Raw genomic sequence first — 230,686 nt, 5'->3', positions numbered from 1 at the left:
GTCGGCCGCCGCGCGGTGTCGAGCGGGCTGACCGGTTATGGCACCAGCGCCTTCCCGCGCGTGCCCGTGCCATCGGAAGCGCAATATAGCTGGACCATGGTCCACGCCATCGCCCGGCAGGAAAGCCAGTTCGACAAGCAGATCGTGTCCCATGCGGGCGCGCGCGGGCTGATGCAGCTGATGCCCGGCACCGCGCGCGAGCAGGCGGGCAAGATGGGTATGAGCTATGCCCCCGCGTCGCTGAACGACCCGGCCTACAATATCATGCTGGGGTCGGGCTATTTCCAGCGGATGCTCGACTATTATGGCGGCAGCTATCCGCTGGCGGTGGCCGCCTATAATGCAGGCCCCGGCAATGTGAACAAATGGGTCCGCGCCAATGGCGACCCGCGCGTGCCGGGCGCCGACATGCTGCGGTGGATCGAGCAGATCCCGATTTTCGAGACGCGCAACTATGTGCAGCGGGTGCTGGAAAACGCCGTGGTCTATGAGGCGATGAATCCGGAGCGGGCTAAGTTCCGGGGGACCAATGCGGTGCTGAGCCGCTATCTGGGGAAACAGACGCCGGGGTAATTTTTGATTCGCGCGGAGGCGCAGAGACGCGGAGGGGATTTGTCGCGCGGCCGGTTCCTGAAAGAAGTGCGCGCGCTGGGGCGCAGAGTTTTTAAGAATGGCTTCGCCGCATTCCGGGCCGGAGACCGTTCCAAAAAATCTCCGCGTCTCCGCGCCTCCGCGTGAACCTATTTCTCCATGATCTCTACGCCCTTGCGCGAACAAATTGCGCTGCCATCCCGGCAAGGGATAAGGGAGAACCATGACCACCCCCTACCCCAACTATATCTCGCCCGAAGGCTTCGCGAAGTTGCGGGCCGAATATGACCATCTGCTGGGGACCGAGCGGCCGCGTATCGTCGAGGTGGTCAGTTGGGCCGCGGGCAATGGCGATCGCAGCGAGAATGGGGACTATCTCTACGGGCGCAAGCGGATGCGCGAGATCGACTTCCAGCTCAAGCGCCTGTCGAAGAAGATGAAGGACGCCAAGGTCGTGGATGCGCGCCAGCAGCCCGACAAGGGCCGGGTCTATTTCGGCGCGACCGTCACCATCGCGGACGAGGACGACAACCACCGCACCGTGACGATCGTGGGCAATGACGAGACGGATGTGGATGCGGGGCGGATCGGATGGGGATCGCCGATATCGCGTGCGCTGCGCGGGGCGGCGGTGGGCGACCTGCGCCGGGTGCTGCTGCCTGCGGGCGAGAAGGAATATGAGGTTATGGCGATCGCCTATCCAGTGTGATGTGTTCGCGCGGAGGCGCGAAGATGCGGAGGGGGCTGGTCCTTAGAGGCCTCTGCGCAGCCATGTTTCGGCCCGTGGCCGCTCCCAAAAAAGTCTCCGCGCCTCCGCGCGCCCGTAATGATGCGAGGCATGGGTTCGCATGCACAATGAGACAGCGAGTTGGACAGTTGTGGCGATTTTTCGCTTTGATGAATTGAAGGTAGCGATTGGCCTATTCATGATTTCAAAGCATCATGGCGTTTCCCGTGCGACGGCCGGGTTGCAGTACGCCGCATGGGACTGGACCCCGGCCTTCGCCGAGGAACGTGTCGTCAGCTCAGGTCGGCGTGGGCGATCAGCCATGTGCGGAAATCCGCCATGGCCGAACTGTCGGGGCGGGACATCAGGCGGGTGAGCCAATAGCCGCCCAGATCGACGGAAGCGGCGAAGGGCTGGACCAGGCGGCCCGCATGGAGATCCGCTGCGAACAACGCGGGCGGGGCGAGCGCCACGCCCAGTCCCCGCAAGGCGGCCTGCACCATCAGGATCGAACTGTCGAATATCGGCCCGCGCAGGGGTGGACAGGGCGCGCCGGCCGCCGCGAACCAGCGCGGCCATTCGTCGGCGCGATAGGATCGCAACAGCGTTTCGCGGGACAATGTCGCGGGATCGTCCAGCCGCGCCGACATGTCGGGAGTGCAGAGCGGGGCGAGGGGCGCGCGCAGGATCGGATCGGCATGGGTGCCGTGCCATGCGCCGTCGCCGAAGCGGATGGCGAGGTCCAGCCCCTCCCCCGCCAGGTCGACGCGATTATTGTTGGTCAGAACGCGCAGGTCGACATGGGGACAGGCGCGGGCGAAATCGTCCAGCCGATCGAGCAGCCAGCCCGACGCGAAGGTGCCGACTACGCCGATCGTCAGGATTTCGCGCGGGCGTCCCCCTGCGATACGATCGAGCGTCGCGCCGATCCGGTCGAGCGCGTCGCCCATGACCGGCAGGAGGGCGCGGCCTTCGTCGGTCAGCATCAGACCGCGTGGCAGGCGGCGGAAAAGCGGCGCACCCAGCCGCGCCTCCAGCGCCGCGACCTGCTGGCTGACCGCGCCCTGGCTGACGCAGAGTTCGATCGCCGCCCGGGTGAAATTGAGATGCCGCGCAGAGGCCTCGAAGGCGCGCAGGGCGTTGAGGGGCAGTTGGGCGCGATCCATGGTCGAAAGGCATAAGGCTGGCTTATGGCTCTGTCGAGAAATGATGCTTTGTCGGCAGTGGTCCGAACGGGCAGCTTCATGATCATAACGCAATGGAGGCAGGATCATGCGCAAGACGGTGGCATTGGCTATAAGCCTGGCTGGGATGGCGACCATGGGCACGGGTCAACCTGCCGCACCCCCTCCTGCCAAGTGGATGGCGCCGCAATCGCCCGCGCGCCTCCATGGATCGACCTATCTGGTCGGGTTCGCCGACCTCAATGTCGCGGTGATCCGCACCAGCGCGGGGCTGATCCTGGTCGATGGCGGCGTGCCGGAGGCCGTGTCGGCGATCGAAGCGCATCTTCGCCAGATCGGCCTGTCGATCAAGCAGGTGAAGCTGATCCTGAGCACCGAGCCGCATTCAGACCATGCGGGCGGCATCGCCGGTCTGGCGCGGGACAGCGGCGCGAGCGTGATCGCCAGCCTGGCGGGCGGCGCGGTGCTGCGCCAGGGCGGCGGCGATCCGGACGATCCGCAGGCGGCCTGGCTGAACCCGTTTCCCGCCGTGGCGCGGGTGCGGGCCGCGCGCGACGGGGAGGCGATCCGGCTGGGCGACACGATCGTCACCGCCCATGCGACGCCGGGCCATACGCTGGGCAGCATGAGCTGGAGCTGGAAAAGTTGCGAGGGGGAGGATTGCCGGACGATCGTCTTCGGTTCCAGCCTCAATCCCGTATCGCCCGACGGCTGGCGCTTTGCCGACCCGGCGCATCGGCGCTTCGTCGACGCGTTCCGGGGCAGCTTCGCGCGGGTCAAGGCGATGCGATGCGACATGTTGATCCCGTCCCATCCGGCCGACGATCAGGCCGACAGGCTGGCGCGACTGGCCAGGGCGCGGACGCCCAATCCCTTCCTCGATCCGGGTGCCTGCCGCCGTTATGCGGAACGGGCGGAAGCGGCGCTGCGCAAGAAGCTGGCGCAGTAGGGTCCGGGACGGCGGCACTATGCCGTTCCCCGGCGCAGGCCGGGGAACAGTTCCGTGTGCGCGACTGGACCCCGGCCTGCGCCGGGGAACGGTTTCAATGGGCCGCGTTCAAGGCTCGTCGAGAAGCCCATTCCAGGTCGGCGGCGAACGCCTATTCGTGGGGGCGCAGCGCCTGGTTGAGGCTTTCGAGCACCGCGTCGATCGGTTCGGTTACGGTGACGCTGCGCCCTTCACCGAAGCGGATGCGGGTGCCGTCGCTGACCTGGGTGACGAAGGTGACCTGCGCGGGGTTGATCGCGGTTTTGGTACGGTCTGTGCCGACGAACGTTGCGAGCATGGCGTCCTCTCTTCTTGTGTCCTCGCATGGCCCCGATGCCGGCCTTTGGGCCGCCAGCCTGGCAATGCGGTTGTTATGGACGGACAGCCTAGCGCGATTCGTGCCGCGCGCCAGCCCTGATTTATGGCGTCAGGCTGCGCGGATGGTGGCGACGAAGCCGCCGGCCCGCTGTTCCAGCCGATGCGCTTCGTCCACCAGGGCGTCGGCGACGTCGCGCATGCCGCGCGCGGCGAGCGACGTAGCCTGGGCATTGTCGCTGATCTGGCGGGCGCTGGTGCGGATATGAGCGCTGGACGAGCCCGCTTCGGCCACGCTTTGCGCCATGGTGCGGCTGAACGCGCTTTGCCGCGCGACCGCATCGAACACCGCCGCCGACAGCCGATCGGCCCGGGTCATGGTGGCGTCCATATGCGCATGGCCCGCCGCGACTTCGCCGATGGCGAGGCGGATATGGTCGATCCGCCCGGCGATGCCCGCCGCCGCGTCGCGCGTCTGCTGCGCGAGCGATTTGACTTCACGCGCGACCACGGCGAAGCCCTGCCCCGCTTCACCGGCGCGCGCCGCCTCTATGCCCGCATTGAGCGCCAGCATGGCGGTCGCGCGGGCGATGCTGTCGATCAGGGCGATGACCTCCCCTATGCCGTCGGCCTCGACCCGCAGCGCGGTGCTGCGTTCGACGCCCGACCGGCTGCGCGCCGTCGCTTCGGCGATGGCGGCGCCCGCCGCCTGCGCCTCCGCCTCCATCGCGCGGAACAACTGGCCCAGTTCCATGCCGCCCGCTGTGAGTTCGGCCAGCCGCTCCGCCGTCTGCGCGGCCGCGACCGCCATCGCCGCCGACTCCGCGCCGTCGCCCGCCGCGCGGTCCGCCGCCTGCCCCGCCAGCGCCGACAAGCGTTCGGCCATAGCCGCCATGTCGGCGATCATCGTCGCGATATCGTGGCGGAAGGCGGCGCTTTCCTGGGTGATATGTTCGACCCGCGCGGTGCGCGCCAGCGCCACGCGCGCGTCGCGCTCGGCCGCGAGGCGCAGCAGCAGCGGACCGTTCAGCACGCCGTGATAGAGGCCGTCTTGCGTTGCGATCAGCCCTTCGCATCCCGCGCCCTGCGCCGCGAACAGGTCGATCAGTGCCTCCACGTCGGCGGATCGCTCGACGCAGGCGCAGGGCCGGACATGATCGTCCAGCCGCCCGCCGAAACTGGGATTGCGCAGCAGCGCGTGGCCGAAGGGATTGAACAGGATGCGGCGCATGTCGCGCTCGTAGATCGCGCCCACCGGCCGGTCGGCCGCGTCCAGCACCGGGAGCAGGCGCAGGCCCGATTCGCGCTGGAACCAGTCGACCGCTTCGCTGAGCGGGCGACCCAGCCGGATGACGGGGCTGGGCGCGTCCAGGGACGGTGCGATCGCCGGGGGCGACGCGGGTAAGGCGGTGGAAGCTGCGAACATCGCCGATGATCTAGACCGATAATGGTAAACAGGCGGTTAGATTTTGATGACAGTTCTGTGACAAGGCACTGACATTATTTGCTTTTATAGCCGAACGCCGTTTGCGCGAGTTTGACGACTTCGGGATCGGCGGGCGGGAAATCCATCGGCACCAGCGCTTCCAGCCGATCCGCGACATAGGTGAGCGCCGCGATGCGACCAGCCTTGCGATGGTTGTTGTCGATTACGTGCCAGGGCGCATGTTTGCTGTCGGTCTTCTTGAACATGGTGTGCATCGCGTCGAGATAGTCGGCGCGGCGGGCGCGGTTGCGATAATCGTCCGCGCCGGTCTTCCACCGCTTCCAGGGCGTGTCGAGCCGCTGGGCGAGCTGTTCGTCCTGCGTGTCCTGGGTGATGTGGACGAACAGCTTGACGAAGTTGGTGCCGACCTGCGCCAGTTGCTTTTCGAAGGCATTGATTTCGTCATAGCCGCGCTTCCAGTCGGCCTTGCTGCAAAAGCCCTCGACCCGCTCGACCAGCACGCGGCCGTACCAGCTGCGATCGAAGACGCCGATATTGCGGCTGGCGGGCAGGCGCGTCCAGAAGCGCCAGAGGAAATGATGGTCGCGTTCCTCCTGCGTCGGGGCGGAAATGGGGTGGACCTGATAATAGCGCGGGTCCCAGTCGGCGCTCATCCGCTTGATGATGCCGCCCTTGCCCGCCGCGTCCCAGCCCTCCAGCAGGATGACGCTGCGCTTGCCGTGGAGGATGTGGGCGACCTGAATCTTGGCGAGGCGCTGTTGCAGGGCGAGCAGGTCGGCGTCGTAGTCGCCCTTATATTTCGCGCCCTTTTCGTAATCGGCAAGGTCGATGGTCATGGGGCGCGTCTCCTATGCTGTTGCTATGGCAGGCAACGCTTTGGAGCGGGAAAAGTCAAACTGGGCCGCGCGGTCGCGGCGGTCGGAAGACAAAAGAAGGGGACTCGCGCGGAGACGCGGAGGCGCGGAGGGCTTTTATCTCCGCGTCTCTGCGCCTCTGCGCGAACGGGTCTTCCGGCGCTAAAGCCGTTTATGCTTTCGCCTGCGGCTCCACGACGCGGACGTGGAGTTCGCGCAGTTGCTTGAATTCGGCAGCGCTGGGCGCGCCCATCAGCAGGTCTTCGGCGCGCTGGTTCATCGGGAACAGCGTGATTTCGCGCAGATTCTGCGCGCCGCACAACAGCATCACGATGCGATCGACGCCCGCAGCCATGCCGCCATGGGGCGGCGCGCCATATTGGAAGGCGCGGTAGAGGCCGCCGAAGCGATCCTCCACGTCCTGCTGGCTAAGGCCGACCAGTTCGAACGCCTTGACCATCAGTTCGGGCGACTGGTTGCGGATCGATCCCGATGCGATTTCATAGCCGTTGCAGACCATGTCATATTGATAGGCGTTGATCGTCAGCGGATCCTGATTGTTCAGCGCGTCCAAACCGCCCTGCGGCATCGAGAAGGGGTTGTGCGCGAAATCGACCGACTTGGTGTCTTCGTCATATTCGTAGAAGGGGAAGTCCACGATCCAGCACAGGTCGAAGCGATCCTTGTCGATGAGGTCGAGCGTTTCGGCGACGCGGGTGCGCGCCAGGCCGGCGAGCTTGGCGGCCTGCGATTCCTTGCCCGCCGCGAAGAAGACGCCGTCATTGGGACCGAGGCCGAGCGCTGCGATCAGCTTTGCGGTCGCTTCCTCGCCATGGTTCTTAGCGATCGGGCCGCCGGGGACGCCATCCTTGATGTTGATATAGCCCAGGCCCGAATAGCCCTCGCCGCGCGCCCAATTGTTCATTTCGTCGAAGAATTTGCGGCTGCCTGCGCCTGCGCCGGGGGCCGGGATCGCGCGGATGACGCTGCCGCTGTCGACCAGCGACGCGAAGATGCCGAAGCCGGAGCCGACGAAATGCTCGGTCACGTCGGTGATGAGGATGGGGTTGCGCAGGTCGGGCTTGTCGCTGCCATATTTCAGCAGCGCCTCGGCATGGGGAATGCGCGGGAAGCTGCCTGCCGGGGTTACCGGCTTGCCGTCGGCGAACTGTTCGAACACCTGCGCGATGACCGGCTCCATCGTGTTCCAGACATCTTCCTGGGTCACGAAGCTCATTTCAAGGTCGAGCTGGTAGAATTCGCCGGGCAGGCGATCGGCGCGCGGGTCTTCGTCGCGGAAGCAGGGGGCGATCTGGAAATAGCGGTCGAAGCCTGCCACCATCAGCAACTGCTTATATTGCTGCGGGGCCTGTGGCAGGGCGTAGAATTTGCCCGCATGGATGCGGCTGGGCACCAGAAAGTCGCGCGCGCCTTCTGGCGAAGAGGCGGTCAGGATCGGCGTGGAATATTCGGTGAAACCGATGCCTTCCATGCGGCGGCGCATGTCGGAAATGATCCTGGTGCGCTTGACGATATTGGCGTGCAGCGTCTCGCGGCGCAGGTCGAGGAAGCGGTAGCGCAGGCGGATGTCTTCCGGGTACTCCTGCTCGCCCGCGACCGGCAGCGGCAGTTCGGCGGCGGTGGAAAGCACCGTCACGCTGTCGGCCACGATCTCGATCTCGCCGGTCGCCATGCGCGGGTTGATGGCTTCGGCGGCGCGGGCGACGACCTTGCCCGCGATCGTCACGACGGATTCGAGGCGGAGCGATTCCAGCGTGCGAAGCGGATCGCTGTCGGCCTTCGCCACGACCTGCGTGATGCCATAATGGTCGCGCAGATCGACGAAGAGGACGCCGCCATGGTCGCGCTTGCGATGCACCCAGCCCGACACGCGGACGTCATTGCCGACCTCTGCCGTGGTCAGGGCGCCGCAGGTGTGGGTGCGATAGGCGTGCATGGCGTTTTGGTCTTTCAGCTTCGTTTTACGGAAATGACAAAGTGTTGCGGCCCCGCTATGACCAGTCCCGTCAAGAATTGACCAGTCCGCCGGGGCGCGGGCCAGCCCATAATAAGATCGAAGACCATATGCAAATTCATCCGCTGATTACCGACAGCAAGACGCTTTCCGATTTCTGCGCCCGCATCGCAAAATCCCCCTACATCGCCGTCGATACCGAGTTCATGCGGGAAAACAGCTATTGGCCCGAACTGTGCCTGGTCCAGGTCGCCGACCCGAACGAGGCCGCCGCGATCGACCCCAAGGCGCCGGGGCTGGACATGAAGCCCCTGCTTGACCTGCTGGTGAACAATGAGGATGTCCTGAAGGTCTTCCATGCCGGTGGGCAGGATATCGAGATCGTCCACAACCTGACCGGCAAGACGCCGCATCCGATGTTCGACACGCAGATCGCGGCGATGGCGCTGGGGCTGGGCGAACAGATCGGCTATGGCAATCTGGTCGACGCGTGGATGGGCGTGGTGCTGGACAAGGGCGCGCGCTTTACCGATTGGGCGCGACGACCGCTGGACAAACGGCAGATCGACTATGCGATCGGCGACGTCACTTACCTGATCCAGATCTTCCCCAAGATGCTGGAAGAATTGCGCAAGACCGGGCGCGGCGACTGGCTGGACCAGGAGATGGAGCGGATCAGCGACCCGTCCCATTATGAAAACGACCCGCAGCAGGCGTGGCAGCGGGTGCGGATCGCCAGCAAGAAGGCGGACGTGCTGGGCCGTTTGAAGGCGCTGGCGGCGTGGCGCGAGATCGAGGCGCAGGACAAGAACCTGCCGCGCGGGCGGATCGTGAAGGACGAGACGCTGGCCGACATCGCCAGCCACCCGCCGCGCACCCAGGAGGATTTGGGCAAGGTACGCGGCCTGTCTGCCACCTGGCGCACCAACGATATCGGCGCGCGGTTGATGAGCGCGCTCGCCAGGCACCAGCCGCTCGACAAGGAGGAGATGCCCGAGCGCGATCCCAAGCGGCCGGGGCTGGGCAAGGACGGCGCGCTGGTCGCCGACCTGCTCAAGCTGCTGCTCAAGATCCGGTCGCGCGACATCAATGTCGCGGCGCGACTGATCGCGCGGACCGATGATATTGACGCTCTGGCGGCAGGCGTGCGCGAAGGCCTCTCCATCCTGGAAGGCTGGCGTTATGAACAATTTGGCCGCGACGCGGTTGACCTGGTCGAAGGCCGCATGGCCTTTGCGGTCAAGAATGGCCGGTTGAAGATGACGCGCACGGAGTAAGAGAGTGGCGATGCGGATGGGGATCGTGGGGCTGATGGTTCTGGGCCTGACCGCCTGTGCAGGCGCGAACGGGTCGGGGCCGACCTCGCCGCCTGCTGTTGCCGACGGGCCGTGTAAGAATGAGGGCCTAGACCGGTTCCACGGGCAGAAAGCCGATGCGCAGATCGGCGTGGACCTGCTCAAGGCGTCTGGTGCGAAGACGCTGCGCTGGGGCGGTCCCGGCATGGCGATGACGATGGACTTCCGGCCGGATCGGCTGACGGTCAGCTACGATGCGGCGATGGTGATACTGTCGGCGCGGTGCGGGTAAGTTCGAAATCATCTTTACGCTGTTCGCCCTGTTTGAACGAGTTACGTACCTCTCTCAAATGTCAAAGAGCCTTCCATTTTTCAAGGAAGGGTGGGGCTTCGACAAGCTCAGCCCGAACGGATTAATAGAAAATCCCTTTGTGACGCGGGCTTGTGCATGACTGCTACCGCCGACCTTGCCATTCGTTTGGCGCGGGCCGCGTTCAATCGGGCGCTGGCGGACGGCGACCTGGCCGCCATCGGGCCATTGCTGGCGATGGACGTGGTGATGGTTACCGGCACCGACAGCGCGGTGATCGCGGGGCGGAAGGCGCAGTTGCTGGCGTGGAAGCGCGAGTTCGCTGCGCCTGATCGGCTGGTCTATACTCGTACGCCTGACGCCATCGTCGCGTCGCCGGTCGAACCGATCGCCATGGAGCATGGCCGGTGGCAGGGCGTCGCCGTGTCCAGTGGCGATCTGCTGGCGTCGGGCCGCTACAGCGCCAAGTGGCGGGCGGTGGGCGGCACATGGGTGATCGAGGCGGAACTCTATCTGACGCTGGCGTAATGCCAAGATGCATTGATAGAAACCTATAGCCAGTTGTTCCCCGGCGTAGGCCGGGGCCCAGTCCCGCGCCCAGAACTGGACCCCGGCCTTCGCCGGGGAACTGCCCTATGGGTCAGCATCATCGCATTCTGGTATAACTCGTCGATCAGGCGGCGTTGGGCAGATCGACGACCGTGCGGTTGCGCCCTTCGCGCTTCGCCCGGTAGAGGGCCGCGTCGGCGGTCTGGAGCAGGGTCGAGCCGTCGCCCGCCATCTTGTCGTCCCAGGTGGCGATGCCGAAGGACATGCTGGTCGACCCCAGCGCCCGCCCGCCCTGGCGCAGGGCGATTTCCGCAATCGCCTTGCGCACCAGTTCGACCCGGGAGGCCAGCGCCTGTGCCGTGGCGCCCGGCGCGATGATCGCGAATTCTTCCCCGCCATAGCGGCACACGATGTCGCCGTCGCGAAAGCGGTTGCGCATTTCGGTCGCGACCGATTGCAGCACGGCGTCGCCCGCGTCATGGCCGAACTCGTCGTTGAACCGCTTAAAATGGTCGACGTCGCACATGACCACGCTGAGCGGCGCGCCGGAGCGGCGCGACCGGGCGATCTCGATCGTCAGCGATTCCTGCATATAGCGGCGGTTGAACAGGCCGGTCAGCGGGTCGCGGATCGTCTGTTCGCGCAAGCCCCTTTGCAGGCGGTGGTTGACCAGCGCGGAACTGATATTTTCCGCCATCACGGTCAGGCGGAACCGGCTTTCGTCCTCCACCACGCCTTCGAGATAGAGGGTGCCGATCACTTCCCCGCCCGCGAGCAGGGGTTCGCAATGATAGATGCCGTCGCCATCGACACTGGGGTGGGTGTGCGCGCAGACGATGTCGCTGCCCGGCTGCGTGACGCAATGGCTCTGGCCCCGGCGCAGCGCCCAGCACTGGTCCGGGGCGAAACCATCCTCGCGCGGTTGGAATCCGCCCCATCCGGTGATCGGCACCAGCAGGTTGCGGCTGTTATTATGGGCGTAGAGCGCACCCGGGATGCCCGGCAGCACGCGCGGCACGAAGACACGGATGACCTGCGCCAGTTCCTCGTCGGTGCGGGCGGCCTGCATCCGGTGGGCCATGCCGCCCAGCAGGGCGATCACGTCGCTGCGTTCGCGCAACGTCTCACTGTTGCGCGTCAGTTCGTCATGGGCGACCTTGAGCTCGCGTTCGCTATGCCCCTGCTCGGCGATCGCGACCTGCAACCGGTCCGCCATGGCGTTGTAACCGTCCGCCAGCGCCGCAAATTCCTGCGACCCCATGGATTGGGTGACGCGCGTCGCACGATCGCCCTGCCCCAGCGCATCCATCGCCCGACGAATGAGGCCAACCGGGCGACGGATGCCCCAGATCAGCAAGGCCGCCACCGACAGGATCGCCAGCGCGATGATCGGCCCGCCGACCAGCGCCAATTGCCGGACCCAGGCCAGACGCCGATCGGCGGCCTCTATCCGGGTCAGGCGCAGCGCGCGTTCCTCCGCCAGGAAGCTGCCGACGCGCAGCGTGATCGTGCTCATCAGGTCGCGCCCCACGCCGCGCGCGATCGTCGTGCGCGCCTGGTCGAAATTGCCCTCCCGCGCCTGGATCAGCGTGGCGCGCAGCATGGACGTGCGCCTTTCCATCAAATCACGCAGTTCGTGCGCCCGCATGCCCTGCGCCGGATTGTCGGCTGTCAGACGGGCCAGGCGGTCCATCGCCCGGCGCGACGCCTGGATATTGGCGTCCGCCGGATTGGCAAAGGCTGCGTTGCGGGTCAGCACGAAACCACGCTGCGCGGACTCGGCTTCGCGCAGGGCGGACAGGGCGTCGTCCATCGTCTCGATCACGTCGGCGGAGTGCGTGACCCAGCGGAAGCTGTCGCGCGTCTGGGTCGACGCATCGACCAGCAGGCCGATAAGCGCCAAAAGGGCCAGGAAGACCAGCGTGCCGAAGGCAGCGATCCGGGCGGTGAGAGAGTTGAACATGCGCGACCTTTTTGCTGGCCGCGACGCTAGGACAGGAATGGTTTACAAAAACTATAGGGTGCGACGAACCGTTCGGCTTTGCGCCTTACCGCTTCCAGCGCGCCCAGATCGCGGTCGGCAGGGCGATGCCGCGCGCTTCTTCGCGCACCGCCAGTTCGCCCGCCTCGACCGTGCCGGGCAGGTCGGCGAAGGCCTGGCGCAGCAATTCGCCGATCGCCAGCGCCGACATGCGCACGGCATAGACGGTCAGGAACAGGAAGCGGCTGTCCGCGTCCAGCAGCGCGCGGCAATTGGCGATGAGACCAGGCAGGTCTTCCTCCAGCCGCCAGACTTCGCCGTCGGGGCCGCGGCCATATTTGGGCGGGTCGAGCAATATGCCGTCATAGCGGCGATTGCGGCGCACTTCGCGGGCGACGAACTTGGCGGCGTCCTCCACGATCCAGCGAACCGGCTTGTCCTCCATGCCCGACAGCGCGGCGTTGGCGCGGGCCTGCGCCACCGATTTCTTGGATGCGTCGACATGCACCATGCGCGCGCCGCCCGCCGACAGGGCCAGCGTGCCGACGCCGGTATAGCCGAACAGGTTCATGACTTCCGCATCGGGCTTGTCGGCATAGGTGGCGCGCAGATCGTCCCAGATCGGCGCCATGTCGGGGAAGAAGCCGAGGTGACGGAAGGGCGTGCAACTGGACTGGAAGGTGACCTCGCGCCAGTGAAGCGGCCATCCTTCGGCCGGGATCGGCTTTTCATAATACCAGCGGCCGCCGCCATCCTCGTCCGATCCGGGGATGAATTCGCCGTCGGCGCGCCAGTCGGTCGTCGCGGGCTTCCACATCGCCTGCGGTTCGGGGCGGATGAAGCGGAAGCGGCCATAGCGTTCGAGCTTTCGCCCGTCGCCCGAATCGAGCAGGCCATAGTCGGACCAGGGTTCGCCGATGAGGGTTTTGAGTTCCATACGGAGGCTGGGTTATGCCCGCGGCGTCGCGCGTTCGGCGATGTAGGCCGTGACCGCTTCGAACGTGCCGGGCAGCTTGGCATAGCTTTCCTCGCGCGCGAACAGATCGCCCACGCGCGCCGGGAGCGGCGGGCGGGTGCCGGTCGCGCGTTCCACGGCATCACGGAACTTGGCGGGGTGTGCGGTCGCCAGCGTCACCACGGGGATCGATGCGTCGATGCCCGCTTCCCGCGCGGCGGCGAGGCCGATCGCGCTGTGCGGGTCGAGAATCTGGCCCGCGCCATCATAGGCCCAGCGCATCGCCATGGTCATGCCATCGGCATCGACGCGGGCGGAGGAGAAGAGGTGCGCCGCGCCCTCGCGCTGGGCGTTGGTGAGGCGCATCGCCTTGCTGGCTTCGAAGCCGCGCATCTGGTCGGCGAGCGACAGGCCATTGCGGCCACCCGCGTCGAACAGCAGCCGTTCGAAGTTGGAGCTGACCTGAATGTCCATGCTGGGCGTCGCGGTGGCGACCACCTGACCCTGGCTATAGTCGCCTTCGGACAGGGCGCGATGCAGGATATCGTTGACGTTGGTGGCGACGATCAGCTTGGCGACGGGCAGGCCCATCTTCGCCGCGACATAGCCCGCGAACACGTCCCCGAAATTGCCGGTCGGGACGGAGAAGGCGACTGCGCGTTCGGGCGCGCCCAGGCGGACGGCGGCGTAGAAATAATAGACGACCTGCGCCATCAGCCGCGCCCAGTTGATGCTGTTCACCGCCGACAGATTGAAGCGGCTTTTGAAGGCGGCGTCGTTGAACATCGCCTTCACCAGCGCCTGCGCATCGTCGAAGCTGCCGTCGATCGCGATATTATAGACATTGGGCGCGCGCACCGTGGTCATCTGGCGGCGCTGCACGTCCGACACGCGGCCTTCGGGATGGAGCATGAAGATGTCGATCTTGGCCCGCCCGGCGACCGCGTCGATCGCGGCGGAACCGGTGTCGCCCGAGGTCGCGCCGACGATGGTCAGATGATCGTCGCGGCGCGAGAGGAAGCGTTCGAACAGCTGGCCGAGCAGTTGGAGCGCGACATCCTTGAAGGCGAGTGTGGGACCATGGAAGAGTTCGAGCAGCCAGTGCTGATGATCGAGCTGGACCAGCGGGGTCACGGCCTGATGGCTGAAGCGGCCATAGGCGGTGGTGCAAAGCTCGCGCAGTTCGTCTTCGGTGAGCGATCCCGCGACGAAGGGCGTCATGACGCGCACGGCGGTTTCGACATAGGAGAGACCGGCCAGGGCGCGAATCTGGTCCGCGCTGAAGGCGGGCCAGCTGGTCGGCAAATAGAGGCCGCCGTCGGACGCGAGTCCCGCCAGCGTGACGTCTTCGAAACCGAGCGCGGGCGCGCTCCCCCTGGTGCTCTGATATTGCATAATGGGAAAGCGCGGTAGCGACCCGCGCGCGCGGGAGCAAGCGATTAGGCGGCTTGCGGCGGCTTTGACGGCGTGTTGCGGCGGCGCAGGGCGAGAATATAGATGATCACCGCCACCCCGGCGAAGACGAACCATTGGATCGCATAGGCCAGATGGTTGTTGGGCACGTCGGCGGCGCTGGGCGGCGCAGAGGCCTTCAGGCCCGCTGGCGCTTGTCGCGCGATCAGCATCGGGCGGAGCGGGGGCGCGTGGCCGCCGATGCGGGTGAGGAGCGCGCGATGATCGGGTTCTTCCGATATCCAGCCACTGACCTGGCCGCCGGTCCATATGGGCTTGTCGTCCGGCTTCTGCCCCACGCCGATCGCGACCAGTGCGCCCGGCCCTTCCGCCCCGGTCGCACAGTGCGCGATATGGCGGTAGCCGGTAGACCCATCGGCGGCGCGGCCCGCCTCCACCTGCCAGCCGATCACGCGCAGGCAGTGGACCGACGACGGGCGGAAGAGGATGGCAGGGTCGACGGGTGGCAGCGTCGGGAATGCCATGGACGGCCGGCCGGGATTGGCGGCGGCCAAAGCCAGCGCCTGTTCCTTTTCGCCGCGACGCTGGAGCTGCCAGACGCCCAGGCCGATCATCGTCAGCACCGCCAGTGCGACGATGATGGTCGCGATCAGCGGGATACGGGCGGGTGCGGGCTGATCGGTCATGATGCGTCCTTGATAGGGCAGCTAGCGTGTAATCGGGACGACTTCTGTATCCGTTCGCGCTCAGCCTGTCCAAGCCTGGGCGGTTTTCCATTTCCAAGAAAGAAAGGGGCTTCGACAGGCTCAGCCCGAACGGTTTTGTGGAAGCTTGCCTGTGCCATCGTCGACGGGGCAAAAGAAAACGGCCGGAGCATGTGCCCCGGCCGCTATCGTCTCAAATAGGGTATGGCGATCAGCCGCCGTGGACCGGTGCGCCCCAGCCGCCCCAGACATAGATGGCGACGAAGAGGAACAGCCACACCACGTCGACGAAATGCCAGTACCAGGCGGCGGCTTCGAAACCGAAATGCTGGCGCGGGGTGAAGTGGCCCTTATAAACGCGCACCAGATTGACGATCAGGAAGATCGTGCCGACGATGACGTGGAAACCGTGGAAGCCGGTCGCCATGTAGAAGCCCGAGCTATAGGGCGACCCGCCGAACGGGAAGGGCGCATGGGCATATTCATAGGCCTGGATCGAGGAGAAGAGCAGGCCGAGCAGGATCGTGCACCACAGGCCCTTTTTCAGGCCGTCGCGGTCGCCATGGATAAGCGCATGGTGCGCCCAGGTGACGGTGGTGCCCGAGCAGAGCAGGATCAGCGTGTTGAGCAAAGGCAGCTCGAACGCGTTCATGACCTCTATGCCCTTGGACGGGAACAGCCCTTCGATCGGCGCGAGCGCGCTGGGGAAGAGCGAGAAGTCGAAAAAGGCCCAGAACCAGCCGACGAAAAACATGACTTCGGACGCGATGAACAGGATCATGCCGTAGCGCAGGTGCAGTTGCACCACCGGCGTATGGTCGCCGGCATGCGCTTCGGTGATGACATTGGCCCACCAGCTGTAGAAGGTGAACAGCACGCCGGCCACGCCCAGCATGAACACCCAGCCGCCGCCCGCAGGCATCGCGTCGGGGTGCAGCCACATGATCGCGCCAAATGCCATGACCAGCGCCGACATGGAGCCGAAGAGCGGCCAGATGCTGGGCGGAAGGATATGATAATCGTGGTTCTTGGCGCCTGCCATCGTCTCTTCCCTGTTCGCGGTTCGCGTTATCTGATGCCTGCCTTAGCTTGGCTTCCGGTCCTGCTCAACAGGGTAGAAGGTATAGCTCAAGGTAATTTGCTGCGTATCCTTGTTGTCGCTGTCCTGCAAAATCTTCGGATCGACAAAATAGAGCACCGGCATGCGGACTTCCTCGCCGGGCTGGAGCGTCTGCTGGGTGAAGCAGAAACACTGGATCTTGGTGAAATAGGCCCCGGCCTGCGTCGGCGTGACGTTGAAGCTGGCGGTGCCGGTCACGGGCTTGTCCGACATGTTCTTCGCGATGAAGATCGCCATGTCCTTGCGCCCGATGGTGACGGTATCCGTCCGATGTTCGGGGTAGAATTGCCAGGGCATGCCCGGTTGCACGTTCGAATCGAAGCGGATCGACATGGTGTGGCCAACTGCCGCCTGCACCTGCACATCGGCGGCGGCCCGCTTGGTGGTGCCGCCAAAACCGGTCTGTTCGCAGAAGATGCGGTAAAGCGGGACCGAGGCGAAGCCCAGGCCCAGCATCGCCAGGCCCACCGTCGCCATCGCGACCAGCGTCCGCCGGTTGCGGCGGTCGCGATCGAAGGGGGACGGCGGGAGGGTCGCCATCAGTTGCCGCCCATCTTGGCGATGGTGATGCCGTAGAAGAGCAGGACGAGCGCGCCGAGCAGCAAGCCCATCACCAGCGCGCGGGACTTCTGCCGGGCGCGAATCTTGTCGTTTTCCTCGGGCGTCATGCCAGCAGCCAGCGGTCGACGACCACCGCCCCGAACAGCAGGAAGAGATAGAGGATCGAATATTTGAACAAGCGTCGTTCCGGGGCCATGCGACTCTGGTCGCTTTCGCGGCGGCGATAGACCTGGAAGGCGAAGACCACGAACAGGGCGGTGCCCAGCAGCGCGGCGACGCCATAGACGATGCCGGTCAGTTGCAGCAGCACGGGCGCCAGGGCGGCGACCGCCATGATCGCGGTATAGGCCCAGATCTGGCGACGGGTCACGACTTCGCCGGACACGACGGGCAGCATGGGGATGCCGGCCGCCGCATAATCGGTCTTCACGAACAGGGCGAGCGCCCAGAAATGGGGCGGCGTCCAGAAGAAGATCAGCATGAACAAAGCGACGGGCAGCGCGCTGATGTCGCCCGTGACGGCGGCCCAGCCGATGACCGGCGGGAAGGCACCCGCCGCGCCGCCGATGACGATATTCTGCGCCGTCCGGGGCTTCAGCCAGATGGTGTAGATGAACACATAGAAGAGGATCGAGACCGCCAGGACGGCGGCGGCGAGCCAGTTGGTCGCCATGCCGATCAGGATGACCGAGAAGAAGGAGAGGCCGACGCCGAAATGCAGCGCCGATTGCCGGTCCATCCGGCCTGCGGGCAGCGGGCGGTTGGCGGTGCGCTTCATCTTGGCGTCGATATCCGCCTCATACCATTGGTTGAGCGCCGCGGCGGCGCCCGCGCCGATGGCGATGCACAATATGGCGGTGAAGGCCAGGATCGGGTGGATATGGCCCGGCGCCGCGAGCAGGCCGCACAGGCCGGTGAACACGACCAGCGTCATCACGCGCGGCTTGGTCAGTGCGACGAAATCGCGCCAATGGGCGGGCAGAAGAGCTTGGTCGAAGGTCACGCTTGTCATGTCATGTTCCGGCTCCGTCGCGATCCATCACGGCGCACGGAGCAAAATGCCATCGGGGCGAACCCGAACGGTCCGCCCCGATGTCGTCAGTCGATCATGCCATCAATGATGGCCATTGTCGTCGATCACCGGCAGGGTTTCGAACTGGTGGTAGGGCGGCGGGCTGGACAGGGTCCATTCCAGCGTCGTCGCGCCTTCGCCCCAGGGATTGCCGACCGCCTTCTTGCCGGCCGCGAGCGACCAGATCAGATTAACGAAGAAGATCAGCATGCCGACGGCCATGATTTCATAGCCATGGCTGGCGAGCGTGTTCCACTTTTCGAAGGCGGCGGGATAGTCGGGATAACGACGCGGCATGCCCGACAGGCCCAGGAAGTGCATCGGGAAGAACAGGAGGTTCACGCCCGCGAAGAACACCCAGAAGTGCAGGTGGCCGAGGAACTCGTTATACATCTTGCCCGACATTTTCGGGAACCAGTAGTAGAAGCCTGCGAACAGGCCGAACACCGCACCCAGCGACAGGACGTAGTGGAAATGCGCGACGACATAATAGGTGTCGTGCAGCACGTCGTCCACGCCGCCATTGGCCAGCACGACGCCGGTGACGCCGCCCACGGTGAAGAGGAAGATGAAGCCCAGCGCCCAGACCATCGGGGTCTTGAAGCTGATCGAGCCACCCCAGATAGTCGCGATCCACGAGAAGATCTTGATGCCCGTGGGCACGGCGATGACCATCGTCGCGGCGGTGAAATACATCTTCACATTCACCGACATGCCGGTGGTGAACATATGGTGCGCCCAGACGACGAAACCGACGACACCGATCGCGACCATGGCATAGGCCATGCCGAGATAGCCGAAGACGGGCTTGCGGCTGAAGGTCGAGATGATCTGGCTGACGATGCCGAAGCCCGGCAGGATCATGATGTAGACTTCGGGATGGCCGAAGAACCAGAAGAGATGCTGGTAGAGTTCGGGATCGCCGCCACCGGCCGCGTCGTAGAAGGTGGTGCCGAAGTTACGATCGGTCAGCAACATGGTGATCGCGGCGGCCAGCACGGGCAGCGCGAGCAGCAGCAGGAAGGCGGTGACCAGCACCGACCAGACGAACAGCGGCATCTTGTGCAGGGTCATGCCCGGCGCGCGCATGTTGAGGATGGTGGTGATGAAGTTGATCGCGCCCAGAATGGAGGACGCGCCCGCGATATGGAGCGACAGGATCGCCATGTCGACGGCGGGACCGGCAGACCCGCTGGTCGAGAGCGGGGCATAGACCGTCCAGCCGGTGCCCGCGCCGTTGCCGGTGCCGCCGGGGACGAAGGTCGAACCCAGGAGCAGGGCGAAAGCGGGGATGAGCAGCCAGAAGCTGACATTGTTCATCCGCGGGAAGGCCATGTCCGGCGCGCCGATCATGATCGGCACGAACCAGTTGCCGAAACCACCGATCATGGCGGGCATCACCATGAAGAAGACCATGATGAGACCGTGGGCGGTGATGAGCACGTTCCACAGATGATAGGCCTGGTCCAGCGTCGCTTCCGGGCCGTCCATGAACATGGCCCAGGTATGCAGATACTGGATGCCCGGATGCGCCAGTTCGGCGCGCATCAGGCCCGAAATGCCACCACCGATGATGCCCGCGACGATCGCGAAGATCAGGTAGAGGGTGCCGATGTCCTTGTGGTTCGTGGACATGAACCAGCGCTGGAAGAAAGCCGGCTTATGATCGGCGTCATGATGATCGTGGTCGTGGGCCCCATGGGCCGGCACGTCGCCGTGATGATCTGCGGTGATGGTTGTCATGGCTTCCTACCCTGATCAGATTTTTGTATCGGCGGCGGGGGCTGCGGGCGCGGCGTCGGCCGTCTTCTCCGCTGCCGCTGCGCCTGCTGGCTTGCCGCCCTGCGACAGCACCCACTGGTCGAACTGCGCCGGGGGCAGTGCTTCGATCGCGATCGGCATGAAGCCGTGGCGCGCGCCGCACAGTTCCGAACATTGGCCGTAATAGACGCCCGGCTTGTCGATCGTGAAGCTCTTTTCATTCAGGCGGCCCGGGACCGCGTCCATCTTCACCCAGAGCGAGGGCACGGCGAAGGCGTGGATCACGTCGGCGCCGGTGATGATCAGCTTGATCGGGCGACCGGCGGGCAGGACCAGGCGATTGTCGGGCGCGAGCAGATAGGGCTCGCCATTGGCCTTCGCCTTGTCTTCGGGCAGCATGTTCGACACGAATTCGGGGATGCCGTTGTCGGGATATTCATAGCCCCAATACCATTGATAGCCGGTCACCTTGACGACCACGGCATCCTTGGGCGCGGGCTTATACTGGTCCGCCAGAAGCCCGATCGAGGGCACCGCGACGACCAGCAGGATCACGACAGGCAACACGGTCCAGATCACTTCGATCATCGTGTTGTGCGACGTCTTCGACGGGATCGGGTTGGCGCTACGGCGGAATTTCCACATCGCGTAGATCATGAGGATCAGCACGAAGATGGAGATCGCGAAGATCAGCGGCACCAGCATCACGTCGTGCAGCCAGCGCGCGGTATGGCCGGTCGAGGTGAATTGTTCCTGCAGGGTATATTCGCCCGGCTTTGGCATGCCGATGCCTTCGGTCGGCTTCATGCGCGGCGGCGCGGCGACCTTCGCCACGGGCGCAGCCTCTGCGGCTGGCGCGGCGGCGTTGGCCAATTCGGCCGGTGCGGCGGCGTTGTCCGCAGCGGGTGCGGCGGCGGCGACATTGTCCTGCGCCAGCGCCTGTCCGTTCATACCAAGCGCTGGCGCAAAGGCCAACAACCCGGCGAGAACGAGCGATTTCACCTTTTTCATAGCGTCTTCATACCCCGTAACCCCTTGGCGCCGCTGCAACGAAGACACGCATGACACGTATAATCCTCGCCCGGTCGGTTCTGCCGCGGCTTATAGGCATGGTTTTCCTATGCCTCAAGCATGGAGGAGCAGATTTTCTTCGCTGTTGCAACGGCTCCCTTGGCCGCCTATTTCGCAGGTCCGCGCACAGGGGCGCGATCATGGCATGCCACAGGCACGCCATGCTGACTGGATGGCGGACCGGCCGATTGGCCCGGAACCGCCCGACATGGATGTACGAACGGCATGACAGACGAGGAAGTATTGGCGGAATTCCGGGCGGCGGGGGCGCTGCTCGAAGGACATTTCATCCTGTCGTCCGGGCGCCGCAGCGCCAATTATCTGCAATGCGCCCGCGTGCTGATGAATGCCGAACGGGCGGGCAAGCTGGCCCGCGCCACGGTGCAGAAACTGCCCCGCGAAGTGCGGCAGGAGATCGATCTGGTCGTGTCGCCCGCCATGGGCGGCCTCATCATCGGGCATGAAGTCGGCCGCGCGCTGGACAAGGACGCGATGTTCCTGGAGCGGCCCGACGGCACGTTCGAACTGCGTCGCGGCTTTGCCATCACGCCGGGGCAGAAGGTGCTGATGGTCGAGGACGTCGTGACCACCGGCCTGTCGTCGCGCCAGGCGATCGAGGCGGTCGAAGCGGAAGGCGGCATCGTCGTCGCCGAAGTCGCGCTGGTCGATCGGTCGGCCGGTGAAGTGGAGCTGGGCGTCCCCTTCTACCCGCTCGTATCGATCAACTTCCCGGTCTATGACGCCGATGCGGTGCCGCCCGAACTGGCGGCGATTCCGGCGATCAAGCCGGGCAGCCGGAAGCAATAGAGCGATGACCACGCCCCTGCGCCTTGGCGTCAATATCGACCATGTGGCGACGATCCGCAACGCGCGCGGGGGGGATCATCCCGATCCGGTCAAGGCCGCCTTGCTGGCGGTAAAGGCCGGGGCGGACGGCATCACCGCGCATCTGCGCGAGGACCGGCGGCATATTCGCGACGAGGATGTCGCCACGCTGATGGCAGCGCTCACCGTGCCGCTCAATCTGGAGATGGCGGCGACGCAGGAGATGCTGGACATCGCCTTGCGCTACAAGCCGCATGCCGCCTGCATCGTGCCGGAAAAGCGCGAGGAGCGCACGACCGAGGGGGGGCTGGACGCGGCGGGGCAATTTGCCACGTTGAAGCCGATCGTCGCGGCGCTGACGCAAGCAGGCATCCGCGTCAGCCTGTTCATCGAGGCCGACGCCGCACAGATCGACGCGGCGATCCGGCTGGGCGCGCCGGTGGTGGAGTTTCATACCGGCGCCTATGCGCACCTGAGCGGCGAAGCGCGCGCGGCCGAACTGCGCAGGATTGCCGACGCCGCCGCGCTGGCCGCCAAGAACGGGATCGAGCCGCATGCGGGCCATGGCCTGACCTTCGACAATGTCGCGCCGATCGCCGCCATCCCGCAGGTCGCCGAACTCAATATCGGCCATTTCCTGATCGGCGAGGCGATCTTCGGCGGGCTGGAGGGCAGTATCCGCGAAATGCGGCGGCAGATGGATCTGGCGCGGTGACGACTACCCGAACGACCCAGCCGATACTCTTTTGGGTATTATTTTCGGTTCATTGGGTTGTCCTAGCCTTTTTGGCTGTCGGCGTGTTGGTCGGCTTCATTATGTCAATGTCAGCTACCTTTTTGCTCCCTGCCCTGTGGCAAGTCGCGGGATTGGCATTGGCTCACGAACGAAAGCGCGCAATGTTAATAGGACAAGCCAACGTTGTACTAATAACATTGAGCGTCGTTGATGTTTGTGCCGTCTGGATTTTAGGATGATCATCGGCCTTGGCTCCGACCTCTGCAATATCGAGCGTATCCAGCACTCGCTCGACCGGTTCGGTGCGCGGTTCGAGCAACGCGTCTTCACCGATGTCGAGCAGGCCAAGGGCAACCGCCGCCCCTTCACCAAGGCGGGGACGCTGGCCAAGCGTTTCGCCGCGAAGGAAGCCTTTTCCAAGGCGGTCGGCACGGGCTTCAAGGCCGGGGTGTTCATGAAGGATATCGGCGTGGTGAACGCGCCGTCGGGCGCGCCGACGCTGCAACTGACCGGCGGCGCGCTGGCGCGGCTGGAATCGCTGGTCCCGGCGGGGCATAAGCCGGTCATTCACCTGACGCTCACCGACGATCATCCCTGGGCGCAGGCCTTCGTCATCATCGAAGCCCTGCCCCTGTGACCGATACACCGAGCGATCACGCGCGCGAAACTCCCCCTAGCGAAAGCCCAACCGTGACGGCCATCGACCTGCCCGAAGGCCGCATCGCGCCCGATGCGACGCCCGCCGCCGTCAATTGGTGGCACGAGCTGAAAAGCATCGTGCTGCTGATCCTGGCGGTGCTGGCGTTCCACAGCTTCGTCGCCAAGCCCTTCTACATCCCCAGCGAATCGATGATGCCGGTGCTGCTGACCGGCGACCGGCTGGTGGTGAGCAAATTCCCCTATGGCTGGTCCTATGTCTCGCCCAGCTTCCACCCCCTGCCCTTTTTGAAGGGCCGGGTGCTGGGTCGCCTGCCCGAACGGGGCGATATCGTCATCGTCAGCCCACAGAACCGGCGGGAGGATTATATCAAGCGGGTGATCGGCCTGCCCGGCGACATCGTGGAGGTGCGCGGCGGCCAGGTTCTGCTGAACGGGGTGGCGGTGAAGCAGAAGATGCTCAAGCCCCTGCGCATCCCCGTCGACGGCAACGCCCCCTGCCCGCCGATGCAATTTCCCGGCGCGCGGATGACGGGCGCGGATGGCCGCGATTATTGCGAACTGCCGGTGCGGCAGGAAATCCTGCCCAACGGCAAGACCTATGTCACGATCGACATGGGGCCAAGCGCGCTCGACTGGTACGGGCCGGTGCGGGTGCAGCCCGACCATGTGTTCCTGATGGGCGACAATCGCGACAACAGCGCCGACAGCCGCGCGCCGCTGGAAGAAAACGGCCTGGGCGGCCCGGTGCCGTGGGAGGCGATCGGCGGCCGGGCGGAGTTCATCACCTTCAGCCTGGATGGGGACGCGACCTGGAATCCACTGAGCTGGGTCCATGCGCTGCGCAGCGGCCGGGCGGGGAACAGCCTGCGACCGCAGAGCGTTGCACCACCGGAATAACCGACCGAAACAGTCGATAGAGGGCACCGGGTTTTGAGCGACACGTACGATCATCATGTCGAGCAACCCGGTCCCAGCGAGGTCCGCAGCCCGCTGGTCCAACATGAACTGAAGCGCGCGGGCGTGTGGTTCGCGCTGGCGATCGCGGTAGGGCTTGTCGCGCTGCTCGCGCAGCCGCTGCTGCTGGTCATGGGCGCGCTGGTGCTGGCGACGATGATGGACGGGGGGACCCGCTTGCTGGGGCGCATCCTGCCGATCGGGCGCGGCTGGCGCCTGACGATCGTGCTGCTGGCCGCAGTCGCCTTCCTGACCTATACCGTCTACCTCACCGGATCGAGCCTGGCGGCGCAGGCGCAGGCGATGCGCACCATTGTCGAGGCGCAGGTGATGCGCATCGGGGGCTGGATGCAACAACTGGGCATCAGTGCCACGCCGTCCGACCTGAAAAGCCTGGCGAGCCAGGCGATGAGCAGCATGGGCCGGGTGACGGCCGCAGTCGGCACCGTGGTCGGCGCGGTGACGAGCGGCGTCATGATGCTGGTGCTGGCGATCTTCATCGCGGTCGAACCCAAACTTTACGAACGCGGCGTCGCCTGGATGCTGCCGATCGAGAAGCGGGCGCATTTCTATACCGTGGCGGACAAGATGGGATGGACGCTGCGCCGACTGATGTTCGGCCGACTGATCGGCATGACGGTGGAGGGCGTGGGCGTCTGGCTGTTCCTGTGGATGGGCAATGTGCCGATGGCGGGGTTGCTGGGCATATTGACCGGCCTGTTTGCCTTCCTGCCCAATATCGGATCGATCCTATCGGGCGTGCTGATCATCCTGGTCGGCTTTTCGGGCGGCATGCATACCGGCCTCTATGCCTTTGGCGTCTATATGGTGGTGCAGATCGTAGACGGCTATCTGATCGTGCCGATGGTGGCGAAGCGCGCCACCGACCTGGCCCCGGCGCTGGTGCTGGCGGCGCAGATCCTGTTCGGGGCGCTGTTCGGCATCATGGGGCTGTTCCTGGCCGATCCGATCGTCGCGATGATCAAGGTCTATCTGGAGGAACGGTCCAAGGGACTGGCACGCAGGCATAGCGGGATAGCGTTGGGTGCGCCGGGTGGGTCCGGCGCTTAACTTCGCACATTTCCCGCTCATTGCGACATGATCGATCATAAGTGGGATATTTTCGGTCGCGGATAGCCGCTTCGTCCCCTCCTGTTATCGCCTTATCCCGCCATAGGACAGAATCGCGGGAACAGCAGGCCCTATCGGCGGATTAAATCTGTGATAGGCTGGTAAAAAGCTGGAGAGGATAGCCCCATGACCCCGTCCCTGGACAAGCAGAAGAAACTGCATTTCGACCTGACCAATGTGGGTCTGCGCGCCCATGCCACCGCGACCGGACTGTTGCAGCTCTGTATCGAGCTTCGCCGGGCGGGTGTGCTGGACGATAGCGCCGTCGAGCGGATCAAGGGCGCGATCGCGTGCGACATCGAAGTGTCGGCCCCGCGATCGGTTGCCACCGCCGAATATCGGCGCGACATCAAGACCCGGCTCGACAAGCTGTTCGCAGGCGAGGAACGGGTCGGCAGCGCCGATGCGCTGGCCTTCGGCGCGGGTCCGGCGACGATGGCGAACGACGAGGGGGCTTGTCAGGGTCACGCCTGAGCTAGCTTTCGCAATTGCGACATGAGACAAAGAAAAAGGGGCCGAACATTCGGCCCCTTTTCGTATCGGCTTTCGTATCTGCGCCCTGTGGCTCAGTTACCCGGCTGCGGCACCGCGCCCGGGGGCATAGCGCCGGGCATACCGCCCTGTTGCTGCATCTGCTGCTGCAACTGCATCAGTTCGGCCTTCGATTTGAAATCGTGCAGGTTGACGTCGAAGACCAGCACAGAACCGCCGGGGATCGGGCCGTTGTCCGCGTCGCCATAGCCAAGCTGCGGCGGAATCCAGAGGCGATATTTGCCGCCCTTCTTCATCTTTTGCAGGCCTTCGGAAAAGCCCGGCACGACGCCGTCGATCGGCATCGGCGCCTGCGGGTTTTCGTCGAAGACGGTGCCGTCGAGCAGCGCGCCCTTGTAACCGACCAGCGCCACGTCGGCGGTGGTGGGGCTGGCCCCGGTTCCTTCCGACAATATCTTATATTGCAGGCCCGATGGCGTCGTCACCACGCCATCGGCATGGGCGTTCTGCGACAGGAAGGCGGCCGGCGACGGCGCGACACCCTGCTGGCCCGCCCAGGCAAGACCACCCGCCGCCAGAGCGACGGCGGCGACGCCGATCCAGAGACGCGTCAGCGACCCCTTGGCAATGGGGCGAAGGGGAACAGCCGTCGTGGACATGGGCTTTGTATCTCGCAATTAAGGGCGGGAGGGCAGCTTCAAGAAAGCGGGGGCGGCGTCGCCCGAAGGCGAAGCCCACCCCGAACGGCGCTTACTTCGCGCCGTCGCGCTCGGCGCGCTTGCGTTCCATCTTGCGCGCGCGGCGGACAGCGGCCGCCTTTTCACGGGCGCGCTTTTCCGACGGCTTTTCGTAATGGCGACGCAGCTTCATTTCGCGATACACGCCTTCACGCTGCAGCTTCTTCTTGAGCGCGCGAAGAGCCTGGTCGACATTGTTGTCGCGAACGATGATCTGCATAAGTCCGTCAATCTCCAATCGAAAACGAGCGGTACGCCGGGACTTTTACATCCTTCCCGACGGGCCGACCGAATAGCAAAGCCAGTGAGTCGTCGCAGGTCGCCCTACGCCATGTGGGCGGCGCCCTATCAGCAGAGTCGCGCAAACTCAACCCCAAAGGGCGCAATCTCGACTTTTGCGCCGGCTGCAGCGATAGTGGCGACATAACAGACAGGAGAAGGATCGCCATGGCGACCGCCGCACAACGCCCCGATATGTCCGCCGCCGAATGGGAGGCGCGCCAGCAGCTGGCCGCCTGCTACCGCATCTTCGATCATATGGGCTGGTCCGAACTCATCTACAACCACATCACGCTGCGCGTGCCGGACGAAGAGGGCGCGTTTCTGATCAATCCGTTCGGCCTGGCCTATGACGAGGTGACCGCATCGAACCTGGTCAAGATCGACATAGATGGGCGGGTGCTGGACGGCAGCCCCTATCCGGTGAACCGCGCGGGCTTCACCCAGCATAGCGTGTTCCACCGCCACCTGCCCGACGCCCATTGCATCATCCATACCCATACGACAGCGGGCATGGCGGTGAGCGCCTGTGCGGAGGGGCTGCGGCCGATCAGCTTCTACGCCGCCGCCTTTGCGGGGCGAATCGCCTATCATGACTTCGAAGGCGTCACGATCCGTGTCGACGAGGGCGAACGGCTGATCGCCAATCTGGGCGCGCGTCGCATCATGATGTTGCGCAATCACGGCACGCTGGTGATGGCGGCGAGTCTGCCTGAGGCGTTCCTGACCCACTGGTCGCTGCAACGCGCGTGCGAGATCCAAGTCGCGGCGGGCGCGGCGGGGACGCCCGTCGATATCCCGGCGGACGTGATCGCCGTGCATCAGCGCGACCTGTCCGCCATGCAATTGCCCGTCGGTCCCGGCGTGCCCGATTTCCAGGCGATGGTGCGCCGCATCGACCGGATCGATCCGGGCTGGCGAGCATAATAGCAAAATGCGATAATGCTGGCCCATAAGGCGGCTCCCCGGCCTGCGCCGGGGTCCAGTTCTGAGCGCGGGACTGGACCCCGGCCTGCGCCGGGGGAACAACTGGTTTGGTATGAATGGCGCGCCGCCCTTCCCTTTGGGACAGCTAACTGATCGAGGTTGTGGACAAGGTGAAATCCTGAACATATCAGGAACATATGGCCCAGCTTTCCACCCGGCAGAAACTCGAAATCCTGGCGGACGCCGCTAAATATGATGCATCCTGCGCATCGTCCGGCACCGCCAAGCGCGATTCGCGCGACGGCAAGGGGATCGGATCGACCGAGGGCATGGGCATATGCCACGCCTATGCGCCCGATGGCCGCTGCATTTCGCTGCTGAAGATATTGCTGACCAACAGCTGCATCTTCGACTGCCATTATTGCATCAACCGCCGGTCGAGCGACGTGCGCCGGGCGCGCTTCACCGCGCAGGAGGTGGTCGACCTGACGCTGAATTTCTATCGGCGCAATTATATCGAAGGCCTGTTCCTGTCCTCCGGCATCATACGGTCGTCCGACTATACGATGGAGCAGATGGTCGAGGTGGCCCGGTCGCTGCGCGAGGATCATGCGTTTCGCGGCTATATCCATTTGAAGACGATCCCGGATGCCGACCCGGCGCTGATCCATCAGGCGGGGCTGCATGCCGATCGCCTGTCGATCAATGTCGAACTGCCGACCGAAAGCGGGTTGAAGGCGCTGGCCCCCGAAAAGGACGGAGGGCGGATCGAGGGCGCGATGGGGCGGCTGCGCAGCGACATGGAAGACGGGCTGGACGCGCGGCGCAAATATAAGAGCGCACCGCGCTTTGCGCCGGCGGGTCAATCGACGCAGATGATCGTGGGCGCGGACGCGGCGGACGACCGGGCGATCATCGCGCGGGCGAGCAGCCTCTATGACCGGCACAAATTGCGGCGCGTCTATTATAGCGCCTTTTCCCCCATCCCCTCGCCCAGTGCCGTGCTGCCGTTGAAGCGGCCGCCCTTGATGCGCGAACATCGGCTCTACCAGTCGGACTGGATGATCCGCTTCTATGGTTATAATGCAGGCGAGATCGCGGCGGCGACCGATGCGGCGACGGGATGCCTGCCGCTCGACATCGATCCCAAGCTTGCCTGGGCGCTCAATCATCGCGCGACATTCCCGGTCGACGTCAATCTGGCGCCGCGCGAAGCGTTGCTGCGGGTGCCGGGGCTGGGGGTGAAGGCGGTGGACCGCATCATCCTGAGCCGCCGCCATCGTCGCCTGCGGCTGGACGATGTCGCGCGGTTGACCACATCGATCAAGAAACTGCGTCCTTTTCTGGTGGCGGCGGACTGGCGGCCGGTGGCGCTGATCGATCGCGCCGACCTGCGCGCGCGGATCGCCCCGCCCGCACGGCAGCTGGATTTGTTCGCCTGAGCGCAGTTTCGGGTTGATCGCGGCCGCAACTCGTGAAATTCTGTCCTTCAGGGTCTTTGAAGGAGAATGAGGTCTTGGCGACCGCACTGGGTAATCGCGCGCATGGCAAGGGTTTCGCCAAGCGCATCAGCACGCATCTTGCCGCTGCCCTGGTCGTCTTTTGCCTCGCCCAGATTTTCATCGTCGCGAAAATGGGCGGATCGCTGATCCTGCATCTGGGCATCATCGTTGCGATCGGCGGCTATGCGGTGGCCGCGCGCGGGCTGGAGCGGCGCTGGCATATGCTGGAGCAGGGCGGCCTGTCGACAGGCGGCCTGGCCCTGCGCTTCCGCCGCGACGTGGCGCAGCTCTGGGGCGCCAGCCTGCTGGGCGCGCTGCTGTGGATTCCGGTCGCGATCATCTTCCGCTTCCTGTTCGGCTGACGGACCGAGGGCTTTTTGCCCGGAGCCAATTGCCCGTCCTGTCGTTGTCCCTGTTCGAAAGAGGAGTAGCAACGATGGCCGACACCAGCATTTTCGATTCCCTGAAGCAGGATCATGACACCCACCGCGCGCTGTTCGCCCAGATGGCGGACGTTGCGAAGGATGACGAGCAGCTGGCGAAGCTGTTCGACCAGTTCAAGGTGGAAGTGACGGCCCATGCCGCAGCGGAGGAGGAAACGCTCTACGCCACGATGCTGGCGGAGCCGGACCTGCGCGAGGACGCCCAGCACAGCGTGTCCGAGCATAAGGAAATCGACGATTATCTGGAAGAATTGGACGACCTCAAGTTCAACGGCGAGGCGTGGCGGAAGAAGTTTGCCGAGATGAAGAAGCGCTACCTCCACCATATCGAGGAGGAGGAAGAGGAGATGTTCCCCGACGCGGCCAAGCAATTGTCGGCCGAAGACGAGGCACGATTGGGCAAGCTGTTCGCCAAGCGCAAGCCTGCCGAGCTGGAGCGCGCGCAAGCGGAGGATTGAGCGGCGGATCGGGTGCGATGATTTTGGTCGTGCCCGGCACTGAACTTTCGCCAACATAAGGTCTGATCCATGTATCGCGTCGCGCTGACCGACCCCGACGATTTCGACGGTTGGCGTGACGCAGCCCGGCGGCTGGCTGTGAACGGCGTCGATCCGGCCGATGTGGTCTGGCAGGTGGGCGCGACGAGCGGCGACCTGTTCGGTGACACGCCCCTGCCCCCAGACCGGACCGAATCCGGATTTTCGGTGCCGCGCGCTTTCGTCAACCTGGCGGAATGCGCGATATTGCATAGCGACCCCGAAAGGTTCGCCTTGCTCTATGCGCTGCTATGTCGGCTGCGCGGTCGGCCGGGGCTGATGGAGGACAAGGCCGACCCGCTGCTGCGGCGGATCGACGGCCTGGCCAAGGCGGTGCGGCGCGACATCCACAAGATGCGCGCCTTCGTGCGGTTTCGCGAGATGGCGGAGGGCGACGGCGTGCGCTTCGTCGCCTGGTTCGAGCCGGACCATCATATCGTGCGGGCCAATGCGGGCTTTTTCATGCGCCGCTTCGCCGCGATGCGCTGGTCCATCCTGACGCCGGAGGTGAGCATCCACTGGGATGGGGAGAGGCTGACGGAAGGGCCAGGCGCGAGTCGGCAGGATGCGCCCGACGGCGACCCGATCGAAGCATTGTGGCAGGGCTATTATGCCGCGATCTTCAATCCGGCGCGGTTGAAGACGGGGGCCATGCTGTCCGAAATGCCCAAGAAATATTGGCGCAACCTGCCCGAAGCGGCGCTGATCCCGGACCTGATCGCCGGGGCGCAGGCGCGCGAGGCGGCGATGATCGCGACCGCGCCACTACCGGCCAAGGCCCCGCCCGCGCGACAGGGGAATATTGCCACGGTCTGGGCGTCGGTCCGGCAGGCGGCGATGGGCTGCACCCGCTGCCCGCTCCACCGCGATGCGACGCAGACCGTGTTCGGCGAAGGGCCGCTGGACGCACCGCTGCTGTTCATCGGCGAGCAGCCGGGGGATCAGGAGGATCTGGCCGGGCGCCCTTTCGTCGGACCGGCGGGTGCGTTGTTCGACCGGGCACTGGAGGCGGCAGGCTTGGACCGGTCGCGCGCCTATGTCACCAATGCGGTCAAACATTTCAAATTCGAGCGGCGCGGCAAGCGGCGTCTGCACCAGTCGCCGGACGCGGGCGAGATCGAGGCGTGCCGATGGTGGCTGGGGCAGGAAATCGACCTGATCCGTCCGCGCATCATCGTTGCGCTGGGCGCATCGGCGGCGCGGGCAATGCTGGGAAAAGCGGTGACGATCAGCCGGACGCGGGGGTCTGCCATGGCGCTGGCTAACGGCGCGGAAGGATGGGTGACCGTGCATCCGAGCTATCTGCTGCGGTTGCCTGATGAAGCGCGCAGGGCGGAAGAGCATGGGCGTTTCATCGACGATCTGCGCGGGATTGGAGAGCGGCTGAAAATGCTGGCTTAGGGATGGCCTTGGGGGGAAGAAGAGGACAGTCGGGTTCGCCGATTCCTTCGCCGGAAAACTACCCGCCATACCAAGTTGCATTGACGGGAACCTTTAGCCCGTTGTTCCCTGGCGTAGGCCGGGGTCCAATCGCGCGCTCAGAACTGGACCCCGGCCTTCGCCGGGGAACTGCCTTATAGGTCAACATCATAGGATGCTGGTATAGCACTCCGGCGTTGGCCTCCTGCCGCCCTTCGGGTGGCTGGAGTGACGGAAATGCCTAACCTGCTTTCCAGCCCTATCGTTGTGGGGAATGCGGAACGGTCGCAGTCCTAAAACCGTTCCGCACCCCAACTCCCCTTGCGGGAAGTAGCCTTAGGACGGAGCGGATCGCGCGGACCCGCCCCGTCTATCCTGTGGTGATCGTCAGAATTTCGCGACCACGCCCGCCATCGGACGGATCGAGCGGAAATTGCCCATCGTGTCGGCCTGGACGCGCAGGCGGATATTGCTGCTCTGCGCGGAGCCGCCCATGTCGGCGGGCGACAGCTCCACGCCCGCGCCATAAGTGGTGCCATGGAAGTCCGGGCTGTTCGGGCCGAGCGCGTCGAAATTGACCCACTTATAGCCGACCTTGCCGAAGATCAGGCTGTCCTTGCCCGCCTTGATCCCGGCGCGGCCCGCGACGCCATATTCCCAGTCGATATCGCCTGAGACACCCTTGGACGCGGTGCCTTCGACGCCGAGGACGACGGGGCCTGCGACATTATAGTTCACGCCAGCCACACCTTCGACCATGCGGCCCTTATAGCCCACGGGCGGAATGCCTTCCTTGCCGGTTTCGCTGTCGAAATTATGGACGCCGCCCATGACGCCGACATAGGGTTCGATGCGGCGGGTGGAGGCTGCGTCATAGCTGGCATCGCTTTGCGCCATGGCGCCGACGGGCAGCAGAAATGCGGCGGCAGCTGCCGAAAAAAGCAGTGTCTTCATGGGTGTGACCCTTTTCTAACATGGATTGTCTTGAGCGGCGGTGTGGACCCGCCGGGTCGATCTGCGCGCTCAAAGCGTCTGCCATCGACAGGGGAGGAAATGACCGGCGCTGCCCGAAGGTTTCCTGAACGAACCACGAAAGATCGGCAAAAGGCGATTATGTGACGGAAACGACACGGTTTCTGTCAGCCCGATGAACGACATGGCCGCTTTCTGAACGCCCGATAAACGCTGGCGTGGAAAGGATAATCCATTCACAACCAATTCAACCGTGCCGCGTTATGGCAGGCATCATATATGATGAGGAGACAGGCGATGACGGGCATCCGACATCGGTTTCTGGCAGTGATCGGACTGGCGAGCGCAATGGCCCTGGGCGGTTGCGCCTATGACGACGGTTATGGCTATGGCGGCGTGAGCGTGGGCAGCGGCTATTATGGCAATGGCGGCTATTATGACGACGGCTATTATGGGTCGTCGGGCTTCTATCAGCCCGGCCTTTATGGCGGCTGGTACGACAATTATTATTATCCGGGTAATGGCTATTATGTCTACGATCGGGGCGGCCGCCGCCAGCGGTGGAACGACGGGCAGCGCCGCTATTGGGAAGGCCGCCGGGTCGAGCGGCGCGACGACAATCGCTGGCGTGGGCGCGACCGGGGGCCGGGCGATGGCCATTGGCGCGATCGCGACCGCCAGCCGGGCAACGGCAACTGGACGCGTCCCGATCGCCCGCCACAGGGCGTGGACGGCCGGGACCGCAACCGGGGCGACCGCAATTGGGGCCGCGACCGTGTGCCGGGCCAGGGTGGCGACGGCAACCGCTGGCGCGGCAATGGCCGGGGCGAGGGCACGCGCCCGATCCCGCAGCCGGGTTTGCGCCAGCCCCAGGCGCAACAGCCCCGCCCCGATCGTCCGCAGATGAGCCAGCCGCGCCCGCAGCGCAGCTGGGGCGGCGGGCGTAATGGTTCACCACGGGTGCGCGACAACTGATGCGGGGAGGCATGAAGGCCGCCGCGCTGCTGTCCCTCCTGCTCGTCGCGGCCTGCGACGGGCGGGAGGAAAGCGCCATCGACAATCTCGCCAACGGCGCCAACGCCGCGCAGGTGGAAAATAACGTCCGCGCCGAAGCGATGGCGGTGATGGAACCGCTCAAGCCCCCTGCCCCCGGCACGCCGGGCGGCCTGCCCGCCGATCCCGCCCCGATCGCCGAAGGATCGATCGATCCCGACGGCGCGCAGGGTGCGGCGCAGGTGGTGCAGGGCTATTATGGCCTGCTGGAGGAAAAGCGGTTCGTCGACGCGCAAGACCTTTGGGATCAGCAGGGAGCGATCGGGTCCCAGGACGACGCCCATTTCGCGGCGCGCTTTCGCGGTTTCAGCGAGATCCACGCCAATGTTGGCGCGCCGTCCGATCCGCAGGAGGCGGACGGGACAATATATGTGACGGTGCCGGTGCAGGTTTACGGCCGCATCGCCGCCAATGGCCGTCCTTGGCATGTGCTGCGGCAGGTTTCGCTCCGCCGGGTGGCGGATGCCACCGGACCGGCGAAGGACGAACGCCGCTGGCACATCGAATCGATCGGCGCGTATCAGCCGCCGGCCGATGCCACCGAAGCGGATAATGGCCCGGATAATGGCGCAGCGGCCGCGCAGAGCATTTCCATGACGGACGGTATGGCGAAAAACCGGTAGGCGGCAGGCCACATCGCGGCGCGGCTTGGCAGCACATCATGAAAAAAGGCGCCCGGTCGTATGACCCGGCGCCCTTCTTCATGTCTTTTCTGGCGATGCCCTCAGGCGACGGTCGCCTTGAGGATCTTGCCCGGCGTGCGCGGTGGCTCACCCTTGGGCAGGGCGTCGACATGTTCGATGCCCGACGTCACTTCGCCCCAGACGGTATATTGGCCATCCAGGAAGGTCGCGTCGTCGAAGCAGATGAAGAACTGGCTGTTGGCGCTGTTCGGGTTGGACGAACGGGCCATCGAGCAGACACCACGGACATGCGGTTCGCGGCTGAATTCGGCCTTGATGTCGGGCAGCTTCGATCCGCCCATGCCGGTGCCGGTCGGATCGCCGCCCTGCGCCATGAAGCCGGGGATGACGCGGTGGAAGACCACGCCGTCATAGAAGCCGTCCTTGGCGAGCGTGGTGATGCGCTCGACATGGCCGGGGGCGAGGTCGGGGCGCAGCTTGATCACGACGTCGCCGCCGCTGTCGAGGGTAAGGGTAAGGGTTTCGTCGGCCATGAAGCATCCTCTCAAAACGGGAAGGGGTAATGCCTCCATATAGGGGCTTCAAAAAGGGATGGAAGTTTCTTGTAGCGAAGCGGGCCTTGGAACCCGACCCCATTGCAATTCCATGCTGCATGGGCGAAAGCAGCCTGATGTTACAGGAACCGGACAGTAGGGGGCGCCATGAGCGAGCGCGGCGATCCAGCCGAACCCTTGGTGCATGGGGACGACACTGACGATGAGGTGATCCTGGAACAGGCCGAAACGGGCCTGGACGAGGACGACCGGTTGCGGCCCGAATTCCTGTCCGCAGTGCTGGACGCGGTGGAGGATGGCGACAGCGAAAAGGCGCGCGAGCTGGTCTCGCCGCTACACCCCGCCGACATTGCCGACCTTCTGGAACTGACCCCGTCGGAGCGGCGCGCCGATGTCGCCGCTGCGCTCGGCGACCTGGTCGGCGCGGAAGTGCTGTCGGAACTCAACGACTATGTCCGCGACGACCTGATCGGCGCGCTGGCGCCCGAACAGGTCGCGGAGTTCGCCGCCGAACTCGACACCGACGACGCCGTCGCGATGATCGAGGATATGGAGGCGGCCGACCAGCAGGCCGTGCTCGATGCCCTCGACCCCGAAGACCGCGCCGCGATCGAAAGCGCGCTATCCTACCCGGAGGAATCCGCCGGTCGCCTGATGCAGCGCGATCTGGTCGCCGTGCCGGCCCATATGACGGTCGGCCAAGTGATCGACTATCTGCGCGACAATGCCGATCTGACGCAGGATTTCTGGGAAATCTATGTGGTCGATGCGGCCCATCGGCCGATCGGCTATTGCCAGCTCAGCTGGATACTCACCTGCCCGCGCAGCATCGCGATGACCGACCTGATGAAGCGCGAACAGACGCTGATCCCGGTCGACATGGACCAGGAGGAAGTGGCGCTGCGCTTCCAGAAATATGCGCTGATCTCCGCCGCCGTGGTCGACAGCGCGGGCCGGCTGGTCGGGATGATTACGGTGGATGACGTCGTCCACATCATCGCCGAGGAAGCGGGCGAGGACATATTGCGCCTGTCGGGTGCAGGCGAAGGCGACATCAACCAGCCGATCCTGATGACGGTGCGCACGCGCCTGGTATGGCTAGTGGTCAATCTGGGCACCGCCATGGTCGCCGCGTCGGTGGTCGGCCTGTTCGAAGATACGATCGAACATCTGGCGATGCTCGCCGCGCTGATGGGCATCGTGTCGGGCATGGGCGGCAATGCGGGCACACAGACGTTGGCGGTCATGGTGCGCGCCATCGCCACCAATCAGGTTACCAGTTCCAACACGATGCGCATGATCGTGCGCGAATTTCGCATCGCCGCGACCAATGGCTCCGTGCTGGGCGTGCTGATCGGCATTGGTTCCTATCTAATCTACGGGCAATTGGGCCTGTCGCTGGTGTTCGCCACCGCCATACTCATCAACAATATGGTGGCGGGGCTGGCGGGCGTGCTCATCCCGGTGACGCTCGACCGGCGCAACATCGATCCGGCCGTATCGTCGGCGGTGTTCGTGACGATGATGACCAATTCGCTGGGCTTCTTCACCTTTTTGGGGCTGGCCACGATCTTCCTGACCTGATCGCGCATTGACCTGCGGGGCGCCGCTGCCCATCTGCGGCCTCATGCCGCTCCACATGACCAAGATCGCCTTTCGCAGCGAAAGCCCCGCTAGCCTGCGCGCCTGGCTGGAAAGCCACGAAGGCGAGGCACGGATCACGACCCGCTATTTGCCCAAACGGGTAGCGGAGATGGCGGGTGGGTCGCTTTACTGGATTCACGGGCACAGGCTGGTGGGCCGCAGCCCGATTCTGGGGTTCGAGGAAACCGGACAGGGTCGTTACTGGATCAGGCTGGAACCGCGCCTGATCCCGGTGCGCGGCAAGCCCAAGCGCGCGCATCAGGGCTGGCGCTATCTGGAGGCGGCCGATGCGCCGCCCGACCTGGACGGCGGCGAGGCGGACGATCTGGACGCCATGCCGGCCGCGATGCTCGGGGAATTGAGCAAATTGGGGCTGGTTTAACATCAGTCAGCTTTGACGGGCATTTGCGTCCTGCTGTTCCCCGGCGCAGGCCGGGGTCCAGTTCGTCGCGTGGGACTGGACCCCGGCCTGCGCCGGGGAACGGTGAGCGACAGCTTCGGCTGGTGCCGGCCCGCTTTCCCTACCCGCTGTTCCTCAGCGCGGTGGCGATGGCGTTGATCGACAGTTCGATGCCTTCCTTGATGCGCGGATCATCCTCGCCCGCGCGGTGGCGCTTCAACAGTTCGACCTGGAGCAGGTTGAGCGGCTCGATATAGGGCAGGCGCAGCCGGATCGAGGTTTCGAGCGCCGGGCTTTTTTCGAGCAGGCGCGATTGCCCGGTCGCGGCGAGCAGGCCGTCATGCGCCTGTTGCCAGCCTTCGCGGATACGGCCAAAGATCGCCTCGCCCTGCGCCTGATCCGCCACCAGCGGCAGGTAGCGTGCGGCGATGCCGAGGTCGGATTTCGCCAGCACCATTTCCAGATTGGCGAGCGCGGATTTGAGGAAGGACCAGTGCTGGCCCATATCGGCCAGCAGCGCCTTGTCCTCGAACGCGCAGAGCGCCTGCCCCACGCCATACCAGCCCGGCAGCATCACGCGCGCCTGCGCCCAGCTGAACACCCAGGGGATGGCGCGCAGATCCTCGATCGCGTTGCTTTTGGTGCGGCTGGCGGGGCGCGATCCGATCTTGAGGCCCGAAATTTCCTGGATCGGGGTCAGCTGGCGGAAGAATTCCTTGAACCCGTCGGTGCCGTAGACGAGGTCGCGATAGGCGGCGAAGGCGTTTTTCGACAGTTCGTCCATCGCCCCGGCAAAGCGCGCGGCGTCGCGTTCCGATATCCCCTCCGGCTCCAGGCTGGCGAGCAGGGTGGCGCTGGTCATCGCCTCCAGATTGGTCATGGCAGCGTCACGCGTGCCGAATTTGGCGGCGATCACCTCCCCCTGTTCGGTGATGCGGATGCGGCCCTGCACGCTGCCCTTGGGCTGCGCCTGGATCGCGGCGAAGGCCGAGCCGCCGCCGCGCCCCACCGCGCCGCCGCGCCCGTGGAACAGCTGCATCGCCGCCCCCGCATCGGCGAAGACCGGCTCCAGCGCGAGACTGGCCTTGTAGAGGCTCCAAGTGGAGGTGATGTAGCCGCCATCCTTGTTGCTGTCGCTATAGCCGATCATCACTTCCTGATGGCCGCGCGCCTTCACCACGCCCGCGATTTCGGGCAGGCCGAAATAGGCGGTCATGATGCTGGGCGCGGCCTCCAGATCCGCGATCGTCTCGAACAGCGGGATCGCCATGACTGCGGCCTGGGGCGGCGCGCCATCCGCGCCCGCCTGCCACAGGCCCGCTTCCTTGAGCAGGATGTTGACCTCCAGCAGGTCCGACACGCTTTCGGCCTTGGAGATGATATAATGGGTGATGCTCTGCGGCCCGTAGGTGCGATGCGCCTGCGCGGCGGCGTGGACGATCGCCAGTTCCGACGCGGTTTCCTCGCCATAGGCGGAAAAGCGCCCGCCCAGCGGCCGGTTGTTCGCCAGTTCCCGACGCAGCAGCGCGATGCGGGCATATTCGTCCAGCGCCAGATAGTCGGGTTCGACCCCCGCGACCTTGAGCAGTTCGGCGACGACGCGTTCGTGCACAGCGCTGTTCTGGCGCATGTCCAGCGTGGCGAGGTGGAAGCCGAACGTCTCCACCGCGCGGATGAGGCGGCCGAGCGCACCGCCGGTCGCCAACGCGCCGTCACCTTCGCTCGCCAGACCCTGCGCGACGACGACCAGATCGTGGCGCAGGTCGGCGGGAGCGGCATAGGCTTCGCCCTTGAGCGCGGAGGGACGCGGCGGCGCCTTCCCGATCAGCGCGACATAGGTGGCGGCGAGCCGCGCATAGATGCCCGACAGGGCGCGGCGATAGGGTTCGTCCTGGCGGCTGGGCGACGCGTCACCGCTGGCCTCCGCCAGTTCCTGCACGGTTTGGGGCACATGGGCGAGTTCGGTCGAGAGCGACAGTTCCGCGCCCAGCCCGTGGATGCCGTCCATGTAGAAGGCGAGCGCCGCTTCGCAGCCGCGTCCCAACGCCGATCGCAGCTGGTCCGCCTGCACGAAGGGATTGCCGTCACGATCGCCGCCGATCCAGTTGCCCACGCGCAGGAAGCTGGGCGGCCGCGCGCCCAGCACCCGCTCCCACCGCGCATAGAGGGCCGGGAGGACGGGCAGGAAGATGTCGCGGAAATAGGTCAGGACATTGTCGATCTCGTCTTGGACGAACAGCTTTTCCCGGCGCAGCGGGCGGGTCTGCCACAGGAGCGCGATCTGGCGGAAGATCGCTTCGTCCAGCGCCTCACCCTCGTCCGTTTCGGTGCGGCCGGCGTCCTTGAGATGCATCAGGTCGGCGATGCAATTCTTGTGATCGATCATGCTCTTGCGCCGAACCTCGGTCGGGTGGGCGGTAAGGACGGGGACGATCAGCGCGTTCGACAGCAGGTCGAGCACGGCAGCGCGATCGACGCCGTGCGATTCGAGCCGCGCCAGGGCGGAGGCGACATCCGCGCCCGGCTCCGCCGCGACGCCCTGCCGGTCTTCGGCCAGGTTCGCGAGCATCGAAAACAGCATGAAGCCGCGCGTGAAATTGAGCGTATCGTCGATGCTGAGCGCGTCCAGCCCGGTATCGGTCAGGTCAGCCCCCTGAAGACCGCGCGCCCGATCGACCGAGGCCGAGCGGATATATTCGGTCTGCTTGTAGAGTTTTTCCCCACCATAGGCGCGAATGACGTCGCCGAGCAGGCGTCCCAGATAGCGGATATCAGGATTCTGCGTGATCGCAGGCGCGGATTGGGCTTGGGCTAGGCTCTCCATGACGGACGATGCTGCATCGCAACAATCCGTTGGTCAAGGAAATCCACAGCCAATACCCGGCAAACTGTCCAAACGGGTTGCGCCGATGCCACCGGCTGGGCCAAAGGACGTGCGTGACCGCCAGCATCAGCATAGGAACCGACAGCCACGGCAAGGACGTGCTGGTCGACGTCGAGGAATTGCTCGCCACCCGTCTGCTCGTTCAGGGCAATTCGGGGTCGGGCAAGTCGCATCTGCTGCGCCGCCTGCTCGAAGAATTGGCGCCGATGGTGCAGCAGGTGGTGATCGATCCCGAGGGCGATTTCGTGACACTGGCCGATCATTACGGTCATGTGGTGATTGATGCGGGCGACTATAATGAGCGCGAGATCGTCAAGATGGCGAGCCGCATCCGCGAACATCGCGCGTCGGTGGTGCTGAGCCTGGAATCGCTGGAGCTGGAAGCGCAGATGAAATGCGCCGCGTCCTTCCTGTCGACATTGTTCGATGCGCCGCGCGACCATTGGTATCCCGCGCTGGTGGTGGTGGACGAGGCGCAGATGTTTGCGCCCGTGTCCGCCGGCGACGTGTCGGACGAGGCGCGGCGGCTGAGCCTTGCGGCGATGACCAACCTCATGTGCCGGGGACGCAAGCGCGGGCTGGCGGGCGTGATCGCGACCCAGCGGCTGGCCAAGCTGGCGAAGAATGTCGCGGCGGAAGCGTCCAACTTCCTGATGGGGCGTACCTTCCTGGACATCGACATGGCGCGTGCCGCCGATCTGCTGGGCATGGAGCGGCGGCAGGCGGAGCAGATACGCGACCTGGAACGCGGGCGCTTCCTGGGCCTTGGCCCGGCGATCGCGCGGCGGCCGGTGGCGGTGAAGATCGGCACGGTGCAGACGGGCACGCGCGGCGGCACCCACAAGCTGATGCCCCCGCCGGTCACGAGTGGCGAGGATTTTCAGGAAATGTTGTTCGCCAAGGTCGAGGAGGAGGCGCTGCCGCCGCCCCCGCCGCGTGCCGAGCCGACGGCGCGCCCGGCCGAGGAAATCATGCGCGCGCTGGCCGATACGCCGGCGGCCAAGCCCGTCGCGCCGGAACTGGATTTCGGGGAGAATGAGCCGATCGTCGTCGCCGTGCTGGAGGATATCGTCGCCGATCTGGGCGACGCCGCGCCCAGCGTGTCGGCGCTCTATCAGGATTTCGGCGTGCGCTGCCGGATGCGGGGGCTGAAGCGATCCCCGCTCGACCTGCCCGCCTTCCGCAAGCAATTCGCGATGGCGCAGGCGGGGATGGCGGACGCCGACGACGTGCGCTGGCAAGATGCGATCCGCGCGGCCGAGCCGGTGCCGGAAGATATGCTGGCCCCGTTCCTGCTGATCGCGCGGGCGGCGCTGGACGGGCGGCCCTGCCCGGACGATGCGCTGCTGGCGCGCGCTTATGGCACCAGTTCGCCGGGGCGGGTCCGGCGGCTGATCGACTATATGGAAAAGCTGGGCGTCATCGTCGCGCGCACCGATTTTTCGGGCAAGCGGTCGATCGGCGTGCCGGGCCTGGGCCTGTCGACGGCGGCGGCGGATTGATGGCAAGCCCGTCCATTTTGACCCCTTCCGTCCTGTTCGTGTGTCTGGGCAATATCTGCCGGTCGCCGCTGGCCGAAGCAGCGTTGCGGGCGGAGGCGGACAAGGCCGGGATCGCTATGCTGGTCGATTCGGCCGGGACCGGCGACTGGCATGTCGGCAGCCCGCCCGATGCCCGAGCGCAGGCCGTCGCCCTGCGCCATGGCATCAATATCGGCGGCTATGCGGGGCGACAGGTGGAGGCGGAGGATTTCCGGCGCTTCACCCATATCTTTGCGCTGGATGCCGACAATCTGAAGAACCTGCGGCGCATCCGTCCGTCGGACGGCACGGCGGACCTGCGCCTGTTGATGGACATGGTGCCGGGTCGCGAGGGAACGGGCGTGGTCGATCCCTATTATGGCGACGATGCCGGTTTCGACCGGACCTGGGACGATGTCACCCGCGCGGCCCAGGCGATCGTGGCGCGACTGGCGTCTTAGGACCAATCGACATTCAGATGATGACGAGCCGAGCCAAAGGCCACCGAGGGTAAAGTGGTTGTTTTTCGTGACCCGGAGCGCAGCGTACTAAAAGTACGTGAGCACCGGAAGCACGGAAAATAGCCATTTGCAGGCCGTCAGGGCTGAATGTCGATTGGTCCTAAAATCGATCCTCGAATCATGGCCCGACCTGCGCCGCCCATCTTGACGCGCGCTGCTGGACCTGTAGCTTCCCATCACCCTATTCTCAGCCCGGTTGGAGCGCCCCATGCGCCTGTTCCTGTTGCTGATTGACGCGGTGCCCGATGCCGGATCCTTCCCATCCGGCCGCCCGCCCCTGCGCGCCCGAATTTTGCCTTTCGCCTGCCCGTCATCCCTGCGGAGCGGTCGATCATAGTCATAACAGGGGGAGAGGAACGTCCATGGAAATCGTCCATATCGCCATAGGATGCGGCCTGCTGGCCATCATCTATGGCATCTTCACCAGCCGTCAGGTCCTGAGCCACTCACCCGGCAACGCCGCCATGCAGGCGATTGCGGGCGCTATCCAGGAAGGGGCGAAAGCCTATCTGGGCCGCCAATATACCACCATCGCGATCGTCGGCATCGTCGTGGCGGTGCTGGTCGCCATATTCCTGGGCCTGACATCGGCCGTCGGGTTCCTGATCGGCGCGCTCCTGTCGGGGGCGGCGGGCTTCATCGGCATGAACATCTCGGTGCGCGCCAATGTGCGCACGGCCGAAGCCTGTCGCGGCACGTTGCAGAGCGGCCTGACCGTCGCGTTCCGGGCGGGCGCGATCACCGGCATGCTGGTGGCGGGCCTGGCCCTTCTCGCGATCAGCCTGTTCTTCTGGTATCTGACCGGCCCGGCGGGCCATGCGCCAGACGACCGGCTGGTGATCGACAGCCTGGTCGCGCTCGCCTTCGGCGCGAGCCTCATTTCCATCTTCGCGCGGCTGGGCGGCGGCATCTTCACCAAGGCGGCGGACGTCGGCGCGGACCTGGTGGGCAAGGTCGAGGCAGGCATACCGGAGGATGATCCCCGCAATCCCGCCGTCATCGCCGACAATGTGGGCGACAATGTCGGCGACTGCGCGGGCATGGCTGCCGACCTGTTCGAAACCTATGTCGTGACCGTGGGCGCGACCATGGTGCTGACCGCGCTGCTGGTAACGGGCGTGGACAATGCGTTCCTGATGAGGCTGATGGCGTTGCCGCTGATCGTCGGCGGAGTGTGCATCGTGACATCCATCATCGGCACCTATTTCGTGCGGCTGGGCGCGAGCCAGTCGATCATGGGCGCGCTCTACAAGGGGTTCTGGACGACCGCGATCCTGTCGATCCCGGCCATCTATTTCGCCACCCGATATACGCTGGGCGACCTCAACGCCGTATTCGGCGCGGATCTGGACGGGGTCGGCGGCTATACCGGCATGAACCTGTTCTGGTCGATGCTGGTGGGGCTGGCCGTCACCGGCCTGCTGGTGGTCATCACAGAATATTATACCAGCACCAACTATCGCCCGGTCCGTTCGATCGCCAAGGCGTCCGAAACCGGCCATGGCACCAACGTGATCCAGGGGCTGGCGATCAGTCTGGAGTCCACTGCGCTGCCGACTTTGGTGATCGTTGTGGGCATCATCGTCGCCTATCAACTGGCGGGCCTGATGGGCATCGCCTTTGCCGCGACGGCGATGCTGGCGCTGGCGGGCATGGTGGTGGCGCTGGACGCTTACGGCCCCGTCACCGACAATGCCGGTGGCATCGCGGAAATGGCGCATCTGGACGACAGCGTCCGGGTGAAGACCGATGCGCTGGATGCGGTCGGCAACACGACCAAGGCAGTGACGAAAGGCTATGCCATCGGCAGCGCGGGTCTGGCGGCGCTGGTGCTGTTTGGCACCTACACCCAGGATCTGGACTATTATGGCGCGGCGCTGGGCCTGACCGAGCCGGTCGATTTCAGTCTGAAGAACCCCTATGTCATCGTCGGCCTGCTGCTGGGCGCATTGCTGCCCTATCTGTTCGGGGCGATGGGCATGACCGCCGTGGGCCGCGCGGCGGGCGACGTGGTCAAGGACGTGCGCGACCAGTTCGCCACCAACAAGGGCATCATGGAAGGAACGTCACGCCCCAACTATGCCCGCACCGTCGACCTGGTGACGCGCGCCGCGATCAAGGAGATGATCGTGCCCAGCCTGCTGCCCGTACTGGCCCCGATCGTCGTCTATTTCGCGATCGCGGCGGTGGCAGGCAGCGACAACGGCTTTGCCGCGCTGGGCGCATTGCTGCTGGGCGTCATCGTGTCGGGCCTGTTCGTCGCCCTGTCGATGACAAGCGGCGGCGGCGCGTGGGACAATGCCAAGAAATATATCGAGGACGGCCATCATGGCGGCAAGGGCAGCGAAGCCCATAAGGCCGCGGTGACGGGCGACACGGTGGGCGATCCATACAAGGACACGGCCGGCCCGGCGGTCAATCCGATGATCAAGATCACCAATATCGTCGCGCTGCTGTTGCTGGCGGCGCTGGCGCATGGCGCGTCCTAGAAAGCGAAGGGCGGGAGGAGGGGCTGGCCTTCTCCTCCCCCCAACATCCGGTCCGGCCGGTCGCGCGGTGGCCTTTCCAACCTGTTTTTTAACCCTTTGTTCAGAGCAGGGGCGCAGTGTCAGGCCTGTGGTCGGCCATGAGGGGGGCAGGCCGCGCTGCACCGGATTTTCCGTCATGCCCGACGCGGCATGACCCCAAGTCAATGACCGGATGCCAGGATGATGCTGCAAGCCATTGCCGACGACGAACCCGCCCGCCTCGCGGCGCTCGCGCGTTACGAGATACTCGATACGCCGTCTGAGGGGGCCTTCGACAAGGTCACCAATCTGGTGCGCACGTTGTTCGGCGTGCCGATTTCGGCGGTGTCGCTGATCGACAAGGACCGGCAATGGCTCAAGTCCCATCCCGGGCTGGACGTGTCGGAAACGCCGCGCAGCCTGGCCTTTTGCGACCATGCGATCCGCCAGACCGATCCGCTCATCATCCCCGATGCGCAGGACGATCCCCGTTTCCGCGACAATCCGCTGGTGACGGGCGATCCGCGCATCCGCAGCTATGCAGGCGTGCCGCTGCGCACGCCGGACGGCTATAATATCGGGTCGCTATGCGCCATCGACACGCGCGCGCGCGACTTTCCACCCGAGCAGATGGAGATCATGAAGGGGCTGGCCGCCATCGTCGTCGAACAGATGGAATTGCGCATGCTGGCCGAGCGCGATCATCTGAGCGGCGCGATGACCCGCCGCGCCTTCGTCGCCGAAATCGACAAGCGGATCGCGCTGTTCGTGCGGCACCAGCGGCCCGCCGCGCTGGTGATCCTGGACATCGACCATTTCAAGGCGATCAACGACGCCCATGGCCATCCCGTCGGCGACCGGGTGATCGAGGCGGTGGCCCGATGCTGCGCGGAAATGTCGCGCCCCAGCGATTCGCTGGGCCGGATCGGCGGCGAGGAGTTCGCGCTGCTGCTGCCCGAAACAAGCGAGACGGAAGCGCTGGCCGCCGCGCGTCGTTTCTGCACCGCGGTCGCCGGGCTCGTCATCCCGCACGATCCCCCGTTGCGCGTCACCGCCAGCTTCGGCGTGGCGGCGATCGGCACGGGCCGCCTGACCAGCGCGGACTGGCTCGCCGCCGCCGACGCGGCGCTGTACGACGCCAAGCGCGGGGGCCGCAATCGCGTGGTGGTAGCTCCGCTGGCGGCCGAGCGCGCCGCCTGATCGACAGGGCCGCCTGCCTCGCCCAGGATCATGATCCCGCATAGCGGACGGCGCGACATGAACTGGACATGCATTGTCATCAAAATGCAATGCAATCGTCACGTATGAGTCACGCATGCGTCATAATGGCGCTCCACCGCCACGATCGGCGGTGGAGATGATGCCCGATGCGCCCGAACCTTCTGCTGTTGCCCTTGCTGGCCGCGTCCGCGCTGCCGGTCGCCGCCCACGCCAGCGACGACGAACAGCTTTGGACCACCGCCAGCGCCACGGTGAAGCTGGGCGATCATTGGCGTCTGTCGCAGGAAGTCGTCGCGCGGTTCAGCGACGATCGGCATGGCCTGTATGAAATCGAATCCAACACGCTGGTCGGCTATAAACTCTCCAAGGCGGTGACGGTCTGGGCGGGCTATACGCATGACCCGCAATATGATGGCGGCGACTTCACCGTCATGGAGCATCGCGGCCGCCAGCAGGTGACGTTCGACAATATCGCGAAGATCGGCCGGGCGACGCTGAGCGCCAGGATGCGGATCGAAGAGCGGTGGCGCGATGGCGTGGACGGCACCGCCTGGCGGGTGCGGCCCTATGTGAAGCTGGTGCTGCCCTTGCGCGAAGGGAGCAAGACGGCGCTGGTGCTGAGTCATGAAAGCTTTTTCGATCTGAACAAGACCAATTTCCAGCGCGTGCAGGGTGAGGAGCGGATGCGCAATCTGATCGCCATCACCACGCCGGTGGCGAAGAATGTGAACGCAGAGATCGGCTATCTGCACCAGCATGGCTTTCGCCCCGGCGCGGACGACAGCAACGATCATGTCGCGTCCTTTTCGCTGAGCTTCAGTTTTTGATGCGGCGGTCGATTGCGCCGTTATGACGATAAGCCATAACGGACCCGTCTCCGCTTTGATCTAGCCCTTTGATCCGCCAGCCCTTTCCGATCTCATCGGGGGAGGGAAAGCATGCGTCTGAGCTGGCCGGAAATTCGTGCGAACGCCGCGTATTTTTCGGAAGCGTGGCGCGGCAAGGGCTATGAGAAGGGCCAGACCCACAGTTTCTACGACGAATTCTTCGCGATATTCGGCGTGCCCCGCAAGCAGGTGGCGGTGTACGAACAGCGCGTGAAGGCGCTCGACGCGCGCCGGACCGGCGGCTTCATCGACCTGTTCTGGCCCGGCACGCTGATCGTCGAACAGAAGAGCATCGGCCGCAATCTCGATCGCGCCATGGCGCAGGCGCTCGACTATCATGACTGGCTGCCGGAGGATCAGCGGCCGCGCCACATGATGGTGTGCGATTTCCAGCGGTTCGAGCTGCTGGATCTGGAAACAAGGCGGCATTGGCAATTCCCGCTGCCCGACCTCAAACGCCATGTCGAGGCGTTCGATTTCATCCTGGGCGTCAAGCCGCAACTGCTGCGCAACCAGTCGCCGGTGAACCGCAAGGCGACCGACCTGATGGGCCGCCTGCACAATGCGCTGGCCGCGCGCGGCTATGTCGGTCATGATCTGGAACGGCTGCTCGTGCGCCTGCTCTTCATCCTCTTCGCCGACGACACCGGCATTTTCGAGCGGCGCGAACAGTTTCTCGTCTTTCTGGAAACGCGCACCAGCGCGGACGGCAGCGACCTTGGCCGCTGGCTGATCGAATTGTTCGAGATACTCGACACGCCGCCAAACCGTCGACAGCAGGGCCTGGACGCCGACCTGGGCGAATTTCCCTACATCAACGGCGCGCTCTTTTCAGGCCGCATCGCGACCCCGGTGTTCGACCGGGCCATGCGCCAGATGTTGCTGGACACCAGCCTGTTCAACTGGGGCGAGGTGTCGCCCGCCATCTTCGGATCGCTGTTCGAAAGCGTGATCGACACGGTGACACGCCGCAAGCAGGGCGCGCACTACACCCCCGAAGAGGCGATATTGAAGGTTATCGGCCCGCTGTTCCTGGACGATCTGCGCGCCGAGTTCGATCGCGCCTGCGCCCTGAAATCCGGCCGGGACGCCGCGCTCCGCCGGTTGCAGGAGAAGATGGCGGGCATCACCTTCCTCGACCCCGCCTGCGGGGCGGGCAATTTCCTGGTGGTCGCCTATCGCGAGTTGCGCGAACTGGAACGGGAGATCATCCGCGAACGGCTGATCGTGGGTGGGCCGGTGCAGCAGGTGCTGGACGTGGCCGACCTGACATGCCTGAACGTCGATCGCTTCCATGGCATAGAGATCGACGAATTTCCCAGCCAGATCGCGCAGGTCGCGCTCTGGATGACCGACCATATCGCCAATACCCGGCTGGGCGAGGATTTCGGTCGCCCCTATGCCCGCATCCCGCTCGTCACCGCGCCCAATATCCGGCATGGCGACGCATTGGAAACGGACTGGGCGTCCTTGCTGCCACCCGAACGATGCAGCTATGTCGTCGGCAACCCGCCCTTCATCGGGGCCAAATATCAGACCGACGCCCAGCGCGCCCAGTTGCGCCGCATCGCCGCCCTGCCCGGATCGGGCGGCACGCTGGATTATGTCGCGGGATGGTTCATCAAGGCGGCGCGCTTCGCCTCTGCGGGCGGCGCGCATGTCGCCTTCGTCGCGACCAACAGCATCGTGCAGGGCGAACAGGTGGCGCAATTGTGGCCGTGCCTGTTCCGCGAAGGCATGGAGATCGCCTTCGCCCACCGGCCGTTCGTCTGGCCGGGGCGCGCGGCGGTGCATTGCGTGATCGTGGGCCTTGCGCCGCATGCCAGCGCGCCCAAGGACAAGCGCCTGTTCAGCTACGCCGACGCGAAGGGCGCGCCGGTCGAGACGCGCCATGGCGCGCTGACCGCCTATCTGTTCGACGCAGGCGCGGCGGACCGCCATCTGGTGGTGCGGGAGGAGGGTCGCCCGATCAACGGGGCGCGGCGCTTGCTGACCGGTTCCAAGCCATTGGACGGCGGATTCCTGGTTCTCGACTCAGCGGATCATGCCGCGCTTCTCGAAGCCGAGCCGGACGCGGAGCCATTGCTGCGCCCCTATCAAGGCGCGCATGAATTCATCAATGGCTATGTCCGGTGGGTGATCGTCGCCGCAGACGCATCGCCGGACAGGTTACGCAGATTGCCCTTGATCCGACGCCGTCTGAACGATGTTCGAGCGTGGCGCCAATCCAGCAGCAGTCGCACGACGCAGGCGCTGGCGGAAACGCCCACGCAATGGCACGTCACGGTGCTGCCGGAACGGCCCTATCTCGTCATACCCAATACGTCATCGCAAAGGCGAGACTATATCCCGGTCGGGTGGATAGAGCCATCGATCGTCCCCAACCAAAAGCTCAGGGTCCTGCTCGACGCCTCGCTGTGGGAGTTCGCCATCCTTACCAGCCGGATGCACATGGCCTGGATGCGCCAGATCACCGGCCGCATGAAGAGCGATTACATGTATTCTGTTGGCGTGGTCTACAACACATTCCCCTGGCCTGAAGCCAGCACGCAACGCACCCATGTCGAAGCGCTGGCGCAGGCCGTTCTGGATGCCCGCGCCATGCCCAAGAACGCCGACTCCACGCTCGCCGACCTGTACGATCCCGACACCATGCCGATCGAACTGCGCCGCGCGCATCGCGACCTCGACCAGGCGGTGGACCGGCTCTATCGCAAGGCGGCCTTCACGTCCGATCGGGCGCGGGTGGAGCATCTTTTCATCCTGTACCAACGGCTGTGCGGCGGGTGACGCCGACTGTCCTACAGGCCGCAGGCGCGGCATGATCGGGATCGACGGAACATAGCCGCCTTCCAGGCACCGCGCGTAACCTTATGTCGGCAATAGGAACGAAAATGACAAATTATGCGGGAAATATGCGAAGTTAAGGCACCGCTTGCTGCGGCCTGCGGCGCGGCCTATAGGCGCGCCATGACTGCCGAACCCTTCGCCACGCAACTCGCCGCGCTGGAGTCGCGCGGGCGGTTGCGCCGCCTCATCACCCGCTCCGGGCGCGATTTCGCCTCCAACGACTATCTGGGCCTCGCCGGTGATCCGATCATCGCGCAGGCGGTGGCGGACGCGATCGGGCGCGGCGTGCCGGTCGGATCGGGGGGATCGCGCCTGCTGCGCGGCAATGCGCCCGAACATGAAGGGCTGGAGGCCAAAGCCGCCGATTTCTTTCGCACCCAGGCCGCTTTGTTCGTCGCCAACGGCTTCGTCGGCAATCTCGCGATCTTTGCCACCCTGCCCCAGCGCGGCGACCTGATCGTCGCGGATGAGCTGATCCACGCCAGCGTCCATGACGGCATCCGCATGAGCAAGGCGACCGCCGTCTTCGCGCGCCACAACGACGTGCAGAGCTTTGCCGACCTGATCGCCGCCTTCCGCGCCGGAGGGGGCAAGGGCCGCATCTGGATCGCGGTCGAGACGCTCTATTCGATGGACGGCGACATGGCCCCGCTGGCCGACATCGCCAGGCTGGCTGCCACCCACGGCGCGATGCTGCTGCTGGACGAGGCGCATGGCACCGGCGTGTTCGGGCCGGGCGGGCGTGGCCTGTCGGCGGGGCTGGACGGCCTGCACAATGTCATCACGCTGCACACCTGCGGCAAGGCGATGGGCGTGGAGGGGGCGTTGATCTGCGGTCCGCGCGTGCATATCGACTATCTGATCAACCGTGCCCGCGCCTTCATCTTTTCGACGGCCCCCTCCCCCTGATGGCGGTGGCGGCGTCGGCGGCGCTGGACCGGATCGAGGATGCGAGCGACCTGCGCGACCGGCTGAAGACCCTGCGGCAGGATGCGGCGGAGGCGATCTGCGCGCCGCTGGGCCTGCCGTCGCCGCGCAGCCAGATCGTGCCGGTGATCCTGGGCGAAGACGCGCGCACCATGGCGGTCGCCGCCGCGTTGCAGGCGGCCGGATTCGACGTGCGCGGCATCCGCCCGCCGACCGTGCCGGCGGGCACCAGCCGGTTGCGCATATCGCTGACGCTGAATGTCGGGCGCAACGACGTGGCCGCGCTGGGGCAGGTGCTGCGCAAGGCGATGGCATGACCGGCGGGGTGTTGGTCGTCACCGGCACCGATACCGGTATCGGCAAGACGGTGTTCGCCGCGGGCCTGGCCGGGGCGCTGGGCGCGCATTATTGGAAGCCGATCCAGGCCGGGGTCGATCCGGAAGGCGACAAGGAAACAGTCGCTGCGCTGTCCGGCCTGCCGCCCACGCAGATCCTGCCCGAGGCTTTTCGGCTGCTAACGCCCGCTTCCCCGCATCTGGCCGCGCGGATCGACGGGGTGTCGATCGACCTGGATCGGCTGGCCTTGCCCGATGTCGAAGGGCCGCTGGTGGTCGAAGGGGCGGGCGGCGTGCTGGTGCCGATATCGGAGACGCTGCTGATGGCGGATCTGTTCGCCCATTGGGGCCAGCCCGTGATCCTGTGCGCGCGCACCGGGCTGGGCACGATCAACCATAGCCTTCTGAGCATCGAGGCGCTGCGGTCGCGCGGCGTCTCCATTGTCGGCATCGCCTTCATTGGGGAGGCGCATGCGGAGAATGAACGGATCATCCCGCAACTGGCAGGGGTGCGCTCGCTGGGCCGCCTGCCGCATCTGGATCGGGTCGATCCGCCATCGCTGGCCGCGGCCTTCGCCGCCCACATCACACTTCCCTAATATTTCAATCGCCGACAATTTTCGACCAACGACATGGACAAGATTGTTGTACGCGCGTTCAAGCTCTCGTCACGCAGGGTGCGTTACCGCGCGCCCATCTGTCACGAGCAAGGGAATGCTTCGATGAAAACCCTCCTTCTGGGCGCAGCCGCCACGGCGCTGGCGCTGGCCGCCACGGTCGCCCACGCCGACCAATCCGCAACGCCGCCCGCCGCCAAGGCGGCCGACTCCGCCAAGCCAACCTATGGCAGCTACGGCTTCGACGCCGCCGGCATGGACACGTCAGTCAAGCCCGGCGACGATTTCTACGACTATGCCAATGGCACCTGGGCGAAGAACACGCCGATCCCGGCCGACAAGTCGAACTATGGCGCGTTCAACACGCTGGACGACCTGTCGCGCGAACGCACGCGCGGCATATTGGAAGCGGCGAAGGGCGACCCGAACAGCAAGATCGGTGTGGCCTATGCCAGCTATCTGGATGCCGCCGCTGTCGAGGCGAAGGGACTGACGCCGGTCAAGCCCTGGCTGGCCGAGATCAAGGGCGTGAAGGACAAGGCGGGCTATGCGCTGGTCGCGGCGAAGGCCGCGCGCGCGGGCGTCCCCGGCCCGTTCCGCTTCTATGTCGGGCAGGACGACAAAGACCCCGAAACCTATATCGTGTCGATGAGCCAGGGTGGCCTGGGCCTGCCCGACCGCGACTATTATCTGGATCAGGGCGAGAAGATGGCGGCGATCCGCACCGCCTATGTCGCGCATCTGGAAAAGATGCTGACGCTGGCCGGCGAGAGCGACGCCAAGGCGCGCGCCGCCGCGCTGATGGCGTTCGAGACGGAGATCGCCAAGGTCCATTGGACCCAGGTCGACAGCCGCGACGCCGACAAGACCTATAACAAGATGACGCTAGCCGAGCTGCAAAAGGCCGCGCCCGGATTCGACTTCGCCGCCTATTACAAGGCCAACGGCCTGAACCCCGCCAGCCTGCTGGTCGCGCAGCCCAGCGCCATCACCGGCGAAGCGGCGCTGATCGCGAAGACGCCGGTCGGCGTGCTGAAGGACGCGCTGCTGCTGCGCAGCCTGCACAGCTTTGCCGACAAGCTGCCCGACAGCGTGGCGAATGCCGACTTCGCCTTTTACGGCACCACCCTGTCGGGCACGCCCGAGCGGGAGGCGCGGTGGAAGCGGGGCGTCGATTTCCTGAAGGAATCGCTCGGCGAAGAAGTGGGCAAGGCCTATGTCGCGCAATATTTTCCGCCCGAAACCAAGGCGGCGATGGACGTGCTGGTCAAGAATGTGATCGCCGCCATGGGCCGCCGCATCGACGGCCTGCCGTGGATGAGCGACACGGCCAAGGCACGCGCGCACAAAAAGCTGGCCGCCTTCACCCCCAAGATCGGCTATCCCGACCGCTGGCGCGACTATGATGGCCTGACTATCAAGAGTGGCGACCTGTTCGGCAATGCTTTGCGCGCCAGCCAGTTCGATTTCGACTATAATATCGGCAAGCTGGGCAAGCCCATCTATCGCTGGGAATGGGGCATGACACCGATGGAGATCAACGCCTATGCCAATTTCGGCATGGTCGAGATCGTCTTCCCCGCCGCCATCCTGCAACCGCCCTTCTTCGATCCCCAGGCGGACCCGGCCGTCAATTATGGCGGCATCGGCGCGGTGATCGGCCATGAACTGAGCCATCATTTCGACGATCAGGGCGCGAAATATGACGAGACGGGCAAGCTCAACCAGTGGTGGACCGATCAGGACGTCGCCAATTTCAAGGCGCTGACGGGCAAGCTGGGCGCACAATATGACGCCTACGAACCCTTCCCCGGCGCGCATGTGAAGGGCGCCTTCACCATGGGTGAGAATATCGGCGATCTGGGCGGCCTGGCGGTTGCGCTCGACGCCTATCATGCCTCGCTGGGTGGCAAGCCTGCCCCCGTGATCGACGGCATGACGGGCGACCAGCGCTTCTTCCTGGGCTGGGCGCAGGTTTGGCGGCGCAATTATCGCGAGGCCAATCTGCGCCAGCGGCTGGTCACCGATCCGCATGCGCCGTCGCAATATCGCACCGACATCGTGCGCAATTTCGACGCCTGGTATGACGCGTTCAAGCCTGCGCCGGGCGGCAAAATCTATCTGGCGCCCAAGGATCGCGTGAAAATCTGGTAAGCCACTGCGGTCGGCCCGGGCACGTTTACGAGTCCGGGCCGATCGGTAGTTCCGCACTTGCGAAGGCAGCTGCGATCAATCGCGCCCCTCACGCGATGAGCCGTTTTTCTGAGTCCTGTTATCTTTCGAATCGCACGATTCGCCGTTCAGCACTTTCCTGCCCGGAACGCTTTCAACAGCTTGGTCGTCTGTTTATGAGCTTATCGACAAAGAGGAGAAAAATGTTGACGGGTTTCAACACCACAGCCTTTCTGAAGGCAGGCATCGCATCGGTCGCTTTGTTCGCGGCCTATCCCGCTCTTGCACAGGCGCAGGCCGCACCGGCCGCACCTGCGCCGGTCCCCGCCGCCCCGGCACCGGGCGCCAGCAATTTCAGCGACAGCGACATCAAGCAGTTCGCCGCTGCCGCGGTCGAAGTGACCAAGATCCAGTCGGACAGCTCCATCGCTGAGGCGGAAAAGCAGCCCAAGATGCTGGCCGCGCTCCAGGCGTCGGGCATGCCGCCTGAAAAGTTCAACCAGATCGGCCAGGCCGCGGCCGCTGATCCCGCGCTGCAACAGCGTATCCAGGCCGCCGCGCCGCCAGCCCCGGCCGCAGCAGCCCCGGCCTCGCCTGCTGCGCCAGCCGATCCGGCCCAGCCCAGCCAGCCGCCGCAGTAAGACGGCATATCGCCTAACCATGATGGGCCGGTCGGTGACCGGCCCATTGTCGTTTAGGTACTATTCGATCGCGTAATACCAGAATGCGATGATGCTGACCCAATAAGGCAGTTCCCCGGCGAAGGCCGGGGTCGAGTGCTGAGCGCGGGACTGGGCCCCGGCCTACGCCGGGGAACAACTGGCTATAGGTTCCTATCAATGCAACTTGGTATAAGCCCATAGCGTTCGCCCCCAAGCTGCCTTAAGGCCCGGCCATGACCTCTCCTGTCTGGCATCCCTTCACCCAGCATGGCCTGAATGAGCCGATCCCCCATGTGAAGCGCGCGGAAGGGGCGTTGCTGCATCTGGCCGATGGCAGCACGCTAATCGACGCCATTTCCAGTTGGTGGGTGACGACGCACGGGCACTGCCATCCCCGCATCGTGGCCGCTATCGCCGCGCAGGCCGGGCAGTTGGACCAGCTGATTTTCGCGGGCTACACCCATGATCCCGCCGAGCAAGTCGCGCGCGGCCTGATCGACCTCGCACCCCGTGCGGAGGGACAGCCCGAGCTGGCGCATGTCTTCTATTCCGACAGCGGATCGACCGCAGTCGAGGTCGCGTTGAAAATGGCGCTGGGCTATTGGCATAATCTGGCGCTGGATGGGCTGGCGCCTGAAGAATCGAGACGGTCGCGCAGCCGCATCCTGGTCCTGGAACATAGCTATCATGGCGATACGATCGGCACGATGTCGGTCGGCGAACGCGGCGTCTATAACGCCGCCTGGTCGCCTTTGCTGTTCGACGTGGGCACCATCCCCTTCCCTGCGCCGGGTCATGAGCAGGCCTGTCTCGATGCGCTGAACGTCGCCTGCGCGCAAAAGCCCGCCGCCTTCATCGTCGAGCCGTTGATATTGGGCGCGGGCGGCATGCTGCTCTATCCCCCCTCTGTCCTGCGCGCCATGGCGGCGATATGTCGCAGCCACAGCGTCCTGTTCATCGCGGACGAGGTGATGACCGGATGGGGCCGCACCGGCACCCTTTTCGCGTGCGAACAGGCGGGCGTCGTGCCGGACATCATGGCGGTGGCGAAGGGCATTACCGGCGGCACCATGCCGCTGGCCGCGACACTGGCCACCGCCCCGATATTCGACGCGCATCGTTCGACCGACCGTGCCCGGCTATTCTATCATTCGTCCAGCTACACCGCCAACCCGATCGCCTGCGCCGCCGCGGCCGCCAACCTCGCCATCTGGCGCGAGGAGGATGTGCTGGGGCGGATCGCTTCTCTGTCCCATGGCATCGCCGTGCGACTCGAGGCGCTGGCGCGCCACCGCGCCTTCGCCAATCCACGTCAGATCGGCGCGATCGCGGCGATCGACCTGATCGCACCCGATGCGGGTTATCTGTCCGACCTTGCTCCGCGCCTGCGCGCCTTCTTCCTGGAACGCGGCCTCTTGCTAAGGCCGCTGGGCAACACCATCTACCTGATGCCGCCCTATTGCCTTGACGCAGATCAACTCGATCGGCTGTTTGCGGCGCTCGCCGAAGCGGGCGATTTTTTCGGTGTGCAACCCTGACTTTCATTTTCCGCTGATTGGCGCTATGGCGGCGCGATTTTGCGAATTCGGGATAATATGGCTAAAGAAGAACTGCTTGAAATGCGCGGACAGGTTGTGGAGCTCCTCCCCAACGCCATGTTCCGTGTCCGGCTTGAAAATGATCATGAAATTCTCGGCCACACCGCCGGCAAGATGCGCAAGAATCGCATCCGCGTGCTGGTGGGCGACGAAGTGCTTGTCGAGCTGACCCCTTACGACCTGACCAAGGGTCGGATCACGTACCGCTTCAAATAAGCCGCTCTGTGATGCGGCTTATTCTTGCTTCGGCTTCACCCAGGCGGCTCGACCTTCTGGGACAGATTGGCGTCGTCCCCGACGCCGTGGACCCCGCCGACATCGACGAAACGCCCCGCAAGGCCGAACTGCCCGCCGTCTATGCCGCGCGGGTGGCCGCTGACAAGGGCGCGATCGTGGCGGCGCGCCATCCCGGCGCGCTGGTCCTGTCGGGCGATACGGTGGTGGCCGTCGGCCGCCGCATCCTGCCCAAGGCGGAGAGCGAGGCGGAGGCGCGCGCCTGCCTGGCACTGCTGTCGGGCCGTCGGCATCGCGTATCGAGCGCCATCACGCTGATCGATGGCGAAGGCCGCGCGCGGCATCGCCTGTCCGACAATATCGTCATCTTCAAACGGCTGGAGCAGGCCGAGATCGACGCCTATATCGCGAGCGAAGAATGGCGCGGCAAGGCAGGCGGCTATGCCATACAGGGCCGCGCGGCCGGCCTCATCCGCACCATCCAGGGCAGCCACAGCGCGATCATGGGCCTGCCGCTTTACGAAACCCGCACGCTGCTCAAGGCAGCGGGCTATCCGCTAGAGTGATTTCAAGTGAAACGGCACGTTTCACGGCTCGGAAATCACGGAAGACAAATGCCCCTATGTGTCCGATAGGATTGCATCGGGATTGACCAGACAACGAACAACTAGGAACGCACATGGCCGAATGGCTCTATGAAGAAGGCATTGGCGAGGCGCGCGCCGCGTTGATCGAGAAGGGCAAGCTGGTCGAGGCCCTGATCGAGCGCGAGGGCGACGCCGTCCGTCCGGGCGCTGTGGCGCAGGGCAGATTGGTCGCCACCCTCATTCCCAAGAAGCGCGGCATCGTGCGCCTGATTTCGGGCGAGGAAGTGCTGCTGGAGCCGATCCCGCCCCGCCTGGCCGAAGGGGCCAATGTGCTGGTCGAAATCGTCCGCGAGGCGATCGGTGAGGAAGGCCGCCCCAAGCGCGCCAAGGGCCGCATGCCCCAGCCCGGCGCGAAGCCTCATGCCGGTCCCAGCCTGTTGCAGCGCATCCGCGCCACCGGCACCCCCGTCGTCCCCTGCCCGGCGCATGAGGAAGACCGGCTGGAGGCGCATGGCTGGAGCGAATTGATGGAGGAGGCGATCAGTGGCGAGGTCGGCACCGAAGCCGCCGCCCTTCGCCTGTACCTGACACCCGCCATGCTGCTGATCGACATCGACGGATCGCTGCCGCCTGCGCAGCTGGGACCGAAGGGCGCGAAGCTCGCGGCGCAGACGGTCCGCCGCATGGGGTTGAGCGGATCGATCGGCATCGACCTGCCGACGATGAACAACAAGGACGAGCGGATCATCGCCGCCGCGCAGATCGACAAATATCTGCCGCTGCCGTTCGAACGCACGGCCGTCAACGGCTTCGGCTTCCTCCAGATCATCCGCCGTCGGGAGCGCGCCAACCTGATGGAGCTGTTGCGCGAAGACGCGGTGCTGACTGCCGCGCTGGCGCTATTGCGCCGGGCCGAACGCCATGGGCAGGGCGGCGCGGCGACCGTCACCGCCACCCCCGCGATCATCGACCTGTTGCACAAGCGGCAGGACTGGATCGAGCTGCTGGCCAAGCGCCGCGGCGGCGCCGTTACGCTGAAGGCAGATCCTGCGTTGGCGCTGGCGGGTGGCCATGTCGCCTAAACCGGCGCCCTGCCCCGTCTGCCGCCAACCCGCCCAGCCCGCGACGAAGCCCTTTTGCAGCGCCGCCTGCCGCGATCGCGACCTGCTGCAATGGCTGGGTGAAGGCTATCGCGTGCCCGGCCAAGCCGCTGAAGAAGCCGCGAAAAAAAACGGCAATTATGGGCTGGACAGCGAACCGGATTGACGCTTATAGGCACGCCTCCATCCGGCAGGGCGTCCTTGCCGAAGACCCGTGCCCGGGTAGCTCAGTTGGTAGAGCATGCGATTGAAAATCGCAGTGTCGGCGGTTCGAATCCGTCCCCGGGCACCATTTCCCTTGTTTTCCATGTCCATAGCCGTCCGAAATCGACGGTATATTTTGGACGGTTTGCGGTATCTCGTTCGCCGCTGTCCGGGCGCGTGCCTTGCCACCCGGATGCGCAAACGGTATTTTTCTTGGCATTGAAACCGGGGAAACACTGCCATGCTTACAGATGCCCATCCGCAAAGTCGGGCTCCGCGGGAAGCCTTTCAAGGTCGGTGGCATGCACGGGCTCTATCTGCTCGTGAATCCGAACGGCGCCCGCTACTGGCGCTGGAATTTCTCCCATCGCGGCAAGCGGCAGACTCTGTCGCTCGGCGTTTATCCTGAAGTCTCGCTCAATCGGGATCAAGACTCGCAACCTGCGCCTGACCGCCATTCGAGCCTTCTTCCGCTTCGTCGCGTTCGAGGAGCGAGCCCTTGCCGGGCAGATCCAACGCTTACTCGCGATCCTTGGCTAGCTTCACGACAAACGCGAGGTGCATTTCCTGACCCGCGGCGAGATCGACGCGATCCTCGCAGCATCCGACCGGAGCACTTGGATCGGCCGGCGTGACCACATGCTGCTGCATCTTGCCGCTCAGACCGGCCTGCGGTTGTCCGAGATCGTCCAGCTTGAGCGCGACGCCGTCGTTCTGGGAACCGGCGCGCACGGCAAGGGTCGCAAGGAACGCCGCACTCCGCTTACCAGACAGACGTGCCGTGAGCTTCAAGTCTGGCTTAAAGAGGCAGGGCAGCGCGGTTCGACGATGTTGTTCCCCAACATACATGGCGGCCATCTAAGCCCTGACGCTGTGCAGCGTCTGTTGGCACGCCATGCTGAGACCGCGAAGCCTCGATACGCCTCGCTGGGCCGCAAGCGGGTCACCCCTCACGTCCTGCGACATAGCGCGGCGATGGAACTGCTCCAGGCTGGCGTGGATATCTCCGTTATCGCGCTCTGGCTTGGACATGAGTCCATCAAGACCACCCAGGTCTACCTGCACGCACACCTCGCATTGAAGGAGGCGGCGCTAGCCAAGGTCAAGCCGTTCAAAGGGCAGAAGGGACGAAGCTAGAAGCCGGAGGATCGGCTGCTCGCCTTCCTCGATGCACTGTAGCTTGGCGCGAGGACTCGCCTCTGCTAACATCTTGAGGCGCTGTGCAAAGGGCAGCGCCGGGACTGGTAATCCCGCCTGTGAAGCAACTCGGATACTTCGGTTTCCGGGGTGCCGTCGCGTATGTCCAGACCTCCGGGTTAAAGGCGGCGGCGCATGTCACAGGCATGTTACCAGCTCCGGCGGCTCCCGCGCCTAGCGTGCGGGAGTTCGGGACTGCTCCGCATCCGTCTCGTCCTTTCCGCGTGACCGCCCCAATGCGGACCGGAGATGACAATGGACCATTTTGTTCCTGTTCGATCACAGTGCGCGTTGAGTTTCGCGCCCCCAACAGCGTTGATCTCATCAACAAACGATAATTCCGCTCTCTCAGCCCTATGGAAGATCTACAGCGCCGAACCGGTTAAGCTCCGACGCACACAGCAGGGGCGCGAGCTAAGCCGCGTACGCTACCGCCGAGCCGAAGAATTCATGACTTCCCTAGCGCCCGAAGCGCCCGGTGACTGGCCCGATTTCCTCTACTCTGCCGGCGTCGTCATGCAACTCGCGTTTTCGTCCCATCTGCTGGACGTGGGTTTCCCCGATGCCTGGTGCGCTCGGCATGTTGGCCTTCACGTTGATAGGTCCTTGGCCTACGCCAACGTCACCGGGTTCGGTTGCGAATGCGCTAAGACGACCCGATTAACGCAGATTCTCGCGCCTTATTGGAAGTGGAACCGACGCCATTTGACCAACGGTGTCCACCCGGATGACGGCGGCTTCACAGCCGATCAAGTTCGTGAGCTGGCATGTGCACTGCTGCATCATGTGTCCCGAGTCACAGGCCATCGCCGTCGCCCCGCAATGAGGTCGTGACATCATCCCTTTGGCGCCGCGTGCCTGTGGAGGGGCGTATAACTATGCCGAGCCGATCACCGGAGTAGCATTGGGAAACCGAGTCATTCCGTGGCGGCGCGGCATAGTAAGCTGCTCGGCATAATCCCCCAAGACCCATAATCTGAACCGATTGCGGGCGCTCACCGAACAGATAGAGCCCCGGCTCCGGACGGTCTGGCCGACCGACAGCAAGTTCGAGAAGCGCGCCTATAATCTGTTGCGCGAGGCCTATATCAAGGCGCGCTATTCCCGCGAATATGTCATCGGCGCGGACGAACTGAGCTGGCTCGCCGAACGGGTCGCGATGTTGCAAACACTGGTCCGCGAGCTTTGCACCGCCCGGATTGCGGAACTGGAATCGTCCCTCAGCCCATCACATAGGTCTTGAGCGCTCGCAGATCGCGGGTGATCCATTTGGCGTCGCGCGCGAAATCCTCGTCGGTCATGCGGGGCTGACGAAACAGCGTCAACATGACCTCCGCGCCCTCGCCATTGGCGATCACACGCAGCGGAATATGGACCTCCTGTCCGTCCCCCGTCCCGACAAAATGGTCCATCACCCCATAGTCGTTGTGGGGCGTGAAGCGGATCGTGATCGGTCCGTCGGGACCATCGGCAAGCCATCCGGTCCCGCCCCGACGAAGATCGGATTCAATGAGGCCCGACGCCCATTTGGGGAATATCTCCGGTTGCCAGATCGTCTCATAAAGCTGCTGCCAGTTGCGATCGATCGATATACTGTAGGTGCGCGCGGGAAGAATGATGCCATCTCCTCTATGGGACGGGCGTTTTAGCGCCTGGGGCAACCTCTGTCATCCGCGGCAGGCTGACCCCGCGCGGTAGGTTCCGACCGATTCGCCGGGTGAGGCCGCCCGACACTCGATCTTTGGAAAGGGCCGCCCTCTGGTCGATTTTTGCGGGCGCATTCGCAAAGCTCATGCGAAGCAGCGACGCACGCTCATTCGAACCCCGGGCTTCCTGCACCAATCCGCGCTGGCGGAAGGCGGCGGTGATCTCCGACTGGTGATCGTCATAATGTTTGGAAAGCTCGAACTGTCTGGGCACGACGATGACGCAGCAACCGTGCTGCAAAGCGGTAATCAGCGAGCCGGTGCCGCCATGGCAGACCACGATGTTCGCCCGCTCCAGCATCGCATGCATCTCGTCGAACGACAGGGTTTCCACAACCTCCTCCAACCCTTCCGGCCGTACCCCGCCTTTACCGACCTGCGCCAACACCCGTTCGGGGATCAATCCGTCGCGCTTGGCCTGCGCGACCATGTTGATCATCCAGTCGAACGGCAGGGTCGCCCCCACCGTGACGAACATCAAAGGCTCCTTCACCTTTCGGGGTTTGTCGATGATCTCGAGCGGATCGAACACCTTGGTCTTGCGAAACGCCTGAGCGAGCATCGGCGATTAGGCAATGCGGCAATGGACGATCGGCGCGACGATGCGCGCAAAGGCGAAAGGGCGGTCAAATCGGGCGAAGGAATCGATCATCACGATCCGCGCGCCGGTCAGACAGCCTTGTCCAGCGATCAGACGATCGCTCGGGACAACGCTATCATACGGTCGACAATCGTCTGACCCGCGCGACGGTCGTCGGTCTCATCGACCATGCCGATGTCGAACCGGCATTTGGCGATCAATAATGTTAGCGGGATGTCGCATCAGGGACGCGGCCCATCGGGGCTGGGCTGCCCATCCTGCCGTTTGTACTGCGGTGATGCTTCTGCCGCCATCCAGCCCAGCCGGATCATACCCCCTGCCGTTCCCGCCGCCGCCCGTCCACCGCGCGAAACGATGCCATCCGCTATGGCGCGACGCTGCGCGGCCGTTCCCCCATTTATCGCCATCGCGCGTGATCGCCGGGCCGATGCCCAGGCGGCAAGATCCAGCAGCTTTCCATCGACCACGCCCTGATCGATTCGCACGTCGGGCAGTTCGGCCTGTTCGGGCGGCGCCAGCATCACCGACCACCCCGGCAGGGCGCGGCGCGCGCGTGCCTCCAGCGCCTGATATCCGGCCAGGCCCAACCCGGGCAGATTGGCGGCCGTCGCCGTCAGGTTTCGCTGCCCCGGTTCCACTTGAATTGCGGACGGCTCGATCCCCGCGACAAGCCCCAGGGTGGCGGTAGCCTGATCGCGGCTACCGCCCAGATCCTGTCGTCCCGCATCGCTCGCGCGGGCAATCTGGGCGGCCTCGGTCGCACCGGCGTCCAGCGAGGTGCGGAGTTGATCGACATGGATATCGATCGGACGGCCCAGCCGCGTTTGAAGGTCGGCCGCGATCAGCGCATCCGCCCGTGGCACGATGCCCGGTGTCAGCATGACGGCGCGCACCCGGATCGGCGTGCGTCCATGGTCGATCTCGACCTGGCTGAGCCGCGCGTTCGCCGGGAAGCGCGAACGCACCGTGTCGCGCACCTGACGCTGCGCCACCGCTTCGAAGGCGATTTGCCTAAGTGCGGCGCTCAGCGGCACGGACAGAAGACCCAGCGCCGCGAAGAACAATATGAGCTGCCACCCGGTATGATGGGGTGAAAGATGACTGCCAAATCCATAGACCCGCGCGACCAGCGCCGCCGTCAGCGAAATGGTAACGGCATTGGTGATGAACAGCAGCAGCGCGCCGGAAAAGATGGTCCAGTTCCAGGTGGCGAGGCCGAACCCGACCACGACCAGCGGCGGCATCAGGGCAATGGCGATGGCCACGCCGACCACCGTGCCGCCCCGCCCGCGGATGAGGGCATAGGCCCCGGCCAGAGCCGACAGCAAAGCGACAAGCAAATCGAACAAGGTGGGCTGGGTGCGCCCGGCAATCTCGCTGGTGATCGTCTGGACGGGCGAGAGGGATATGAGGAGGACCGACAGCAGGACCGCGACCGCCGATCCCAACCCCAGTGCGGTGGCGGCCCGGCGTATTTCGCGGAAATCGAGCGTCGCTATGCCAAAGCCCAGGCCGATGATCGGCATCATCAGCGGCGACAGCAGCATCGCGCCGGTCAGCACCGCGACCGACGGCATCAAAAGGCCAAGCAGGGACAGCGACGCGGAAATCAGGATGAGGAAAAGATAGCGTCCCGACCAGCCGGAATCCTCGCTGATCTGGTTGAGCACTGCCGCATGATCCACACCGCCGACGACCCAAATGTTCCACCAGCGGTGCAGTTTGCCCCTGCTATCGTGGTTCGCGACGTTCACACCATATCCCATTCTTCCTTCTGTTCCGTGCCTGCTAGGCCGACCGTGAACCGGTCGCAACCCGGATCGCCATCAGCGCCTTGCCAGGGCAGTCGGTTCCGGTGCCGTTGCGGCACGGGCAGCTCCCTGACCCAGCAATGCGACGAGGACGTGACGATCGAATATCCTTGCCTTCGCCTATATCGCGGGGACGACGCCGGTTGCGCGGACGCGTTGTGCTTGACATATCATGGCGTGGGTGTTCGCCATGATATGCGCGGGCAGGTTTTCGTCGTGGGTCGGGCCGCCAGCGACATATGGCCCTTGCCCGGAGTATGCCCGATGGCCTTATCACGTGCCAAACCGCTCAGCGCCTTGCGCCAATTTCTGGAAGGACAGGCGTCGGCAGGTCTGGTGCTGATGGGCGCCGCGGCCCTGGCGATGATCGTCGCCAATTCGCCTGCCGCGACACATTACGAACATATGCTGCACGGCATGGTCGGGCCGCTGTCGCTTCACCATTGGGTGAATGACGGCCTGATGGCCATCTTCTTTCTGCTCGTCGGATTGGAGATCAAGCGCGAAGTGCTGGACGGCCAGCTCTCCTCCTGGCCCCGCCGAATATTGCCCGGAATCGCAGCGGCGGGCGGCATGGCCGTGCCCGCCCTCGTCTACCTCGCCTTCAACAGCAGCGCGACGACGCGCGGCTGGGCGATCCCTGCGGCGACCGATATCGCCTTCGCATTGGGCGTCATCGCGTTGCTGGGCAACCATGTCCCTATATCCCTGCGCGTGTTCCTGACGGCGCTTGCGATCATCGACGATCTGGGCGCGGTCGTGATCATTGCCTTCTTCTATACGGCGCAGATATCCCTGCCCGACCTGGGCGGCGCCGCTGTCGTGACATTGCTGCTGGTCGCGCTCAATCGGCTGGGCGTCCGTCGCCTTACCCCCTATCTGCTGATAGGGTCGATATTGTGGGTTTTCGTCCTGCGATCAGGCGTTCATGCGACGCTGGCCGGCGTGATCCTGGCCTTGGCCATTCCACTTAGAGGGACACCGGGCAAGCCGGATGCCAACGAGCATAGCCCGTTGCATCGCCTAGAACATGCGCTGCACCTGCCGGTCGGCTTCCTGATCCTCCCCATCTTCGGCCTTGCCAACGCCGGTGTCCGCGTCATCGGCCTGCAACCCGATGCCTTTACCGCGCCCGTCACGATCGGCGTGGGTCTGGGGCTGCTGGCCGGGAAAGTCGTCGGCGTATTCGGCACATCGATGCTCGCGATCCGACTGGGGATCGCAGATATGCCCGCGCATGCCAGCCGGATGCAGATGGCCGGAACCGCCCTTCTATGCGGCATCGGTTTTACGATGAGCCTGTTCATCACGCTGCTCGCTTTCGCAGGCGACCCGACCCTCCAGGCGGAGGCCAAGATCGGCATCGTCGCCGGATCGCTGCTGTCGGGCGTGTTGGGATATGCGGTCCTGCGTCTAGCGAAAGGCGAAACAGCGAGGACGGCTGGCGGCAACGGCTGATGCCCGTGAAATCCCACCGCCGCCCGAATCTATGCTGCTTCGGCGATACGGGTACGTTAGATGGCGCTGAGCTGCGGCAGGATGACCGTATCGCTATAGCCCTGGGCGATGCAATCGCGACCCGCTTCGCCGATCCGGCGGCGCAGTTCGAGGTCGTCGAGGAGCCGCACCAGCGCCGTTGCCAGCGCCTCCCGGTCGCCAGCCTCGACCAGCAAGCCGTCGCGCCCATCCGCGATCAATTCGGGCAGGCCCAAGACCTCGCCCCCGCCGTCTATTATGAAGCGGTCAACGACCCTGTCGGGCAGTCAGCCGTGGCGCAGGTGATCATCAACCGCATGCGCCATCCGGCCTTCCCCAAGACGCTGTGCGGTGTGGTCCTGCAAGGCTGGGAACGATCGACCGGTTGCCAGTTCACCTTCACACGTGACGGGGCAATGAACCGAAAGCCACCGCTCGCCGCCTGGCTGAACGCGAAGGCAGTGGCGAATGCGGCGATGGCAAGCGCGGTTTTCGGGGGCGTGGGGCTTGCCACCCATTACCACACGGACTGGGTGGTCCCCTATTGGAGTTCATCGCTCGAAAAAATCGCGCAAGTGGGAACGCATCTCTTTTTCCGCTGACCTGGCGTCTTTGGCCGCCCGCCTGCGTTTCGCGGTCGATATCTGGGCGGCGAGATCTTCAACGGCGCGATGCAGGCGCTGAACGAAGCGGACCAGTTGGTCGCCGCGACCGAGGCGACCGGCGGCAGCGACGACATCATCCAGCGCACGGCACAGGTGGAATTGCCGGGCATCACGTCGGTGGATCTGCAGGGCAGCGCCGTTCGCCGGGCCGACCCGGCATCGGGGCAGTTCATCCTGCGGCTGGAACCTGGCGCATTCCTGGGCAGCTACGCCGTACTGGCCTACAAGATGTGCGAGGGGAAAGCCGCCTGCGACGTGTGGGGATGGACGAACGCGATGGCCCTGCCCCAATCGCTGACCCTGTCCCCGGCGGATCGGCGAACGGCATCCTTCCATTTTGAAAAGAGCGCGCAGTCGCCCACCGGTCTGGCGCAATGGAACTGCGCCGAATTCAAGCGACCACTCGCCAGCCAATGCCTGCCGAGCACGTCCCCTTGATGCGACGTGGCACGGTTCACCGCTTGCTTACCATTATCCGCTAGGGCTTCGGGCATGAGCCAAGCAGACCCTCCCCCGACATCCTCCTGCCCTCCATCGGCCGTCAGCCATGGTGTCGGCATCGCCGGGCTGGTCGGCCTTGGCCTCTGGACGCTGGTCGCGCGCCATTATGGCATGAATGGTCCCAATGCGGGGCTGGCCGCCGTGGTCGCCTGCGGTCTGCCGATGGTGCTATGGTCGCTGATCGTGGACAAGGTCCACCGCAACCCGTCGACCGGCATCGACTGGCGCGGGCCTGCACGGACCGTGCGGGACGTGCTGGACATCAGCATCGTGAAAATCGCCGGGCTGTGGGCGACCTGGCTCGCCATCGCCATCTTCTATTGCATCGCCCGCTGGTACTGGACAGGCAATTATCGCTTTTCCATGGACCTGTTCATGGCCGCCGCGCCCTGGCTGCTGGCCCTGTCCATTCCCTATGTGATCTGGATCGACCGGCGACTGGTGGAGCCGAAGGACGCGTCCTACAGTTTCGGCCAATGGGTGATCGGCGGCGTGGCCGGGCAGGCGGACATGGCCCAGGTCGCGCATCATGCCCGCGCCTGGGCGGTGAAGGGTTTCTTCCTCGCCTTCATGGTGTCGATCGTGCCGGGCAATTTCGCCAGCGTGGTCGAATGGCGGATCGAGGATGCGTTGGACAATCCGGTGGCGCTGGCCGGATTCCTGATCGCGGTCATGTTCATGATCGACGTCTGTCTGGCGACGGTCGGCTATATGCTGACCTTCAAGCCGCTCGATTCGCATATCAGGACCGCCAACCCCTACTTAAGCGGCTGGCTGGCGGCGCTGATCTGCTATCCCCCCTTCGTGCTGATGGGGGGCGGCGGCCCGCTCGATTATCATGCGGGCGGCGCGGAATGGGATTACTGGACCCAGGGGCAGCCCGTGCTGCAATGGCTGCTGGGCGGGTGGCTCGTGCTGCTGACGGGCCTTTACGCCTGGGCGACGGTGGTGTTCGGCCTGCGCTTTTCCAATCTCACCCATCGCGGCATATTGACCCATGGTCCCTATCGCTGGACGCGTCACCCGGCCTATCTGGCGAAGAATCTCTTCTGGTGGTTTTCAGCGCTGCCTTTCCTCGCCGTCAGTGGATCGCTGACCGACATGGTGCGCAACTGCGCCATGCTGGCCCTGACCAACGCCGTCTATTACTGGCGCGCGAAGACGGAGGAAAAGCATCTGTCCGCCGACCCGGGCTATCGCGCCTATAGCGACTGGATGGAGCGTAACGCGCCAGTGCCGCGCTTCTTCGCCTGGGTGACGGGCAAGACGCGCGAAACGACGGTCGTCACGACGCTCCCGGCGGAATAGCATAACGTGCTTCGGCGAAGGCCGGAGTCCAGTTCCGCCGTAACGCCGGAAAACCGCGTCGCTTAAAAACTCTCTTCCCCGTAAACCCGGCTGAGGTCGCCCTGCCATTCCCCATGATAGCGTTCGAGCAGTCGCTCGGCGTTGGTCTTGCCGGATGCGACGACATCGTCGAGGAACGACAGATAGCCGGTTTCATTGTCGCCCGCGCCGTTGAGCCGGGCGCGCGCGGCCAACCCGGACCGCGCGATATCGACCACCTGCCCCGCAATGTCGCGCAATGTGCGCCCACCGCCGATCGGCGCGTCGAGGCCCAGCTTCGGCACGCTATCGCGCAGGATCTGCCGTTCCTCCATGGTCCAGTCCTTGACCACATCCCACGCCGCGTCGAGCGCACCTTGGTCGTACAGCAAACCGACCCACAGCGCCGGCAGCGCGCAGATCCGGTTCCACGGCCCGCCATCGGCGCCGCGCATTTCCAGGAAGCTCTTCATTCGCACTTCGGGAAAGGCGGTGGACAGATGATCCTCCCAATCCTTCTCGGTCGGCTTTTCGCCCGGCAGGACGGCCAGCCTGCCATCCAGGAAATCGCGGAAACTATGGCCCGCCGCGTCGATATATTTGCCGTCGCGATAGACGAAATACATCGGCACATCGAGCGCATAGTCGGCATAGCGCTCATAGCCGAACCCATCCTCGAACACGAAGGGCAGCATGCCCGTACGCCCGGGATCGGTGTCCGACCAGATATGGCTGCGATAGGACAGGAAGCCGTTGGGCTTCCCTTCGGTAAAGGGCGAATTGGCGAACAGCGCGGTCGCCAGCGGTTGCAGCGCCAGGCTCACGCGGAACTTCTGCGCCATGTCCGCCTCGCTGCCATAGTCGAGGTTCGTCTGGATGGTGCAGGTGCGCAGCATCATGTCCAGCCCCATGGACCCCACGCGCGGCATGTGCCGCAGCATGATCTCATAGCGGCCCTTGGGCATGATCGGCAATTCGGCGCGCGTCTTGTCCGGCCACATGCCAAGGCCCAGGAAGCCCAGGCCCAGCATGTCGCCGACATATTTCACCTGTTCCAGATGGCGGCCGGTCTCGGCGCAGGTCTGGTGCAGATTTTCCAGCGGCGCACCCGACAGTTCCAGCTGCCCCGCCGGTTCCAGGCTGATCGTGCCGTCGACGCCGGACAGGGCGATGATATTCTCACCCTCGAACACCGGGTTCCAGCCATAACGGGTGAGGCCGATCAGCAGCGTGTGGATGCCGCCCTTTTCCTCATAGGACGGGGCGTGATGATCGCGGCGATTATAGACGAATTTCTCATGCTCGGTGCCGATCCGCCAACGATCCTTGGGCTTTTCGCCCTTGGCAAAGGCCGCGATCAGCTGGTCGCGGTTTTCGATGACGGGATCATGATCCCCGGAGTCGGTTCTAGTGCTCATACCCCGCCCTTACTGCTTCCCCTTCGCCCGTCAAACAAAGTCGGGCGATCGCCACATAGGGCTTGGCCTTAAGCGCTTCAATCCAATAGCGGAATGAAACTATTTCCAGTCGCCATTGATCGTCATCCAGGCAGACGTCGCCGCGATCGCAGCGGTCTCCGCGCGCAGGATGCGCGGACCCAGCGACACCGGTACGGCGCCGGGCGTGGCGCGGATCGCGTCGCGCTCGGCGGGATCGAATCCGCCTTCAGGTCCGACCAGAAATGCGGCAGGCCCCCTATGGGCGCGCAGGCTTTGTTCCAGCGACGCGCCGCCAGTTTCGTCCGCGAAGAACAGATGCCGATCGGTCGGCCACCCTTTCAACAAGGCGTCGAGCTTCACCATGTCGGCGAGTTCGGGCAGCGCGGTGCGCCCGCATTGCTCCGCCGCTTCGACCAGATGGCTGTGCAGCCGGTCGAGGTTCAGCTTGTCCACCACTGCGCGGCGGGTGAGCACCGGCTGGAGCCGCGCTACGCCCAGTTCGCACGCCTTCTCCGCGATCAGGTCGATCCGCCCCTTTTTGATCGGCGCGCAGCACAGCCAGAAATCGGGCACATGTTCTGGCGGTTTGGTCTGGCTGATACAGTCCAGCACCAGGTCGCGCTTGCGGATGTCGCGCGCGCGCGCCGCCCATTCGCCCGATCGGCCGTCGAACAGCAGGACGATGTCGTCGGGCTTCACCCGCATGACGCTGATCAGATAATGGGCCGGATTGCCGTCGATCGGCACCACGACCCCCTCCCCCAACTGGGTTTCGACATGGAGTCGCGGCGCGCTTTGCGGCGGCCAGGCGGGTGTTGCGGTCATTTTGTCTCTTCCGGTTCGGCCGCGCTTGTGGTCGGCCCGTTCTTCCCTAAAGAGAAGATACGGGCTTCCACAAGCTCATGCGAATGGAGTCACGGTGAATCAGACGATCGTCCCCGACAGCGAAGCGCGCGGTCTGCTGGCGCGGTTGCCGGACACACCGCGCACCTTGGCGCAACTGGCCCGGTTCGATCGGCCGATCGGCTGGTGGCTGCTCTTCTGGCCCGGCGCTTGGGGCGTGGCGCTGGCTGGCGGCGGTTTCGCGCGCTGGCCGCTGATCGCCTGGCTGCTGCTGGGCAGCATCGCGATGCGCGGCGCGGGCTGCGTATTCAACGATATCGTCGATCGCGACCTGGACCGGAAGGTCGCCCGCACCGCGACCCGGCCGCTGGCAAGCGGGGCGATGTCGGTCAAGGCCGCATGGATCTGGCTGCTGGCGCTCTGCCTCATCGGCCTGATCGTGCTGCTGCAACTCAGCCTCTATGCGCAGGTCGTGGCGCTGGGCAGCCTGGCGCTGGTCGCCGCCTATCCCTTCATGAAACGGATCACCGGATGGCCGCAGATCTGGCTCGGCCTCGTCTTTTCCTGGGCCGCGCTGGTGGGGTGGAGCGAAGTCGCAGGCGCGCTCACCCTGCCCGGCCTGCTGCTTTACGCAGGCACGATCTTCTGGGTCGTGGGCTATGACACCATCTATGCGCTGCAGGACCGGGAGGATGACGCGCTGATCGGCATTGGGTCCAGCGCGCTGTCGATGGGGCGGCATGTTCGGGGCGGCGTGACGCTCTGTTATATGCTGGCGCTGGCGCTCTGGGCCTGCGCGATCTGGCAAGTCCGTCCCCAGATGCTGGCGCTGGCCGCGCTGGTGCCCATGACGGCGCATCTGCTGTGGCAGGTGGCGACGCTCAAGGAAGACGGCGTCGACCCGCTCGTCAAATTTCGTTCCAACCGCTTTTCGGGATTGCTGATGTTTCTAGGATGCCTCGTCGTCGGGAGCGCTGCGCTTTGACACCGCAACCGGGCGAAGATTGCTGGCGCATCGCCCGCGCCGACCGGGCCAGCGTCATCATCGACGCCGATGCCTATTTCCGTCAGGCCCGCGCCGCGATGATGAAGGCCAGGCGCCGCATCATGCTGATCGGCTGGGATTTCGATCCGGCGATCAGCCTGATCCGTGAGGATGAGGCGAAGGACGGTGCCCCAGCGGTGATCGGCGACTTCATCACCTGGCTGGTCGAACGGACGCCCGAACTGGAGATTTTCCTGCTGCGCTGGGACGTCGGCGCGATCAAGGCGATGGCGCGCCCGTCGCACCTCGTCACCACCCTGCGCTGGATGGCGCATCCGCGCATCACGGTGAAGCTGGACGGCCATCATCCGCCCGCCGCGTCGCACCACCAGAAGATCGTGGTGATCGACGATTGCTTCGCCTTCTGCGGCGGCATCGACATGACTGGGGACCGGTGGGACACGCGTCATCATCGCGACGAAGAACCGGGCCGACTTCACCCCGATGGATCGCCCTATGGCCCTTGGCACGACGCGACGACGGCGCTCGCCGGGCCGGTCGCGGCGGCGCTGGGCGAACATGCGCGCAACCGCTGGGTCGGCGCGGGCGGCGATCCGCTCGAACCGGTCGAGGGTGTCGCCGATTGCTGGCCCGACAAGTTGCCGGTGCAGTTCGAAGGGGTCGATGTCGCCATCGCCCGCTCCGCGCCCAAGATGGACGATCAGGAGGGCTTCACGGAAATCGAGCAGCTCTATCTGCGCCAGATCGCCGCAGCCAAGCGGCACATCTATGCCGAAAGCCAATATTTCGCATCGCGCCGGATCGCCGAAGCGATCGCCAAACGGCTGGACGAAGCCGATGGCCCCGACATCGTCATCGTCAATCCCGAACAGGCCGATGGCTGGCTGGAACAGCAGGCGATGGATACGGCCCGCGCCCGGCTGTACGAAGCGCTCAAGGCGCGCGACACCCATGGCCGCTTCCGCATCTATCACCCCTTCACCCAGCGCGGCGCGCCGATCTACGTTCATGCCAAGATATTGATCGTGGACGACCGGCTGATCCGGGTCGGGTCGTCCAACATGAACAACCGCTCGATGCGGCTGGACACCGAATGCGACATCTGTATCGACACGACGCTGCCCGGCAATGACGGGTGGCAGGACACGATCGTGAAGATACGCCACGACCTGATCGCCGAGCATCTCGACCTGCCGGCCGAGCGGGTGGCGACGGTCATCGCCGAACGCGGGCTGGTCGCCGCGATCGAGGAATTGCGACAGAAGCCGGGGCGGACCTTGCGTCCCTATGTGACGCCCAACCTGAACGACGTGCAGCTATGGCTGGCCGACAATGAAGTGCTCGACCCCGAAGGCCCCGAAGAGATGTTCGAACCGGTCAGCGAACGCGGCCTGTTCCGCCGGATGAAGGGCTGGTTCGGGCGCGGCTGACGCCCTGTCCTATCGGCAGCGAGGGACTTATAATCACAGGCCCAGCCTTTCCGATAGGATCAGCCACACGCAATTTTATGTCAAAACAAGCGGGAAATGTGCGAAGTTAAGGGTGCAACTGTCTCTTTAGCCCCGTCCGGCAGACCTGCTATACCAATTTGCATTGATAAGGGACCTATAGCCAGTTGTTCCCCGGCGAAGGCCGGGGCCCAGTCCCGCGCTCAGAGCTGGACCCCGGCCTTCGCCGGGGAGCTGCCTTATGGGTCAGCATCATCGCATTCTGGTATGAATAGCGTGATGCCAGGATGCTGACTCATGATCGCGGTTCCCCGGCGCAGGCCGGGTCCAGTCCCACACGCGCAAACGACCCTTGGATGACCGTACCGCACTACCCTTCGACTATGCGATCAGACGCATTCTTCCCGTCAGCCTGCGTCACGCCATGACGGCAAGGCTGGCTACTCGGCCGCCAGCAACGCCTCGGCGCTTTGCAGATTGACCGACACGAGCCGACTGACGCCCTGCTCCACCATGGTCACGCCGAACAGCCGATGCATCCGCGCCATGCTGACGGCATTATGGGTGACGATCAGATAGCGCGTGTTCGTCTGCGCCACCATCGCGTCGAGCAGGTCGCAGAAGCGCTCGACATTGGCGTCGTCCAGCGGCGCGTCGACCTCGTCCAGCACGCAGATCGGCGCGGGATTGGTCAGGAACAGGCCAAAGATCAGCGCCACGGCCGTCAAGGCCTGCTCGCCGCCTGACAGGAGTGTGAGCGCGGCCAGCTTCTTGCCCGGCGGCTGGGCCATGATCTCCAGCCCGGCCTCCAGCGGATCGTCGCTGTCGATCAGTTCCAGATGCGCCTGCCCGCCATTGAACAAGGTCGTGAAGAGACGCCGGAAATGGCCGTCCACCGCTTCGAACGCGGCGAGCAGGCGCTGGCGGCCCTCCCGGTTCAGGCTGCCGATCGAACCGCGCAGCCGGTGGATCGCCTGGGTCAGCTCCTGGCTTTCCGCGCGGCTGGTCGCCTGTATGGCTTCCAGTTCCGCGAGCTCCTGCGCGGCGACCAGATTGACCGGACCGATCCGTTCGCGTTCGGCGTGGAACCGGTCATGCTCGGCCTGCTCGGTCTGCGCGATGCGCATGTCGGCGCTGGAAAAACCCAGCTTTTCGGGCAGCACCGGCGGCGGGCATTCGAACCGCTCGCCCGACAGCCGGTTCGTCTCGATCCGCCGTTCGTCGGCCGCCTCGACCCGGGCAAGGGCAGTGGCGCGCGCCTCGCGGGCGGAGGCCAGCGCTTCACCCGCCTGGGCAGCGCGCGCTTCGGCCGCGCGCAGCGCGACGTCGGCCTCCTGCTCGTCGCGACGCGCCTGTTCGGCGGCCGCAGCCAGGGTCGCACCCTGATCGCCCAGATCGGCAATGGCTTGTGCCAGCGCCTCGGGCTGCGTTTCGATCAGCGCGCGTTCGTCGGCGATCTCTCCGGCGCGCGCGACCATGGCGGCGATCCGCTTCGCCGCCTCGCCAGCGCGCGCGCGCCAGCCCTTGCTTTCCGCATCGGCCGCCGCCTGCCGCTCGCGATCGGTCGAGAGGATGCGGTCGGCCAGCGCCTGATCGGCCTGCAACTGGCCGACGGCGCTGCGGGCCTGCTCGCTCGCCTGCGACAGCGCGGCGACCTGCGCCCGCGTATCGGCCCCGTCGGGGACGGCCGTCCGCGCGGATTGCGCCTTGTGATGTTCGGCCTGCGCGCCATCCTGGTCGCGCCGCGCTTCGGCGAGCCGCTCTTCGATCGCCTCGCGCCGACCGGCCAGCCGTTCGAGCGCGGTCGTCGCCTCGTCGGCGGCACGCAGCGCAGCGCGCAGGCGCTGGTCGGCCTGGGACAGGGCGGTGCGGCCATGGCTGAGTGCCTGAGCGGCGGCCTGTTCGCGGGCCTTGGCCTGTTCCTGCGCGGCGGCGGCCTGTTCGACCTCTGCTAGCGCCGCAGGGCGAGCCGTCACGATCGCGTCCAGCCGGTTGCGGCGGATCAGCCGCTCGGCCGCCGCCGCGCCGCCCTCCGTCGCGACATAACCGTCCCAGCGGCGCAACTGGCCGTCCAGCGTGACGAGGCGCTGCCCGACCGCAAGCGCCTGACCCTCGTCCTTTTCCGCCACCGCGATTTGCGCCAGCCGACGCGCCAGCTCCAGCGGCGCGACGACATGAGCGGCCAAGGGCGTCGCACCCGCAGGCAAGGCCGGGTCGTCGGCCAGCGGATCGGCCCCCGTCCAGCGCCGCTTGCCATCCTGCCCGACCGCCGCCTCCAGATCGTCACCCAGCGCCGCGGCCAGCGCGCGCTCATAGCCCGGCACGGCCTTGAGCTGATCGAGCATGCGGGTCCGGTTGCCCGCCCCCATGTCCACCGCGCGTCGGAGCGCCGCCGCCTCGCTATCGAGTGCGGCGAGCGCGGCGCGAGCGGCGGCCAGCGCGGCTTCGGCGGTGGCGCGCGCCTCTGCGGCGGCCTGCCGATCCGTGTCGGCAGATTGGATCATGGTTTCGGCGGCGTCCCGGTCCGCCTTGGCCTGCGCCTGGTCGGCAAGGGCCGCGTCACGCTGCGCCTCCACTGGCCTGGCATCCGGAAGGCTGGCGGCCTCCGCGGCGAGACGCGTCACATCCCGCTCCGCCCGGTCGAGCCTATTGCGGGCAGCGGCCAGCGCGGCCTCCGCCACGCGCAGTTCGGCCTGCTCGGCCGCCTGTTTGGCCATCGCGCGCGCCAGGTCCAGTTCGGCGTCGCGCGCGGCATCCTCGGCCGCGGCAATGCGCGTGGCAAAAGCGGGACGCAGCTTTTCCGTGTCGGCGATGCGCGCCTTGAGCGTCGCAATCTCCCCCGTCAGCCGGGCGATGGCGTCGGCCGCGTCATTGGCCAGCGTGCCTTCGCGCGCGCGATCTTCCTCCAGCCGGGCCGCCTGCTGCGCGATGTCGGCCAGGCGGCGGACGACCGATTCCCGCTCGGTGCGCAGGGCGGCAAGGCGGTGGCCCGCTTCATTGGCCTCGTCCCGCGCCGCCTGCGCGACGGCGCGCCGCTCGGCCAGCAGAGCGACCGCCGCCTGGGCATGGGCGGCGGCGGCCAATTGCCCTTCCTGCGCATGCGATACGGCTGTGTCCGCTTGTTTGGCCTCGGCCCGCGCTGCCTCGGCGCTGGCACTCAGTTCACGCCAGCGGGCGAAGAGCGCGCGCCCTTCCGCAACCCGGATCTGGTCGGACAGGCGGATATAGCGTTCGGCCGCCTTCGCCTGCCGCCGCAGGGCGTTGGCGCGCGCGTCCATGTCGAGCAATATCTCGTCCAGCCGCGCCAGATTGCCTTCGGCCGCGCGCAATTTCTGTTCGGCGTCCTTGCGCCGGACATGAAGCCCCGCAATGCCCGCCGCTTCCTCCAGCATGGCGCGCCGTTCCTGCGGGCGCGCGGCGATGACGGCGGCGATGCGGCCCTGGCTGACCAGCGCGGGACTGTGCGGCCCGGTGGCGGCGTCGGCGAAGACCAGCGCGACGTCCTTCGCCCGCACATCCTTGCCATTGGCCCGATAGGCGCTGCCCGCGCCACGCTCGATCCGGCGGGTGACTTCCAGTTCGCCGTCCGCGCCGACATCGACGGCGTTGAATAATTCGCCCTGTTCCTGGATGGTCAGCAGCGAGACTTCGGCAAAATCGCGCTGCGGCCGGGTGGCGGTGCCGGCAAAGATCACATCCTCCATGCCGCCGCCGCGCATGGATCTGGCACTGGATTCGCCCATGACCCAGCGGATCGCTTCGAGCAGGTTGGACTTGCCGCACCCGTTGGGACCGACGATGCCGGTCAGGCCCGGCTCGATCCGCAATTCCGTCGGGTCGACGAAGCTCTTGAAGCCGGAAAGTTTGAGCCGCTTTATCTGCATGATATGATGCCGGGACGATATGCCGTCCCGGCCTGTCTATGCCTGCGCGCCTGTCCGCCCCGAGTCTGTCCGCTCCTGTGGCCCAATCAGAGTCCCGCTTCCTTGAGCTTGGGCTGGAGCAGAGCCCAGTTGGCGACATTGTCGACCAGGACGCCATTGATCAGGAAGCTGGGCGTGCCGCTGATCTGATACTGGCTGTTGGCAGCCTCGACACCCTTGGCCAGTCGTTCGGCCGAGGCGGTATCGGCCAGACACTGTTTGGCCTGATCGGCGGAAATGCCACGCTGCTGCGCATATTCGATCAGGCCCGCAACCTGTGCGATCGCGCCGGGGCGCTGGGCCGGGGGCAGCTTTTCCACGCCCTGCAGGGCTGCTTCATTGCCCTGAACCTTTTCGAACATCGCCGCCTGATTGGCAAAAAACTGTTCGGACAAGGGATAGAAGATGTCCTTGCCACCGCAGCGGGCCAGCAGCGCCGTGGTCAGGTCGATGGGATCGCGCACATACGTACGGAATTCGAAGCTCATCTTGCCGGTATCGACCAGCTTCTTGATCTCTTCCGATGCTTCGGCGGAGAAGTCCTTGCAATGGCTGCACGTGTAGGAGCCATATTCGACCAGCTTCACCTTGGCCGAAGGATTGCCCATGACGAAATAGCCTTCTGGCGTATCGGCGATGGTTTCGGACCAGCTGGTTCCCGCTGGCGCTGCAACGGCGGCAACGGGTTCGCCGGTCGGCTTGGCGCCTTCCTCGCTCTTGCCACAGGCGGCGAGGGTCAGGCTGAAGGCAATGGCGGCGATGACGGGCAAGGTGGCAAGAGTCAGGGCTTTCACGACGGGCAAGGCTCCGATGATGGCGTGTATGAAAGGGGTTTTAGATCAGCGCGCGGGCGCGGGCAATGCGGCCTGAAGGATCGGCCAGCTCGATCCTTCCACCAGCTTGCCGTTGACGACGAAGCCCGGCGTGCCGGTAATCTTCACCTTGTTCCAGGCGTCGTCCGTCATGGCGAGGATCTGCTTCATCGACGCTGGATTGGCGACACAGGCATCGAGTTGGGCATTGGTGAAGCCGCGCTTGTTCATCAGCGCATAGAGGCCGGTCTTCTGCCCGATATCCTTGAGCGCAGGAATCTGGTCGGCGGGTTTTGCCGCGCTGCCGTCATAGGCTTCGATCTGCGGCATCCAGGCGGTCTGGTTGGCGAACAGCGCCTCATGATTGCCCATGAAGCGGGCAGGCCCGCCGCAACGGGCGAGCAGCGCGGCGGTCAGGTCATATTTGTCGCGGACCGCATTGCGAACTTCGACGCTGACCTTGCCACCCTTCACATAGTCCGCTTTCAGCGGCGCGCTCGCTTCGCCTACGAAATGGGCGCAGTGGGAACAGGTGTAGCTGACATATTCCACCAGCTTGGTCGGCGCAGCGGGATTGCCCAGCAGATGCCCGCCGATCGGCGAGATCATGATCCGGTTCACCCAGTTGGCGGCGGGCGCGGCGACCAGCGCGGCGGGAACGGCAAGCAAGGCGAGCGGCAGGAGCAATTTCTTCATGAGGACAGATCCGTAAAATGGTCCGGCTGAACCGCTGCCGAACATCTCAGTTGATCTTGGGCAAACCGCTGCTGTTGGCAAGGCCCTGCGCCAGCGATTCCAGCACGGCGCGCAGTTCGGGGTCGCCGATATCGCGCAGCGAATTGCCCAGCTCGACCGGAATGGGTTTCAGGTTGCGCGGCGGCGGGCGGCGTTCGGCCTTGGCGGGCATGATATCGCCCTGGCGGATCGCGACCTTCGACACGGCGGCGTAGCCGAAGAAGCGGTTCACCCGTTCGACGATGTCGGGCAGCATATGCTGCACCATCGGCCCATGACCGCTTAGAACCGTAAGTTGCAGCGTGCCGCCAGCCTTTTGCCCCACAGGGAAGCGGATCGATTCGGGCGCGGAAATGGCCGCGTAGTGCGCGCCTGCAATCTCCGCCCAGCGGGTGACGATGCTGGATTGGACGAAGCCGAACTTGCGGAACGCAGCGCGACCGATGTCCGGCATCAGGTCGGCGATGGCACGCGGCGCGCCCGTCCGGGGACGTTCGGCAGGCGCGATGGCGCGAATCTTCAATTTAGGGGTGGCCGGGCGTTCCGTCATGACGCGCTTAATGGCATAGGGTCGCCATGCGCGTCGAGGGTAGAGACATAAAAATAGCGGGCGACCTGCTGGCCCATTACGACATGCATGCCCGCCGCCTGCCCTGGCGCGCGCCACCGGGCAGCAATGCCGCCGATCCCTATCGGGTCTGGCTGTCCGAAGTGATGTTGCAGCAGACAACGGTGGCGGCCGTTGGTCCCTATTATGCGAAATTCCTGGCGCGCTGGCCCACGGTCGAGGATCTGGCCGCAAGCGAAGACGCCGACCTGATGGCCGCCTGGGCCGGGCTTGGCTATTATGCCCGCGCCCGCAACCTGCTGGCCTGCGCGCGGGCGGTGGCGGGCGAGCATGGCGGCGTCTTCCCGGATACGGAGGACGGGCTGCGCGCGCTGCCGGGCGTGGGCGCCTATACCGCCGCTGCCGTCGCCGCGATCGCCTTTGGACAGCGTGCCGTGGTGGTGGACGCCAATGTCGAGCGGGTGGTGGCGCGCCTGTTCGCGATCGCCATCCCTCTGCCCGCCGCGCGCGCCGCGATTCGCGCCGCTGCCGATCGCATCACCCCGGACACCCGCGCCGGGGATTTCGCGCAGGCGATGATGGATCTGGGCGCGACCATCTGCACCGCCCGCAATCCGGCTTGCGGCATCTGCCCCTTGCGGGAGGATTGCGCCGCCGTCCTGACCGCCGATCCGGCCGCTTTCCCGGTCAAGGCCCCGAAGAAAGCGCGCCCACACCGGACCGGCCATTGCTGGTGGATCGAGCGGGACGGGCATGTCTGGCTGGTCCGCCGCCCCGACAAGGGCTTGCTGGGCGGGATGCGGGCGCTGCCCAGTTCCGACTGGGGCGACGCGCCCGACCCGACGCCGCCTGTCCCCGCCGCCTGGACGCGCATCGATGAGCCGGTCGCCCATGTCTTCACTCATTTCTCACTGGCGCTGCGGGTCCACCATGCCCATGTGGGACCGAACGCTACGCCGGAGGGTGCGGGCGAATGGTGGCCTGTCGACCGGATCGGTGCGGCGGGACTGCCGACATTGTTCGCCCGGGCGGCCGACGCGGTGAAGAAGGAGAGGAAAGGCGATGCACGGGACTGATCCCACCAAGGCTGTGGTGCCAGGCTTCGTCGGAAGCCATCTCGACCGGGTCGATCATATCCGCACGAACCCGGCGCTGTTGGCGGACACGTTCGCCGATCCGGCCGCGCGCCTGCTGGTGCTGGACGGGCTGGAGCCGGTGGAGGTGGACGGGCATCTGCTGCTGGAACCGCTGAAACCGGAAGCGCGGGTCGCGGATCATGTGCTGCTGGGCGTCGATCTGGACAAGCGGCCGATCTTCGCGCGGCTCATCACCGACCTTGGCCCCAATATGGTCCCGACCCCCCGCAGCCGCGCCATCGCCGGGCTGGTGCCGAACGAGGAGGTCGCCATGTACGGCACGGCGCGCAGCTTGGTCCATTGGCATGCCCGCCATCGCTATTGTTCGGTCTGCGGTGGCGCGACGCAGCCGGAAAAGGCAGGATGGTCGCGCAAATGTGGTGCCTGCACCGCCGAGCATTTCCCACGCACCGACCCGGTCGTCATCATGCTGGCCGAACATCGCGGACGCATATTGCTGGGACGCCAGCATGCCTGGCCACCCGGCCGCTATTCGGCGCTGGCAGGCTTTGTCGAGCCGGGCGAGACGATCGAGGAAGCCGTGGCGCGCGAACTGTTCGAGGAGGCTGGCGTGCGCGTCCATAATGTCCGCTATGTGATGAGCCAGCCCTGGCCCTTCCCGTCCTCCCTGATGATCGCCTGCGTCGCAGAAGCGCGGGACGACGCGCTGACGCTTGATCGAACCGAGATAGAAGATGCCTTCTGGTGCGACGCGCAGCAGGCACGCGCGGCGATGGCGGGCGATCCGGGTGCACGCTTCCTTGCGCCACCCACGATGGCCGTCGCCTGGCACCTGCTCGACCATTGGCTGGCGGGCGTTGCCCCATAGGGCACAAGCGCGTAAGGCCACCCTTCCCCACCTTCTTGATTTTTTGAGGACCCTTTCCCCTCCATGCTCAGCCTAGAAGAAGCCCAATCGCGCGCGCAGGATCTGGTCGGCGCGGCGCGCAAGGCCGGGGCGGATGCCGCCGATGCCATCTATGCCTGCAATGCTTCGACCAACGTGTCCGTGCGGTTGGGCGCGCTGGAGGATGTCGAGCGGTCAGAGGGCGAAGAGATCGGCCTGCGCGTCTTCATCGGCCAGCGGTCCGCCAGCATTTCCGCGTCGGATATGAACCCCGCGACTTTGTCCACTCTGGTCGATCGCTGCATCGCCATGGCACGTGAAGCGCCCGAAGACCCCTATGCGGGGCTGGCGCCGGAGGAGCGGTTGCTCCGGAAGCGGCCGCCAGCGCTGGACCTGACCGACACGGAGGAACCAGAACCCGCCGCTCTGCGGGAAAGGGCGCTGATCGCGGAAGAAGCCGCGCGCAGCGTACCCGGCATCACGAACAGCGAAGGCGGTGGCGCGGCGAACGGCCGCAGCCAGGTGGCGCTGGCGACCAGTCACGGCTTTGTCGGCGCCTATGCCGGGACCAGCCATTCGACGTGGGCCAGCGTCCTGGCGGGTACGGGCGCGGATATGCAGCGCGACCATGCCAGCCATAGCGTCCGCCATCTGGAAGATCTGGACGATGCCGAAGCGGTCGGTATCCGCGCCGGCCAGCGGGCCGTCGCGCGGCTCAATCCCGTGAAGGTCGAGAGCGGCGTCATGCCGGTGATCTTCGATCCGCGTATCGGCTCCAGCCTGATTGGCCATCTGATCGGCGGGATCGTCGGCCCGGCGATCGCGCGCCGGTCCAGCTTCCTGCTGGATTCGCTGGGCGCGGCGCTGTTCGATGCAGGCATCACCATCATCGACGATCCGTTGCTGCTGCGCGGGATGCGGTCGCGTCCGTTCGACGGCGAAGGCCTGCCAGTGGCGCCGCGGGCATTGATCGACAAGGGCGTGCTGACCGGATGGCTGATGGACAGCGCTTCGGCGCGCCAACTGGGGCTGGAACCCACCGGCCATGCCAGCCGCGGCGGCAGCGGCGCGCCAGGGGCCAGCATCACCAACGTCCATATGGAAGCGGGCGAGATATCGCCGGGCGACCTGATGGCGGACGTGAAGCGCGGCCTGTATGTCACCGAACTGATCGGCATGGGCGTCAACGCCGTCACCGGCGACTATAGCCGGGGGGCGGCGGGGTTCCTGATCGAAAATGGCGCGGTGGCGCATGCCGTGTCCGAAATCACCATCGCCAGCAATTTGAAGGATATGTTCCGCGCGCTGACACCCGCGAGCGACCTGCATTTCCGCTATGCCATGAACGTGCCCACGCTGCGCGTCGATGGGATGACCGTTGCCGGGGGATGACGCCGCCTTGAGGGCGGTGCTATCCGCCGTCGCGGATGCGGCTGACCATGCGCTGACTCTTTGGGCCGGTGGCGACACGCGCGTGCGCCAGTGGGAAAAGGTGCCGGGCCATCCGGTGTGCGAAGCCGATCTGGCGGTCGACGTCATGCTGCGCGAGCGGCTGTCAGCCATCGACCCGGAGGCCGGCTGGCTGTCGGAGGAAACGGCGGACACGGTGCACCGGCTGGGCGTCCCGCGCGTCTGGGTCGTCGATCCGATCGACGGGACACGCGACTATCTGCGCGGTCGACCGGGCTGGTCGGTGTCGGTCGCCTTGGTGGATAATGGCGCGGTTACGCTCGGCATCCTTGCCGCACCCGCACGCAACGAATTGTGGGTGGCGCAGCGGGGCAAGGGCGCGACCCGGAACGGCCAGTCGTTGCGCGCTGGATCGCGCGATACACTGCCCGGTGCACGGGTGCCCGCCGATCAATTGCCGCGCATCGACCGCGATCTGGTGACGGTGGACAAGCCCAACAGCATCGCGCTCCGCATGGCGATGGTCGCCGCCGACGAAGCCGATCTGGTCGCCACGGTGCGCTGGGGCAACGAATGGGATGTCGCGGCGGCCGCGCTGATCGTGCAGGAAGCGGGCGGCGTTGTGACCGATGCTTTGGGCGATCCGTTGCGCTACAATCGGCCGCAGCCCACCGCCTTCGGGTTGCTGTGCGCCGCACCTGGCATTCATGCGGCGGCCGTAGAACGGCTTACGCCGCGCGCGCGGGAGATATTGCGCCAATCACCGGCATAACTCGTACTGCATAGCCGATGCCCAACCTCACTGGTGCTGTTTGAGGGCGAGCGGCAGACCGGCGGCGATAAACTGAACCTCCGCACAGGCCGCCGCGACCCGCTGGTTGACGATACCCGCGTGGTCGCGGAACCGCCGGGCAAGACGATTGTCCGGCACGATCCCAAGTCCGACTTCATTCGCCACCAGGATGACGGGGCCACTTGCCAGCGAGAGGGCGTTCACCAGCTTTTTCGTCGCGACGCCTATATCATGATCGCCCAGCAGCAGATTGGACGTCCATAGCGTCAGACAATCGATCAGGATCACCCTGTCCGGTCGCGCATGACTGTCGATCACGGCGGCAATATCAATAGGCGCCTCAATCATATCCCAACGCGTCCCCCGGTCGTCGCGATGGCGGGCGATCCTCTCGCGCATCTCTTCGTCAAAGGCTTGCGCGGTTGCGACGAAGAGGGGCGTGAGGCCCGTTGCTTCCGCTCGGCCCTGCGCGAAACGGCTTTTGCCCGAGCGCGCACCGCCCAAGACGAATAGGCTGTGGTTCATGGCATGATCCTGACGAGAGAAAGGGCTGCGACCAGCCACAGGATGAGGCAGGCGCGGCGATAGAGGCGCAGCGCGCGACGAATATCGTCGGAGTTCGCGCTGGCGCGACCGTCGCCGATCCATGGCTTTGCATGGACCACCCCATCATAGGCGACCGGCCCAGCAAGGCGCAGGCCGAGCGCGCCAGCCATGGCCGCTTCGGTCCAGCCGGCATTGGGCGAGGCGTGGTTGCGCGCGTCGCGCGCCATGATCCGCCAGCCACCGCCGCCTGCGAGACACAGGATGACGCCGCCCAATCGCGCCGGTATCAGATTCAGCCCATCGTCCATCCGGGCCGCCGCCCAGCCGAAGGCGCGCCAGCGATCCTCCTTATGGCCGATCAGGCTGTCGGCGGTGTTGATTGCCTTATAGGCCCACACGCCCGGCAGGCCGAGCAGCAGCAGCCAGAAAAAAGGCGCGGCGATACCGTCGCAAAAGCTTTCGGACAGACTTTCGATCGCGGCGCGCGCGACTCCTGCTTCGTCGAGTTCGGCGGTGTCGCGGCCCACGATCATCCCAACCGCATGGCGGGCGTGGCCAAGGTCGCCGCCACGCAGCGCGCTTTCGACGGCGGCGACATGATCGTGCAGGCTGCGTTGGGCCAGGGCGGGGAAGGCAAGCAGGGCGAGAAGCAGCCAGGCTATTGTGTCGGGCAGGAAATCGATGGCATGTTGCACCAGAAAGGCAGGACCGGCCGACATCAGCAGCAGAAGCAGCACCGTGGTCATGCCGAACCAGCGCAGACGGCGCGCGCCGAAGGCCGGTCGGTTCCAGCGATGCTCGCAGCCATTGATGAGGCGGGCGAAAGCGCCGACCGGATGACCCACGCGCGCATAGAGCCAGGCGGGCCAGCCGATCGCGGCATCGAGCATCAGTGCGAACAGCGCCACCGGCTCAGCCATGGGCAAGCGCCTGCTCCAATCGCGCGCAAGCGGCCAGATCGGGAGGCAGGCCGATACGCAGCCAGCGGCGGTTGTCGGCGAAGGGGCGGGTCAAGATCGACCGGCGCGCCAGTTTTTCGAACAGCAGATGCGCATCATCGACCTCCAGCAGCCGGAACAGCGGGCATGCGCCGGTTGGGTTCAATCCTGTCCGGCGGAGGCTGGCGTCCAGCGCGGCAGCCTCCGCCACCAAGCGGGTCCGCATGGCGGCGATCCAGGCATGATCCGCATAAGCAGCCGCGCCGATAGCGATGGCTGGCGCGGAAAGCGGCCAGGCGCCGAGCCGATCGCGCACATGGCGCAGGAAGGAAGGCGGACCAAGGACGAAGCCGAGCCGCACGCCGGCCAAACCGAAAAATTTGCCGAAAGATCGGAACAGGATGAGGTGCCGGTCCGCGCGGACCTCTCGGGCCAGGCTGGTATCCGGCAAAGTGTCGGCAAAGGCTTCATCGACCAGCAGCCAGCCTTGACCCCGGCGGGCGAGCAGATCGTGAAGCGCCGCGTGATCGAGCAGGCGGCCATCGGGATTGTTCGGATTGGCAAGGATGAGCGTCGCCCCGTCCGCGCGGTCGAGCGTCGCGGCAGATAGCGGCGCGCTGTCCGCCAGCATCTCGCCATGGGTGCGATAGCTGGGCGTGCAATGGAAAGTCGGGCCGTTCAGCAGGGTGCCTACCAGACGCAAACCGATTTCCGTCCCCGGCACGGCGCAAAGATGGTCGGGCGCAACGTCGAAATAGCGCGCGGCAGCCGATTCCAGCGCGAGCAGATCGCGTTCGTCGGGCAAATGCGACCAATCTATCGGCGTGGTTGGGACAGGCCAGGCATGCGGATTGATCCCGGTGGACAGGTCCAGCCATGGCTGATCGCCCGTTCCGAAATGGGTGCGGGCCGCAGTCAGGCCGCCGCCATGCCAGGTCCAGCGATCGGTCATAGGCTTTCCGACAGTAAAATAGCCAGCATCAGGGCGCTTTCCACTATCTCAATCCCTGCGCCATGTCCGTCACCGGACAGGCCGCCGATATGGCGGCGCAGCCAAAGCGACCAAAGCAGGATGAGGACCGGCGTCGCCAGCAGGCCCGGTAAGAAGCAGGCCGTCGCGATCAGCGCCAGCGCCCATGCGCCAAGGTCGATCGGACGGACGGCAGTCTGGAATGTCGCACCCAACCCTTCGTGCAAGGCGGGCATCAGCCGGGCCCAGGCCAGTGGCGCTATTCGCGCGGCGAAGGGAACCGAGATGAGCGGCAGGAAGAGGCCGCGCGCGATGAGCGCGTGGATCAGGACCAGCTTGGCGATCAACTGGGTGGCGATGGCGACGATGGCGAAACTGCCGACATGCGGATCGGCAAGAACGGCGCGCAACCGCGCCTTGTCCTTGTGCGCTGCGCCGGATGCGTCCGCTATGTCGCCCAGCCCGTCTAGGTGCAGTGCCCCGGTGAGACCGACCCATGCCAGTAGCGCCAGTAGCGCGCCGACCCAATCGTCGATCGCGCACCCCAGCCGCGCAGCGGCCGCGATGAGGACGCCGAGGATCAACCCGACTATCGGGAACCAGCGGATCGATTGCGCAAATTCCTGGGCCGATACGGCGATGGGCGGCGTCGGCAAGCGCGTCAGGAACTGGATCGCGATCACCAGCCCCTTCATGCGCGCAATCCGATGATCTGCGCGCCGGGATGCGGTTCCGGCCAGATCCTGAGCGAGATAAGCGCACCATAGGGAAGGTCGAACGCCCAGATTTGCGCCGCAGTGAACCCGCAAAGATGGGCGAGCGCCGCACGCATCGCACCGGCATGGGTCACGACCAGCGTCGCGGCGGATGACAGGTCGCCGATCGCGGCGGCGACACGGGTCTGAAGCGTGGACCAGCGTTCTCCCTGCGGCGGGGGATTGGCATCGGGATCATCATGGAACCGGCCAAGCGCATCGGGAGCGACGGTCGATGGCGCAAGCCCGTCCCAGAGACCGAAATCCAGCTCTCGCCAGCGCGGATCGATGGTCATGGGGGTGCCGCAGCGTTGCGCCATGGCTTCGGCGGCTTTGCGGGCGCGTAAGAGGTCCGAACTGACAATGGCATCGAACGCCAGCCCGGTTGTCTTTTCGACGCATGTCGCGATGCCTGCCAATGTCGGCGCACCATCGGTCCGCCCCATAAGCAGGCCAGGCATTTCGGGTGCGCCATGGCGCACCATATAGAGCAGCTTTGCGCTCACGCCCCCTCCGACACACCCGCCTCCGCAAAGGTCGCCATATGGGCATGAGCGGCCAGCGCCGACCGCACGATGTTGGCGGCGACGGCCGCGCCGCTACCCTCGCCCAGCCGCATGCCCAGCTGTAGAAGCGGTTCCAGGCCCAGCCGCTCCAGCAACAGCGCATGGCCCGGCTCGGCCGAACAATGGCCTGCGATACAGTGGCCGATGATATCCGGCACGGCAGCGGCGAGCGGCGCTATCGCGGCGCAACTGATGAAGCCGTCAAGGATGACGGGGATACGCAGCTGGCGCGCGCGCAGGACCGCGCCAGCGATAGCGGCAATCTCTCGCCCGCCCACGCGGCGCAGCGTTTCGAAGGAGGTGCGAGGCGCGCTGTCATGGTAGGCCAGAGCATCCGAGATCACGCGGGTCTTGCGCGCGATGCCGTTTTGATCGACGCCGGTGCCGGGGCCGACCCATGAAGACACCGGGCCGCCGAAGCTGCGCGCGGCTAACGCCGCCGCCGCCGTGGAATTGCCGATGCCCATTTCCCCGACGACGATCAGCTGTTGATTGGGATCGACCGCTGCCGCGCCTGCGGACAGGGCCGCCAGGCATTCTACCTCGCTCATTGCCGGACCCTGGGAAAAGTCGGCAGTCGGCTTGTCCAAGTCCAGCGGCACGACGTTCAGGTCGAGATCGGCGGCCGCCGCCAGGGCGTTGATCGCCGCCCCGCCTGCCGTGAAATTCGCCACCATCTGTGCCGTCACTTCAGGGGGAAGGCGCTGACGCCATGGACGGTGACGCCGTGATTGCCCGCGAATATCAGCACCTTGCCGGATCGGATCGCAGGCCGTTCCACAGCCTGCCAGCCAGCGAAGAGGATCGCGATATCCTCCAGCCGGGCGAGCGAACCGGGGGGTTTCGTCAATTGCCCCTGACGCGCCCGCGCAAGGGCGAGCGCGTCAGCGTCGGGGACCGGCAACGTCGCCAGCGCGCGTTCAAAATCAGCGAGAGTGGCGAAGCTCATTCGGCGACATATCCTTCGGGCGGCGAACGGGTGATGAAATGACCCTTCACCCCTTCGGGCCATTGCTTGAACGGCACGCGGCCATGATCGCTGGCCGCATATTGGACGGCGTAGTCGAGGATGGCGCGCGCCGCATCAGCGTCGGGCGTGAACCGGCCCAGTATATAGCTGACCTTGCCCGGCGCGCGCAGATGGACGGTACAATGATCCGTGCAGGCAAAGAAGCAGGGCATGTCCTGAACGGCCACCGTAGCGTAGCGAGGGTCCGACGCCTGGACCGTTCGCAATGCCTCAGCCAGCCGTGCGCCTCCACGCACGGCTTGCGCATCGTCACGCGCTTCGGCGGAAAAACGGCATGTGCTGCATGCCACGATCGCGGGGCCGGGGGGAACGGACGTGAGCATCAGACCCTCCTCAAAACCGGCCGCGCAGACCGGCGTAGATACTGCGGCCCAGCGTGCCATAGCGATAGGCGGTCATATAGCCTTCGTCGAACAGGTTTTCGACGCGGGCGAAAAGGCGCAGTTGGTCGAACAGTTTCACTTCGGCGCGCAGATCGACCAGCGTATAATCGTCGAGCCGCAGCGCGTTGGACGCATTGTCGTAACTATGGCCCAACCAGCGAACCGCAGCGCCGGTCGTGAGTCCGAACGGCCAGGCATAGCTGATCGAGCCATTGGCCTGATTACGCGGACGGCGGGGCAGCCAGCGGCCGAAATTGGTCCCGCCGGGCGAACGGTCTTCCGATACCGTCCAGCTGTAATTGCCGTCGATCAGCAGACCGGGCACCGGCTCCACGCTGGCCTGCGCCTCTATGCCGTGCGCCTGTGCCCGCGCGACATTCTGGTAATAACCGCTGCGCCGGATCGTCGTGCTGCCGGGCTGGTAGCAGAGCGCCAGGGTAGAACTGGCCGAACAGCTGTTGAAGATGATCTGGTCTTTCGTCGTCCGATCGAACCAGACCCCGCCGAACCGCAGGCGTCCGTCCAGAAACCGCTGTTCCGCGCCCGCTTCCCAGCCATGCGCGCTTTCGGGCGATAGCGCCTGGTTCCCATATTCGGAGAAAAGCTGGTATAGGGTCGGCGCCTTGAATCCCTCGCCATAGCTGGCGCGCAGCACGGTGCCGGTGGGCAGCGCCCAGATCGCGCCAGCGGACGCCAGCGTCTGCCCGCCGAAGCGGTTATGATCGTCATGACGCGCGCCGCCGGTCAGCGTCAGGCCCGCCAGCGGTTCAACGGACAATTGCCCGTAGACGCTGGTGATCTCCGCACGACCACGCGCCGGATTGGGGATCGGCGCGGACAGGGATGATGGCGGCGAGACGCTGCGGAAGCGCGAGCGTTCATTTTCCACGCCGAACTGGGCGGTCCATCCATCGGCTATGGCGAAGCTGCCCTGATATTCGAGGCGCTGGTTGCGACCGGCGGAATCGAAGGTCTGCTTGCGCGCAAGGCGGGGGTCGAAATTGTCGCGATCGGTATCGGTATAGCCATAGCCGATGCGGTTACGGAAACGACCATCCAGCAAGTCGAGCCGGAGGCCCGCATAGCCGACGAACTCGCGGTTCAGCCCATAGGCCGGACTGTCGGCCGTGGTCGCGTCAAATTCCGTGCGTCCGCTGGAATAATAGCCGCGCAGATCGACCGTCAGGTTGGACGCCAGCGCCACTTCCGCCCGGCCGGTGAGCTGGCGATTGCGGTAACCATCCCTCTCCCGCCCTCCAAAGGCGGGCGCGATCGCCGAGATGCCCGCCGTCGTGAACGTCTGGCCACCGATACGCCAGCGCAGCGGACCGGTGTTCCCGCCGATGGCGGCGCGCGCGCTCACCGTGTCGCGCGATCCGGCCTCCACGTCGAAGCTGCCCTCCAGCGCCTGCGTCGGCAGGGCGGTGACGACGTTGACGACGCCGCCGATCGCCTGGCTGCCCCAGAGGATCGATTGCGGACCGCGCAATATTTCGATCCGCTCCGCGTCGCCGACCAGCAGATTGGCGAAATTATAGCCGCCGCCCGCCGCGGAAGGGTCGTTGAGCTTCACGCCGTCGATGACGACGACGGTCTGGTCGCTTTCCGCGCCGCGAATGCGCAGCGACGTCGCCGTGCCATAGCCGCCGTTGCGCGCCATGCTGACACCCGGCGTGCGCAGCAGCAGTTCGCTGACGCCGATATCCTGCATCCGGTCGATCGCTGCCTTGTCGAGGACTGTCAGCGACGCCGCAACCTTATCGAGCGGAAGGGCAAGCCGGGTGGCCGTGACCAAAATATCGTCAGCGCCTTTGTCGGCGGTTGCAGCGGCATCGGGCGGCGGCGCTTGCCGATCGGCAGCGCCTTCATCGGCAACGGCGGAGGAGGAAAGCAGGAAAACCAGAGTCGTGAAGGTCAACATCGATAGGGTCCAAACATGACGGTCCGCATCCGCAGGAGGACCAGCCGGTTTTGGAGACGCGGCACGACCCCCGCACGAATGCGGTCCACAGATTTGCCGTCATGCGGGTTCACCCCCGTCCGCCCGGAACACCCTGTCCGCACGAAAGACGACCGCGACAGGCAGGTCTCCTGGCTAGCGGGTCGATGCCAATTCGGCCGCCTTCTCGAGACTGATGTCCCAATGGCAAATGGCCGATGGCTCTCCGCTTACAGTTGCAGGGGCAGCCGGGGTTTTCCCGTTCCCATATTCATCCCCGGTCAAGGGGAACCTGTCGCGTGACTGCCGATAGGGAAGCGTAACGAGCGCGTCAATCACCTGTCGTGCGCGCGATCGGCACGATCATGGGACAGGTCGCCGCCAGTTCGATACGGGCGGAAATGCCGTAGACCTGACGCAGCGTTTCAGCCGTCAGCACATCGGCTGGCGTACCCCGCGCCACGACCGCGCCCCCGTCGATCAGGATCAGCCGATCGCAATAGCGCGCCGCCATGGTGAGGTCGTGCAGCACCGTCACCACCGTTGCCCCATTGCGGGCTTCGCGGGCCAGCAGGTCCATCACGTCGATCTGATGCCCGGGATCAAGCGACGCCAGTGGTTCATCGACCACCAGTGCGGGCGTGCCGACGGCCAGCGCGCGCGCCAGCATGACGCGGGCGCGCTCACCGCCCGACAGCTGGGTGGCATCGCGTTGGGCGAGATGCGCGACATCGGCGCGGGCCATGGCCTGCACTATGGCGGCGCGGTCGAGGTCTGTGATGCGGGACAGCGGCGCCAGATGCGGCAGGCGGCCCAGCGCTACCACGCGTTCGACACTGAGCGGCCAGTGTAGGGTCTGACCCTGCGGCAGGTAGGCGATCCTGCGAGCAAGATCGCGCACGCCCAGACTGGCGCGATCCTGCCCGTCGATCATGACCGTCCCTTCACGCGCGGGCAGCAGCCCCAGCATGGCTTTTATCAGGGTGGATTTCCCCGCCCCGTTGGGACCTATGATGCCGGTCAGCGTTGCGGGTTGGAAATCGGCGCTGACATGGCGCAGCACCGGGCGGCGCCCCAGGTCGACCGAAAGATCGTGGACGGCGATGGTCACCACAGGCGGCGCTCCCGAAGCAGATGGACCAAGAAGACGGGGACGCCGAGGAAGGCTGTCAGCACGCCCAGTTTGAGTTCGTTGGTGGTCGGGATCAACCGGACCAATATGTCGGCAAAGGTCAGGAGCACCGCGCCGCCCAGCAGCGACGGCAGCAGGAGCGACGAGGGGCGACGGTCCGTCCAAGGACGCACGATATGCGGCACGATGAGGCCGATAAAGCCGATCGATCCGGATACGGCGACCGCGCCCCCCACCCCGATGGCGATTCCGGCGAGCAGGCGCAGGCGGGTCTGTTTGAGATCGACGCCCAGCGACCGTGCGCCGTCCTCCCCCAGCGACAGCGCGTCCAGCGCCCGCCCGTCGAACAGGAGCAGCGCGCCACCCAGAAGGATGCAAGGCAAGGCGATCCAGACATGATCGATCGACCGGTTCTCGATCGATCCAAGCAGCCAGGCCATGATTTCCATCGCCGCAAAAGGGTTGGGGGACAGGTTGAGCGCCAGGCTGATCCCCGCGATCGCCAGCGTCGATATGGCGATGCCGGCCAGAATCAGCGTGAGGGGGCTTTCCGACCGGCCGCTGAGCAGGAACAACAGCGTCAGCCCGGCAAGGCCGGTGAGGATCGCCAGCAGCGGCAACATGACGATATGCCACTCCGCCATGCCAAAATAGATAGCGCCGACAGCCCCCAGGGCGGCGCAATTGGACGCGCCCAGCACCGATGGTTCGGCGAGCGGATTGCGCAGATAGCCCTGCAGGACCGCACCTGCCAGACCGAGCATGGCCCCGACTATCAGCCCGATGATGGTGCGCGGCAGGCGCAAGTCGAACAGGATGGCGTGGGCCACCCGATCGCCATGGCCCGCCAACGCCGCGAACAGCCGTTCGGGCGGCAGCGTCACCGGCCCGAAACTGAGCGATGCGATTGCCGCAACAGCCAGCCCGATTAGAAGAAGCGGGATCAGGCCCCTATGGCGTGATGGTGTCAGGAAATGTTCGTCCACATAGGCCTCGCATGGGATGGGCACCCCGTCACACTTGTGTCCCGGGATCGTGTCGCTATGGAATCTGGCGCATGACATGCTTTACGTCTTTTGCGCGCTATGGGCTTTTGGGCGGTGCCGTCGCCATCCTGTCGGTCGGGCAAGCGTCGGCCAGCACCGTGCATCCCGATCCAGCCGCGCCCCGTCGGATCATATCGCTTAACCTCTGCGCCGACCAACTCGTCCTCGCGCTTGCGGATCGCGACCAGATTGCCGGACTGACCCACAATGCCACCGATCCGCAAATGTCCGCCGCCGCTGCGCAAGCGCGGGGTCTGCCGATATTGGGTGGGTCTGCCGAAGAAGTGCTGGCGGCCGATCCCGATCTGGTGATCGGCATGCCTGCGCGGCGCAATCCGGCGATCGCGGTCCTCAAGGCGCAGAAATACAAGGCCGTGGATCTTAAATCCGCCGAAACCTATGATGCGATCCTTCTGTCCATCCGCGAGGTGGCAAAGGCGGTGGGGCATCCCGCGCGCGGCGAGGCGCTGATCGCGCGCATGAACGCGGAACTCGCGCGGATCGGCAAGGCGCGGCCCGGTCTGGTCGCGGCCTATTATCAGCGGCGCGGTTATCTGACCGGCACGGGGACGCTGATCGACGACCTGATGCAGCGCGTGGGGATGACCAACCTGGCGGCCAAGCTTGGCAAGCCGCCCCTGTCGCAGATGAGCCTGGAGGAAATGGTCGTTGCCCGGCCCGACTATCTGATCATGGAAAGCGCGACCGATCGGGTGACCGATCAGGGCACCGAAATGCTGCACCACCCGGTCCTGAAAGGCATGAAGCGGATCAGCATTCCGCAAGCGTGGACGGTCTGCGGCGGCCCGGCCTATGTGAAAGCGGCGCGAGCGCTGGCAGAAGGCACCGCGCGTAGATAGGCCGGGCGGTCGGTTCAAAATTCGATGCCCGCCTGCGCCTTGACGCCCTGTTCGCGGAACGGGTGCTTGAGCAGCGTCATTTCGGTCGCGAGATCGGCCTGTTCGACCAGGGCTTCGGGCGCGTTGCGGCCCGTCACGATGACGTGCTTCATGGCCGACCGGTCCGCCAGGACCGCCAGCACTTCGTCGAGCGGCAGATAGTCGTAGCGCAGCACGATGTTGAGTTCGTCGGCCAGCACCATGTCATAGGCCGGGTCGGCGATCATCCGCTTGACCTCCTCCCACGCTTCGCGCGCCAGGGCGATATCGCGGGCGCGGTCCTGCGTGTTCCAGGTGAAGCCCTCCCCCATCGGCTTGAATTCGACATGATCGGGGAAGGCGTCGAACACGACCTTTTCGCCGGTCGTCATGGCCCCCTTCACGAACTGGACGACGCCGACCTTCTTCCCGTGCCCTATGGCGCGCACCACCATGCCCAGCGCGGCGGTCGTCTTGCCCTTGCCCTTGCCGGTGTGGACGATCAGCAGGCCCTTCTCCACGGTCTTGCCCGCGACGATCCGGTCATGGGCCGCCTGCTTCTTCTGCATCTTCGCCTTATGCTGTTCATCGGTGCGCTCTGCCATCGTCATGCTCCTGAAAGGCTGGCGAGCAGCAAGCCCGCGCTGTTGGACTTGGGTTTCCAAAGGCCCCGCTCCAATGCTTCGGCCAGGCGGGCCGCCGTTTCGCGCAAGGCGGCGGGGTTGGCTTCGCCCATGAAGGCCCGCACGGCGTCATCCTCGATAAAGGCAGCGTGGACGGCGTCGAAATGATGATCGCGCACGGCATGGGTCGTGGCGGCGAAGGCGAAGAGATAATCGACCGACGCGGCGATCTCGAACGCGCCCTTGTATCCGTGGCGCATCACGCCCGCGATCCATTTGGGATTGGTCACGCGCCCGCGCACGATCCGGCCGATCTCATCCTCCAACGTACGGATGACCGGTCGTTCCGGGCGGCTATGGTCGTTATGATAGCTGATCGGCTTTGCGCCGCGCAGATGCTCGACGGCAGCAGCGATGCCGCCTTCGAACTGGTAATAGTCGTCGCTGTCGAGCAGGTCATGCTCGCGATTATCCTGATTCTGCACGACCGCGTCGGCCTGGGTCAGGCGCATAGCGAACAGGTCGCGTTCCGCATCGCCCTCAACCCCCGCGCCATAGGCGTAGCTGCCCCAGTCCAGATAGACCCCGGCCAGATCGGCGCGGCTATGCCATAATTTTTCATCGATCATCGCCTGGAGACCCGCACCATAGGCGCCCGGCTTCGATCCGAAGACGCGCGCGCCCGCGCGCCGGGCGGCCACGTCCGCGCCCTGCCCCTGATCGATGAGCGCCGCAGTTTCGCGGGCGTGGCGCGCGGCGGCGGGATTATCTTCTTCCGGCTCGTCCAGCGCCATGACGGCGCGCGCGGCACTGTCGACAAGGTCGATCTGTTCGGGAAAGGCGTCGCGGAAAAAGCCGGAGACGCGCAGGGTGACATCGACGCGCGGACGGCCGAGTTCGGTCACGGTCATCATCTCGAACCCGACGACGCGACCCGATGTCCAGTCCCAGCGGGGGCGCACCCCCATCAAAGCCAGCGCCTGCGCGATGTCGTCGCCACCGGTGCGCATATTGGCGGTACCCCAAGCGGACAGGGCGATCGCGCCGGGATATTCGCCCTCACGCTGGAAATAATCTTCGACCAGAAGTTGCGCGGACTTCTTCCCCAATTCCCACGCGACTGCCGTGGGCACCGCGCGGGTGTCGACCGAGAAGAAATTGCGCCCCGTAGGCAGCACATCGGGCCGACCGCGAGTCGGCGCGCCCGACGGGCCGGGCAGGACGAAGCGGCCATCCAGACCCGCGAGCAGACCCGCCGCTTCCTGCGCGCCACAGCGATCGACCCGCGGCGCGAGATCGTCGGCGACCGACGCCATCACGGCGGCGCTGCGCGGGCCGGGAGCCGCCATGCCCTCCACCAGCAGTTGCGCCAACAGTTCGAGGCGTTCGACCGTATCGCCGAGCGTTCGCCAGGGATCGGTCGTCCTTTCCGCCAATATCTGCGGATGCGGCCCATCCCAGCGATCGGCCATGCGGCATTCGAGCGGATCGAAATCGAGGTCCAGATCCTGCGCCATTGCCCGCAGCAAAGACGCCTGCCCATCATGGTCCAGCCCCCGCGACGTGCGGGCCATCGCGACGAGCAGGTCGCGGCGCAGCGTGCCTTCGGGCGAGCGGGTGAAGATGTGCAGACCATCGCGGATCTGCAATTCCTTCAGTTCGCACAGATAATTGTCGATGGCTGAAAGCGCGTCGTCGCCTTCGCCCTGCGCTCCGGCATCCTTGTCCAAACCCTGACTACGCGCGAGATCGATGATGTCGCGCCGCAAGCGATCAATCCGGCGCGGGTCCATCCCGGCGGCGAGATAATATTCGTCCACGAGCGCTTCGAGTTGCTTGAGCGGCCCGTAGCTTTCGGCGCGGGTCAAAGGCGGCGTCAGATGATCGACGATCACCGCGCCGATGCGCCGCTTCGCCTGCGTGCCTTCGCCCGGATCGTTGACGATGAAGGGATAGAGTTGCGGCAGGGGGCCAGCACAGATTTCCGGAAAACAGGTTTGCGAGAGCGAAACCGCCTTGCCCGGCAGCCATTCCAGATTGCCATGTTTGCCGACATGCACCACCGCCTGCGCGCCGAAATCCTTTGCCAGCCAGAGATGGAAGGCCAGATAGGCATGGGGCGGCGGCAGCGCCGGATCGTGATAGCTTTCCTTGGGGTCGATATGGTAGCCGCGCGCCGGTTGAACAGCGAAAGCGACACCAGCGAAGCGATGCACGGCGAGGCGGAAAGCCCCGTCGCGCACGAAGGGATCGGCTTCCGGTTCGCCCCAGCGATCCAGCATGGCGGCGCGCGCTTCGGCCGGAATGGCGGCGAAGGCGGTGCGATAGACGGCGATCGGTAGAGACACTTCGCCGGGGCGACCGAGCGACGAAAGATCGTTGGTCACGCCGCCGGTCATGAGGCGCATCAGGGCGGCGCCATCTGTCGGCGCATCGCCGATATTATAGCCCGCCCCGGCCAGCGCAGCGAGGATTGCGGCGGCGCTGGCGGGCGTGTCCAGGCCGACGCCATTGCCGATACGTCCGTCGCGATTGGGATAGTTGGCGAGGACTAATGCGATACGTCGCCGGACTGGCGGCGTGCTACGCAAGTCTGCCCAATTGGCCGCAAGGTCGGCGACGAAGGCCACGCGATCCGGCGCGACGCGCGGGACGACGATGCCGCATTGCGTGACCGCGTCGAATTGCTCGGCCGCCTTGAAGGCGACGGCGCGGGTGAAGATGCGGCCGTCCACTTCGGGCAGCGCCACGTTCATGGCGAGATCGCGAGGGCCAAGGCCGCGCGCCGATGCCTGCCAATCCCCTTCCTCCACGCCTGCGAAGGCGACCTGAAGAATCGGGCAGTCGGCGCGTTCCAGCACGCTGGCGGTGCGTGGTTCGGAGGTCGAGGATGCCGCAAAGCTGGTGGCATTGACGATCACGTCCGGCGCCACTTCACTGAGCAGGCTGCCCAGCCAGTCCATGGCGAAAGGTTCGCGCAAGGCGCGGACATGGACGGGCGCGACGTTGAAGCCACGCGCTTCGAGCGCGGCGATCATCGCGTCGACCGCGTCCAGCGTCCCGGCGACCATCAAGGCGCGGTAGAAGACCAGGCAGGCGACAGGCGCATCCGGCCTCCAGCGGCGGCGCAGGTCGGACAATCCTGGGCGGTCGATCCCCGGCACATAGAGACCCGCGTCGGCGACCGGGACGGGATCGTCAGGCGTCCCCGCATCCCGCCCGATGGTCCGCGCGGCGGTGCGCAGAAAGGCCAGTGCGTTGGCGGCGCCGCCCTGCCGCAGATAGTCGCGCAGCCGGGCGATGCGTTCGGCAGGCACGGTCGAGGCGCGGTCGAGAGAGGGATCATCCTCCCGCCCGTCGGCTATCGCGGCGAAGGCGATACCGCGCGTTCGCGCCACCTGCGCGATTTCGTCTATGCCATAGGGCCAGTAGCTCTTGCCACCGAGCAGGATGACGCAAACGAATTGCGCATGAGCGATCACCTTTTCGACATAGAGGTCGACCGAATAGGGATGGCGCAGTTGCAGCAGGTTGGCGAGGCGGACGCTGGGCGCGCCAGCGGGCAGCGCGGCCGCCGCCTTGGCGAAGCAGGCCAGTTCGCTGTCCGCCACGGTCAGGATCACGATATCGCCGGGCGACTGGCCGAGGTCGATCGCCTCGTCACCGCTGGATATCATTCCCGGTGTGGCGGACAGCAGATGCATCAGCCGATGACCGCCTTCAGCGCCTGTTCGATCGCCGCGCGATCCAGGCCCTTCTGGCCGATCACCACCAATTGGGTGTGGCGGGCTTCGCCGTCCTTCCACGCGCGGTCGAAATAATGCTGGATGCGCGGGCCGACGGCCTGGATGACGAGGCGGGACGCTTTGCCCGCGACCGACACCATGCCCTTGATCCGCAGCACGTCATGCGCGGCGATCGTTTCACCCAGGCCAGCGATCAGTGCGTCCACATCCGCGACGTCGCCACCCGACAGGATGAAGCTGTCGAAATCGTCATGGTCATGATCCTCCATGCCATCGATATGCGACGGGCGAGCGTCCAGATCATCCTCGGCCGCTGCGGTCAGTCCCAACAGTGCCGCCGGATCGACCGCACCCTGTGCTGCGCGCACGATCCCCACGCCGGGACGGGTATGGGCGTTCACTTGCGCTTCGACCATGCGGAGGCTGTCGGCATCGACCAGGTCGGTCTTGTTGAGCACGACCATGTCGGCGCAGATCAGCTGCTCCTCGAACAATTCCTCCAGTGGGCTGTCATGATCGAGATTGGGATCGGCCGCGCGGGCGGCCGCCAGCGCCGCTTCGTCCGTCGCGAAGCGACCGGCCGCCACCGCATCGGCATCGATCAGCGCGATCACGCCATCGACCGTCGCCCGCGTGCGGATGTCGGGCCATTGGAAGGCCTTCACCAGCGGTTTCGGCAGGGCAAGGCCCGAGGTTTCGATGATGATATGGTCCGGCGGATTGGGCCGGTCGAGCAGCTTCTGCATGGTCGGCAGAAAATCGTCGGCCACGGTACAGCAGATGCAGCCATTGGCCAGTTCGACGATATCGTCTTCCGGGCAGGCCGCGTCGTTGCAGCCCTTGACCAGTTCGCGATCGACGCCGACGTCGCCAAATTCATTGATGATGAGCGCCAGGCGGCGCCCCTTCGCATTCTGTAGCAGGTGGCGGACGAGCGTGGTCTTGCCCGCGCCCAGGAATCCCGTGATGACGGTAGTGGGCACTTTGCTCACGCGGCTTCTCCTTCCAGATGGTCTTGTGCGCCGCTGACGGACGGCGGCGCAGGGGTCAGGTCAGAAGCGGACGCGCACACCGCCATAGCCCGCGCGACCGGCGGTGGCGTAGCTGAACACCTCTTCGTACGCCTCGTCCGCCAGATTTTCGACGCGACCGAAGAGGGTGATGGCCGGGGTGAGCTTATATTCGGCGTTGAGGTTCACCAGCACATATTCGCGGAGCGATACGCCGACCGGGACATAGCTGGGGTCGGTGAAGGCGACGTCGCTCTGCCGCCCGTTATAGCGCATGGTCAGCGTACCGGAGAAACGCTCGTCCTTGCTGAAGACGGTTGCGTTGAAGCTGGCGACATGCCTGGGGCGGCGGACTTCCTCGACGCCATTTTCCCGCGCCTTGAGATAGGTGTAGGCTGCGTCCAGCCGGATCTGCGGGACCGGCCGGGCGCTGACGAACACTTCGACGCCGCACTGTTTCGACCGGGTGGTGCGATTGTCCGGGGTCGCGACGAAGGTCGGCGCGGGATAGCTGGTGAAGATTTCATCCTTCAGCCGCGAATCGAAATAGGTCGCGCCGACCGTCGCCAGATTGTCGCCGAAGCTCTGCTCGATCCCGGCTTCCCAGCCTTCCGACTTTTCCGGCTTCAGGTTCGGGTTGCCGATATAGCGGCCATCCGAATAGCCATAGAGTTCGTAATAGCCCGGATTCTTGACGCCGGTGCCATAGGCGCCGCGGATGCGGGTGCCGGTGGCGAAGCGATAGCTGCCCTGCGCGCGCCAGGTCGTGACATCGTCGAACCGGTCGTTTTCGTCCCGGCGGATCGACGCGCCCAGCGACAGGGCGTCATCGACCAACAGTTCATATTGCCCGACCAGACCGACATTGTCCGTGTGTCGCTTGCCCCGAAAGACGAAGGCGGAGGGTGTGGTGTTCTGGAACTGCTCGCGCTCCACATCGACGGCGGCGGTCAGACGGAGGGCGACGCTGTCCGTGCCGAAACGCAGGCTGGATTCCGCGCTGCCTTTATAGCGCTGCCCCTTGTCGCCCGCATTGCGCCCGAAAGCGGTGTAGCCCTTGCGCGTGGTGTCCGCCAACTGGGCCGACACGGCATTGGTCCAGCGGCCATCGAGCGCGGTCAACTCGGCGCGGACAAGGCCGTAAAAGGCCTGGTTCTTGAAGCGCATGCCGGGCGTGTCGACCACATAGCCGAACAGAGGACTGGACGGATCAAATTCGGTGTCGTCGGTGTCGGCGTCGGTCAGGCTGTAGCGGGCGACGCCAGTGATCTTCACATTGTCGGCAGGCGACCAGATCAGCTTGGCGCTCAGGCCCGCGCTGTCCGAACCCAATTTGCGCGTGCCATAGCGCGCGGTCGCTATGCCATCGGTGCGATAATAGGAGCCGGAAAGCGCATAGTCGAGCGTGCCGCTGACCCCGGCCGCGCGAACGCCGCCGGTGAAGGTGCCGAACGATCCGCCTTCGGCACGGGCGGAAAAGCCAGGAGCTTCCGCGCCGGTGAGCGTGATATATTGGATCACGCCACCGATCGCATCAGACCCGTAGAGCGAGGATTGCTGGCCGCGCAGCACTTCCACCTTGGCCGCAGGATCGGCGATCAGCGTACCGAAATCATATTCGCCATAATAGGGATCGGACGCCTCGATCCCGTCGATGAGGACGAGGACGTGATTGCTTTCCGACCCACGAATACGAACCTGCGTAAAGCCGCCGATCGCACCGGTGCGACTGACCGCCACACCCGGAACGTCGCGCAGGATGTCGGACACGATGCGAGTCTGGCGGGTTTCGAGCGCCTGCGCGTCCAGCACGGTGACCGAAGCGCCCAGCTGGTCCACGCGCACCGCATCGCCCGACCGGGAAGCCGTGACGACGATCGTCTCGCCCTTGTCGTTCGTGGTCGGCAGGGTCGGGTTGGATTGGGCGAGCGCCGCGCCGCTGCTGGCGACGGCGAATATCGAAACGGATATGGCAAAAATCTTGGTCATAACTACCCCCTCAAGCGCCAGAGCAACCTGGGCGGGGGCGCGCCGCTCAGTCGGCGGCCTGGAGCCGACGACAAGCGGTAGCCGGGCAAGCGCCATGATCGGGCGCTCGCCCATGGACGCGTGACCGCACGGCCCCAGCCGCACACACTCGTCGCTCAGACGGAAACATACCGTGCCTCGACCATCCCCTGGACCCAGGCAAGAGCGACCAAAACGCCGGCAGGTCTCCTGGCTCGCGGGTCAGGGCTTGATGCACGCCTTCCCAGGCCTTCAGGACAGATCGTCCAGCCCAGTGGCTGCGCCCCTTTTTCACAAAGGGCGCGATGTGCATCGCGCTCGCCGCTTACAGTTGCAGGGACAGCTGCGGATTTGGATGGAGGACCATCCGCACCGCCTTCCCATTTTAAGCCTCTTTCGAGGCACCGGCGCGATCATGATCAGGCGCGTAGCGCCCGCTCGTTCGCGCTCATAGGGCGGTTTGTCGATAATGCCAATTGGAGATTGCGGCCCGTATTGCAGGAATGCTCGAACGGGAAGATGACCGTTTGAGGGGGTGCGGGAAATTCGGAAAGGCTGTTCAGCTAATCGCGACCTGGGGATGCGGTGCGGTCGAGCATCGTTCGATCATCACCGTTTCCAGGATGACGCGCCGTTTGAGATGGATCTGATCCTCGATCCGACGCACCAGTGCGTCCACCGCTTCGCCTGCCATGTCCTCCACAGGCATTTCGATCGTCGTCAACGGCGGCGTGCTCATCGCGGCCCACGGGATGTCGTCGAAGCCGATGACCGAGAGATCCTCCGGGACCCGCTGCCCTCGCGCCTGGACATGCCGCATCACGCCGAGCGCGATCAGATCGGCGCCCACGAACACCGCCGTGGCCGTGCCGGCATCGAGCGCATCGACGACTTGACCGTCCAGATCGATCGAGAAGCTGTTCTCGACGACGAAGCTCAATTCCGCCTGGGACCGGATTGTCTGGATCGCCGCTTCGCACCGGTCGCGCATGCTGGCGATATCCATCGGTCCGCAGATCACGCCGATATGACGGTGGCCCAGTTCGATGAGGTGCGCGATCGCCGCGCGGCCGCCGCCGGCATAGTCGGCCTGGATCGTCTCGAAACCCGGCACCGATCGATCGACGACGATCGTCGGGATATCGGCGATGCTGGCACCCGCCGTGTCGACGTCGCGGATCGGGAACCAGACGATGCCGTCCACGCCACGCTCCGCCAGAACCTTCAGCACTTCCTTCTCAAGGTCGTCGACGCCCCCGGTATCCGTGACGAAGACGCTATAGTCGTGGTGGCGCGCGCGCTGCACGACGGATTGCGCGAGCGTGGGGAAAAACGGGTTGGTCAGATCGGGAACGACGAGTCCGATCGTTCCGGTCTTTCCCGTCCGCGTCGCCTTCGCGCTCATATTCTGGCGGTATCCGAGGTCTTCTGCGACGCGCAGGATACGAATGCGCGACTCCTCGCCCAACGATCCTGTCCTGTTCACGGCATAGGACGCACTGGCCAGCGAAACCCCGGCCGCCTTTGCGACATCCTTCAATGTAATGCGCTTCGCCAAGATCGCCCTTCCGTCGATGCTCACCCGGACGAATGGATCGTCACGGCATGGACTTGCTAACGGACTTCAAACATCATATCCACCATATTAAGTGAAACGTTTCATGGCAAATGGCAGATGGCTTTTGATATTGTCGTTCTCGGCAGCTTGAATACGGATTTCTCGTTCCATGTCGCGACCTTCCCCACGCCGGGTGAGACGGTGCTGGCGGATCGTCTGTCAGTGAGTGCGGGTGGCAAGGGCGGCAATCAGGCGGTCGCCGCCGCCCGCATGAACAAGACGGTGGCGATGATCGCCGCCGTCGGCTCCGATGACCGTGGCACCGCACTCATCGACTATCTCGCGCAAAGTGGCGTCGATGTGGACGGCATATGGCGGCGGGAGCACAGTCCCACCGGACTTGCGACGATCCTGGTCAATGGCGCCGGTGAGAATCTGATCGTCGTCGATCAAGGCGCCAACCGAACGCTGGCACCGTCGGATTTCGAACATCGCCTTCCTGTTGCCCGGTACGCGTTGGCGCAGTTCGAGACGCCACTAGCCACGATCGCCGCATTCCTTCGCACGGCACGTCGAGCGGGCAGCACATGTATTCTCAACGCCGCGCCGGCGAAGCTGGACGGCAAGCGGTTGTTTCCTTTTTGCGACATCCTGGTCATCAATGAGCCTGAACTCGGGGCCTATATCGGCTCATCGGTCAGCGGCCTGACCGAAGATCAGATCGGCGATGCCGCCAAGGCGCTGCTGTCACGGGACGACCAGACCGTGATCGTCACCAGAGGACGCGCCGGAGTGATCGCGATCAGGAGCGGCGCGAAACTTGTCGTGTCGGCCCATCAGGCGGAGGCGGTCGATACCACCGGTGCGGGCGACTGTTTCTGCGGCACATTGGTCGCGGCGCTGTCCGATGGCCTGGCCTTGGGGGCGGCGATCGAACGGGCGAATGCCGCCGCATCGATCGCGGTCCGCAAAGCCGGGGCAGCAACCGCATTGCCGACGGCCGACGAAGTCGATGAATTTCTGGCGTCGCGAGCGCGGGTGCAGCCGCATCTGTCACACTAGACGAATGTCGATCGAGAAGATATGAAACGTTTAACTTATTAGTGCGTCGAAAATGTTGCAGTCGCAGCGGAAAGGGAAGCGGGTTTGGGTGAGATTATACGCGCCTGCGTCGGGGTGGTCGTGTTTTTGGGATTGGCGTGGCTGATTTCGGAAAATCGCCGTGCCTTCGTCCTCCGGCCCGTGCTCGCCGGATTGGCTATCCAGATCGTGCTCGCACTCGCTCTCACCCGGCTTCCGATCATCACGTCCGCGCTTGGCGGCCTTGCCCACGGCGTCGACAGCGTACAGTCGTCCGCGTCGGCGGGTGCGACGTTCGTGTTCGGCTATCTCGGCGGTGGCCCCCAGCCGTTCGTTGCTGCCCAAGGCAATCCGTCGACCTTCATCTTCGGTCTTCAGGTCCTGCCGGCGGTGCTGCTGGTCAGCGCGCTCGCGGCATTGCTGTGGCATTGGGGCGTGCTGCGCTGGATCATCCGGATCGCCGCCCGGTCACTGGGCCGCGTTATGGGCGTGAGCGGCCCGGTCGGCGTGTCGTCGGCCGCCTGCATCTTTCTGGGCATGGTCGAAGCGCCGCTGCTGGTGCGCCCGCTGCTGCCCAAATTGTCGCGCGGAGAGATGTTCATCATCATGGTCGATGGTCTGTCGGTCATCGCCGGATCGACCATGATCCTGCTGGGAACGATGCTTGCGCCCAAGATGCCCGACGCGTTCGGACATCTGCTGACCGCCTCGCTCATCAGCACGCCGATGGCGATCGTGATGGCCCGCATCATCGTGCCGAGCGACGTCGTGCGCGAGTGGGCGACTCTGCCGCTCGAAAACCCCTATCGCAGTGCGCTGGACGCGATGACGCACGGGACCATCAATGCCGTGAAGGTCGCGGCCTATGTCATCGCGATGCTGATCGTCTTCATCGGCGCGCTCGCCCTGATCGACAAGGGGCTGGCCCTGGTCCCGACAGGCGGCGCGCCCCTGTCGGTCAGCGCGATCTTCGGATGGCTGTTCGCGCCTGTCGCGTGGCTGATGGGCGTATCTGTCGGTGATTTCCAGACCGTCGGCGCGCTGCTTGGGACCAAGATCGCGGCGAACGAGGTGGTGGCCTATGGCAATCTGCTGGCCTTGCCCGCCGGGGCGCTCAGCGCAAAGTCGCAGCTGGTCGTGACCTACGCGCTGTGCAGCTTCGGTAATTTCGGAAGCATCGCCATCCTGATCGGGACGCTGTCGGCGATGGCGCCCGAAAAGGCGGAGGAGGTCGTCCAGCTTGGCCCCAAGGCGCTGATCGCCGCTTTCCTGACGACCTGCATGACCGGGACGGTCGTGGGCCTGCTCCATTCCATCTTTTGATCCAGACGAGGTTACCCATGGCATTGCTGCCCAGTTTCATCGCTTTCACCGGGGTCGACGACCCGCAGCTGCTGAGTGCCATGCAGGCGCTTTCGGCACGATATCCCATCGAATGGGGAATCCTGGTCGATGATGCCCAGGCCGACAAACGCCTGTTTCCCGATGCAACGGAGCGTGACGCGCTGCTGTCGGCGACAGGCCTGCGTTGGGCCGCCCATGTCTGCGGCGAGCAGGCCAGGCTGATCGCCAACGATCCGGACAAGGCCACCGTCGATGTGACCCGTTTCCAGCGCGTGCAGGTCAACCACAGCTTTTCGGGCAGCTCCGCCGCTCAGATCGAATGCACGGTCCGGTTCGGACGGAAACATGGCGTCCGCACCATGCTGCAAGGTTCGTCCGACTTCCCGGCCGACGCCCGCCTCGATTGGTTGTTCGACACATCTTTCGGCACCGGCGTCGCCGCGGCGCGCTGGCCTGCCTTGCCAGCGAACGGCCCTTTCTGTGGCTATTCCGGCGGGATCAAGCCCGACACGGCCGGAGCCGTCGTCGCCGCGATCGGCGCGTCTATCGATACCGGGCAATACTGGATCGATATGGAATCGGGCGTCCGCACCGACGATCGCTTCGATCTGGCCAAGTGCGAGGCCGTGTGCCGCGCGGTGTACGGCTGAGGGCGGATCATGTCTCCTGACAACCAACATATCGTCATTCTCGATACCGATCCGGGAATCGACGATGCCATGACCTTCGCGTTTCTGCGATCGCGCCCCGATGTCGTCGTGAAGGCGATCACGACGGTCTTCGGCAATGCCGACATCGCCACTACCACCCGCAATGCGCTGTATCTGGCGGATCGTTTCGGGATGGACGCACCGGTTTTCAGAGGTGCGGAACACCCCCTGACCATCCCGCGTCGTCCGGTCGCAAGCCACGTCCACGGTCATGATGCGTTGGGCGATATCGGGGTGAGCGAGCATCATGTCGGCGAGCCTGCGGCCAGTTGCGCGCATGAACAGATTGTCCGCATGCTGCGCGACAATCCCGGCCGCGTCAGCATCCTGGCGATCGGCCCGCTGACCAATCTTGCGCTGGCGTTGCAGGCCGACCCCGGCATTGCCGCGCTGGCGCGCGACGTCGTCGTCATGGGCGGGGCGTTCGGCCACGGGACACGACGCGGCAATGTCTCCCCCGTGGCGGAAGCCAACATCGCCAACGATCCGCATGCCGCAGACGTTGTTTTGGGCGCGTCCTGGCCCGTCACGATGGTCGGACTGGACGTGACGGCGGCATGCATCCTGCCGAGCGTCCGCGCAAAGCGAATTGCCGCGAGCGGAGACACGGGGCAATTTCTCTGGGATATTTCTCGCGCCTATGAACAGCTCTATCGTCAGCATGACGGGCTGGACGGGTGCTGCATCCACGACGTGGCGGCGGCGGCCTATCTGGTCTCGCCAGGGTTGTTCGAAACTTCATCGGGACCGATCCGGGTCGTGACCGAAGGCATCGCCGCAGGGCAGACGATCCAGAAGCCGGACCGACAGTCCTTTCCACCCGGTGCCTGGGACGACGCGCCGTCGCAGACGGTCGCGGTCGGCATCGATGTCGCCGGATTCCTGGATCTTTACGAACAGGCTGTCTCGACGGCATCGTCACCCCCGCGAACGGTGGCAATCCCTTCCCTGCGATGACGATCCGACGCATGACAAGAGTTGGTCTGGCGCTCGCCGCCGTGACGGCGACAGGCGTCGCAGCCCGGCCCATGCCCGGCGTCAAAATCATGGGCATCACGACCATTCCGGCTGATGCCGACCCGAGCGGCGCTCCGGTGGGGGGCGTTTCGGGCATCGACTATGACCCGCGTTCGAAAACCTGGGTGATGATTAGCGATGACAAGTCGGAACACGCCGAGGCCAGGTTCTGGCAGGCGCGCATTGAGGTCCGCGCCGAAGGGCCGCCCAAGGTCAAGCTCTCGGCGGCAACGCCCATTCGCACGGCCGCTGGACTGCTATTTCCACGGCCCGGCATCGGGCAGGAGGCGATCGACGCCGAAAGCATCCGTTTCCAGCCCGACGGCCGCCTGCTGACTTGGTTGAGCGAGGGCGATGCCCGCGATGGCTTTGGTCCCGCCATCCGCCAGATGGATCGCTCCGGGCGTTTCGCTTCTACCATCCCGTTGCCGGACAGCTTCAACCTCGACCCTGAGCAGCGACGAGGCCCGCGCCCGAACCTGTCGATCGAGGGCCTGTCCTATGCGCCGGACGGCAAGGCTCTCTGGCTATCGCTGGAGGCACCGCTATTCCAGGATGGTCCCGTTGCCTCCCGGCAGGAGGGAGCCGACATCCGGTTGACGCGGCTGGTCCCGGGATCGAGCGCGCCGCCCGTGCAATATGCCTATCGGCTCGATCCCATCGGCCCGGTGCCGGAAGGCCGTCTCTCGGACAACGGCGTGAGCGAGATCCTGTCCATCGACGCGCGACATCTTCTGGTTATCGAACGGTCGGGCCTGAAGGGTGAAGACGGCGCGTTTCGGTTCCGGCCCCGTCTCTACTGCGCCAGCCTGGGCAATGCTTCGGACGTGTCGGGTATCGATACGCTTGCTGGGGCGCAGGTTCGACATGTGACCAAGAGGCTGATCTTCGCGTTCGACGAAGGCCGCTCCGGCGCCATCGACAATGTCGAGGGCATGGCCTGGGGGCCGCCCCTCGCCAATGGCCATCGCAGCCTCGTCTTCGTCACCGACAATGATTTCTCCGAGCATCGCAAGACCCAGGTCATTATGTTGGATGCCGGAGAACTGGGGCAATCCCCCGAACGAACCACAGCGCTTTGCGATACAGGATCGGAGTGAGTGTTGACGGCTGAATGACCTGACGGAAGGCGTGTCTGCGGAAGCGGCTCGGCCTCGACCTAGCGTCCTAGAATTTCGCCCGCATGGAAAGAGTATAGGTGCGCGGCGCCCCGATGAAGTAGCGGTCGAGCGTGCGATTGGTCGGGTTGGCGGCGGAGTAACCGAATTCGGGCTGGCTGGCGGTGGAACTCGATACCGCACCGATATACTTCTCATCGAACAGATTATCGACGTTGAACTGGAACAGCAGCTCGCCGAAAGGACCGAAGGGTGGCACCCGGTAGTTCGCGTTCAGACCGATCAGTTTGTAGCTCGGCAGCTTCTCGACGCCGATCTCGGCAAAAGTAGTTGGCGCGACGATGTGCCCGCCGACGCGGCTGCCGACATAGCGACCGGTCAGGTTCAGCGTCGCGCCTTCGAATGGCTTCACGCCGATCTGGCCGAAGGCACTGTGCATGGGGATGTCGCGTACGCGCGCGCCGCCGATGACGGCGACCGACGCGAGATTCCGGCGATCGGCCGATCCGATCGCCGGATCGTCATGTTTCGCGTCCTGATAGGAATAGGCGGCGTAGACATTGATGACGCCGAAATCGGCCAGGCCGGTCACTTCGATGCCCTTTGTCGTGACGCCCTGGATATTGGCAGCGCGGGTCGCCACGTTGCCACGCACAATCTCGTCCACATCGCTATTGTTCGGATCGCGCGGCACGATGCCGATATTGTTCTTGAGATGGACGTGGAAGCCCTGCACCGAAAAGGCGAAATTGCCGGCGGTATAGCGCGCGCCGAGATCGAAATTTTCGGTCTGGATCGGACTGAGGTCGGCCGGTGCGATCACGGCGGTCGATCCCAGGAAGGCGTCCTCCGGTATGCCGGCGAAATTCTTCGCATAGCCGCCGAACAGTTCGACATGGCGGGCCGGCTTCAGGCTCAGGCCGATCTTCGGATTGACCGAGGAGGCTTGAGAGAATTTCACGGCTGCGGAATATTCCAGCGGCGACCGCGCCTCGTACCGCACCTTCATCCACGTCACGCCGGCATCGAGGCGCAGCAGATCGGGGATGATGGCGAACTGGTCCTGCGCGTAGAGCATCATGACATCGATATCGGCGGATCGCGAATATTCGACATAATTGATGACGTCGCGATTATAGGCGAGGCCGCTGATCGGATTAGTCAGCCTGTAGAAGCGACGCTCCTCGGTCGAACTGCTGCCTTCATACCAGCCGCCGAAGCGGATCATGTTGTTCGGGATCAGATTGTCGAACCGCACCTCCCCGGTGACACCGTAGCGGTCGCGATCGCGCGGTGTGATGCGCAGGTCCTCGGGTCCACCAACGACGTTGCGCACGGATGCCGGCGTCGTCGTCAGCGTCGGCCGGATCGCCCCGCCATTGGCATTGTAGCCGGTAACGGCATAGGGATCGGCGCCGGCCAGCTGGCGTGACCGATCCTGCTGCCGGTTCGATTCGCCCCGCAGCGTCTGATAATAGGGGTTGATGTTGATCTGGACGTGGTCCCCCAACTGCAGGCGCGCGTTGACATAGGCGAGCAGATCCTCGCGGGTTCCGCCGAGCGCACCGCCATAATCGACATCGACCGACGGAATGCCCGTCAGAGCATCGGTCGCACGGTCGCTTCGCGGGTTCGCCAGGAATTCGTTGCGGGTGATGATGTTGAAGTCGTTGTCGCGCTGGTCATTGTAGCTGACGCGTGCCTTGATGAACGATCCGTTGTCGAACGTCTGCACGATCTTGGCTTCGGCATGGTCGCGATAGGACGACCGGCTGTTGCGCCCCGCCCAGACATCGTTCTGCTGGTGCGAAAAGCTGCCATAGGCGGTCAGTCCCCGCCAGATCTCGCCGCTGTCGACGCGGAAATACTGGCGATAGAAGTCGTAGGAGCCATAGCCGGCCTCGAACGCAGCGCTCGGCCTGGTCGCAGGGTCGTCGGTACCGAAATCGATGAACCCGCCCAGCGCGAAACGCGACGGCGCGCCGATATCGCCTGCGCTCTGCGAGACCGATATCTTGCCGATATTGCTGGAATCGATGAACCGCTGGGGCGGCGAACCGCCATTGAACCGTGCGTCGCCGGTCGGAATGCCGTCGATGGTCAGGCCGACCTGTTCCTTGTTGAGGCCGCGCAGGTAGAGTTCGAACGAAAAGCTCCCGCCCCGCGCATCGCCGGTCGAAATTTGGACGCCGGGCACCTTGACCAGGCTCTGGGTAATATCCGCGCCGAGCGGCCGTTCGGCGATGTCGGCGGCGGTCAGGACAGCGGCCGCGCGGCTCTGACCAGCACCGATGCGTTCACCGGTCACGACGATGTCGCTTTGGGCGCCGTTGTCGCCAGGTGCCGTGGCGGAGGCGGCGTTCTGGTCGCTCGACGCCTGTGCCGACGCCTGAAGGGGCACGAGTACAGCGAGCGCAGTGCCGGAAAGCAGGAAACACGTCCGAATCGATCGCCCCATGGTCTAACCCCCTACAAATATAGTCGCCCGTTTCATTGTCATGGAATTGAAACGTTTCACTATTTACTTCATAAACTTCATTCGATGATTCTTGCAAGGGCCTTCAGGGCCGAAATTGACATGTGCGGAGGACTTCTGATGCGGATAAAGCTGCATTCCCCTAGTTCAGGATGCGTGCGATGACCGCCCGTGTAGCTGTCCTTGGGTTCGCCACGCTGGACTATGTCCTGTCGACACGACATCCGTTGAACGGAACCGGCACGGTCGATGCCCATATTTTTGCGGACGACGCCTGGCCCCGCGCCGGGGGAGCGGCGCTCTATGCCTGTCGTCGGCTCAGTGCCCATGGCCACGCGGCCTGGCCGATCGTGTCGGTCGGCACCGACATCCATGCCGAGGCTTACCGCCAGGCGTGCCGCCAGTCCGACGTGCGCGTGGACGGGGTGGTCGAGCGGCCGGGGGAGAAGACGCCCTGCTGCCTGCTCGTCTATCACGACAATGGGGGCTATACCTGCCTGCTTGATCTTGGCAGCGTCGTGGCCACCTATCTGTCGGATGCGCAGCGCAAATTGGTCGCCGACGCCGACATGATCGTCGTCGCAGCGGCGGACCCGGTGGTGATATCACGCGCGCTCGATCATCTCTCTGCCGATCAGCAGGTCGCCTGGATCGTGAAGGACGATCCGGCGTGCTTTCCTCCGGCCCTGCGGCGAGAGTTGGTTCGCCACGCGGACGTCATCTTCTGCAACGCCTCTGAATATCACCTCATCGACGCGTTTCTGATCGGCGCGAAGCCCGATATGATTTTGTTCGAAACACATGGTGCGGAGGGCGTTCGCGTTCGATCCAAGGCGATGGAATGTTTCGTCGCCGCCAGCCCCGTTGCCGTACATGATGCCACCGGCGCTGGCGACACGTTCGCCGGGGAAGCGCTCGCGCATCTTCTCGCCGGACGCCTCGACCTTCTTGGAATCGCGCAGCATGCGGTGGACCAGGTCGCTGCCATGCTGGCAGCCCGTCAAAGGGCTATACGGAAACCTGATTGGGCTCAGGCCGTTGCTCGGGAGTCGCCAACGAACGGGCGATGATCGATGCCGAGTAATGGCGCGGCGTCGCGAAGCGACGCCGCGCCGTCTGTCCGGTCGTCTCTTTCCAGAGCCTCAGAACCGGTACGAGACCTCAACCCCGTAGGTCCGCGGCGCATTGAAGACATAGGCCAGGCCGTTGACGTTCAACCCGCTGGTGAACCCGGTGCTGTCCGCCACGTTGCGCGACCAGAGCGCAACCTCCAGCGTGTCGATCCGGTATCCCGCGCGCACGCCGCCCTCCCACCAGCCACCGGTGCGAAACTCGGGCTGGAGGAAGCTGGTCAGCGAGAAATTCTGCGAGGAGCGGTAGGACCAGTCGGTCGACGCGAACAGTTCGGCCCGCTCGCCGACCGGAACTTTCGCGTCCGCGTTCAGCCCGGCAGTCAGCTTGGGTGCGAACGGGAACGGCTGTCCGTCGATGTCCACCTGCCCGGTCGCTGAGCGCGGATCCTGGACCAGCGTACGACCGCTGATCCGCGTATCGACATAACCGATCTGACCGCCGAACGCGAAATAGGGGCTGGGCCGGATCTGGATGTCACCTTCGAAACCGGTGCCCTTGCCGCCCGGAGCGTTGATGAGCCTGATGATATCGGCGCCCGAGCCGTTCCTGATGAAGACCGGCAGTTGCTGATCCTTGTAGACATAGTGGAAGCCGGTGAGGTTCAGGCGGATTTTGCGGTCGAGAAACTCGCTTTTCAGTCCCACCTCATAGGATGTGACTGTTTCCGGCCCCGCGGTTTCGATCGGGGAGAAGATCGCCTGTCCGGTAATCACACCGGAATGGTATCCGCGGGCGATGCGGGCATAGACGTTGACCTGCGGATTGATCTTGTAGGTCAGACTCCCGTCCCACGTGACCCGACCCGACCCCTCGCCTGCGCTGGAAAAGCGCGGCTGGGTGACCGGGAACGGTCCTCTGGCTCCACCCGCGTAAAAGGGACCGGAAAAATTCGGCTCGGCAGTGAGATCGGCCGGATTCGGCGTGAAGAAGGCCGTATCCTGCGACAGCCGGATACGATCATGTGTGTAGCGGATACCCCCCGACAGCGTCAGCGCGTCGATTATCTTGTACGATGCCTGCGCGAACCCCGCGTAACTCTCGCTCTTTTGCTGCGCGAACTGATAGGCGCCGAAGCCCGGGCTGCCATCCGACGTCTGGAATGTGTTGTTCGCGGTCGTGTTCGAATAGTCCAGCAATTCATGGAAATAATAGACGCCGGCCTGCCAGTTGAATGCGCCATCGCCCTTGCTTGCCAACCGCAGTTCCTCGGTGACCTGATCGAGCCCGTTGATGCGCGAGGTGTTGATGAGCGCCGCGCGGGGCGATCCGTCGACATCCCCGACCGTGAAGAAATCGCCCGACTGCCAAGAGGTAATCGACGTCAGGTCTACCCCGCCGAGGTCATAGGTCAGGTTCAGGTTCAAGCCGTATTGATGCGCCTCCTGGTCCGACTGCCGGTCGCTCTCCAATGCGATCCGCAACTTCTTGAACGGCAACACGCCGAAGCCCGGCGTCGTCTGCCTGCCGTTGAACAGCGTCGAAGTGCCATTGAGCGACCGCGCCGAAAATTGGAGGAGCGCGGAGAATCGGTCGTCGGGCTCGAACAAGAGCTGCGCGCGCGCCGCTATGTCGTCATATCCGCCCAGCTTGTGACCGGTGACGATGTTCTCGACCGAGCCACCCTGACGCTGATACAACAGGGACATTCGACCCGAGAGCAGGTCGTTGACGATCGGACCTCCGATCGCCCCTTCGAAACTGGTCGTATTGAAACGGCCATAGGAAACGCGGCCATAGCCCTGGACGGTGTCGGTCGGCTTCTGCGAGATGAGCTTGACGGCGCCGGCTGTCGAATTGCGCCCGTACAACGTGCCCTGTGGACCGCGCAGCACTTCGACCCGCTCGAGATCGAAGGCCGGCATGCTTCTTAGAATCTGGTTCTCAAGAACGACGTCGTCGTAATAGACCGATACCGATGCGGTGGAATTCAGCGTGAAATCGGAATTGCCAAGCCCGCGGATGTAGAAGCGTGGGAAGACCCGCCCAAAGGTCGACTCGACGTTAAGGTTAGGCACGCGCCCTGCAAGCGCACGAATGTCTTCGCCACCGACGGTCAGGCTCGAAACAATGTCCCCCGAAATCGCGCTGATCGAGATGGGAACGTCGCGGATGTTGTCGCTGCGGCGTTGCGCCGTGACGATGATATTATCCGGGGGGCTGTCAGCCTGATTGGGAACCGGCGTGATCTGTGCCGCAGCAGGTACCGCCGCCAATGCCGCTCCGACCAGCGCGCATCCCAGCGCGGTGTGCGATACATGTCCCAGTCTCATGGTCAGCCCCCTTTTGTGATGCCCGGTTCGGCGTTTTCTGTTCACTTTATGAAATAATATGAAATATAGTTAAACGATTCACTTCGGGCGCGCAATGGTGAAACTCATTCACGCCGATATGCCGCAATCGCAGCAGAAGCCTGGGTTACCGAAAGAAACAACACGCAATTGCAACCTGCTTTCATCGGAAAGGGTCACATCAGATGTTTGAGCATGCCTTATAGCAAGGCCCCGTTGCTGCACGCACCCGCGCCGATCACAAGAAACCGGTCGCCCAAGTGCAGGCGGCGGCCACGAGTAGGCCAACGATGACCTTCCAGGGCGATCCGGATGCAAGGTCGACCGCTTCCTCAACTGGCAGGGTGCGGCGGCCGTGAATCATCGGGCCGATAAGATTGTGATGTAGGCGCAGTACATAATAAAGGACCGCAGCCACATGCAGCGCCACAAGCGCCAAGAGTAGATTAAACAGCATTTTGTGAAGGTCAAAGGCGGTGCGCCCCTGATCGAAGCTGATCCAGCCTGCAAGTGGACCGGATTCGATGCCGTCCACGTCCACTGCGAACAGGCCAGCCGTTACCATTGCTATCAAAATGGCCAATATCAACAGCACGCTCCGATCAGCTTCGCCATCTGCGCATCGAAGATCGATCGTTCGGTCCAGATATTGGGACGCGTTAACGGGACAGGCGAGTCACAAACTTAGGTCGCTTTGACGACCGTTCGCTCGAGGCCACGAGCCAGCCAAGCGCTCTGATTTCGGCAACACAATGTCCGCAATATCCTCATTGAACTTCATGAGGGCCGCCGTCAGAAAGGCCTCGAAATGGGGGTAGATGATGCGGTTGGCTGGATTGTTGATGGCGCTGACCCTGAGCGCCGGGCCGATCATGGCGCGGACGCCCACCGCCGCCTTGTCGAACGAAGCGCGCACGGCCGCCTATCTGGACCGCATCGCAGGCAGCAGCCCGCGCCTGCGCATCTTCCTACAGGCCATGCCCAAGGGCGGCGACCTGCACAATCACGCGGGTGGCGCCAATTTCGCCGAGGATTATCTGCGCTGGGCGGCAGCCGACGGTCTGTGCATCGCGACAGACAATCATTATATCGTCGAACCGCCCTGTACCGCGCCGGGCCGGATTCCGGCCGCCGGGCTGGAACGCCACTATCGCCACTATTCGCGCGCGATTGACGCCTTTTCCACACGCGGTTTCGAAGCGGGCGTGGGCGACCCAATGGTATCGGGCTATGACCGTTTCTTCGCAACATTCGACGCGTTCGGGCCAGCCTATAGCCGTCATGTCGGCGAGGCTATGGCGCTGACCCGACAGCAGGCGGCGGCCGACCATGTATCCTATGTCGAGTTGGGCAGCGGCGCGCGTGCAGGCTGGATGCTGGGCGTGACGATGGCCGATGCCGACGCCAGTGATCTTGCTGCGCTTTATGCCAAGATTGCGCCGCTGTTGCCGGACGCGATCGCCAGCGCAAAGGCCGACTATGATGGTTATGATGCGCAGGTCGCGGCAATCGACGGATGCGGGACGGTCAACCCCAAGCCGGCCTGCGGCGTGGAGATGCGCTATCTCTACACCGCGATCCGCACCAATCCGCCCGCGCAGGTGTTCGCCCAACTGGCCTTCGGCTTTGCCTTGGCGCAGGCCGATCCGCGTTTCGTGGGCGTCAACATCGCCGCGCCCGAACATGATCCCGTCGCAGTGCGCGACTATGCGCTGCATATGCAGATGATCGCCTTTCTCAAGGCGCGGCATCCGCAGGTCAAATTGTCGCTCCATGCGGGCGAATTGACGCTGGGCCTGGTGCCGTCGCGCGATCTGACTTTTCACATTGGCGATGCGGTGCAGGTCGCAGGCGCAAGGCGGATCGGCCATGGCATCGACATCGCCTATGAACGCGATGCGTCCACGCTGCTGGCGCGGATGGCGCGCGATCAGGTGGCCGTGGAGATCAACCTGACCAGCAATGCCGTCATCCTGGGCGTTAAGGGCAGCGATCATCCGCTGTCCCTCTATCGCGAGGCGGGCGTGCCAGTGGTGCTGTCGACCGACGATGAGGGCGTGTCGCGCAGCGACATGACCAACGAATATCTGCGCGCCGTTACCGAACAGGGGCTGCGCTATGCGGACCTGAAGCAGATCATACGCAACGGGCTGCATTACAGCTTCCTGCCCGGCGACAGCCTGTGGCAGGGAAAGCCCGGCGGCGGACGGGTCGCAGCTTGCGCCATGATCGATACGCCGGGGTGCGGGGCCTGGCTGGCTTCAAGTCCCAAAGCCACGGCGCAGGTCAGGCTGGAACGCGACCTCCAGACCTTCGAAGCTATGGAGCGCTGACAGGATCGGGCACGACAAGGTTCAGGATCACGGCCACCAGCGCGGCGGGCAGGACGCCCGATGTCAGGATGATACGCAGCGTTTCGGGCAGGTGCGATACCGCGTCCGGCTCCAGTGCTAGTCCGATGCCGATCGACAGCGCCACACCAAATATCAGCATGTTGCGCTGCGACCATTCCACACCCGACAGGATCGAGAGCGCGGCCGAGGCGACCATGCCGAACATTACGATCACGCCGCCGCCCAATATCTCGATCGGGATGGTGGTGATCAGCGCGCCGATCTTTGGCGCAAAGCCGCACAGGATCAGGAACAGGGCGCCGATCGTCACGATGTGGCGGCTCATGATCCCGGTGATCGCGATCAGCCCGACATTCTGGCTGAAGGACGTATTGGGCATGGCGCCGAACATCCCCGCCAGCGCGGTGCCCAGGCCGTCCGCGCTGGTCGCGCCGATGAGTTCGCGGTCGGTGGCGGGGCGACCGGCGCCGCTTTCGCAGATGGCCGAGACGGCGCCGATCGATTCGATCGCGGAGATGAAGCCCATGAGGCAGAAACCCAGAATCGCGGGGAAGGAGACGGCAAAGCCGAAGTGGAAAGGTTGCGGGATCATCACCCATCCGGCCGCAGCGACCGGGGCAAGCGACACTCGGCCTATCGCCGCAGCGACCGCATAGCCCGCGAGAAGGCCCAGCAGAACCGATGCGGTCGACCATAGCCCGCGCCCGTAGAAGCTGAGGCCCAGGGTCACGACGACGACGATTCCCGCCAGCATCCAACTCGTCCCAGCGCCATAGGCGGGCGTACCCTGCGCCGCGACGCCACCGGCGGCATATTGCACCCCCACCCGCATCAGCGACAGGCCGATCATCAGCACGACCAGTCCTGTGACCATCGGCGGCAAGGCGAAGCGGATGCGGCCGATGCTACTGCTGACACAGGCGTGAAACAGCCCGCCGAAGATGGCAGCGGTGGTCAGTTGCGCCATGGCCGCGACCCCCTGCCCCGCGACGATCGGGATCATGACCGGCAGGAAAGCGAAGCTGGTCCCCTGAACGATCGGCAGACGCGCGCCGACCGGGCCGATGCCGATGGTCTGCATCAGGGTGGCGATGCCTGCGAACAGCATCGCCATCTGAATCATGTAGATCATGGGCGCGGGGTCGGCCGATCCGAAACCGAAACCGGCCGCGCCCGCGACGATGATCGCGGGGGTCAGGTTACTGACGAACATCGCCAGCACATGCTGGACGCCCAAGGGCATAGCGACGGCAAGACCGGGAAAATAATCGGGATCGCCCGCCTGCTGCGCCGTCATGATGCCGGTGGCGTGCGCGGTGCCACTTTCTGAGATGGGGCAATGGGTGACGGTCATGGGGCACTCCACAGGCTGGCAGGCGGCCGGGTCATCACGCCAGCCTCATCAGGCGGTTAAGCGAGCGGTCGGCGGCGCGCAGAATGGAGGCACGGTCGGCCTGCACCAGTTGCCCGTCGCGCACCACCGCGCGTCCTTCGACAAAGACATCGCGCGCGCCCGTGGGCGGGCTGAGGATCAAGCCGGCGACCTTGTCCCATGCCCCCATGGAGGCGAAGTTCACACCGTCCCACAGGACGATATCGGCCCGCTTTCCCGGCGCGATCGATCCGCAGTCGCGGCGGCCCAGCATCTCTGCGCCGCCCCGCGTGGCGATGTATAGCGCGTCCCGTGGATCGAAGGCGGCCGGACCGCCGATCGCGCGCTGGAGCAGCATGGCCTGGCGCGCCTCCAGCAAAAGATTGCCGCTATCGCTGGAGGCAGACCCATCGACGCCCAGGCCAAGCGACACGCCCTGTTCGAACAGGGATTTGAGCGGGGCGATGCCGGAACCAAGACGGCAATTGGAGCAGGGGCAATGGGCCACGCCCGTGCCGGTCCGCGCGAACAGGGCGATTTCGCGCGCATCCAGCTGGACGCAATGGGCGTGCCACACGTCCGGGCCGACCCAGCCCAGGCTTTCCGCATAATCACCCGGGCGGCAACCGAAACGTTCCAACGAAAAGGCTACATCGTCGGCATCCTCGGCCAGATGGGTATGCAGCATCACCCCCTTGTCGCGGGCGAGCAAAGCCGCGTCGCGCATCAGACCCTGGCTCACCGAAAAGGGCGAACAGGGCGCCACGCCAACGCGCACCATGGCTCCCTCCCTCGCGTCATGGAAGCGGTCGATCACGCGGATCGTGTCGTTGAGGATCGCGCGCTCATCCTCAACCAGACTGTCGGGCGGCAGGCCGCCATCGCTTTCCCCCACGCTCATCGCGCCGCGCGTGGGGTGGAAACGGATGCCGATGCTCTGCGCGGCGGCGATCGTGTCGTCCAGCGTCACGCCATTGGGGAAGAGGTAGAGATGGTCAGAAGTGAGCGTGCAGCCCGACAAGGCCAGTTCGGCGAGGCCTAGCTGGGTCGCGGCAAACACGTCTTCCGGGCGGTATTGCGCCCAGATGGGGTAAAGCCGCTTGAGCCAGTCGAACAACGAAGCATTGATTGCGCCGGGCAGCGCACGGGTCAGGGACTGGTAAAGATGATGGTGGGTGTTGACGAGGCCGGGCGTGACGACACAGCCACGCGCGTCCACAACATCGTCGGCCTCGGCCAGCCAGGATGCCATATCCGCCGTGGTTCCCGCGGCCAATATGACCCCATCCCGAAACGCGACCGCCCCGTCGGCAACCTCCCGCCGGGGATCATCCATGCATGCAAGCACGTCGGCGTTGCGGATGACGGTAAGGGCCATGCTATTGCGGCACGGTCTTTTCGTAGCGGTCCCAATGGCCGACCAGTTCGTCCACCACTTTGGACCCGACCAGGTAGAGGCTTTCAAGCGCGGCGGTCATGCCAGCATAGCCTTCATTTTCGGTCAGCAGATAATGGGCGGCGGTGTCGTCGGGCGGCGGCATGGTGAAATTGCTGCCCGCGCGCAACACCATGAACCGGTCCTTGTCCACCCGGCCGATCTGGTCGAGATAGACGATCGACTGATAGGTGCCGGTTTCCTCCATCGCGGAGGTGACGAATTCGCCCTTCCCCTGCGTCCAATATCGCACCCAGTCATTGGCCCAGCCGGTCATCCGCCCGCCATGCCAGAAGGTCATCGCCGCCAGTTGATCCCCCTTCAGTACGAAGGGGGGACGCCTGGCCATCGGGTGGTTGGTAAAACGCGCCCTTTCCCTGCGGATCGAAGGATCGTCGGGCAGGACGATGTCCTTGGTCAGGTTGAAGGCCCAGTCGCGCAAGGCGGGGTTGATTTCGAATATCTCGCCCTGCCCCACAGGCGGGCTGGGATCGTTTGGACCCTTGCTGTGCAGCGCAAAATAGCCGCTTTTCCAGTCGGCAGGGATTTCCCGCGCGTCGATTTCATGCGCGAGGTCGCCGTCGACCAGATAGCGTGCCCATGCGGCCGAACCGATCGACGCGTCCTGCGGATCTATGCCCGCAATACCCGCCACCAGCCAATAGGCACGGGAAAGGTCGAACCGCTGGTCGAGGCCCAACGCCATGGTCGCCGTCGCCGATTTGATGTTGCCCATGCCCGTGACCATGCCCAGCACTTGGGTCTTGGGATCATAATAGAGGTCGTGATGGGACTGCGGGAAGGGAATGCGCATGTCGAGATGGCGCCGTTCCTTCCAGAGCTGGAATTCGCCGGGCTTGTCGCCGCTATCCTCACCGATTTCGAACATCGACACGATGATGACACGAACGGGCAGCGGGGTGGCGCAGGCGCCGCCGGGGGCACAGCTTTCGATGCTGGCGGGCGCGGGCTGAGCAGCGGCGACCGGCATCGGGGCAAGGCACGCGATTGCAAGCGCGGCGGCAGATGTCAGGAAACGAATGATGATGGCTGTCCTTGTCCGTAATGAAAAGGGGACGCGACGACACGCGTCGACGCCCCCCTGTCCTTCCCGTCAGAATTTATAGGAGATCGTTGCCTGATAACTGCGCGGCCGTTCGGGCAGGACGATCGTGCTGCCGAACAATTCGGTGAAGTTGGCGCGATAGTAGGTTTCGTTGGTCAGGTTCTTGACGTTCAGACGGAACAGCCAATCAGCCTTCTCATAAGATACCCCGACATCGACCAGCGTGTAGGCGGGCAGTTTTACGACCCGCGACTGGCCCGAATAGACCGAGTCCACCTTGACCACGCTGGCGGAGAAGGCGAGGCCGCTGTCGAAGGAATAGGTGCCGGTGAGCGAATAGAGATTCTTGGGAATGCCTGCACGGCGCGCCGCCGCCTTGTTGGGAATCGGCACCAGGCCGCCCTGCTGGCCGCCCAGATACAGCCCCGGATTGGAGACGTTGATCAGATCCTCGATCCCGAAGAAGCTGAAGGTCGTGCCCGCATCCAGAAAGGTCAGGTTGGTGACGACGGTGCGGGTATAAGCGCCGGTGACGAGGAAATGCTTGTCCACCGACCAACGGAACTCCGCTTCCACACCTTTGGTCTCGACCGATTGGTTGACGGTGGAAGACTGGATATTGTGGTCGGTCCGTTCCTGCTTATACACCGAGACGGCGGTATAGAGCATGTTGTTGAGGAAGCTGCCCTTCACGCCCGCCTCATAGAGTTTCGACGCGGTGATGAAGGTGCCCGCGATCGCGGTGGCCGGGTCGATTTCGGATCCCTGGCCCGCGATCACCGTCGTCTGGCGCGCGGCCGTCACATAGGGAACGATGCCGAAGGGCAGCTTGTAGGACGCGCTGCCGTTCCACGACCAGCCGCCCTTGCTCCCCGATCCGGTCGGCGTCACGCCTGCGGTCGTTTGCAGTTTGGTCAGCAGATTGGTCGATTCAACGTCGATCTTGTCGTAGCGCAGGCCACCGATGAGGTCGAGGCCGAAGTCGAAGTCCAGGTCGACCAGGCCCGCCATGCCATAGTCGGTATAATGACCCTTGAGATTGTTGGTGTAGAGGCAGTCGCATTCGGTCGAAAGCAGGCGGTCGGACAGGGGCGTATAGCCCTTGGTCAGGTCGACGCGATGGAAATATTCGAAGTTGAAATCGTCACCATGATCGAACTTCGTATAGCGGATCGACGGCGATGCCTGCACCGAGAATTTGCCTGCCGAATTCTCGAAGGTCTTCGACAGGACGATCTTGTCCTCGATCACCCATGACTTGTGGAATTGCGAGAAGCCATAGCTATTTTCGTTGATATTGTCGATGCCGTCGTAGAAGAACTGGTTCTTGATCTCCAGCCCACTCTCGGCATTGTAGATGATGTCGAAATAGCCGGTCTTGGCGATGTTATCGAGACGATCATTCTTGCCGGTCAACACCTTCCTGCGGCTCAGCTTGGCCGTGCCCACATCGGCCAGTGCCAGCGGCGCGGCGCTGGAATAACATGCGTCGGTGATGGATGCGGCAAATACGCCGCCGCCGCAGGCGAAGCCGCCGAACGGATTGAGGCCCCTGCCGGTCAGTTCTGCCTGCGACAACTGGCCATCGCCATCGGTGTCGAGAGGTTTGGCCGCGCCGGTGATGTAGGTGTTGTCGTCGACCAGATCCTGGGTGAGGCGGTTCCAGCCGCCATTCTGCTGCCCCTTGAAATTATGGTACATGCCGCCGAATTCGATGCGCAGCGTATCGGTTATCTGGCTGTCGAACGCGGCTTGCAGGATCGTCTGCTTGGTCGACATATTGTCGTAATAGCTGCCCGAATCCTCTATTTCGGCATAGAGGCTGTAGCCAAATTCCGCAGTGCCGATCTTGCCCGGGCCGCGGACCTGGGCCTTGAGGACATTATAGTCCCAACTGCCGCGGGTGTAGCTGATTTCGCCTTCAGGCCCGCTCATCAAAGCGCCGCCTGCGACGCGGGCCGATTTGGGCACGAAATTCATGTAGCCGCCCGTCTTGGACGGGCCGTAGATCGGCGAGGAGGGGCCGCGCACGATATCGATCCGTTCCGACGCGCCGATGGGGGTGGGATAGTTGCCCGGATTGTCGAGGCGGCGGACGCCGCGGAAATAGACTTCGCCGGGCGTGCCGCGAATGTCGAGCGCGCCGCCCACGCCAAAGAAGCTGTTGGTGAAGGTGCCGGGCGACTGGGCGACGAGATCGTAGATATTGGTGATGCCAAAGCGTTCGATCTGCTCGCTACTGATAGTCGAGGCCGAGCGCGGGGTTTCCAGCAGCGTCTTGTTGAAGCCGAAGATGGAGCCGACATCCTTGAGCGGCAGCGCTTCGAGCGCACCGGTCACGACGATTTCGGCACCTTGATCAGGCGCGTCGACAGGGGCGCCATCCTGCGCCCAGACCGGTGTGGATAGAGCCGTGCACGCCAGCAGTGCCGCTGCCATCATATTGAAAGGTCGGGTGCGGCGGGCCTGATGCGACGCCAAGTCGTGCAGTCCATGCAAGCGGTCAATGTTCGCCATGAATAAGATACCCCCGATCGAAACAGGGCGGCGTGAGTTCATCGCCCTGCTGGTTAATGCCCCCTGTTCCTCTCCTCTTTTGTTCGGCGGCCGCATTTCATTGAGAAATTTCAGCGCCATCCATTCTTGACGACAGATTTGTCAAAGCCAGACGCGACCCAGACGCCGCATAATTTGCAAGGGTGCGCTGCACCACGCACGGTTCCGATCCCACCAATCGCCGGCAGGCGGTGTTATATGCATTGCAACTAGGGACTTGACGTGGTGCGATCAAATGCAATGAATTCGACGCAGCGTTGCAAAAAATAGGGTGGGTATGCCGGCACTTTCACGTTTCTTGCGCTATTTCATCGCAGTAGGTCGATTGGGATCGATCCGTCGCGCGGCCGACGAACTGAACGTGTCGGCGTCTGCGATCGATCGGCAGATTTTAAACGTCGAAGCCAATCTGGGGATGCCGCTATTCGAGCGGTTGCCGACCGGCCTTCGCCTGACGGCGGCGGGTGAAATCATGATGGCCGCCGGAAGCAAATGGCAGAAGAACATGGCCGATGTGCGCGCGCAAATAGAAGACCTGCGTGGCTTGAAGCGGGGCCATGTCGATATTGCCGTCATCGACGCGCTGGCCAAAGGCTATGTCCCGGCAGCGATCCAGGCGCTCCAGAGCAAATATCCCGGCATCACCATCGGGGTGCGGGTGCTGGAAAATGATGCCGCGCGGCTGGCGACCGTGCGCGGCGAGGTGGATTTTGGTATATTCTTCGAGCCGCAGACGGTCCGCGACCTTGCGGTTCGATCCTTTGTGGAGGTGGTGCTGGGTTTCGTCACGCCGACCGGGCATCCTCTGGGTGCCAAGAGGGAGGCACGCTTTTCCAGCTGCGTGGGGTCCAGGCTGATCGTGCCAGCCGAACCGCTGGCGGTCTATGAGCAGATCGCCGTGCTGGAGGGGACGACAGGCGTGGTAATCGACCGGGCCGTATCGTCCGACAACATCCAGATGATCACCTCGCTCGTCACCCAGGGGGTGGGCATCGGCGTGCTGACTTCGCTTGACGTCATTACAGAGGTACGCCGCGGTATCCTGTCTTTCACCAAGATTTCCGACCCGATATTGCGGCCGATGACGCTAGCGCTCTGCACCGCATCTGCGCGCACCCCATCCTACGCCGCGGGGATCGTATTGCAGGAAATCGAAAACGGCTTTCCGCAGCTGAGCTATCCGATATCGATCGACGGCCCGGCGGTGGCATAACTGCGCGGCAGCCGATTGCCCAATGGGTGAAGACCCGATAACGAACGGTCTTCCCCGACCTTCAACGGACCTTCTGCCATGAGCCACACTGCCGAGCCTGCGTTGCATTATATCTCCAACGATGCCTTCGTCGCCGACGTCCAGATGTTGGCGCGACAGATCGTGCAGGGTCAGTGGAAGCCCGATTTCATCATCGGCATCGGGCGCGGCGGGCTGGTCCCTGCGGTCTATATCTCGCATCAGACCGAATTGCCCATGCTCTCGATCGACCATAGTTCCAAGGTGCCCGGCTTTGCCGACGAATTGCTGGCCAAGGTCGCGGCCAAGAGCGCGGCGGGTCAGCGCCTGTTGTTCATCGATGACATCAACGATAGCGGCGGCACGATCGACTATGTGCGACGGTTGCTGGCGGACAATGGCTGCAATGGCGACAATCTGCGGTTTGCCGTCATCATCACCAACAGCCGATCGCGTGTGATGGTGGATTATTGGGCGGAGATGATCGACCGGGACGAGGATAAGCGCTGGTTCGTTTTCCCTTGGGAAGCTGTAGGGGCCAAGAACAGGATCGTTGAAGAGGCGCTGTCCGTGCCCGAGCGACTGGCCTGAAATGCGGGTGTGCGTCTATCTGGGTTCCTCGCCCGGCAACTCCCCTGTCTATCGGCAGTCTGCCGAGCGCGTGGGCGCTCTCCTGGCGGAAAGGAGCATTGGCCTGGTCTATGGCGGCGGGACTGTCGGGCTGATGGGCGTGATCGCCGATGCCGTCTGCGCGGCGGGTGGTGAAGTAATCGGCGTGATCCCCGAAGCGCTGCGCGCGCGCGAACATGACCATCCGGGCATTACGCAACTTCATGTCGTCAAGACCATGCATGAACGCAAGGCGATGATGGCGAAGTTCGCCGATGGCTTCCTGTGCCTGCCCGGCGGCATCGGGACGCTGGAGGAGATATTCGAAGCCTGGTGCTGGTCGCAGCTTGGCTATCATGAAAAGCCGTGTGGGCTGCTCAACGTCAACGGTTTCTACACGCCGATGTCGACCTTCATCGACTCGGTGGTGGCGGAGGGTTTCCTCCAGCCGCGCCACCGCGAGATGCTGCTGATCGATGATGACCCGAACAGATTGCTGGATCGCATGGCGGCATATCTTCCGCCGCAAACCGAACATTGGCTGGGCGACGGGGACGTCTAACTGATCGCGCCGTCATGGCGGGACATCCTAACGGAAATGGCATCCACCCTTCGGCGCTGACGAGATGAATGCCGTTGTGCATGTAGCCCTTGGCTAACGCCTATGGCGCTTATCCTAACGTCGAAGTCGGCCTCATTTTGGCCGACTATTAGCCATCAGGCGAACCATCAGCGCTTCCAGTCGAGGAGCGTCGATCGTGCGGATGACGGTGGCAGCTTGCTCGCCAAGGCCGGGGCGATAAGGCGCAAACCAAGAGAGCATGTCGCCATAGCCCGGGCCGAACTGGCTGTTATAATCGACATAGAGGGCTTGCTGATCGGTCACGAGCGTCGGATCGAGCCAGACGCCCGCTGCGATCTCGTCCCAAAGAGGGAAGCCGGGTTCCAAAGCACTGATGAAGCGGCCGAGGTCGGGGCTGGCTGATTTTGCCATATGATCCAGCAGCGCGCGGCTGCGCTGCGTGCCGGTCGAAGGATCGACGGGGACGACAGTGATCGCTTTCCACGGGCTGCGGGCAACGATGCTGGCGGCTTCGGGGTCGAAGCGGATGTTGAATTCGCGGCGGGGCGTGTTGACGAATTCGCGGGCAAAGTCCGCGGCGGCGCGATTGTCCAACCTTTGCCGGGGATTGAGAGAGCCACCCATATAGACAAGCGCCTTTGCCAGGCTGGCGAAGGCAGGGTCGAGACGCTGGGCAAGCGCGAGGTTGGTGAGCGGTCCAGCGGCGATGATCGTCACTTCGCCGGGATGTTGGCGAACCATGCGGATCAGAAAATTGGCGGCGATCTCGTCGCGCGCTTTGGTCGTTGGATTACCTTCAGGCAGGTCCACCGGATCATCGGGACCAAAATAGGGCGGGGTGGTTTGCTGGGTCGGTTCGACCCATTGCTTCATCCAGGCGCCTTTCCATGTCAGCTTGCCATAGAGAGCTTCCCAGCGGTCGGTCATGACTTCCGTGTTGAGCAGCGGATATGTCGCGCCCTTGACGACCGGCACGTCGGTGCGGTGGGCGATTTCCAGCCCGCGCAGGGCCATGGCGGTCGCACGATTTGCCCAGACGTTGCCCGATACCGTGGTGATGCCCAGCACATCGACGTCGGGCGCCTCTAGCAGCATGAGGTGCATCAGCGCAAAGCCCTCGTCATCAATGATGACCTTGCGCCGGGGCGTATCGGCATGGGCGACGCCGATGGTCATGAGCAGCGCAAGCAGAGCAGCAAGCAGCCTCATAGATAGGCATCCAGACGTTCAAGTTGGGCGGCGATCCTGTCGGCTGGGAGGAACGCACCTGCAATGCTGTTGCGGGCAAGCTGGCCCAGTTGCGCGCGGGTGAGGCCGCGCGCTGTTGCCGCCGCACGATAATTGTCGACGATATAGCCGCCGAAATAGGCCGGATCGTCCGAATTGATCGTGGCGCGCAAGCCCAATGCCAGCATCCGGTCGAGCGGGTGATCCGCCATATCATGGACCACGCAGAGTTTGAGGTTGGAGAGCGGGCAGACGGTAAGCGTCATTTCCTCTCGCACCAGCCGATCGACCAGAGCATCATCTTCCAGCGCGCGGTTGCCATGGTCGATCCGGTCGACATGGAGCAGATCGAGCGCCTGATAGACATAGGCGGGCGGGCCTTCTTCACCGGCATGCGCGGTCAGGCGCAGGCCCTTTGCGGCGGCGGCAGCGAAAACACGCGCGAATTTTTCCGGTGGATGGCCGTTTTCGGAAGAGTCGAGACCGACGGCGGCGATACGGTCCAGCCAAGGTTGCGCGGCGGCCAGCGTCTCGAACGCTGCCTCTTCGCTTAAATGGCGCAGGAAGGACAATATGAGCACGCTGCTGATGCCGTGGCGGGTTTGCGCATCATCCATGGCGGACAGCAGCCCTTCAATGACCGTGCCGAAGGGGATGCCGCGATCGGTATGCGTCTGCGGGTCGAACATGAGTTCGGCATGGACGACGCCGTCCGCCGCGGCGCGTTCAAAATAGGCGGCGGCGAGATCGTGGAAGTCCTGCCGTGTCCGCAGCACGTCCGCTCCGGCATAATAGATGTCGAGAAAGTCCTGAAGATTGCCGAAGGCATAGGCGGCACGGACGTCCTCCACACTGGCATAGGGAATGGCGACACCGTTACGCCGGGCGAGAGCGAACATGAGTTCCGGCTCCAGACTGCCCTCGATATGGAGATGGAGTTCGGCCTTGGGCAGCCCGATGATGAAACTGTCGAGATCGGTCATGATAATATGCCTCTTCGGTCCCAGGCACATTGGCCCATGATATAAGTCCGGGCGACGACGCGGTCGTCGCCCAGGATTTGCAGCGCGAACAGGCGTTCTGCAAGCGTGGCTTTTGCCGTGCGGCGCGCCAGCAATGGCGTGGCGTTGCCATCCAGCACGACGAAGTCAGCCTCCTGCCCCGGCTCCAGGCCGCCGACCCGATCGTCGATCCGCAGCAGAGCGGCGCTGCCCGCCGTCGCCAGATAGAGCGCGCGGAAGGGATCGAGCGGATAATGGCGCGATAGCGCAGCCTGATAGGCCAAACCGGCGGTATGAAGCAGCGAGAAGGAGGTGCCGGCGCCAATGTCGGTGCCAAGACCCACGCGCACGCCATGGGCGTCCGCCTGCCCGAAGTCGAAGAAGCCCGACCCCAGGAACAGGTTGGAACTGGGGCAGACGGCGATCCCCGCGCCGCTGTGCGCCAGGCGGGTGCAGGCGCGGTCGGACAGATGGACGCCATGGGCGAAGACCGATCGGTCGCCGACCAGACCGAAGCCGTCATAGACGTCCAGATAATCCTGCGCCGTCGCAAAGCGATCGGCCACCGCAGCGCATTCGTCGACATTTTCGGCCAGATGGGTGTGCAACAGCGTGTCGGGATGGTCGGCCAGCAGGGCGCCCGCCACCTGCAATTGCGCGTCCGAGGAGGTCAGGGCGAAGCGTGGCGTGATCGCATAACCAAGGCGTCCGCGCCCGCGCCACCGCCGGATCAGCGCGTCGCTGTCGTCCCGGCCGCTATCGACCGTATCGGCCAGCCCATCGGGTCCCAGGTCCATCAGGATCTTGCCCGACACTATGCGCATGTTCCGGTCCAGCGCCGCGTCGAAAAGGGCATCGACCGAAAGGGCATGGACGGTGGGAAAGACCAGTGCGCTGGTCGTACCGTTGCGCAGCAACTCGTCCAGGAAAAGCGTCGCGGTGCGATCCGCATGGGCGCGGTCGGCAAAGGCCTTTTCGGCCGGGAAAATATGGCGATCGAGCCAGTCGAGCAATTGTGCGCCGTGCGAGGCGATATGATCCATCTGCGCATAATGGACATGGGCGTCAATGAAGCCTGGGACGATGAGGCCGGGCAACGGGTGGATCCCCAGCCCCGGATAGCGGGGAGCCAGTTGCGCATGATCGCCCCGCGCGATGACGATGCCATCCTCCACCACCAGCAAGCCGTCCGGTTCGTGGCGAACCGCGTCGGGATGCAGTCGCGGGTCGCGCGATACCGACAGGAGTTCGCCGCGAAAGCCCCGCAGAGTCCTAGCTTCCGCCGTCATGACGCCCTCAATTGGAGCAGTTGGGCCAGAACGGCGATGGCGATGACATCAGGCTCCTTGCCCATGACGCCTGGTACGCCGATCGGCGATGTCAGACGGCCGCGCGTCTGCGCGTCGACACCGTCTTTCGCCAGCCGCGCATGGAAACGGGCACCCTTGGTCGCGGAGCCGATAAGGCCGATAAAGGCGCAAGGCGAGCGGACGAGAGCAGCAAGGGTCAGGCGATAGTCCAGTCCATGGTCGTGGGTCAGGATAAGGATGGCGGCGTCTTCCGGCGCATCCGCAACACAGTGTTCGATCGCCAATTCGGGCACCACGGCGACTCCTTCGATCGTTTCGAACACCGGACGGGTATCGAACCAGGAGAGGCGAAGTGGCAGATTGACGGCGTGGCGGGCGATCGCCTGTCCCACATGGCCAGCGCCGAACAGATAGACCGGCCGACAATGCTGGCCGATAATCTCCGCCAGGCTGTCGCCTGCGCGGGGGCGGTCGCCGCGTGCCGACAGGCTGGATGGCAGGGCATGATCGTTGACATAGCGTTCCACCCTGTCGGGCATGAACGTCGAGACCAGGATGCGTTCGTCTGCGGCATCGGCCAGCCAGTCCATGGTTGCAGGATCGAGATGTTCGATAAGCAGCCGCACGCGCCCGCCGCAGCATTGGCCCAGCAGCGGCCCCAGCGGATAATCCTGCACCCGCCAATGCCCCGGCGGGTGGGCCAAGATGGCACGCGCCTGCTCGACCGCGCGATATTCGAGCTGGCCGCCGCCGATCGTGCCATAGAGCGCGTCGTCCGTGACGAGCATCCGCGTCCCCGCCCCGCGCGGCGCGGAGCCTTCGCTCGCCACGATGCTGACCAGCGCGCCCGATTTTTTGCCGACGGTTGCGCGCAGCCAGTCCAGCCATTCGCTCATCGGATGCGATGCTCCGTCACGGCGCGCAGGATGCGTTCGGGTGTGGCCGGCGCGTCGAGGCGCGGCAGCGCGCGTATATCCGGTGCGACGGCGGCCACCGCGCGGGTCAGAGCGGAAAAGACCGAGATGGCGAGCATGAACGGGGGTTCGCCGACGGCCTTCGAGCGATTGATGGTCGGTTCGACATTTTCCCCGTCCCACAGGTTGATCGTCAAATGGGTCGGCCGGTCGGACGCGGTGGGGATTTTGTAGGTCGCGGGCGAATGGGTGAGCAATCGGCCCTGATCGTCGAAGATCAGCTCCTCGGTCGTGAGCCATCCCTGCCCCTGGATGAAGCCGCCCTCGATCTGGCCGATGTCGATCACCGGGTTGAGCGATCGCCCGACATCGTGGAGGATGTCGACGGCCAGCACCTTATGCTCGCCGGTCAGCGTGTCGATCGCAACTTCCGCCACCGCGGCGCCGTAGGCGAAATAATAGAAGGGGCGGCCCTGATGCGCAGCGCGATCATAGGCGATGCCGGGCGTGGCATAATAGCCGGTGGCGGCGAGCGATATGCGGCCGATATGCGCCTTGCGACAAAGCTGGGCGAAGCTTAGGCGCTGCGTCCCGGCCATCACGCCTTCGGGCGTGAAGCGAACGGCGCTGTCGGCACAGTCGAAGGTGCGGGCGAGGAAGCCGGTGAGCCGGTCGCGGATCGTCATTGCGGCATTATAGGCGGCCATGCCGTTGAGGTCCGCGCCGGACGAGGCGGCAGTGGCCGATGTATTGGGCACCTTGTCGGTGCGGGTGGCGGTGATCCGTACCTGGTCGATCGGAACGGCGAAGACGTCGGCGACGACCTGCGCCACCTTGATATAGAGGCCCTGCCCCATTTCCGTGCCGCCATGATTGATCTGGATCGATCCGTCGGCATAGACCAGCACCAGCGCGCCAGCCTGATTCAAATGGGTGGTGGTGAAGCTGATCCCGAACTTGACCGGGGTCAGGGCTATCCCCTTCTTAATGATCGGGCTTGTGGCGTTGAAGGCGGCAATCGCGTCGCTGCGGGCGTCGTAGCGGGCGTCGGCGCGCAGGCGGGCGATGAGTTGCGGCGCGATATTGTCGGCAATGGTCATGCCATAGGGCGCGACATCGCGACCGGGTCCGTAGAGATTGGTGCAGCGGACGGCGAGTGGATCATGGCCCAGATGCGCGGCGACATCGTCCATCACCCGCTCGATCGCCAGCATCCCCTGTGGCCCGCCAAAGCCGCGAAAGGCCGTGTCGGAAACGGTGTTGGTCCTCAGCCGCTCCGACAGGATTTCGACGTCGGGCAGCCAGTAGCAATTGTCGGCATGGAACATCGCCCGGTCGTTGATCGCAGGGGACAGATCGACCGTGGCGCCACAGCGCGAGGCCAGGCGCAGGCGCAGCGCCAGCACATGGCCCGAAGCATCGAAGCCGACATCATAGCCAATACGGAAAGCATGGCGCTTGCCAGTCATCACCATGTCGTCGTCCCGGTCGCAGCGGAACTTGGCGGGGCGACCGGTCCTGTCCGCGACCAATGCGGCGGCGGCGGCGAACAGGGCGGCCTGCGTCTCCTTACCGCCAAAGGCGCCGCCCATGCGCCGCACCTCCACCGTCACGTCGGCGGAACTGCGGTGGAGCATATGGGCGACCAGATGCTGGACTTCGCTGGGATGCTGGGTGGAGCTGAGCAGATGAATCTGGCCGTCCTCGCCAGGAGTCGCGACCGCCACCTGACCCTCCAGGTAGAAATGATCCTGCCCACCCATGTCGAAGCCGCCGGTCAGGCGATGGGGCGCGGTCGCCAGCGCGGCATCCGCATCGCCGCGCGCCATGCGCTGGGTCGGTTCGATCAACGAGTTGGACAGTTGCGCCGCCTCTATCGTCAGGCAGGCAGGCAACGGTTCATATTCGATCTTGCCAAGGCGTGCGGCCCGGCGCGCGGCGCGCTGGCTGGTGGCGGCGACCAGGAAGATGGCCTGTCCGACGCAGATCACTTCGCCATCGGCCAGCAGACGGTCGTCGCCCGCCACCGGGCTGACGTCATTGGCGCCGACTATATCGGCGGCGGTGAAGACATGGACCACCCCCTCGGCCGCACGCACGGCGGACAGGTCCATGGCCACGATACGGGCATGCGCATGGATGCTCTGGCCAAAGGCGAGATGGAGCATGTCGGCCGGTTCCGGCGCGTCATCGGCGTAGCGGGCCGCGCCGGTAACGTGCAGATGCGCACTATCATGCGGGTGCGACGGTTTGGGCAACACACCCCAGGCGGCGTCGCGATCAGCCATGGACGGCATCCAGGTCGAGCACCGACACGGCCTGACCCTGCGCCTGATGCCACAGGCGCGGCAGCAGATTGGCGGCGACGTCGAGCCGATAGGCAGCGGAGCCACGCACATCGGACAGCGGGGTATAGTCGGTGCGCAGGGCGGTGGCGGCCTGGTTCATCGTGGCCAGCGTGAACGGCTGGCCGACCAGCGCGGCTTCGCACAGCGGTGCGCGGCGCGGCGTGGCAGCCATGCCGCCAAAGGCGATGCGCGCGGCGGCGATGATCCCATCCCGCACGGTCAGATGGAACGCGCCGCATACCGCAGAAATGTCACTGTCGAAGCGGCGCGACAATTTGGCGATATGGATGACGGCATCCTGGCCGGGGCGGGGAATCCAGAGGCTTTCGACAAATTCGAAAGGACGACGGTCCTGCTGGCCATAGTCGAGAAAATAGTCCTCCAGCGGCATGATCCGGCGTCCGTCCTTGCTGCGCAATGTCAGTTGCGCACCCAGGGCGATGAAGGCGGGCGGCCCGTCGCCGATCGGCGAGCCATTGGCGATATTGCCGCCGACCGTTCCGGCATTGCGGACCTGCAAGCCGCCGATCCGCCGGATGAGTTCGCCTAAATCGGGGTGAAGGCGCGCAAAGGCGCCATGGGCATCGGCATAGCGCACGCCCGCGCCCAGCTGAACGCCCTCCGGACTTTCCTCCATCCCCTGCAATTCAGCGATGTCGCCCAGGAAGATCAGCGTATCGATGCTGCGCAACCCCTTCGTCACCCACAAGCCGACATCGGTCGCGCCCGCGACCATGCGCGCATCGGGATGTTCGGTGAGTAGGTCGGCCAACGCGGCACAGCTGCGCGGCGCGAACCAGCGGCGTTCGCTATGCTGGCCAGACGTGCCGGGCCCGTCCGACAACGCCTTGAGCGCGGCCACGGTCGCCCTATCGTCGCGCGGCAGCGTGCCGACCGCCTCGCCAGCCGCCAGGATCGGACCATAGCCGGTGCACCGGCACAGATTGCCTGCCAGCACATCGGCCACCGGCAGGTCATGGCCGCTGGCGCCGACGCATCGACCATAAAGAGACATGACGAAGCCCGGGGTGCAGAAGCCGCATTGCGAGCTGCCATTGGCGGCCATGCAAGCCTGAAGCGGGTTGAGTGCGCCCGCAGGGGCAAGGCTTTCGACCGTCAGCAGCGCCCGACCATGCAGCATAGGCAGGAACAGGATGCAGGCATTGACCGCGCGCCAGGCCATCGCGTCGCCATCCAGTTCGCCCAGCAGCACAGTGCAGGCGCCGCAATCACCCTCCGCACAGCCCTCCTTGGTGCCGGTGCGGCGCATCGTGTAGCGCAGATGATCAAGGAGCGTGGCGGTAGGATCGACATCGGCGATCTCGACCGTCTCGCCATTCAACAGAAAACGCACGCTCACCTCAACTCCCCCGGTACGTCGAATAGCCATAGGGCGAGACGAGCAAGGGGACATGATAATGGCCCTGATCGGCGATGCCGAAGTCCAGCACCACGGTATCGAGGAAGGGTGGGTCGGCAAGGGCCACGCCGCGTCCGGCAAAATAGGCGGCGACCGAAAATTCCAGCCGATAGCGCCCCGGCGGCACCGCCGGCAGGCCGGGACAGCGGCCGTCCAGATTTGTGACGGCGGCGAATAACAGGGTCCCTTCGCCGTCGATCAGGCGCAGCGCGACCCCGGCGGCAGGACAACCATGGCTGGTGTCGAGGACATGAGTGGAAAGGCCCGCCTTCATGCCGCCGCCTCCGTGGGTCGTGGCCATTGCCCGACAAATTCCGCCTCGTCATAGGCCAGCAGGTCGGCGACCAGTGCGCCGCGATCGTCCAGGAAAAGCTGGTCGGTCAGAGCCTTCACCAGTCGTGGCAGCGCGGTGCGCAGGCCCGACAGGGCGGAAGCCGACAGGCCCAGGCTGATGAGCGCGGAATAGTTGAAGGCGAACAGGCCGTGCAGCATCATCGCGTCATCGTCGGTACGGGGCAGCAGTTCAAAACCATCCCCCAGATAGGGATGCGCGTCGATCAGCGCGTTGGCGTCGCCCTGCGAAGGCGTGAATCGATCGGCCCAGCGAGCGATGCCGTTGGCGACCAGGCTCAGTTCGGGGCGCAGGCCAGGGTCGCTGACCAGCCCGGTGGACAGGACAAGGAAATCCAATGCATGCTCCCCCTGCGGTGTCGTGACGCGCACGGCGCCATCGGCTTGCTCGACCCCCAGCCAGGGCGCGCCCAGATGCAGCGAGAAACCCGGCCAGGCGGCTGCGCGATCGAATGTGTCGTTGGTCGGCGGCTGATTATGGCCCAGGAAGGACGCCATCACCGCATATTTTTCCGCATCGTCCAGCGCTGGATAGCGGCCGGTAAAGCCCACCCGCTCCATGAAGCGGATCGGGTTGATGCGCGGCAACACCGGGCGGCGGATAAAGACATGGGTCGCGGCCACGCCCAGGGACAATGCCGCATTTGCATTGTCGAACGCCGACGCCCCGCCACCCAATATGCCGATCCGCTTGCCTGTCAGTGCGGCAAAGTCGATCGGTTCGCTGGTATGGGCGTATAGGCTGCGCGGCAACGCATCGCGGATCATGGCCGGGATATGCCATTCGCCTCCGCCCTGGATGCCGGTGGCCAGCACCACCTTGCGCGCCAGCAACGACGGCTGGCCGTCGAGATGCAGGCGATGGAGGCCATCGCCCATTGGCTCGATGCGTTTCAGCCGCGTGTCGTTGCGCACCGGGATACCCAGAACGCGACGATACCAGCGCAGATAGGCCATCCAGTCGCCGCGCGCGATCTTGCCAACCGCGTCCCAGCCCGCTGCGCCATGCTGCGCCTCCCACCAGGCGCGATAGGCCAAAGCGGGAATGCCGAAATCGATGGGGTTGAGTTCCTTGGGCGTGCGCAGCGTTATCATCCGCGCATAGGTATCCCACGGCCCTTCCAGCCCGGCGGGATTTTCATCTATGACGAGGATGTTGGACACCCGTTCGCGCATGAGGCCAAAGGCAGCGGCTAGGCCGCTTTGCCCGCCGCCAACAATGACCACGTCATAAACATGCCCTTGGGGATGGACGCGCGGCCGGGTCCAGTCGGTGCCGCCATGGCCGATCAGGACGAGTTGCCGGGCAAGTTCCGCCTCCAGCGCGGGCAGGCCGATGGGGGCAATCATGCGGCGTCCTCCAGCCTAAGCCGGACGATCTCGCCGATCTGGGCCAGGGCGGTTGCGACTTCCTCGTCGCGACTATGGCCCAGGCGTTGTTCCATGGCGGCCAATATACCCGCCTTGTCGGTCAACCGCACGCAGATGATGAAGGGAAAGTCGAAGCGCGCACGATAGGCAGCGTTGAGGGCGTGGAAGCGTTCATATTCCGGCGGGGTCAGGCGATCGAGGCCAGCCGACGCCTGTTCGGCGGCCGAAGCGGCAGTCAGCGTCCTGTCAATCGCCGCCTTGCCCGCTAGTTCGGGATGCGCGCGGATCAGCGCCAATTGCTCGTCCGGCGTCGCGTCATGAAGCACCGCCATCAGATCGGCATGGCGATCACCCGACGAGGGCAGCGCGTCGGCGCGCGCCTCCACCCAGGGACTATGTTCAAACAGCGCACTCAATGCGTGTTCCCCTCCAGGCTGACATGCGCCGATACGACTTTCCAGCCACCAAAGGGGCCGTCGGCGAACTTGACCCAGCTTTGCGTCTGGCGGCCGCGCCGGTCGCTGTTTTCGCGAAAGAACTCGGCATCGGCGGTGGCGAAGTTGTCGCCATAGACGGTGATCGCGACCTTCCCCAATGTGCGCTGGGGCGATCCGCCGCGGCCTTTGCGAAAGGCGCGAATCTCCTCGATGCCGTACAGCACTTCGCCCACGCCATAGCGATTGGTGGTGGGTGCGTCGTGGAACAGCGCGTCCATGGCGGGCACGTCGTCCGCCATCAGCGCGCGCTCATATTCGGCGAAAGCGGCGGTGATTTCGGCGAGCAAAATCGGATCGTCTATGGTCATGCGGGGTGGACCTCCATCCAGTGGCGGGCAATGTCGATGCGGCGGGCGACCCATGCGTCTCCACAAGCGATGACATGGTCGAGGAAGCGGGCGAGCGCGGCAGCGCGGGCCGGTCGACCGGCGATGCGGCCGTGCAGGCCGATCGACATCATCCGGCCGCCCTCGCGGCGCAACTGGTCGAACGTGTCGCGCAGATAGCGGAAAAACTGATCGCCCTCGGTAAAGCCGTTGAGCGCGGCGAACTTCATGTCGTTGGCGTCGAGCGTGTAGGGCACGACAAGTTGCGGTCGGCCGTGCAGATGATCCCAGTAAGGCAGGTCGTCGGCATAGCTGTCGGCATTGTAGAGAAAGCCGCCGTCCTGCGCCACAAGCCGAGCGGTGTTGGGCGAGGTGCGGCCCTGATACCAGCCGAGCGGGCGCGTGCCGGTAAGGCTCTGGTGAAGGGCGATCGCCTCCGCGATATGGGCGCGCTCCACATCCTCCGGCACATATTGATAGTCGATCCATTTCAGGCCGTGACTGGCGATTTCCCAATCGGCCGCCAGCATCGCGTCGACCGCTGCCGGATTCATCGCCATTGCCCTCGCGACGCCAAACACCGTCACCGGTAGCCCGCGTTCGGCAAACAGGCGGTGCAGCCGCCAGAAGCCCGCGCGACTGCCATATTCATAGAGGCTTTCCATCGCCATGGCGCGCGCCGGGTGGCTGGTGGCGCCAACCATTTCGGACAGAAAGGCTTCAGAGCTTTTGTCGCCGTTGAGGACGTTGTTTTCGGCGCCCTCCTCATAATTGACAACGAACTGGACAGCTATACGCGCACCGCCGGGCCAACGCGGATCGGGCGGGTTCGGCCCATAGCCGATAAGGTCGCGGGGCAGGATCATGCGTCCCACGCCTCCAGCGCCGCGCGCACCGCCGCGCCGGGGGCAGGGTGAAGCCTTCCTGCATCAGACAGGCCTCCAAAGCGCCCAACGTGATCAGCACCTTATGCTTCATCGCATTATAGCCCATCGCGCCAATGCGCCAGATGCGCCCTTGAAGCGGGCCAAAGGCGGTGCCGATCTCGATCTCGAAATGATTGCGCATGGCGGTGCGGACCCGGTCATTGTCGACCCCGTCGGGGATGAACACGCCGGTCACGTTGGTCATGCGATGGGCGTCGTCGCCAAAGAGCGTGAGGCCCATGGCGCGCAGGCCCGCGCTCATCGCCCGGCCCGCCGCGGCATGGCGGGCATAACAGGCCTGCGCGCCCTCCCCCAGCATCACCCGCGCACATTCCCGTGCGGCGTAGAGCATCGATGTCGCTTCGGTATGATGGTTCAGGCGCTTGTCCGACCAATAGTCCATGATCATGGCGAGGTCGAAATAGTTGGAGCCGATGCGCGGCCCTGCCCCGTCGACGCTGTCTGCGCTGCGAATGCCCGCCTCGACATGGCGACGGGCAAAGATATGGTCGGCTGCCCGGTCCGAAATGGTGATCGGCGCCGAGCCGGACGGTCCGCCCAGGCATTTCTGCAAACCGCCGGTGACGATGTCGACGCCCCAACGGTCCGCCGCGATCTCCATGCCACCGATGGTCGCGGTGGCGTCGACATAGCATAAGGCGCCCGCCGCGCGACACAGCCCTCCCAAACCGTCGAGCGGCTGGGCCATGGTGGTCGATGTGTCCCCATGGACGCAGGCGACGACTTTAGGGGCGGTGCGTGCGATGGCGGCGGCAATCGCCTCCATCGGCACCACTTCGCCCCAGGGCGCATCGACCGTTGCGATGACGGCGCCGATGCGGGCCAGGATTTCGCGCAGCAGCAGGCCAAAACGACCGAAATTGATGACCAGCACAGTGTCGCCCGGTGCGACCAGCGATACCAGCGCGGCCTCTATGCCTGCGCGCGCGGTGCCGTCGATCAGCATCGTCCATGGGTTGTGCGTGCCGAAGATCGGGCGGTAAAGTGCCATGACCTGATTCATATAGCCCGTCATTTCGGGATCGAACTGACCCAGCAGGTCGGCCGACATGGCGCGCAGTACGCGGGGGTGGGCATTGACCGGCCCCGGGCCCATCAGCAACCGCTGCGGTGGGTCGACTTCGCCAAAGAGCAGGGGGTCAAGCAGGGTCAAAGGTCGCTCCCAATCGGTCGATGAAGCCAAGCATGACCTTTAGCGCCGCATCGGCATCGGCAGGATCGACATGTTCGGCAGGATGATGGCTGATGCCGCCCTTGCAGCGGATGAAGATCATGGCGGTCGGGCACAGCGCGGCCATTACCATGGCGTCATGCCCCGCGCCTGATACGAGGCGGCGGACCGGATGACCCGCAGCGGCGGTGGCGGCGTCCATGAGGTCCATGAGCGCTGGATCGCACGGACTGGCGGGCAGATCGTGGACGCGCTGGATGTCGACATCGAGCGCACGGCGATCGGCGATGGCGACAAGGGCGTCCAATATGGCGTCCGCCGCCCGATCCCGCCGCGCTTCGTCGCCTGAGCGGATGTCGATGGAGAAACGCACCTCCCCGGCGATCACATTAGGCGCGCCGGGCAACCCCGCGATCCGCCCGACGGTCGCCACCAGATCGGAAGCATCGGCGCGGGCGATCGTTTCGATGGCCAGGATCATCTCGGCCGCGCCCGCCAACGAATCGCGGCGCAGCGACATCGCACTGGTGCCCGCATGTCCCGCCATGCCCGTGACGACGGCCTGATAGCGCAGTTGCGCGGCGATACCGGTCACGGTGCCAACGGCCAGACCAGCCGCTTCCAGCGCCGGCCCCTGCTCGATATGCGCTTCGAGATAGGCGAGCGTCGTGCCGGGCGGGCGCGCGGCGGCAAGATAGTCGGGCACGCTGACGCCCGCCTGCGACAGCGGGACACCGTCCGCATCGACGATATCGAGCGCTTCGGGCACCAGCGTGCCCGCAACAGCGCGGCTGGTCAGCATGGCGGAGGGGAAGCGCGACCCTTCCTCATCACCAAAAGCGATGACTTCGATCGGGAAAGGCAGGCGTTTGCCGCTTTGGTGCAATGCCGCCACGGCCTCGACACCCAGCATGATGCCCAGTGGTCCGTCATAGCGGCCGCCGTCGCGCACGCTGTCGAGATGGCTGCCGATCAGAAGCGCGGGGGCACCGGGCCGACCGCCGTCATAGCGACCGATCAGGTTGGCGGCGGCATCGCGGCGGACGACCATGCCCGCCTGTGCCATCCATAGGGCCAGCGCATCCTGCGCGGCGGCATAGGCCGGGGTCAGATAGCCGCGATAAAGGCCGCCTTCCATGTCGCTGAAGGGCGCGACGCCCAGCATATCGCAGCGGGCCACGGCGCGCGCGCCGCCAGGAGGCAGAGCGCTCACCATGTCGCCACCTGCCCGTCGCTGCGCGGATCGGTCGCGCCGTCGAGGCGGCCGTCGGCATGGCGGACGATGGCACCGGCATGGCCCATCAGCGCGGTCAACGGCCCGACACGCTCGACATCATGACCGGCGGCGGCGAGCTGCGCGTAGAGCGCATCGTCGAACCCATCTTCCAGCTTGAGCGTGGTGCTGTCCTCGCCCCAGGTTCGTCCCAACAGCCAGCGCGGGGCGCTGATTGCCTGCTGAAGGTCGACGCCGAACCGGGCATAGCGGGTGAACAGCGCCGCCTGGGTCTGCGGCTGGCCTTCGCCGCCCATCGTGCCATAGGCCATGAGCCGCCCATCGTCGAAGCGGGCCAGCGCGGGGTTGAGCGTGTGGAAGGGCTTGCGGCCGGGCGCCAGCACATTCCAGCCATCCACCGCCAGCCGAAAGCTGCTGCCCCGATTTTGCCAGGTGATGCCGGTCTGCGGCAGGACCAGGCCCGACCCGAATTCAAAATAGGTAGACTGGATGGCGCTGACTATGCGTCCATCCCTGTCGGCTGCGGCGAACCAGCAGGTGTCGCCCTGCGCCGACGGCCGGGGCCAGGGCATGGCGCGGGCCGGATCGATCGAGGCGGCGATGGCATCCAACGCGTGCGGGTCGGCCAGCAGGCCCTGATAGTCGAAATCATGGAAGTCAGGGTCGCCGACATGGATATCGCGCAGCAGGAACGCCTGCTTGGTGGCTTCGACCAGGCCATGGACATGGTCGAAGCCATCTGCCTGCGCGGCGGAGAGGCGATCGAACAGGGCCAGGATCAGGAGCGATGCGAAACCCTGCGTCGGGGGCGCGCTGTTGATCAGGTCCATGCCGCCGATCCGGGTCGTCAGCGGGACGGGACGGGTCGCGCGATGCGCGGTCAGATCTTCGCGACCGACCGGGCTGCCCAGCGCTGCCAGATCCTGGGCCACCTTGTCGGCGAGAGCGCCGGTGTAGAAATCGGCGATTCCATCGGCGGCGATCGCCCGCAAAGTGGCGGCAAGGGCTGGCTGGCGCAAGGTCGCGCCTTCATGCAGCGGCGCGCCATCGGGTTCGAAGATCGCGGCATAGGCGCCAGGCTGGATGCGCAGTTCGTCCCCCTTGGCCGCCGCGATGGCCGCGCCTCCGCGCGTTACCCCTACGCCATTGTCGGCATGATGGATGGCGTCACGCAACAGCCGGGACAGGGGCAAGGTGCCGCCGCCGCTTTCCAGCAGCGCGGCCCAGCCCGACAACGTGCCTGCCACCGTATTGGCGGCGAGCGGGCCGCGCGTCGGCACCGCGGCATGACCCGCGTAGAGGCCCAGATCGGCCATTGCCGCCGCGCCGCCGCAGCCATGCACGCTGTCGATCGATCCATCCGGCTGCGCGACCAGCCAGAAACTGTCGCCGCCTATTCCGGTCATGTGCGGATAGACGACCGCCAGCGTTGCGGCGACGGCGACCGCCGCCTCCACCGCATTGCCGCCGTCCTTCAGCACGGCGCAGCCTGTTTGCGCCGCCAGCCAGTGGGGCGCCGTCACCATGCCGTTCGTGCCGCTGATGGTGGAATGCGTCATCATCCTAGTCCGGCAGCGCCGCGACGAATGCGCGCACGACGTCGGCGCTGTTGACCGAGGCCAGCGCCATGAAGGTGTTCATCTGGTTTGCACCCGCGTCACCCCCGGCCAGGTCCGACAGGCTGCGGAACACGATGGCGGGCACGCTGTTGGCATAGGCGACCTGCACCACCGCCGCGCTTTCCATGTCCAGCACGCGCGCTTTCCAGGCGGTGGCGAGATAGTCACGAAATTCGGCGTTGTCGGCATAGACACCGGCGCTGACGCCTGTGCCGCCGACGACGAATTTGGGGTCATGGGCCAGACATCGGGCCGCGTCCGCCTTGCCATCGACGCAGCGGCGCAGCGTCACGCCGACCGCAACTTTTCGGGCGAGCGCCAACAGCGCCGGATCGACGGCCTGTCGATAATGGCGGCGCGGCGCTTCCGTCGCATTACCCAGCCGTACGCCACGGGGATACATCATGCCGAAAGGCGGCGGCGCCTCTGCGTCGACAGGTTCGGGTACGACCCAGCCCTGCGGCGTCTGGCGCGCGAACGAGACTTCCAGATATTGCGCCCAATCCTCCGGCACGACGACATCGCCGATCGACAGGGCGGGATCGACCCCGCCCGCAATGCCCGAAAAGACGATCCGCTTCACGGTGAAGCGATCCAGCACCAATTGGGTGTTCATCGCGGCATTGACCATGCTGACGCCGCTCTGCATCAACAGCACAGGCTTTCCCGCCATGGTGCCGGTCAGCATGGTCAGGCCATTGATATGGTGTGTTCTGGGCCGGGCGATGGAATGGGCCAGCGCATCCCATTCGGGCGCGAAGGCGGTCATGACCACGGTGCGCGGCGTCCGGTCCAGTGGCTTGGCCAGCGCCGAAACGGGCAGCAGCAACGCGCACAGGGCAAGGCAGAAAGCACGCATCAAGCCGCCCCCATCCAGATGAAGCGGGCAACGAACAGGGCGGCGAGCAGGAAGAGGAACCAGTCGGTCCTCTTCGCGGTGCCGCGCAACAGCTTCAAGATCGCGTGGGCGGTGATGCCGAAGGCCAGGCCATTGGCGATCGAGAAGGTCAGCGGGATCATCGCCACGGTCAGGAAAGCGGGGATCGCCGAGAGGGGATCTTCCCACTCCACTTCCGTCAGGGGCAACAGCATCAGGCCACCCACGATGATGAGCGCAGGCGCGGTCGCCGCCAGCGGGACGAGCTGGGCATAGGGGGCAACGAACATGGTGGCCAGGAAGAGGATGCCGGTGACGACCGCCGTGAGCCCGGTGCGCCCGCCCGCCTGAACGCCCGCCGCGCTTTCGACATAGGAGGTGACGGTGCTGGTGCCCGCCACCGACCCGACGACCGTGGCGGCGGCGTCGGCCAGCAGGATGCGGTTGAGGCCGGGGATGCGCCCGGCCTTGTCCATCAGGCCCGCCCGTTTCGTGACGGCCACCAGCGTGCCGATATTGTCGAACAGGTCGACGAAGAGGAAGACGAACAGGATTTCGAGGAGGCCCAGGCCATGGCTGCCAGTGAGGCCGAACACACCCGACAGGTCGAGTTTGAAGGCCGTGCCGGTCAAGGCGTCGAGGCTGTAAGGTTCGGGGCTGACGACCACCTGCCCGCACAGCCAGCCCACCAATGTCGTCGCGACGATGCCGATCAGCATCGCGCCGCGCACATTCCAGACGCTGAGCACGCCGATGACCAGCAGGCCGAACAGGGCAAGCGCGGCGCCAGGCGCTTTGAGGTCGCCCAGCGCTACGAAGGTTGCGGGATTGGCGACGACGATGCCCGCATTCTTCAGGCCGATGAAGCCGATGAACAGTCCGATGCCACCCGCGACCGCCGCGAAAAGGTGCATCGGGATGGCGGCCACGATCATCTGCCGTACCCCGGTCAGGGTCAGGAGGAGGAAAGCGATGCCGGAAATGAAAACGCAGCCCAGCGCGATTGGCCAGGGAACGCCCATCTGCTGCACGACGGTGAAGCTGAAATAGGCGTTAAGCCCCATGCCCGGCGCCAGCGCCAGCGGCGTGTTGGCGACCAGTCCCATCAGGATGGAGCCAAAGGCGGCAGCGAAGCAGGTCGCGGCCGCCACCGCCGCGATGGGCATCCCTGCCTGCCCCAGGATCGCGGGATTGACCAGCACGATATAGGCCATGGTCAGAAAGGTGGTGAAACCGGCCAATATCTCGGTCTGGGCCGACGTCCCGCGTGCGGACAGCCCAAAATAGCGTTCCAGCCGCCCTGCCCCCGGCTTTATCACCACGTCCGTCATGAAGCGTCCCCCCGAAATGCGCCCGTCGGCGATGTCACGCCGGTCAGTCCCTTATCTTCCAGTGTCGCAGCCAGGCGGAACAATGTCGCCTCGCTCCCTGCCCTGCCTATCAGTTGCAACCCCAGCGGCAACCGGCCCGGACGGCGCAACGGCACGGACAGGGATGGCAAGCCGGTGAAACTGATCGGCTGGCTGTGGATGCCGAGATCCGCGCGGGCGGGCGACAACGCGCCGTCGATCAGAATGCGCGGGTCCGCGATCGACGGCGCTACGCAGGGCGCCGCAGGGGCCAGCAGCACATCATAGGTTTCCATGATGGCGGTGATGCGTCGCTTATAGTCCGCGCGAAATCGCTGGGCAGCGTCATACAGCGTATCGGGCAGCAGGGCGCCTGCTATCAGGCGATCCCGCGTGGCCGGGTCGAACGCCATCGCGTCGCGGCACAATGATGCGCGGTGCAGCCTGCCGCCTTCGGCAGCGGTAATCAGAAAAGCGGCGGAGCGTGCGCGAGCAATGTCGGGCAGTTCGATCAGTGGCGCGTCGGGCGCGATGCTGTCGATCGCTACGATCTGGTCGGGATCGGCATTGTCGCGGAAACGTCCGCCGAGCCGTGCGACCCGGATCGGATCACTGACCGTCATGTCGACCCCGCCCAATATCTGCCAGAGACACTGCATGTCGGCGGTCGAACGGGTAAAGGGACCGATATCGTCGAAACTATCGGCAAAGGGAAATACCCCACCCATTGGCAGTGCGCCATGGGTGGGTTTCAAACCATAGATGCCGGTCAAGCTGGCGGGCACGCGGATTGATCCGTTGGTGTCGGACCCTAGCGAGAATGGCAGCAGTCCGGCCGCAACCACCGACGCCGATCCGCCAGATGAGCCACCGGCCAGGCGGTCAAGGTCATGGGGGTTGCGCGTCGTGCCGTGCCTGGCATTGATCGTGGCGAAGCCATAGGCGAACTCGTCCATGTTAAGCGTCGCGACCAGCACTGCACCTGCCATGCGCAGGCGCCTGATCGCGTCCGCATCGGCTTGCGCGGGCGTTGCATCGGCATAGAGGCTGGATCCCGCCGTCGTCGGCAGGCCGCATATGTCAAACAGATCCTTGACACCATAGGGCACGCCCGCGAGCGGCCCCGGATCGCGCCCGGCCGCGATGGCGGCATCGACGGCGGCGGCCTCTGTCCGGGCGCGACTGGTCAGCATGCGTGTTATGGCGACCAATGGCCCAGCGTGCATATCCAATCGCGCGAGGCAATCATCCAGCACGGCCATGGCGCTGGTCTGACCCGACCGGACGGCGGCAGCGATCTCTAGCGCCGACTTCACGGTGTCTCGGTTTTGAACAAGGTGTCGGCGTGGCGGTCCAGCAGGGCGAGATTAGCGGTAACGCCCGCCATACAGGGTTCGGCAATGGTCAGGCCCAGCCGCTGCGACGCGCTTTCGATTTCGGCCACGGTCCGAGGGATGAGCGGACGCGCACGCCCTGCACGTGCGAACCGGCTTGCGAGCGCGGCGCACAGGAAAAGTTGCACCTGATGAAAGATCATCAGCGGCAGGATGATGATGCCGACCTGCGCCGCCGGGAACAACGCGCCAGCCATCGGCACGCCTGACACAAGGCTCTTCTTCGACCCGCAAAACAGTAAAACGATCATGTCCGCGCGTGGCAGACCCACCAGCCGCGCAAGGCCCAGATTGGCGCCCATCACGACGATCAGCATCACCAGGCTGAGCAGCAACAGCATAAGGAGGTCGAAGATGCCCACCTCAGTCCAGATGCCGCTCACCACGGCGGCGCTGAACGCGGTGTAGACGACAAGCAGGATCGACCCACGATCAACAGGCATCAACAACCGCTTGTTGCGGTCGATAAACGCGCCGATCCATGGCCGCATCAGATGCCCTGCCAAAAAGGGGACGAGCAGTTGCAGCGCGATCGCCTGAACCGAGTGCCAGGAAAAAGCGCTACCCCCGCCGTCGACCGCCATGAACAGGCCGACCAGAAGTGGCGTCAGGATAATGCCGACAATATTGGACAGGGACGCGCTACAGACCGCCGCGGCGACATTGCCGCCCGCAATCGCGGTAAAGGCGATCGAGGACTGGACCGTCGATGGCAACAGACTGAGGTAAACAAGACCCTTGAGCAGCAAGTCATTGCCATGGCCGTGCAACAAGGCGACCAAAGTCAGGCCGATCAGAGGAAAAAGAATATAGGTGGAGCTCAGAACATAAAGGTGGAGCCGCCAGTTGCCCGCGCCGGCCAGCACCGCCTCGCGCGATAATTTTGCCCCGTGCAGGAAAAAAAGCAACGCAATCGCAAAATCCGTTGTCGCCTCGACCCAGGGAATGGCAGCGCCGCGCACCGGGATGAACGATGCGCCGACAACCGTTGCGATCAGGCAGATCAAAAAGGGATCGGGCAGGAAGGAAGGCTTTGATACGCGCACCATGCCCCCCTTTAGGCCGATCTAACCGCAGCGATCCAACAGAATGACTTGCACAGATCGTTGCAAAAAATAGTGTACCTTCCATGGATGCGGTCCGTGGCCAAAAAGGATCGCGGTCGACATCGCGACCGCCGGGACGATGCCTTTGGTCGCCATTGCCGGCCCCATCCCGTGCAAACGAGAGCGCGGACGACGGGTGGAATGATCGCAAGAGATATAATGCCCCTCGCCTTCGACCCCGCGCCCATGCGTGATGTGGTCACTCGGATGTGGCGCGCGGGGATCCCAATTTTGGTTTGCGCGCCAGGGTCGCGAACACCCAAGTCGCGGTCGATAAAATATGCTGCCCCGCCGGAAGGACAATGTTGCATTTGCAGCGGTGTCGTTGCGGCACATGCAGACCGATATGGTGGTCCCTGCGATCCGAACCGCAAAGAGTTTCATCTATATGCTGACAGGTCCACCTGCTTTCCAGGGCTGCCGATCATCCTGGCCGTCATGTCCCGCACGGGTTGGAGGCTCGCTACGCCAAGAACGCTATGCAGCAACCGGATGCCAAAACCGCTTTTGGGATGCATCAATCGTGGTGCCAGCTTGGGAATGCCCTGGCCGTCGTCTACCATAGGCCGCATGCGTTGTTCGTAGGCTTCGAACGCTGCGGCGATCTTCTCATGGCGGGCCAGTTCCTGCGCGAGAACATAGGCGCCCGTCACCGCAAGCGTAGCGCCGATGCCGCCCAGCGGCGTCACGCACCAGGCAGCGTCACCGGTTAGTATGACGCGCCCGGATGACCAGCGGGGCATTCGCACCTGTCGTAGAGCATCGAAATAGAAATCGTCAGCGTCGTCCATGCCCGCCAGAATGCGAGGCGTTTCCCATCCGGCATCCGCGAACAGGTCATGCAGGAAAGACTTCTGACGTTCCGTGTCCCAATCCTGCTCGCCCGCCGCCTTCTTGGCCACCGACAACATGGCGCGCGTCGTGCCGTGCCGATCAGGGCGAAGAGAAACACTGCGCTTGCCCGGCGCATTGAACCAGCGCCACATCCGGTCGTCAGTCGATGTCTTGGGAATGGTGAAATAGGCGATCGTAAGATCCATCCAGCGCGGATCGTTTTCGCCGGGAAAGACGAGGTCGCGCGTCGCCGAGCCGACGCCCTCAGCCACGATCACGGCGTCATAGCGCGCACATTCTCCGTTCGCGAACGTCACCATGGCGCCATCGGGCATATCGTCGACCGAAACCAGATGATCGTCGAACCTATATTGAACGCGCACTTTGGCTGCTTCGTACAGGATGCGCGCAAGGTCGCCCCGCAATATCTCCATCTCCGCGGTCGGCCCGTCCCCGTCGATCTCGCTGGCCATGAACCTGGCTGCGGCGCTACCGTCGGCATGCACCCACATGGTCCCTTCTTCGCCCGTGCCTTGGGCCAGCGCTGCACCCTCCAGCCCCATGCGGCGAAGCACTTCGCGTCCCACGCCGCGCACATCGATATTCTGCCCGCCATCGCGAAAGGTCGGCGCCCGCTCCACCACCGTGACGTCAAACCCAAGTTCGCACAGAGCGGCTGCAGCGGCATTGCCCGCTATGCTTGCACCGGTGATCAAGATATTCTTAGCCATGAGCATCGCTCCTTTTCAGCTTAAGAACATCACGAGTGATATTTATGTTCCCTGTTCCAATCCGGTGATGAGGCGCTGAAGTAAAGATATCAGCATTTCACCCTCTGCCGCCGACAGGTTGGCAAGCGCATGCTTGTTCTCAGCGCGCAAGGCTTCGCCACCGATCTGGGCCATTCGCGCGCCTGCGCCCGTGAGCGAGACAAGGGCGGCCCGTCGGTCATCAGGCGCAGGCGACCGGGCGATGAGGCCCATCATTTCCAGCTTGCCGAGAAGCGCGACCATTGCCGGCTGTTTGACAGCGGAAGCCTGGACAAGATCCCTTTGGAGCATCGGTCCGCGCCATGACAGCAGCAATAATGGTCCAAGGAGGCTCAGGGACAAGCCATGTTCGCGAAGCGCGTTGTCCACGTTACGGTTGAACACACGCGCAGCGTGATTTGCCAGATATCCAGGTGCCACTGCGGCTTCAGGATGTATGTCTTCGCGATCCATCGGGCAAGATTAGGCCGAGCATCCACAAACGCAAACATTCCTGCGAGATTTGGCAGGAAACCCGGGGATGTTGCGCTCCATCAGGTTTGGCAAGACCAACTTAATCGTTGCCCTTCAGCAAGGCGTAGAAGCCTCTAACGGGTCGCGGCTTGTGCGGCAACCATGATGGGTTCTTTGGGCAAGACTACTTGAGGCAGGACCTTGAACCCGGGACGCGCAAGCAGATAGCCTTGGATATAGCGAACGCCAAGGGCGCGAAGCGCTTCATATTCCCCAATCGTCTCGATACCCTCGGCGATGACGGTGATATTGAGGGAGCGCGCGATCCGAAGAACGCCCTCGACGATCAGCCGACGGGGCATGCTTGTGTCCAGGCCGCGCACCAAGTCCATGTCCAGCTTAATATAATCGGTCTGAAATTTAGCGAGCAGGCCCAGGCCCGCATGGCCTGCGCCGAAATCGTCAATGGCTGTGCCGAACCCCATCTTGCGATAGGAATCGACGATGGTCTGCACATGATCGGTGTCGGTAATCTCCTCGTTTTCGGTAAATTCGAAGATGAGCCGATCGGTGGGAAAGCCGGTTTTCCTGGCCGTTTTCAAAGTCAGTTGGATGCAGGCAACGGGCGAATAGACGGCGTTGGGCAGGAAGTTGATCGACAGGCGGGCGTCGGTGTTGAGAATGCCGGCGGCGGCCGCCCCCTCGATCGCGGCGACGCGGCATTGCTGATCGAAGGCATAGCGGTTCTCAGGCGTTACCCGCGCGAGAATTTCCCCAGCGCCCTCGCCATTGCTGCCGCGCACCAGCGCCTCGAACGCGAATGGGCGTCCCAACTCGATATCGACAATAGGCTGAAAAGCCATTGCGATATCGAAATCATGCCCGTCTTGCCTGCACCCTTCACAACCTGTCCGCACGTCTATGCCTCCTGAACCTTGAGGCTACGACGCAGATGCTAATAGCTTGTGAAGCCAAGATTTCCTGCGCAGCGGATAAAGGAAGTTTTCCTGACGACCGAGGGCATCAGATGCCCATAATCGACAGGCTGGTAGGCGCCCTTCATCGACCTTCCCTCAATTCCGTGCTTTCTTGCATTCTTTCATGCTAAATGGCTGCGAGGGAGTTCGCTGTTGGATAATATGGAAAACGGACCGGCACAGGTCGGACAATTGCTCGATACGCCGGGACTGGCCGATGCGTTGGAGAGCGACCGCTTCAAGCAGTTTCTCGATCACATGCCTGTAGCGATCGCGGTCTCCGAACTGTCGCCTTCAGAGCGGATCACATATGCTAATCTTGAGTTCGAACGGCTGACCGGGCAGCCTGCGGCAGACCTTGTCGGCTTGAGTTGGCACGCCTTGCCCGGCGTCGCCTCCGCGCCGGATGACGACCGGCGGCTCAGCGATGCGGTAGAACGCGATGAGGAATATATCGGCACTTTCTCGATCACTCTCAACGGGGAGACGGTCAATGTCGATGCCTGGTCGAACACGATCGAGGATGATCATGGCGAGCCCCTTTTCCGGCTGGTCGCGCTTGCCAGGACGGGCCAGGGCCTTCGCGAAGACGACGAAGCGATGCGCCAGTCTCTTCGCGACAAGGACACATTGCTGTTCGAACTGCAGCACCGGGTAAAAAACAACCTCCAGATGATCACGGCGCTCATCCGGATGGAAGCGCGCAACGTGGCCGATCAGGAAACAGGTGAGCGGTTCGATCGGCTCGCGGGCCGGATCAATTCGCTGGCGCTGCTTTATCGCTCGCTTTCGACCGAGGGGCATGGAGATACGATCGACCTTGGCATATATCTGAGCCAGATCGCTTCGTCGGTCATGCAGGCGCATGCGCCAGAAGGCATAAGGCTCGATTTGAAGATCGACACTTGGCCGGTCGCCCTGGATGTGGCCATGCCAGCAGGCCTGGTCGTCAACGAACTGCTGACCAATTCGCTCAAGCACGCCTTTCCCGATGGGGAAGGCGGCACCATCACCCTGCATAGCCTGGTGGACGAGACAGGATGTCGCGTGGTCGTTGCCGACGACGGTGTGGGTTTGGCCGAAGGAACGACTTGGCCAAAAGCCGGGAAGCTGGGCGCTGTAATCGCCCAGTCCCTGCGCCAGAATGCCAAGGCCGACTGGACGGTGACGCCCGGTACAGGAACGGGAATGCGGGTGGACATTCATTTCGCGAGGAAAGACGCCGCACCGAAGGCGTGACGGCGTGTAGGTGGAGCCCTACAACAGGTCCATTCACCTAACGTGCTCGAAGATCGCGATATGCAGCAGACGTTCCGCTTCTCCGGCATCTGTCGACTAAGCCCGACAGTTCTTGTCCAATGAAGAAACGGCCGTTTCGATCGAAATCTGGCTTTCTCGCGCTGGTAGCTTCCGCTTGTAGGGCGGCTGATTTGCCCATGAATATCCGTCAATCCGCTGCCACTGGTCCTCGCTCAACGTGTATCGCTCGATATCCATCACCCGTTCCGCGGCAAAACACAGAACCCGATGAATCACACATCCTCTCGCACGGAAATTCTAAACGTCGATCCGCCCGACAATAGAGTTCTGGCCCAGCAGGATCGCGCCCAGAGGGCCGGCATCGGCACCCAGGCCAGGCGCGACGATCAGCCGTTCCAGGGTGGGAGCGTCGAGATCCTCGACATAGAGGTTGAGCAGGTCGGCGGTGCGCCGTGCGATGAGCGGGAGCAGCATGGGACGCGCCTGGATGACGCCACCGCCCAGCACCAGCCGTTCGGGCGAGAGGGTGAGGATGAGCGTGCTCGTCCATTCGGCAAGGTCAGCGGCGACGGTCTGCCAAAGCGGGTCTTCGTCCGTCATATCGGCCGCAGGGATCGACGAGCGGGCGGCAAGCGCGGGGCCGCCTACCAGCCCTTCCAGACAGTCGCCATGGCTGGGGCAGGCGCCAGCAAAAGGATCGCCCGGCTGGCGGCGGATGCGGACATGCCCGGCTTCGGGATGGAGATGGCCGTGGACCGCTCGTCCGTTCACCACCAGTCCCAGGCCGACGCCGGTGCCGATGGTGGCATAGGCGTGAACCTTGCATCCCTGCGACGCGCCCCACATCCCCTCCGCCAGGGCCGCGCCCGCGACGTCGGTGTCGATGGCGATCGGCACGGCAAAGCGGCTGGCGAAATGGCCGTAAATATCGACCCCCGCCCAGCCGGGCTTGGGCGTGTTGCCCATATGGCCGAAATCGGGCGCGTTCGGGTTGAGGTGCAAGGGCCCGAAGCTGGCGATGCCGATCGCGGCAAACGGGGTTTCGCGCTGCCAGAGCGTCAGCGCGTCCGACAGGAGGTTAAGCGTGTCAGCCGCGCCGGTCGGCCAGCGTTGCTGACGCAGGATCGTGCGGCCCTGCGCCAGCGTGGCGATACATTTGGTGCCGCCCAGTTCCAGCCCGACGATCAGCGGTTCGTCCATGGTCATGCCAGCCATATCCTATCTCCCTCTATCCCCAGCCGCAGGTCGGGCGCGGGCGCGCCACCGAAATGGCGACGGGCTTCTGCGGGATCGGTCGGGACATGCGCGATGCCGGTCATATCGGCAAAACTCTGGACGGTGAGGTCGGGCAGTACGAACCAGCTATAGGCCTGGAACGGTGCCTGGGGCGGATTGGCGAAGGCAAGGCCGGTGCCGTTGATCGGTCGCCATGGTCCGCCCAAGCTGTCGGACGTCATGCCATAAAGGCCATTGGGACCGGCCGGGCCGTCATCGGCAAACACCTTTTGCTGGGTGGACCAGAAGAGATAATAGCGCCCGTCATGGACAATCACATGCGGCCGTTCCAGTTCGTTGTTCAGGCCATCGGCAGCGATCAACGGCGGCAGCAGTTGCCATTCGCCATCCGGAGTGCGCCGCGCCATACCGACCGCGCCGTTCCAGAAGGATGTCGATTGCGCCAGCGACGCGGCGAAGAACACATAGGACGCACCATCGGCGGGATCGCGGAAGAAGGCGGGATCGCGGAACGCCTTGATCGTGCCGATCGCCCCGCCGCCCTCCATATCGCGCACATAGTCGATGCCGTCGGGGACCAGCATTTCGATGGGCGTCGACCAGGGCGACAGGGTGATCGCGTCGCCCTCCACCGACAAGGAGGCCTGTGTTTCGAACAGGCGCTGGCTGAAGCTGAGCGCGTGTTCGCCCCGCGTGCCCGCGACGGTATAATAGAGGGTGATATGGCCATGGTCGGGCGACACGATCGCCGAGCCCGACCATTCGCGGCTGCCGGGCGAAAAGCCATGGTCGAACAACAGGCCAAGGTCGTGCCAGGCGTCGCCCACCCGGTGCATCAGGCGCAGCCGGGCCATACCATGGCGCGCGTCCGGGTCCAGCAGCGCGGGGGCGGAGAGCAGGATGAACAGGGTGCCGCCTGCGATCTGCGCCTGCGACCCGTCCTCTTCCTGCACCGGCCAATAATCCCACAGGTCGACGCCCGCGATCAGGGGCCGGGGCCGGGCGATCAGCGGCGCGCAGGCCATGGTCGCACGGTCGATCCCGGCGACATGGGCGGCGGTCCAGTGGCTTGTCATCATCGGGCATCCATGGGCGGGGCGGTGAAGGGCAGGGCGTTGGGCCATGGTCTCCACCGGTGCGTGCAGTCACCGGTGGAGACCATGATTTCCGCGGGCGTGAAACGCCTCGGAAAGACGAAGATCAGAAGTCGAACCGGACGGAGGCGGAGACGGTGCGACCATTGATCGAGCGGGCGCGGACGATGCCGTTGGCGGGGATGGCGGCATCCTCCGCTTCGGTGAAGCCCTTGACGTCGAACAGGTTGTTGGCGTTGAGCGAGAGTTGGACGCGCTCCATCGGCTTGACCGTCAGGAAGGCGTTGACCTGCGTATAGCCGGGCAGCTTCAGCTGGTTGATGTCCTGCGCATAGCTGCTGGATGTGCCGATGACGTTCGCGCCGACAGTGAAGATGCCCGCATCATATTGCGGTGTGACCTGGTAGAGGAATTTGGCCTGGCGGCGGGGACGATTGCCCACGACTGCCGGGTTCAGTACGTCGCTGGCGATCTTGGCGTCGGTATAGGTGCCGCCCGCCGTGATGCTGAACCGGCCGGTGCGGTAGCCGCCCTCCAGTTCCAGGCCATAGGCGCGATAGTTGCGGTTGAAGAATGTCTGTGTCGTCGCCTCGAAATTCTGTTCTTCGGTCCTGGCGTGGAAAGCGGTGGCGTTTAGCGTCAGGCCGCCGTTGCGATATTTGACGCCGCCTTCCAGTTGCTTGACGAAATCGACCGCCGCGCCGCTGTCGGTCAGATTGCCGGTGGTCGTGCTGACGGCCGGGCCGAACAGCAGTCGATCGGCATTGGCCCGAGCGCCCCGGCTGTAGCGTGCGAACAGCGCGACATCATCGGCCAGGCGATAATTGGCGCCGAAAGAGTAGGAGAGATATTCATAGCTGTAATCGACCGGTGCCGTCAGCGCCGGGATAACCGATACCCTGGTTTCGGGCACGGAGATGACCCCGTTGCCGTTCATGTCGCGGCTGACGACGCCTATGCGCCCACCGCCCAGGTCCGCCCCTGCGATCGTGCCCTTGGCGCTGCCGAAATCATAGCGCAGGCTGCCGTCCAGGGTCAGCGCGCCTGTGGCCAGGCTCAAGGACGCGAAGGGCGCGTTGGTGTTATAGTCGACATCGTAGCTGCGGCGGCAGCAATTGCCGAAGAAGGTCGCGCCATAGCCATAGGTGCCGTTCTGCGTAAGCGACTGACCCGCTGCATTGGTCAGGTTGACGAGCGCCGCGTTACCACCGCCGGTTACTTCGAGGAGGTGCGCGGTCCACAGCCAGTCGGTGGCGATCGTCTGGCGCGACTTGTAGAAGCCGGCCGTCGCGGTCAGCTTGCCTAGGCCGGTATCGAAATCCCGGCTGACGCGCAGGTCGTTGGTGATGTTGTTCAGGCTGTTGATCTTGACGTCGAACAGCACGATCTGCGCCAGATAATTATTGCCGTTGAACGCCTGACCCGCATTGGGGCCATTGGCATAGGACAGCCTCGATCCCGCGCCGCCCAACGCGGTCGCGATCGCCGATCCGGTATCGACCGCCGAGGGGAAGGGCGAGGTGAAGCCGCCCGATACGTCCGAATAGCGGAAGCGTTCAGTGACGTTCCAGCCATCGCCCAGTTCGAATTGCGATTCCAGGCCGACGGCGTAAACGACGGGATGCTGGCCATCGCGAATATCGCGGGTGACCGGGTTGTTGCTGCCGTCCAGCGTCACATTGTCGCGGAAATAGCGCGAATGCAGCGTGTCGCCATTGATGCTGAAACCGGGCAGATCCTGATATTTGGGATTGCTGTTGCTGCCCGTCACCAGCACGGGGTTGGGCAGGTAGCCGATGGCGCGGTCGTTGAGATATTTGCCGTAGAGACGGATATAGCCGCCGGCAAATTCCTTGGTGATGTTCGCCTTGATCTGGCCGCCCTTGTTGGCGTCATAGCCCGCCTTGCGCGGTCCTTCGCCCTGGCGGTAGAAACCGCCGATATGGTAGCGCAGGCTGTCGCTGATCCGGCCGCCATAGTCGAAGTCCAGGCGATAGTCGCGATAGTCGATGCCCGCCGTCGCCTGGATGGCGCCGCCTTCCTGCTCGCCGGTCTTGGAGATCATGTTGATGACGCCGCCAGGCGCATTGGACGCGAAGGTGGAGGCCGATCCGCCGCGCACCGATTCGACGCGGCCGATATTGAAGTCCGACCGCAGGAAGATGTCGGCATTGCCAAAGGTGATGTCGCCAAATTCCAGAACCGGCAGGCCATCCTCCTGCAATTGCAGGAATTTCGCGCCGCCCGATGCGACCGGCAGGCCACGGACCGAGATATTGGCATTGCCTTCGCCGCCCGAGGATTCGGAGCGGATGCCGGGCAGGTTGCGGAAGATTTCGGCGACCGAGCGGGGGGCCGCCTTGGCGATGTCGTCGCTGCTGAGCGAACTGACGGTGACGCTGCTGTTCAGCCGGTTCTGACCGCGCGCGACCGCCGTCACGACGATTTCATCGTCGGGGGCGACAGGGGCGGCTGCGTCGGTTGCGGACTGGGGCGCGACGTCGGGCTGCTGCTGCGCCTGGGCGGGATTCGCCACCATCAGGGTCGCCGACGTCAGTAGAAATGTCTGGAACTGCCTTTTCATCTTTTCTCTCCCACGCCGATTCGTTTCAGCTTGAGTTGCTGATGATCTTTTTTGCAAACGATTGCAATAGGGCGGTCACACAGATTGCAATCGTTTGCGAACATCGATACTGACAAAGCCGTCAAGGACGGCAACAGTCCGGCGGACCGGAGAGGGAAAGATCATGAGCGAGCCGATATTCCGTAAGCCGCACCTTTCGCTGGGGCGGATCGTGCAGATGAATCTGGGCTTTCTGGGGCTTCAGTTCAGCTTCGGATTGCAGCAAAGCAATATGGGGCCGATCTATTCCTATCTGGGTGCGGACGAGGCGTCGTTGCCATTGCTGTGGCTGGCCGGGCCGATGACGGGATTGCTGATACAGCCGATCATCGGCGCGATGAGCGATCGCACCGTCAGCCGCTTTGGTCGGCGGACCCCCTATTTCCTGATCGGCGCGATACTGTGCAGCCTGTGCCTGTTCGCCATGCCCTACAGCCGGGCGCTGTGGGTGGCGGCCAGCCTGCTCTGGGTGCTGGACGCGGCGAACAATGTCACGATGGAGCCTTATCGCGCCTATGTCAGCGACCGGCTCGACCCGGCGCAACGGCCGCTCGGCTTCCTGACGCAGAGCGCCTTTACGGGCCTCGCCCAGACGCTGTCCTATCTGGCGCCGTCCCTGCTGGTCTGGGGCGGGCTGAACGCCGATGCGATCGATCCGTCGGGCATTCCGGTCATCACGCGGATCGCCTTCATCGTCGGCGCGGTGCTGTCACTGTCCACCATCCTCTGGTCGGTATTGCGCGTGCCCGAATTGCCGCTGAGCGCGCAGGAGATCGCGGCGATGCGGGCCGAGCCGCTGTCCGCCCGCACGACGTTGCGCGACCTCAAGCAAGCGATCATCGAAATGCCCGCGCCGATGCGTCAGTTGGCCATCGCCATGCTGTTCCAATGGTATGCCATGTTCTGCTACTGGCAGTTCGTCGCCTTCGCCATCGCGCGGTCGCTCTACGATACGGCGGACGCCAGCAGCGCGGGCTTTCGCCAGGCGGTGCTGGTCAACGGCCAGATCGGCGGCTTCTATAATTTCATCGCCTTCGTCGCGGCCTTCGCCATGGTCCCGATCGCCCGCAGGATCGGCGCGCGACCGGTTCATGCCGTCAGCGTCGCGGCGGCGGGCGTGGCGATGCTGGCCCTGCCCTGGTGTTCGAGCCAGGCGATGCTGTTTGTGCCGATGATCGGCATCGGCCTTGGCTGGGCGAGCATGATGGGCAATCCCTATATCATCCTGGCTGACAGCATCCCCCCACCCGCACCGGCATCTATATGGGCATTTTCAACATGTTCATCGTCATCCCGATGATGATCGAAAGCCTGACCATGCCGTTGATCTATCACCCGCTGCTGGGCGGCGATCCGCGCCATGTGCTGATGCTGGCGGGACTATTGATGCTGTTGGCGGCGGTTGCGACACTGGCGATTCGGGATCGCCCGGCGGCGCGGGCGGTCATCCCGACCTGACCGTCAGGCAGACGCGCGCAGCACCAGTTGTGGCGCCATGCAGGCCGATACGGCGGGCGTTCCGGCCAGCTGATCGAACAACAGCGCCACCATCAGCGCCGCGCCGCGCGCAACGTCCTGCCGGATGGTCGTGAGCGGCGGGGTGGTCTGCGACGCGACCATGACGTCGTCATAGCCGACCACCGCCACATCGCCCGGCACGCGCAGCCCGGCGTCGCCCAGCGCCCGCAAGGCGCTCATGGCTATCACGTCCGACGCCGCGACGATCCCGTCGATCGGCGGATGATCGGCCAGGAAGGCGCGGATCGCGTCATAGGATGCCTGTGTCGTCAGATGGGCGGGCAGCAGCCGGCCGTCGTCCATGCCTGCCTGCGCCAGCGCCGTACGAAATCCGGCATGGCGGGCGGCAAATTCGGGTATGTCGGGATTGCCGAAAAAGGCCAGGTGCCGGCGGCCCTGCGCCAACAGATGGTCGGCCGCCATCCGCCCGCCCGCGACATTGTCCGACCCCACGGTCAGTTGCGCATAGCCATCGACCTGCGCGCCCCAGACGATCAGGGGCGCATAGCGCGCGGCCACGCGTTCGATCGTGTCGATCTGGTCCGACTGGCCGATCAGCAGCACGCCATCGACGCGTCCGCCATCGACGATCCGGTCCAGCCACTGGCCGTCGGTGGGAATGACGCGCGAAAGCAGCAGGTCGTAGCCGCGATCGGCCAGCGCGTCGGCCAGTGGGCCGATGAGGCTCATGAAGAAGGGATCGGACAGATGCTGCTGCGTTTCATGGCCAAGCGGCAGCACCACGCCGATCGCCCCGGTGCGCCCGAGGCGGAGATTGCGGGCGGCGCGGTTGACTTGAAAGCCATGCTCCTGCGCAAGCTTCTCGATCCGCTCACGGGTCGCTCGCGCTATAACGGAACTGCCAGACAGCGATCGCGAGACTGTCGCCACGGATACGCCGGCAATCTGGGCCAGGTCGGCGAGGCTGGAGGCTCTGGGCGATTTCATAAGCGAGCGCGAAGTCCACATCTGACGGAACCGCTTAGCCGCAAGACCAACGGACGAGCGAGTTTAAGCGGATATACTCTTGGCCCATGCCGCACTGAATGTCATCACGGCAGGGCTAAATTCTGCGAATTCTGCCCACGATAGATTATGGTCTCATGCCGCGCTTTACTGTGCCGGACGATTGCAGATGCCAAAGAGTGACGGCCGGGCTTGTCAGCTATCCAGCCGCGGGAAACAGACGTCTGCCAGTTTATCATCTGTGCGAAAGTCGGGCTTTCACTACCAAGCCGCCGCGTCATGGATGATGCCATGAAGGCTGACCATCAATCCGCCGCCAAGCAGGTTTGACGTCGCGTTGATACCGGCGATGCCCGCTGCCGCCGTCCGGCCGGAGAGCCAGCTTGAAGCCATGCTCCAAAATGGCCCCTTGAAGCAGTAGGCGCCCATGAGAACGAAGGCCATGCCCCCAGCCGATCGCCAGATGCTATAGGTGGGCCCGGATAATTCGCACGGTCATAGGACGTTGTTCGCCGATCACGACTTTCATTATGTCAGAGGTTTGCGAAAAATTACCTGATCACAGATGCTTTGGAGCGGACAGATCGACCGACAATCAGCACCGCGATTGCGCTGGCGACAGTTAGAAACGCGAGCGGCAGGAGCGCTAGCACATAGCTGTCCGTGGCGTCATGGATCAGCCCGTAGACATTGACCATCAGTCCCCCGCCGATCAGGTTGGAGGTGGCATTGATCGCCGCGATCCCAGCGGCGGCGGTGCTGGCGGACAGCCAGGTCGACGCCATGCTCCAGAACGGCCCCTTGAAGCAATAAGCGCCCGCGAGCACGAGGGTAAGCAGCAACACAGTCGGTGCCAAGCCGCCGACCGCAAAGGTGCCGATAGTCCCGACCGCGATCAGCAGAAGTGGAAGGGCGGTGTGCCAGCGGCGTTCGCCGGTCTTGTCCGAATGCCGCCCCCAAAAGATCATCGCGATCGCCGCGACACCGTAAGGAACCGAGTTGACGAGTCCGGTTTGCAAGTCGGTAAGGCCAAAGGATTTGAGCAACTGTGGCTGCCACACGCCCAATACGCTGCCGGCCGCCGACGCGCCGGAACAGGCGATGACCATTGCCCAGAAGGCGGGCGTCCTGATCAGCCGCCAGGCCGATCCATCGACCAGCGGCTTGTTGGCAGCGTTCACTTCCAGCGCGCCCGCAAGCCAGGCGCGTTCGTCGTCCGCCAGCCAGGCAGCCTTGGCGGGTCGGTCGGTCAGCATCTTGAGGCAAGCGAAACCGAGCAGGACGGTGGGTATCCCTTCGCAAATGAACAGCCATTGCCAGCCTCGCAAACCACCCAGCCCGTCCATCGCCAGCAACAGGCCCGACAGCGGTGATCCGATGAAGCTGGACACGGGGATGGCGATGGCGAACATCGCCAGGGTGCGCCCGCGATAGGCGGGCGGCATCCAATAGGTCAGGTACAGGATGACACCGGGGAAGAAGCCTGCTTCTGCGGCTCCCAGCAGAAAGCGCATGACGTAGAAGGAATGCGCGTCCCAAACAAAGGCCATGCAGGTCGATACCAGCCCCCATGTCACCATGATGCGCGCGATCCAGAAACGTGCACCCACTTTCTGCAACATCAGGTTGCTGGGCACTTCCATCAGGAAATAGGCGACGAAGAAGAGGCTCGCGCCGAAACCGAAGACCCGGCTGCTGAGGCCAAGGTCGGCATTCATCTGAAGCGAGGCCATTCCCACATTGGCCCGGTCGATGAATGCCAGAAGATAGCAAAGCATGAGAAAAGGCAGCAGACGCCAAGTCACCTTGCGCATGGTCCGCATTTCCAGAGTGGAAGCGCCGGTCATCTCTGCTTCTCCTTATGTGCCGCTTCTAAGGCGGCCTATTGTCATTCTAAGTGGACTTATTGGACTGCGAGATCAGGCGTTCGCCATGGCGTTGACATGATTACGTGGATCGATGCGCCCGCTGTCGAGATAATCCGCAATCTGCTCGACGCAGCTGATGCCTACGCGAACACGCGCCTCATGCGTATTGGCGCCGACGTGCGGGCTCCCCACGACATTGTCGAGCGTCCATAGCGGATGGTCCGCACCGGTCGGTTCGCTGGCAAAAGTATCCAGCCCGGCGCCGGCAATGACGCCGGTACGCAGCGCCTCTACCAAGGCGGGTTCGTCAATCAGTTCCCCGCGCGCCGTGTTGATGAGGATGGCATTATCCTTCATCCGGCCTAGCGCAGCCGCGTCGATCAAGCCGCAATTGTCCGGTGTCAGTGGGCAATGCAGGCTCACGATATCGCTCGCCTCCAGCAGGGTGTCGATGCTTTCCACCATCTGCGCCCCATGGGGTAAGCGGTCGGCCGACAGATAGGGATCATAGACCCGGACCGTCATGCCAAAGGGGGCAAGTAGCGTAAGGAACGCGCGACCGATCACGCCCAGGCCGATCAGACCGATGGACTTGCCGGTCAATTCGGTCCCGGCATAGGTGGATTTGTCCCAGGCACCCGCGCGTAAACGGCGGTCAAGATAGGCCGTCGAGCGGGCGACGCTCAGCAGCAGCGCAAGGGCTTGCTCCGCCACCGACTGCGCATTGGCCCCGCCGGCGATCACGACCGGTACATCCCGCTTCGCCGCAGCGCCAAGATCGATGCCATCTACGCCCACGCCATGCTTGGCGATGATCTTGAGGCTGGGAATGGCATCCAACGCCTGCGCAGTCACGCGACCCATGCGGATGATGAGCGCCTTCGCCCCGCAGGCATTGGCCGTGGCGATCAATTGTTCAGGCGTCGGATAAGGATCGCAGGAGGTCAGCGCAACGCCGCGCGCCTGAGCGACGGCCACCGCCGCTGGCGAAATCTGGCCGCCTACGATCAGGGCGGTGGGAATGTCCTTGCTCAATGAATCCTCGTCCTTGCTGGTCGGCTATCCGACATAAATGATGCTTTTAAACGGCCCTATACAAAATGCAACGACGTTTCAAAATATAGTTGCGTTGGATAAATTCGGGACGCGAAGATCGCTGGCAACTGTCCATTTCGCTGTATCAACCAGAAAGACGCGGCCAATAGCTCGCATCACGTCCTGCTCAGGGACGCAGCGGGTTGAGCGCTGGAAGGAAGCTATTTGGCGCAGCTTTCTTCACTGCCTCGTCAATGTCGGCGCTCAAGCAGGAGCGCCATCCGGCATCATATCGAACGACGCCTTCACGCCCAACAACATAGGGATTCGGCTCGCCCGGCTTGCGTTTTTGCAGCGCAGCGACCTTGGTCAGGCCGTCGTCGCCTACCGTATGGTTTGATAGCACGACGTCAGCTTGCATCAGGTCGGTGTAGTCGGCAAAATGATTGAGCGACCGGCGAAATTCCAGGAGGGACGGCACATCGCGCGGTGATCCCTGCCCCCGAACAGCGACGCCATATGCGGCATGCCCTTGTCCGTCACCGGGAACAGCAGAGACACGGTGCCCGGCGTATGGCCGGGCGTCAGAAGCACGGTCATGCGCTGATCCCCCAGCGTGATCGTCTGCCCGTCGGTCAGGTAGAAATCGTCGCCGCTCTTGACCGGCAAAGTGCCCCATTTGACCTTGGCGGTCCAATCCGCCTCGCTCATCGCGATCTTAGCGCCGGACAAGGATTTGAGATAGGCGGCGCCGCCGAAATGATCGAGATGATTATGCGTGATAAGAATTATGCGGATACGCTTGGGGTCCAGACCCAGTGTTTGCATATTCTTGACAATGACGTTCTTCGCGTCCTGCTCAGTCGTCAAAGCGTCGAGCAGAATGATCCCGTCTTTCGTATCGATCGCCCATATATTATTTTCCGCCGTGCCGATGGAATAGACCTTGTCGAACACTTCCATCGGTTTGGGCGCGGGCGCTTTTAGCGGATTGCGTTCACGCACCGCCTGACAGCGGTAATAGAGGGTTACAGGCCAGAGCTTGCCCCCGCTTCGGCCGCCATATCGGCATAGGCACGCGCCCCGGGCGCTGTATAGCCGCCCATTTTGCGCATTTCGTCCACGTTATGAATTTCGGGACGCCCACCGTTGGGGCTGGGCGACGCAGCGACCGTGCGCTCAATGTCGTCAGGCTGCGCCAGCACCGGCGCCGTGATGACAGGAATCATCATGGCGGCAGGGAGTAATCGGATGAAGCGCATATATAGTCTCCTGAACTTTGGGTCGGCGTTGCGATCGATTAGGCGCTAGGTCTGTCGGCACATTGCGTCATCTGGCTGACGCGGCACGTCACCCGCTCGGCCAGCGACCGGCGTACCGGCTGCCCGGCAACCAGTTTTCGCCATGTATTGTAGCTGATGCCGAACCGGCTATTGAGCGCCTCGTCCGTTTGCCCGGTCGCTAGTCTTTTCATGGTCTCGACGATCGCCGGATCGATGAAGGTCTGGCCGACAGGCGGCCGCTTGCTGTCGAGGTCGCTGCTCATATCCTGTCTCTTGCTTAAAATGTCGCGGAGGGACTAGTCGACACGCCCGTCCTGGTCTTCATGTCTATGGATGCGCTCAGCGCGCTACGCCGCAACCGATCGTTAACACGCATACGCCGATGTCGCGCGAAGGCGGTGCCTCAACAAAGTCATAAAATTATCCTCTCCACACGCTCGCTCCACGAGTCACTCATTATGTTTTATGCTTTGCGAGAATAAACGCAACAGCGTTTCAAAATATCGTTGCAATCATTTTTGGGACGCGTATGAAGCTGCCCATAAGTGGCACGAGCCAATTTTTGGGGAGAGGGTGAATGAAGATCAGTGCTTTCATGACGCGTGTTAGCCGTACCGCCTTGTTGAGCGGTGTTGCGACGATCGTTGCCATTCCATTGGCTGCGGCACAGACTGTTCCTGATCCTGCGACGCAGGCGGTGGTCGAGCAGCCGGGAACCGTCGCGGAAGAAGCGACTCCGCAAGCCAATAACGCTCCCGATATCATCGTGACGGGATCGCGCATCGGGCGCAGCGGCTTTACCACGCCCACGCCTGTTACCGTTCTGAGCGCCGACCAGTTGACCAAGGCCGCGCCGTCCACCATCGCCGATTCATTGCGGACGCTGCCGGCGCTGACTGCTACGAGCGGGCCGCAGCGCGCCAGTGGCACGCAGGGTGGCGGCCAGAGCTTCCTCAACCTGCGCAATCTGGGCGCGGTCCGCACGCTCACGCTGCTGGACGGTCGCCGCTTCGTCGCCGCCAGCCAGTTTGGCACGGTGGACGTCAATCTGCTGCCAGCCGGCCTCATTCAGCGAGTCGATGTCGTCACCGGCGGCGCGTCCGCAGCCTATGGCTCGGATGCGGTCGCAGGCGTGGTCAACTTCGTGCTCGACACCCGCTTCGAAGGGCTGAAGGGTGAAATTTCTTCGGGCATTGCCGATGCGGGCGACAATCAGGAGCTGCGCGGAACGCTAACCGGGGGCCTGGCTCTGGCGGACAATCGCCTGCATCTGCTGGCGAGCGCCGAATATTATCGCAATAAGGGTATTCTGGAAGGCGAACGGGATTGGGCGCGTCGCGGCTCCAATCTTATCAACGGTCCGGCTGGCGGCCCCGCGCTGATCGGGGCGGAGGATGTTCGCGCGATCGGCAGCTATGGTGGCCTGATCACCACTGGCAATGGTGGCACAGCGGCGCAGAACGCTATGTTCCGTGCACTGCAATTCGGACCGGGGGGTACGGTCCTGCCCTACAGCTACGGTTCCTACAGCACCGCAACCCAGCAGATCGGTGGCGACGGCGTCAACACCGAGCTCCTGCAGGAAATTAACCGTCCGCTGGAACGCGCCGCTTTCTTCGGCCGCGCAGAATATGATCTGACGGATAAATGGTCCATCTTCGGCGAAGCGTCCTATGGCACGACCAATACGCGCTATTCCACCTCGACCAACCGCCACTTGGCGACCAACCTCATCACCATCCGGCGCGACAACGCCTTTCTGCCTGCACAGCTGCGCACGATGCTCGCCGCAAACCCACAGGTGACGTCGCTCAGCATGATTCGCTGGTCGATCGAAGGCGGCCTGACGGACGTGTCGGTCGATACCAAGACGGATCGTTACGTCGCCGGTTTCAAGGGCGAACTCGCCGGACTGAAGGTCAATGGCTATTATCAGCACGGCCGGACCAAGCAGCAGACCGACGTCATCAACAATGAGATCACGCCCAACTTCACGCGCGCGGTCGATGCCGTCGTCAATCCGGCCAATGGCCAGATCGTCTGCCGGTCAACTCTCACCAATCCCAATGACGGCTGCGCACCCTTCAACGTGTTCGGCGTCGGGTCGCCTTCGGCGGCGGCGCTCGCTTACACACGTGGGGTTAGCCGAACCGATTCGACCTTCAAGGAAGACGTCGCCGCTATCAATATATCGGGAACGCTGTTCGAAGGCTGGGCTGGCCCCATCTCTTTCGCCACGGGCGGCGAATATCGCAAGGAGCAGGCGCAACTGAGCGTAGATGCCCTGTCGCAAGCAGGCGCATTCCTGTTCGCCAATCCGCAACCCTGGGCGGGCAGCTACGACGTCAAGGAAGGCTATGTCGAAACCGTGATTCCGCTGCTGAAGGATCAGCCGTTCGCTCGCGATCTCGAATTTAACGGTGCGGTTCGCTATACCGATTATTCCACCAGCGGCGGCGTGACGACCTGGAAGGCGGGCCTCAGCTGGACGCCGATCAGCGCGCTGCGCCTGCGTGCCACCCGCTCTCGCGATATTCGCGCGCCCAACCTGTCTGAACTCTTCACCAGCGGCCGGACCCAGTCCGCTACCGTGGTCGATCCTTTCAGGAATAATATCCGCACGTCCGGGATCTTCATCACGACGACCGGCAACGCCAATCTGCAACCGGAGAAGGCCGATACGCTGACGCTCGGGGCTGTGCTGCAACCGGCGTTCATTCCGGGCTTCAGCATCTCGGCGGATTACTACGACATCAAGATCAATGACGCGATCGGTTCGCTGTCCGCGCAGCAGGGCGTCGATCAGTGCTTTGCCGGCAACCAGCTTGCTTGCGGATTCATCCAGCGGGATGCGGCGGGAAATATCTCAGCGTTGACCGCTTATCCGATCAACCTGTCCACGCTTGAAACCAATGGCGTGGACGTCGAACTGAGCTATCGTGTGCCGCTTGCCGACGATGCGACCTCACTGTCGCTCCGCAGCGTCATCTCCTATGTCGGGAAGCTTGCGACGACGACGCCCGGATCGCCTTCGATCGACCGGGCGGGCGAAGTGGGGATCAACGCCAACCCGCACTGGCGGTTCAACGCGCAGGCAGATTTCAATCGCGGCAACTTCAACTTCTTCAATCAGGTCCGCTTCATCGGCGGTGGGCGCTACGACAACACCAAGGGGCCAGCCGCCGTCGACCTTCAGGATATCAAGGCGCAGGCCTATTGGGACATGCGTTTCGCCTACAAGTTCGAGCAGTTGGGTAAAGGGGCGGAACTGTATCTGAACGTGCAGAATGTCCTCGACCAGGACCCGCCATTCGCGCCTGGCGATGGATCGATCGCTGTGGCTACCAACACCCAGCTCTACGACACGTTCGGCCGCATCTACCGCGTCGGCTTCCGCTTCAAATTCTAACCCCGCACTGGAGATTATATGAGCATCGGATTTCGGGTCCTGCCCGTCGAGCGGCGTGTGTCGGCTGATCTGGTCAAGCGCGCCGCGCAATTGCCGGTCGCCAATGTCAGCGACGCCATGAATCGCATGTTCGCGGGCGGCACGGCGCTACGCCCGATGCACGGTGGGGGCGTGCTTGCCGGACCGGCCGTGACTGTGAAGGCGCGGCCGGGCGACAACCTCATGCTGCACCGGGCGCTGGACATCGCGCAACCGGGCGACGTCGTGGTCGTGGACGGGTCCGGCGACCTTACGAACGCGCTGATCGGCGAATTGATGGTGGCGCATGCGGAAAGTCGGCAGCTGGCTGGGATCGTCATTTATGGCGCGATTCGCGACGCTTCCGCGATCCGGGCGGGAAGCTTTCCGGTTTTCGCGGCGGGCATTACCCATCGTGGTCCCTACAAGGACGGACCGGGCGAAGTGAATGTCCCCATAGCGATCGACGGCATGGTGATCCATCCCGGCGACCTCATCCTGGGCGATGACGATGGCTTGCTGGCCGTCGGGATCGACGAGGCAGAGGCTGTGTGCGCCAAGGCGGCCGCCAAACATGCCGCCGAAACCGAGCAGATGGAAAAAATCCGCCGCGGCGAAAATCCCCGGGCATGGGTCGAAGAAGCCCTTAACCGCCTCGGATGCGAAGGGATTTGATAGCCTGATCCAAACCTGTCCGCTACAGCAGTCGGAGTAATGAGGATTGCAATGGCGACAGATGTTAAAGACAGGCCCGCACTCGAAGGCGTCGCAGCCCTCGAAAGAGGGCTGCTTCTGCTGACGAGCTTCAAGCAGGGCGACGGCGTTTTGGGCCTCGCCGAATTGGCGGAGCGCACCGGACTGGTGAAAAGCACCATCCTGCGTCTGGCGGTATCGCTTGAACGCTATAACCTGCTCGTGCGCATGCCCGACGGTCAATATCAGCTCGGCAGCGAGGTCGCGCGTCTCAACTCTATCTTCAGGGAAGGCAGCGACCTGGAGCGGCATGTGCAGCCGATCCTCGCCAAGCTGGCGTTCGAGACAGAGGAAACCGCGACTTTCTATGTTCGGCAGGGTGACGTGCGCCTTTGTCTGTTCCGCGTCAATTCACCCAGTAATTTACGGCTCGACGTGCAACCGGGCACGCAAAGGCCGCTGGACGGTTCGGCGTCGGCACAATTGCTGCAACTGTTTGAACATTGGCCGGATGTGAAACCCGATCTGCCCCGGCTTCCTATCTACACGTCCGGTGTCACGACCCCGCACGTCGCGTCCATTTCGGTCCCCGTCATCGGTCAGGGGGATCGTCTTGTTGGCGCACTAAGTATCGCTGGCCCGGAAGTCCGTTTGAACGACGCAATGAAACGCCTTGCTCTCCCACTCCTGCAGGCTGGGCTTAATCTATGTCGCTCGCTCGGCGGAAACGCAGAAGCAATCTATCGGGTCCCAATCGCACTGGCGACATAGAACCGCATTTTTTTGCTGCGCCTCCGGGAATGCGTGATCGCTAGCCTAGATGTGGATAGCGTACCGTCACCATGTGGCTTCTTCTCTTAGCGACAGCAAAGGGGCGATGTTACTTCTGATGGGAGCTCCATGTTTCCGTAAACAGGCATTGCGCGAGGCAACGATCCCCGCGCACGCATTATCGCCCCTTGACGTTCCGCTCAGAACCGCCCTTCGAAGCTCAATCCCAATATCCTTGGCTCGGTCAGCGTACCGCGCACCCGGCCATCGAAATCGGTGAAGAACTGGCTGGGTTTTTGCACGCCAAAGATGTTGCTGGCGGTTAGGAAAGCGCCGAAATGCTCCCCCTGCCAACCCAGTTTGGCATTGACCAGCGTGCGGCCAGGAATGTCGCGAAACGTCTGATCGACCGTGTCCTGATAATAGGCGCTGCGATAATTGGCGTTCAGATTGGCGAACAGGCCATTAGGATGATGGAAGGTCGCGCCGCCAGACAGGGTCCAGTGAGGCGCGCGGGCAAATTCATTGCCCTGCGCCGCTGCCGAGAGCGATCCGATGGTGACGTTGAATTCCTGGAACTTGGTGTTGCTGTAACCTGCGCCTGCATAAAGGTTCAGCGTCCTGGTCGGCCGACCGCTCAATTCAACTTCGAAGCCATAGAGGCGCGACTTGCCCGCATTCACCACCTGCGTGTCGAACACCGCGCCGGGGGTCAACTGGACCGAGACCTGCTGGTCCTTCCAGTCGATCCAATAGCCGTTGGCATTGAGCGTCAGGCGGCGATTGAACCACTCGGATCGCAACGCGACCTCGTAATTCCACGTATATTCCGGATCGAAGTCGTAGCTTGCCGCGCGCTGCTGGTTCAGGCCTGAACCACCCGCACGATAGCCACGTTGCGCGGTAAAGCTGAGCGCCACATCCCTGGCGAGATCATAGGTGAGGCCGATCTTTGGCAACCAGGCCTGATAGGTGACGGGGCGCACCGGCTCTACGCTGTTGGCGCCTGCCGCCGTTCCGCGCAGGAGCGCATTAAGCTGCGTGATGATCGGCGCCAGTGCCGGGATCGGAAGATTGGCAGGATCAGGCAGCGCCCGGTCGATCACCACCGTCTGAATCGCGCCGCGTTCCTGCGTTTCATGGTCGTAACGCAGGCCGACGTTGATCCGGAAACGATCCGTGACCGGGAAGGTCAGGTCAGCGAAGCCGGCGTAATTTTCGGTCAGGCGCGGCTGCGACAGGCTGTTGCGGATCGGCACGACGCCGCCATAAAGATTGAGGACGGCGTTGACTGTGGCTTGGGGCAGTCCCATCGCCAGCAACTGCCGGTCGAGGCCCAGCCGCGTCAGATTCAGGCTCTGCGTCGCCTCGAACTGATAGCCGCGCCTGTCGTCGCGCAGATAATAGCCGCCGATCAAGCCATGGACCCAGCTTTTGTCGATGTTGAATCGCAATTCCTGCTGGAAGGTCTTGTCGGGGTCATAGATGCGGCTCGTCTGGCCTGGCGTCGGGCCACGATCGGGATCGCCCACTGACCGGAACCGGATATCGCTATAATTGGTGACGGAGGTGAGGCTGAGGCCGCCACCCAGATCATAGCCAATCTCCACCGTGCCAATGTCGCTTCTTACCGTCTGGTCGTCCATGACGTCTTCGGTGGCGATACGGTCCCGGCCATTATAGGGCGCGTCGAACTCGCTGTAGAACGTGCCGCGCTGGTGCCGGTCGTGCATGAAGGTCGCGACGACGCGCAAGCCCGGCAAGAAGTCAGGCGTCAGCAGCAACTTGGCCCGGATCGTTTCCGACTCTCGGCGATCGGCATCCTTATGGGTGGTGACATTGTGGATCAGTCCGTCGGCGCGCGCGATTTCGCCTGCCAGACGAAATGCGACCTGCCCATCGACCAGTGGCCCGCCGATCGCGGCGCCGACCCGGCGCTGGCCGTCCTTGTCGGTCATCAATGCGCGGAAGCGACCGCTCCATTCATAGCTGGGGTCGGTGGTGCGGATGATGACGGCGCCAGCCAGTGCATTGCGGCCCTGTACGGTCGATTGCGGGCCACGGAACACCTCGACCTGGGCGATGTCGTAGAGGTCGAGCGGCCCGGCGGTGAGGGCGGTGCGCGGCATGACGGCGCCATCCAGATAGACGCTGGCCAGCGCGCCATCGCCACCCCCCGATACGTTGAAGGCATCTATGCCGCGAATTGAGAAGGTCGTTTTGTTGCCGTCCACCGCCAGATTGGGGGTGCGCTCCAATATATCATAGACGCTGAGCAAATTCTGGTTGGCGATGGTTTCGCTGGTCACCACAGCGACGCTGGCCGGGGTTTCCTGAAGGGTGCGATTGGCCTTCTGCCCGGTGACAATGATTTCACCATTGTCCGACGCTGATCCGGACGGATTGGCATCTGCCGCTTCCTGCGCATAGGCCAGAGGGGCTGTGCCGGCGAGCAGCAAGGCGATGCCAAAGATACGATGAAACATGGTCAGTCCCCCCATAAGATGGACGCGCCGTAAAAACATAAATGTTGCGAGTCAATATCAGTAGCAATATAGCCATGTTATGAGGTGGGTCATGGGGCGGCTTTTATGATTATCGTGGCGGTGGCCGCATCGCTGCTCGGCATCCTGCTGTGCTGGCGGGCCTGGACACGCCATGCGATGGGCTGGCGCGTCGGGACCGGCGCCATTGCGTTATGGAGCCTGTCGACCTGGGCCTGGATCGATGCTTTTGGTCCAGAGATCGGCATGGCGCTTGCGCTGGAAACGGCGGCGTTGGTGGCCTTCGCCTTCATCCTGACCCGGATCGAGGTCCGGCCCGCCCAGGCTGTGAGCGATCGCACTGCGCCGCCGCTTCCGCCCCGCCGCTATGGTCGGGGAATAGCCCGCGCACTGACGGCAGGGTTGCTGGGCTTCGCCGCCGCCATGGGCCTCGCCATGCTGTTTGCCACGCGCGCGCCGGTAGCGGAGCAGACGCGGCTCATCCTCGCGGCGCTCGCCATGCCTTCGCTCTGGGGCGCGGCGATCGCCTGGACCGCCTGCGATCGCCGCCTACTACTCCAGATCGGCGTCTTCCTCGGCCTGGCTGCAACCAGTGCCGGCATCACGTTCGTCACGGGCTGATAGTATGCAGATACCCAAGAGCCTCACCCGCGCCGCCATGGAAGGCCATGGCCTGCTTGGCGTCCTGTTCGGCGCAGTCATCTATGTGTTGTGCCTGACCGGATCAATCCTGGTGCTGGTCGACCAGATCACCATCTGGGAGCGGCCGGATGCGCCAGCCATCGCCCGCCTGTCGGATCCGGACATCGCCGCCATTTCCTTCCGCGCACTGACCAAGGCGCAGGCGGCGGGCGTGGCACACGACGTCTATATACAGATGCCCACCGACGAACTGCCGCGCATGACGGTCATCGGTTATGGCGAAAAAGGCGACCATCGCGACTGGAATGTGGATGCGGCGGGACAGTTGGTACCGCACGCGGAAACGCCCTGGCTGGAATTCATGCAACTTCTGCATTTCAACCTGACCCTGCCGGGCGCGATCGGTCGCTATATCGTCGGCATTTTCGGTACGATCCTGCTTGCCAGCATCGTCACTGGCCTGCTGGCGCATCGCCGCATCATCAAGGACGCCTTTCGTCTGCGCTGGGGCGGGTCGCGGCGGCTGACCAATGCCGACCTGCATAATCGCGTGGGCGTGTGGGCCTTGCCGTTCCATCTGATCGTGGCGTTGACGGGATCGCTGCTGGGCCTTGCCGGCCTCATCACCATCATCCTGGCCATGGTCGCCTACAAGGGCGATCAGGAAAAGGCGATCGCCTCGCTGCTCGGTCCGCAGGCCGGTGCCGATACGCGCGCGGCGCCGCCGCCTGACATCGCGCGGATGCTGCGCGACATCCAGCTGCGCGCGCCCGGCGCGGCCGTGACCCAGTTGGCGATCGAACATGCCGGCACTATCGGACAACAGGTCCGCATCATGGTGGCGGCGCCCCGCCATCTGGCGCGCAACGAAGCTTTTCTGTTCAACGCGGACGGTCGTTTTAAATGGCGGGCGGGTCTGACGGACGGCAATGCCGGGATGCGCATCTACGGCATGATCACACCGCTCCATTATGGCACCTATGGTGGCGTGGCGCTCAAGATCATCTACGCCCTGCTGGGCATGGGCCTGACTCTGATTGTCGCGACTGGTGGCAATGTCTGGTTAGCGCGGCGTCGCGAGCAAGGCCGCGCTACGCCGCGCCTCGAACGCTTGTGGGTAGCATTGATCTGGGGACAGCCGACAGTGATCGTGGCGGTCGCCCTACTCACGCTGCTTGGTCAGGTTCCGGCGGTTGCAAGCTACTGGATGCTCACCGCTTCATGCTGGGCGGCGGCTCTCCTCACACCCACGGCAGGCAAGGCCGCAGCCTCCTTCCGAATCGCACTAGCCATTGCGACAGTCGTCACCTTGTTCGTACACGCAGCATTGCGGGGTCTGGCAAATCCTGTTGTTTTGGCCGCGGACGTCATACTGATCGCTGCCATCATCGGCGCGATGATCAAGGCAGGTTGGCGTTACCAGAGGGCCATTCCGGTGTTGACGACTTAATCGCCGCCCCTTCGTCTCCGTAAGTTTTCATTCCAAACGAGCGCCGCCGTTGTTTCTGGAGGAAGCAGTCGGTCGGTACTTTTTTCACTCGCGTGAGAGGCGGATTTCTAGACGAGATAGATAGATGCGATTTTACCCGCTCCCCCGCCGGGACCACGCCTCGGCTGAATTGACCTCGCAGTCTCCAAAACGCGCTGGCTCTCGGTCGCACCGAACGAGCGGCTCGATAGGAATTAATCGCAATGCGAGCAGGGATGTGGTGGGGTAAATTTCACCTTCACCGTCTCAACCTATCGTAAGTCTTTGGAAAACTGGAGCGGGCGAAGGGATTCGAACCCTCGACCCCAACCTTGGCAACCCGATTTTAACGCTTACGCCAGAATTCTCCATTATACGATTTTATACGCTATTTCAAATAGATATTGCCATTATCGATACGACGCCTTACCCTTCAATTCCCCACGAAACGATCGATTTTTATTACGTCCTTATTACTTTTCGGTTTTCCAGGGCTCGCGTAATAAAATGGAGGCGACCACATGGCACAGGCCAAGCTCAACAAGCGAACCGTCGACGCCCTTATCCCACCCAAGATGGGTCAGGTGTTCATCTGGGACACCGAGATTAAGGGCTTCGGGATCCGCGTCGGGCCGACGGGGACCAAGACCTTCGTCATTCAGTATATGAACAAGGAAGCCCGCATCCGGCGCATCAAACTTGGCCGCTTCGGCGTACTGACTGTTGACCAAGCGAGAGACTTGGCAAAGGTCAAGTTGGGCGAGGTCGCGAAGGGTGAGGATCCGGCCGAAGAAGCACGGCGCGCTCGCAAAGAAATGACCGTTACCGAACTGTGCGATTGGTATCTGACGGAAGCGCGAGCGGGAAGAATCCTCGGCCGTAAGAATCGCCCAATCAAAGAATCATCGCTTGCGATGGATGAGAGCCGGATCAAGACGCACATTAAGCCCTTGCTCGGCAAGCGCATCGCACGGCACCTGACGATCGCTGATGTTGAAGAGATGCAGGACGACGTCAAAAATCATAAGACCCAGAAAAGCCGTAGCGGCGGACGTGGCGGCAAAGCAACCGGTGGTCCCGGCGTAGCAGCGCGCTGCCTGGGAACAATCCAGGCAATACTCGGCCATGCCAAGCATAAGGGCCTTCTAGCTGAGCATCCCACGAAGGGTGCCAAGAAACTCGCGGGCAACAAGAAGACCCGGCGACTTAGTGTCGTGGAAATCGAAACGCTCGGGAAAGCGATGGTCTACGCGGAGCAGCAAGGCGTCAGCCCGACCGGAATTGCCGTGATCAAATTATTGCTGCTGACGGGATATCGTCGCGAAGAGGGGCAGGCCATGCAGCGGGCATGGGTAAACCCGATGGGGGGCTTTGTGGCATTTCCCGATACCAAGACCGGCGAGCAAATCCGGGCGATCGGTCCTGAAGCAATCAAGGTAATCGTGGCACAGACCCAGATTGTGGCTAGTACATATGTGTTCCCGGCGACGACAGGCGATGGCCCATTCACCGCCGTCAGCGCTTGCTTGCAACGCGTCTGCGGATATGCAGGCATCTCCGGCGTAACGCCTCATACTCTTCGCCATACATTTGCCAGCATCGCCGCAGAACTGGGCTTTTCCGAACTGACGATCCGCGCGATGCTGGGTCACGCATCACAAAATGTGACGCAGGACTATATTCACGTCGATGAAGCCCTGAAACTCGCTGTTCGGCGCACATCGGACGAAATCGCCAAGCTGCTAGCGCAGGGTGCGGCCAAACTGGACCGCATGCGGCTGGCTGCCTGACGACACGTCACACTGGACATTTGGTAACGTATATGTTACTTATGAGGGCATGAGTTGATAGTTCAGGAATACATCCGTGAGGACGGCTCTTGTCCGTTCCGTGCATGGTTTGACAATCTGGATTCCTTAGCGGCAGCCAAAGCGGCAACGGCCATCGTGCGGCTAGAATTGGGAAATATATCGAACGTCAAATGGATCGGTGGTGGCCTCGGCGAGTATCGGATTGATTGGGGGCCAGGATACCGGCTCTACCTTGCCCAAGAAGGGAATGAATTGATCATCCTGTTCGTCGGTGGAACCAAGAGGCGGCAGGCAGCCGATATCGACCAAGCTGGCAAATTGCTCAGTGAATATAAGGCCCGCAAGGCAATCGGCAGGAAAGGCAGGAAGTAGCAAGATGGTGCTGACCCGCGATTTCAAGGAAACGGTGAAAGAGCGCGCCGCTCGCGATTCCGCATTTGCCAAGGGCATGTTGGACGAGGCAGCGAACGCATTTCTCAATGGCGAACCACATGTCGCGAGACTGATCCTCCGTGATTTGGTCAATGCGTCGGTCGGCTTCGAGACATTGGCCGCGGAAACCAAGCATCCAAGCAAAAGCCTCCATCGGATGCTGTCAGAAAACGGCAATCCGAGCATGGACAATCTCGCTGCCATTTTTGGCGCAATGCGCAAACGGCTGGGCGTCGCATTTGAGGCACATGCCGTCGAAGCCATTTGAGATGTTGTAACGGTTGAGCGGCGTCAGACGCGAAAGACTTTGAACACGAAGGCAGAAAAATCGCTTCCTGCTGGCTCCACTTATCGGCAAACCCGTCAGCATGAGCCTGATCGACGATGGTGGCCTGGAAGCCCTGTATGGCGTTCATCGAGGGGATCTGCGTCGATTTCTCATTGCGCGAATGGGCGATGCGACAGAGGCTGACGATGTGCTTCAGGAACTTTGGCTGAAGGCCCGGAATGTCACCGCTGGACCGATCGATAATGGTCGTGCCTATCTCTATCGTATGGCGCAGAATCTCGTCGTGGACCGTCTGCGGGAAAAGAAACGACGGATGGAACGGGAACGGCGCTGGAGCGATCAGGCGACCGATTTTGCCGCCGCTGGCGTAGAACCTCTCGATCGCAGCCAAACGGCAGAGGATGCGATATTGGCGCGCGAGGAGGTCGCGACATTGGTGTCGGCGATCAGGAACCTTCCGGATGGCGCACGTAGGGCGTTCGAGTTGCACAAGCTCGAGGGGCTGAGTCACGAAGAGGTCGCGGCACGGCTGGGCATCAGCAAGAGCGGGGTCGAGAAACATATGGCCGTAGCGATGAAATATCTTCGCCGCGCGCTGCAGGACTGAGGTTATGGTGTCACGCTATCGTCACAGAAGGAACAAGAGGAAAGAAAGGCACACGCCATGACGGCGCGACCGGAAATGGACGAGCAGATGCTGGACCAAGCGATTGCCTGGCAGATGGCGCTTGAGCAGGACGATGCCGATTGGGACGCCTATCTGGCGTGGCTGGAAGCCGATCCGCGCCATCGCGAAGCGTTCGATTCCGTTGCGCTGATGGATGCCGCGATCTCGGACAACAGGGAGCAGATTAAGCCTTTGCTGGCGCCGGATTTGACCGTTCCGGCCGATCCCCTTCCCAACCGTTGGCGCCCCCGATTGCTGTGGAGTGGCGCCATCGCCGCCAGCTTGGCAATCTTGGCTGCCGTCCCGATCCTTCGATCCAGCGCCGATCCCGTCATGTATGAGAATGGCGGGACGACGAACCGCAGCCTGGCTCTGGCGAACGGGATCAGCGTCATCCTCCCGCCGTCCAGCCGGATCGTGGTGACCGGCAAGGATGCGGGCGCTATTGAACTGGCGCGGGGTGAAGCCTATTTCGACGTGCGACACGACCCTGGCCGGACGCTGACGGTGTCGGCGGGAACCTATCGGATCAGCGACATCGGCACGCGATTCGCGGTCAATCTGGCAAACGGATCCTTCCGCGTTGGCGTCGCAGAGGGCGTGGTTTCGGTCGAGGCACCAGGCGTCGCCAAGCCTGTAAGACTTGGCGCCGGGCATCAACTTGTCGGCGGTAGCGGCGCACTCACGTTGGCGCCAGTCGATGTGGCGCAGATCGGCAGTTGGCGCCGTGGTCGCCTATCCTATACCGATACGCCTTTGGCCCTCGTCGCGGCGGACATAAGCCGCTATTCCGGCAAAGCGATCATCGTCGATCCGTCCGTGGAGAAGAATCATTTTTCGGGCAGTCTGGTCATCGGCGACGGATCGAAGCTGGTCGGCGATCTGGCCGGCGTCATGGGGATCGCAGCACAATCTTCGGGCAATGCTGTGCGCATTAGCGCTGTGCGCTGAGCCTGCACTCCTGACATCTACGGCCTTGGCGCGCGAACAGACCCGGTCGGTGGATATTCCCGCCGGACCGCTCAGCAACGCGATCGATCGATTTTCAGCCTCCACAGGAATCTCGGTCGGACTACCCGGAGATATGCCGCATGTCATGACGCGGCGGGTAACGGGCAATATGCTGCCCGATCAGATCCTGCGAAAACTGCTCGTCGGCACCGACCTGCGCGCCGTGCGGATCGGCGCGACACTTTATCGCATAGAACGGGCACCCAAGGCCCGGACGCTGCGCCCCGCCCCACCGCCGCCGCCAGCGCCGGTAGCTCCTCCGCCGGGTAACATCATCGTGACCGCCCAGAAACGGGCGCAGATTTTGCGTGAGGTACCTCTGTCCGTTTCGGTCCTATCCTTCGCACCGCTCGCCCGGTCGCGCACGCCATCGAGCCGCGATATCAGCCTCGACCTGGAAGGGCTGGCGATGACCAATATGGGTCCGGGACGCAATCGCCAGTTTATTCGCGGCGTGGCCGATAGCCCGTTGAATGGGTTCAGCCAGTCCACGGTCGCAGTGCAGGTAGATGAAGCGCGCGTGACCTTCAATGCGCCGGACCCCGACCTGCGGCTCATCGACGTGGATCGGGTGGAACTGTTAAAGGGCCCACAAGGGCCCCTCTACGGGTCCGGCGCCCTAGGTGGTATCTACCATATCGTAACCCGCAAGCCCGACTTCGAAGGCATATCCGGATCAGTCCGTTTCTCGACCGAAGCGGTCCAGCATGGCCAGCTCGGCACAGGCATCGAAGGCGTTCTCAACCTGCCTCTAGTAGATGACAGGCTGGCGGTCCGCGCTGCAGGTTATCGCTTCGTCAATGGCGGGTGGATCAGCAACAGCGGCGCGAAACGCGGCAGCAATTCGGCCGAGACGGTGGGCCTGCGCCTCGGCATGCGCTGGCGTCCTGCTGACAACTGGACGGTGGATGCGGGCTTTGTCCTGCAGGACATCAATTCCCGCGACAGCCAATATGTGGTGGCGTCCGATGACACGCTCAGTCGGCAAAATGCTTTTGCGGAGCCTACCGATAATGATTTCAAGCTGTGGCATGGCACGATCAAGGGCGCGATCGGCGCGCTGGAGCTCACATCGGCCACCAGCTATGTCGATCACGGCTTCGATTACATATTGGATGCCAGCAAAGCCGCGGCCCTCTTCGGCCTGAACGGTTCCGTCCGGTTCGAGGACCAGCGACATTATTCCGTTTTCAACCAGGAAATGCGGCTCGCGTCCGGCGGCCCGGATCATTGGCTGGTAGGCCTGTCCTATCTTCAGGCGACGACGCGCGGCAGCGCGCAGGTCATGGACGATAGCGACGCCTCGCAGACAGTAGAGACCTATGATCGTCGCGTAATCGAATATGCGGCTTTCGGCGAAGGCACGCTGCGGATCGTGAATCGGCTGGACCTGACATTGGGCGCGCGCCTGTTTCACAGCATCGCACAGGATGGGACGGGAGATAACCCGGCGATGAGCTCGGTGCGTATCGACAAGACAATCATGTCGCCCAGTGTAGCGCTGTCGCTGGACCTGGGCGGGCGCGGCCTCCTCTATCTGCGCTACGCGCGGGCGATGCGCCCCGGTGGGTTGGCTCCGGCTGACATGCGCGCATCACGCCAGTTTGACGCCGACGAACTGGGCACTATCGATCTTGGGATACGTCGATCGTCCCACGATGGACGTTTGTCGCTGTCTGCCAGCCTGTATCATACCCAGTGGGACGAAATTCAGTCCGACTATCTGCTGGCCAACGGCCTGGTATCGACACGCAATGCCGGACGCGGTGCGATCATCGGCGGGGAGATGACGACAGAATGGGCCATCGGCCAAGGCTTCACCCTGTCCGCGGGCGGGAGCGTCCAGTCGGCGCGGCTGACGCACGCCTCGGACGGCGTGGAACTGGACGATCGCCGCCTGCCCATCGCACCGACGCTGGCCGGGCGCATCGCGCTCGGCAAGAGCTTCGCCCTGTCGAACGACTGGCATGGACAGACCGCAATCCAGGCCAATTATGTCGGCAAGGCGCGCCTGTCCTTCGATGACGATCTGGACCGGAACATGGGCAATTATACCGTGGCTTCGGCCAATGCTGAATTGTCGCGCGACCTGTGGACGCTGGGTGTCCGGATGGACAATCTGCTCGACGTGCATGGTGACAGCTTCGCGTTCGGCAACCCTTTCTCCATCCGCACCGCGCCGCAATATACGCCGCTGCGCCCCCGCACGCTCATGCTCTCGGTTGCACGCTCCTGGTGACACGCTGGCGCGGGGCAAGGTTAAACGTAGCGGTGTACCCCACATGATCGGACAGCATGCTGCCATCGGCGGCATGGCCAAACGGCACATCCAACCGCTCCAGTTCGATGTCGGTCGAATGCCCTGGCGTGTAGAATTGCCAGTCCCGCGCTCTCCATTGCGCATAACGAGCGTCGTCCGACAGCGGCAAATGGTGCCGGACCGCTTCGCCGAATGCGTCGTCGATGTCGCCACTCTGACTCCAGTCGGCCTGCACATGCGATAGCAGCGCGGCGCGGCGCGGCGCCACGCTCCCGACATTGAAATCGCCCGCCACGATCAGGGGACGGGCCGGGTCATGTGCCTTACGGATGAAGTCAGAAAGATAGCGCACCTGCAGGCGATAGGCCTGCAACGACCGGTCGTCCGCCACGCCCGATGCGCGTCTGCTGTTGAGATGCGTGGTGATGATGTCGACGCGATCACCGCTGCCCGGCAAGCGAAGGCTGGCCATCAACGCGCCCTTGTTGGCAAGGCAATCATAGCCTGCGCAGGCGAAAGCCGGGAAGGCCATTCTGCGCACGCCCACGATAGGAAAGTCGGAAAGGAGTTGAAGCCCACTGCCGACATATTTGCCCAGCCCCTCCCCGCGAGTCCAGGATCCGGCCGCCATGTAGCGGGCGTCCGCTGTATCGGCGGATTCGGGACTGGCCATGTCGGCGGATGGCCCCGCGACGACATAAGGATAGCCTGCGGCATGGCCAATCGCCTGAGCTTGTTGCGTGAAGGCTTCCTGGAGGAGCACGACATGCGGTTGCCGCCCTTGCGCCCGCAAGGTTCCAAGTCGCCGTGCCATCTGAACAAATGCGTCGGAGCGGCCCCATGCCACCGGCCAGGGCAGGCCATGGATATTATAAGTCATGACCGACAATCGCCCATCGAACGCGAGTGACTGGAGCGGGCCGCGATAACTGACCGGCAATTCAGGAGCAGCTGCGCCGATCGAGGTGGCAAGGATCGTCGCCAGGGCAATGTGTCTCTTCATTCGCAAGATCCGTCTCCCGCTTGTCCGCCGTTGGACGGCATCGTGATGCGGCGACCGCAGTCCGCCCGCTCAGGAATTTTCCGAGATCTTCCCGACTGCGGTTGCAGCGGGCGGCGTCGTCTCTGCGAAAACCGGAAAGCGGGCATGATGCAAAATCACCGACAGATTGCGGCGATATTCCTGGCGATGACCGTTTGCTATCCAGTGACGGCAATGGCGCAGGCAGCCGGCCTCCCGATGCGGATGACCGACCTGCTGGTCGCAAGCGCCGCCCGACTGACGCGTACAGCTGCCCCGCCGGTGCCTGGCGCGCGCCCTCAGCCCCCCTATGCAACGATGCTCAGCCTCGCCGATCGTTTCGATCTTGCCCAGGTCCGGTCCCGCGTCTCCCGTCTGTCGGTCGGTGCGCTGGAGCTATCGCTGTCGGTCACCCGCGCCACAAATGGCGCCGATCAAGGCAATCGCGGACTCGACGGCGATCGCTGGTCGACGAAGGGCATTGGCCTCTCGGCGGCCATCCCCCTCGTTTCGGACCTCGGTCTGATTATCGAGGCCGACTATGCCCGCATGAGTCGGCGGCTGCAGATTGTCGACGTCAATCCTCGTCGACTGGCGACCCGGATGGCACGGGTCGGCATGGCCCTGGCCTTTGGCGACGAAAGCCGTCTGTCGCTCGACTATCTCTCGGTTGCGCGCTCGGCGCGCCATGACGATCTGACGCGTCTGGCGGAAACGATCGGCGGCGCGCCGCTGACAGGCCATTGCCTGGAACTCGCCTTCGCAACCGCCACCTCAGCGACGACAGGGGGAATCGACTGGCGCCTTTCGCTGGGCGCGATGCAGCGGCCCGCCGCCGATCTTGGCCTTGTCGACCAGGCGGCGCTCCACAATGACCGGCGCGCCATGGCCAGCCTGCGCTTCCACCTATGACCAAGCGCCGCCTGCTGCTGTCCCTTCACGATGTCGGTCCCCGCTTCGAAACCGAAGTCGATCGGCTGGTGGATCATGTGTCGCGCCACGTCGCCCTTGAGCATCTGGCGATGCTGGTGGTGCCCAATCATTGGGGCGCCCATCCCCTGATCGCAGGATCGCCCTTCGCATCACGCCTCCGCGACTGGTCCGACCAGGGCGTCAGCCTGTTCGCGCATGGCTGGTATCATCGCGACGACAGCCGGCACGCCGGGGCGGCGTCCCGGTTCAAGGCTCGCCACATGACGGCGGGGGAAGGCGAGTTTCTGGGCCTTAGTCATGCGGCCGCCCTGCAACGCATGACCGATGGCCGGGCGCTGATCGAGGATGTTTGCGGCAAGCCTGCTGCGGGCTTCGTCGCGCCCGCCTGGCTCTATGGCGCGCCAGCGCTTGCGGCGCTGGAGCAGGCCGGGTTCGCGCTGGCGGAGGATCATATGAAAGTCTGGTCGCCTCAGACCGGCGCCACACTGGCGCGCGGCCCGGTAATCACCTGGGCCAGCCGCAGCCGGGTGCGCATCGCATCGTCGCTGGCTGTTGCCCACATATTGCCTCCGCTGCTGCGCTTCGCACCGGTGGTTCGGATCGCGGTCCATCCCGGCGATGCGCATGTTCCGTCCTTGATACGCAGCATCGACGATGCGCTGCGACGGGTGCGACGCAGCCATGCGCCGGCACGCTATGGCGACCTGATGCCCGCGCCCACCAAGCCATGCGCATCCTGACCTTCCTCCACAGTTTCGAGCCGGGCGGCGTCGAACGTGTGGCCCTGCGGCTCGTGCGCGCGTGGCGGGCGCAAGGCGTCGATGCACCACTCTTCATGGGACGGGCAGACGGCGCGATGCGCGACGAAATGGCTGGCGGCCTGGATTATGAGGTGCCGCGCCAACCCTTTTCGACTGGCTGGATCGAGACGCTGTGGATGATTGCGATGCTGCCGCGCGCCATTGTCAGGCTCAGACCCGACGCGCTGTTCTGCGCCGGGAACAGTTATACGATCGTCACGCTGGCGATGAAGCTGCTGCTGGGGCGGCGCTGTCCGCCGATTCTGGCGAAGATCAGCAATGACCTGGAGCGCCGGGACATGATCGCCCCGGTCCGCTGGCTCTATCGCCGATGGCTGCGCCTGCACGGTATTTTCATCGATCATTTCATCGGGATGGAAGAGCCGATGGCGGCGGAGATAGCGGAGGCCATGCCCACCGCGATCGGACGCATATCGATCATTGCGGACCCTGCCCTGGACGAGGCGCAGGTGATGCGGCTGCATCATGCCGTCAGGCCAGCACGCGACGCCCGGACCGAAGCTATCCGTTTCGTCGCGATCGGACGACTGGCGGCCCAGAAGAATATCGCACTAATGCTGCGCGCCTTTGCGCGCGGCGCGACGGCGCTGGACAGACTGACCGTTTATGGTGGCGGCCCGGAACGCGCTATGCTGACGACTTTGTGCCGCGATCTTGGTATCGAGGATCGCGTCGAACTGGCGGGTCATGTGCCCGACCCGGCGAGCCGTCTTCGCGATTTCGATGTGTTCCTGCTGTCGTCGGACTATGAAGGCGTGCCTGCCGTTATCGTGGAAGCATTGGCAGCCGGGCTCCCGATCATCGCCACTCGATGCAGCGTCAGTATGGCGGCGCTGACCGGCCACGGCGCCCTCGCCCATCTGGTCGAGCCAGGCGATCTGGCCGAGTTCAGCGCAGCCATAGGCAATGCCGGCCGCCTGCGTCAGGATCGTGCGGTCAGTCTGGCACAAGCGCGACGCTTTACCATCGAACGCGCATCGCACGCCTATGTGGCCTGTTTCCAGTCGATCCGGCGGAACGCCTTCGCCCGGCAGAATAATTTCGTTTCCTTCGACTGAGGTGTCGAGACCCACGCGCCGTCAGAGCGTCCGACGCAACAATGACGAGATATTCATGACGGACCAAATATCCGCCGGTTCAGTCCTTCGATCCCATCCGCTCTATCACGAGGTTGCGGCTCCCCTCGCCGCCATCATCGATCCCCAGCCGCTGATCCGCTCCGGCCGCAACTGGACGCTGTGGGCGGGGCCGCTGGTGTCGATCCTGATCCTGGCGGTCGCGCTCCATCAGTTTCGCGATCTTGACCGGGCCAGCCTGTGGATGCTCATGCCCACATCGCCGCTCTTCTGGATGGCCTTCGTCGCCTATTATACCGCCGGGCCGGTATCGGAATGGGTGATCTTTCGCCGTCTGTGGAGCATCCCCGCCAGCGGATTCGGCGCGCTGCTGCGCAAGCTGGTCAGCAACGAGATATTGCTCGGCTATCTGGGCGAGGTCTATTTCTACGCCTGGGCGCGGCGCAGCGCGGCGATCAAGGCGGCCCCTTTCGGCGCGCTCAAGGATGTGACGATCCTGTCCGCGCTGGTCGGCAACGTCGTCACGCTGGCGATGCTGGCGATCGCCATTCCCCTGTTCGACGCTCTCCCCATCGGTGTCACGCATTGGGAAATCACAGGGTCCATCCTGTTCGTGCTGGCGACATCGCTGATCGCGATGTTGCTGCGCCACAAACTCTTCGCCCTGCCCCGCGCAGACCTGTGGTTCGTGTCGGTTATCCATCTGCTGCGCATCGTCGCGACAACCCTGCTGGCGGCCGGCATGTGGCATGTGCTGCTGCCATCCGTAGATGTCGGCGCCTGGATATTGCTGGCCACCTTGCGTCAGTTGATCTCTCGCCTGCCGCTATTGCCCAACAAGGATGTCGTCTTTGCCGGCATGGCCGCCTTCCTGATCGGGCGAGACAACGAAATCGTGTCGGCCATGGCGCTGATGGCGACGCTGATCCTGGCCGCCCATCTCGTGGTGGGGATCGCGCTGGGCGCCAGCGGCCTGCGGCGCGGGAACCGGGCATGATCGCGCCGTTGCTCCTTTGGGCGGCGGCGACGTCGCTACCTTCCTCGCCCGATCTGGGTAAGGCGGAAGGCCAGTGCCGCGCGGATGAGCATGGCCCATCTTTCCTCGTCACCGTCGATGGCATCAAGGATCGTAAGGGCCGGCTGAAGCTGGAGCTGTATCCGGCGAACGACACCGATTTCCTGGCCGACGACAATATATTGGTGGCAGCAGGCAAGCCATTCCGGCGCGTCGAAACCACCGTGCCCGCTTCCGGACCGATCCAGCTCTGCATCCGTGCGCCGGGGCCGGGCGTCTATGCGCTCAGCCTGCTGCATGATCGCGACGCCAACCGCAAATTCGCCCTGCCGATCGACGGCATCGGGTTCGCGGGTAATCCAAAGTTGGGCATGAACAAGCCGTCAGCCAGCGCTGCGAGCGCCCGCGCTCTCTCCGGGCCGACCCCGATCGCCATCATCCTCAACTATCGCCGCAGCCTGTTTTCCTTCGGACCCCTGGAGCATTGATGTCATGCGCATAGTCGATGTCTGCGCTTTCTATGCGCCGCAGGGCGGCGGAGTGAAAACCTATGTCGAACGCAAGCTAAAGGCTGGCGCGAAAGCCGGGCATGAAGTCATCATCCTCGCGCCCGGCGAACGCGGCGCGGTCCTGCCGACAGATGGTGATGGGCAGATCGTAATGCTGCCCGCGCGACGCTTCCCGCTGGATCGCCGCTATCATTATTTCGATGACGAAGCCTCGCTTCATACGATGCTTGATCGGTTGCAGCCCGACCTGGTCGAAGCCTCTTCGCCCTGGTCCAGCGCTGCGATGGTAGGGCGCTGGCAGGGGGATGCGCCCCGCGCGCTCGTCATGCACGCCGACCCGCTGTCGGCCTATGCCTATCGCTGGTTCGGCCCGGTCGCGCGACGGGCGACGATCGATCGTGGGTTCGACTGGTACTGGCGACACCTCCGCAGGCTCGATGCGGCATTCGACCTGATCGTCAGCGCCAATGAAAGCCTGTCGGCCCGGCTGCGCGATGGCGGCATAAGCGGGGCGCGGACCATCGCGATGGGCGTGGAGCCTGGCATCTTCTCCCCCACCCTTCGCAATGAGGCTCTGCGAAACCATCTGCTGCGATCCTGTGGCCTTGGTCCCGATAGTCTGTTGCTGATCGGCGTCGGTCGCCACGCGCCGGAGAAACGCTGGCCGCAGGTGATTCAGGCTGTCGCCATGGCGGGGTGCCGTCAGTCGGTGGGGCTGGTCCTGATCGGCGATGGTAGAGATAGCCCGCGCGTCCGGCGGGCAGCGGCACATAATCCGCACATCCATCTGCTGGCGCCGACGCGTGATCGCTCTGCGCTGGCCACCCTGCTCGCCAGCGCCGACGCGCTCGTTCACGGATGCGAGGCGGAAACCTTCTGCATGGTTGCGGCGGAGGCGCGGGCGAGCGGCCTGCCGGTCATCGTTCCCGATGAAGGTGGGGCCGCCGATCAGGCCGGGCCGGGCCTTGGCCTGCGCTATCGCGCCGGGCTACCCACGAGCCTGGCGCAGGCGATCGAGCATTTGGCGACGAGCGACCCGGCCGCATGGCGTCGGCGCGCAGCCGACGCATCCGCGCAAGTCGGCACGATGGACAGCCATTTCGATCGTCTGTTTGCCAGCTATGCCGCACTGGACGGGGGGCGTCGCAATGCCGCCTGAGGCGATCGTGCCGATCGACACGCCCCATGTCCGGCCGAGCGTCCGGGCGGAAAGGCGGTTGCAGCGCCGCTTGCGCATCGCCGAAGCAAGCCGCCGCCGCGACAGCAGCGCGGGTTTCACCCGTCAGTGCAGCTGTCGCTGCTGGCCGCTGATGGTGCGGATCATATGGTGGGCCTTGAGCGACAAACGCTCATGAACCGTCTTTAGAAAGCTATATTCAGCAATTTCCTTGGGCAATCGCCTCCATGGGTTTTACCATCGCTGCGTCTCTCTTTCAGAATGGCGGTTTCGTGTCGCGTCCCTGTCTCGTTCGATACCCGCTCACGCCGGTGGCAACCCTTCTTTTGTCTCTGGCAGGCTGCGCGCATTATGTTCCCGAACCACTGACCGATACGCCGGGCATTCTTGCTACGCCTGATGCCAGGCTGTTGGTCCGCCCCTTTACTGCCATGCCCGGTCCCGCCACGCTGACGATCGATCTGTCCGCGCCGCTCAGCCAAGACGCGATCGCTGCGCTGGCGGTGACGGCCAATCCCGACCTCAAGGCCATGCGCGCGCGCAACGGTGTGAATGACGCGCAAGTCTTCAAAGCGGGCTTGATGCCCGATCCGACGTTTTCTCTGGGCGTCGATCCGATCTTGTCGGGCACCGATCCCGTCGCGGGGCTTGCAGGTGCGCTCGGCTTCGATCTCAACGCCCTACGGACCCGTGCGATCGTCCGACAGCAGGCGCAGGCGCAGCAGCGGCAGGCCCGCATGGATCTCGTCTGGGCGGAATGGCAGACGGCGGGACAGGCTCGATTGCAGGCGGTGCGTATCGGCGCACTGGAGGCACAGATCCTGGTCGCGCGCGACAGTCTCGCCTCGGCGGAGCATCTTCTTGGCCGATATGGTGCGGCTGCCGGACGTGGAGATGTGTCAGCCGATCCGCTGCAAAGTGCGCGGATCGCGGCTATCGACGCGCAGCAGGTCGCACGTCAGGCGGAAAAAGACCTTGCCGCCGCGCGATTCGAACTCAATCGCCTGCTTGGCCTGCCGCCGACACATCCAGTGCGGATCGCGCCCCTCGCCGCCTTTGCGCCGTTGCCTGAAGCCGACCGGCTGTTCGCGCTTGCGCAGCGGGAACGGTCGGACCTGCGCGCCTTGCGTGAAGGATATGACGCACAGGAAGCGGCGTTGCGCAAAGCGATCCTCGATCAGTTTCCCACGCTGGACCTGACCATCAATGGCGGGCGCGACACTGGCAGGAACGTCACGCTGGGACCGGCGATCGGCTTCACCCTACCGCTATGGAACCGCAATCGCGGTGGCATCGCCATAGAAAAGGCGACCCGCACTGCGTTGAAGGCTGAATATGAGGCCCGTCTGTTCCAGACACGGGCGGAGATCACGGCGGCCGTCGCAGCCCTGACGATTTCCCGCCGCCAATATGCCGAACTCGATACCGGCCTTGCCGACGCGACAAGGCTGGCCGAGGCGAGCCGCCGTGCGGCGACACGCGGCGACCTGCCCGATGCCACAGCACGCGCAGCGGAACAGATATTGCGGGATCGCCAACTGTTGCGCCTGCACAGCGCGCAGGACATCGCAGAACAGACCATCGCCCTGGAATTGTTGACGGGCTTAGCGCGGGAGCAATGGCAGTGAAGACGATCGCTACGGCCATTATGCTGACTCTGCTGGCAGCCTGCTCATCTGCCCCGCAGGAGGACAGCCCTGAGCCGCAGGCTCTGGTCAAGCTGGCCACAGTCGGGCGACAGGCGGTCGGCGAAACCATCCGCCTGTATGGCGTGGCCGACAGCGGCCCGGGCGGGCGGGCCGACCTGTTCGCGCCGATCGAGGCGCGTTTCGTCTCCATCGACGCGCCGGTCGGGTCCTCCGTGCGACAGGGGCAGGCGATCGTTCGTCTCGCCCCCGGGCCGACCGCGATGCTCGACATGGCCAAGGCGCGCAGCGATGCGCGAGCCGCCAATGCGGCTTACGCCCGTGCCGTCCGCATGCGTGGCGACGGGCTGATGAGCGACGCCGATATCGAAACCACGCGCGCCGCAAAGGCCAGCGCCGATGCGACCTTGGCCAGCCTGACAGGGCGCAGCCTCATATTGCGCGCGCCGCGCGCGGGCTATGTCGAGAGCATCGCCGGGACGCCGGGCGATCTAATCCCGGCAGGCACATCCGTCGTCGCGATCGGCGGCACCGGTGCGATCAGGGCGCGGTTCGGGATCGATCCGGCGCTGGTCCGCCAACTGCGCGCAGGCACCGCGATAGCCATTTCGACGGCGGGCAGCGGCCGCGCCATCTCTGCCCGTCTATCTGCTGTCGATCCCATGGTCGATCCGCAGACCAAACTCGCCACCGCCTATGCCGATCTGCCCGCAGGCGCGGCGCTTCGGCCGGGTGAGACACTGACCGGCGAGGCGACGACGCAAGGCACCGGGGACTCGCCGGCCATTCCCTATGCCGCGCTGCTCGACGATGCCGGTCAGCCCTTCGTCTTCGTCGTGGTCAAGGGAACGGCACATCGCCGGGACATTGTGACAGGATCGAACGACGGCATGGCGATTGTCGTGACGAAGGGCCTTTCCCCCGGCGACAAGGTCGTGATCGAGGGCGGAACGGCGCTGGACGACGGTATGAAGGTTCGCTTGCGATGACCGCGCTGCTGGAGCGCCATAGCCGATCGATCTGGCTGGCCGTCCTATTGCTGGCGCTGGGCGGCGTGCTGGCCGCGCGGGCCATGCCAGTCAGCCTGTTCCCCCATATCGACTATCCGCGCGTGGTCGTCACTATCGACGCGGGCGATCGCGATGCGGCGCAAATGGCGGCGGAGATTAGCCGCCCGGTCGAAGTGGCGCTGCGCAGCGTGCCCGGTGTCACTCGCGTCCGATCGACCACCAGCCGCGGGACGGCCGATGTCGCGCTCAATTTCGCATGGGGCGAGGATATGGTGTCGGCAACACTGGCGACGCAGGGCGCGCTGGCGACCCTGCTGCCCGACCTTCCCACCGGCACGCGCTTTACCGTGCGCCGGTCCGATCCCACCATCTTCCCGGTACTGGGCATCGCGCTAACTTCTCCCTCACTCGACCAGCAGGCGTTGCGGCAACTGGCCGAACTCAAGGTCCGCCCTGCCCTGACCGCCGTGCAGGGCGTCGCGGCGGTCGATGTGCTGGGTGGCACCCCGCGCGAACTGGCGGTCGATATCGATCCGGCGCGGTTGCGCGCCTTCGGCCTTGGCATCACCGACGTGACCGACGCGCTCACCAAATCCAACGCGATCCGCGGCGCGGGACGGATTGAGGACAGGCATCGCCTGTATCTGGTCCTGGTGCAAAGCACGCCGACATCGGCAGTCGATCTGCTTGCCACGCCTATCCGCGGCGCGACCGGAAACGGCGCAGCGGTGGTTACGCTGCGCCAGGTCGCGACCGTGCATCCAGCGGCGGAACCCGCCTATGTCCGCATTGCGTCGAACGGGCGCAGCGCCGTACTCATCAACGTCCGGCAGGCGCTGACCGGCGATACGGTGGCTATCGTCAACGCCGTCGATGCGCGATTACATGCGCTGGGCCTGCCCCCGACGGTGACGGTCACGCCCTTCTACGATCAGTCCGAACTGGTGACGGGCGCAGCCAACGCCGTGCGCGACGCCATCCTGCTGGGCGCGATCCTGGCTGGCCTGGTGCTGTTCCTGTTCCTGCGATCGGGGCGCCTGATGCTCATCACCGGGCTGATGCTGCCCGCCGTCCTCGCAGGCACCTGTCTGCTGCTCTATCCGTTGGGCCTCAGCTTCAACATGATGACGCTGGGCGGCATGGCCGCCGCCGTAGGTCTGGTCGTGGACGATGCGGTCGTCATGCTGGAACATATGATGCGGCGCATGCAAGAAGGGACTGCGTCTGACGTCAAAACTCGGCTCGCTGCGGCCGCCGAGATGGGCCGACCACTGGTCGGCTCCACTCTGGCGACGATTGTCGTATTTCTGCCCCTGAGCTTCATCAGCGGGGTCAGCGGCGGCTTCTTCAAGGCGCTGGCGATCACCATCGTTACAGCTCTTACCCTTTCGCTGCTCTTTTCCCGCTTCGTAATTCCGCTGATCGCCGCGCGCTGGCTGCGGCAGAGCGATGCAGAGGCGGCGGAAAAAGCCGATCGCTTCATGCACCGGCTCGACCGCGTCTATGTCCACGCGGGCGACCGCTTTTTCGGACGCCCCGGCCTCGCCGCCGCCGTAATGGGTGGCGTCTTCCTGATCGCCGGCACCTTGTCCTGGTATCAAATGCCCTCCGGTTTCATGCCGGTGATGGACGAGGGCGGCTTCGTCCTCGACTATACCGCCAAGCCTGGCGCGGCGCTGGCCGATACCGACCGACTGGTGCAACAGGTCGAGGCGATCATCTCCGCAACGCCAGAGGTCGCCAGCTATTCGCGCCGACTGGGCGTGCAACTGGGCGGCGGGCTGACCGAAGCCGACGAAGGCGATTTCTTCGTAAGGCTGAAGGATGGATCGCGCCGCCCGATCAATGCGGTGATGGCCGACATCCGCCAACGGGTCGAGGCGAAGGTGCCCGGATTGCAGGTCGAACTGGTGCAATTGATGGAAGATTTGATCGGCGACCTGACGGCCGTGCCGCAACCGATCGAGGTCAAACTGTTCGGCGATGATCCCGACGCGCTGGAGGCCTCCGCCGGGCGTGTGGGCAAGGCTTTGGCGACCATCCCCGGCGTCGTCGAAATCGTCGACGGCTTGCGGGTAACCGGCGACGCCATCTCGGTGAAGGTCGACAATGGCCTGGCCGCGCAACAGGGGCTGGACCCTGATCAGGTCGCCAGCCAGATCGAGGCGCTGGTCGGCGGCAGCATCGCCACCAACATCCAATTCGGCGAGCAACTGGTCGCGGTGCGGGTGCGCGGCGCGCAGGATTTGCGCAGCCGCGCGTACGAGATCGCCGACCTGCCGCTGACCGCGCCCGATGGGCATGGCGTGCGGCTCGGCTCCATTGCGCACGTCGGCATCGATGGTGGGCAGAAACAGTTGACGCGCGAGGATCTGGCACCCTTCATCGCCGTCACCGCGCGGCTGGAGGGGCGCGACCTGGGGTCCGCCATGCAGGCGGTGCAGGCGAAGGTCGCCGGGCTTCACCTGCCAGGCTCAGTGCGAGTCGATTATGGCGGCCTCTATGCCGAACAGCAGAAGAGCTTTGCCGACATGGCGATGGTTTTTGCCGCCGCCCTGCTGCTCAGCGCCCTGCTGCTGACATATCTGTTCGAAAATCTCGCCTGGACGATGTCGGCGATGGCGACGGTGCTGATGGTAGCGGGTGCTGTGCTGCTGGGACTTTGGATCACCGGTACGGAACTCAATATATCCGCGCTTATGGGCCTGACCATGGTCGTGGGTATGGTGACCGAACTGGTGATCTTCTACCTCGCGGAAATCGAAGGCGGCGCGAGGGCGACACTGGCAGCATTGCGGGATGCCGGATCGAAACGGCTTCGCCCGATCCTCATGTCTGCATTGATCGCAATCCTGACGCTCAGTCCTCTGGCGCTGGGCCTCAGCCGAGGCGCCGGACTCCAGCAGCCATTGGCGACCGCGATCATATTCGGCCTAGTCGCGGCAGTGCCATTGGTGCTGCTATTCCTGCCGGCCTTGCTGCTCTGCTGGCCAGCAGGCCGCAAAAGCTGATTATGCCATGTGGAAAAGTTTTCGTGCGCCAACTGAGGTGCCCTCCAAGCGCCGTCGTCGTCCCGCCGCGAGCCTCCCGCTCGCGGGGGACAATCTGTGCGGCCTGGCATCGCCTCTATCATCACGACAATCTCGCTTTTCGCGTCGGGAACGGCGCATGCCTCTGACAAAAGCTGGCGCGAAGCGAGTAATATCGGCAGGGGCGCATTGGTGATCGGCGCGCTGGCGTTCCCGACCGCACAGGGCGATTGGACCGGCACGCTTCAGGCCGGCGGCAGCGTCGGCGCCGCGACCCTGCTGTCGCTGGGCCTGAAGGACGCCTTTCCCGAAATGCGACCCGACGGCAGCGATCGGAAAAGCTTTCCCTCGTCCCACACGGCGACCTCTTTCGCCGCCGCCGCCAGCCTGCAGAATCGCTATGGCTGGCAGGTCGGCGTGCCCGCGCAACTGGTCGCGGCCTTTGTCGGGCTGGCACGGGTGAAGGCCGACAAGCATCATTGGTATGATGTCGTTGCTGGCGCGGCCATCGGCGAGGCGTCCGGTTTCCTCATCACCACGAGGCGCGACGACACTATCCGTATCCTGCCCTGGGGCGACAGCAAGGGTGGTGGCGTCGCAATGGCAATGCGCTTCTAGGCAGGTGGCGGCCTATAGCCGCGTGGATAGCCCGATCTTGACCGCCATGGGCAGGCCCTGCGCCAGCAGGCTCGATCCCGAAGATGCCCAATAGCGTTTGCCGGTGATATTCTCGCCATAAACGCGCACCGTCGTCTGGCTGCCCAGCAGGTCGAAATTGTAGCTCGCGCCGACGTCGAACGTCTCATATCCGGGGACGAAAGCCTGGTTCAGCGCGTTGACGGCGCGGCGGCCGACATGGAAGACGCCGGCCGAAAGTCGCAGCCCGTCGATCATTGGCACCCGATATTCCAGGAACAGCGAGCCGGAGAATTTGGACACATTCTCGATCCGCTTGCCGACCACCGTGGCGTTGCCCGACTTCTGCGCCGCTTCGAGCGACATCGCGCTGGCGGCGATCGACAGGTTCCGCGTCAATTCGCCGACCAGGCTGAATTCGATGCCCTCATAGACGGCCTCGGCGTCCTGAACAAAGAAGTTGGCACTGTTGAGATAGGCCGAGGGCCGTTTGATGTGGAAATAGGCGGTCGTGAGCAGCAGGCCGTCCATCGGTTCGATCTTGACGCCCGCTTCCTTCTGCTTGCTGATCGCCGCGGGCAGGATTTCGCCGGCATTGTTGGCGATCTGCTGCGCGATCGGTCCCGGTTCCAGCCCCTCGATATAGTTGGCGTAGACGCTGGCCCAGCGCGCAGGCTTCACCATGACGCCATAGGACAGGGTATCGGGCTTGATCTTGTAGGATGTCGTCCGGCTGATATCGCTATAGTCGGTTTTGCGATAGCCGATCGTGGCTTGCAACCATTCGCCGAGCGATGCCCGGTCGAAGACATAGAAGCCCAGATCCTCCACCTTCGAGGGGTTCGGAATGATGCGGGGCGGGTTCGGGCGCTGGGGGATCGCGACGGGATTGTAGAGATTTTGCGCGAACGTATAGCGCACCGCCGTCGGCACATTGCCGTCACGCGTGTTGTAGGCGACACCGATCAGGACATTATGTTCGATGGGTCCAGTACGGAAGGTGCCCGACAGGTCGCCGCGATAGATGCGCGTCTTATAGTCATTGCCATGCGTCATGGCGACCGTGACGGTGCCATTGCCGGTCGCCAGATCATAGCCACCGAACGAGGAATAGGCGCGATCGCGGGTCAGGTAGGACTGGCCTGCCGCCAGGGCCAGGCGCCAGTTCGGGGCAAAATCATAGTTGAGCCGCGCAAGCAGATTGGTTTCCCATCCCTTGCCCTGCATCCATTCGCCGCCCAGATTCTTTGACGAGGATTGGAGCGGCGGCAGGGCGATCACGCCATTGACCCCGGCCGGCAGGCTGAACTCGGTGGGTTCGGTGATGCTCTTGTAAATATATTCCGCGTCCAGCAGGATTTCGATAGTGTCGGCCGGGTTCCAGTCCAGCGCGCCGGTGACGAAACTGCGCTCGCCGCGGGTGCGCTTTACGCCTGTTTCGATCAGCGAAGTGCCGGCATTCACCCGCATGCCACCGGTGCCGAACCTGCGGCTGACATCGACGCTGGCGCCGATCGAGCCGTTGCTGTCGCCCTGCACATCGACGCGCGTGATGGGCGCTGCACCGGGTCGTTCGGTAACGAGGTTGATGATCCCCGAAGGCGTCGCGAAGCCATAATAGAGGCCGGCGGCGCCCTTCAGCACTTCGATGCGATCCTTGCTCTCGATCGGCTGCTCGATCAGGTTCACCACCGGCAGGATGCCGTTCCACCGGACATTGGTGAAATTGTTGAGGATGATGCCGCGAACGGCCAGGTTGCTGTAGATGGTGGAATTGATCTGCGCTTGCGTGACGCCGGGCGTATTGCGCACCGCGTCGAGAATGGAGCGCGCCTGCTGTGCTTCGAGCAGTTCCTTGGTCATGATTGCCACGGTGAGCGGCGTATCCATGATCCTAGAATCGCGGAACGTACCCGCCTGGACATAATCGGCACCGAAGCTGTCGTTCCGGTCCGCCGTAACGACGATATCATTCGCGCCTTGCGCAGGCTCGGGGGTTTGCGCCTGTGCCTGGACCGTCATCATCGTCGCCATGACGGCGAGACTTGCAGCCTGTTTCATCGCCTTGCACGATCCTGCAATATGCCCAGCAAACGCCATCTTTATCCCCCTCGGCCCCCATCATCGATCCGCCGCGCCAATAGGGGCGAGACTTCACTAATGCAAATCATTTGCATGTTTTTTTGCAAGATGGACAATTGGTATAGTTCCGGAGAGCAGGGTTCCATCACGCCCCGATAGAGACATAGCCGGTTTCCCCTGATGGCGAGTCTCCATGCACCGCATTTTCCTCTTCTGCCTCCTGTTGCCGCTCCCGGCGTGCGGTGACAAAGCAAAGACGCCTGCAGCGGCCCCGGCCAAGGCGGAGACGATCGCGCATGAAGCCGAACTGCTCAGACTCACACTGACACCGCAGGCCGTACAACGGCTGGGCATCGCCACGGTCAAGGTCGGCGAAGGGCAGGCCGCGACGATGCGCGAGACGAGCGGCGAGATCGTCGTGCCCAATGGCTCAGGCGGTGTCCCGACCGGATCGCTCAGCAACCTCGCCCAGATCGGCGCCGCACAGGCGGCCGCCGATGGCGAAGTCGCGCGCACCCGCGCGCAGACCCGCCTTGCCCGCATTGCTCTGGACCGGGCGACCCAGCTGGTCGCCGAGGAAGCAGGTAGCGTCCGCGCGCGCGACGAGGCGGCAGCGGCGTTCGCCACCGCGCAGGCACAGGCCAGTGTTGCGGTCGAACAGCGACGCCTTCTGGGGCCTTCGGTGTCCTCGCTTGGGCGCCAGTCGACTTTGTGGGTGCGGGTTTCCGTGTCGGGGACGGATATCCCCAACGTCGGGCGATCCTCTTCCGCGCTGGTCCGGCCGCTGGGCGCGACCGACGCTGGCAGTAGCGCGCGCCCGGTTCAAGCACCGCCATCGGCCAATGCTGTCGCAGGGACGGTAGACCTCTATTATGCCATCGACAATCGCAGACAAAATTGGCGCGTCGGCCAGCGGGTCGCCGTGCAGCTACCGACGGGACGGATGACAGCAGGTATTTCCGTGCCTGCCTCCGCGATCCTGCGCGACATTTATGGCGGGGAATGGGTCTATGCCCAGACCGCGGCCAACCATTATGTGCGCCAGCGGGTGGAGATCGCATCGACCGGAACGGATGGCGTGATCATAGCGCGCGGGCTTGAACCGGATATGCGCGTCGTCACTACCGGGGCGATGGAATTGTTCGGCACAGAATTCGGGGTCGCGCACTGATGCTGGCATGGCTCGTTCGCGCCGCGCTGACCCAGCGTGTGCTGATGCTGGCGATGGCCGCCCTTCTAGTTGTGCTGGGGCTGCGCGCTTCCACTAGCGTTCCATTGGACGTCTTCCCCGAATTCGCGCCGCCGATGGTGGAGATCCAGACCGAAGCGCCCGGCCTATCGACCGAGGAGGTGGAAAGCCTGATCACCGTGCCGATCGAGACGCAGGTGAACGGCATTCCCAACCTTGCGACGCTGCGATCCAAGTCCGTACTGGGCCTGTCGTCGGTTGTGATCCTGCTCGATCGCGGCACGGACGTCATGCGCGCGCGGCAGATGGTGCAGGAGCGGGTCGCGCAGGTGCAGGGGCGCCTGCCCACCGCCGCACGGCCGCCGGTGATGCTGCCGCCGCTTTCGTCCACCAGCCGGGCGATGAAGATCGGCATTTCGTCCAAAAAGCTGGACCAGATGCAGCTCTCCGAACTGGTCCGCTGGACCATTCGTCCGCGCCTGATGGCGGTGCCGGGCGTCGCCAATGTCGCGATGTGGGGTATGCGCGATCGGCAGTTGCAGGTGCTGGTCGATCCCGACAGGCTGCGCGCAGCGGGCGTGACGCTGAACGAACTGCGCGCGGCGGCGGGCGATGCGGTACTGGTCGGCGGTGGTGGCTTTGTCGACACCGCGAACCAGCGCATGGCCGTGCAGCAGCCCGGCGCGATCCAGACGCCGGACGATCTGTCCCGCACCGTCATCAAGCTGGCGGGCGAAGCCCCGGTGCGGATCGGCGATGTCGCACGCGTGACCGAGGGCTATGCCGCGCCGATCGGCAACGCGATCATCGACGATGGCCCCGGCATCATGCTGATCGTGGAAAAGCAGCCAACCGGCAACACGCTGGACCTGACCCGCGCGGTCGAGGCGGCGCTGGAGGAGATCAAGCCGGGCCTTAGGGACGTGAAGATCGACAGCACGATCTTCCGCCCGGCCACCTTCATCGAACGGTCGATCGACAATCTGACCCGCGCGTTGGCGATCGGCTGCTTTCTGGTCGCGGTCGTGCTGTTTCTGTTCACCCGCGAATGGCGACAGGCGACGATCAGTCTGGTCGCAATCCCGCTGTCGCTGCTCGGCGCAGGCCTCGTCCTGCTATGGAGCGGCGCTACGATCAATACGATGGTGATCGCGGGCCTGGTCATCGCGCTGGGCGAGGTCGTCGACGACGCGATCATCGACGTGGAGAATATCGCCCGCCGATTGCGACTGAACCGGGAGGTAAAGAATCCCCGTTCGGCCTTCGACGTCGTGCTGGGCGCGTCGCTGGAGGTGCGTTCGGCGGTCGTCTTCGCCTCGCTGATCGTGATGCTGGTATTCCTGCCGATCTTCTTTTTGGGCGGGGTAGCAGGCACCTTCTTCCAGCCGCTGGCGATCGCCTATGTGCTGGCGATCGGTGCGTCTTTGCTGGTCGCGCTGGTGGTGACGCCCGCAATGTGCCTGTTCCTGCTGCCCAATGCACCGGTCAAAGCGGAACGGGATACGCGCTTCGTTGTGAGCCTCAAGAGACGCTATACCGCAACCCTTCCACGCCTGATCGCTGCGCCACGCACGGTGATAGGCGTGGTGGCCGGTGGACTGCTGCTGGCGGGTATCGGCTATGCGACGTTCAAGGATCAGTTCCTGCCTGACTTTCGTGAGACGGATTTCCTGATGCACTGGTTGGAAAAGCCCGGCGCGTCGATCGAGGCGATGGACCGGATTACGATAAAGGTGTCCAAGGAACTGCGCGCCATTCCAGGCGTGCGCAATTTCGGCGCGCATATCGGCCGGGCCGAAGCCGCCGACGAAGTGGTCGGGCCGAACTTCACCGAATTGTGGATCAGCCTGGACGAGAAGGCCGACTATGACGGCAGCGTGGCGAAGATCAAAGAGGTCATCGAAGGCTATCCAGGCCTGTTCCGTGATGTCCTCACCTATCTGCGCGAACGGATCAAGGAAGTGCTGTCGGGCGCGGGCGCGACGGTCGTCATACGCCTCTTCGGCCCAGACCAGACCGAGTTGCGCGCTGCGGCCGACCGGTTGAAGGCCAAGGTCGCAGGTATAGCCGGCGTGGCCGACCTCAAGGTTGAATCCCAGGTTCTGGTGCCGCAGATCCAGATTCGGCCCCGTCCGGCCGACATGGCGACGCTGGGCCTGACCCCCGGTGAGGTGCGTCGTCAGGCGCAAAGCCTGATCGCGGGGCAGAAGCTGGGCGAAATCTATCGCGATCAGAAAGCCTTCGACGTCGCGATATGGGGTGAGCCGACGATCCGGGGCGACCTTCATGCGCTGCGCGATTTGATGATCCAGACGCCGGCAGGCACGCCGGTGCGCCTGCGCGACATAGCCGATGTCCGTATCCAGCCGGCCCCCAATGAGGTGAAGCGCGAAAATGGCCAGCGCCGGCTGGACGTAACGCTGAACGTCAGCGGATCGGACCTCGGCACCGTCGCGCGTGCCGTGGAGCAGGCCGTGTCGCAGACATCCTTCGCGCAGGGCTATCACGCCAAGGTGCTGGGCGAATATGCCGCCTTGAAGGAATTGCGCCAGCGGCTTTGGACGACCGGCCTGCTGTGCCTGATCGGCATATTGATCCTGGTGTGGCTGGAGTTCCGGTCCGGGCGGATCATGGCGCTGGTCGCGATCAGCCTGCCTTTTGCACTGGTCGGTGGCGTGGTGGCGGTGGCGCTGACCGGCGGCCTGCTGTCGCTCGGCTCGCTCGTCGGCTTCGTGACCGTGATCGGCATCGCCGCGCGCAACGGCATCATGCTGCTGTCCCATTATCATCATCTGCGCGTGCATGAAGGCGAGCCATTCGGTCCGACGCTCATCCTGCGCGGGGCGGAGGAGCGGCTGGTCCCGATCCTTATGACGGCGGCCTGCGCAGGCCTTGCTTTGGTGCCATTGATCGTCGCGGGCAATGCGCCGGGGCACGAGATCGAGCATCCGATGGCGATCGTGATCCTGGGCGGGCTGGTGTCCTCCACCCTGCTCAACCTGTTCCTGATGCCCGCGCTTTACGCCCGTTTCGGCGAGAATGCCCAAGGACCGAACCAAGCGGCGCCGACCGAGCCGGGCGCAGCGGCGAAAGGAGAAACAGCATGATCCGTCGTTTTGGCGCATTGGGCGTCCTACTGGCGGGCGGCTGCACCGCCGCGTCGATCCCGCCCGCCCCTGTCGCGCCGCCCATGGCAAGCACTCCATTCACCAGCCGAGCCGCTGCATCGATCACGCCCGTGCCCCACCAGTGGTGGCGTCTGTTCGATAATACGCAACTGGATAGGCTGGTGCAGGCAAGCCTTGCCGCCAATGCCGACCTGCGCGTCGCCTATGCCAATCTGGACGCAGCCCGTGCTGCGATCCGACAGGCTGACGCCGCCCGGTTGCCTCAGCCGATCATCGAAAGCAGCATGGGCGTGGACAACCCATCCGGCCAACCAAGCGCTGCCAATGTGTCCGCCAGTGACTATGACGCCGCTGCGACGATCAGTTGGGACATCGATCTGTTCGGGCGGCTAAGGTCGGGCGCGCTGGCCGCGCGTGCCGATACCGACGCGCACGCCGCCGCGCTGGACGGCGTGCGCGTGGCCGTCGCGGCGGACACGGTGCTGGCCTATGTCGACCTGTGCGGCGCGACCCATGTCGGCCGGATCGCGCGCGAAATCGTCGTGGCGCAGGAGCGCAACCTCAAGGGCGTGCAGGAACAATATCGCGCCGGTGAACTGTCCCCGCTGGAGGTATCGCAGGCGGCCAGCCTGCTCGCCTCGTCCCGCGCCACGCTGCCGTCCTTCGACGCCATGCGCGACGGCGCACGCTTTCGCCTTTCCACGCTACAGGGACTGCCGCCGACCGATCCGCGCATTGCCGCCATCGACTGTGCGGCGCTGCCCCGGCTGAAGGGGGGCGCTCCGATCGGCGATGGCGCGGCGCTTCTGCTGCGCCGGCCGGACGTTCGCGAAGCGGAACGCAAGCTGGCGTCCGCCACCGCCGGGATCGGCGTCGCCCGCGCGGACCTCTATCCCAAGGTCAATCTGGGCGGCGCGCTGGGCCTTCTCTCCGGAGGGTTCGCCGCGACCGCCTCACCGCTCGTCTCCTGGGCTTTTCCCAATCAGGCACCCGCGCGCGCCAGGATAGCGCAGGCTCGCGCCAAGGCGCGCGGCGCATTGGCCAGTTGGGATGTCGCGATCCTGCGGGCGCTGCGCGAAGTGGAAACCGCGTTGGCGGTTACGCAGGCGGAAGCCCAGCGCAATGCCGCGCTGGCTAAGGCAACCAGCGAAGCTGTGCTCTATGCCCGCCGCACGGCATCGCGCGCGCGGCTGGGCGATGTGTCCCCGCTGCTCGCCATAGATGCGGAGCGCACGCAGGCGACCGCGGCCCTGGCTGGCGCGCAATCCGATCTTCTGCTGGCCCAATCCTATGTCGCACTGTTCCGGGCATTGGGTGGCGGATGGCAGGACGCGCCACAGCCACTCGATCCCGCTCGCCCGATAGGGTAGGAGACGACATGCGCATCCTCATCATCGAAGACGATCATGAAACCCGCGACTTCGTCGAACGCGGCCTGCGGGAGATCGGCCATGCCGTGAGCGTGGCCGCCGATGGACGCGACGGACTGTTCCAGGCAACAGACGGTGGTTTCGACGCGATCGTGGTCGATCGGATGCTGCCGGGCCTCGACGGCCTGTCCCTGGTCAAGATGTTGCGCGCAGCGGGCAACAACACGCCCATATTGATGCTGACCGCCATCGGCCGGATCGCCGACCGGGTAGAGGGGCTGGAGGCGGGTGCCGACGACTATCTGGTCAAGCCCTTCGCCTTTTCCGAACTGGTGGCGCGCGTCAATGCATTGGGCCGCCGCCCTGCGCCGCAAGTCGAGACGGCGAAACTGACGGTCGGTGACATAGAGATCGACCTGCACCGCCGCACCGTCCATCGCGCAGGCCGGAAGGTGGCGCTCCAGCCACGCGAATTTTCGCTGCTCGCCGAATTGATGCGCAACGGCCATCGCGTCATGACCCGGACGATGCTGCTGGAACGCGTCTGGGATTTCGATTTCGAACCCAAGACCAACATCGTGGAAACCCATCTCAGCCGCCTGCGATCGAAGCTCAACGCCGGATTCGATGTCGACGCGATCGAAACCGTGCGCGGCGCAGGCTACATGATCCGGAGCGATTGATGGGCCGCCCCTGGCGCACGACGTTCGGACTTACCGCGATGGTCAGCCTGGTCTTCGCCCTTGCGACGGTCGTGATCGGGGTGCTGGCCTATGTCGTGGTGCATGAGGCGATGGAGGTGCAACTCGATCATCGCATCGCCACGGAGACCCGAGCGTTGCTTGCCCGGACCGGCGACGGCGGCAGCGCCCGGCTGGCGGCGCTGATACAACAACGGGACGCGGCCCATAGCACGGCAAGCCTGGGCTATATCCTGCTTGATGCGCGAGGACAGCGATTGGCGGGCGCTTTCGAGGCGCGGGTGCCCGCGACGCCGGGCTATGTCGAACTACTGCCCTATGGCCGGGACGGTGGCATTGCCCAATCGCTCACTACACGACTGCCCGACGGCGGTCGTCTGCTGGTCGCCGTCGATCGACAAGTGATCGACGAGATGGACATTACGATCCTGAAGCTGTTTCTGGCGGCCTTCGCCACCATGCTGCTGCTCACCGTCGGCGGCGCATGGACGGTGGGCCTAGTGACGCAGCGCCGGTTACGACGGTTTGACGATGCAGCCCAGGCCATCATCGCCGGCGACCTGCGCCAGCGCATGCCGCTCGACGGGTCCGGCAGCGAGTTCGACCGGGTCGCGCAGACCCTCAACCACATGCTCGACCGCAATGCCGCTCTGGTCGAAAATCTGCGACAGGTATCGAGTGACGTCGCCCACGACCTGCGCACGCCGCTCACCCGCCTGCACAACCGATTGCATGAGGCACTGACACGCGAGGGGACCGAACAAAAGGCGGCGATAGAGGCAGCCACTACGGAATCGCAGGAACTGCTGGAGCTGTTCGCGGCCATCCTGCGCATTTCGGAGGTCGAGGCCGGGACGCTGCGTCGTGATTTCGGCAATCTGTCCATGACCGACCTGGTCGAGGATCTGGTCGATTCCTATGATCCCGATTTCGAGATTTCCGGCCACAGCCTATCATACAGCATCGCGCCCGACCTCCGTCTCTCCGGTGACCGCCGCCTGTTGCGCCAGTTGGTCGCCAATCTGCTCGACAATGCGTTGCGCCATACCCCGTCCGGCACGCGGGTTGCGATCACGCTCTCCTCGCAGGATGATGTCCTCCTGCTATCCGTCCAGGATGATGGTCCGGGCGTCCCTGCGGAGGATATGCCCCGGCTGTTCGACAGGTTCAGCCGGTCCGAAGCCAGCCGATCCACAGATGGTCATGGGCTTGGCCTCGCGCTGGTAGCGGCTGTCGCGCGGATGCATGGCGGTTCGGCGTCGATCCTGCCCGCGCCGGGCTTCGGCATAGAGGTACGGCTTGCGCGCTGACATTACCGGAACATTGGGATTACTATACAAGATGTCCATGTCCTGAACCGCCGGTTGTATGGCGTCTCCTAACGATTATTCACCCTCCCCCGCGAATGATAACCATTTGCATTATAAATTGGGGGATCCTGCTTTGAAAATCTCATCCATAGTCCGGTCCGTTCTGTGCGCCTCCACGGCGCATGGTCTGCTTGTCGCTGCCATGATGGCCAGCCCGGCTCATGCTCAGGAACAATCTCTCGGCTCGGTCACCGTCACTGACACTCCGATTGACGACAGTGAGGCGCAAACATCCTACAAGGTCAGCCGGTCGATCAGCGCCACCCGAACGGACACGCCACTCATCGACGTGCCGCAATCGGTCAACGTCGTTGCGGTCAAGCAGATCGAGGATCAGGCGGCCAACAGCATCGGCGACGCCATCCGCTATGTCCCCGGCGTCTTTTCCGCCCAAGGTGAAGGCAATCGCGAAACGCTGGTGTTCCGCGGCAATTCGACCACCGGCGACTTCTTCGTCGATGGCGTGCGCGACGACGTCCAGACCTATCGCGACCTCTACAACATCGATCGCCTCGAAATCTTCAAGGGGCCGAACGCCATGATATTCGGTCGGGGTGGCATCGGCGGCATCGTCAATCGCGTAACTAAGGTCGCCGACTGGAACCTGCATCGCGCTTTCCGGATCGAAGGCGGCAGCTTCGAGCATAAGCGCGCCCAGTTCGACCTCGGTACGCCACTCAGCGATTTCGCGGCGGTCCGCGTGACCGGCGTCTATCAGGACAGCGACAGCTATCGCGACGGCGTCAATTACAACCGCTGGGGCTTCAACCCGACCGCCTCGTTCAAGCTGTCGCCCGACACGACCGTCACGCTGGGCTATGAACATTTTCAGGATGACCGCATCGCCGATCGCGGCGTGCCTGCCCGCTTCGGTGCGTCGCCCACCAACAGCGTTGGCCCATTGCGCACGCCGCGCGGCCAGTTTTTCGGCGACCCCACGCAAAGCACGACCGGCACCAACACCGACGCCGGCACCTTGTTCATCGAACATAAGTTCAGCGACACGATCTCGATCCGCAACCGCACCCGCTATGCCGACTATCGCAAATTCTATTCCAACGTCTTCCCCGGCGCCGTGAACGCGGCCGAGACGACGGTCAGCATTTCGGCCTATCGTTCGCCCAGCCAGCGCCGCAATTTCATCAACCAGACGGATTTCAATGCGGCGTTCGATACCGGGTCTGTCGAACATACGCTGTTGATCGGCGGCGAATATGGCCATCAGGAAAGCGACAATATCCGGCAGGAAGGCCGTTTCGCCGGGAACGCTGCTTCGGTCACGGTGCCCATTTCGGCTTCGAACATCCGCCTGCCCATCACCTGGACCCAGATAGCCAGCAGCGCCAATAATGACGGCCTGGCCGAAGTCGTCGCCGGTTATGTGCAGGATCAGATCGCCCTGTCGCCGATGTTCGATATCGTTGTCGGCGTGCGCTACGAACATTTCAAGACGAAGGTCCATGATCGCCGCAGCGTCGCTTTCCGCACCAGCGGCGGCGTGACATCGCCCGAATTTTTCGATGTGACCGACGACCTATGGTCGCCGCGCGCGGGCCTGATCTTCAAACCGGTCGAGAATGCGTCCATCTATGCCAGCTATTCGCGCACATACCAGCCACGCGGCGGCGATCAGCTGGCAGGCCTCAATCTCTCCAACGCCAGCCTCGCCCCGGAGAAATTCCAGAATTACGAGATCGGTGCCAAGTGGGACATCGTGCCGACCTTCAACGTGTCGGCTGCTGTGTTCCAACTGGATCGCGACAATGTGCTGGCGCTCAGCAATCCCAATGACGCGACTTCGGTCACGGTGCCGGTCGGGCGCCAGCGCACCAAGGGCGTCGAACTGAGCGCGGCGGGCAGCATCACCAGGCAGGTCAGCATGGTTGGCGCCTATACCTATTCGGACGGCACTTTCCTCGACAATGTGTCGGGTACGGTGCGAGTCGGCAATCAGCTGCCCAACATGCCCAAACACGCAGCTTCGCTCTGGACCCGCTTCGATCCGATCGAGCAGCTGGGCGCGGGCGTCGGCGTGATCTACCAGGGCAAGCGCTACGCCGCGACCGACAATCAGGTCTATCTGCCGGGTTATACCCGTGTCGATGGCGCGATCTTCTATACTATCGCGCCGGAACTGAGCCTGCAGGTGAATGTCGAGAATATCCTGGGCAAGCGCTACTATCTCTACGCCCACAGCAACAACAATATCACGCCGGGATCGCCGACCGCCGTCAAGCTCGGGATCAACGCACGGTTCTGATCCCCATGGCCAGCCGCTTTCTTGCTTTCGGTCGAATGATAAAAAGCGAGCGGCTGGTCATTGCCCCTGTACGCGGCGGCCCCTGCCAGCCATTGGCATCTGCATGCTTCGAGACGTACGCGGCGGAAGGCCCGTGAACTATGAATTGTCCATGGTAGCGCCCACTATCCCCTGAACGCGATGCTATGACGCGTCGCTGACGCGACCGCGCTCTATGCCCCGCCCCTGGCGGCGGCACCCAGACCCTTTGGGTCTGGTCCGGACGGTTACGATCGCTCGCGCTGGTCCGGGCACTGGCCCGGAGCATGGACGCCACGCTGCGCGTGGCGGCGATATCGGTGAGCCTCTCCCGGAGTGCGGGAGTGAGCGGCGCTCCCTGCTAGGCCCTTGGCGGTCGCCGGCAACCCGTCTGCGCTGCGCTTGAGGGTGCTTCACTTACGTTCCGCCCTTCAGTGCCGACGCCCGCCGGGGCGGGCCTTTCCAGTCGCATTTCGCCGCCCACCCCCGCTTCCGGGGAGCCTCATGTTTTTGGGCAGGCAGGAGGACAGGACATGGCTCGATATGCCTCACGTCGCGCGCGCGGCCCGCACGGTGCCGGTGCGGCGCAGCCCGAACGGCTCAACCTCTATGACGAGGTGACCGCCAAGATCATCGCACAATTGGAGGCGGGGCGCATTCCTTGGGTCCAGCCTTGGGCATCCAGCGCGGACCCCAGCCTTGGCGGCCTTGCCCCCGGCCTGCCGCGCAATGCGCTCACCGCCCGCAATTATTCCGGCGTGAACGTGCTTATCCTGTGGGGCGCGGTGATGGAAAAGGGCTTTCCATCGCAAAGCTGGCTGACCTTCAAACAGACGCGGGATGCAGGCGGATGCGTCCGCAGGGGCGAACAGGGCACGACCGTCGTCTATGCCGACCGCTTCACCCCCGAAGCGGAGAAAGAGAAGGCGCGAAATACGGGGGAGACGCCAAGTCGATCGCTTTCCTCAAGCGTTTCACGGTCTTCAACGTCTCGCAATGCGAGGGGCTACGACCCGGCCTTGCCGTGGACCCTGTGCCTTTGCCAGATCGCGAAATCGTACCGGTTGCGGAGGAACTGATCGCGGCCAGCGGCGTCGACTTCCGCATCGGTGGCGACAAAGCCTATTATGTGCCGAGCCAGGATTTTGTGGCTGTGCCGCCGCAACCCGCCTTTTTCGACCAGATCAATTTTTATCGGACCTGCCTGCACGAACTGACCCATGCGACAGGTCATGCAACGCGTCTCGACCGCAATCTCACGAACAGCTTTGGTAGCAAGGACTATGCCCGCGAGGAACTGATCGCCGAAATGGGATCGGCTTTCCTCTGCGCGGCTCTGGGTATCGTGCCGACCGTGCGTCACGCCGATTATATCGGGTCATGGCTGGAGGTGTTGCGCGAGGATAATCGCGCCATCTTCCGTGCCGCAGGTGCAGCCAGCAAAGCCGCCGACTGGCTGTTGTCGCGCTTGCCCGACGCCGGGCAGGACGAAGACACCGGCGACACGAGCGGGCGCGGCGACGTAGGTCGGGACGGGAATAGGGCCGGGCAAACGCCATGTGAACAGACGCATAGCCGCGCGCCCGCGCTGGACCGGAGGGTGGCATGATCCTCCTGACCCCCGACCTTCGCTATGCGCTGCGCGCAAACGCCATAAGCAGCGTCGCCGCGCAAACGCGGGACATGCGCTTCGATCCCGTCCCGGTCGTCAAATTCTTCAATCCGCTGGGCGCTGGCACATGGCTCGCAACCGAACTTTATGGCGATGACGACACTTTGTTCGGCCTTGCCGATCTGGGGTTTGGATGCCCTGAAATGGGCACCTTCTCGCTTATGGAAATTCAGAGCATCCGGCTGCCCTTTGGCTTGAGGATCGAGCGCGATCTGGGCTTTTCCACCCCCTATTCGCTTTCGCGGTGGAGCGAGATGGCGCGCCAGACCGGTTCGATCATCCATGCCGAGCAGCTTTTGCGCAGCCTTGCACCCGGCACTGTTCCCGACCTTCCAGCCGATCCCACCATTTAGGACCGGCGGATGACGCGCGGCGCGTATCGCCGCATCGCGAAAGCCGGACCGCCACATTTCCAAGAGCAACGGCCCGGCACTCACAAGGAGTGACACCCATGAAACTCGATTTTATCCCTCTTGCCAAGCTTTCCGTCAGCAAAGCCAATATGCGCTACGCAAAGAAGGCTCCAGACGTGTCCGATATCCTCCCGACCGTGCGCAAGCGAGGCGTGATCCAGCCGGTGATCGTGCGCCCCAATCCCTGTCCTGAGCCTGTCGAAGGGTGCGCGCCCGATGCCTTCGAGATCGTTGCGGGAAGCCGTCGCTTCCATGCCGCGCTGATCGTCGCCGCCGAACGGCGCGCGACGGGCGAGGATGACGGCGAAGCCGCGCTGCTGCCCTGCGCCATTCTCGACGAGGGCGACGATGCCGATGCCGTCGAAGCGTCGATGATCGAGAATATGGCGCGGCTCGATCCCGATGAGGTCACCCAATGGGAAACCTTCACCCGGCTGGTCAAGGAAGGCCGCAAGATCGATGACATTGCCGGGACCTTCGGCCTGCCCGAACTCACCATCAAACGGGTGCTGGCGCTGGGCAATCTGTTGCCGCGCATCAGTCAGATGTATGCGCGCGAAGAGATCGACCGCACCACCGTCCGTCACCTCACCTTGGCATCAAAAAGCCAGCAGAAAGCATGGCTGGCGCTGGCCGATGATCCCGACACCTATGTGCCGACCGGCCACCAGTTGAAGGCGTGGCTGCTGGGCGGGCAGTCGATCGGTGCGAAATATGCGCTGTTCAATGTTGAGGCCAGCGGGCTTGCGACCATAGCCGACCTGTTCGGCGACGACTGCTATTTTGCAGACGGCGATGCGTTCTGGAATGCCCAGAATGCCGCCATCGACGCCCGGCGCGAAACCTATCTTGACGAAGGATGGGCCGATGTCGTGATCGTGCCGCCGTCCGAACATTTCTCCACATGGGAATATGAGAAGGCAGGCAAGCGCAAGGGCGGGCGCGTCTATGTCGATGTCCGCGCCCACGGCGAAGTCACCTTCCATGAAGGCTATGTCAGCCGCAAAGAGGCGGATCGCATCGCGAGGGCACAGGCAGACGGCTCAGCCCAGAAAATCGCAAGGCCGGAAATCACATCGACCATGCAAACCTATATCGATCTGCACCGTCATGCCGCCGTGCGCGCTACTATTCTGGGGTTTCCGGGCATCGCACTCCGCCTGATGGTCGCCCATGCCATCGTCGGTTCGCATTTTTGGTCGATCAGGCCGGAACCGCAGACCAGCCGCAATGCGGATGTGCGCGACAGCCTCGATAATGCGCCCGCCGAGGCCGTTTTTGACGAACGCCGCCGCGCAGTGCTGGCCACGCTTGGGTTCTCAGATGAGGAACCGACCGTGATCGGCGGCAGTGGTGAGGAATATGGTATTTGTGGCCTGTTTGCGAGGCTGATCGAGCTTCCCGACGCGGTCATCATGGAAGTCGTCACCATCGTTATGGGTGAGGCGCTGGCCAGCGGCAGCGCCGCTGTGGAGGCAGTCGGGCTGCATGTCGGCGTCGATATGACCCGCTGGTGGTCGGCGGACGATGCGTTTTTCAGCATTTTGCGTGACCGTGAGGTGCTGTTGCATATCATCGCGGACGTCGCAGGCCAAAGCGTTGCCGATGCCAACAGAGGCGAGAAGAGCAAGACCCTCAAGCAGATTGTGCGCGATCATCTGGACGGCACGAATGGACGCACCAAGCGCGACCAATGGGTGCCACGCTGGATGACGTTCCCGCCCGCCGCTTATACGGCTCGTGGCGGCGTGGGTCCGGTCGCGGCCCATGCCATAGCGCAGGCGGATCGTCCTATCGACCGGCTGGCCCCCGGCGATGATGAGCCGGACCCGACCACCCCCGGCGCAGTCCTGGGCCTTCCCGTCGAAGCGCAGGCCGTGCCGCCCTGCGATGAAGAGGACGAGGCCGACCGCCTTGCGGCATGATCCCCTGCGGGCGGCGGCGCATCACGCGCCGCCGCCCGCTTTCTCCACCCTGAATTTTGGGCCGCGCGCCCGCCAAGGCGGACGCGCGGCGACAAGGCGCAAAAGATCATGGCCGACCGTACATCTGTTGCCCTCACCCTTGGCGGCGATTTGCCCACCAGCCGCCGGAACGCGCTCGTTGATCTTGTCATCGCGCAGGGACCGTTCGTGGAGTGGGATGTCCCCTTGTTCGACGTGACGAATCGTCGCATGGATGCGCCACTGACGCTTTACGCGCTTAATGCGGCATGGGGGTCTGGATCGCGCGCGGTTTTTTTGCACCGCCTGTCATCTACGGTTAGGGCGATGATCGGGTGACTGCGTCGGTGCGCTCGACCGGAAGCCTGTCCCGTTCCAGGGCACAAGGGAACCACGGCTTTCTGGTGCCGCCTCGGGTGACTATGGTCTGATCGGCCATCCCGTGGCACAGGCCCTCGGCAGCTACGCCGCGATCATCGCCTTGTTCGACATGGCCGATTCCGCCGTGCCGCCCATATGGTTTTCATCGGGATAACCGGGCACCACAAGCCGGATGATCTTTTCCAGCCTATCGTTGCAGTGCGGCTCACCGTCTTGTGGCAGGCACCGGAATGACCCGGTCGCTAAAGCATGGCTGCTACCTTTGCTCCGATCGGCATGGTGATGTCGTGCGCTGTGGTTGCCCGCGCTCCTTGACCCCATGTCGATCGCAGGGGAATATCACCAACCGCATGCCTATTCTCCTGTGGCACACGCCACCCATCCTCTTGGGCTTGATGCGTTGACCTGGCAGCGCAGCAGCGCCGCCTGAAACCATCGTTCCGCTGCTATTTCCCCGCCGTTCCGGCTCCTCGCGGCCGCTGCGCTCTCAAATAGCACCGGTCCTTCCGGTCCTTCGCTGATCGCTGCGGCCTGCGGTTCAGGCGACCCCGCGCGCTGCCGGACGGTCCGCACGCCCAGCGGATTGGCCGGGGGCGACAAGAAGGAGAATGGCAATGGCTTCCATCGGTTATGTCCAGCGGCTCGACAATGGCGGTTTCAAGGGTGTCCTCAAGACCCTCACGGTCCGTGCCGACATCGAAATCATCCCCAATAAGGGCAAGACTGGCGAGCAGCCCGACTATCGGATTCTCTCCAACGGCACTGAGCTCGGCGGCGGATGGATCCGCACTGGCGAGGTATCGGGCCGCGAATATATCCGTATCGCCATGGCCGCGCCGGAACTTGGCCCCCGCACCCTCTACGCCAATCTCGGTCGGGCCGCTGGCCAGGACGATGAGGACAGCTACGCCCTTATCTGGAACCCGGACGCCTGACCCGGACGCCCCTGCGCCGCATGGCGCGGGGGCCTACCGCACCATCGTGACCCACCGGCCAAACGCGCGCGTCTGGCCGGTCGGCGCTGTTCTTTGCCGGGAAGGCTGTCGCGGCCGTTTCGATGGCGACTGTCGGGCCACAGTAGGGATATGGCTGTAGCGTTTGCGTGTCCCGCAAAGGTTGGAGGAGCGCGCGTCGAGGTCTTCCGATCGTGACGGGCGGCGGCGCGGCTTTCAAGGCTCGCCGGTTTCCCCCAATTTGGCTTGCGCAAATCGGTTCCCCCATGCGCCCGCTGCGCGGCGCCGGGCCGTGCCCGGCGGCCCTGACAGCCTTCCGGCGTCCGTCTCTCCCTGCCGGTCCTCGATTTTGGGGATGCACAGCATAAGGAGACTTTCTCATGACCACGGTTCAGCCCATTGCCCTGGCAACAGATCGCGTGATGGCAACCTTGAAGTCCGGCCTGGAACTGGAATTCGGGCGCGGCGCCGGGGCAGCTCTGGCCGCCCGGTTCCTGGATGCCGAGGAAACGGATATCCGCTGGGATGCACGGGCTTCAGAGCGCTGGATCGGTGCGTATCTTACCCAAGAAGATGATCTGGAACTCGACCGGATCGCCGCCACCGGCTTTCTGGATGGGTGCTGGTTCGTGGCGACGTTCATCGTCGATGGCGACGGCAATGCCCATGGCATGCTCTGCTGCCGGACCTTCGCTTGCAGCCAGGCCGCATCCCAAGTCTTCGCGCAGATGCGATGACGGGTCATTTTTCGCCGGGACGCGCGCCAGGCGTCCCGGCTCTGTGTTTGTGCCAATAAGGATCGGCGCATGTGCGGATATACGTATTTACGCAAAGTCGCATCCGCCCAAAGCTGTAATGCCCCAGAATTGGCCTGGCCGAGTCGGCCGGGTGATCAGCACCGGCGCGGTCTGCGCCCTGCCAAAGGATCAGATCAGCCGCCGTGCGACCGGCCGCAGCGTTGCGCAGGCAGCTGTGCCATCCGCGCCAGTGCCGGTCATGCTTGTTTCGAGAACGCACCCCTCGCTCGCGGCCCGGTCGGGCAAATCTGGGTCTATGTCGTGGATGTCGATCTTCATCCGCCGCGACCAGGGCGATGCGGCGTCACCGACCGACTGCCCGATGCAGATATAGACAAAGCGGCGGGTCGGGCCTTCACTACGGACATCATCGCCGAAGAACTTAGGCCCCGGGGCCGACGCGAACGGAAAAGTCGAAAGCCAGCGGTTCGCCGGTTTTTCGAATATCGGGAATCGAGGACAGCCTCGTTACCGGCCTGCAGGCTGTGCATCACGCCGATCACGGGCCAGTCGATGACGATCCGCATGCGGACGTCCGTCTGATCCACGCGGGCCATTATGTTTTCATAACGACAGTCGAGGCCGGGCTCAATTGCAGGGCTAGCCTTGGCCATGGCGATCCCCCCTCATGCGTGATTTTCAGCTAATGAACCACAGATTTTTACGGCATCGGATGAAGCGCCTTCAATCCGGCAACAGGCAGCAGATCGCCACGCACTGCCCATCCCCGTCAACGCCCGGCCAACACGGCCTGCGTTCGATGGCCCATATGACCAGGGACGGCTGCGCCTCGACCGGCTGGGTCGCAACCGGGCGGCACGGCTATTGTCCGCCGTCGGCCATGCCGACTTTGCATCGCGAAGCAAAATAGCCGCGCCCGCCCGGTCCTGCGCTCACGCTGCGGCCTTGCAGGTGCGCCGCCGGTCGCCCCGGTCCCGTGATGCCCATCGAGGCCGCGATAGGCGCGGGCTCGAAGACAGGAGCAAATATCATGGCAATCATCGGCACCTTCACCAAGACCTCGGACGGCTTCACCGGCACGATCAAGTCGCTCACCCTCAACGTCAAGACCAGCATCCGCCCGAGCGCCAAGGACAATGACAAGGCACCCGACTTCCGCCTTTTCACCGGCGCAGTCGAATTCGGCGCCGCCTGGGCCAAGACGTCGGCTGCAGGTTCGGACTATATGAGCTGCAAGCTCGACGACCCCAGCTTCCCGGCACCGATCTACGCAAGCCTAATCGCCGCCGACGACGGCGAGAGCTACTCGCTCATCTGGTCGCGCTGACGAACCGGCGCCCCGCTCGCGCGGGGCGTCGATCGATTGGCCGCCCGGCAAGCCTGTCCCCCTTGGCGGACAGGCTTGTCCGCAGGCAAGGTCTTCCGCCCGGCCCGCCAGCCGCCAGCCTTGGCTGGCGAAGGGAGCCGGGCGGATGGCCAAGGTCGAAGCGAGAAGCGGGCAGGACCGGTGCGATTATGCGCAGCGCTTCCTGTCGCGCGCGCCCGCCTATCGCCTCGGCCATGCCGCCCTCAATGCGACCACCCCTTCCCAGGCAAAGGAGGACTTTGCCCGGTCGTGGGGCCTTCGCTTTCCCCATCGATCCCGACCGCTCGCCGCGCGATGATCCCGCGCTGTGGGATCCGGCGGTAGCCGCTTGCGTCGTGATCATCGACCCAGGGCCTGATTTCCCGGGTCCGCATGCCTTGCCTGGCCTCCGGCAGCTCGGGCAAGCCGATGACGGCACCCATGTCATCCTGTTTGCAGGCGGACGCACGATCCGCCTGTGGCTGCGCGGCCCCCAGCGCGGCCTGCAGCGCGAACCCCGCACAGCATTCCATCTCCCGGACGATCCGCTGTTCGACGGGCGACTGCGCGCCACCGCGCAGGCCCGCCTCTGGCTTGGGGGAACAGGCGGATCGGGCACGCCGCCAAGCGATCTGTCGCCCTTCCAGGCCGCGCGCTTCGACCTGATGCTCCGCCTGCTTGACGCCCATGTCGCTGGCGCGACGCTGCGGGCGTTGGCATATCTGGCCTATCCGGCGATGCCGGACCTGTCGGCCGCGCTATGGAAGGCCTCGAGCGAGCGCCGCGGCACCCATCGCCTGCTCACCCAAGCCCTGCGCCTGCGCGATGGTGGCTATCGCGACCTGCTCCACGCGGGCTAAACCGGGGCTATCCCGCGTCAAATAGCACGCTGCGCCGCCCACCCAGACAAGCCCCAGGGGCATGCCTTCAGGACAGGCCCAGACGACAGGCAAAGGGGTGACAATTTTCGCCCGTGCTTTTGCCACTCCGCTCGGGCCTCCACTGTTCGCCATTCTCGCCAGCGACACCCCAGGGCCGGCCAGCCATGCCAGCCCCGACGCTGGAGACCGATATGGAACGCGACTTTGCAGTCGTCACACCGCGCTATCTGCGGACCCCCGACGCTGCCCTGCATCTGGGCCTTTCGCCCCGCACGCTCGAAAAACATCGCTGCTTTGGCACCGGCCCCGTCTTTCGCAAACTGGGCGGGCGCATCGTCTATGCGCTGGTCGATCTCGAAGCCTGGGCCGACATCGGTACCCGGCGCTCGACCTCCGATCCGGGACGCGGCACCGTGCATCCTGCCAAGCGGATCGACCACGGCGCGCCGGTGCGGCGCTAGCATGATGCCCGCTTCGCCCGACCGGGCGCAGGACCGGCAACTCGACCTGTTTCGCGCGGTCCGCGGCGACATCGCGCCGCGCGACGCGCAGGACCTCATGTCCTGGCCCTTTTTCAGTCTCGCCAAGTCCAAGCGCATCGCCCCCATCCATTTCAGGATGGGCGATGTCACGATCGCGGTGGAAGCCACTCATGAGCATGGCATGGCCACGATCTGGGACGCCGATATCCTCATCTGGGCCGCCAGCCAGATTGTCGAAGCCCGCGATAGGGGGCGTCCAACCTCCCGGCTGATGACGACAAAGCCGCATGAATTGCTCAGTTTCATCGGCCGGGGCACCGGCGGCGACCATTATGACCGGTTGAAGGCCGCGCTCGACCGCCTGCAATCGACCACGGTCGCGACGTCGATCCGGCAAGCCCATCAACGCCGCCGCCATCGCTTCTCCTGGATCAACGAATGGAAGGAGCGGCTCGACGCAACCGGTCGGCCGCTCGGCATCGAGATGATCCTGCCTGACTGGTTCTATGCGGGCGTCCTCGATGCCGGACTCATCCTCACTATCGACCGCGCCTATTTTACGCTGACCGGCGGCATGGAGCGCTGGCTCTACCGCCTGGTCCGCAAGCATGGCGGGCGTCAGGTCAATGGCTGGAGCTTCGAGGTAAGCCATCTCCACCTCAAGTCCGGCATGCTGATCCCTCGCAAGCGGTTCGCCTTCAAACTGCGCGCCATTGTCCAGGCCCAGTCGCTGCCTGGCTATATGCTCACGCTCGAGACGATTGCCGACAAGGAGATGCTGAACTTTCGTCCGCTGCCGGACGATCCCTTCGACCTGGCCCTGCGCCGGGTGCGCCATGGCCGGGGCCAGAAACGATGAAAAAACTCGGCCTATCGGGAACCGCCAGACTCGGCCTATCGGGAACCGAAAACTCGGCCTATCAGGAACCGATTTCGCCCGCAAAGCCGCAGAAATGGGTGGTTCTCTGGCCCCTTAACAATGCTAATAGAGAATCCTACGGATTCTTACTAACCTGGGCTGCGCCCGCGAGCGCCGATGCGCCGCGCAAGCAGCTGTCTGCGGCGCGGCGCAGGACGCCGACCAGGCAGCGCGCCTCAGGCGGAACGAGGCGGCGGCCATGATCGTCGCCCTGCTCAACCAGAAGGGCGGTGTCGGGAAAACGACGCTCGCCCTCCATCTTGCCGGACAGTGGGCACGCGCGGGCAAACGCGTCTGCCTGATCGATGCCGATCCACAGGGTTCGGCGCTGGACTGGTCGGAACAACGCGCTCAGTCGGGCCTGCCCCGTCTGTTCGGCGTCATCGGCCTTTCCCGCGAGACGCTGCACCTCGAAGCACGGGTGCAGGCTGCCAGCGTGGATCATGTCGTCATCGATGGCCCGCCGCGCGTCGCCGGGCTGATGCGCGCGGCGCTGATCGCTGCCGATCTGGCGCTCATTCCGGTGCAGCCATCGGCGCTTGATGGCTGGGCATCGGCCGAGATCGTGGCGCTGGTGAGCGAGGCCCGCAGCTTCCACCCCGCGCTCGAAGCCCGCTTCGTCCTCAACCGCTGCGATCCTCGCACACGGATCGCCCGTAGCACGCGAGCGGGGCTTGCCGACCAGCAGCCATCTTTGCTCGGTCCCGGCATTGCCCAGCGCATCCTCTTCGCCGAGGTGATGGCGCAAGGCCGCCTGGTGTTCGAAAGCGATCCGGGCGGCCTCGCAGCGCGCGAGGTCGCGGCCCTCGCGTCCGCGATCGGGACTTTGGCCCGATGAAGAAGATGTCGACACAGGTGGGCACAGGGGCGGACACCGTGGCGGGCTTTGCCACCCGGCCCGGCGCCGCCGAGCGCTGGATCCGTCAAGCTGCACCCAGCGCATCCGACGCCGCTGCTTTGTTCAGCGCCCGGCTCACCATCGATGTGACGCCCGCCATGCGCCAGCGCCTCAAGCTCGTAGCGGTCACCCGCGGCACCACCGTCGCCGACCTTATGCGCGCACTGATCGAAACGCATTTTCCTGAAAATCCCGAGGAGCCATCATAATGGGCCACGCCCCAGGATACGCGCGCGACGCGCGCCATGCCCCCGACAGTCAGACCCATATCGAACTGATCTGGATCGAAGGCCGGCTCGAACATTGGCTGCGCTTCGGGCTGCATGTCTGCGAACATATCGTCAGTCGCCGCACACGGGTCCTGAGCTTTCCACCCGACGCGCTGTTCGCGCTCATTCGCTGGGCAGCCAACGATCATGGCACTGTCAAATCGCGCATCGACATCGTGCGCACGGTATGGCCCGGTGAAGCCTATACGACTCTCCCATTCGTGCGGCCAGGCGGTGACATCCTCCTCAGCATCGAAGGTTGGCCAAAGGTCGAAAAGGTGCTGGGCGCGATTGATCGGGTCGAAGCGACGGGGGTGGATCCGACCCGCGCCGCGCCCGATCATTGGCGCCATGTCCACAGCCGCGTTGCCGCTGGCATGGATCCGCGCGCCTATACGGCTGCACGGCATCGCGCGTTCGAACTGCGCCAAGGTCTCGATCTATGACCCGGTCGGGCTATGTTTTCATCACTGTCGTCGCGGCGCAGGTGACGGTGGTGCTGGCCTGCTTCGATCCGGCACCGCGCCTGATATGGAACGCGACGGCCAGCGCCCCGATCGGCCTCTATGCGGTGTCGCCAGGTGCCTCGCCGCTCGTCGGGGACATGGGGCTGGTGATGCCCGACGCGCGTCTGGCCCATTGGCTGGCGCAGCGTCACGCCCTTCCGCTCGGCGTGCCGCTCATCAAACATATCGCGGCCACCGCGGGGCAGACGGTCTGCCGTTCGGGCGTAACCATCACGATTGATCACAGACCCGTCGCCCGGGCACGCACCTACGATCGCGCAGGCCGGCCCTTACCCGTCTGGTCGGGATGTCGCAGACTTGGGTCCGGCGAGATCATGCTTCTCAACCCTACAGTCGGGGACAGTCTCGATGGACGTTATTTTGGACCGCTGTCGGCGAAAGGCGTGATCGGCACCGTACGGCCGATGTTGACGCGCGCGGACAGTGGCGCGCCCTTTGTCTGGCATGGGTGGAGGCCATGACGGGGCGGCTTCAGGGCAGTATGGCTGTCATCCTTGCGACCATGATCGTGCCACAGCTGTGCATCGGATCGGTAGCGATCGCGCAGACCCAAGGGTCGGTCGGCGCAACGTCGCCAGACCAGCCCTATGCCGGGGCCATTGCAGAAGCGGCGCAGCAATTTGCTATTCCGACGCACTGGATCCGGGCGGTGATGGACCACGAGAGTGGCGGCAATCCGCGCGCACTTTCGCGCGCTGGCGCCATGGGCCTCATGCAGATCATGCCCCCGACATGGGACATGCTGGCTGCGCGGCATCGCCTCGGTCCCGACCCTTATGATCCACGCGACAATATCATCGCGGGCGCAGCCTATCTGCGCGAAATGCATGATCGCTACGGCATTGTAGGTATGCTTGCCGCCTATAATGCAGGTCCTGGCCGCTACGAAGCCTATCTGCGTTTTGGTCGGCCGCTGCCCGCTGAAACGCGCGCCTATCTCGCGCGATTGCTGCCGATTATGGATACAGGAACGCCAAGGGAAGCTGGTGCCGCGCCTCTTCCGCCGCGCCCTTTCTGGACGGAAGCCGCGCTTTTTCCAAGGCGAGCGGTGGCGTCGGCGCCGGGTGCCTACCCAGCGCCATCCGAGCCGCAGGATCGGACCGACGATGCAGGGCATCGGCCCGACGCCACCCCCGTCCCTTCGCTGTTCGTTGCGCGATCGGGAGCAAGGCCATGAGGGGGTTTTGGGGATGGCGAGATAAAAGGCCCGCCGTCGGCCTGGGCTCATGTGGTTGGTTTTGGAGGGTTTTTACCGGCGGCATTGTAGTTGCCGCGACGGCGCTCGGAGCGATTTCTGCCCTGTTTTCAAAGCATCGGGCGCTGGCGACGACTATTTCTGGCGGATATCCTGCATCATGAACCGGGACGAGCAGGGCTTCGACGTCCGGCCCGGCCGAGCACGCGATCTTGGTGCCGGCCAGGGGCGACGCGCCGTATCACTGGCCACCCAGGTCCGGCGCGCGGCGGCCAAGGCCGGGCATATGCGAGTGTCCAGAGCCCGTCGGTCGGGCGGCACCGGCACGATCGGTCGGGGCAGGTTAGCAGCGGCATCCGCCCGCTTCCGTGCCGACGGGCGCAGGGTGGTCATCAAGGCGCGGATTGTGCGTCACAAGGGCGCCCGTTTCCGCGCCGCGCCACTTGCCCGGCATATCGACTATCTGAGCCGCGATGGCGTCACACGCGACGGACAGGACGCACGCCTTTTCGACCAGCGCACCGACGGGGTGGAGGTGACTGATTTCGCGCGGCGCTGCGAGGACGATCGTCACCATTTTCGTTTCATCGTCTCGCCCGAGGATGGTGCCGATATGGAGGACCTGCGCGGGTTCGCCCGCGACCTCATGGCCGACATGGCGCGCGATCTCGACACACGGCTCGACTGGGTCGGCGTCGATCACTGGAACACCGACAATCCCCATGTCCATATCCTGCTGCGCGGGTGCGCCGATGACGGGTCCGATCTCGTCATCGATCGCGACTATATCAGTGAAGGCATGCGCGCACGCGCCGAAGCGCGCGCTACGCTGGAACTGGGGCCGCGGACCAGCCAGGAGATTGCCCGGACGCTTGCCCGCGAAGTCGATGCCGAGCGCTGGACGTCGCTCGACCACAGACTGGAGCATCTGGCCGCCCGCAATATGGGGATCGTCGATCTGCGGCCTGGGCACGCGGGTTCCGAACCGAGTCAGGGCCATCATACGGGCTTGGTTCCGAGGCCGGATCAGGCGTCGGGATATGGTGACCCCGACAGCCAGCTACTGCTGGGACGCGCCGCCAGGCTCGAACGGATGGCTCTGGCCGAATCCATTGCGCCAGCGATATGGACATTGCGACCCGACCTTGAGAATAGCCTGCGCGAACTCGGCATGCGCACGGACATCATCAAGACGATGCACCGGGCAATGCAGACAAGCGGACGCAGCCCCGACCTCGCGACCTTCACCCTGCACGATGGCACGCCCACAGATCCGGTCATCGGCAGACTCGCCGCCCGCGGCCTTGATGACGAACTGACCGGAACCGCCTTTGCGATCGTCGAAGGGGTGGACGGGCGCACCCATCATCTGCGATTCGAGGATCTTGAGATGACCGGCGATACGCCGATCGGCGGCATCGTCGAGCTGCGCAGCTGGACGGGCCGCGATGGGCGCGCCCACATGTCGCTCGCAACACGCTCCGACATGCCGCTCCACGTCCAGGTCGACGCGCTGGGTGCGACCTGGATCGATCGGCAGCTTGTGGGCGACGAACCCCTGTCCATGGCCAATGGCTTTGGTCGTGAGGTACGCGATGCCCTTGACGCCCGGCGCGACAGACTGGTCGCGCTGGGCGTAGCGACCCGGCGCGGCGGACGGGTAATCCTGCCTTCAGGCATGATCGCCAGCCTTCGCGCGTCCGAGTTGCAGGATGCCGCCACGCGGATTGCGCAGGCGACCGGGCTTGCCCACCAGCCCTCCGCACCCGGCGAGATCGTGAGCGGCCAATATCGCGAGCGCGTCACCCTGGCGTCGGGCCGCTTCGCGATGATCGACGACGGCCTTGGGTTCCAGCTCGTGCCCTGGCGTCCGGCGCTCGACCGCCAGCTTGGCAGTCAGGTGCTGGGCACGATGAGCCCAGGCGGACGGATCGATTGGTCGCAGGGCCGCAGTCGCGGGCTCGGCCTGTAACTTTCTTCAACGACAAGGAGCGACGACAATGTCGGGCACGCGCATTCTCTGGGGCCAGTTGCTGCTCGTCAGCCTGGTCGTGCTGATCGCCATCTGGGGTGCGACCCAGTGGACCGCGGCCAGCCTTGGCTATCAGCCAGCGCTAGGGCCACCCTGGTTCATGATCGGCGATTATCCCATCTATCTGCCGCCCGCCTTCTTCTGGTGGTGGTTCAGCTATGACGCCTATGCGCCCCACATCTTCGAGCGGGGGGCCTATGTCGCTGCATCGGGTGGGTTTGCGGCAGTCGCGGTTGCGGTCGGCATGTCGGTCTGGCGCGCACGCGAGGCCCGCACCGCGGAAACCTATGGATCGGCCCGCTGGGCCCTGTCTGCCGATATCGTGCAAGCTGGCCTGCTGAAGGATGAAGGCGTCGTGCTTGGTCGGCATGGTCCAGACTATCTGCGCCATGACGGCCCGGAGCATGTCCTGTGTTTCGCGCCGACCCGCAGTGGCAAGGGCGTCGGCCTTGTCGTGCCCACATTGCTGACCTGGCCGGGCAGCTGTGTCATTCACGACATCAAGGGCGAGAACTGGCAGATATCATCGGGCTTTCGCGCACGCCATGGCCACGTGCTGCTGTTCGATCCGACCAGCAGTGCGTCGGCCGCCTATAATCCGCTGCTTGAAGTGCGGCGCGGGCAGTGGGAGGTGCGCGACGTCCAGAATGTCGCCGACGTGCTGGTCGATCCCGAAGGCTCGCTCGAACGCCGCAACCATTGGGAGAAGACCAGCCATGCGCTGCTGGTCGGCGCAATCCTCCACGTCCTCTACGCCGAGCCTGACAAGACGCTGGCCGGGGTCGCCGCCTTCCTGTCCGACCCAAGGCGCACAATCGATAACACGTTGCGCGCGATGATGACGACGCCGCATCTGGGCGAAGCTGGCGTGCATCCGGTCGTCGCCAGCGCCGCGCGCGAACTGCTGAACAAGAGCGAGAATGAACGGTCCGGCGTGCTCTCGACCGCCATGTCGTTCCTGGGTCTCTATCGCGATCCGGTGGTCGCCCATGTCACCCGGCAATGCGACTGGCGTATCGCCGACCTGGTCGAAGGCGCGCGCGCAACGAGCCTCTATCTGGTGGTGCCGCCTTCCGACATCAGTCGGACGAAACCTCTCATCCGCCTCATCCTCAACCAGATCGGTCGCCGCCTGACCGAGGAATTGAAGCCTGACGCCAAGCGCCACCGGGTCCTGCTGATGCTTGACGAATTTCCCGCGCTTGGCCGCCTCGATTTCTTCGAGAGCGCGCTCGCCTTCATGGCGGGCTATGGCCTCAAGGCCTTCCTGATCGCCCAGAGCCTCAACCAGATCGAGAAGGCCTACGGCCCCAACAACGCCATTCTCGACAATTGCCATGTGCGCGTCGCCTTCGCCACCAATGACGAGCGGACCGCCAAGCGGATTTCCGACAGCCTGGGGACGGCGACCGAGATGCGCGCGATGAAAAATTATGCCGGCCATCGCCTCTCGCCATGGCTTGGGCATCTTATGGTCTCGCGTACCGAGACGCCGCGGCCCCTTCTGACGCCGGGCGAGGTCATGCAGCTTCCGCCGAACGAAGAAATCGTGATGGTATCGGGGATGCCGCCGCTGCGCGCCACCAAGGCCCGCTATTTCGAGGACAAGCGTTTTACGGTGCGGCTGTTGCCGCCGCCGCAGGCTGGGGCGCTTGGTGACGGCAAGCCGCTGTCCGACGACTGGAGCGAGCACGCCACCATCGTGGCACCTGTGGCCAAGCCTGTTTCCACTGTGCTCCCACCGGCAGAACCGCCGGAGACTGATCCGCAAGCAATGCACGCAGGCGGATCGAGCGAGTCCTGTCGCGCCGATCGGCCCTCGCAGTCGGACAATGCCAATGCCGGTATCCGCCGGGAGCCCGATCTTCCAGAACAGGAGGAGATCGTTTCGCCGCAGCGATCCGCGCGAGCCGAGTTCGAGTTCCATGAAAGCGACGATGACAATGATGCGGCCCGCGCGCGGGCGATGAAGCGGATGCGCCGTGCCGCGCGGCAGGCCTCGCTCGATCCTGACGATGGAGTGGAATTATGAGCGGGCTCAAGATCAAGCACACGATCCGCCTCTCGCCGGAGATCTCGATGCAAATGGCTGACTATGCGCGGCGAAAGCGCAAGCCCCAAGCGCTTGTCGTCGAGGCGGCGCTTGCTTCCTTCCTGTCTGCCGACGGATCCGATCGGCTCGAAGCGGCGATCGGGCGGCGTCTCGATCGCATGAACCGGGAGATACAGCGGCAGGGATGGCAAAATGCCCTGAACGGTGAAGCGCTCGCCCTGTTCGTGCATGCGTGGATGCTGCAGAACCCGGCATTGCCGCAGGAAGCGCGGCGCGCCGCACTCGCGGACGCCAATATACGCTGGACCGGCTATGTCGAGGCACTGGCCAATCGCATGGAAGCAGGGCCGCGTCTCATCGACGAGATCGGGCAGGATTTCGGCGGTGACGAACTCGATCGAACATAAGGTATGAGCCGACGGCCGATGCGGCCGTCGGCGCTTGTATCAGCCGTTCAGCTTATCCTTGACTGCTTTGGCAGCGGAGAAGCCAAGCCCCTTGGAGGCCGGGATCGACAGCGGCTCGCCGGTACGCGGATTCTTGCCCTCGCGCGCGGCGTTGAGCTTGAGCTTGAACTTGCCGAAACCGTTGACGGCGACTTCCTCGCCCTTGCCAACGGCATCGCCGATCGCGCCGAACGTGGCGTCGATGATTTTCTTGGCCTCGGTCTTGGTGGTGCCGGTCGCGCTCGCCACCGCGTCGACGAGTTCGGAAGAGTTCATGGGGTCAGCCTTTCATCTGTGTCTTGGATGGCATCGGTTGCCAATTTAGCGCGTCATCGTCGAGCAAAATCGGGCTTTTGGCGGCTATGGCGTAGCGGCAGGCCCAACCATCCCCCCATTTCTTGGTATGTGAGAGCCAGGCCCCTTCTGCTGACCTTGCCGGACCTTACACAAGGGAGCCTGCCATGATGGAAATGACCGATCACGGTCATGGCGCGCGCGAAAGCGCCGCCATGCGTGCGATGTTTGCTGCCCGCAAGGAGGTCTTCATCGACCTTCTGGGCTGGGATTTGCCCGTCCTTGCCGACCGGTTCGAAGTGGACCAGTTCGATACGCCGGACGCGCAATATCTGATCCTGCTTGGCCCCGACCACGTCCATCGCGCATCCGCGCGATTGCTGCGCACGGAGGGCGAGCACATATTGGGGCATCTCTATCCGCATCTTTGTACCGGCATTGTCCCGACCGGGCCCAACATCCGGGAAATCACGCGCTTCTGTCTTGACCGCCATCAGCGATCGGCCGAGCGGCGCAGCGCGCGCAATCAGTTGGTCAGTACGCTGGCCGACCACGCCATCCGACATGGGATCACCGACTATACCGGCGTCGCCGAGCAGGCCTGGTTCGATCAGATCGCCCGTTTCGGCTGGGATTGCCGGGCGCTCGGGCCATCGTTGCGTAATGGCCGCGACCAGTTAGTGGGCCTCCATATTCGTATCGATCACACCACCATCGACAAGCTGCGCGCGAGTGGCGTGTACGAGCCGATCCGTTTCGCCCTGATCGGTAGCGACGTCGAACCATCGGCACGCGCGGGAGACATGCTGTCATGAACCCGCTTGAAACGACCGATCATCTGGCCGCGGTCCAATATTGGACCGGTCGCCTCCTGCGTGATGGCTTCTGCATCATCCCCGACCTGCGTCCCCCTTGCGCGATCCAGGTGCTGGAGCGGGATCTCTCACCCATCTTCGAGGCGACGCCTTTTTGCGAAGGCGCTTTCTATGGCGAGCGGACCAAGCGTTTTGGCGGCCTCCTGCGCCGCAGCCGTCATATCGCGCCGCTGGTGGAAGATCCGCTCATCGTCGGAATCGCACACGAAATATTGAGCCCCACATGCGACCGGATCCAGCTCAATGTCGCCCAAGCCATCGAGATTCATCCCGGCGCCCTGACGCAGTTGCCGCATCGCGATCACGACATGTGGCAGGGCGCCAAGGGCGCGCATGAATATCTGCTCAACGTCATGTGGCCCATCACCCCGTTCACGGCGGAGAATGGCGCGACCCAGCTCTATCCCGCGAGCCATGGTGCGGCCGGCATGGCCCGGCAGGATTATGACGAGCCGATCGCGGCGACCTGTCTGCCAGGGTCTGCTATCCTCTTCCTGGGTTCGACGCTGCACGGCGCGGGCGGAAACAACACGAGCGAGGTCAGGCGCGCGATCGTCACCGGCTATTCGCTGGGCTGGCTCAAGCCCTATGAAAATCCCTGGCTTGCCTATCCGCCCCCGGTTGCGCGGACCTTCTCGCCAGCGCTGGCCGCCCTGGTGGGCTATGCCCAGCATCGCCCCAATCTGGGCAATTATGAGGGGCAATGTCCCTCGATCCTGCTCAGGGACGAGATACCTGCAAATATTGCCGCAATCGATGCGCTCCGGCCCGACCAGATGGATCTGGTCGATCATTATCTTAGCCGACAGGTGCCGGGGAACGACAGGCCCTGGCTGGAAGACAATGGCGCGGGCAAGGGCGGGTAAGTCCCGCGCAGATTCTCGAGCGCAGCTACCAGACGCTCAAGCAGCGCCTGATCCAGGGCAGCTTCCGTCCCGGGCAGCGTCTGGAAGCGGCCCGGCTTGCCGATGACATGCATGTCAGCATCACGCCTGTCCGGGACGTTCTCAACCGGCTGACAGGGGAAGGGCTTGTCGAAGCCATCGCAGGCGGAGGCTTCTACGTGCCGTCGCTCGACGAGAGCGTCTTGCGTGACCTGCTCGACTGGAACGCTGCACTTGCCCTGCTGGCCATGCGCAAGCCACGATCATCTATCTGCAGTGTCGCGACGTTGGAGCATGATGCATCAGATGTGCCCGAACGGACCGCGCGTTTTTTTCTCCGTCTGGCCTTGAGGCAAGGCAATAGTGCGTTCACTCGCGCTGTTGAAAGCGCCAATGACCGGCTCCATGCCATGCGCCAACTGGACGAACGCGTGATTGGAAACACGCGTGATGAACTGGCGGAACTGGAATTGGCCGCTGAAGCCGCGACTGCATCAGCATTGGCCAAGCACGTCCGGCAGTTCCATGCCCGGCGAAAAAATCGGCTCGCCACCTATATACGCCTGTTGCGAACACCACCCTCCGTGCCTTGAATGTAATGGCCAAGGCGATGACCGGCTATTGAGCGCGTGATCGCATCATCATGTCCATCCGGCGTGCAATGTCTTTCCATAGCGCCACGCCAGCCATGTCTCCCGCAACCGCGAGGGAACCAATTCGTTCTGCCACCTTGCGCGGTGCGTGCTCACCATGCTGCGTCATCAGCATGGACACCGCCCCCCACATAAGCTGGTCGTGCGTCATGCCAGGGCAATCCGCTCGACGGCAATCAGATCAAAACCGTCACGTACGCCGATGATGGCAACGCGCTTGCCCAGCAGAGGCCGCCAGGTCTTGGCGATCTCCAGTCGCCATTCGCCGCCGTCGGCAACACGCAACACCGGATAGAAGTCGCCTTCCAGAAGAATACCGGTCAGTTCGTGGCGCGTTCCTCTCGGCATCAGCGGCAATGCCCCCGCGCATAGCGATCCCATCGCAGGACAGTGCCTGACCTGATCATGGCGCAGCTTATGTCGCCCGTGCCCGGCAGATTGCACCACGCCCCTGTGCGACCGCCCCATGCCGATCCATTCGAAACGCAGCGCATGGTCGGCGCCGATACGAGAATATGGCCGGTCCGCGCCTTGCCTTTCGCGCCGCCCAGCAAGCGCACCAGCCGGTCTCGCGTTGCAATAGCCGATGCCTTGGGACAGGGGTGCCCCTGTTTGCATGTGCCGTCCATCTCGCGGGCAGCTATACCGGCCAAACGCACCTTTGGACCTTCCGCACACCAGATCGGGCCGTCTCCGTCCCAGACATGGGTCGGCGTGCAGGCAAAGACCTGCCCGGATGCCAGAACGACTGCGGATAGGGCGGCAAGCATGAGCTTCGCTTCAGCCTTCGGCCAGGATGTTCATGACACTGTCGAGACTGCCTTTGACGACGAGATAATTTCCTTTCTCGAAATTGATCGCGCTGATGCCGGCTTCGCCGCGGAAGCGCCGCACGAAACTGACCCGATCGACATTGACGACCACGAAATCGCCGTCCGCCGTTTCCAAACGCACATATCCGTTCATACCTGTTCCCGATTGCTTAAACGGCGACGCTAGCGCGGCTGTGCCAGGTTGCACACCCACCATGCCGCCGATTGCACGAGATAGCAGGACGCAGCAGTTTGTTCGGCCAAGCTGACCATGTGCAACACTCAAAGTGCTGTGGGTTCCAGTCACAGAGACAGCATCATTTGGCGGGTGTCAGGGATTGTCGGAGGATGCTCCTTGGCAGCGATCAGGCCCCAGGTCTGCTGTTCATCATATGCACTAATAACGCCAGGTCTGTCCCAAAAAGCGGCGATTGATTACAATAAAGCCAGCGGTGCGCCGCCCCTGGCAGCAGGCGACCAACTCAAGCCGTCCCCATAAGCGGGTGGAAACGGCGGCTAGGGCTGAAACCCGACGGTCAGGCGTAGCGCACGATGGGAATTCCAAACCACTTGACGGGACCTGATTGGAAAACCTGGCCCAACTCCCGCCGCCAACCTAGAATGTTGCGCGCCTTACGCAGCGCGCGTAATTTCGGCGAATGCCTGCACGAGCGCGTCGAAGGTGAACCTGTAGCGGCTGCCGTTTCGTAGGTCCTCATGCATAACGATCCACACCGGAAGCGGTAGATCGAAGGCGTCTGCCAGCACGCGGCATAGATCCGGATCGCGACGCGCGACGGCTGTCTGGCAGATACCGATGCCGAATTCGGCCCGAATAGCTTCGAACTGCGCCGCCGCATCGTCTACACGCAAGGCGAACGTCGAGCGCTCGATCCCCGGCAAATGGCGCATGCCCGCTCTGGTGAACGGTGTCTCAGTGTCGAAGCCGATCAGGTCGTGTTCGGGTAGGTTCTCGAGCCGGCTGGGCACGCCTCTTCGTGCAAGATAGCTGCGATGTGCGTGCAAGCCGAGGTGGACGGCGCCAACGCGCTTAGCCACCAGCGCTTTTTGCTCGGGCTGAGCCATGCGTATGGCGACGTCGGCTCGACGTTGTAGCAGGTCGTCCAGATCGTCGGTCAACGCCAGTTCGAACTGCAGCCTGGGTTGCGCGCGGCGGAGGCCCGTCACGATCGCCGGCAGGTGGTGCGTCCCCACCGCCTGGCTGGCAGTGATGCGCACCGTACCCTCCGGCATCCCCGGCGCACCTTCGGCGGATCTGCGGAGCGCTTCCGCCGCCGCGACAAGCGCTTCAGCGTGTGGTCGTAGCGCCAGCGCCTGATCTGTGGGAGACAGACCCCGCTGTGAACGGACGAACAGCGTGCCACCGATCGCCTGCTCCAGCGCATCAATATGGCGTGCAATGCTTGGCTGGGTCATGCCGAGCGCGCGCGACGCAGCCGACAGCGAGCCCTGCTGCAGCACCGCGGCGAAGCTGCGGTAGACATCCCAACTCGGTTCCTTGCTCATCTATTTTTGTATAGCAGCTGCACGCAATACGACAATTCTCGTTTATACGCGTCGACGTCATCTTCCCTCCAGACAAACAAGGAGGCGAACAATGAAGAAAACAGCGTTGGTTCTGGGCGCGACGGGAGGCGTCGGCGGTGCCGTGATGCGTCGTCTGATCGCTGGCGGTTGGACGGTCAGGGCATTGACCCGCCGTGCCGCTGCAGATTTTCCGACAGGATGCGAGGCTTTGACAGGGGATGCGATGGTTGCGGCGTCGGTCGCATCCGCTGCTGAGGGCGCGTCGGTCATCGTCCATGCGGTCAACCCGCCGGGCTATCGCGACTGGGATCGCCTCGTCTTGCCGATGCTCGACAACACGATCCGCGCCGCATCCGCGAGCGGCGCCCGCATCCTTCTACCGGGTACGGTCTATAATTACGGGCCCAACGTGTTCCCGAACATTGCCGAGGACGCACCGCAGACGCCGAAGACGGGAAAAGGCCTGATCCGGGTGGAGATGGAGCAGCGGCTCCGCATCGCGGCAGAACAGGGGAAGTGCAGCGTGCTCATCGTGCGGGCGGGCGACTTTTTCGGCCCTGGTGCGGCCAACAACTGGTTCGGGCAAGGGTTGGTGACGCCCGGAGCGCGTCCCAAGGTTATCCGTAACCCCGGCACGCGAGACGTCGGCCATCAATGGGCATATTTGCCGGACGTCGCCGAAACCATGGTCCAGCTGCTGGAGCGTGCGAACCTGCCGGGTTTCGCGTCATTCCACATGGAAGGGCACTGGGACCATGACGGGCGCCAAATGGTGCAGGCCATCGCGCGCGTGCTCGGGGATCCCGTTGTGCCGATCCGCCCGCTGCCGTGGTGGCTGCTCCGCGTGGCAGCACTAATGGCGATCACGCCGCGAGAGATGATGGAGATGCGCTATCTCTGGCGGCAGCCGGTCCGATTGGTCAACGATCGGCTCGTGGCGACGCTGGGCGTTGAGCCCCGCACGCCGCTCTTGGAAGCAGTGCGCGCAACGCTGACCAATCTGCAATGCATCTGATGCCGTCGGGGCCTGGCAGCGCGTGGCGAGCCCGTGCCGTCATGCTCCCTCGACCCACACCTTTTCGATCTACGAAGGGCAACGCCATGCAGTTGTTCGCGCCTCTACTTTTTGTTCTGATCTGGTCCACCGGGTTCATCGTAGCGCGGGCGACGACGCCCTATGCGAGCGCGGAACTCGTACTCACGGCCCGCCTTTCCTCACCGCGTCGCTGCTGGGCGTCGCCGCCTTGCTGGCGGGCCAGCGATTGCCTCAGGGGCGGGGTCTGGCGCTCCACTTTGCGGCAGGCGGGCTGCTGAACGGCGTGTATCTGGGGGCGAGTTGGTGGGCGATTGGCGATGGTATGCCTGCGGGCGTCATGGCGCTCTTGGGCGCACTTCAGCCGCTAATCGTTGCGGTCGGGTCGTTCGTACTGCTGGACGAGCGCTTGCGCTTGCGCGCGTGGCTCGGATTTGCACGGCGCACACCCTTCGCAGACGTTCATCGTACCAATTCCCGTCGCCAAGTGCAGACGTTCCGCTTAGGTGGAGCCTTGGCGTGCTCATCGACGCTACTTCAGCATTCCATTTCAATGAAAGCGCGGCTCTTGCGTCGAACGCTTTGCCCAAATGCCTATAACGGCTAAAACTCACGCATGACCAACGTTCAACCATCCATTGATCTCGATCGCCTCAGGCATATCATCGGCAGCCTGAGCGAAGGGGTCCTGCTGGTAGATGCAAACCAGACCATATTGTGGGCGAATGAAGCCGCACTTCGGATGCACGGCGTCGATCAGATGAGCGGCCTTGGAACGGATGTCGACGACTACCGGCAGCGCTTTCAGTTGCGCTATCGCAACAAGCATAGATTGGGAGAAGGGGATTATCCGATCGACCGGGTCATCGCCGGAGAAGCCTTTGATGAGGTCATCGTCGAAGTCATTCCGCAAGACGAGGACGAGCCTCGATGGATACACCAGATACGCAGCCTGATCCTCACCGATGTGGACGGGAATCCTGACCTGCTCGTGCTTGTCATCCAGGATGTGTCGTTGCGTTTTGAAGCAGAGCAGCGCTTTGAACAAACATTCAACGTCAATCCTGCGCCTGCCGTCATCATGCGCTTGGCCGACCAGCGTTATGTGAAGGTCAACCAGGGCTTTGTGGACCTCACCGGTTATCAGAAGGATGAAGTCCTTGGTCGCAGCCTCTACGAAATCGATATCCTCAAGGACGCCGAAAATCTCGACGGGGCCAAGGACAGGCTCCGGGAAGGCCGCACCGTGCCGCAAATGCAGGCGGATATCGAACTGCCCGACGGCGGCCGCAAGCTAGTGATCGTCGCTGGACAACCGGTCGAACTGGATGACGAGCCCTGCATGCTCTTTTCTTTCGCAGATTTGGAGCCGCGCAGGCAGGCGGAGAATGAACTGCGGCACAGCGAGGAGCGGTTCGTCACGACATTTCGCCTTGCCCCGGTAGCTATGGCGATCACCACGCGGGACGATGGCATCTTATGTGATACCAACGACGCCTTCCACCAGCTTACCGGCTGGTCGTCGGACGAGGCGATGGGCAGGACCATGGCGGCGCTTAAATTATGGAAAGATGGGACCTTCCTTGACACGGCTGAGGAAGAACTAAGCGAACGAACGGCTTTTCGCGGCAAAGATGCAACGGTGCGCACCCAGCACGGCGGCCTGACCGAATGTCTGGTCTCGGCCGCCTCCATCTCGCTGCGCCGAGACACCTGCATCTTGTGGGTCATCCAGGACATCCACGAACGGCGCCACAGCGAACTGGAACTGATCGGCGCAATTGAAGCCGTGATGAAGGACACCAATTGGTTCAGTCGAACCGTCGTGGAAAAGCTTGCCAATTTGCGCACGCCCCATGGCGCGCCGCGTCCAGTCGAAACCAGCGAACTCACGCGGCGGGAGAAGGAAGTGCTCAGCCGCTTGTGCGAGGGCGGCGACGACACGGTCATAGCCCGGGAGATGGGGGTTTCCCGTAACACGCTGCGCAATCATGTTGCGCGCGTCTACGCTAAGATCGGCGTCAACCGACGCGCCCAGGCCGTGCTGTGGGCGCGCGAGCGCGGCTATCCGTTGAAGCTGCCGATAAACTGACTTTATGATGCAGAACTACTATACGATTTAGTATTTACGCATCTGCCACACGGAAACGGCCCGCCTTATTTCTCCATCATCGGCGCAGCTTCGGCCCGCCACGACGATGGAGGATCATATGAACGAAGACCGCATCAAGGGCGAAGCGCGCCAGGTGAAAGGGTCGATCAAGGAAGCGATCGGCAAAATCACCGGCGACCGTAAAACGCAGGCGAAAGGCGCTGCTGAAAAGATGGGCGGCAAGGCGCAATCGAGCGTAGCCGAAACCATCGAGGCTGCCATCAAGACGCTGAAGAGCAAGTAAGCGCCTCTCCCCCCAAATAATCAAAGAACAGGAGGCTTCCATGGCAACGACCATGAACGATCCGCATTTTGACGTCCGCGTCACCCCGCGTATGAGCTGGTCGGCGCTGCTCGTCGGCACCGTCGTCGCGCTCGCTATCGAACTGATGCTGGGCCTGTTGGGCGCGGGCATTGGCTTTTCCAGCCTGGACCCGGCCGGTAATGGCGGGCCAAGCGCCGGCGGCCTTGGCATTGGCGCCATCATCTGGTGGACGCTGAGCACCGTGATCGCGCTGGGCGCCGGCGCCTTCGCCGCCGCGACCATCTCTCACACAAGGCGGCCGATCGACGGCGTCCTGCACGGCGTCGCCATCTGGGGTCTGACCCTGCTGCTGACCTTCTACCTGCTCAGTTCCGCGATCGGCGGTCTGGTGGGTGGCGCATTCCGCACAGTGGGCGGCCTCGCCACCGCGGCAACGGCCAGCGCCGGCGTCATTACGCCCACCGTGGCCAAGGCTGCCGGCATCGATGAGGCGGACGTCGATGCGCAGGTCAGCGCGCTGCTGGATGACGCCCCCGCCAACCCCGCGCAGATGACGCCCGAGCAGAGCCGCAAGGCGATCGTGGCTGAACTCCCCGGCATGGCGCGCGGCGGCGCGGAAGGACAGGAAGCGGAAAATCGCATCGCGGCGATCATCGCAGCCCAGCAGAAGATCAGCGAAAGCGACGCCCGCGCCAAGGTGGAAAAGGCCCGGCAGGACTTTCTGTTCGCCAAGAAGAGCGCCGTAGACACCGCGATCGACGCGGGGGCCAAGGGTGCGGACTATGCTGCAGGCACGGCCTTCGCCCTGTTCCTGGTCATGCTGCTGGGCGCAGGCGCGGCCGCAGCGGGCGGTATCGTCGCGACCCGGCGCAACCCCTGACCGATCCAACCATATCTACACGTATAGGAACATCATCATGAACAAGCACGACATCATGGGCACCATCAAGGACAAGGTCGGCACGCTGGAGGAGGGCTTCGGCGCTCTGACCGGGGACAAGGAAACCCAGTTGCGGGGTCAGGCCCGCCAGCTTGAGGGCCAGGTGGAGGGGTTGCTGGGGACAGTGATCGATGAAGCCCGCGCCTTTTACCGGGCGCACCCGGTCATAAGCCTGCTGGCAATTGCGTCGGCAGCACTGGCCGCCATCCCCGCCCTCAAAGGCAACCGCTGAGCCATCTGTCAGGAATGAAGGACAAGATTATGACGAAGATCGCTTTTGCAGTGACCACACTTGCCGCTCTTGGCCTCACCGCCTGCAATACGGTGGAAGGCGCAGGCAAGGATCTCCGGTCGGCGGGCAGCGCCGTGTCCCAGGCTTCCGGACAATCTGGGAAGTCCAAGTAAGAGTGGATAGGTAAATAGCGAAAACGGCGCGGGTCTTTTCGCGCCGTTTTTCTCGCCCGCGGAGCCTTAGACCCTGCCGCCCAAAAAGGGGCATAGCCCAACCTGTCCGTTATCGCCTATCTCTTGGCTTTGCCATTCCAACGGGCGGCACGCGATCCAGCTTCGCCATCAGATCGGCCAACATGTCGTCGCTGGATATAGGAAAATGACGCTGAAAGCCGTCGCCCAGCCGCTTTAGGTCTCGCTCGGTCAGAAACCCTATCGACACGATCCTGTCGGACATGAAGCACTCTCCTCAGTCTGCCAACCGCTGGCGTTCCCAGAAGTGCCAACGATTCCACGTGCGACATGAATGGGCAGGTAAACCTTTCGATCTCGCTCCAGGCTAGGAAGGGCGATCTGTTCTATAGATACCTTGTTAATACGGACAGATTTTTTGCAGAGCAAAAGTCTTTGTCTCACGACGACCCAAATCAGACGTCCAGCGGCCAATATCAGTTCTCCAACTACAGACAGTCAGCTTGTAATTCCGGCTGCCTTAGGGTGCGGCAAAATCGAAGACCTTGCTGCACTCATGCTGGAACACCGACTAGCTAGCTCAATGCCCGATGACCGCAACATCTCCTGTACGGCTTCCTGCAGGAAAGCCGTACGCACGTGCTGACCATGCCAGCATGAAACCAACCAATATTAACGCAAACATGGCCCAGGGAAATACTGTTGCCCCCCATGTCTCAAGCATGAAGCCGCCAGCAATGCCGCCCGCTGCGATCGCACCATTCCAGGCAACAACATTCATCGCAAGAGCTGTGTCTGCACTGGCGCCGGCGGCATCTGCGAGGGCGGTCTGGAGCAAAGTCGCCGCTCCGCCGAAGGTCAGCCCCCAGACCGCGGTGCCGGCGTAGATTACGATGGCGGATTGCGCATCCAACGCAAAGATCAACGTGATCAGGCCGAAAAACGCGAGGCTCGCAAGCACGGTCAACCGCAAGAAATGGTCCACCAGTTTACCGGTCACCCATATCCCGGCCAGAGCGGCCATGCCAAATATGAGCAGTACAAGATCCACATGGTTCGCCAGGCCAGCAGGTGTCACAAACGGCGCCACATATGTGTAAAGGATGTTGTGTGCGAGCATCCAGCTGATGACCACGCCAAGAACGGGTCGAACCCCCGGCGTCCTAAGCGCGCTATAGATGGGCATGCGCGCGCTGCGAAGCTGGCCGGGATAATCAGGGACCTTGGCCAACACCCATAGGATCAGCACAATCGTAAGAAATGACATCACCCCAAAGGCAGAACGCCAGCCGACAACGGAGCCTAACCAGGTTCCGAAAGGAACGCCCAACGACAGAGCTACGGGTGTTCCCACCATGGCGATCGCCATCGCCCGGCCCTGCTGTTCGGGGGCGACCATCCGGCGCGCATATCCTGCAAGCAGACTCCAGGCCAATCCCGCCGACATGCCGGCCATGAAGCGCGCGGTCATTGTGAGAACAATATGGTGCGAGAGCGCGGTTATTGAATTGAAGATCAGAAAGCCGACAATCGTCAGCAAAAGGACGCTGCGCCGCCGCAATCCTTGCGTAGCTATGCTCAGGGGAATGGCAGCGATCAGCGAGCCGATCGCATAAGCGGTGACAGTTTGTCCCGCGAGCCCCGATGAAATGCCCATACCAGAAGATATCTGCGGCAAAAGGCCAGCCGGCAGGGTTTCCGTCGCGATGCAGATGAAACCAGTCATCGCAAGCGCAAGAAGCGCGGAAACTGGCATGGCGTCATTGGACCCGTTGGAATTTTCGTTCGGCATGAGAACTCACATTTATGGATTGATCGATCCATAAATACATAAGTGACATCGGGCTGGCAATGATTTATAGATTGTTCGGTCCATAAATGGAGATGGCAATGCCACGCACGGGACGGCCGCGCGCCTTTGATCGAGACGCCGCTATCGATACTGCAATGACGCTTTTCTGGGCTCAGGGTTACGAGCCGACCTCTTTGGCGCAGTTGCGCGAAAGCATGGGCGGGCTATCCTCAGCCAGCTTCTATGCGGCTTTCACCTCCAAGGAGGCTCTGTTCCACGAAGTGGTAGACCGATATATCGGATCCTATGGACAGGTGACCGCCCCCCTAAAAGACGACACCCACACGCCGCGCGATGCAATCGAAACGGCATTGCGTGAGTCCGCAGCTATGCAAACGGCACAATCGCATCCCCCGGGCTGCCTGATCATGCTGGGCGCCAACAACTGCTCACCTGAAAACCGACAGGTAGAAGCTCTTCTTGCACAGGAGCGCGAACGCAATCGTCAAGGTATCTACCGGCATGTGGCGCGAGCTAAAGCGAACGGAGATCTGCACCCAAGCACTGACACAACGGCAATGGCAAGGATATTCAGCACCTTCTTGAGCGGCATATCATTTGAAGCAAGAGATGGCGTACCGCTGTTGCAGATCGACGCCGCAATCACGTCATTAATGAGCTTCTGGGATGAGGCCGCAGATTGAAGCTGGGAAAATGGGAGCGTGCCGCTCCATTTCGCTGATCGGAGGCCAAGCGCGTCGCTCGGGATCGCCACTTCTCCCGCCGACCCTTCTTTGCCATACAGGGACCAATTTTCGATCTCCAGGTCCGGAAGGGCAGCTATCCAAAGCTGGCCGATAGGCGAATGTCTGGTTACGCGCGGGGATGCTGGTATAGCCGCCGTTCGCTCAAAGGTGCGCCCCGACCAAATCACGCCCTTTAGCAGATAGGGCGTGAACGGTCGGTCAGGCCGAAACCTGCTACTCGCCTAATGCTCACCCACCGGCCGGGTTTGCGCTCTAAGATAAACTAGTGATGTCTTTTGGTAACCGGCACACCGCCCTTAGGCTCGAGCTGGCTCTTGGCTAGGTCCATCCCGCTAGACGCGGCTTTTCCACTTGCCAGAACGGCTAGTGCGAACGCCGTCGTCGAG

209 protein-coding genes, 1 tRNA gene, 6 pseudogenes and 2 riboswitches (1 of these 218 cut by a window edge) are annotated in these 230,686 nt (G+C 64.1%); of the genes and pseudogenes, 120 read left to right on the top strand and 96 right to left on the bottom strand.

Annotated features, from left to right (window positions below; all coding sequences use genetic code 11):
• Together U5A82_RS05240 and greB are read left to right on the top strand one after the other, a co-directional pair.
• Positions 1–573, top strand: partial view of a lytic transglycosylase domain-containing protein gene (locus U5A82_RS05240; protein ID WP_326289208.1) — the end only. The gene continues 1,530 nt to the left of window position 1, outside the view; the window shows 573 of its 2,103 coding nt (coding positions 1,531–2,103); its start codon lies off the left edge, out of view; it ends in the stop codon at positions 571–573.
• Between the two features lie 241 nt (positions 574–814).
• Positions 815–1,300 carry a transcription elongation factor GreB gene (greB, locus tag U5A82_RS05235; protein ID WP_326289206.1) on the top strand — a complete coding sequence of 162 codons (486 nt, stop codon included), beginning with the start codon at positions 815–817 and terminating at the stop codon, positions 1,298–1,300.
• A gap of 311 nt (positions 1,301–1,611) precedes the next feature.
• Here the strand turns inward: greB and U5A82_RS05230 are convergent, their stop codons facing one another.
• Positions 1,612–2,484: a LysR family transcriptional regulator gene (locus U5A82_RS05230; RefSeq protein ID WP_326289204.1), complete on the bottom strand. Its 873-nt coding sequence runs from the start codon at positions 2,482–2,484 to the stop codon at positions 1,612–1,614.
• Between the two features lie 106 nt (positions 2,485–2,590).
• On the opposite strand from U5A82_RS05230, the gene bla reads away from it, so the two are divergent.
• Positions 2,591–3,451 (top strand): subclass B3 metallo-beta-lactamase, encoded by an 861-nt coding sequence (gene bla / locus U5A82_RS05225; protein WP_326289202.1) that lies wholly within the window; start codon positions 2,591–2,593, stop codon positions 3,449–3,451.
• Positions 3,452–3,602: 151 nt separating this feature from the next.
• Here bla and U5A82_RS05220 read toward each other — a convergent pair whose 3' ends face one another.
• The 4 genes from U5A82_RS05220 to aspS all read right to left on the bottom strand — a co-directional run bounded on the left by U5A82_RS05220 (position 3,603) and on the right by aspS (position 8,063).
• Complete coding sequence (locus U5A82_RS05220) at positions 3,603–3,788, bottom strand: hypothetical protein (RefSeq protein WP_326289200.1); 186 nt, start codon at positions 3,786–3,788, stop codon at positions 3,603–3,605.
• Between the two features lie 129 nt (positions 3,789–3,917).
• On the bottom strand, positions 3,918–5,231 hold the full coding sequence (locus U5A82_RS05215; protein WP_326289198.1) for a methyl-accepting chemotaxis protein: 1,314 nt from the start codon (positions 5,229–5,231) through the stop codon (positions 3,918–3,920).
• Between the two features lie 74 nt (positions 5,232–5,305).
• Positions 5,306–6,088: a polyphosphate kinase 2 family protein gene (locus tag U5A82_RS05210; RefSeq protein ID WP_326289197.1), complete on the bottom strand. Its 783-nt coding sequence runs from the start codon at positions 6,086–6,088 to the stop codon at positions 5,306–5,308.
• A gap of 190 nt (positions 6,089–6,278) precedes the next feature.
• A complete protein-coding gene (gene aspS / locus U5A82_RS05205; protein WP_326289196.1) occupies positions 6,279–8,063 on the bottom strand; it encodes an aspartate--tRNA ligase in 1,785 nt (594 codons plus the stop codon).
• Positions 8,064–8,191: 128 nt separating this feature from the next.
• On the opposite strand from aspS, the gene rnd reads away from it, so the two are divergent.
• The 3 genes from rnd to U5A82_RS05190 all read left to right on the top strand — a co-directional run bounded on the left by rnd (position 8,192) and on the right by U5A82_RS05190 (position 10,214).
• Positions 8,192–9,358 (top strand): ribonuclease D, encoded by a 1,167-nt coding sequence (rnd, locus tag U5A82_RS05200; protein WP_326289194.1) that lies wholly within the window; start codon positions 8,192–8,194, stop codon positions 9,356–9,358.
• Positions 9,359–9,368: 10 nt separating this feature from the next.
• Positions 9,369–9,668: an I78 family peptidase inhibitor gene (locus tag U5A82_RS05195; RefSeq protein ID WP_326292853.1), complete on the top strand. Its 300-nt coding sequence runs from the start codon at positions 9,369–9,371 to the stop codon at positions 9,666–9,668.
• A 156-nt stretch (positions 9,669–9,824) separates the two neighbouring features.
• On the top strand, positions 9,825–10,214 hold the full coding sequence (locus tag U5A82_RS05190) for a nuclear transport factor 2 family protein (RefSeq protein ID WP_326289192.1): 390 nt from the start codon (positions 9,825–9,827) through the stop codon (positions 10,212–10,214).
• A 145-nt stretch (positions 10,215–10,359) separates the two neighbouring features.
• Here the strand turns inward: U5A82_RS05190 and U5A82_RS05185 are convergent, their stop codons facing one another.
• From U5A82_RS05185 to coxB, 10 genes are all read right to left on the bottom strand, one after another.
• The gene (locus U5A82_RS05185) at positions 10,360–12,198 is read right to left on the bottom strand and encodes a diguanylate cyclase (protein WP_326289190.1); all 1,839 of its coding nucleotides are present in this window, start codon (positions 12,196–12,198) and stop codon (positions 10,360–10,362) included.
• A gap of 85 nt (positions 12,199–12,283) precedes the next feature.
• Positions 12,284–13,153, bottom strand: a complete 870-nt coding sequence (locus U5A82_RS05180; protein WP_326289188.1) for an RsmD family RNA methyltransferase — start codon at positions 13,151–13,153, stop codon at positions 12,284–12,286.
• Positions 13,154–13,165: 12 nt separating this feature from the next.
• Positions 13,166–14,566, bottom strand: coding sequence for a threonine synthase (gene thrC / locus U5A82_RS05175; protein WP_326289186.1), 1,401 nt, complete (start codon positions 14,564–14,566; stop codon positions 13,166–13,168).
• Positions 14,567–14,610: 44 nt separating this feature from the next.
• Entirely contained in the window at positions 14,611–15,270 is a 660-nt protein-coding gene (locus U5A82_RS05170) for an SURF1 family protein (protein ID WP_326289185.1), read from the bottom strand.
• A 229-nt stretch (positions 15,271–15,499) separates the two neighbouring features.
• Positions 15,500–16,330 carry a cytochrome c oxidase subunit 3 gene (locus U5A82_RS05165; RefSeq protein WP_326289184.1) on the bottom strand — a complete coding sequence of 277 codons (831 nt, stop codon included), beginning with the start codon at positions 16,328–16,330 and terminating at the stop codon, positions 15,500–15,502.
• 42 nt (positions 16,331–16,372) lie between these two features.
• Entirely contained in the window at positions 16,373–16,948 is a 576-nt protein-coding gene (locus U5A82_RS05160; RefSeq protein ID WP_326289182.1) for a cytochrome c oxidase assembly protein, read from the bottom strand.
• Positions 16,948–17,076 (bottom strand): hypothetical protein, encoded by a 129-nt coding sequence (locus U5A82_RS05155; RefSeq protein ID WP_254913851.1) that lies wholly within the window; start codon positions 17,074–17,076, stop codon positions 16,948–16,950. Before U5A82_RS05155 ends, U5A82_RS05160 begins: the two co-directional genes overlap by 1 nt.
• Complete coding sequence (locus U5A82_RS05150) at positions 17,073–17,981, bottom strand: heme o synthase (RefSeq protein WP_326289179.1); 909 nt, start codon at positions 17,979–17,981, stop codon at positions 17,073–17,075. Before U5A82_RS05150 ends, U5A82_RS05155 begins: the two co-directional genes overlap by 4 nt.
• Before the next feature lie 102 nt (positions 17,982–18,083).
• Positions 18,084–19,784: a cytochrome c oxidase subunit I gene (gene ctaD / locus U5A82_RS05145; protein ID WP_326289177.1), complete on the bottom strand. Its 1,701-nt coding sequence runs from the start codon at positions 19,782–19,784 to the stop codon at positions 18,084–18,086.
• 15 nt (positions 19,785–19,799) lie between these two features.
• Positions 19,800–20,813 (bottom strand): cytochrome c oxidase subunit II, encoded by a 1,014-nt coding sequence (coxB, locus tag U5A82_RS05140; RefSeq protein WP_326289176.1) that lies wholly within the window; start codon positions 20,811–20,813, stop codon positions 19,800–19,802.
• A gap of 285 nt (positions 20,814–21,098) precedes the next feature.
• On the opposite strand from coxB, the gene pyrE reads away from it, so the two are divergent.
• The 6 genes from pyrE (at position 21,099) to U5A82_RS05110 (ending at position 25,653) form a co-directional block, all read left to right on the top strand.
• Positions 21,099–21,680, top strand: coding sequence for an orotate phosphoribosyltransferase (gene pyrE, locus U5A82_RS05135; protein WP_326289173.1), 582 nt, complete (start codon positions 21,099–21,101; stop codon positions 21,678–21,680).
• Positions 21,681–21,684: 4 nt separating this feature from the next.
• A complete protein-coding gene (locus tag U5A82_RS05130) occupies positions 21,685–22,413 on the top strand; it encodes a pyridoxine 5'-phosphate synthase (protein WP_326289171.1) in 729 nt (242 codons plus the stop codon).
• Positions 22,414–22,669: 256 nt separating this feature from the next.
• Positions 22,670–23,071 (top strand): holo-ACP synthase, encoded by a 402-nt coding sequence (acpS, locus tag U5A82_RS05125; protein WP_326289170.1) that lies wholly within the window; start codon positions 22,670–22,672, stop codon positions 23,069–23,071.
• Positions 23,072–23,124: 53 nt separating this feature from the next.
• The gene (lepB, locus tag U5A82_RS05120; protein WP_326289169.1) at positions 23,125–23,991 is read left to right on the top strand and encodes a signal peptidase I; all 867 of its coding nucleotides are present in this window, start codon (positions 23,125–23,127) and stop codon (positions 23,989–23,991) included.
• A 33-nt stretch (positions 23,992–24,024) separates the two neighbouring features.
• Positions 24,025–25,119, top strand: coding sequence for an AI-2E family transporter (locus U5A82_RS05115; protein ID WP_326289168.1), 1,095 nt, complete (start codon positions 24,025–24,027; stop codon positions 25,117–25,119).
• A 186-nt stretch (positions 25,120–25,305) separates the two neighbouring features.
• Complete coding sequence (locus U5A82_RS05110) at positions 25,306–25,653, top strand: hypothetical protein (protein ID WP_326289167.1); 348 nt, start codon at positions 25,306–25,308, stop codon at positions 25,651–25,653.
• Between the two features lie 92 nt (positions 25,654–25,745).
• Here U5A82_RS05110 and U5A82_RS05105 read toward each other — a convergent pair whose 3' ends face one another.
• Both U5A82_RS05105 and rpsU read right to left on the bottom strand, forming a co-directional pair.
• On the bottom strand, positions 25,746–26,330 hold the full coding sequence (locus U5A82_RS05105; RefSeq protein WP_326289166.1) for an FKBP-type peptidyl-prolyl cis-trans isomerase: 585 nt from the start codon (positions 26,328–26,330) through the stop codon (positions 25,746–25,748).
• 91 nt (positions 26,331–26,421) lie between these two features.
• Positions 26,422–26,628, bottom strand: coding sequence for a 30S ribosomal protein S21 (gene rpsU, locus U5A82_RS05100; protein WP_056686590.1), 207 nt, complete (start codon positions 26,626–26,628; stop codon positions 26,422–26,424).
• 227 nt (positions 26,629–26,855) lie between these two features.
• Between rpsU and U5A82_RS05095 the strand changes: the two genes are divergently transcribed.
• From U5A82_RS05095 to U5A82_RS05075, 5 genes are all read left to right on the top strand, one after another.
• The gene (locus tag U5A82_RS05095) at positions 26,856–27,614 is read left to right on the top strand and encodes a class II aldolase/adducin family protein (RefSeq protein WP_326289165.1); all 759 of its coding nucleotides are present in this window, start codon (positions 26,856–26,858) and stop codon (positions 27,612–27,614) included.
• A gap of 197 nt (positions 27,615–27,811) precedes the next feature.
• A complete protein-coding gene (locus tag U5A82_RS05090; protein ID WP_326289164.1) occupies positions 27,812–29,056 on the top strand; it encodes a putative DNA modification/repair radical SAM protein in 1,245 nt (414 codons plus the stop codon).
• 74 nt (positions 29,057–29,130) lie between these two features.
• A complete protein-coding gene (locus U5A82_RS05085; protein ID WP_326289163.1) occupies positions 29,131–29,478 on the top strand; it encodes a hypothetical protein in 348 nt (115 codons plus the stop codon).
• 74 nt (positions 29,479–29,552) lie between these two features.
• Positions 29,553–30,017 (top strand): hemerythrin domain-containing protein, encoded by a 465-nt coding sequence (locus tag U5A82_RS05080; protein ID WP_326289162.1) that lies wholly within the window; start codon positions 29,553–29,555, stop codon positions 30,015–30,017.
• Between the two features lie 69 nt (positions 30,018–30,086).
• A complete protein-coding gene (locus tag U5A82_RS05075) occupies positions 30,087–31,496 on the top strand; it encodes a UdgX family uracil-DNA binding protein (protein ID WP_326289161.1) in 1,410 nt (469 codons plus the stop codon).
• Positions 31,497–31,901: 405 nt separating this feature from the next.
• Here U5A82_RS05075 and U5A82_RS05070 read toward each other — a convergent pair whose 3' ends face one another.
• On the bottom strand, positions 31,902–32,468 hold the full coding sequence (locus U5A82_RS05070) for an outer membrane protein (protein WP_326289159.1): 567 nt from the start codon (positions 32,466–32,468) through the stop codon (positions 31,902–31,904).
• A 315-nt stretch (positions 32,469–32,783) separates the two neighbouring features.
• Between U5A82_RS05070 and U5A82_RS05065 the strand changes: the two genes are divergently transcribed.
• Both U5A82_RS05065 and U5A82_RS05060 read left to right on the top strand, forming a co-directional pair.
• Positions 32,784–33,461: a peptidase gene (locus U5A82_RS05065; protein WP_326289158.1), complete on the top strand. Its 678-nt coding sequence runs from the start codon at positions 32,784–32,786 to the stop codon at positions 33,459–33,461.
• Positions 33,461–34,162 (top strand): hypothetical protein, encoded by a 702-nt coding sequence (locus U5A82_RS05060; protein ID WP_326289156.1) that lies wholly within the window; start codon positions 33,461–33,463, stop codon positions 34,160–34,162. The genes U5A82_RS05065 and U5A82_RS05060 overlap by 1 nt, the downstream gene beginning before the upstream one ends.
• A gap of 101 nt (positions 34,163–34,263) precedes the next feature.
• Here the strand turns inward: U5A82_RS05060 and U5A82_RS05055 are convergent, their stop codons facing one another.
• On the bottom strand, positions 34,264–34,716 hold the full coding sequence (locus tag U5A82_RS05055; RefSeq protein ID WP_326289155.1) for a peptidylprolyl isomerase: 453 nt from the start codon (positions 34,714–34,716) through the stop codon (positions 34,264–34,266).
• A 168-nt stretch (positions 34,717–34,884) separates the two neighbouring features.
• Between U5A82_RS05055 and mgtE the strand changes: the two genes are divergently transcribed.
• Positions 34,885–36,321 (top strand): magnesium transporter, encoded by a 1,437-nt coding sequence (mgtE, locus tag U5A82_RS05050; protein WP_326289153.1) that lies wholly within the window; start codon positions 34,885–34,887, stop codon positions 36,319–36,321.
• Between the two features lie 43 nt (positions 36,322–36,364).
• Entirely contained in the window at positions 36,365–36,763 is a 399-nt protein-coding gene (locus U5A82_RS05045) for a DUF1489 family protein (RefSeq protein WP_326292852.1), read from the top strand.
• Between the two features lie 139 nt (positions 36,764–36,902).
• On the opposite strand, the gene ppc is transcribed toward U5A82_RS05045, so the two are convergent.
• Positions 36,903–39,605 (bottom strand): phosphoenolpyruvate carboxylase, encoded by a 2,703-nt coding sequence (gene ppc / locus U5A82_RS05040; RefSeq protein WP_326289151.1) that lies wholly within the window; start codon positions 39,603–39,605, stop codon positions 36,903–36,905.
• A 113-nt stretch (positions 39,606–39,718) separates the two neighbouring features.
• Between ppc and U5A82_RS05035 the strand changes: the two genes are divergently transcribed.
• The 17 genes and pseudogenes from U5A82_RS05035 to U5A82_RS04955 form a co-directional block, all read left to right on the top strand.
• Positions 39,719–41,167 carry a helicase HerA domain-containing protein gene (locus U5A82_RS05035; RefSeq protein ID WP_326289150.1) on the top strand — a complete coding sequence of 483 codons (1,449 nt, stop codon included), beginning with the start codon at positions 39,719–39,721 and terminating at the stop codon, positions 41,165–41,167.
• Positions 41,168–41,184: 17 nt separating this feature from the next.
• Complete coding sequence (locus tag U5A82_RS05030; RefSeq protein WP_326289149.1) at positions 41,185–41,646, top strand: low molecular weight protein-tyrosine-phosphatase; 462 nt, start codon at positions 41,185–41,187, stop codon at positions 41,644–41,646.
• A 422-nt stretch (positions 41,647–42,068) separates the two neighbouring features.
• A complete protein-coding gene (locus tag U5A82_RS05025; protein ID WP_326289147.1) occupies positions 42,069–44,195 on the top strand; it encodes a sodium-translocating pyrophosphatase in 2,127 nt (708 codons plus the stop codon).
• Between the two features lie 222 nt (positions 44,196–44,417).
• On the top strand, positions 44,418–45,413 hold the full coding sequence (locus U5A82_RS05020; RefSeq protein ID WP_326292851.1) for a sensor domain-containing diguanylate cyclase: 996 nt from the start codon (positions 44,418–44,420) through the stop codon (positions 45,411–45,413).
• A gap of 167 nt (positions 45,414–45,580) precedes the next feature.
• On the top strand, positions 45,581–46,261 hold the full coding sequence (locus U5A82_RS05015; RefSeq protein ID WP_326289146.1) for a DUF2490 domain-containing protein: 681 nt from the start codon (positions 45,581–45,583) through the stop codon (positions 46,259–46,261).
• A 111-nt stretch (positions 46,262–46,372) separates the two neighbouring features.
• Positions 46,373–49,111 carry a DNA methyltransferase gene (locus tag U5A82_RS05010; RefSeq protein WP_326289144.1) on the top strand — a complete coding sequence of 913 codons (2,739 nt, stop codon included), beginning with the start codon at positions 46,373–46,375 and terminating at the stop codon, positions 49,109–49,111.
• A gap of 180 nt (positions 49,112–49,291) precedes the next feature.
• A pseudogene (locus U5A82_RS05005) lies at positions 49,292–50,415 on the top strand (8-amino-7-oxononanoate synthase).
• Positions 50,412–51,032: a dethiobiotin synthase gene (gene bioD, locus U5A82_RS05000; RefSeq protein WP_326289143.1), complete on the top strand. Its 621-nt coding sequence runs from the start codon at positions 50,412–50,414 to the stop codon at positions 51,030–51,032. The pseudogene U5A82_RS05005 and the gene bioD overlap by 4 nt, the downstream one beginning before the upstream one ends.
• Positions 51,033–51,155: 123 nt before the next feature.
• Positions 51,156–53,204: a M13 family metallopeptidase gene (locus U5A82_RS04995; protein WP_326289141.1), complete on the top strand. Its 2,049-nt coding sequence runs from the start codon at positions 51,156–51,158 to the stop codon at positions 53,202–53,204.
• 224 nt (positions 53,205–53,428) lie between these two features.
• Positions 53,429–53,863, top strand: coding sequence for a DUF4168 domain-containing protein (locus U5A82_RS04990; protein WP_326292850.1), 435 nt, complete (start codon positions 53,429–53,431; stop codon positions 53,861–53,863).
• A 254-nt stretch (positions 53,864–54,117) separates the two neighbouring features.
• On the top strand, positions 54,118–55,422 hold the full coding sequence (locus U5A82_RS04985; RefSeq protein WP_326289140.1) for an adenosylmethionine--8-amino-7-oxononanoate transaminase: 1,305 nt from the start codon (positions 54,118–54,120) through the stop codon (positions 55,420–55,422).
• A gap of 57 nt (positions 55,423–55,479) precedes the next feature.
• Entirely contained in the window at positions 55,480–55,698 is a 219-nt protein-coding gene (infA, locus tag U5A82_RS04980; protein WP_003049127.1) for a translation initiation factor IF-1, read from the top strand.
• Positions 55,699–55,709: 11 nt separating this feature from the next.
• A complete protein-coding gene (locus tag U5A82_RS04975) occupies positions 55,710–56,282 on the top strand; it encodes a Maf family protein (protein ID WP_326289138.1) in 573 nt (190 codons plus the stop codon).
• Positions 56,283–56,395: 113 nt separating this feature from the next.
• Positions 56,396–57,385, top strand: a complete 990-nt coding sequence (locus U5A82_RS04970; RefSeq protein ID WP_326289137.1) for a ribonuclease — start codon at positions 56,396–56,398, stop codon at positions 57,383–57,385.
• Positions 57,375–57,569 carry a DNA gyrase inhibitor YacG gene (locus U5A82_RS04965; protein WP_326289136.1) on the top strand — a complete coding sequence of 65 codons (195 nt, stop codon included), beginning with the start codon at positions 57,375–57,377 and terminating at the stop codon, positions 57,567–57,569. Before U5A82_RS04970 ends, U5A82_RS04965 begins: the two co-directional genes overlap by 11 nt.
• A gap of 50 nt (positions 57,570–57,619) precedes the next feature.
• A tRNA-Phe gene (locus U5A82_RS04960) sits at positions 57,620–57,695 on the top strand.
• A 163-nt stretch (positions 57,696–57,858) separates the two neighbouring features.
• Positions 57,859–57,969, top strand: a pseudogene (locus U5A82_RS04955) (hypothetical protein); the annotation flags it as partial.
• Between the two features lie 157 nt (positions 57,970–58,126).
• On the opposite strand, the gene U5A82_RS04950 reads toward U5A82_RS04955, so the two are convergent.
• Positions 58,127–58,258 (bottom strand): hypothetical protein, encoded by a 132-nt coding sequence (locus tag U5A82_RS04950; protein ID WP_326293016.1) that lies wholly within the window; start codon positions 58,256–58,258, stop codon positions 58,127–58,129.
• On the opposite strand from U5A82_RS04950, the gene U5A82_RS04945 reads away from it, so the two are divergent.
• Together U5A82_RS04945 and U5A82_RS04940 are read left to right on the top strand one after the other, a co-directional pair.
• Positions 58,199–58,744: a tyrosine-type recombinase/integrase gene (locus U5A82_RS04945; RefSeq protein WP_326292849.1), complete on the top strand. Its 546-nt coding sequence runs from the start codon at positions 58,199–58,201 to the stop codon at positions 58,742–58,744. The genes U5A82_RS04950 and U5A82_RS04945 overlap by 60 nt on opposite strands.
• A 1,045-nt stretch (positions 58,745–59,789) precedes the next feature.
• Complete coding sequence (locus tag U5A82_RS04940) at positions 59,790–60,047, top strand: hypothetical protein (RefSeq protein WP_326289134.1); 258 nt, start codon at positions 59,790–59,792, stop codon at positions 60,045–60,047.
• Here the strand turns inward: U5A82_RS04940 and U5A82_RS04935 are convergent.
• The 3 genes from U5A82_RS04935 to U5A82_RS04925 all read right to left on the bottom strand — a co-directional run bounded on the left by U5A82_RS04935 (position 60,025) and on the right by U5A82_RS04925 (position 62,865).
• The gene (locus tag U5A82_RS04935; protein ID WP_326292848.1) at positions 60,025–60,420 is read right to left on the bottom strand and encodes a polyketide cyclase; all 396 of its coding nucleotides are present in this window, start codon (positions 60,418–60,420) and stop codon (positions 60,025–60,027) included. The genes U5A82_RS04940 and U5A82_RS04935 overlap by 23 nt on opposite strands.
• Before the next feature lie 13 nt (positions 60,421–60,433).
• Complete coding sequence (locus U5A82_RS04930; protein WP_326289132.1) at positions 60,434–61,072, bottom strand: glycosyltransferase; 639 nt, start codon at positions 61,070–61,072, stop codon at positions 60,434–60,436.
• A gap of 260 nt (positions 61,073–61,332) precedes the next feature.
• Entirely contained in the window at positions 61,333–62,865 is a 1,533-nt protein-coding gene (locus U5A82_RS04925; protein ID WP_326289131.1) for a DUF389 domain-containing protein, read from the bottom strand.
• A gap of 321 nt (positions 62,866–63,186) precedes the next feature.
• On the opposite strand from U5A82_RS04925, the gene nhaA reads away from it, so the two are divergent.
• Positions 63,187–64,380: a Na+/H+ antiporter NhaA gene (gene nhaA, locus U5A82_RS04920; protein WP_326289129.1), complete on the top strand. Its 1,194-nt coding sequence runs from the start codon at positions 63,187–63,189 to the stop codon at positions 64,378–64,380.
• A gap of 56 nt (positions 64,381–64,436) precedes the next feature.
• Here the strand turns inward: nhaA and U5A82_RS04915 are convergent, their stop codons facing one another.
• Complete coding sequence (locus tag U5A82_RS04915; protein ID WP_326292847.1) at positions 64,437–64,634, bottom strand: glycosyltransferase; 198 nt, start codon at positions 64,632–64,634, stop codon at positions 64,437–64,439.
• Between U5A82_RS04915 and U5A82_RS04910 the strand changes: the two genes are divergently transcribed.
• The 3 genes from U5A82_RS04910 (at position 64,608) to U5A82_RS04900 (ending at position 66,872) form a co-directional block, all read left to right on the top strand.
• Positions 64,608–65,000, top strand: a complete 393-nt coding sequence (locus U5A82_RS04910; RefSeq protein WP_326292846.1) for a cell wall hydrolase — start codon at positions 64,608–64,610, stop codon at positions 64,998–65,000. The two genes, U5A82_RS04915 and U5A82_RS04910, sit on opposite strands and share 27 nt — an antisense overlap.
• Before the next feature lie 69 nt (positions 65,001–65,069).
• Positions 65,070–65,501, top strand: a complete 432-nt coding sequence (locus tag U5A82_RS04905) for a hypothetical protein (protein WP_326289127.1) — start codon at positions 65,070–65,072, stop codon at positions 65,499–65,501.
• Positions 65,502–65,555: 54 nt separating this feature from the next.
• Positions 65,556–66,872 (top strand): methyltransferase family protein, encoded by a 1,317-nt coding sequence (locus tag U5A82_RS04900; protein ID WP_326289125.1) that lies wholly within the window; start codon positions 65,556–65,558, stop codon positions 66,870–66,872.
• Between the two features lie 62 nt (positions 66,873–66,934).
• Here the strand turns inward: U5A82_RS04900 and U5A82_RS04895 are convergent, their stop codons facing one another.
• Positions 66,935–68,308 carry a glutamate--cysteine ligase gene (locus tag U5A82_RS04895; RefSeq protein WP_326289123.1) on the bottom strand — a complete coding sequence of 458 codons (1,374 nt, stop codon included), beginning with the start codon at positions 68,306–68,308 and terminating at the stop codon, positions 66,935–66,937.
• Between the two features lie 99 nt (positions 68,309–68,407).
• Complete coding sequence (locus U5A82_RS04890; RefSeq protein WP_326289121.1) at positions 68,408–69,154, bottom strand: 16S rRNA (uracil(1498)-N(3))-methyltransferase; 747 nt, start codon at positions 69,152–69,154, stop codon at positions 68,408–68,410.
• A gap of 94 nt (positions 69,155–69,248) precedes the next feature.
• Here U5A82_RS04890 and ubiA point away from each other — a divergent pair, with 94 nt between their 5' ends.
• A complete protein-coding gene (gene ubiA / locus U5A82_RS04885) occupies positions 69,249–70,157 on the top strand; it encodes a 4-hydroxybenzoate octaprenyltransferase (RefSeq protein ID WP_326289120.1) in 909 nt (302 codons plus the stop codon).
• Complete coding sequence (locus U5A82_RS04880; protein WP_442802154.1) at positions 70,154–71,608, top strand: phospholipase D-like domain-containing protein; 1,455 nt, start codon at positions 70,154–70,156, stop codon at positions 71,606–71,608. The genes ubiA and U5A82_RS04880 overlap by 4 nt, the downstream gene beginning before the upstream one ends.
• 458 nt (positions 71,609–72,066) lie before the next feature.
• On the opposite strand, the gene smc is transcribed toward U5A82_RS04880, so the two are convergent.
• The 4 genes from smc to U5A82_RS04860 all read right to left on the bottom strand — a co-directional run bounded on the left by smc (position 72,067) and on the right by U5A82_RS04860 (position 77,646).
• A complete protein-coding gene (smc, locus tag U5A82_RS04875) occupies positions 72,067–75,510 on the bottom strand; it encodes a chromosome segregation protein SMC (protein WP_326289117.1) in 3,444 nt (1,147 codons plus the stop codon).
• An 86-nt stretch (positions 75,511–75,596) separates the two neighbouring features.
• Entirely contained in the window at positions 75,597–76,352 is a 756-nt protein-coding gene (locus U5A82_RS04870; protein WP_326289115.1) for a DsbA family protein, read from the bottom strand.
• 36 nt (positions 76,353–76,388) lie between these two features.
• Positions 76,389–77,057: a thioredoxin domain-containing protein gene (locus U5A82_RS04865; RefSeq protein WP_326289114.1), complete on the bottom strand. Its 669-nt coding sequence runs from the start codon at positions 77,055–77,057 to the stop codon at positions 76,389–76,391.
• 46 nt (positions 77,058–77,103) lie between these two features.
• The gene (locus U5A82_RS04860) at positions 77,104–77,646 is read right to left on the bottom strand and encodes a DUF721 domain-containing protein (protein WP_326289113.1); all 543 of its coding nucleotides are present in this window, start codon (positions 77,644–77,646) and stop codon (positions 77,104–77,106) included.
• A gap of 26 nt (positions 77,647–77,672) precedes the next feature.
• Here U5A82_RS04860 and U5A82_RS04855 point away from each other — a divergent pair, with 26 nt between their 5' ends.
• The 4 genes from U5A82_RS04855 (at position 77,673) to U5A82_RS04840 (ending at position 81,829) form a co-directional block, all read left to right on the top strand.
• Positions 77,673–78,740, top strand: coding sequence for an A/G-specific adenine glycosylase (locus tag U5A82_RS04855; protein WP_326289111.1), 1,068 nt, complete (start codon positions 77,673–77,675; stop codon positions 78,738–78,740).
• Positions 78,727–79,629 (top strand): NAD(+) diphosphatase, encoded by a 903-nt coding sequence (nudC, locus tag U5A82_RS04850; RefSeq protein ID WP_326289109.1) that lies wholly within the window; start codon positions 78,727–78,729, stop codon positions 79,627–79,629. The genes U5A82_RS04855 and nudC overlap by 14 nt, the downstream gene beginning before the upstream one ends.
• Before the next feature lie 63 nt (positions 79,630–79,692).
• On the top strand, positions 79,693–81,039 hold the full coding sequence (locus U5A82_RS04845) for a TldD/PmbA family protein (RefSeq protein WP_326289107.1): 1,347 nt from the start codon (positions 79,693–79,695) through the stop codon (positions 81,037–81,039).
• Positions 81,026–81,829, top strand: a complete 804-nt coding sequence (locus tag U5A82_RS04840) for an inositol monophosphatase family protein (protein WP_326289106.1) — start codon at positions 81,026–81,028, stop codon at positions 81,827–81,829. The genes U5A82_RS04845 and U5A82_RS04840 overlap by 14 nt, the downstream gene beginning before the upstream one ends.
• A 27-nt stretch (positions 81,830–81,856) precedes the next feature.
• Here the strand turns inward: U5A82_RS04840 and cobU are convergent, their stop codons facing one another.
• The 10 genes and pseudogenes from cobU to U5A82_RS04790 form a co-directional block, all read right to left on the bottom strand.
• Positions 81,857–82,375, bottom strand: a complete 519-nt coding sequence (gene cobU, locus U5A82_RS04835) for a bifunctional adenosylcobinamide kinase/adenosylcobinamide-phosphate guanylyltransferase (RefSeq protein WP_326289104.1) — start codon at positions 82,373–82,375, stop codon at positions 81,857–81,859.
• A complete protein-coding gene (gene cbiB, locus U5A82_RS04830; RefSeq protein ID WP_326289103.1) occupies positions 82,372–83,316 on the bottom strand; it encodes an adenosylcobinamide-phosphate synthase CbiB in 945 nt (314 codons plus the stop codon). The genes cobU and cbiB overlap by 4 nt, the downstream gene beginning before the upstream one ends.
• The gene (locus U5A82_RS04825; RefSeq protein ID WP_326289102.1) at positions 83,309–84,286 is read right to left on the bottom strand and encodes a threonine-phosphate decarboxylase; all 978 of its coding nucleotides are present in this window, start codon (positions 84,284–84,286) and stop codon (positions 83,309–83,311) included. Before U5A82_RS04825 ends, cbiB begins: the two co-directional genes overlap by 8 nt.
• The gene (locus U5A82_RS04820) at positions 84,283–84,999 is read right to left on the bottom strand and encodes an adenosylcobinamide-GDP ribazoletransferase (RefSeq protein WP_326289101.1); all 717 of its coding nucleotides are present in this window, start codon (positions 84,997–84,999) and stop codon (positions 84,283–84,285) included. Before U5A82_RS04820 ends, U5A82_RS04825 begins: the two co-directional genes overlap by 4 nt.
• Positions 84,996–85,565, bottom strand: a complete 570-nt coding sequence (locus tag U5A82_RS04815; protein WP_326289099.1) for a histidine phosphatase family protein — start codon at positions 85,563–85,565, stop codon at positions 84,996–84,998. Before U5A82_RS04815 ends, U5A82_RS04820 begins: the two co-directional genes overlap by 4 nt.
• A pseudogene (cobT, locus tag U5A82_RS04810) lies at positions 85,562–86,574 on the bottom strand (nicotinate-nucleotide--dimethylbenzimidazole phosphoribosyltransferase). Before cobT ends, U5A82_RS04815 begins: the two are co-directional and overlap by 4 nt.
• Positions 86,571–86,978 (bottom strand): DUF1636 domain-containing protein, encoded by a 408-nt coding sequence (locus tag U5A82_RS04805; protein ID WP_326289097.1) that lies wholly within the window; start codon positions 86,976–86,978, stop codon positions 86,571–86,573. The pseudogene cobT and the gene U5A82_RS04805 overlap by 4 nt, the downstream one beginning before the upstream one ends.
• Before the next feature lie 10 nt (positions 86,979–86,988).
• Positions 86,989–88,959, bottom strand: coding sequence for a TonB-dependent receptor plug domain-containing protein (locus U5A82_RS04800; RefSeq protein ID WP_326289095.1), 1,971 nt, complete (start codon positions 88,957–88,959; stop codon positions 86,989–86,991).
• Between the two features lie 143 nt (positions 88,960–89,102).
• A riboswitch (cobalamin riboswitch) is annotated at positions 89,103–89,288 on the bottom strand.
• Positions 89,289–89,308: 20 nt separating this feature from the next.
• Complete coding sequence (locus U5A82_RS04795) at positions 89,309–90,091, bottom strand: ABC transporter ATP-binding protein (protein WP_326289093.1); 783 nt, start codon at positions 90,089–90,091, stop codon at positions 89,309–89,311.
• Entirely contained in the window at positions 90,085–91,080 is a 996-nt protein-coding gene (locus tag U5A82_RS04790; RefSeq protein ID WP_326292845.1) for a FecCD family ABC transporter permease, read from the bottom strand. The genes U5A82_RS04795 and U5A82_RS04790 overlap by 7 nt, the downstream gene beginning before the upstream one ends.
• An 86-nt stretch (positions 91,081–91,166) precedes the next feature.
• Between U5A82_RS04790 and U5A82_RS04785 the strand changes: the two genes are divergently transcribed.
• Positions 91,167–92,015 (top strand): ABC transporter substrate-binding protein, encoded by an 849-nt coding sequence (locus U5A82_RS04785; RefSeq protein WP_326289092.1) that lies wholly within the window; start codon positions 91,167–91,169, stop codon positions 92,013–92,015.
• 14 nt (positions 92,016–92,029) lie between these two features.
• On the opposite strand, the gene cobO is transcribed toward U5A82_RS04785, so the two are convergent.
• The 5 genes from cobO to U5A82_RS04760 form a co-directional block, all read right to left on the bottom strand.
• A complete protein-coding gene (cobO, locus tag U5A82_RS04780; protein WP_326289091.1) occupies positions 92,030–92,638 on the bottom strand; it encodes a cob(I)yrinic acid a,c-diamide adenosyltransferase in 609 nt (202 codons plus the stop codon).
• Between the two features lie 2 nt (positions 92,639–92,640).
• A complete protein-coding gene (cobN, locus tag U5A82_RS04775; protein WP_326289090.1) occupies positions 92,641–96,360 on the bottom strand; it encodes a cobaltochelatase subunit CobN in 3,720 nt (1,239 codons plus the stop codon).
• On the bottom strand, positions 96,360–97,394 hold the full coding sequence (cobW, locus tag U5A82_RS04770) for a cobalamin biosynthesis protein CobW (protein WP_326289089.1): 1,035 nt from the start codon (positions 97,392–97,394) through the stop codon (positions 96,360–96,362). The genes cobN and cobW overlap by 1 nt, the downstream gene beginning before the upstream one ends.
• Positions 97,395–97,454: 60 nt before the next feature.
• Positions 97,455–99,401, bottom strand: coding sequence for a TonB-dependent receptor plug domain-containing protein (locus tag U5A82_RS04765; protein ID WP_326289088.1), 1,947 nt, complete (start codon positions 99,399–99,401; stop codon positions 97,455–97,457).
• Between the two features lie 201 nt (positions 99,402–99,602).
• Positions 99,603–99,843: riboswitch (cobalamin riboswitch) on the bottom strand.
• A gap of 135 nt (positions 99,844–99,978) precedes the next feature.
• Positions 99,979–100,977 (bottom strand): LacI family DNA-binding transcriptional regulator, encoded by a 999-nt coding sequence (locus U5A82_RS04760; protein ID WP_326289086.1) that lies wholly within the window; start codon positions 100,975–100,977, stop codon positions 99,979–99,981.
• Between the two features lie 117 nt (positions 100,978–101,094).
• Here U5A82_RS04760 and U5A82_RS04755 point away from each other — a divergent pair, with 117 nt between their 5' ends.
• The 5 genes from U5A82_RS04755 (at position 101,095) to U5A82_RS04735 (ending at position 106,228) form a co-directional block, all read left to right on the top strand.
• The gene (locus U5A82_RS04755; RefSeq protein WP_326289084.1) at positions 101,095–102,039 is read left to right on the top strand and encodes a ribokinase; all 945 of its coding nucleotides are present in this window, start codon (positions 101,095–101,097) and stop codon (positions 102,037–102,039) included.
• Positions 102,040–102,123: 84 nt separating this feature from the next.
• Complete coding sequence (locus tag U5A82_RS04750; RefSeq protein WP_326289082.1) at positions 102,124–103,380, top strand: NupC/NupG family nucleoside CNT transporter; 1,257 nt, start codon at positions 102,124–102,126, stop codon at positions 103,378–103,380.
• A 17-nt stretch (positions 103,381–103,397) separates the two neighbouring features.
• Positions 103,398–104,051: a hypothetical protein gene (locus U5A82_RS04745; RefSeq protein ID WP_326289080.1), complete on the top strand. Its 654-nt coding sequence runs from the start codon at positions 103,398–103,400 to the stop codon at positions 104,049–104,051.
• A 9-nt stretch (positions 104,052–104,060) separates the two neighbouring features.
• A complete protein-coding gene (locus tag U5A82_RS04740) occupies positions 104,061–105,068 on the top strand; it encodes a nucleoside hydrolase (RefSeq protein WP_326289078.1) in 1,008 nt (335 codons plus the stop codon).
• Positions 105,069–105,079: 11 nt separating this feature from the next.
• Positions 105,080–106,228, top strand: coding sequence for an esterase-like activity of phytase family protein (locus U5A82_RS04735; RefSeq protein ID WP_326289076.1), 1,149 nt, complete (start codon positions 105,080–105,082; stop codon positions 106,226–106,228).
• Positions 106,229–106,295: 67 nt separating this feature from the next.
• On the opposite strand, the gene U5A82_RS04730 is transcribed toward U5A82_RS04735, so the two are convergent.
• Complete coding sequence (locus U5A82_RS04730) at positions 106,296–108,704, bottom strand: TonB-dependent receptor (RefSeq protein ID WP_326289074.1); 2,409 nt, start codon at positions 108,702–108,704, stop codon at positions 106,296–106,298.
• Between the two features lie 179 nt (positions 108,705–108,883).
• On the opposite strand from U5A82_RS04730, the gene U5A82_RS04725 reads away from it, so the two are divergent.
• Entirely contained in the window at positions 108,884–109,792 is a 909-nt protein-coding gene (locus U5A82_RS04725) for a carbohydrate kinase family protein (protein WP_326289072.1), read from the top strand.
• Positions 109,793–109,864: 72 nt separating this feature from the next.
• On the opposite strand, the gene U5A82_RS04720 is transcribed toward U5A82_RS04725, so the two are convergent.
• Both U5A82_RS04720 and U5A82_RS04715 read right to left on the bottom strand, forming a co-directional pair.
• Positions 109,865–112,126, bottom strand: coding sequence for a TonB-dependent receptor (locus U5A82_RS04720; protein WP_326289070.1), 2,262 nt, complete (start codon positions 112,124–112,126; stop codon positions 109,865–109,867).
• Positions 112,127–112,382: 256 nt separating this feature from the next.
• On the bottom strand, positions 112,383–112,733 hold the full coding sequence (locus U5A82_RS04715; protein WP_326289068.1) for a hypothetical protein: 351 nt from the start codon (positions 112,731–112,733) through the stop codon (positions 112,383–112,385).
• Positions 112,734–112,986: 253 nt separating this feature from the next.
• On the opposite strand from U5A82_RS04715, the gene U5A82_RS04710 reads away from it, so the two are divergent.
• Entirely contained in the window at positions 112,987–114,477 is a 1,491-nt protein-coding gene (locus U5A82_RS04710; protein ID WP_326289067.1) for an adenosine deaminase family protein, read from the top strand.
• Here the strand turns inward: U5A82_RS04710 and U5A82_RS04705 are convergent.
• The 4 genes from U5A82_RS04705 to U5A82_RS04690 form a co-directional block, all read right to left on the bottom strand.
• Positions 114,464–115,852 (bottom strand): uracil-xanthine permease family protein, encoded by a 1,389-nt coding sequence (locus tag U5A82_RS04705; RefSeq protein WP_326289066.1) that lies wholly within the window; start codon positions 115,850–115,852, stop codon positions 114,464–114,466. The genes U5A82_RS04710 and U5A82_RS04705 overlap by 14 nt on opposite strands.
• A gap of 34 nt (positions 115,853–115,886) precedes the next feature.
• A complete protein-coding gene (locus tag U5A82_RS04700; RefSeq protein ID WP_326289064.1) occupies positions 115,887–117,248 on the bottom strand; it encodes an 8-oxoguanine deaminase in 1,362 nt (453 codons plus the stop codon).
• A 1-nt stretch (position 117,249) separates the two neighbouring features.
• Positions 117,250–118,296, bottom strand: a complete 1,047-nt coding sequence (locus U5A82_RS04695; RefSeq protein ID WP_326289062.1) for a purine nucleoside permease — start codon at positions 118,294–118,296, stop codon at positions 117,250–117,252.
• A 123-nt stretch (positions 118,297–118,419) separates the two neighbouring features.
• A complete protein-coding gene (locus U5A82_RS04690; protein ID WP_442802153.1) occupies positions 118,420–120,888 on the bottom strand; it encodes a TonB-dependent siderophore receptor in 2,469 nt (822 codons plus the stop codon).
• A 316-nt stretch (positions 120,889–121,204) separates the two neighbouring features.
• On the opposite strand from U5A82_RS04690, the gene U5A82_RS04685 reads away from it, so the two are divergent.
• The 3 genes from U5A82_RS04685 (at position 121,205) to U5A82_RS04675 (ending at position 123,329) form a co-directional block, all read left to right on the top strand.
• On the top strand, positions 121,205–122,140 hold the full coding sequence (locus tag U5A82_RS04685; protein WP_326289058.1) for a LysR family transcriptional regulator: 936 nt from the start codon (positions 121,205–121,207) through the stop codon (positions 122,138–122,140).
• Positions 122,141–122,218: 78 nt separating this feature from the next.
• Complete coding sequence (locus tag U5A82_RS04680; RefSeq protein ID WP_326289057.1) at positions 122,219–122,749, top strand: phosphoribosyltransferase; 531 nt, start codon at positions 122,219–122,221, stop codon at positions 122,747–122,749.
• Position 122,750: 1 nt separating this feature from the next.
• Positions 122,751–123,329, top strand: a complete 579-nt coding sequence (locus U5A82_RS04675; RefSeq protein ID WP_326289056.1) for an LOG family protein — start codon at positions 122,751–122,753, stop codon at positions 123,327–123,329.
• Between the two features lie 132 nt (positions 123,330–123,461).
• On the opposite strand, the gene U5A82_RS04670 is transcribed toward U5A82_RS04675, so the two are convergent.
• The 21 genes and pseudogenes from U5A82_RS04670 to U5A82_RS04570 all read right to left on the bottom strand — a co-directional run bounded on the left by U5A82_RS04670 (position 123,462) and on the right by U5A82_RS04570 (position 146,732).
• On the bottom strand, positions 123,462–124,559 hold the full coding sequence (locus tag U5A82_RS04670) for a nucleoside hydrolase (protein ID WP_326289054.1): 1,098 nt from the start codon (positions 124,557–124,559) through the stop codon (positions 123,462–123,464).
• Positions 124,556–125,560 carry an adenosine deaminase gene (locus U5A82_RS04665; protein WP_326289052.1) on the bottom strand — a complete coding sequence of 335 codons (1,005 nt, stop codon included), beginning with the start codon at positions 125,558–125,560 and terminating at the stop codon, positions 124,556–124,558. The genes U5A82_RS04670 and U5A82_RS04665 overlap by 4 nt, the downstream gene beginning before the upstream one ends.
• Positions 125,557–126,867 (bottom strand): guanine deaminase, encoded by a 1,311-nt coding sequence (gene guaD / locus U5A82_RS04660; RefSeq protein ID WP_326289051.1) that lies wholly within the window; start codon positions 126,865–126,867, stop codon positions 125,557–125,559. The genes U5A82_RS04665 and guaD overlap by 4 nt, the downstream gene beginning before the upstream one ends.
• On the bottom strand, positions 126,864–127,784 hold the full coding sequence (xdhC, locus tag U5A82_RS04655; protein ID WP_326289050.1) for a xanthine dehydrogenase accessory protein XdhC: 921 nt from the start codon (positions 127,782–127,784) through the stop codon (positions 126,864–126,866). Before xdhC ends, guaD begins: the two co-directional genes overlap by 4 nt.
• Positions 127,781–130,090, bottom strand: a complete 2,310-nt coding sequence (gene xdhB / locus U5A82_RS04650; protein WP_326289048.1) for a xanthine dehydrogenase molybdopterin binding subunit — start codon at positions 130,088–130,090, stop codon at positions 127,781–127,783. The genes xdhC and xdhB overlap by 4 nt, the downstream gene beginning before the upstream one ends.
• Entirely contained in the window at positions 130,083–131,510 is a 1,428-nt protein-coding gene (xdhA, locus tag U5A82_RS04645; RefSeq protein WP_326289046.1) for a xanthine dehydrogenase small subunit, read from the bottom strand. The genes xdhB and xdhA overlap by 8 nt, the downstream gene beginning before the upstream one ends.
• Position 131,511: 1 nt before the next feature.
• Positions 131,512–131,844, bottom strand: coding sequence for a hydroxyisourate hydrolase (gene uraH / locus U5A82_RS04640; RefSeq protein ID WP_326289044.1), 333 nt, complete (start codon positions 131,842–131,844; stop codon positions 131,512–131,514).
• Positions 131,841–133,271, bottom strand: a complete 1,431-nt coding sequence (locus U5A82_RS04635) for an NAD(P)/FAD-dependent oxidoreductase (RefSeq protein WP_326289042.1) — start codon at positions 133,269–133,271, stop codon at positions 131,841–131,843. Before U5A82_RS04635 ends, uraH begins: the two co-directional genes overlap by 4 nt.
• Positions 133,268–133,708: a 2-oxo-4-hydroxy-4-carboxy-5-ureidoimidazoline decarboxylase gene (gene uraD, locus U5A82_RS04630; protein ID WP_326289040.1), complete on the bottom strand. Its 441-nt coding sequence runs from the start codon at positions 133,706–133,708 to the stop codon at positions 133,268–133,270. The genes U5A82_RS04635 and uraD overlap by 4 nt, the downstream gene beginning before the upstream one ends.
• A complete protein-coding gene (hpxZ, locus tag U5A82_RS04625; protein WP_326289038.1) occupies positions 133,705–134,097 on the bottom strand; it encodes an oxalurate catabolism protein HpxZ in 393 nt (130 codons plus the stop codon). Before hpxZ ends, uraD begins: the two co-directional genes overlap by 4 nt.
• Positions 134,094–134,981, bottom strand: coding sequence for an allantoinase PuuE (gene puuE / locus U5A82_RS04620; RefSeq protein ID WP_326289036.1), 888 nt, complete (start codon positions 134,979–134,981; stop codon positions 134,094–134,096). The genes hpxZ and puuE overlap by 4 nt, the downstream gene beginning before the upstream one ends.
• A pseudogene (locus tag U5A82_RS04615) lies at positions 134,978–136,158 on the bottom strand (pyridoxal-phosphate-dependent aminotransferase family protein). The gene puuE and the pseudogene U5A82_RS04615 overlap by 4 nt, the downstream one beginning before the upstream one ends.
• A gap of 43 nt (positions 136,159–136,201) precedes the next feature.
• On the bottom strand, positions 136,202–137,449 hold the full coding sequence (locus tag U5A82_RS04610; protein WP_326289035.1) for an allantoate amidohydrolase: 1,248 nt from the start codon (positions 137,447–137,449) through the stop codon (positions 136,202–136,204).
• Complete coding sequence (locus tag U5A82_RS04605) at positions 137,443–139,026, bottom strand: gamma-glutamyltransferase family protein (protein ID WP_326289033.1); 1,584 nt, start codon at positions 139,024–139,026, stop codon at positions 137,443–137,445. Before U5A82_RS04605 ends, U5A82_RS04610 begins: the two co-directional genes overlap by 7 nt.
• A gap of 4 nt (positions 139,027–139,030) precedes the next feature.
• Positions 139,031–139,948, bottom strand: coding sequence for a 5'-methylthioadenosine/S-adenosylhomocysteine nucleosidase (locus U5A82_RS04600; protein WP_326289031.1), 918 nt, complete (start codon positions 139,946–139,948; stop codon positions 139,031–139,033).
• Entirely contained in the window at positions 139,945–141,294 is a 1,350-nt protein-coding gene (locus U5A82_RS04595; RefSeq protein WP_326289029.1) for an NCS2 family permease, read from the bottom strand. Before U5A82_RS04595 ends, U5A82_RS04600 begins: the two co-directional genes overlap by 4 nt.
• Positions 141,291–142,628: an AtzE family amidohydrolase gene (locus U5A82_RS04590; RefSeq protein ID WP_326289028.1), complete on the bottom strand. Its 1,338-nt coding sequence runs from the start codon at positions 142,626–142,628 to the stop codon at positions 141,291–141,293. The genes U5A82_RS04595 and U5A82_RS04590 overlap by 4 nt, the downstream gene beginning before the upstream one ends.
• Complete coding sequence (locus tag U5A82_RS04585; protein ID WP_326289026.1) at positions 142,625–143,755, bottom strand: bile acid:sodium symporter family protein; 1,131 nt, start codon at positions 143,753–143,755, stop codon at positions 142,625–142,627. Before U5A82_RS04585 ends, U5A82_RS04590 begins: the two co-directional genes overlap by 4 nt.
• Before the next feature lie 437 nt (positions 143,756–144,192).
• Positions 144,193–145,377, bottom strand: coding sequence for an FAD-dependent monooxygenase (locus U5A82_RS04580; RefSeq protein WP_326289024.1), 1,185 nt, complete (start codon positions 145,375–145,377; stop codon positions 144,193–144,195).
• A gap of 42 nt (positions 145,378–145,419) precedes the next feature.
• Positions 145,420–145,869: a MarR family winged helix-turn-helix transcriptional regulator gene (locus U5A82_RS04575; protein WP_326289022.1), complete on the bottom strand. Its 450-nt coding sequence runs from the start codon at positions 145,867–145,869 to the stop codon at positions 145,420–145,422.
• A 134-nt stretch (positions 145,870–146,003) separates the two neighbouring features.
• On the bottom strand, positions 146,004–146,732 hold the full coding sequence (locus U5A82_RS04570) for an EAL domain-containing protein (protein WP_326289020.1): 729 nt from the start codon (positions 146,730–146,732) through the stop codon (positions 146,004–146,006).
• Positions 146,733–147,008: 276 nt separating this feature from the next.
• Between U5A82_RS04570 and U5A82_RS04565 the strand changes: the two genes are divergently transcribed.
• Complete coding sequence (locus tag U5A82_RS04565) at positions 147,009–148,085, top strand: sensor histidine kinase (protein ID WP_326292843.1); 1,077 nt, start codon at positions 147,009–147,011, stop codon at positions 148,083–148,085.
• Positions 148,086–148,403: 318 nt separating this feature from the next.
• Here U5A82_RS04565 and U5A82_RS04560 read toward each other — a convergent pair whose 3' ends face one another.
• From U5A82_RS04560 to U5A82_RS04550, 3 genes are all read right to left on the bottom strand, one after another.
• Positions 148,404–149,321 carry an ROK family protein gene (locus U5A82_RS04560; protein WP_326289018.1) on the bottom strand — a complete coding sequence of 306 codons (918 nt, stop codon included), beginning with the start codon at positions 149,319–149,321 and terminating at the stop codon, positions 148,404–148,406.
• Positions 149,309–150,418, bottom strand: coding sequence for a glycoside hydrolase family 68 protein (locus U5A82_RS04555; RefSeq protein WP_442802201.1), 1,110 nt, complete (start codon positions 150,416–150,418; stop codon positions 149,309–149,311). Before U5A82_RS04555 ends, U5A82_RS04560 begins: the two co-directional genes overlap by 13 nt.
• Positions 150,419–150,542: 124 nt before the next feature.
• Positions 150,543–153,020 carry a TonB-dependent receptor domain-containing protein gene (locus tag U5A82_RS04550; protein WP_326289014.1) on the bottom strand — a complete coding sequence of 826 codons (2,478 nt, stop codon included), beginning with the start codon at positions 153,018–153,020 and terminating at the stop codon, positions 150,543–150,545.
• A gap of 163 nt (positions 153,021–153,183) precedes the next feature.
• Here U5A82_RS04550 and U5A82_RS04545 point away from each other — a divergent pair.
• Positions 153,184–154,517, top strand: a pseudogene (locus tag U5A82_RS04545) (MFS transporter).
• Positions 154,518–154,520: 3 nt separating this feature from the next.
• Here U5A82_RS04545 and U5A82_RS04540 read toward each other — a convergent pair.
• The 8 genes from U5A82_RS04540 to U5A82_RS04505 form a co-directional block, all read right to left on the bottom strand.
• Positions 154,521–155,525, bottom strand: coding sequence for a LacI family DNA-binding transcriptional regulator (locus U5A82_RS04540; protein ID WP_326289012.1), 1,005 nt, complete (start codon positions 155,523–155,525; stop codon positions 154,521–154,523).
• 279 nt (positions 155,526–155,804) lie between these two features.
• Positions 155,805–155,987 carry a hypothetical protein gene (locus U5A82_RS04535; RefSeq protein WP_326289011.1) on the bottom strand — a complete coding sequence of 61 codons (183 nt, stop codon included), beginning with the start codon at positions 155,985–155,987 and terminating at the stop codon, positions 155,805–155,807.
• A gap of 107 nt (positions 155,988–156,094) precedes the next feature.
• On the bottom strand, positions 156,095–157,390 hold the full coding sequence (locus U5A82_RS04530; protein ID WP_326289008.1) for an MFS transporter: 1,296 nt from the start codon (positions 157,388–157,390) through the stop codon (positions 156,095–156,097).
• 72 nt (positions 157,391–157,462) lie between these two features.
• Complete coding sequence (locus U5A82_RS04525; protein WP_326289006.1) at positions 157,463–158,446, bottom strand: hydroxyacid dehydrogenase; 984 nt, start codon at positions 158,444–158,446, stop codon at positions 157,463–157,465.
• A 187-nt stretch (positions 158,447–158,633) separates the two neighbouring features.
• Positions 158,634–158,867 (bottom strand): MBL fold metallo-hydrolase, encoded by a 234-nt coding sequence (locus U5A82_RS04520; RefSeq protein ID WP_326289004.1) that lies wholly within the window; start codon positions 158,865–158,867, stop codon positions 158,634–158,636.
• Positions 158,867–159,451 carry an MBL fold metallo-hydrolase gene (locus tag U5A82_RS04515; RefSeq protein ID WP_326289002.1) on the bottom strand — a complete coding sequence of 195 codons (585 nt, stop codon included), beginning with the start codon at positions 159,449–159,451 and terminating at the stop codon, positions 158,867–158,869. The genes U5A82_RS04520 and U5A82_RS04515 overlap by 1 nt, the downstream gene beginning before the upstream one ends.
• Positions 159,452–159,474: 23 nt before the next feature.
• Positions 159,475–159,708, bottom strand: a complete 234-nt coding sequence (locus tag U5A82_RS04510; protein WP_326289000.1) for a hypothetical protein — start codon at positions 159,706–159,708, stop codon at positions 159,475–159,477.
• Between the two features lie 38 nt (positions 159,709–159,746).
• Positions 159,747–159,992 (bottom strand): hypothetical protein, encoded by a 246-nt coding sequence (locus tag U5A82_RS04505; protein WP_326288999.1) that lies wholly within the window; start codon positions 159,990–159,992, stop codon positions 159,747–159,749.
• Between the two features lie 314 nt (positions 159,993–160,306).
• Here U5A82_RS04505 and U5A82_RS04500 point away from each other — a divergent pair, with 314 nt between their 5' ends.
• The 3 genes from U5A82_RS04500 to U5A82_RS04490 are packed head-to-tail and all read left to right on the top strand — an operon-like array spanning position 160,307 to position 164,620.
• The gene (locus tag U5A82_RS04500) at positions 160,307–163,138 is read left to right on the top strand and encodes a TonB-dependent receptor plug domain-containing protein (protein ID WP_326288997.1); all 2,832 of its coding nucleotides are present in this window, start codon (positions 160,307–160,309) and stop codon (positions 163,136–163,138) included.
• Between the two features lie 18 nt (positions 163,139–163,156).
• Positions 163,157–163,831, top strand: coding sequence for an RraA family protein (locus U5A82_RS04495; protein WP_326288995.1), 675 nt, complete (start codon positions 163,157–163,159; stop codon positions 163,829–163,831).
• A 51-nt stretch (positions 163,832–163,882) separates the two neighbouring features.
• Positions 163,883–164,620, top strand: coding sequence for an IclR family transcriptional regulator (locus U5A82_RS04490; protein ID WP_326288993.1), 738 nt, complete (start codon positions 163,883–163,885; stop codon positions 164,618–164,620).
• Positions 164,621–164,820: 200 nt separating this feature from the next.
• Here U5A82_RS04490 and U5A82_RS04485 read toward each other — a convergent pair whose 3' ends face one another.
• Entirely contained in the window at positions 164,821–167,106 is a 2,286-nt protein-coding gene (locus U5A82_RS04485) for a TonB-dependent receptor (protein ID WP_326288992.1), read from the bottom strand.
• A gap of 105 nt (positions 167,107–167,211) precedes the next feature.
• On the opposite strand from U5A82_RS04485, the gene U5A82_RS04480 reads away from it, so the two are divergent.
• The 8 genes from U5A82_RS04480 (at position 167,212) to U5A82_RS04445 (ending at position 175,683) form a co-directional block, all read left to right on the top strand.
• Positions 167,212–167,745, top strand: a complete 534-nt coding sequence (locus U5A82_RS04480) for a hypothetical protein (RefSeq protein ID WP_326288990.1) — start codon at positions 167,212–167,214, stop codon at positions 167,743–167,745.
• 4 nt (positions 167,746–167,749) lie between these two features.
• Complete coding sequence (locus U5A82_RS04475; protein ID WP_326288989.1) at positions 167,750–169,216, top strand: PepSY-associated TM helix domain-containing protein; 1,467 nt, start codon at positions 167,750–167,752, stop codon at positions 169,214–169,216.
• 539 nt (positions 169,217–169,755) lie between these two features.
• Entirely contained in the window at positions 169,756–171,024 is a 1,269-nt protein-coding gene (locus U5A82_RS04470) for a tyrosine-type recombinase/integrase (RefSeq protein ID WP_326288986.1), read from the top strand.
• A 54-nt stretch (positions 171,025–171,078) separates the two neighbouring features.
• Positions 171,079–171,417, top strand: a complete 339-nt coding sequence (locus U5A82_RS04465; RefSeq protein ID WP_326288984.1) for a type II toxin-antitoxin system RelE/ParE family toxin — start codon at positions 171,079–171,081, stop codon at positions 171,415–171,417.
• 4 nt (positions 171,418–171,421) lie between these two features.
• Positions 171,422–171,745, top strand: coding sequence for a helix-turn-helix domain-containing transcriptional regulator (locus U5A82_RS04460; protein ID WP_326288983.1), 324 nt, complete (start codon positions 171,422–171,424; stop codon positions 171,743–171,745).
• A gap of 100 nt (positions 171,746–171,845) precedes the next feature.
• On the top strand, positions 171,846–172,373 hold the full coding sequence (locus U5A82_RS04455; protein ID WP_326288981.1) for an RNA polymerase sigma factor: 528 nt from the start codon (positions 171,846–171,848) through the stop codon (positions 172,371–172,373).
• A gap of 57 nt (positions 172,374–172,430) precedes the next feature.
• Positions 172,431–173,384, top strand: a complete 954-nt coding sequence (locus U5A82_RS04450; protein WP_326288978.1) for a FecR family protein — start codon at positions 172,431–172,433, stop codon at positions 173,382–173,384.
• 133 nt (positions 173,385–173,517) lie between these two features.
• Complete coding sequence (locus tag U5A82_RS04445; protein ID WP_326288976.1) at positions 173,518–175,683, top strand: TonB-dependent receptor; 2,166 nt, start codon at positions 173,518–173,520, stop codon at positions 175,681–175,683.
• On the opposite strand, the gene U5A82_RS04440 is transcribed toward U5A82_RS04445, so the two are convergent.
• Positions 175,655–176,707: an endonuclease/exonuclease/phosphatase family protein gene (locus U5A82_RS04440; RefSeq protein WP_326288975.1), complete on the bottom strand. Its 1,053-nt coding sequence runs from the start codon at positions 176,705–176,707 to the stop codon at positions 175,655–175,657. The two genes, U5A82_RS04445 and U5A82_RS04440, sit on opposite strands and share 29 nt — an antisense overlap.
• A 144-nt stretch (positions 176,708–176,851) precedes the next feature.
• Here U5A82_RS04440 and U5A82_RS04435 point away from each other — a divergent pair, with 144 nt between their 5' ends.
• From U5A82_RS04435 to U5A82_RS04385, 11 genes are all read left to right on the top strand, one after another.
• The gene (locus tag U5A82_RS04435; RefSeq protein WP_326288973.1) at positions 176,852–177,637 is read left to right on the top strand and encodes a hypothetical protein; all 786 of its coding nucleotides are present in this window, start codon (positions 176,852–176,854) and stop codon (positions 177,635–177,637) included.
• Entirely contained in the window at positions 177,634–178,398 is a 765-nt protein-coding gene (locus tag U5A82_RS04430; protein WP_326288971.1) for a polysaccharide deacetylase family protein, read from the top strand. Before U5A82_RS04435 ends, U5A82_RS04430 begins: the two co-directional genes overlap by 4 nt.
• Positions 178,386–179,537, top strand: coding sequence for a glycosyltransferase (locus U5A82_RS04425; protein WP_326288970.1), 1,152 nt, complete (start codon positions 178,386–178,388; stop codon positions 179,535–179,537). Before U5A82_RS04430 ends, U5A82_RS04425 begins: the two co-directional genes overlap by 13 nt.
• 55 nt (positions 179,538–179,592) lie before the next feature.
• Positions 179,593–180,552, top strand: coding sequence for a hypothetical protein (locus tag U5A82_RS04420; protein WP_326288968.1), 960 nt, complete (start codon positions 179,593–179,595; stop codon positions 180,550–180,552).
• Positions 180,549–181,058: a DUF2141 domain-containing protein gene (locus U5A82_RS04415; RefSeq protein ID WP_326288967.1), complete on the top strand. Its 510-nt coding sequence runs from the start codon at positions 180,549–180,551 to the stop codon at positions 181,056–181,058. The genes U5A82_RS04420 and U5A82_RS04415 overlap by 4 nt, the downstream gene beginning before the upstream one ends.
• 4 nt (positions 181,059–181,062) lie before the next feature.
• The gene (locus U5A82_RS04410; protein WP_326288965.1) at positions 181,063–182,238 is read left to right on the top strand and encodes a glycosyltransferase; all 1,176 of its coding nucleotides are present in this window, start codon (positions 181,063–181,065) and stop codon (positions 182,236–182,238) included.
• Positions 182,228–182,434 (top strand): hypothetical protein, encoded by a 207-nt coding sequence (locus U5A82_RS04405; RefSeq protein WP_326288963.1) that lies wholly within the window; start codon positions 182,228–182,230, stop codon positions 182,432–182,434. The genes U5A82_RS04410 and U5A82_RS04405 overlap by 11 nt, the downstream gene beginning before the upstream one ends.
• 49 nt (positions 182,435–182,483) lie before the next feature.
• Positions 182,484–183,884: a TolC family protein gene (locus U5A82_RS04400; protein ID WP_326288961.1), complete on the top strand. Its 1,401-nt coding sequence runs from the start codon at positions 182,484–182,486 to the stop codon at positions 183,882–183,884.
• On the top strand, positions 183,881–184,891 hold the full coding sequence (locus U5A82_RS04395) for an efflux RND transporter periplasmic adaptor subunit (RefSeq protein WP_326288960.1): 1,011 nt from the start codon (positions 183,881–183,883) through the stop codon (positions 184,889–184,891). The genes U5A82_RS04400 and U5A82_RS04395 overlap by 4 nt, the downstream gene beginning before the upstream one ends.
• Entirely contained in the window at positions 184,888–187,923 is a 3,036-nt protein-coding gene (locus U5A82_RS04390) for an efflux RND transporter permease subunit (protein ID WP_326288958.1), read from the top strand. The genes U5A82_RS04395 and U5A82_RS04390 overlap by 4 nt, the downstream gene beginning before the upstream one ends.
• 96 nt (positions 187,924–188,019) lie before the next feature.
• Complete coding sequence (locus U5A82_RS04385; protein WP_326288957.1) at positions 188,020–188,559, top strand: phosphatase PAP2 family protein; 540 nt, start codon at positions 188,020–188,022, stop codon at positions 188,557–188,559.
• Positions 188,560–188,571: 12 nt separating this feature from the next.
• On the opposite strand, the gene U5A82_RS04380 is transcribed toward U5A82_RS04385, so the two are convergent.
• The gene (locus tag U5A82_RS04380) at positions 188,572–190,638 is read right to left on the bottom strand and encodes a TonB-dependent siderophore receptor (RefSeq protein WP_326288956.1); all 2,067 of its coding nucleotides are present in this window, start codon (positions 190,636–190,638) and stop codon (positions 188,572–188,574) included.
• A gap of 214 nt (positions 190,639–190,852) precedes the next feature.
• Here U5A82_RS04380 and U5A82_RS04375 point away from each other — a divergent pair, with 214 nt between their 5' ends.
• The 12 genes and pseudogenes from U5A82_RS04375 (at position 190,853) to U5A82_RS04320 (ending at position 206,794) form a co-directional block, all read left to right on the top strand.
• Positions 190,853–191,830 carry an efflux RND transporter periplasmic adaptor subunit gene (locus tag U5A82_RS04375; RefSeq protein ID WP_326288955.1) on the top strand — a complete coding sequence of 326 codons (978 nt, stop codon included), beginning with the start codon at positions 190,853–190,855 and terminating at the stop codon, positions 191,828–191,830.
• A complete protein-coding gene (locus tag U5A82_RS04370; RefSeq protein WP_326288953.1) occupies positions 191,830–194,955 on the top strand; it encodes an efflux RND transporter permease subunit in 3,126 nt (1,041 codons plus the stop codon). The genes U5A82_RS04375 and U5A82_RS04370 overlap by 1 nt, the downstream gene beginning before the upstream one ends.
• Positions 194,952–196,346: a TolC family protein gene (locus U5A82_RS04365; RefSeq protein WP_326288951.1), complete on the top strand. Its 1,395-nt coding sequence runs from the start codon at positions 194,952–194,954 to the stop codon at positions 196,344–196,346. Before U5A82_RS04370 ends, U5A82_RS04365 begins: the two co-directional genes overlap by 4 nt.
• Positions 196,347–196,354: 8 nt before the next feature.
• Positions 196,355–197,029 (top strand): response regulator transcription factor, encoded by a 675-nt coding sequence (locus U5A82_RS04360; RefSeq protein WP_326288950.1) that lies wholly within the window; start codon positions 196,355–196,357, stop codon positions 197,027–197,029.
• On the top strand, positions 197,029–198,357 hold the full coding sequence (locus U5A82_RS04355; RefSeq protein ID WP_326288948.1) for a sensor histidine kinase: 1,329 nt from the start codon (positions 197,029–197,031) through the stop codon (positions 198,355–198,357). Before U5A82_RS04360 ends, U5A82_RS04355 begins: the two co-directional genes overlap by 1 nt.
• A 133-nt stretch (positions 198,358–198,490) precedes the next feature.
• Entirely contained in the window at positions 198,491–200,677 is a 2,187-nt protein-coding gene (locus U5A82_RS04350; protein WP_326288947.1) for a TonB-dependent receptor, read from the top strand.
• Between the two features lie 551 nt (positions 200,678–201,228).
• Positions 201,229–202,304: pseudogene (locus U5A82_RS04345) on the top strand (ArdC family protein).
• Positions 202,301–202,720 (top strand): DUF2958 domain-containing protein, encoded by a 420-nt coding sequence (locus U5A82_RS04340; protein WP_326288945.1) that lies wholly within the window; start codon positions 202,301–202,303, stop codon positions 202,718–202,720. The pseudogene U5A82_RS04345 and the gene U5A82_RS04340 overlap by 4 nt, the downstream one beginning before the upstream one ends.
• A 98-nt stretch (positions 202,721–202,818) precedes the next feature.
• Positions 202,819–204,705, top strand: a complete 1,887-nt coding sequence (locus tag U5A82_RS04335; RefSeq protein WP_326288943.1) for a ParB/RepB/Spo0J family partition protein — start codon at positions 202,819–202,821, stop codon at positions 204,703–204,705.
• A 108-nt stretch (positions 204,706–204,813) separates the two neighbouring features.
• Positions 204,814–205,062 (top strand): hypothetical protein, encoded by a 249-nt coding sequence (locus U5A82_RS04330; protein WP_326288942.1) that lies wholly within the window; start codon positions 204,814–204,816, stop codon positions 205,060–205,062.
• A 656-nt stretch (positions 205,063–205,718) separates the two neighbouring features.
• Positions 205,719–206,039, top strand: a complete 321-nt coding sequence (locus U5A82_RS04325) for a DUF736 domain-containing protein (protein ID WP_326288940.1) — start codon at positions 205,719–205,721, stop codon at positions 206,037–206,039.
• A gap of 398 nt (positions 206,040–206,437) precedes the next feature.
• A complete protein-coding gene (locus tag U5A82_RS04320; protein WP_326288938.1) occupies positions 206,438–206,794 on the top strand; it encodes a hypothetical protein in 357 nt (118 codons plus the stop codon).
• 189 nt (positions 206,795–206,983) lie between these two features.
• On the opposite strand, the gene U5A82_RS04315 is transcribed toward U5A82_RS04320, so the two are convergent.
• A complete protein-coding gene (locus U5A82_RS04315) occupies positions 206,984–207,301 on the bottom strand; it encodes a DUF5990 family protein (RefSeq protein WP_326292842.1) in 318 nt (105 codons plus the stop codon).
• A 544-nt stretch (positions 207,302–207,845) separates the two neighbouring features.
• Here U5A82_RS04315 and U5A82_RS04310 point away from each other — a divergent pair.
• From U5A82_RS04310 to U5A82_RS04250, 13 genes are all read left to right on the top strand, one after another.
• A complete protein-coding gene (locus U5A82_RS04310; protein ID WP_326288936.1) occupies positions 207,846–208,142 on the top strand; it encodes a DUF736 domain-containing protein in 297 nt (98 codons plus the stop codon).
• A 145-nt stretch (positions 208,143–208,287) separates the two neighbouring features.
• The gene (locus tag U5A82_RS04305) at positions 208,288–208,479 is read left to right on the top strand and encodes a transcriptional regulator domain-containing protein (protein ID WP_326288935.1); all 192 of its coding nucleotides are present in this window, start codon (positions 208,288–208,290) and stop codon (positions 208,477–208,479) included.
• A gap of 79 nt (positions 208,480–208,558) precedes the next feature.
• Positions 208,559–209,020, top strand: a complete 462-nt coding sequence (locus tag U5A82_RS04300) for a DUF2285 domain-containing protein (protein WP_326288933.1) — start codon at positions 208,559–208,561, stop codon at positions 209,018–209,020.
• Between the two features lie 212 nt (positions 209,021–209,232).
• The gene (locus U5A82_RS04295; protein ID WP_326292841.1) at positions 209,233–209,502 is read left to right on the top strand and encodes a helix-turn-helix transcriptional regulator; all 270 of its coding nucleotides are present in this window, start codon (positions 209,233–209,235) and stop codon (positions 209,500–209,502) included.
• 1 nt (position 209,503) lies between these two features.
• A complete protein-coding gene (locus U5A82_RS04290; protein ID WP_326288931.1) occupies positions 209,504–210,382 on the top strand; it encodes a replication initiator protein A in 879 nt (292 codons plus the stop codon).
• A gap of 259 nt (positions 210,383–210,641) precedes the next feature.
• The gene (gene parA, locus U5A82_RS04285; RefSeq protein ID WP_326288929.1) at positions 210,642–211,280 is read left to right on the top strand and encodes a ParA family partition ATPase; all 639 of its coding nucleotides are present in this window, start codon (positions 210,642–210,644) and stop codon (positions 211,278–211,280) included.
• Positions 211,277–211,549, top strand: a complete 273-nt coding sequence (locus U5A82_RS04280; protein WP_326288928.1) for a hypothetical protein — start codon at positions 211,277–211,279, stop codon at positions 211,547–211,549. Before parA ends, U5A82_RS04280 begins: the two co-directional genes overlap by 4 nt.
• Positions 211,549–212,055 (top strand): DUF2840 domain-containing protein, encoded by a 507-nt coding sequence (locus U5A82_RS04275; protein ID WP_326288926.1) that lies wholly within the window; start codon positions 211,549–211,551, stop codon positions 212,053–212,055. The genes U5A82_RS04280 and U5A82_RS04275 overlap by 1 nt, the downstream gene beginning before the upstream one ends.
• On the top strand, positions 212,052–212,597 hold the full coding sequence (locus U5A82_RS04270) for a S26 family signal peptidase (RefSeq protein ID WP_326288925.1): 546 nt from the start codon (positions 212,052–212,054) through the stop codon (positions 212,595–212,597). The genes U5A82_RS04275 and U5A82_RS04270 overlap by 4 nt, the downstream gene beginning before the upstream one ends.
• Positions 212,594–213,313 (top strand): lytic transglycosylase domain-containing protein, encoded by a 720-nt coding sequence (locus tag U5A82_RS04265; protein WP_326288923.1) that lies wholly within the window; start codon positions 212,594–212,596, stop codon positions 213,311–213,313. Before U5A82_RS04270 ends, U5A82_RS04265 begins: the two co-directional genes overlap by 4 nt.
• 178 nt (positions 213,314–213,491) lie before the next feature.
• Positions 213,492–215,303, top strand: a complete 1,812-nt coding sequence (locus U5A82_RS04260; RefSeq protein WP_326288921.1) for a relaxase/mobilization nuclease domain-containing protein — start codon at positions 213,492–213,494, stop codon at positions 215,301–215,303.
• Between the two features lie 28 nt (positions 215,304–215,331).
• The gene (locus U5A82_RS04255) at positions 215,332–217,395 is read left to right on the top strand and encodes a conjugal transfer protein TraG (RefSeq protein WP_326288919.1); all 2,064 of its coding nucleotides are present in this window, start codon (positions 215,332–215,334) and stop codon (positions 217,393–217,395) included.
• Positions 217,392–217,823: a CopG family transcriptional regulator gene (locus tag U5A82_RS04250; RefSeq protein ID WP_326288917.1), complete on the top strand. Its 432-nt coding sequence runs from the start codon at positions 217,392–217,394 to the stop codon at positions 217,821–217,823. The genes U5A82_RS04255 and U5A82_RS04250 overlap by 4 nt, the downstream gene beginning before the upstream one ends.
• Positions 217,824–217,862: 39 nt before the next feature.
• On the opposite strand, the gene U5A82_RS04245 is transcribed toward U5A82_RS04250, so the two are convergent.
• Positions 217,863–218,138, bottom strand: a complete 276-nt coding sequence (locus U5A82_RS04245) for an HU family DNA-binding protein (protein ID WP_326288915.1) — start codon at positions 218,136–218,138, stop codon at positions 217,863–217,865.
• Between the two features lie 185 nt (positions 218,139–218,323).
• On the opposite strand from U5A82_RS04245, the gene U5A82_RS04240 reads away from it, so the two are divergent.
• Genes U5A82_RS04240 through U5A82_RS04230 form a run of 3 tightly spaced genes read left to right on the top strand, consistent with a single transcriptional unit; the run spans position 218,324 to position 220,508 of the window.
• On the top strand, positions 218,324–218,971 hold the full coding sequence (locus tag U5A82_RS04240) for an acyl-homoserine-lactone synthase (RefSeq protein ID WP_442802152.1): 648 nt from the start codon (positions 218,324–218,326) through the stop codon (positions 218,969–218,971).
• Positions 218,968–219,897, top strand: coding sequence for a phytanoyl-CoA dioxygenase family protein (locus U5A82_RS04235; protein WP_326288913.1), 930 nt, complete (start codon positions 218,968–218,970; stop codon positions 219,895–219,897). Before U5A82_RS04240 ends, U5A82_RS04235 begins: the two co-directional genes overlap by 4 nt.
• On the top strand, positions 219,861–220,508 hold the full coding sequence (locus U5A82_RS04230; protein ID WP_326292839.1) for a GntR family transcriptional regulator: 648 nt from the start codon (positions 219,861–219,863) through the stop codon (positions 220,506–220,508). The genes U5A82_RS04235 and U5A82_RS04230 overlap by 37 nt, the downstream gene beginning before the upstream one ends.
• 25 nt (positions 220,509–220,533) lie before the next feature.
• Here the strand turns inward: U5A82_RS04230 and U5A82_RS21700 are convergent, their stop codons facing one another.
• From U5A82_RS21700 to U5A82_RS04210, 5 genes are all read right to left on the bottom strand, one after another.
• Positions 220,534–220,701, bottom strand: a complete 168-nt coding sequence (locus tag U5A82_RS21700; protein ID WP_442802200.1) for a DUF6961 family protein — start codon at positions 220,699–220,701, stop codon at positions 220,534–220,536.
• Between the two features lie 14 nt (positions 220,702–220,715).
• Positions 220,716–221,015 carry a DUF5818 domain-containing protein gene (locus U5A82_RS04225; protein WP_326288911.1) on the bottom strand — a complete coding sequence of 100 codons (300 nt, stop codon included), beginning with the start codon at positions 221,013–221,015 and terminating at the stop codon, positions 220,716–220,718.
• On the bottom strand, positions 220,916–221,338 hold the full coding sequence (locus U5A82_RS04220; protein WP_326288909.1) for a thermonuclease family protein: 423 nt from the start codon (positions 221,336–221,338) through the stop codon (positions 220,916–220,918). Before U5A82_RS04220 ends, U5A82_RS04225 begins: the two co-directional genes overlap by 100 nt.
• Positions 221,339–221,348: 10 nt before the next feature.
• The gene (locus tag U5A82_RS04215; RefSeq protein ID WP_326288907.1) at positions 221,349–221,687 is read right to left on the bottom strand and encodes a hypothetical protein; all 339 of its coding nucleotides are present in this window, start codon (positions 221,685–221,687) and stop codon (positions 221,349–221,351) included.
• A gap of 326 nt (positions 221,688–222,013) precedes the next feature.
• Positions 222,014–222,907 carry a LysR family transcriptional regulator gene (locus tag U5A82_RS04210; protein WP_326288905.1) on the bottom strand — a complete coding sequence of 298 codons (894 nt, stop codon included), beginning with the start codon at positions 222,905–222,907 and terminating at the stop codon, positions 222,014–222,016.
• 91 nt (positions 222,908–222,998) lie between these two features.
• Between U5A82_RS04210 and U5A82_RS04205 the strand changes: the two genes are divergently transcribed.
• From U5A82_RS04205 to U5A82_RS04180, 6 genes are all read left to right on the top strand, one after another.
• On the top strand, positions 222,999–223,943 hold the full coding sequence (locus U5A82_RS04205; RefSeq protein ID WP_326288903.1) for an NAD-dependent epimerase/dehydratase family protein: 945 nt from the start codon (positions 222,999–223,001) through the stop codon (positions 223,941–223,943).
• A gap of 634 nt (positions 223,944–224,577) precedes the next feature.
• Positions 224,578–226,053 carry a PAS domain S-box protein gene (locus U5A82_RS04200; protein WP_326288901.1) on the top strand — a complete coding sequence of 492 codons (1,476 nt, stop codon included), beginning with the start codon at positions 224,578–224,580 and terminating at the stop codon, positions 226,051–226,053.
• 118 nt (positions 226,054–226,171) lie between these two features.
• The gene (locus U5A82_RS04195; RefSeq protein WP_326288899.1) at positions 226,172–226,357 is read left to right on the top strand and encodes a CsbD family protein; all 186 of its coding nucleotides are present in this window, start codon (positions 226,172–226,174) and stop codon (positions 226,355–226,357) included.
• Between the two features lie 40 nt (positions 226,358–226,397).
• A complete protein-coding gene (locus U5A82_RS04190) occupies positions 226,398–227,258 on the top strand; it encodes a hypothetical protein (protein WP_326288898.1) in 861 nt (286 codons plus the stop codon).
• Between the two features lie 37 nt (positions 227,259–227,295).
• Entirely contained in the window at positions 227,296–227,550 is a 255-nt protein-coding gene (locus U5A82_RS04185; RefSeq protein ID WP_326288897.1) for a CsbD family protein, read from the top strand.
• Positions 227,551–227,579: 29 nt separating this feature from the next.
• Positions 227,580–227,723: an entericidin A/B family lipoprotein gene (locus tag U5A82_RS04180; RefSeq protein ID WP_326288895.1), complete on the top strand. Its 144-nt coding sequence runs from the start codon at positions 227,580–227,582 to the stop codon at positions 227,721–227,723.
• 598 nt (positions 227,724–228,321) lie between these two features.
• Here the strand turns inward: U5A82_RS04180 and U5A82_RS04175 are convergent.
• Positions 228,322–229,533 carry an MFS transporter gene (locus U5A82_RS04175; RefSeq protein ID WP_326288893.1) on the bottom strand — a complete coding sequence of 404 codons (1,212 nt, stop codon included), beginning with the start codon at positions 229,531–229,533 and terminating at the stop codon, positions 228,322–228,324.
• A 98-nt stretch (positions 229,534–229,631) separates the two neighbouring features.
• On the opposite strand from U5A82_RS04175, the gene U5A82_RS04170 reads away from it, so the two are divergent.
• Positions 229,632–230,237, top strand: a complete 606-nt coding sequence (locus tag U5A82_RS04170; RefSeq protein ID WP_326288891.1) for a TetR/AcrR family transcriptional regulator — start codon at positions 229,632–229,634, stop codon at positions 230,235–230,237.
• The last annotated feature ends 449 nt before the right edge of the window (positions 230,238–230,686 follow it).

Origin of the sequence: Sphingobium sp. CR2-8 (genome assembly GCF_035818615.1) — a bacterium.
Lineage (GTDB): Bacteria > Pseudomonadota > Alphaproteobacteria > Sphingomonadales > Sphingomonadaceae > Sphingobium.
This window is presented reverse-complemented; position numbering and strand designations above follow the sequence as displayed.

Bases quoted from the DNA above. Each gene is read 5' to 3' on its own strand.
- U5A82_RS04950 (WP_326293016.1), bottom strand. From the start codon at position 58,258: ATGCAGCAGCATGTGGTCACGCCGGCCGATCCAAGTGCTCCGGTCGGA.
- U5A82_RS05105 (WP_326289166.1), bottom strand. From the start codon at position 26,330: ATGTCCACGACGGCTGTTCCCCTTCGCCCCATTGCCAAGGGGTCGCTG.
- U5A82_RS05180 (WP_326289188.1), bottom strand. From the start codon at position 13,153: ATGGAACTCAAAACCCTCATCGGCGAACCCTGGTCCGACTATGGCCTG.
- mgtE (WP_326289153.1), top strand. From the start codon at position 34,885: ATGAGCGAGCGCGGCGATCCAGCCGAACCCTTGGTGCATGGGGACGAC.
- U5A82_RS05090 (WP_326289164.1), top strand. From the start codon at position 27,812: ATGGCCCAGCTTTCCACCCGGCAGAAACTCGAAATCCTGGCGGACGCC.
- bla (WP_326289202.1), top strand. From the start codon at position 2,591: ATGCGCAAGACGGTGGCATTGGCTATAAGCCTGGCTGGGATGGCGACC.
- U5A82_RS04405 (WP_326288963.1), top strand. From the start codon at position 182,228: ATGCCGCCTGAGGCGATCGTGCCGATCGACACGCCCCATGTCCGGCCG.
- U5A82_RS04505 (WP_326288999.1), bottom strand. From the start codon at position 159,992: ATGAGCAGCGACCTCGACAGCAAGCGGCCGCCTGTCGGCCAGACCTTC.
- aspS (WP_326289196.1), bottom strand. From the start codon at position 8,063: ATGCACGCCTATCGCACCCACACCTGCGGCGCCCTGACCACGGCAGAG.
- ctaD (WP_326289177.1), bottom strand. From the start codon at position 19,784: ATGACAACCATCACCGCAGATCATCACGGCGACGTGCCGGCCCATGGG.
- U5A82_RS04565 (WP_326292843.1), top strand. From the start codon at position 147,009: ATGGAAAACGGACCGGCACAGGTCGGACAATTGCTCGATACGCCGGGA.
- U5A82_RS04900 (WP_326289125.1), top strand. From the start codon at position 65,556: ATGAGCCAAGCAGACCCTCCCCCGACATCCTCCTGCCCTCCATCGGCC.
- U5A82_RS05160 (WP_326289182.1), bottom strand. From the start codon at position 16,948: ATGGCGACCCTCCCGCCGTCCCCCTTCGATCGCGACCGCCGCAACCGG.
- U5A82_RS04365 (WP_326288951.1), top strand. From the start codon at position 194,952: ATGATCCGTCGTTTTGGCGCATTGGGCGTCCTACTGGCGGGCGGCTGC.
- U5A82_RS04825 (WP_326289102.1), bottom strand. From the start codon at position 84,286: ATGACCGATCGCTGGACCTGGCATGGCGGCGGCCTGACTGCGGCCCGC.
- U5A82_RS04360 (WP_326288950.1), top strand. From the start codon at position 196,355: ATGCGCATCCTCATCATCGAAGACGATCATGAAACCCGCGACTTCGTC.
- U5A82_RS04425 (WP_326288970.1), top strand. From the start codon at position 178,386: ATGCGCATCCTGACCTTCCTCCACAGTTTCGAGCCGGGCGGCGTCGAA.
- U5A82_RS04310 (WP_326288936.1), top strand. From the start codon at position 207,846: ATGGCAATCATCGGCACCTTCACCAAGACCTCGGACGGCTTCACCGGC.
- U5A82_RS04555 (WP_442802201.1), bottom strand. From the start codon at position 150,418: ATGACAAGCCACTGGACCGCCGCCCATGTCGCCGGGATCGACCGTGCG.
- U5A82_RS04740 (WP_326289078.1), top strand. From the start codon at position 104,061: ATGTCTCCTGACAACCAACATATCGTCATTCTCGATACCGATCCGGGA.
- U5A82_RS04820 (WP_326289101.1), bottom strand. From the start codon at position 84,999: ATGAAGGGGCTGGTGATCGCGATCCAGTTCCTGACGCGCTTGCCGACG.
- U5A82_RS04730 (WP_326289074.1), bottom strand. From the start codon at position 108,704: ATGGGGCGATCGATTCGGACGTGTTTCCTGCTTTCCGGCACTGCGCTC.
- U5A82_RS04200 (WP_326288901.1), top strand. From the start codon at position 224,578: ATGACCAACGTTCAACCATCCATTGATCTCGATCGCCTCAGGCATATC.
- U5A82_RS04260 (WP_326288921.1), top strand. From the start codon at position 213,492: ATGAACCGGGACGAGCAGGGCTTCGACGTCCGGCCCGGCCGAGCACGC.
- U5A82_RS05190 (WP_326289192.1), top strand. From the start codon at position 9,825: ATGACTGCTACCGCCGACCTTGCCATTCGTTTGGCGCGGGCCGCGTTC.
- U5A82_RS04725 (WP_326289072.1), top strand. From the start codon at position 108,884: ATGACCGCCCGTGTAGCTGTCCTTGGGTTCGCCACGCTGGACTATGTC.
- xdhB (WP_326289048.1), bottom strand. From the start codon at position 130,090: ATGGCTGATCGCGACGCCGCCTGGGGTGTGTTGCCCAAACCGTCGCAC.
- infA (WP_003049127.1), top strand. From the start codon at position 55,480: ATGGCTAAAGAAGAACTGCTTGAAATGCGCGGACAGGTTGTGGAGCTC.
- U5A82_RS04865 (WP_326289114.1), bottom strand. From the start codon at position 77,057: ATGAAGAAATTGCTCCTGCCGCTCGCCTTGCTTGCCGTTCCCGCCGCG.
- U5A82_RS04580 (WP_326289024.1), bottom strand. From the start codon at position 145,377: ATGGCTAAGAATATCTTGATCACCGGTGCAAGCATAGCGGGCAATGCC.
- U5A82_RS04665 (WP_326289052.1), bottom strand. From the start codon at position 125,560: ATGACCGATCTCGACAGTTTCATCATCGGGCTGCCCAAGGCCGAACTC.
- U5A82_RS05170 (WP_326289185.1), bottom strand. From the start codon at position 15,270: ATGACCGATCAGCCCGCACCCGCCCGTATCCCGCTGATCGCGACCATC.
- U5A82_RS04265 (WP_326288923.1), top strand. From the start codon at position 212,594: ATGACGGGGCGGCTTCAGGGCAGTATGGCTGTCATCCTTGCGACCATG.
- U5A82_RS04495 (WP_326288995.1), top strand. From the start codon at position 163,157: ATGAGCATCGGATTTCGGGTCCTGCCCGTCGAGCGGCGTGTGTCGGCT.
- U5A82_RS05020 (WP_326292851.1), top strand. From the start codon at position 44,418: ATGCTGCAAGCCATTGCCGACGACGAACCCGCCCGCCTCGCGGCGCTC.
- U5A82_RS04860 (WP_326289113.1), bottom strand. From the start codon at position 77,646: ATGACGGAACGCCCGGCCACCCCTAAATTGAAGATTCGCGCCATCGCG.
- U5A82_RS05185 (WP_326289190.1), bottom strand. From the start codon at position 12,198: ATGTTCAACTCTCTCACCGCCCGGATCGCTGCCTTCGGCACGCTGGTC.
- U5A82_RS04675 (WP_326289056.1), top strand. From the start codon at position 122,751: ATGCGGGTGTGCGTCTATCTGGGTTCCTCGCCCGGCAACTCCCCTGTC.
- U5A82_RS04745 (WP_326289080.1), top strand. From the start codon at position 103,398: ATGGCATTGCTGCCCAGTTTCATCGCTTTCACCGGGGTCGACGACCCG.
- U5A82_RS04905 (WP_326289127.1), top strand. From the start codon at position 65,070: ATGCAGGCGCTGAACGAAGCGGACCAGTTGGTCGCCGCGACCGAGGCG.
- U5A82_RS04670 (WP_326289054.1), bottom strand. From the start codon at position 124,559: ATGAGGCTGCTTGCTGCTCTGCTTGCGCTGCTCATGACCATCGGCGTC.
- rpsU (WP_056686590.1), bottom strand. From the start codon at position 26,628: ATGCAGATCATCGTTCGCGACAACAATGTCGACCAGGCTCTTCGCGCG.
- U5A82_RS04250 (WP_326288917.1), top strand. From the start codon at position 217,392: ATGAGCGGGCTCAAGATCAAGCACACGATCCGCCTCTCGCCGGAGATC.
- U5A82_RS04255 (WP_326288919.1), top strand. From the start codon at position 215,332: ATGTCGGGCACGCGCATTCTCTGGGGCCAGTTGCTGCTCGTCAGCCTG.
- acpS (WP_326289170.1), top strand. From the start codon at position 22,670: ATGATCATCGGCCTTGGCTCCGACCTCTGCAATATCGAGCGTATCCAG.
- U5A82_RS05150 (WP_326289179.1), bottom strand. From the start codon at position 17,981: ATGACAAGCGTGACCTTCGACCAAGCTCTTCTGCCCGCCCATTGGCGC.
- U5A82_RS04785 (WP_326289092.1), top strand. From the start codon at position 91,167: ATGACATGCTTTACGTCTTTTGCGCGCTATGGGCTTTTGGGCGGTGCC.
- U5A82_RS04540 (WP_326289012.1), bottom strand. From the start codon at position 155,525: ATGAAATCGCCCAGAGCCTCCAGCCTCGCCGACCTGGCCCAGATTGCC.
- U5A82_RS04205 (WP_326288903.1), top strand. From the start codon at position 222,999: ATGAAGAAAACAGCGTTGGTTCTGGGCGCGACGGGAGGCGTCGGCGGT.
- U5A82_RS04800 (WP_326289095.1), bottom strand. From the start codon at position 88,959: ATGTTGACCTTCACGACTCTGGTTTTCCTGCTTTCCTCCTCCGCCGTT.
- U5A82_RS04970 (WP_326289137.1), top strand. From the start codon at position 56,396: ATGGCCGAATGGCTCTATGAAGAAGGCATTGGCGAGGCGCGCGCCGCG.
- greB (WP_326289206.1), top strand. From the start codon at position 815: ATGACCACCCCCTACCCCAACTATATCTCGCCCGAAGGCTTCGCGAAG.
- U5A82_RS04450 (WP_326288978.1), top strand. From the start codon at position 172,431: ATGACGGCGCGACCGGAAATGGACGAGCAGATGCTGGACCAAGCGATT.
- puuE (WP_326289036.1), bottom strand. From the start codon at position 134,981: ATGATCCTGCCCCGCGACCTTATCGGCTATGGGCCGAACCCGCCCGAT.
- hpxZ (WP_326289038.1), bottom strand. From the start codon at position 134,097: ATGACCATAGACGATCCGATTTTGCTCGCCGAAATCACCGCCGCTTTC.
- U5A82_RS04690 (WP_442802153.1), bottom strand. From the start codon at position 120,888: ATGGCGAACATTGACCGCTTGCATGGACTGCACGACTTGGCGTCGCAT.
- U5A82_RS04480 (WP_326288990.1), top strand. From the start codon at position 167,212: ATGATTATCGTGGCGGTGGCCGCATCGCTGCTCGGCATCCTGCTGTGC.
- U5A82_RS05195 (WP_326292853.1), top strand. From the start codon at position 9,369: ATGCGGATGGGGATCGTGGGGCTGATGGTTCTGGGCCTGACCGCCTGT.
- U5A82_RS04735 (WP_326289076.1), top strand. From the start codon at position 105,080: ATGACAAGAGTTGGTCTGGCGCTCGCCGCCGTGACGGCGACAGGCGTC.
- U5A82_RS04695 (WP_326289062.1), bottom strand. From the start codon at position 118,296: ATGCCGGTCGCCGCTGCTCAGCCCGCGCCCGCCAGCATCGAAAGCTGT.
- uraH (WP_326289044.1), bottom strand. From the start codon at position 131,844: ATGAAGGCGGGCCTTTCCACTCATGTCCTCGACACCAGCCATGGTTGT.
- parA (WP_326288929.1), top strand. From the start codon at position 210,642: ATGATCGTCGCCCTGCTCAACCAGAAGGGCGGTGTCGGGAAAACGACG.
- U5A82_RS04220 (WP_326288909.1), bottom strand. From the start codon at position 221,338: ATGCTTGCCGCCCTATCCGCAGTCGTTCTGGCATCCGGGCAGGTCTTT.
- U5A82_RS04370 (WP_326288953.1), top strand. From the start codon at position 191,830: ATGCTGGCATGGCTCGTTCGCGCCGCGCTGACCCAGCGTGTGCTGATG.
- U5A82_RS05010 (WP_326289144.1), top strand. From the start codon at position 46,373: ATGCGTCTGAGCTGGCCGGAAATTCGTGCGAACGCCGCGTATTTTTCG.
- U5A82_RS05230 (WP_326289204.1), bottom strand. From the start codon at position 2,484: ATGGATCGCGCCCAACTGCCCCTCAACGCCCTGCGCGCCTTCGAGGCC.
- U5A82_RS04500 (WP_326288997.1), top strand. From the start codon at position 160,307: ATGAAGATCAGTGCTTTCATGACGCGTGTTAGCCGTACCGCCTTGTTG.
- guaD (WP_326289051.1), bottom strand. From the start codon at position 126,867: ATGACGGCGGAAGCTAGGACTCTGCGGGGCTTTCGCGGCGAACTCCTG.
- U5A82_RS04470 (WP_326288986.1), top strand. From the start codon at position 169,756: ATGGCACAGGCCAAGCTCAACAAGCGAACCGTCGACGCCCTTATCCCA.
- U5A82_RS04435 (WP_326288973.1), top strand. From the start codon at position 176,852: ATGATGCAAAATCACCGACAGATTGCGGCGATATTCCTGGCGATGACC.
- U5A82_RS04235 (WP_326288913.1), top strand. From the start codon at position 218,968: ATGAACCCGCTTGAAACGACCGATCATCTGGCCGCGGTCCAATATTGG.
- U5A82_RS04680 (WP_326289057.1), top strand. From the start codon at position 122,219: ATGAGCCACACTGCCGAGCCTGCGTTGCATTATATCTCCAACGATGCC.
- U5A82_RS04280 (WP_326288928.1), top strand. From the start codon at position 211,277: ATGAAGAAGATGTCGACACAGGTGGGCACAGGGGCGGACACCGTGGCG.
- U5A82_RS04305 (WP_326288935.1), top strand. From the start codon at position 208,288: ATGGCCAAGGTCGAAGCGAGAAGCGGGCAGGACCGGTGCGATTATGCG.
- U5A82_RS04890 (WP_326289121.1), bottom strand. From the start codon at position 69,154: ATGACCGCAACACCCGCCTGGCCGCCGCAAAGCGCGCCGCGACTCCAT.
- cbiB (WP_326289103.1), bottom strand. From the start codon at position 83,316: ATGGCTGAGCCGGTGGCGCTGTTCGCACTGATGCTCGATGCCGCGATC.
- cobO (WP_326289091.1), bottom strand. From the start codon at position 92,638: ATGGCAGAGCGCACCGATGAACAGCATAAGGCGAAGATGCAGAAGAAG.
- U5A82_RS04410 (WP_326288965.1), top strand. From the start codon at position 181,063: ATGCGCATAGTCGATGTCTGCGCTTTCTATGCGCCGCAGGGCGGCGGA.
- U5A82_RS04845 (WP_326289107.1), top strand. From the start codon at position 79,693: ATGCTCAGCCTAGAAGAAGCCCAATCGCGCGCGCAGGATCTGGTCGGC.
- U5A82_RS04765 (WP_326289088.1), bottom strand. From the start codon at position 99,401: ATGACCAAGATTTTTGCCATATCCGTTTCGATATTCGCCGTCGCCAGC.
- cobU (WP_326289104.1), bottom strand. From the start codon at position 82,375: ATGAACCACAGCCTATTCGTCTTGGGCGGTGCGCGCTCGGGCAAAAGC.
- U5A82_RS04985 (WP_326289140.1), top strand. From the start codon at position 54,118: ATGACCTCTCCTGTCTGGCATCCCTTCACCCAGCATGGCCTGAATGAG.
- U5A82_RS05130 (WP_326289171.1), top strand. From the start codon at position 21,685: ATGACCACGCCCCTGCGCCTTGGCGTCAATATCGACCATGTGGCGACG.
- U5A82_RS04325 (WP_326288940.1), top strand. From the start codon at position 205,719: ATGGCTTCCATCGGTTATGTCCAGCGGCTCGACAATGGCGGTTTCAAG.
- U5A82_RS05220 (WP_326289200.1), bottom strand. From the start codon at position 3,788: ATGCTCGCAACGTTCGTCGGCACAGACCGTACCAAAACCGCGATCAAC.
- U5A82_RS04685 (WP_326289058.1), top strand. From the start codon at position 121,205: ATGCCGGCACTTTCACGTTTCTTGCGCTATTTCATCGCAGTAGGTCGA.
- coxB (WP_326289176.1), bottom strand. From the start codon at position 20,813: ATGAAAAAGGTGAAATCGCTCGTTCTCGCCGGGTTGTTGGCCTTTGCG.
- U5A82_RS04420 (WP_326288968.1), top strand. From the start codon at position 179,593: ATGACGGACCAAATATCCGCCGGTTCAGTCCTTCGATCCCATCCGCTC.
- U5A82_RS05155 (WP_254913851.1), bottom strand. From the start codon at position 17,076: ATGACGCCCGAGGAAAACGACAAGATTCGCGCCCGGCAGAAGTCCCGC.
- cobN (WP_326289090.1), bottom strand. From the start codon at position 96,360: ATGCATCTGCTGTCCGCCACACCGGGAATGATATCCAGCGGTGACGAG.
- U5A82_RS04520 (WP_326289004.1), bottom strand. From the start codon at position 158,867: ATGCAAGCTGACGTCGTGCTATCAAACCATACGGTAGGCGACGACGGC.
- U5A82_RS04390 (WP_326288958.1), top strand. From the start codon at position 184,888: ATGACCGCGCTGCTGGAGCGCCATAGCCGATCGATCTGGCTGGCCGTC.
- bioD (WP_326289143.1), top strand. From the start codon at position 50,412: ATGACCGGCGGGGTGTTGGTCGTCACCGGCACCGATACCGGTATCGGC.
- U5A82_RS04245 (WP_326288915.1), bottom strand. From the start codon at position 218,138: ATGAACTCTTCCGAACTCGTCGACGCGGTGGCGAGCGCGACCGGCACC.
- U5A82_RS04530 (WP_326289008.1), bottom strand. From the start codon at position 157,390: ATGACCGGCGCTTCCACTCTGGAAATGCGGACCATGCGCAAGGTGACT.
- U5A82_RS04290 (WP_326288931.1), top strand. From the start codon at position 209,504: ATGATGCCCGCTTCGCCCGACCGGGCGCAGGACCGGCAACTCGACCTG.
- U5A82_RS04535 (WP_326289011.1), bottom strand. From the start codon at position 155,987: ATGGCCTTCGTTCTCATGGGCGCCTACTGCTTCAAGGGGCCATTTTGG.
- U5A82_RS04635 (WP_326289042.1), bottom strand. From the start codon at position 133,271: ATGATTGCCCCCATCGGCCTGCCCGCGCTGGAGGCGGAACTTGCCCGG.
- U5A82_RS04195 (WP_326288899.1), top strand. From the start codon at position 226,172: ATGAACGAAGACCGCATCAAGGGCGAAGCGCGCCAGGTGAAAGGGTCG.
- U5A82_RS04585 (WP_326289026.1), bottom strand. From the start codon at position 143,755: ATGGTGCGCGTATCAAAGCCTTCCTTCCTGCCCGATCCCTTTTTGATC.
- rnd (WP_326289194.1), top strand. From the start codon at position 8,192: ATGCAAATTCATCCGCTGATTACCGACAGCAAGACGCTTTCCGATTTC.
- U5A82_RS04400 (WP_326288961.1), top strand. From the start codon at position 182,484: ATGGGTTTTACCATCGCTGCGTCTCTCTTTCAGAATGGCGGTTTCGTG.
- U5A82_RS04270 (WP_326288925.1), top strand. From the start codon at position 212,052: ATGACCCGGTCGGGCTATGTTTTCATCACTGTCGTCGCGGCGCAGGTG.
- U5A82_RS04460 (WP_326288983.1), top strand. From the start codon at position 171,422: ATGGTGCTGACCCGCGATTTCAAGGAAACGGTGAAAGAGCGCGCCGCT.
- U5A82_RS05075 (WP_326289161.1), top strand. From the start codon at position 30,087: ATGTATCGCGTCGCGCTGACCGACCCCGACGATTTCGACGGTTGGCGT.
- U5A82_RS04170 (WP_326288891.1), top strand. From the start codon at position 229,632: ATGCCACGCACGGGACGGCCGCGCGCCTTTGATCGAGACGCCGCTATC.
- U5A82_RS05110 (WP_326289167.1), top strand. From the start codon at position 25,306: ATGACCCCGTCCCTGGACAAGCAGAAGAAACTGCATTTCGACCTGACC.
- U5A82_RS04415 (WP_326288967.1), top strand. From the start codon at position 180,549: ATGATCGCGCCGTTGCTCCTTTGGGCGGCGGCGACGTCGCTACCTTCC.
- U5A82_RS05025 (WP_326289147.1), top strand. From the start codon at position 42,069: ATGGAAATCGTCCATATCGCCATAGGATGCGGCCTGCTGGCCATCATC.
- U5A82_RS04720 (WP_326289070.1), bottom strand. From the start codon at position 112,126: ATGAGACTGGGACATGTATCGCACACCGCGCTGGGATGCGCGCTGGTC.
- U5A82_RS05080 (WP_326289162.1), top strand. From the start codon at position 29,553: ATGGCCGACACCAGCATTTTCGATTCCCTGAAGCAGGATCATGACACC.
- U5A82_RS05095 (WP_326289165.1), top strand. From the start codon at position 26,856: ATGGCGACCGCCGCACAACGCCCCGATATGTCCGCCGCCGAATGGGAG.
- U5A82_RS04510 (WP_326289000.1), bottom strand. From the start codon at position 159,708: ATGCGCTTCATCCGATTACTCCCTGCCGCCATGATGATTCCTGTCATC.
- U5A82_RS04380 (WP_326288956.1), bottom strand. From the start codon at position 190,638: ATGAAACAGGCTGCAAGTCTCGCCGTCATGGCGACGATGATGACGGTC.
- U5A82_RS04445 (WP_326288976.1), top strand. From the start codon at position 173,518: ATGCCGCATGTCATGACGCGGCGGGTAACGGGCAATATGCTGCCCGAT.
- U5A82_RS04595 (WP_326289029.1), bottom strand. From the start codon at position 141,294: ATGACGGACGTGGTGATAAAGCCGGGGGCAGGGCGGCTGGAACGCTAT.
- U5A82_RS05215 (WP_326289198.1), bottom strand. From the start codon at position 5,231: ATGTTCGCAGCTTCCACCGCCTTACCCGCGTCGCCCCCGGCGATCGCA.
- U5A82_RS04490 (WP_326288993.1), top strand. From the start codon at position 163,883: ATGGCGACAGATGTTAAAGACAGGCCCGCACTCGAAGGCGTCGCAGCC.
- U5A82_RS04710 (WP_326289067.1), top strand. From the start codon at position 112,987: ATGGCGCTGACCCTGAGCGCCGGGCCGATCATGGCGCGGACGCCCACC.
- U5A82_RS04330 (WP_326288942.1), top strand. From the start codon at position 204,814: ATGGCCGACCGTACATCTGTTGCCCTCACCCTTGGCGGCGATTTGCCC.
- pyrE (WP_326289173.1), top strand. From the start codon at position 21,099: ATGACAGACGAGGAAGTATTGGCGGAATTCCGGGCGGCGGGGGCGCTG.
- U5A82_RS05060 (WP_326289156.1), top strand. From the start codon at position 33,461: ATGCGGGGAGGCATGAAGGCCGCCGCGCTGCTGTCCCTCCTGCTCGTC.
- U5A82_RS04175 (WP_326288893.1), bottom strand. From the start codon at position 229,533: ATGCCGAACGAAAATTCCAACGGGTCCAATGACGCCATGCCAGTTTCC.
- U5A82_RS04210 (WP_326288905.1), bottom strand. From the start codon at position 222,907: ATGAGCAAGGAACCGAGTTGGGATGTCTACCGCAGCTTCGCCGCGGTG.
- U5A82_RS05045 (WP_326292852.1), top strand. From the start codon at position 36,365: ATGCCGCTCCACATGACCAAGATCGCCTTTCGCAGCGAAAGCCCCGCT.
- U5A82_RS21700 (WP_442802200.1), bottom strand. From the start codon at position 220,701: ATGTGGGGGGCGGTGTCCATGCTGATGACGCAGCATGGTGAGCACGCA.
- xdhC (WP_326289050.1), bottom strand. From the start codon at position 127,784: ATGAGCGAATGGCTGGACTGGCTGCGCGCAACCGTCGGCAAAAAATCG.
- U5A82_RS04275 (WP_326288926.1), top strand. From the start codon at position 211,549: ATGGGCCACGCCCCAGGATACGCGCGCGACGCGCGCCATGCCCCCGAC.
- U5A82_RS04610 (WP_326289035.1), bottom strand. From the start codon at position 137,449: ATGGTGAGCGCTCTGCCTCCTGGCGGCGCGCGCGCCGTGGCCCGCTGC.
- U5A82_RS04485 (WP_326288992.1), bottom strand. From the start codon at position 167,106: ATGTTTCATCGTATCTTTGGCATCGCCTTGCTGCTCGCCGGCACAGCC.
- U5A82_RS05165 (WP_326289184.1), bottom strand. From the start codon at position 16,330: ATGGCAGGCGCCAAGAACCACGATTATCATATCCTTCCGCCCAGCATC.
- U5A82_RS04575 (WP_326289022.1), bottom strand. From the start codon at position 145,869: ATGGATCGCGAAGACATACATCCTGAAGCCGCAGTGGCACCTGGATAT.
- U5A82_RS05070 (WP_326289159.1), bottom strand. From the start codon at position 32,468: ATGAAGACACTGCTTTTTTCGGCAGCTGCCGCCGCATTTCTGCTGCCC.
- U5A82_RS04335 (WP_326288943.1), top strand. From the start codon at position 202,819: ATGAAACTCGATTTTATCCCTCTTGCCAAGCTTTCCGTCAGCAAAGCC.
- U5A82_RS04185 (WP_326288897.1), top strand. From the start codon at position 227,296: ATGAACAAGCACGACATCATGGGCACCATCAAGGACAAGGTCGGCACG.
- U5A82_RS04475 (WP_326288989.1), top strand. From the start codon at position 167,750: ATGCAGATACCCAAGAGCCTCACCCGCGCCGCCATGGAAGGCCATGGC.
- U5A82_RS04995 (WP_326289141.1), top strand. From the start codon at position 51,156: ATGAAAACCCTCCTTCTGGGCGCAGCCGCCACGGCGCTGGCGCTGGCC.
- U5A82_RS04295 (WP_326292841.1), top strand. From the start codon at position 209,233: ATGGAACGCGACTTTGCAGTCGTCACACCGCGCTATCTGCGGACCCCC.
- smc (WP_326289117.1), bottom strand. From the start codon at position 75,510: ATGCAGATAAAGCGGCTCAAACTTTCCGGCTTCAAGAGCTTCGTCGAC.
- U5A82_RS04355 (WP_326288948.1), top strand. From the start codon at position 197,029: ATGGGCCGCCCCTGGCGCACGACGTTCGGACTTACCGCGATGGTCAGC.
- U5A82_RS04700 (WP_326289064.1), bottom strand. From the start codon at position 117,248: ATGGCCCTTACCGTCATCCGCAACGCCGACGTGCTTGCATGCATGGAT.
- U5A82_RS04855 (WP_326289111.1), top strand. From the start codon at position 77,673: ATGCGCGTCGAGGGTAGAGACATAAAAATAGCGGGCGACCTGCTGGCC.
- U5A82_RS04430 (WP_326288971.1), top strand. From the start codon at position 177,634: ATGACCAAGCGCCGCCTGCTGCTGTCCCTTCACGATGTCGGTCCCCGC.
- nhaA (WP_326289129.1), top strand. From the start codon at position 63,187: ATGGCCTTATCACGTGCCAAACCGCTCAGCGCCTTGCGCCAATTTCTG.
- U5A82_RS05065 (WP_326289158.1), top strand. From the start codon at position 32,784: ATGACGGGCATCCGACATCGGTTTCTGGCAGTGATCGGACTGGCGAGC.
- U5A82_RS04550 (WP_326289014.1), bottom strand. From the start codon at position 153,020: ATGAAAAGGCAGTTCCAGACATTTCTACTGACGTCGGCGACCCTGATG.
- U5A82_RS04895 (WP_326289123.1), bottom strand. From the start codon at position 68,308: ATGAGCACTAGAACCGACTCCGGGGATCATGATCCCGTCATCGAAAAC.
- U5A82_RS04180 (WP_326288895.1), top strand. From the start codon at position 227,580: ATGACGAAGATCGCTTTTGCAGTGACCACACTTGCCGCTCTTGGCCTC.
- U5A82_RS04320 (WP_326288938.1), top strand. From the start codon at position 206,438: ATGACCACGGTTCAGCCCATTGCCCTGGCAACAGATCGCGTGATGGCA.
- U5A82_RS04190 (WP_326288898.1), top strand. From the start codon at position 226,398: ATGGCAACGACCATGAACGATCCGCATTTTGACGTCCGCGTCACCCCG.
- U5A82_RS05015 (WP_326289146.1), top strand. From the start codon at position 45,581: ATGCGCCCGAACCTTCTGCTGTTGCCCTTGCTGGCCGCGTCCGCGCTG.
- U5A82_RS04440 (WP_326288975.1), bottom strand. From the start codon at position 176,707: ATGAAGAGACACATTGCCCTGGCGACGATCCTTGCCACCTCGATCGGC.
- nudC (WP_326289109.1), top strand. From the start codon at position 78,727: ATGCACGGGACTGATCCCACCAAGGCTGTGGTGCCAGGCTTCGTCGGA.
- thrC (WP_326289186.1), bottom strand. From the start codon at position 14,566: ATGCAATATCAGAGCACCAGGGGGAGCGCGCCCGCGCTCGGTTTCGAA.
- U5A82_RS04375 (WP_326288955.1), top strand. From the start codon at position 190,853: ATGCACCGCATTTTCCTCTTCTGCCTCCTGTTGCCGCTCCCGGCGTGC.
- U5A82_RS04240 (WP_442802152.1), top strand. From the start codon at position 218,324: ATGATGGAAATGACCGATCACGGTCATGGCGCGCGCGAAAGCGCCGCC.
- U5A82_RS05210 (WP_326289197.1), bottom strand. From the start codon at position 6,088: ATGACCATCGACCTTGCCGATTACGAAAAGGGCGCGAAATATAAGGGC.
- U5A82_RS04570 (WP_326289020.1), bottom strand. From the start codon at position 146,732: ATGGCTTTTCAGCCTATTGTCGATATCGAGTTGGGACGCCCATTCGCG.
- U5A82_RS04755 (WP_326289084.1), top strand. From the start codon at position 101,095: ATGGCTTTTGATATTGTCGTTCTCGGCAGCTTGAATACGGATTTCTCG.
- U5A82_RS04340 (WP_326288945.1), top strand. From the start codon at position 202,301: ATGATCCTCCTGACCCCCGACCTTCGCTATGCGCTGCGCGCAAACGCC.
- U5A82_RS04705 (WP_326289066.1), bottom strand. From the start codon at position 115,852: ATGACCGTCACCCATTGCCCCATCTCAGAAAGTGGCACCGCGCACGCC.
- U5A82_RS04455 (WP_326288981.1), top strand. From the start codon at position 171,846: ATGAGCCTGATCGACGATGGTGGCCTGGAAGCCCTGTATGGCGTTCAT.
- U5A82_RS04560 (WP_326289018.1), bottom strand. From the start codon at position 149,321: ATGGCTGGCATGACCATGGACGAACCGCTGATCGTCGGGCTGGAACTG.
- U5A82_RS04975 (WP_326289138.1), top strand. From the start codon at position 55,710: ATGCGGCTTATTCTTGCTTCGGCTTCACCCAGGCGGCTCGACCTTCTG.
- U5A82_RS04605 (WP_326289033.1), bottom strand. From the start codon at position 139,026: ATGACGCATTCCACCATCAGCGGCACGAACGGCATGGTGACGGCGCCC.
- ppc (WP_326289151.1), bottom strand. From the start codon at position 39,605: ATGGAGAGCCTAGCCCAAGCCCAATCCGCGCCTGCGATCACGCAGAAT.
- U5A82_RS05055 (WP_326289155.1), bottom strand. From the start codon at position 34,716: ATGGCCGACGAAACCCTTACCCTTACCCTCGACAGCGGCGGCGACGTC.
- U5A82_RS04805 (WP_326289097.1), bottom strand. From the start codon at position 86,978: ATGCTCACGTCCGTTCCCCCCGGCCCCGCGATCGTGGCATGCAGCACA.
- U5A82_RS04965 (WP_326289136.1), top strand. From the start codon at position 57,375: ATGTCGCCTAAACCGGCGCCCTGCCCCGTCTGCCGCCAACCCGCCCAG.
- U5A82_RS04930 (WP_326289132.1), bottom strand. From the start codon at position 61,072: ATGCTCGCTCAGGCGTTTCGCAAGACCAAGGTGTTCGATCCGCTCGAG.